Source organism: Streptomyces mutabilis (assembly GCF_014649815.1).
GTDB classification, from domain to species: Bacteria; Actinomycetota; Actinomycetes; order Streptomycetales; family Streptomycetaceae; genus Streptomyces; species Streptomyces mutabilis.
On sequence record NZ_BMTT01000010.1, the window covers coordinates 56,685 to 271,302 of the forward strand.

202 protein-coding genes, 3 tRNA genes and 10 pseudogenes (1 of these 215 running past the window's edge) are annotated in these 214,618 nt (G+C 71.6%); 145 read left to right on the forward strand and 70 right to left on the reverse strand.

Annotated features, from left to right (window positions below; translation table 11 throughout):
- From IE142_RS20810 to IE142_RS20820, 3 genes and pseudogenes are all read right to left on the reverse strand, one after another.
- Nucleotides 1-691: the 5' portion of an FtsX-like permease family protein gene (locus IE142_RS20810; RefSeq protein ID WP_229830743.1), read on the reverse strand. 74 nt of this gene lie to the left of the window's left edge; only the first 691 of its 765 coding nucleotides appear in the window; its start codon is at nt 689-691; the stop codon falls past the left edge of the window.
- 50 nt (nt 692-741) lie between these two features.
- Nucleotides 742-1,065 (reverse strand): annotated as a pseudogene (locus IE142_RS20815) (ATP-binding cassette domain-containing protein); the annotation flags it as partial.
- Entirely contained in the window at nt 1,062-1,319 is a 258-nt protein-coding gene (locus IE142_RS20820) for a hypothetical protein (protein ID WP_191887149.1), read from the reverse strand. The pseudogene IE142_RS20815 and the gene IE142_RS20820, both read right to left, overlap by 4 nt.
- A gap of 524 nt (nt 1,320-1,843) precedes the next feature.
- On the opposite strand from IE142_RS20820, the gene IE142_RS20825 reads away from it, so the two are divergent.
- The 4 genes from IE142_RS20825 to IE142_RS20840 are packed head-to-tail and all read left to right on the forward strand — an operon-like array spanning nt 1,844 to nt 3,990.
- Complete coding sequence (locus IE142_RS20825) at nt 1,844-2,290, forward strand: Tat pathway signal sequence domain protein (RefSeq protein ID WP_191887150.1); 447 nt, start codon at nt 1,844-1,846, stop codon at nt 2,288-2,290.
- Nucleotides 2,287-2,940, forward strand: a complete 654-nt coding sequence (locus IE142_RS20830) for a class F sortase (RefSeq protein WP_191887151.1) — start codon at nt 2,287-2,289, stop codon at nt 2,938-2,940. The genes IE142_RS20825 and IE142_RS20830 overlap by 4 nt, the downstream gene beginning before the upstream one ends.
- A 44-nt stretch (nt 2,941-2,984) precedes the next feature.
- A complete protein-coding gene (locus IE142_RS20835; RefSeq protein WP_191887152.1) occupies nt 2,985-3,476 on the forward strand; it encodes an RNA polymerase sigma factor in 492 nt (163 codons plus the stop codon).
- Nucleotides 3,460-3,990, forward strand: coding sequence for a hypothetical protein (locus IE142_RS20840; protein ID WP_191887153.1), 531 nt, complete (start codon nt 3,460-3,462; stop codon nt 3,988-3,990). The genes IE142_RS20835 and IE142_RS20840 overlap by 17 nt, the downstream gene beginning before the upstream one ends.
- Before the next feature lie 145 nt (nt 3,991-4,135).
- Here the strand turns inward: IE142_RS20840 and IE142_RS20845 are convergent, their stop codons facing one another.
- From IE142_RS20845 to IE142_RS20855, 3 genes are all read right to left on the reverse strand, one after another.
- Nucleotides 4,136-4,462, reverse strand: a complete 327-nt coding sequence (locus IE142_RS20845) for an SCO5918 family protein (RefSeq protein WP_043371518.1) — start codon at nt 4,460-4,462, stop codon at nt 4,136-4,138.
- Between the two features lie 49 nt (nt 4,463-4,511).
- Nucleotides 4,512-6,104, reverse strand: a complete 1,593-nt coding sequence (locus IE142_RS20850; RefSeq protein ID WP_191887154.1) for a DEAD/DEAH box helicase — start codon at nt 6,102-6,104, stop codon at nt 4,512-4,514.
- Between the two features lie 246 nt (nt 6,105-6,350).
- On the reverse strand, nt 6,351-6,554 hold the full coding sequence (locus tag IE142_RS20855) for a cold-shock protein (RefSeq protein ID WP_019324834.1): 204 nt from the start codon (nt 6,552-6,554) through the stop codon (nt 6,351-6,353).
- Nucleotides 6,555-6,896: 342 nt separating this feature from the next.
- On the opposite strand from IE142_RS20855, the gene IE142_RS20860 reads away from it, so the two are divergent.
- Nucleotides 6,897-7,520 carry a VOC family protein gene (locus IE142_RS20860; protein ID WP_191887155.1) on the forward strand — a complete coding sequence of 208 codons (624 nt, stop codon included), beginning with the start codon at nt 6,897-6,899 and terminating at the stop codon, nt 7,518-7,520.
- A 221-nt stretch (nt 7,521-7,741) separates the two neighbouring features.
- Entirely contained in the window at nt 7,742-9,097 is a 1,356-nt protein-coding gene (locus tag IE142_RS20865; protein WP_229830744.1) for a phosphatase PAP2 family protein, read from the forward strand.
- Here the strand turns inward: IE142_RS20865 and IE142_RS20870 are convergent.
- The 4 genes from IE142_RS20870 to IE142_RS20885 all read right to left on the reverse strand — a co-directional run bounded on the left by IE142_RS20870 (nt 9,043) and on the right by IE142_RS20885 (nt 11,511).
- Nucleotides 9,043-9,912 (reverse strand): GNAT family N-acetyltransferase, encoded by an 870-nt coding sequence (locus IE142_RS20870; protein ID WP_191887157.1) that lies wholly within the window; start codon nt 9,910-9,912, stop codon nt 9,043-9,045. The genes IE142_RS20865 and IE142_RS20870 overlap by 55 nt on opposite strands.
- 91 nt (nt 9,913-10,003) lie before the next feature.
- Nucleotides 10,004-10,588, reverse strand: coding sequence for a TerD family protein (locus IE142_RS20875; protein ID WP_191887158.1), 585 nt, complete (start codon nt 10,586-10,588; stop codon nt 10,004-10,006).
- 24 nt (nt 10,589-10,612) lie between these two features.
- A complete protein-coding gene (locus IE142_RS20880; RefSeq protein ID WP_191887159.1) occupies nt 10,613-11,188 on the reverse strand; it encodes a TerD family protein in 576 nt (191 codons plus the stop codon).
- Between the two features lie 56 nt (nt 11,189-11,244).
- Nucleotides 11,245-11,511 carry a GlsB/YeaQ/YmgE family stress response membrane protein gene (locus IE142_RS20885; protein ID WP_191887160.1) on the reverse strand — a complete coding sequence of 89 codons (267 nt, stop codon included), beginning with the start codon at nt 11,509-11,511 and terminating at the stop codon, nt 11,245-11,247.
- 508 nt (nt 11,512-12,019) lie between these two features.
- Between IE142_RS20885 and IE142_RS20890 the strand changes: the two genes are divergently transcribed.
- Together IE142_RS20890 and IE142_RS20895 are read left to right on the forward strand one after the other, a co-directional pair.
- A complete protein-coding gene (locus IE142_RS20890) occupies nt 12,020-12,457 on the forward strand; it encodes an NfeD family protein (protein ID WP_191887161.1) in 438 nt (145 codons plus the stop codon).
- Nucleotides 12,458-12,540: 83 nt separating this feature from the next.
- Complete coding sequence (locus IE142_RS20895) at nt 12,541-13,662, forward strand: SPFH domain-containing protein (protein WP_191887162.1); 1,122 nt, start codon at nt 12,541-12,543, stop codon at nt 13,660-13,662.
- A gap of 199 nt (nt 13,663-13,861) precedes the next feature.
- Here IE142_RS20895 and IE142_RS20900 read toward each other — a convergent pair whose 3' ends face one another.
- Together IE142_RS20900 and IE142_RS20905 are read right to left on the reverse strand one after the other, a co-directional pair.
- Complete coding sequence (locus tag IE142_RS20900; RefSeq protein WP_191887163.1) at nt 13,862-15,238, reverse strand: YncE family protein; 1,377 nt, start codon at nt 15,236-15,238, stop codon at nt 13,862-13,864.
- 677 nt (nt 15,239-15,915) lie between these two features.
- A complete protein-coding gene (locus tag IE142_RS20905; protein ID WP_191887164.1) occupies nt 15,916-16,329 on the reverse strand; it encodes an arsenate reductase ArsC in 414 nt (137 codons plus the stop codon).
- Between the two features lie 92 nt (nt 16,330-16,421).
- Here IE142_RS20905 and IE142_RS20910 point away from each other — a divergent pair, with 92 nt between their 5' ends.
- The 3 genes from IE142_RS20910 to IE142_RS20920 are packed head-to-tail and all read left to right on the forward strand — an operon-like array spanning nt 16,422 to nt 18,941.
- Nucleotides 16,422-16,730, forward strand: coding sequence for an ArsR/SmtB family transcription factor (locus IE142_RS20910; RefSeq protein ID WP_191887165.1), 309 nt, complete (start codon nt 16,422-16,424; stop codon nt 16,728-16,730).
- Entirely contained in the window at nt 16,727-17,836 is a 1,110-nt protein-coding gene (gene arsB / locus IE142_RS20915) for an ACR3 family arsenite efflux transporter (protein WP_191887166.1), read from the forward strand. Before IE142_RS20910 ends, arsB begins: the two co-directional genes overlap by 4 nt.
- 40 nt (nt 17,837-17,876) lie before the next feature.
- A complete protein-coding gene (locus IE142_RS20920) occupies nt 17,877-18,941 on the forward strand; it encodes an ArsO family NAD(P)H-dependent flavin-containing monooxygenase (RefSeq protein ID WP_191887167.1) in 1,065 nt (354 codons plus the stop codon).
- A gap of 60 nt (nt 18,942-19,001) precedes the next feature.
- Here the strand turns inward: IE142_RS20920 and IE142_RS20925 are convergent, their stop codons facing one another.
- Both IE142_RS20925 and IE142_RS20930 read right to left on the reverse strand, forming a co-directional pair.
- Complete coding sequence (locus IE142_RS20925; protein WP_191887313.1) at nt 19,002-19,367, reverse strand: ArsR/SmtB family transcription factor; 366 nt, start codon at nt 19,365-19,367, stop codon at nt 19,002-19,004.
- A gap of 108 nt (nt 19,368-19,475) precedes the next feature.
- Nucleotides 19,476-20,192 (reverse strand): annotated as a pseudogene (locus tag IE142_RS20930) (flavin-containing monooxygenase); the annotation flags it as partial.
- Nucleotides 20,193-20,220: 28 nt separating this feature from the next.
- On the opposite strand from IE142_RS20930, the gene IE142_RS20935 reads away from it, so the two are divergent.
- Genes IE142_RS20935 through IE142_RS20945 form a run of 3 tightly spaced genes read left to right on the forward strand, consistent with a single transcriptional unit; the run spans nt 20,221 to nt 22,279 of the window.
- Entirely contained in the window at nt 20,221-20,388 is a 168-nt protein-coding gene (locus IE142_RS20935; RefSeq protein WP_191887168.1) for a hypothetical protein, read from the forward strand.
- Nucleotides 20,389-20,444: 56 nt separating this feature from the next.
- Nucleotides 20,445-21,800 carry an NAD(P)-binding domain-containing protein gene (locus IE142_RS20940; protein ID WP_191887169.1) on the forward strand — a complete coding sequence of 452 codons (1,356 nt, stop codon included), beginning with the start codon at nt 20,445-20,447 and terminating at the stop codon, nt 21,798-21,800.
- A 29-nt stretch (nt 21,801-21,829) separates the two neighbouring features.
- Nucleotides 21,830-22,279, forward strand: coding sequence for an ArsI/CadI family heavy metal resistance metalloenzyme (locus IE142_RS20945; RefSeq protein WP_191887170.1), 450 nt, complete (start codon nt 21,830-21,832; stop codon nt 22,277-22,279).
- A 115-nt stretch (nt 22,280-22,394) separates the two neighbouring features.
- Here the strand turns inward: IE142_RS20945 and IE142_RS20950 are convergent, their stop codons facing one another.
- The gene (locus IE142_RS20950; protein ID WP_121748154.1) at nt 22,395-22,658 is read right to left on the reverse strand and encodes a GlsB/YeaQ/YmgE family stress response membrane protein; all 264 of its coding nucleotides are present in this window, start codon (nt 22,656-22,658) and stop codon (nt 22,395-22,397) included.
- Between the two features lie 188 nt (nt 22,659-22,846).
- Between IE142_RS20950 and IE142_RS38795 the strand changes: the two are divergent.
- From IE142_RS38795 to IE142_RS20970, 4 genes and pseudogenes are all read left to right on the forward strand, one after another.
- Nucleotides 22,847-22,957: pseudogene (locus IE142_RS38795) on the forward strand (twin-arginine translocase TatA/TatE family subunit); the annotation flags it as partial.
- An 82-nt stretch (nt 22,958-23,039) separates the two neighbouring features.
- Nucleotides 23,040-23,426 (forward strand): BlaI/MecI/CopY family transcriptional regulator, encoded by a 387-nt coding sequence (locus tag IE142_RS20960; RefSeq protein WP_191887171.1) that lies wholly within the window; start codon nt 23,040-23,042, stop codon nt 23,424-23,426.
- Between the two features lie 6 nt (nt 23,427-23,432).
- Nucleotides 23,433-24,371 carry a M56 family metallopeptidase gene (locus IE142_RS20965; protein WP_191887172.1) on the forward strand — a complete coding sequence of 313 codons (939 nt, stop codon included), beginning with the start codon at nt 23,433-23,435 and terminating at the stop codon, nt 24,369-24,371.
- A 283-nt stretch (nt 24,372-24,654) separates the two neighbouring features.
- Nucleotides 24,655-26,031: an LCP family protein gene (locus IE142_RS20970; RefSeq protein ID WP_191887173.1), complete on the forward strand. Its 1,377-nt coding sequence runs from the start codon at nt 24,655-24,657 to the stop codon at nt 26,029-26,031.
- A gap of 131 nt (nt 26,032-26,162) precedes the next feature.
- Here the strand turns inward: IE142_RS20970 and IE142_RS20975 are convergent, their stop codons facing one another.
- The 3 genes from IE142_RS20975 to IE142_RS20985 all read right to left on the reverse strand — a co-directional run bounded on the left by IE142_RS20975 (nt 26,163) and on the right by IE142_RS20985 (nt 28,070).
- Complete coding sequence (locus tag IE142_RS20975) at nt 26,163-26,618, reverse strand: tellurite resistance TerB family protein (RefSeq protein WP_191887174.1); 456 nt, start codon at nt 26,616-26,618, stop codon at nt 26,163-26,165.
- 136 nt (nt 26,619-26,754) lie between these two features.
- Nucleotides 26,755-27,756: a sporulation protein gene (locus tag IE142_RS20980; protein ID WP_191887315.1), complete on the reverse strand. Its 1,002-nt coding sequence runs from the start codon at nt 27,754-27,756 to the stop codon at nt 26,755-26,757.
- 95 nt (nt 27,757-27,851) lie between these two features.
- A complete protein-coding gene (locus IE142_RS20985) occupies nt 27,852-28,070 on the reverse strand; it encodes a hypothetical protein (RefSeq protein WP_191887175.1) in 219 nt (72 codons plus the stop codon).
- A 370-nt stretch (nt 28,071-28,440) separates the two neighbouring features.
- On the opposite strand from IE142_RS20985, the gene IE142_RS20990 reads away from it, so the two are divergent.
- From IE142_RS20990 to IE142_RS21010, 5 genes are all read left to right on the forward strand, one after another.
- Nucleotides 28,441-29,778, forward strand: a complete 1,338-nt coding sequence (locus IE142_RS20990; protein WP_191887176.1) for a hemolysin family protein — start codon at nt 28,441-28,443, stop codon at nt 29,776-29,778.
- Nucleotides 29,775-30,794, forward strand: a complete 1,020-nt coding sequence (locus IE142_RS20995) for a hemolysin family protein (RefSeq protein WP_191887177.1) — start codon at nt 29,775-29,777, stop codon at nt 30,792-30,794. Before IE142_RS20990 ends, IE142_RS20995 begins: the two co-directional genes overlap by 4 nt.
- 212 nt (nt 30,795-31,006) lie before the next feature.
- Complete coding sequence (locus tag IE142_RS21000) at nt 31,007-31,987, forward strand: ion transporter (protein WP_229830745.1); 981 nt, start codon at nt 31,007-31,009, stop codon at nt 31,985-31,987.
- Nucleotides 31,988-32,160: 173 nt separating this feature from the next.
- A complete protein-coding gene (locus IE142_RS21005) occupies nt 32,161-32,379 on the forward strand; it encodes a hypothetical protein (RefSeq protein ID WP_229830762.1) in 219 nt (72 codons plus the stop codon).
- Complete coding sequence (locus IE142_RS21010; RefSeq protein ID WP_191887179.1) at nt 32,376-32,774, forward strand: type II toxin-antitoxin system VapC family toxin; 399 nt, start codon at nt 32,376-32,378, stop codon at nt 32,772-32,774. Before IE142_RS21005 ends, IE142_RS21010 begins: the two co-directional genes overlap by 4 nt.
- A gap of 153 nt (nt 32,775-32,927) precedes the next feature.
- Here the strand turns inward: IE142_RS21010 and IE142_RS21015 are convergent, their stop codons facing one another.
- Entirely contained in the window at nt 32,928-33,119 is a 192-nt protein-coding gene (locus IE142_RS21015) for a hypothetical protein (RefSeq protein WP_191887181.1), read from the reverse strand.
- A gap of 167 nt (nt 33,120-33,286) precedes the next feature.
- Nucleotides 33,287-33,360: transfer RNA gene (locus tag IE142_RS21020), tRNA-Gly, on the reverse strand.
- Nucleotides 33,361-33,873: 513 nt separating this feature from the next.
- Between IE142_RS21020 and dcd the strand changes: the two genes are divergently transcribed.
- Nucleotides 33,874-34,449 carry a dCTP deaminase gene (dcd, locus tag IE142_RS21025; RefSeq protein WP_043371584.1) on the forward strand — a complete coding sequence of 192 codons (576 nt, stop codon included), beginning with the start codon at nt 33,874-33,876 and terminating at the stop codon, nt 34,447-34,449.
- Nucleotides 34,450-34,462: 13 nt separating this feature from the next.
- The gene (locus tag IE142_RS21030; RefSeq protein ID WP_043371585.1) at nt 34,463-34,960 is read left to right on the forward strand and encodes a phosphoribosyltransferase; all 498 of its coding nucleotides are present in this window, start codon (nt 34,463-34,465) and stop codon (nt 34,958-34,960) included.
- Between the two features lie 81 nt (nt 34,961-35,041).
- Here IE142_RS21030 and IE142_RS21035 read toward each other — a convergent pair whose 3' ends face one another.
- From IE142_RS21035 to IE142_RS21045, 3 genes and pseudogenes are all read right to left on the reverse strand, one after another.
- Entirely contained in the window at nt 35,042-36,079 is a 1,038-nt protein-coding gene (locus IE142_RS21035; RefSeq protein ID WP_191887182.1) for a Yip1 family protein, read from the reverse strand.
- Between the two features lie 71 nt (nt 36,080-36,150).
- Nucleotides 36,151-36,696, reverse strand: a pseudogene (locus IE142_RS21040) (FG-GAP repeat domain-containing protein); the annotation flags it as partial.
- Between the two features lie 125 nt (nt 36,697-36,821).
- Nucleotides 36,822-39,104, reverse strand: a complete 2,283-nt coding sequence (locus IE142_RS21045; protein ID WP_191887183.1) for a (Fe-S)-binding protein — start codon at nt 39,102-39,104, stop codon at nt 36,822-36,824.
- Nucleotides 39,105-39,383: 279 nt separating this feature from the next.
- Between IE142_RS21045 and IE142_RS21050 the strand changes: the two genes are divergently transcribed.
- The 5 genes from IE142_RS21050 to IE142_RS21070 all read left to right on the forward strand — a co-directional run bounded on the left by IE142_RS21050 (nt 39,384) and on the right by IE142_RS21070 (nt 44,840).
- Nucleotides 39,384-40,502, forward strand: coding sequence for an MraY family glycosyltransferase (locus tag IE142_RS21050; protein ID WP_191887184.1), 1,119 nt, complete (start codon nt 39,384-39,386; stop codon nt 40,500-40,502).
- 95 nt (nt 40,503-40,597) lie between these two features.
- Complete coding sequence (gene dnaK / locus IE142_RS21055) at nt 40,598-42,451, forward strand: molecular chaperone DnaK (protein ID WP_191887185.1); 1,854 nt, start codon at nt 40,598-40,600, stop codon at nt 42,449-42,451.
- The gene (grpE, locus tag IE142_RS21060) at nt 42,448-43,134 is read left to right on the forward strand and encodes a nucleotide exchange factor GrpE (protein ID WP_043371597.1); all 687 of its coding nucleotides are present in this window, start codon (nt 42,448-42,450) and stop codon (nt 43,132-43,134) included. Before dnaK ends, grpE begins: the two co-directional genes overlap by 4 nt.
- 42 nt (nt 43,135-43,176) lie before the next feature.
- Nucleotides 43,177-44,367 (forward strand): molecular chaperone DnaJ, encoded by a 1,191-nt coding sequence (dnaJ, locus tag IE142_RS21065; RefSeq protein ID WP_052836527.1) that lies wholly within the window; start codon nt 43,177-43,179, stop codon nt 44,365-44,367.
- Between the two features lie 5 nt (nt 44,368-44,372).
- Complete coding sequence (locus IE142_RS21070) at nt 44,373-44,840, forward strand: heat shock protein transcriptional repressor HspR (RefSeq protein WP_043371601.1); 468 nt, start codon at nt 44,373-44,375, stop codon at nt 44,838-44,840.
- A gap of 83 nt (nt 44,841-44,923) precedes the next feature.
- Here the strand turns inward: IE142_RS21070 and IE142_RS21075 are convergent, their stop codons facing one another.
- On the reverse strand, nt 44,924-45,484 hold the full coding sequence (locus IE142_RS21075) for a hypothetical protein (RefSeq protein WP_229830748.1): 561 nt from the start codon (nt 45,482-45,484) through the stop codon (nt 44,924-44,926).
- 322 nt (nt 45,485-45,806) lie between these two features.
- Here IE142_RS21075 and IE142_RS21080 point away from each other — a divergent pair, with 322 nt between their 5' ends.
- Nucleotides 45,807-46,916, forward strand: coding sequence for a substrate-binding domain-containing protein (locus tag IE142_RS21080; RefSeq protein ID WP_370466388.1), 1,110 nt, complete (start codon nt 45,807-45,809; stop codon nt 46,914-46,916).
- 146 nt (nt 46,917-47,062) lie between these two features.
- Nucleotides 47,063-48,100 (forward strand): helix-turn-helix transcriptional regulator, encoded by a 1,038-nt coding sequence (locus tag IE142_RS21085; protein WP_191887187.1) that lies wholly within the window; start codon nt 47,063-47,065, stop codon nt 48,098-48,100.
- On the opposite strand, the gene IE142_RS21090 is transcribed toward IE142_RS21085, so the two are convergent.
- Nucleotides 48,063-49,046 carry a helix-turn-helix transcriptional regulator gene (locus tag IE142_RS21090; protein WP_191887188.1) on the reverse strand — a complete coding sequence of 328 codons (984 nt, stop codon included), beginning with the start codon at nt 49,044-49,046 and terminating at the stop codon, nt 48,063-48,065. The two genes, IE142_RS21085 and IE142_RS21090, sit on opposite strands and share 38 nt — an antisense overlap.
- Entirely contained in the window at nt 49,043-50,092 is a 1,050-nt protein-coding gene (locus IE142_RS21095) for a helix-turn-helix transcriptional regulator (protein WP_191887189.1), read from the reverse strand. Before IE142_RS21095 ends, IE142_RS21090 begins: the two co-directional genes overlap by 4 nt.
- Before the next feature lie 128 nt (nt 50,093-50,220).
- Between IE142_RS21095 and IE142_RS21100 the strand changes: the two genes are divergently transcribed.
- The 4 genes from IE142_RS21100 to IE142_RS21115 all read left to right on the forward strand — a co-directional run bounded on the left by IE142_RS21100 (nt 50,221) and on the right by IE142_RS21115 (nt 54,379).
- A complete protein-coding gene (locus IE142_RS21100; protein WP_191887328.1) occupies nt 50,221-50,385 on the forward strand; it encodes a hypothetical protein in 165 nt (54 codons plus the stop codon).
- A gap of 1 nt (nt 50,386) precedes the next feature.
- On the forward strand, nt 50,387-50,722 hold the full coding sequence (locus tag IE142_RS21105) for a Rieske (2Fe-2S) protein (protein WP_191887190.1): 336 nt from the start codon (nt 50,387-50,389) through the stop codon (nt 50,720-50,722).
- A 327-nt stretch (nt 50,723-51,049) separates the two neighbouring features.
- Nucleotides 51,050-53,650 (forward strand): ATP-dependent chaperone ClpB, encoded by a 2,601-nt coding sequence (gene clpB, locus IE142_RS21110; protein ID WP_191887191.1) that lies wholly within the window; start codon nt 51,050-51,052, stop codon nt 53,648-53,650.
- Between the two features lie 192 nt (nt 53,651-53,842).
- Complete coding sequence (locus IE142_RS21115) at nt 53,843-54,379, forward strand: YbjN domain-containing protein (protein ID WP_191887192.1); 537 nt, start codon at nt 53,843-53,845, stop codon at nt 54,377-54,379.
- Between the two features lie 83 nt (nt 54,380-54,462).
- Here the strand turns inward: IE142_RS21115 and IE142_RS21120 are convergent, their stop codons facing one another.
- Nucleotides 54,463-55,713 (reverse strand): pyridoxal phosphate-dependent aminotransferase, encoded by a 1,251-nt coding sequence (locus tag IE142_RS21120; RefSeq protein WP_191887193.1) that lies wholly within the window; start codon nt 55,711-55,713, stop codon nt 54,463-54,465.
- 860 nt (nt 55,714-56,573) lie between these two features.
- On the opposite strand from IE142_RS21120, the gene IE142_RS21125 reads away from it, so the two are divergent.
- The 19 genes and pseudogenes from IE142_RS21125 (at nt 56,574) to IE142_RS21210 (ending at nt 74,878) form a co-directional block, all read left to right on the forward strand.
- Nucleotides 56,574-57,110, forward strand: a complete 537-nt coding sequence (locus IE142_RS21125) for a DUF2617 family protein (protein WP_191887194.1) — start codon at nt 56,574-56,576, stop codon at nt 57,108-57,110.
- A 141-nt stretch (nt 57,111-57,251) separates the two neighbouring features.
- Complete coding sequence (locus tag IE142_RS21130) at nt 57,252-58,967, forward strand: polyamine aminopropyltransferase (protein ID WP_191887195.1); 1,716 nt, start codon at nt 57,252-57,254, stop codon at nt 58,965-58,967.
- Nucleotides 58,968-59,025: 58 nt separating this feature from the next.
- Nucleotides 59,026-59,225 (forward strand): annotated as a pseudogene (locus tag IE142_RS36840) (response regulator transcription factor); the annotation flags it as partial.
- 64 nt (nt 59,226-59,289) lie between these two features.
- Nucleotides 59,290-60,144 carry an SRPBCC family protein gene (locus IE142_RS21135; RefSeq protein WP_191887196.1) on the forward strand — a complete coding sequence of 285 codons (855 nt, stop codon included), beginning with the start codon at nt 59,290-59,292 and terminating at the stop codon, nt 60,142-60,144.
- Nucleotides 60,145-60,214: 70 nt separating this feature from the next.
- Nucleotides 60,215-61,003 (forward strand): aldose epimerase family protein, encoded by a 789-nt coding sequence (locus IE142_RS21140; protein ID WP_191887197.1) that lies wholly within the window; start codon nt 60,215-60,217, stop codon nt 61,001-61,003.
- Nucleotides 61,004-61,013: 10 nt separating this feature from the next.
- On the forward strand, nt 61,014-61,562 hold the full coding sequence (pyrE, locus tag IE142_RS21145) for an orotate phosphoribosyltransferase (RefSeq protein WP_191887198.1): 549 nt from the start codon (nt 61,014-61,016) through the stop codon (nt 61,560-61,562).
- 147 nt (nt 61,563-61,709) lie between these two features.
- Nucleotides 61,710-62,741, forward strand: a complete 1,032-nt coding sequence (gene fbaA, locus IE142_RS21150) for a class II fructose-bisphosphate aldolase (protein WP_191887199.1) — start codon at nt 61,710-61,712, stop codon at nt 62,739-62,741.
- A 121-nt stretch (nt 62,742-62,862) separates the two neighbouring features.
- Nucleotides 62,863-63,276: a DUF3151 domain-containing protein gene (locus IE142_RS21155; protein ID WP_043371629.1), complete on the forward strand. Its 414-nt coding sequence runs from the start codon at nt 62,863-62,865 to the stop codon at nt 63,274-63,276.
- 146 nt (nt 63,277-63,422) lie between these two features.
- Nucleotides 63,423-64,238, forward strand: coding sequence for a tryptophan 2,3-dioxygenase (locus IE142_RS21160; RefSeq protein WP_191887200.1), 816 nt, complete (start codon nt 63,423-63,425; stop codon nt 64,236-64,238).
- Complete coding sequence (gene kynU, locus IE142_RS21165) at nt 64,231-65,451, forward strand: kynureninase (RefSeq protein ID WP_191887201.1); 1,221 nt, start codon at nt 64,231-64,233, stop codon at nt 65,449-65,451. The genes IE142_RS21160 and kynU overlap by 8 nt, the downstream gene beginning before the upstream one ends.
- A gap of 24 nt (nt 65,452-65,475) precedes the next feature.
- A complete protein-coding gene (locus IE142_RS21170; RefSeq protein ID WP_370466392.1) occupies nt 65,476-65,883 on the forward strand; it encodes a hypothetical protein in 408 nt (135 codons plus the stop codon).
- Nucleotides 65,884-65,985: 102 nt separating this feature from the next.
- Nucleotides 65,986-66,891: an alpha/beta hydrolase gene (locus IE142_RS21175; RefSeq protein WP_191887202.1), complete on the forward strand. Its 906-nt coding sequence runs from the start codon at nt 65,986-65,988 to the stop codon at nt 66,889-66,891.
- Nucleotides 66,892-67,110: 219 nt separating this feature from the next.
- Nucleotides 67,111-68,100, forward strand: a complete 990-nt coding sequence (locus tag IE142_RS21180; protein WP_191887203.1) for an alpha/beta hydrolase — start codon at nt 67,111-67,113, stop codon at nt 68,098-68,100.
- 46 nt (nt 68,101-68,146) lie between these two features.
- Nucleotides 68,147-69,382, forward strand: coding sequence for an acyltransferase family protein (locus tag IE142_RS21185; RefSeq protein WP_229830764.1), 1,236 nt, complete (start codon nt 68,147-68,149; stop codon nt 69,380-69,382).
- Nucleotides 69,375-70,766, forward strand: a complete 1,392-nt coding sequence (locus IE142_RS21190) for a sensor histidine kinase (RefSeq protein ID WP_191887205.1) — start codon at nt 69,375-69,377, stop codon at nt 70,764-70,766. Before IE142_RS21185 ends, IE142_RS21190 begins: the two co-directional genes overlap by 8 nt.
- Nucleotides 70,763-71,446 carry a response regulator gene (locus tag IE142_RS21195; RefSeq protein ID WP_191887206.1) on the forward strand — a complete coding sequence of 228 codons (684 nt, stop codon included), beginning with the start codon at nt 70,763-70,765 and terminating at the stop codon, nt 71,444-71,446. The genes IE142_RS21190 and IE142_RS21195 overlap by 4 nt, the downstream gene beginning before the upstream one ends.
- A gap of 13 nt (nt 71,447-71,459) precedes the next feature.
- Nucleotides 71,460-72,884, forward strand: coding sequence for a sensor histidine kinase (locus IE142_RS21200; RefSeq protein ID WP_191887207.1), 1,425 nt, complete (start codon nt 71,460-71,462; stop codon nt 72,882-72,884).
- Nucleotides 72,881-73,555, forward strand: a complete 675-nt coding sequence (locus tag IE142_RS21205; RefSeq protein ID WP_191887208.1) for a response regulator — start codon at nt 72,881-72,883, stop codon at nt 73,553-73,555. Before IE142_RS21200 ends, IE142_RS21205 begins: the two co-directional genes overlap by 4 nt.
- Before the next feature lie 111 nt (nt 73,556-73,666).
- Nucleotides 73,667-74,878: a cytochrome P450 gene (locus IE142_RS21210; RefSeq protein WP_191887209.1), complete on the forward strand. Its 1,212-nt coding sequence runs from the start codon at nt 73,667-73,669 to the stop codon at nt 74,876-74,878.
- 40 nt (nt 74,879-74,918) lie between these two features.
- Here the strand turns inward: IE142_RS21210 and IE142_RS21215 are convergent, their stop codons facing one another.
- Together IE142_RS21215 and IE142_RS21220 are read right to left on the reverse strand one after the other, a co-directional pair.
- Nucleotides 74,919-76,592 (reverse strand): ABC transporter permease, encoded by a 1,674-nt coding sequence (locus tag IE142_RS21215; RefSeq protein ID WP_370466394.1) that lies wholly within the window; start codon nt 76,590-76,592, stop codon nt 74,919-74,921.
- The gene (locus IE142_RS21220) at nt 76,589-77,566 is read right to left on the reverse strand and encodes an ABC transporter ATP-binding protein (RefSeq protein ID WP_191887210.1); all 978 of its coding nucleotides are present in this window, start codon (nt 77,564-77,566) and stop codon (nt 76,589-76,591) included. Before IE142_RS21220 ends, IE142_RS21215 begins: the two co-directional genes overlap by 4 nt.
- 73 nt (nt 77,567-77,639) lie before the next feature.
- Between IE142_RS21220 and IE142_RS21225 the strand changes: the two genes are divergently transcribed.
- Complete coding sequence (locus tag IE142_RS21225; RefSeq protein ID WP_191887211.1) at nt 77,640-78,146, forward strand: GbsR/MarR family transcriptional regulator; 507 nt, start codon at nt 77,640-77,642, stop codon at nt 78,144-78,146.
- A 25-nt stretch (nt 78,147-78,171) separates the two neighbouring features.
- On the opposite strand, the gene IE142_RS21230 is transcribed toward IE142_RS21225, so the two are convergent.
- Nucleotides 78,172-79,107 carry a diacylglycerol kinase family protein gene (locus IE142_RS21230; RefSeq protein WP_191887212.1) on the reverse strand — a complete coding sequence of 312 codons (936 nt, stop codon included), beginning with the start codon at nt 79,105-79,107 and terminating at the stop codon, nt 78,172-78,174.
- Between the two features lie 185 nt (nt 79,108-79,292).
- Between IE142_RS21230 and IE142_RS21235 the strand changes: the two genes are divergently transcribed.
- The 5 genes from IE142_RS21235 (at nt 79,293) to IE142_RS21255 (ending at nt 82,814) form a co-directional block, all read left to right on the forward strand.
- Nucleotides 79,293-80,576, forward strand: a complete 1,284-nt coding sequence (locus IE142_RS21235; protein WP_191887213.1) for an adenylosuccinate synthase — start codon at nt 79,293-79,295, stop codon at nt 80,574-80,576.
- A 117-nt stretch (nt 80,577-80,693) separates the two neighbouring features.
- Complete coding sequence (locus IE142_RS21240; RefSeq protein ID WP_191887214.1) at nt 80,694-81,185, forward strand: DUF3515 family protein; 492 nt, start codon at nt 80,694-80,696, stop codon at nt 81,183-81,185.
- 71 nt (nt 81,186-81,256) lie between these two features.
- Nucleotides 81,257-81,457, forward strand: a complete 201-nt coding sequence (locus IE142_RS21245; RefSeq protein WP_191887215.1) for a hypothetical protein — start codon at nt 81,257-81,259, stop codon at nt 81,455-81,457.
- Between the two features lie 132 nt (nt 81,458-81,589).
- On the forward strand, nt 81,590-82,480 hold the full coding sequence (locus IE142_RS21250; RefSeq protein ID WP_191887320.1) for a sigma-70 family RNA polymerase sigma factor: 891 nt from the start codon (nt 81,590-81,592) through the stop codon (nt 82,478-82,480).
- A 43-nt stretch (nt 82,481-82,523) separates the two neighbouring features.
- Nucleotides 82,524-82,814, forward strand: a complete 291-nt coding sequence (locus IE142_RS21255; protein ID WP_043371669.1) for a hypothetical protein — start codon at nt 82,524-82,526, stop codon at nt 82,812-82,814.
- A 15-nt stretch (nt 82,815-82,829) separates the two neighbouring features.
- Here IE142_RS21255 and IE142_RS21260 read toward each other — a convergent pair whose 3' ends face one another.
- From IE142_RS21260 to IE142_RS21270, 3 genes are all read right to left on the reverse strand, one after another.
- Nucleotides 82,830-83,480 (reverse strand): putative DNA-mimic protein, encoded by a 651-nt coding sequence (locus tag IE142_RS21260; RefSeq protein WP_043371671.1) that lies wholly within the window; start codon nt 83,478-83,480, stop codon nt 82,830-82,832.
- A gap of 118 nt (nt 83,481-83,598) precedes the next feature.
- A complete protein-coding gene (locus IE142_RS21265) occupies nt 83,599-84,300 on the reverse strand; it encodes a GntR family transcriptional regulator (protein WP_191887216.1) in 702 nt (233 codons plus the stop codon).
- A 139-nt stretch (nt 84,301-84,439) separates the two neighbouring features.
- Nucleotides 84,440-85,795, reverse strand: a complete 1,356-nt coding sequence (locus IE142_RS21270) for an aspartate aminotransferase family protein (RefSeq protein WP_191887217.1) — start codon at nt 85,793-85,795, stop codon at nt 84,440-84,442.
- A 197-nt stretch (nt 85,796-85,992) separates the two neighbouring features.
- Between IE142_RS21270 and IE142_RS21275 the strand changes: the two genes are divergently transcribed.
- The 3 genes from IE142_RS21275 to IE142_RS21285 all read left to right on the forward strand — a co-directional run bounded on the left by IE142_RS21275 (nt 85,993) and on the right by IE142_RS21285 (nt 88,991).
- Nucleotides 85,993-86,604, forward strand: coding sequence for a DJ-1/PfpI family protein (locus IE142_RS21275; RefSeq protein ID WP_191887218.1), 612 nt, complete (start codon nt 85,993-85,995; stop codon nt 86,602-86,604).
- Nucleotides 86,601-87,068, forward strand: a complete 468-nt coding sequence (locus IE142_RS21280) for a MarR family winged helix-turn-helix transcriptional regulator (protein ID WP_191887219.1) — start codon at nt 86,601-86,603, stop codon at nt 87,066-87,068. The genes IE142_RS21275 and IE142_RS21280 overlap by 4 nt, the downstream gene beginning before the upstream one ends.
- Nucleotides 87,069-87,155: 87 nt before the next feature.
- Nucleotides 87,156-88,991: a serine/threonine-protein kinase gene (locus IE142_RS21285; protein ID WP_191887220.1), complete on the forward strand. Its 1,836-nt coding sequence runs from the start codon at nt 87,156-87,158 to the stop codon at nt 88,989-88,991.
- 290 nt (nt 88,992-89,281) lie between these two features.
- Here the strand turns inward: IE142_RS21285 and IE142_RS21290 are convergent, their stop codons facing one another.
- Nucleotides 89,282-90,040: an SLATT domain-containing protein gene (locus tag IE142_RS21290; protein ID WP_191887221.1), complete on the reverse strand. Its 759-nt coding sequence runs from the start codon at nt 90,038-90,040 to the stop codon at nt 89,282-89,284.
- 292 nt (nt 90,041-90,332) lie between these two features.
- Between IE142_RS21290 and IE142_RS21295 the strand changes: the two genes are divergently transcribed.
- The 3 genes from IE142_RS21295 (at nt 90,333) to IE142_RS21305 (ending at nt 91,999) form a co-directional block, all read left to right on the forward strand.
- Complete coding sequence (locus tag IE142_RS21295) at nt 90,333-90,674, forward strand: YbaB/EbfC family nucleoid-associated protein (protein ID WP_071528699.1); 342 nt, start codon at nt 90,333-90,335, stop codon at nt 90,672-90,674.
- A gap of 73 nt (nt 90,675-90,747) precedes the next feature.
- Entirely contained in the window at nt 90,748-91,347 is a 600-nt protein-coding gene (gene recR, locus IE142_RS21300; protein ID WP_073726473.1) for a recombination mediator RecR, read from the forward strand.
- Nucleotides 91,340-91,999 carry a DUF5063 domain-containing protein gene (locus tag IE142_RS21305; protein ID WP_100045320.1) on the forward strand — a complete coding sequence of 220 codons (660 nt, stop codon included), beginning with the start codon at nt 91,340-91,342 and terminating at the stop codon, nt 91,997-91,999. The genes recR and IE142_RS21305 overlap by 8 nt, the downstream gene beginning before the upstream one ends.
- 163 nt (nt 92,000-92,162) lie before the next feature.
- Here the strand turns inward: IE142_RS21305 and IE142_RS21310 are convergent, their stop codons facing one another.
- Nucleotides 92,163-92,561: a hypothetical protein gene (locus tag IE142_RS21310; RefSeq protein WP_370466396.1), complete on the reverse strand. Its 399-nt coding sequence runs from the start codon at nt 92,559-92,561 to the stop codon at nt 92,163-92,165.
- A gap of 102 nt (nt 92,562-92,663) precedes the next feature.
- Here IE142_RS21310 and IE142_RS21315 point away from each other — a divergent pair, with 102 nt between their 5' ends.
- From IE142_RS21315 to IE142_RS21340, 6 genes are all read left to right on the forward strand, one after another.
- Complete coding sequence (locus IE142_RS21315) at nt 92,664-93,443, forward strand: helix-turn-helix domain-containing protein (RefSeq protein ID WP_191887223.1); 780 nt, start codon at nt 92,664-92,666, stop codon at nt 93,441-93,443.
- Nucleotides 93,436-93,627: a DUF397 domain-containing protein gene (locus tag IE142_RS21320; RefSeq protein ID WP_191887224.1), complete on the forward strand. Its 192-nt coding sequence runs from the start codon at nt 93,436-93,438 to the stop codon at nt 93,625-93,627. The genes IE142_RS21315 and IE142_RS21320 overlap by 8 nt, the downstream gene beginning before the upstream one ends.
- A gap of 327 nt (nt 93,628-93,954) precedes the next feature.
- Nucleotides 93,955-95,232: an aspartate kinase gene (locus IE142_RS21325; RefSeq protein ID WP_043371704.1), complete on the forward strand. Its 1,278-nt coding sequence runs from the start codon at nt 93,955-93,957 to the stop codon at nt 95,230-95,232.
- Nucleotides 95,232-96,308, forward strand: a complete 1,077-nt coding sequence (locus IE142_RS21330; protein ID WP_191887225.1) for an aspartate-semialdehyde dehydrogenase — start codon at nt 95,232-95,234, stop codon at nt 96,306-96,308. Before IE142_RS21325 ends, IE142_RS21330 begins: the two co-directional genes overlap by 1 nt.
- 497 nt (nt 96,309-96,805) lie before the next feature.
- Nucleotides 96,806-97,381, forward strand: coding sequence for a SigE family RNA polymerase sigma factor (locus tag IE142_RS21335; protein WP_043371709.1), 576 nt, complete (start codon nt 96,806-96,808; stop codon nt 97,379-97,381).
- On the forward strand, nt 97,378-98,571 hold the full coding sequence (locus tag IE142_RS21340; RefSeq protein WP_229830751.1) for a hypothetical protein: 1,194 nt from the start codon (nt 97,378-97,380) through the stop codon (nt 98,569-98,571). The genes IE142_RS21335 and IE142_RS21340 overlap by 4 nt, the downstream gene beginning before the upstream one ends.
- Before the next feature lie 43 nt (nt 98,572-98,614).
- On the opposite strand, the gene IE142_RS21345 is transcribed toward IE142_RS21340, so the two are convergent.
- Nucleotides 98,615-99,478 (reverse strand): SURF1 family protein, encoded by an 864-nt coding sequence (locus tag IE142_RS21345; protein WP_191887226.1) that lies wholly within the window; start codon nt 99,476-99,478, stop codon nt 98,615-98,617.
- Between the two features lie 143 nt (nt 99,479-99,621).
- Between IE142_RS21345 and IE142_RS21350 the strand changes: the two genes are divergently transcribed.
- A complete protein-coding gene (locus tag IE142_RS21350) occupies nt 99,622-101,466 on the forward strand; it encodes a S9 family peptidase (RefSeq protein WP_191887227.1) in 1,845 nt (614 codons plus the stop codon).
- Between the two features lie 105 nt (nt 101,467-101,571).
- Here the strand turns inward: IE142_RS21350 and IE142_RS21355 are convergent, their stop codons facing one another.
- On the reverse strand, nt 101,572-103,470 hold the full coding sequence (locus tag IE142_RS21355) for an NAD-binding protein (RefSeq protein ID WP_191887322.1): 1,899 nt from the start codon (nt 103,468-103,470) through the stop codon (nt 101,572-101,574).
- Nucleotides 103,471-103,713: 243 nt separating this feature from the next.
- On the opposite strand from IE142_RS21355, the gene IE142_RS21360 reads away from it, so the two are divergent.
- Nucleotides 103,714-104,223, forward strand: coding sequence for an NfeD C-terminal domain-containing protein (locus IE142_RS21360; RefSeq protein WP_191887228.1), 510 nt, complete (start codon nt 103,714-103,716; stop codon nt 104,221-104,223).
- A gap of 54 nt (nt 104,224-104,277) precedes the next feature.
- Nucleotides 104,278-105,807, forward strand: coding sequence for a flotillin family protein (locus IE142_RS21365; protein WP_191887229.1), 1,530 nt, complete (start codon nt 104,278-104,280; stop codon nt 105,805-105,807).
- Between the two features lie 31 nt (nt 105,808-105,838).
- On the opposite strand, the gene IE142_RS21370 is transcribed toward IE142_RS21365, so the two are convergent.
- From IE142_RS21370 to IE142_RS21385, 4 genes are all read right to left on the reverse strand, one after another.
- On the reverse strand, nt 105,839-106,918 hold the full coding sequence (locus IE142_RS21370; protein ID WP_191887230.1) for a PucR family transcriptional regulator: 1,080 nt from the start codon (nt 106,916-106,918) through the stop codon (nt 105,839-105,841).
- 220 nt (nt 106,919-107,138) lie between these two features.
- On the reverse strand, nt 107,139-107,450 hold the full coding sequence (locus IE142_RS21375; protein WP_191887231.1) for a zinc-ribbon domain-containing protein: 312 nt from the start codon (nt 107,448-107,450) through the stop codon (nt 107,139-107,141).
- 111 nt (nt 107,451-107,561) lie between these two features.
- Nucleotides 107,562-107,786 (reverse strand): helix-turn-helix domain-containing protein, encoded by a 225-nt coding sequence (locus tag IE142_RS21380; protein ID WP_043371720.1) that lies wholly within the window; start codon nt 107,784-107,786, stop codon nt 107,562-107,564.
- Nucleotides 107,786-108,283 carry a DUF2975 domain-containing protein gene (locus tag IE142_RS21385; RefSeq protein ID WP_191887232.1) on the reverse strand — a complete coding sequence of 166 codons (498 nt, stop codon included), beginning with the start codon at nt 108,281-108,283 and terminating at the stop codon, nt 107,786-107,788. Before IE142_RS21385 ends, IE142_RS21380 begins: the two co-directional genes overlap by 1 nt.
- A 141-nt stretch (nt 108,284-108,424) precedes the next feature.
- On the opposite strand from IE142_RS21385, the gene IE142_RS21390 reads away from it, so the two are divergent.
- The 19 genes from IE142_RS21390 to IE142_RS21480 all read left to right on the forward strand — a co-directional run bounded on the left by IE142_RS21390 (nt 108,425) and on the right by IE142_RS21480 (nt 128,711).
- Nucleotides 108,425-109,555 (forward strand): amidinotransferase, encoded by a 1,131-nt coding sequence (locus IE142_RS21390; RefSeq protein ID WP_191887233.1) that lies wholly within the window; start codon nt 108,425-108,427, stop codon nt 109,553-109,555.
- Between the two features lie 323 nt (nt 109,556-109,878).
- Nucleotides 109,879-110,178, forward strand: coding sequence for a DUF3040 domain-containing protein (locus tag IE142_RS21395; RefSeq protein ID WP_191887234.1), 300 nt, complete (start codon nt 109,879-109,881; stop codon nt 110,176-110,178).
- A 132-nt stretch (nt 110,179-110,310) separates the two neighbouring features.
- A complete protein-coding gene (locus IE142_RS21400; protein ID WP_191887235.1) occupies nt 110,311-111,831 on the forward strand; it encodes a potassium/proton antiporter in 1,521 nt (506 codons plus the stop codon).
- Nucleotides 111,832-111,915: 84 nt separating this feature from the next.
- On the forward strand, nt 111,916-112,818 hold the full coding sequence (gene rfbD / locus IE142_RS21405; protein WP_191887236.1) for a dTDP-4-dehydrorhamnose reductase: 903 nt from the start codon (nt 111,916-111,918) through the stop codon (nt 112,816-112,818).
- Entirely contained in the window at nt 112,815-113,438 is a 624-nt protein-coding gene (locus tag IE142_RS21410; protein WP_191887237.1) for a dTDP-4-dehydrorhamnose 3,5-epimerase family protein, read from the forward strand. The genes rfbD and IE142_RS21410 overlap by 4 nt, the downstream gene beginning before the upstream one ends.
- Complete coding sequence (locus IE142_RS21415) at nt 113,435-114,502, forward strand: glucose-1-phosphate thymidylyltransferase (protein ID WP_191887238.1); 1,068 nt, start codon at nt 113,435-113,437, stop codon at nt 114,500-114,502. Before IE142_RS21410 ends, IE142_RS21415 begins: the two co-directional genes overlap by 4 nt.
- Nucleotides 114,499-115,452, forward strand: a complete 954-nt coding sequence (rfbB, locus tag IE142_RS21420; protein WP_191887239.1) for a dTDP-glucose 4,6-dehydratase — start codon at nt 114,499-114,501, stop codon at nt 115,450-115,452. Before IE142_RS21415 ends, rfbB begins: the two co-directional genes overlap by 4 nt.
- 151 nt (nt 115,453-115,603) lie before the next feature.
- The gene (locus tag IE142_RS21425) at nt 115,604-116,584 is read left to right on the forward strand and encodes an LLM class flavin-dependent oxidoreductase (protein WP_191887240.1); all 981 of its coding nucleotides are present in this window, start codon (nt 115,604-115,606) and stop codon (nt 116,582-116,584) included.
- Nucleotides 116,577-117,692, forward strand: a complete 1,116-nt coding sequence (mpaB, locus tag IE142_RS21430) for a daptide biosynthesis RiPP recognition protein (RefSeq protein WP_191887241.1) — start codon at nt 116,577-116,579, stop codon at nt 117,690-117,692. The genes IE142_RS21425 and mpaB overlap by 8 nt, the downstream gene beginning before the upstream one ends.
- Nucleotides 117,689-118,495: a daptide-type RiPP biosynthesis methyltransferase gene (mpaM, locus tag IE142_RS21435; RefSeq protein WP_191887242.1), complete on the forward strand. Its 807-nt coding sequence runs from the start codon at nt 117,689-117,691 to the stop codon at nt 118,493-118,495. The genes mpaB and mpaM overlap by 4 nt, the downstream gene beginning before the upstream one ends.
- A complete protein-coding gene (gene mpaD / locus IE142_RS21440; protein WP_191887243.1) occupies nt 118,495-119,775 on the forward strand; it encodes a daptide-type RiPP biosynthesis aminotransferase in 1,281 nt (426 codons plus the stop codon). The genes mpaM and mpaD overlap by 1 nt, the downstream gene beginning before the upstream one ends.
- Nucleotides 119,776-120,987, forward strand: a complete 1,212-nt coding sequence (gene mpaC, locus IE142_RS21445) for a daptide-type RiPP biosynthesis dehydogenase (RefSeq protein ID WP_191887244.1) — start codon at nt 119,776-119,778, stop codon at nt 120,985-120,987. It begins immediately after the preceding gene.
- Between the two features lie 90 nt (nt 120,988-121,077).
- Nucleotides 121,078-121,281, forward strand: a complete 204-nt coding sequence (locus IE142_RS21450) for a daptide-type RiPP (protein ID WP_191887245.1) — start codon at nt 121,078-121,080, stop codon at nt 121,279-121,281.
- A gap of 76 nt (nt 121,282-121,357) precedes the next feature.
- Nucleotides 121,358-121,534: a hypothetical protein gene (locus tag IE142_RS21455; RefSeq protein ID WP_191887246.1), complete on the forward strand. Its 177-nt coding sequence runs from the start codon at nt 121,358-121,360 to the stop codon at nt 121,532-121,534.
- Nucleotides 121,535-121,849: 315 nt separating this feature from the next.
- Nucleotides 121,850-122,578 (forward strand): ABC transporter ATP-binding protein, encoded by a 729-nt coding sequence (locus IE142_RS21460; protein WP_191887247.1) that lies wholly within the window; start codon nt 121,850-121,852, stop codon nt 122,576-122,578.
- Nucleotides 122,571-123,311 (forward strand): ABC transporter permease, encoded by a 741-nt coding sequence (locus IE142_RS21465; protein WP_191887248.1) that lies wholly within the window; start codon nt 122,571-122,573, stop codon nt 123,309-123,311. The genes IE142_RS21460 and IE142_RS21465 overlap by 8 nt, the downstream gene beginning before the upstream one ends.
- Nucleotides 123,308-124,969: a daptide biosynthesis intramembrane metalloprotease gene (gene mpaP / locus IE142_RS21470; protein ID WP_191887249.1), complete on the forward strand. Its 1,662-nt coding sequence runs from the start codon at nt 123,308-123,310 to the stop codon at nt 124,967-124,969. Before IE142_RS21465 ends, mpaP begins: the two co-directional genes overlap by 4 nt.
- Nucleotides 124,970-125,044: 75 nt before the next feature.
- On the forward strand, nt 125,045-127,594 hold the full coding sequence (gene lanKC, locus IE142_RS21475; protein ID WP_229830754.1) for a class III lanthionine synthetase LanKC: 2,550 nt from the start codon (nt 125,045-125,047) through the stop codon (nt 127,592-127,594).
- 31 nt (nt 127,595-127,625) lie between these two features.
- A complete protein-coding gene (locus tag IE142_RS21480) occupies nt 127,626-128,711 on the forward strand; it encodes a glycosyltransferase family 2 protein (RefSeq protein ID WP_191887251.1) in 1,086 nt (361 codons plus the stop codon).
- Here IE142_RS21480 and IE142_RS21485 read toward each other — a convergent pair.
- Both IE142_RS21485 and IE142_RS21490 read right to left on the reverse strand, forming a co-directional pair.
- Nucleotides 128,682-129,548, reverse strand: coding sequence for a TrmB family transcriptional regulator sugar-binding domain-containing protein (locus IE142_RS21485; protein ID WP_191887252.1), 867 nt, complete (start codon nt 129,546-129,548; stop codon nt 128,682-128,684). The genes IE142_RS21480 and IE142_RS21485 overlap by 30 nt on opposite strands.
- 224 nt (nt 129,549-129,772) lie before the next feature.
- A complete protein-coding gene (locus IE142_RS21490; protein ID WP_191887253.1) occupies nt 129,773-130,420 on the reverse strand; it encodes a GOLPH3/VPS74 family protein in 648 nt (215 codons plus the stop codon).
- A 718-nt stretch (nt 130,421-131,138) separates the two neighbouring features.
- Between IE142_RS21490 and IE142_RS21495 the strand changes: the two genes are divergently transcribed.
- The 7 genes from IE142_RS21495 to IE142_RS21525 all read left to right on the forward strand — a co-directional run bounded on the left by IE142_RS21495 (nt 131,139) and on the right by IE142_RS21525 (nt 140,880).
- Nucleotides 131,139-131,294 carry a hypothetical protein gene (locus IE142_RS21495; RefSeq protein ID WP_191887254.1) on the forward strand — a complete coding sequence of 52 codons (156 nt, stop codon included), beginning with the start codon at nt 131,139-131,141 and terminating at the stop codon, nt 131,292-131,294.
- Nucleotides 131,295-131,380: 86 nt separating this feature from the next.
- Entirely contained in the window at nt 131,381-133,420 is a 2,040-nt protein-coding gene (locus IE142_RS21500) for an SPFH domain-containing protein (protein WP_191887255.1), read from the forward strand.
- Between the two features lie 86 nt (nt 133,421-133,506).
- Nucleotides 133,507-138,384, forward strand: a complete 4,878-nt coding sequence (locus IE142_RS21505; protein ID WP_191887256.1) for a DNA repair ATPase — start codon at nt 133,507-133,509, stop codon at nt 138,382-138,384.
- A 175-nt stretch (nt 138,385-138,559) separates the two neighbouring features.
- Nucleotides 138,560-139,807 carry a cation:proton antiporter gene (locus IE142_RS21510; protein ID WP_191887257.1) on the forward strand — a complete coding sequence of 416 codons (1,248 nt, stop codon included), beginning with the start codon at nt 138,560-138,562 and terminating at the stop codon, nt 139,805-139,807.
- The gene (locus IE142_RS21515) at nt 139,791-139,991 is read left to right on the forward strand and encodes a hypothetical protein (RefSeq protein ID WP_191887329.1); all 201 of its coding nucleotides are present in this window, start codon (nt 139,791-139,793) and stop codon (nt 139,989-139,991) included. The genes IE142_RS21510 and IE142_RS21515 overlap by 17 nt, the downstream gene beginning before the upstream one ends.
- A gap of 247 nt (nt 139,992-140,238) precedes the next feature.
- A complete protein-coding gene (locus IE142_RS21520; protein WP_191887258.1) occupies nt 140,239-140,541 on the forward strand; it encodes a hypothetical protein in 303 nt (100 codons plus the stop codon).
- A 30-nt stretch (nt 140,542-140,571) separates the two neighbouring features.
- Entirely contained in the window at nt 140,572-140,880 is a 309-nt protein-coding gene (locus IE142_RS21525) for a hypothetical protein (RefSeq protein WP_191887259.1), read from the forward strand.
- Nucleotides 140,881-141,533: 653 nt separating this feature from the next.
- Here the strand turns inward: IE142_RS21525 and IE142_RS21530 are convergent.
- From IE142_RS21530 to IE142_RS21540, 3 genes and pseudogenes are all read right to left on the reverse strand, one after another.
- Nucleotides 141,534-141,607: transfer RNA gene (locus IE142_RS21530), tRNA-Pro, on the reverse strand.
- Nucleotides 141,608-141,640: 33 nt separating this feature from the next.
- A pseudogene (locus IE142_RS21535) lies at nt 141,641-142,436 on the reverse strand (Pr6Pr family membrane protein).
- Nucleotides 142,437-142,530: 94 nt separating this feature from the next.
- The gene (locus IE142_RS21540; RefSeq protein ID WP_043371743.1) at nt 142,531-143,457 is read right to left on the reverse strand and encodes a metallophosphoesterase; all 927 of its coding nucleotides are present in this window, start codon (nt 143,455-143,457) and stop codon (nt 142,531-142,533) included.
- Between the two features lie 142 nt (nt 143,458-143,599).
- On the opposite strand from IE142_RS21540, the gene IE142_RS21545 reads away from it, so the two are divergent.
- Complete coding sequence (locus IE142_RS21545) at nt 143,600-144,064, forward strand: GatB/YqeY domain-containing protein (protein WP_191887261.1); 465 nt, start codon at nt 143,600-143,602, stop codon at nt 144,062-144,064.
- A gap of 123 nt (nt 144,065-144,187) precedes the next feature.
- Here the strand turns inward: IE142_RS21545 and IE142_RS21550 are convergent, their stop codons facing one another.
- Nucleotides 144,188-146,464, reverse strand: a complete 2,277-nt coding sequence (locus IE142_RS21550; RefSeq protein ID WP_191887262.1) for a transglycosylase domain-containing protein — start codon at nt 146,462-146,464, stop codon at nt 144,188-144,190.
- A gap of 460 nt (nt 146,465-146,924) precedes the next feature.
- Between IE142_RS21550 and wblA the strand changes: the two genes are divergently transcribed.
- On the forward strand, nt 146,925-147,263 hold the full coding sequence (gene wblA / locus IE142_RS21555; protein WP_019329806.1) for a transcriptional regulator WblA: 339 nt from the start codon (nt 146,925-146,927) through the stop codon (nt 147,261-147,263).
- A 39-nt stretch (nt 147,264-147,302) separates the two neighbouring features.
- Here the strand turns inward: wblA and bagB are convergent, their stop codons facing one another.
- Both bagB and bagA read right to left on the reverse strand, forming a co-directional pair.
- The gene (gene bagB / locus IE142_RS21560) at nt 147,303-148,670 is read right to left on the reverse strand and encodes an ATPase BagB (RefSeq protein ID WP_191887263.1); all 1,368 of its coding nucleotides are present in this window, start codon (nt 148,668-148,670) and stop codon (nt 147,303-147,305) included.
- Nucleotides 148,667-149,644 (reverse strand): ATPase BagA, encoded by a 978-nt coding sequence (gene bagA / locus IE142_RS21565; RefSeq protein ID WP_191887264.1) that lies wholly within the window; start codon nt 149,642-149,644, stop codon nt 148,667-148,669. The genes bagB and bagA overlap by 4 nt, the downstream gene beginning before the upstream one ends.
- A gap of 106 nt (nt 149,645-149,750) precedes the next feature.
- Between bagA and sp36 the strand changes: the two genes are divergently transcribed.
- The 5 genes from sp36 to IE142_RS21590 all read left to right on the forward strand — a co-directional run bounded on the left by sp36 (nt 149,751) and on the right by IE142_RS21590 (nt 153,935).
- Nucleotides 149,751-149,912, forward strand: coding sequence for a Sp36 family protein (gene sp36 / locus IE142_RS21570; protein ID WP_003975360.1), 162 nt, complete (start codon nt 149,751-149,753; stop codon nt 149,910-149,912).
- Nucleotides 149,909-150,376, forward strand: a complete 468-nt coding sequence (locus IE142_RS21575) for a RidA family protein (protein ID WP_191887265.1) — start codon at nt 149,909-149,911, stop codon at nt 150,374-150,376. The genes sp36 and IE142_RS21575 overlap by 4 nt, the downstream gene beginning before the upstream one ends.
- A 689-nt stretch (nt 150,377-151,065) precedes the next feature.
- Nucleotides 151,066-152,127 (forward strand): alpha/beta fold hydrolase, encoded by a 1,062-nt coding sequence (locus IE142_RS21580; RefSeq protein WP_191887266.1) that lies wholly within the window; start codon nt 151,066-151,068, stop codon nt 152,125-152,127.
- A 9-nt stretch (nt 152,128-152,136) separates the two neighbouring features.
- The gene (locus IE142_RS21585; RefSeq protein WP_191887267.1) at nt 152,137-153,096 is read left to right on the forward strand and encodes an NUDIX hydrolase; all 960 of its coding nucleotides are present in this window, start codon (nt 152,137-152,139) and stop codon (nt 153,094-153,096) included.
- On the forward strand, nt 153,093-153,935 hold the full coding sequence (locus IE142_RS21590) for an MBL fold metallo-hydrolase (protein WP_191887268.1): 843 nt from the start codon (nt 153,093-153,095) through the stop codon (nt 153,933-153,935). Before IE142_RS21585 ends, IE142_RS21590 begins: the two co-directional genes overlap by 4 nt.
- Nucleotides 153,936-153,946: 11 nt before the next feature.
- Here IE142_RS21590 and IE142_RS21595 read toward each other — a convergent pair whose 3' ends face one another.
- A complete protein-coding gene (locus tag IE142_RS21595; protein WP_019329813.1) occupies nt 153,947-154,621 on the reverse strand; it encodes a Crp/Fnr family transcriptional regulator in 675 nt (224 codons plus the stop codon).
- Nucleotides 154,622-154,990: 369 nt separating this feature from the next.
- On the opposite strand from IE142_RS21595, the gene nth reads away from it, so the two are divergent.
- Genes nth through IE142_RS21610 form a run of 3 tightly spaced genes read left to right on the forward strand, consistent with a single transcriptional unit; the run spans nt 154,991 to nt 158,005 of the window.
- Entirely contained in the window at nt 154,991-155,998 is a 1,008-nt protein-coding gene (gene nth / locus IE142_RS21600; RefSeq protein WP_229830756.1) for an endonuclease III, read from the forward strand.
- A 52-nt stretch (nt 155,999-156,050) separates the two neighbouring features.
- A complete protein-coding gene (locus tag IE142_RS21605) occupies nt 156,051-156,758 on the forward strand; it encodes an NUDIX hydrolase (RefSeq protein WP_043371759.1) in 708 nt (235 codons plus the stop codon).
- Between the two features lie 47 nt (nt 156,759-156,805).
- Entirely contained in the window at nt 156,806-158,005 is a 1,200-nt protein-coding gene (locus IE142_RS21610) for a MarP family serine protease (RefSeq protein ID WP_191887270.1), read from the forward strand.
- Between the two features lie 71 nt (nt 158,006-158,076).
- Here the strand turns inward: IE142_RS21610 and IE142_RS21615 are convergent, their stop codons facing one another.
- From IE142_RS21615 to IE142_RS21640, 6 genes are all read right to left on the reverse strand, one after another.
- Complete coding sequence (locus IE142_RS21615) at nt 158,077-158,262, reverse strand: hypothetical protein (RefSeq protein ID WP_071528703.1); 186 nt, start codon at nt 158,260-158,262, stop codon at nt 158,077-158,079.
- Nucleotides 158,263-158,389: 127 nt separating this feature from the next.
- Complete coding sequence (locus IE142_RS21620) at nt 158,390-159,358, reverse strand: alpha/beta fold hydrolase (protein WP_191887271.1); 969 nt, start codon at nt 159,356-159,358, stop codon at nt 158,390-158,392.
- Nucleotides 159,355-159,843: a phage holin family protein gene (locus IE142_RS21625; RefSeq protein ID WP_043371766.1), complete on the reverse strand. Its 489-nt coding sequence runs from the start codon at nt 159,841-159,843 to the stop codon at nt 159,355-159,357. Before IE142_RS21625 ends, IE142_RS21620 begins: the two co-directional genes overlap by 4 nt.
- 105 nt (nt 159,844-159,948) lie before the next feature.
- Nucleotides 159,949-161,373, reverse strand: a complete 1,425-nt coding sequence (gene nhaA, locus IE142_RS21630; RefSeq protein ID WP_191887272.1) for a Na+/H+ antiporter NhaA — start codon at nt 161,371-161,373, stop codon at nt 159,949-159,951.
- A 215-nt stretch (nt 161,374-161,588) separates the two neighbouring features.
- Nucleotides 161,589-163,544 (reverse strand): acetate--CoA ligase, encoded by a 1,956-nt coding sequence (gene acs / locus IE142_RS21635; protein ID WP_191887273.1) that lies wholly within the window; start codon nt 163,542-163,544, stop codon nt 161,589-161,591.
- A gap of 216 nt (nt 163,545-163,760) precedes the next feature.
- Nucleotides 163,761-166,298 carry a SulP family inorganic anion transporter gene (locus IE142_RS21640; RefSeq protein ID WP_191887274.1) on the reverse strand — a complete coding sequence of 846 codons (2,538 nt, stop codon included), beginning with the start codon at nt 166,296-166,298 and terminating at the stop codon, nt 163,761-163,763.
- A 319-nt stretch (nt 166,299-166,617) separates the two neighbouring features.
- Between IE142_RS21640 and IE142_RS21645 the strand changes: the two genes are divergently transcribed.
- The gene (locus tag IE142_RS21645) at nt 166,618-167,898 is read left to right on the forward strand and encodes a polysaccharide deacetylase family protein (protein WP_191887275.1); all 1,281 of its coding nucleotides are present in this window, start codon (nt 166,618-166,620) and stop codon (nt 167,896-167,898) included.
- A gap of 48 nt (nt 167,899-167,946) precedes the next feature.
- Here the strand turns inward: IE142_RS21645 and IE142_RS21650 are convergent, their stop codons facing one another.
- Nucleotides 167,947-168,927, reverse strand: coding sequence for an ATP-binding protein (locus tag IE142_RS21650; protein WP_191887276.1), 981 nt, complete (start codon nt 168,925-168,927; stop codon nt 167,947-167,949).
- 110 nt (nt 168,928-169,037) lie between these two features.
- On the opposite strand from IE142_RS21650, the gene IE142_RS21655 reads away from it, so the two are divergent.
- Nucleotides 169,038-169,862 (forward strand): Fic family protein, encoded by an 825-nt coding sequence (locus IE142_RS21655; RefSeq protein ID WP_191887277.1) that lies wholly within the window; start codon nt 169,038-169,040, stop codon nt 169,860-169,862.
- A 399-nt stretch (nt 169,863-170,261) separates the two neighbouring features.
- On the opposite strand, the gene IE142_RS21660 is transcribed toward IE142_RS21655, so the two are convergent.
- Nucleotides 170,262-171,122 (reverse strand): HAD family hydrolase, encoded by an 861-nt coding sequence (locus tag IE142_RS21660; RefSeq protein ID WP_191887278.1) that lies wholly within the window; start codon nt 171,120-171,122, stop codon nt 170,262-170,264.
- Nucleotides 171,123-171,744: 622 nt separating this feature from the next.
- Here IE142_RS21660 and ssd point away from each other — a divergent pair.
- The 7 genes from ssd (at nt 171,745) to IE142_RS21695 (ending at nt 177,020) form a co-directional block, all read left to right on the forward strand.
- Nucleotides 171,745-172,893 carry a septum site-determining protein Ssd gene (gene ssd / locus IE142_RS21665; RefSeq protein ID WP_191887279.1) on the forward strand — a complete coding sequence of 383 codons (1,149 nt, stop codon included), beginning with the start codon at nt 171,745-171,747 and terminating at the stop codon, nt 172,891-172,893.
- Between the two features lie 206 nt (nt 172,894-173,099).
- Nucleotides 173,100-174,281, forward strand: coding sequence for a TadA family conjugal transfer-associated ATPase (locus IE142_RS21670; RefSeq protein WP_191887323.1), 1,182 nt, complete (start codon nt 173,100-173,102; stop codon nt 174,279-174,281).
- Nucleotides 174,265-175,143: a type II secretion system F family protein gene (locus tag IE142_RS21675; RefSeq protein ID WP_191887280.1), complete on the forward strand. Its 879-nt coding sequence runs from the start codon at nt 174,265-174,267 to the stop codon at nt 175,141-175,143. The genes IE142_RS21670 and IE142_RS21675 overlap by 17 nt, the downstream gene beginning before the upstream one ends.
- Nucleotides 175,140-175,937, forward strand: coding sequence for a type II secretion system F family protein (locus IE142_RS21680; protein ID WP_191887281.1), 798 nt, complete (start codon nt 175,140-175,142; stop codon nt 175,935-175,937). The genes IE142_RS21675 and IE142_RS21680 overlap by 4 nt, the downstream gene beginning before the upstream one ends.
- A 102-nt stretch (nt 175,938-176,039) precedes the next feature.
- A complete protein-coding gene (locus tag IE142_RS21685; RefSeq protein ID WP_043376855.1) occupies nt 176,040-176,267 on the forward strand; it encodes a DUF4244 domain-containing protein in 228 nt (75 codons plus the stop codon).
- Complete coding sequence (locus tag IE142_RS21690; protein ID WP_191887282.1) at nt 176,254-176,637, forward strand: TadE family type IV pilus minor pilin; 384 nt, start codon at nt 176,254-176,256, stop codon at nt 176,635-176,637. Before IE142_RS21685 ends, IE142_RS21690 begins: the two co-directional genes overlap by 14 nt.
- Nucleotides 176,634-177,020: an Rv3654c family TadE-like protein gene (locus IE142_RS21695; protein ID WP_191887283.1), complete on the forward strand. Its 387-nt coding sequence runs from the start codon at nt 176,634-176,636 to the stop codon at nt 177,018-177,020. The genes IE142_RS21690 and IE142_RS21695 overlap by 4 nt, the downstream gene beginning before the upstream one ends.
- A 43-nt stretch (nt 177,021-177,063) precedes the next feature.
- Here IE142_RS21695 and IE142_RS21700 read toward each other — a convergent pair whose 3' ends face one another.
- Complete coding sequence (locus tag IE142_RS21700) at nt 177,064-179,697, reverse strand: DEAD/DEAH box helicase (RefSeq protein ID WP_229830758.1); 2,634 nt, start codon at nt 179,695-179,697, stop codon at nt 177,064-177,066.
- An 82-nt stretch (nt 179,698-179,779) separates the two neighbouring features.
- On the opposite strand from IE142_RS21700, the gene bldG reads away from it, so the two are divergent.
- The 11 genes from bldG (at nt 179,780) to IE142_RS21755 (ending at nt 195,901) form a co-directional block, all read left to right on the forward strand.
- Entirely contained in the window at nt 179,780-180,121 is a 342-nt protein-coding gene (bldG, locus tag IE142_RS21705) for an anti-sigma factor antagonist BldG (protein WP_003975386.1), read from the forward strand.
- A 105-nt stretch (nt 180,122-180,226) separates the two neighbouring features.
- Complete coding sequence (locus IE142_RS21710; protein WP_191887284.1) at nt 180,227-180,658, forward strand: ATP-binding protein; 432 nt, start codon at nt 180,227-180,229, stop codon at nt 180,656-180,658.
- Between the two features lie 277 nt (nt 180,659-180,935).
- Entirely contained in the window at nt 180,936-183,341 is a 2,406-nt protein-coding gene (locus tag IE142_RS21715) for a sodium-translocating pyrophosphatase (protein WP_191887285.1), read from the forward strand.
- Nucleotides 183,342-183,547: 206 nt separating this feature from the next.
- Nucleotides 183,548-184,141, forward strand: a complete 594-nt coding sequence (locus IE142_RS21720) for a small secreted protein (protein ID WP_191887286.1) — start codon at nt 183,548-183,550, stop codon at nt 184,139-184,141.
- Nucleotides 184,142-184,187: 46 nt separating this feature from the next.
- Nucleotides 184,188-185,705: a DUF7059 domain-containing protein gene (locus tag IE142_RS21725; protein WP_191887287.1), complete on the forward strand. Its 1,518-nt coding sequence runs from the start codon at nt 184,188-184,190 to the stop codon at nt 185,703-185,705.
- A 173-nt stretch (nt 185,706-185,878) separates the two neighbouring features.
- Nucleotides 185,879-186,076, forward strand: a complete 198-nt coding sequence (locus IE142_RS21730; RefSeq protein WP_043371811.1) for a hypothetical protein — start codon at nt 185,879-185,881, stop codon at nt 186,074-186,076.
- A 269-nt stretch (nt 186,077-186,345) separates the two neighbouring features.
- A complete protein-coding gene (gene topA, locus IE142_RS21735) occupies nt 186,346-189,213 on the forward strand; it encodes a type I DNA topoisomerase (RefSeq protein WP_191887288.1) in 2,868 nt (955 codons plus the stop codon).
- Nucleotides 189,214-189,346: 133 nt separating this feature from the next.
- Complete coding sequence (tmk, locus tag IE142_RS21740) at nt 189,347-192,628, forward strand: dTMP kinase (protein ID WP_191887289.1); 3,282 nt, start codon at nt 189,347-189,349, stop codon at nt 192,626-192,628.
- A 121-nt stretch (nt 192,629-192,749) separates the two neighbouring features.
- On the forward strand, nt 192,750-193,955 hold the full coding sequence (locus IE142_RS21745; protein WP_191887290.1) for a DNA polymerase III subunit delta': 1,206 nt from the start codon (nt 192,750-192,752) through the stop codon (nt 193,953-193,955).
- Nucleotides 193,956-194,082: 127 nt separating this feature from the next.
- The gene (locus IE142_RS21750) at nt 194,083-195,699 is read left to right on the forward strand and encodes an alpha/beta hydrolase (RefSeq protein ID WP_191887291.1); all 1,617 of its coding nucleotides are present in this window, start codon (nt 194,083-194,085) and stop codon (nt 195,697-195,699) included.
- A 128-nt stretch (nt 195,700-195,827) separates the two neighbouring features.
- Nucleotides 195,828-195,901: transfer RNA gene (locus IE142_RS21755), tRNA-Thr, on the forward strand.
- 50 nt (nt 195,902-195,951) lie between these two features.
- On the opposite strand, the pseudogene IE142_RS21760 reads toward IE142_RS21755, so the two are convergent.
- The 3 genes and pseudogenes from IE142_RS21760 to IE142_RS21770 all read right to left on the reverse strand — a co-directional run.
- Nucleotides 195,952-196,375 (reverse strand): annotated as a pseudogene (locus IE142_RS21760) (tyrosine-type recombinase/integrase); the annotation flags it as partial.
- Nucleotides 196,373-196,865: pseudogene (locus tag IE142_RS21765) on the reverse strand (hypothetical protein); the annotation flags it as partial. The pseudogenes IE142_RS21765 and IE142_RS21760, both read right to left, overlap by 3 nt.
- A 266-nt stretch (nt 196,866-197,131) precedes the next feature.
- Nucleotides 197,132-197,686, reverse strand: a complete 555-nt coding sequence (locus IE142_RS21770) for a M23 family metallopeptidase (protein ID WP_191887292.1) — start codon at nt 197,684-197,686, stop codon at nt 197,132-197,134.
- A gap of 791 nt (nt 197,687-198,477) precedes the next feature.
- Between IE142_RS21770 and IE142_RS21775 the strand changes: the two genes are divergently transcribed.
- On the forward strand, nt 198,478-199,407 hold the full coding sequence (locus IE142_RS21775; protein WP_191887293.1) for a glycosyltransferase family 2 protein: 930 nt from the start codon (nt 198,478-198,480) through the stop codon (nt 199,405-199,407).
- A 26-nt stretch (nt 199,408-199,433) separates the two neighbouring features.
- Here IE142_RS21775 and IE142_RS21780 read toward each other — a convergent pair whose 3' ends face one another.
- Together IE142_RS21780 and IE142_RS21785 are read right to left on the reverse strand one after the other, a co-directional pair.
- Nucleotides 199,434-201,125 carry a bifunctional 3'-5' exonuclease/DNA polymerase gene (locus IE142_RS21780; RefSeq protein WP_191887294.1) on the reverse strand — a complete coding sequence of 564 codons (1,692 nt, stop codon included), beginning with the start codon at nt 201,123-201,125 and terminating at the stop codon, nt 199,434-199,436.
- A 57-nt stretch (nt 201,126-201,182) separates the two neighbouring features.
- Nucleotides 201,183-201,953: a Clp protease N-terminal domain-containing protein gene (locus IE142_RS21785; protein WP_191887295.1), complete on the reverse strand. Its 771-nt coding sequence runs from the start codon at nt 201,951-201,953 to the stop codon at nt 201,183-201,185.
- Nucleotides 201,954-202,049: 96 nt separating this feature from the next.
- Between IE142_RS21785 and IE142_RS21790 the strand changes: the two genes are divergently transcribed.
- Nucleotides 202,050-203,189 carry a DUF2786 domain-containing protein gene (locus IE142_RS21790; protein WP_191887296.1) on the forward strand — a complete coding sequence of 380 codons (1,140 nt, stop codon included), beginning with the start codon at nt 202,050-202,052 and terminating at the stop codon, nt 203,187-203,189.
- A 23-nt stretch (nt 203,190-203,212) separates the two neighbouring features.
- Here IE142_RS21790 and IE142_RS21795 read toward each other — a convergent pair whose 3' ends face one another.
- The 3 genes from IE142_RS21795 to rpmB all read right to left on the reverse strand — a co-directional run bounded on the left by IE142_RS21795 (nt 203,213) and on the right by rpmB (nt 204,470).
- Entirely contained in the window at nt 203,213-203,728 is a 516-nt protein-coding gene (locus IE142_RS21795; protein ID WP_191887325.1) for a hypothetical protein, read from the reverse strand.
- 200 nt (nt 203,729-203,928) lie between these two features.
- Complete coding sequence (rpsN, locus tag IE142_RS21800; protein ID WP_191887297.1) at nt 203,929-204,234, reverse strand: 30S ribosomal protein S14; 306 nt, start codon at nt 204,232-204,234, stop codon at nt 203,929-203,931.
- Nucleotides 204,234-204,470 (reverse strand): 50S ribosomal protein L28, encoded by a 237-nt coding sequence (gene rpmB / locus IE142_RS21805; protein WP_191887298.1) that lies wholly within the window; start codon nt 204,468-204,470, stop codon nt 204,234-204,236. The genes rpsN and rpmB overlap by 1 nt, the downstream gene beginning before the upstream one ends.
- Nucleotides 204,471-204,543: 73 nt before the next feature.
- On the opposite strand from rpmB, the gene rpmG reads away from it, so the two are divergent.
- The 5 genes from rpmG to IE142_RS21830 all read left to right on the forward strand — a co-directional run bounded on the left by rpmG (nt 204,544) and on the right by IE142_RS21830 (nt 207,017).
- Nucleotides 204,544-204,708: a 50S ribosomal protein L33 gene (rpmG, locus tag IE142_RS21810; protein ID WP_019329852.1), complete on the forward strand. Its 165-nt coding sequence runs from the start codon at nt 204,544-204,546 to the stop codon at nt 204,706-204,708.
- Between the two features lie 6 nt (nt 204,709-204,714).
- On the forward strand, nt 204,715-204,969 hold the full coding sequence (locus tag IE142_RS21815) for a type B 50S ribosomal protein L31 (RefSeq protein WP_191887299.1): 255 nt from the start codon (nt 204,715-204,717) through the stop codon (nt 204,967-204,969).
- Nucleotides 204,966-206,195: a CobW family GTP-binding protein gene (locus IE142_RS21820; protein ID WP_191887300.1), complete on the forward strand. Its 1,230-nt coding sequence runs from the start codon at nt 204,966-204,968 to the stop codon at nt 206,193-206,195. The genes IE142_RS21815 and IE142_RS21820 overlap by 4 nt, the downstream gene beginning before the upstream one ends.
- A gap of 6 nt (nt 206,196-206,201) precedes the next feature.
- A complete protein-coding gene (rpsR, locus tag IE142_RS21825) occupies nt 206,202-206,435 on the forward strand; it encodes a 30S ribosomal protein S18 (RefSeq protein ID WP_191887301.1) in 234 nt (77 codons plus the stop codon).
- A gap of 303 nt (nt 206,436-206,738) precedes the next feature.
- A complete protein-coding gene (locus IE142_RS21830) occupies nt 206,739-207,017 on the forward strand; it encodes a DUF397 domain-containing protein (RefSeq protein ID WP_043371843.1) in 279 nt (92 codons plus the stop codon).
- Between the two features lie 104 nt (nt 207,018-207,121).
- On the opposite strand, the gene IE142_RS21835 is transcribed toward IE142_RS21830, so the two are convergent.
- On the reverse strand, nt 207,122-207,643 hold the full coding sequence (locus IE142_RS21835) for an ATP-binding protein (protein WP_191887302.1): 522 nt from the start codon (nt 207,641-207,643) through the stop codon (nt 207,122-207,124).
- 344 nt (nt 207,644-207,987) lie between these two features.
- On the opposite strand from IE142_RS21835, the gene IE142_RS21840 reads away from it, so the two are divergent.
- The 4 genes and pseudogenes from IE142_RS21840 to IE142_RS21855 all read left to right on the forward strand — a co-directional run.
- Complete coding sequence (locus IE142_RS21840) at nt 207,988-208,824, forward strand: Sco1979 family transcriptional regulator (protein WP_494403303.1); 837 nt, start codon at nt 207,988-207,990, stop codon at nt 208,822-208,824.
- A gap of 77 nt (nt 208,825-208,901) precedes the next feature.
- Nucleotides 208,902-210,362 carry an aldehyde dehydrogenase family protein gene (locus IE142_RS21845; RefSeq protein ID WP_191887303.1) on the forward strand — a complete coding sequence of 487 codons (1,461 nt, stop codon included), beginning with the start codon at nt 208,902-208,904 and terminating at the stop codon, nt 210,360-210,362.
- Between the two features lie 70 nt (nt 210,363-210,432).
- On the forward strand, nt 210,433-211,050 hold the full coding sequence (locus IE142_RS21850) for a PadR family transcriptional regulator (RefSeq protein WP_191887304.1): 618 nt from the start codon (nt 210,433-210,435) through the stop codon (nt 211,048-211,050).
- A gap of 173 nt (nt 211,051-211,223) precedes the next feature.
- Nucleotides 211,224-211,568: pseudogene (locus tag IE142_RS21855) on the forward strand (ABC transporter permease); the annotation flags it as partial.
- Between the two features lie 42 nt (nt 211,569-211,610).
- On the opposite strand, the pseudogene IE142_RS21860 reads toward IE142_RS21855, so the two are convergent.
- Nucleotides 211,611-212,267 (reverse strand): annotated as a pseudogene (locus tag IE142_RS21860) (hypothetical protein); the annotation flags it as partial.
- Nucleotides 212,268-212,366: 99 nt separating this feature from the next.
- Between IE142_RS21860 and IE142_RS21865 the strand changes: the two are divergent.
- The gene (locus IE142_RS21865) at nt 212,367-213,128 is read left to right on the forward strand and encodes a MerR family transcriptional regulator (RefSeq protein WP_191887305.1); all 762 of its coding nucleotides are present in this window, start codon (nt 212,367-212,369) and stop codon (nt 213,126-213,128) included.
- A 21-nt stretch (nt 213,129-213,149) separates the two neighbouring features.
- Here IE142_RS21865 and IE142_RS21870 read toward each other — a convergent pair whose 3' ends face one another.
- The gene (locus IE142_RS21870; RefSeq protein WP_029394329.1) at nt 213,150-213,515 is read right to left on the reverse strand and encodes a YbjQ family protein; all 366 of its coding nucleotides are present in this window, start codon (nt 213,513-213,515) and stop codon (nt 213,150-213,152) included.
- 134 nt (nt 213,516-213,649) lie between these two features.
- On the opposite strand from IE142_RS21870, the gene IE142_RS21875 reads away from it, so the two are divergent.
- Nucleotides 213,650-214,495 (forward strand): DedA family protein, encoded by an 846-nt coding sequence (locus IE142_RS21875; RefSeq protein WP_191887306.1) that lies wholly within the window; start codon nt 213,650-213,652, stop codon nt 214,493-214,495.
- Nucleotides 214,496-214,618 lie beyond the last annotated feature (123 nt).

The window sequence follows — 214,618 nt, forward strand, 5'->3', positions numbered from 1 at the left end:
CCGTCAGGACGACCGTCGCCGCCACCGCGGGCAGCAGCCAGGCGGGTCCCGCCGGCCAGGGCCGGCCGAGGAAGCCCTGGCCCAGCAGGGCGAGGGGGAGGGCGGACAGCAGCGAACCGGAGACGAGGGCCGCGGCGGCCACGACGGCGGCCTCGCGGCGCATCATCGCGCGGACCTGCCGGGGGGTCGTGCCGACCAGGCGCAGCGCGGCGATCTCGGCACGCCGCTGTGCGGTGGCGGCGACCAGCTTGTCGGCGATGCCCAGCAGCAGATAGCCGAGCAGTACGACGACGGTGGCAAGGTTGACCCACACCTCCGGCGGCGTGTCCTCGCCCGTGGAGTCCGCGTCCGGGGCGGTGCTCGTCACCGCGAGGCCCGCGCGGTCGGCGGCCAGCGCCATCAGACCCCGCGCGGCCGCGTCGGTGCCGTCGGTGCGGACCAGGACGCTCTGGTCGAGGTCCGTCGTGGTGTGCCCGGCGGCCAGCTCGCGGGAGAGGACGACCGGGCCGAAGCCCAGCCCCCGGTCGTACACGGCGACGACCCGGGCGTCGACCCCCGTCCCGTCGCCCAGCACCAGCCGCACCCGCTCCCCGAGGCCCGCCCCGCGGGTCCGCGCGGCCTCGCCGCTGACGGCGACCGTGGCGCCGGTGAGCCGGTCCAGGCCGCCCTCCGTCACGCCGAGGTCGACCACGTCCCGCGTGTCCGGGCCGAGGACCATTGCCGACGCCGATTCGGCCGCGGGCTGGGGATCAGGTTGTACGCCTGGAAGACGAAGCCGACGTGCTCGCGGCGCAGTTCGGTGCGGCGGGTCTCGTCCATCCCGGAGATCTCCTGCCCGTCGATGCGGACACTGCCCGACGTGGGCGAGTCCAGCCCGGCGGCGCAGTGCATCAGCGTGCTCTTGCCGGATCCCGAGGGGCCCATCACGGCGAGGAACGTGCCGTGCTCCACGGTGAGCGACACGTCGTCGAGGGCCCGCACGTCCCCCGGGTAGGTCCTGGCGACGTGCGCCAGCGCGATGGCGGGTGCCCTGAGCGCGGTGGCCGTCGTGACGGCGGTGCTCATCGACGCCCCCGCAGGGCGCGCACGACGAGGGTCCCGGCGGCGAGCACGGTGACGAGGCCGCTGGCCAGGTGCACCCAGGTGGGGGCGCCGCCGAAGGAGGCGGTCATGTTGGCCACCGCGCTGACCACCACGACGGCCCACAGCAGGGCGCGGAGGACGTCCCCGCGGGAGACGGCGTCCGGGCCGTCGTCCGCACCGCCCGTGGGGGTGCCCGCGGGCGGTGCGGTCAAGCGGTACGGGTCCTGGTGCGTCATGGCGGCGTCCTCCGTGAACTGCGCTCTCGGTACGTCATCGACGCTATGGACCCCGGCCCCCTCCGGCCGATCCCGTGGGCCGCCCGGTCCGGGGTACAGCAGGCTGTACCTTCCGGCCCCGGACCTCGGCTGGGTCCCTGTCGGAGACCGGGGGCGGTGGCGCGCAGGCCGCTGGCGCGGGGCGACGGGCATTCGGGCCGGTCGCCGTGCGACGGCTCCTGCCGGTCGGTCCGGCATCGGCCCGACCGGTCCCGGTCAGACATCGGCCAGGCTTGCTCACAACTGACCTGGACACCGGCCCGACCGGCCGCCCGGCGGGCCCGCGGCGCCGGAAGCCGACGTGCCCCGTGGAAGGTGACCGGCGGCCGGGGGCGCACCGCGGGCGGGCCGTCGGGAGTCCACCCGCTCACGACTTTGCCTTCCCTTTACAACCTGCCCCGCCGCCGCCTCGTCTCTCCGTCCGATCCACACCCCACGCGACACACGCGACGACCGACGAGACCGACGAGAGAGAGAGCGACCCGATGCGCCGCACCATCCTCAGCGCCGTGGCCCTGGCCTGCACCGCCGTACTGGCGGGCACCGCGCCCGCGTTCGCCACCGACCCCACCCCGGTCCCCTCCGACCCCGCTGCCACCACCCCGAGTCCGGGCACCGAGCCGTCCGAGGCGCCCGGCACCGGTACCGGGCCGTCCGAGGTGCCGACCCCCTCCGTCAGCGCCCCGGCCCCTGCGGCCGAGCCGTCCGAGGTGCCGACCCCCTCCGTCAGCGCCCCGGCCCCGGCGTACGAGGTGTCGGCCGACGGCCAGGTGTCCGTCGTGCCCGAGGGCGCGGCCGACACCGGGGTGGGGGCCGCGCAATCCTCCGGGAGCGACACCGGGCTCATCGGCGCGGGCGCCGGCGCCGGGCTCCTCGCGGGCGGCGCGGTCCTCTTCGTCGTACGCCGCCGGCGGGCGGCGACCGGGGCATGACCCCGCGCTCCGGGCGCGTCCTCGCCACCGTCGTACTGGCCGCGGTCCTCGCGGGCTGCGGCGGGCAGGGGAGTGAGGCGGGCGGTGGCCGGGCGAGCGGAGGGAACGGGCCCGCCCGGCACGCGACCACCGCTCCGCCGCAGCCGTCCGCGGAACCGGTGCGGCCCCTGGCGCGCTCGGAGCCGGTCGGCCTGCGCATCCCGGCCATCGGAGTGGACACCCCGGTGATGCGGCTGGGGCTGGCGTCCGACGGCACGGTCGAGGTCCCGCCGGTCGCGGACGACGACCTCGCGGGCTGGTACCGGCACTCACCGGCCCCCGGCCAGGTCGGTCCCTCCGTCGTCCTCGGCCACGTCACCGTCGGCAGTCACGGGGACGGGGTCTTCCGTCGGCTCGCGCGGCTGCACCGGGGGGACCGGGTCGAGACGCGCCTGGCGAACGGCACGGCCGCGGAGTTCGCTGTCATCGAGGTACGGACGGTGGCGAAGGCGGAATTCCCGACCGACGACGTCTACGGCGACGTGGACCGCCCGGAGCTGCGGCTCATCACCTGCGGCGGGCCGCGCAGCGGCGACGAGTACCGGGACAACGTCATCGTCTTCGCCGAGCTGACCGCGACCACCAGCGCGCGGAGCCCCGCGGTCTCCTGACCGACGGTCCCGCGCACGGCATACCCTCACGACCATGGAGAGCGTTGAAACGGTCCCGTGACAGGGCGGCTTCCGAGCTGTTCGCCGCCCTGTACCCGCGCCTCGCCGGCTGGTGCCGCCGGCTCGTCGACGACGACGAGACGGCCCACGAGATCGCCTCGGAGGCGTTCACCCGCCTCTGGGCCCGCTGGACGTCCGTGGACGAACCCCGGGGCTTCCTCTACGTCACCGCCGCCAACCTCGTCCGCGACCACTGGCGCAAACTGGAGCGCGAGCGCCGGGCGGTGCGCCGGGTCACGGCCGAGGTCGCCGTCCGCCCGCACCCGGAGCAGGCCGACCCCTCGGTGCGTCTGCTCGTACAGTCCTTGCCGGAGCGGCTGCGCGTGCCGATCCTGCTGCACTACTACGCCGACATGCCGATCCGGGAGGTGTCCGTGCTGACCGGGCGCAAGGAGGGAACCGTCAAGGCCGACCTGCACGCGGCCCGTGAACTGCTCCGCGGCCACCTGAGGAGGAGCGTTGACCACACGCCTTGAGGGCGACCAGGACGACCAGGACGGCCAGGGGTACGGGCGGGACGACGATCCGCTGCTGGTCGTGCTGCGTCCGGGGGCCGACTACCTGGGCCCGCCGCCCGGCCGCTACCAGGCGATCCGCCGGGCTGCGTGCCGTCGGCGGCTACTGCGTGCCGCGGCCGGCGCCGCCGCGACCGCTGCCGCCGCCGCACTGATCGCGCTGCCGCTGCACTGGGCGGCCCCGTCGCCCCCCGCCCGCCCGACGGCTCCGCTGGCCCCGGCTCCCGCCGACCCGCCACCGGCGTCGCCCGGCCCGGTGCCGTCCCAGGAGCCCTCGAGCCTTCCCTCGGAGATCCCCACGCCCGAGGCGTCCCCACCCTCCGCGACGAAGACGCCGCCGACGGCGGTACCGAGCACGCCGCCCACCGGAAGCCCGGCGTCGGCGAGCACACCCGGGACCGAGCCGTCGGCCCGCCCGAGCACGGTGCCCACACCGTCGGAGTACGGCGGCGCGGCCGCCACGGCAGGACGCTGATCCAGCACTGACCGGACGCCGCCCGGCACTGACCGGGCCCCCGCCCCGGCACTGACCGGAGTTGTGGCGTCCGGTCCGGTCCTCCCGCGCCCGGACGCCTCAGCGGTGGCGCCGGGCAGCGGGCCCGGCCCGCCCCCGCTGTCCCTCAGCCGTCCAGGGGTGTGGTCGTGCTCCCGCCGAGCAGCGCCGACGCCGTCTGGACCGGCGTGGCGTCGGGGGCCGGCGTGGGCGTCGCACCGGGTGCGGCGTGGCAGGTGAAGCCCAGGCGCGCCATCGCCCGGGTGACCTCACCGGCGGAGAAGTCGCGGCGGTCCTGCCGGGTGACGACCTCGCCCACCTGCTTGACGGGGTAGCGGCGACGTCCGACGGTCACGGACTCCCCGGTGACGGGCTCGGGCGTGACGCCCTTCATCGACTCCACCACCCCGCCCTTGGTGAGGTCGAACGGGTACCGGGCGATGACACAGCGCATGATGCCTCCACGAGAGGGACGGGGGATGGGTTTGCCGGTCGCGCGTGTTCTAGGCGGACGCGCCACCGGAGGACGGGCGCCGGGGCCCGCGACGCGGGGCGTCACCGGCGGGCCGGCCCTGGGCGCCCCGTCGCCGGCCGGAGCCGCCTTCCTGACGGGTGCGGCTCTGACCGGAGTTCTCCTGACGGGCACGGCCCTGCCCCGTGGACCCCTGACCGGTGCGGTCCTGGCCGGTGCGACCCTGCGCGCCACCGCCGCCGCCCCGGCGGCGCCGGGACGAGGAACCGCCGCCGGACGCCGCGCGACGCGGGCGCTCCACGACCGGCGCCGTGATGACGATCGGGACTCCGGACGGTGCCTGCGCGCCGGTGATGCGGGACAGCTCCGCCTCACCGGAACGCACCGGTGTGATCAGGGGGCTGATACCCGCCAGGGCCATCAGCCGGGTCATCTCGCGCCGCTGGTCCGGGGTCACCAGGGTGACGACGCTGCCGGACTCGCCGGCGCGGGCCGTACGGCCGCCCCGGTGCAGGTAGTCCTTGTGGTCGCCGGGCGGGTCGACGTTGACGACCAGGTCGAGGTTGTCGACGTGGATGCCGCGGGCCGCGACGTTGGTCGCCACCAGCGCGGTCACCTGACCGTCCTTGAACTGGGTGAGCGTGCGGGTGCGCTGCGGCTGGGACTTGCCGCCGTGCAGGCCCGCCGCGCGCACGCCGCTCTTCAGCAGCTGCTTCACCAGCCGGTCCACCCGGTGCTTGGTGTCCAGGAACATGATCACGCGGCCGTCGCGGGCCGCGATCTCGACGGTCGTGCGCTGCTTGTCCTCCTCGTGGACGTGCAGCACGTGGTGCTCCATCGTGGTGACGGCGCCGGCCGACGGGTCGACGGAGTGGACCACCGGGTCCGTCAGGTAGCGGCGGACCAGCCGGTCCACGTTGCGGTCCAGGGTGGCCGAGAACAGCATCCGCTGCCCGTCCGGGCGCACCTGGTCGAGCAGGGCGGTGACCTGCGGCATGAAGCCCATGTCGGTCATCTGGTCGGCCTCGTCCAGGACGGTGATCGCCACGTCGTCCAGCCGGCAGTCGCCCCGGTCGATGAGGTCCTTGAGCCGGCCGGGCGTGGCGACGACGACCTCCGCGCCGGCCCGCAGCGCGCCGGCCTGCCGGCCGATCGACATGCCGCCGACGACGGTCGCCGAGCGCAGGCCGAGGGCCCGGGCGTAGGGGGTGAGCGCGTCGGTGACCTGCTGGGCGAGCTCCCGGGTGGGGACGAGGACGAGGCCGAGCGGCCGCTTGGGCTCGGCGCGCCGGCCCGCCGTACGGGCCAGCAGGGCGAGGCCGAACGCGAGCGTCTTGCCCGACCCGGTGCGGCCACGGCCGAGCACGTCGCGGCCGGCCAAGGAGTTCGGCAGGGTCGCCGCCTGGATCGGGAACGGCTCGGTGACGCCCTCTGCGCCGAGCGCGGCCAGCAGCCGGGCCGGCATGTCGAGTTCGGCGAACGATCCGACGGCGGGCAGTGCCGGTGTGACCGTTTTCGGCAGCGCGAACTCCCCCTGCTGGGCGGCCGGCTGGCGGCCGGGTGTCTGGGTACGGCGGGGGCCGCCGCCGGAGCGTCGGCGGTCACTGGTGCGTACACGGTTCATGGGGAACCTTCCTTGATACGGCACGTATCAAGGGAGTCCCGCAGCGAGGAACCGCGCGGTGAATCGCAAGAACGAGCCGACCTCGGCCGCTGTCGGCGCATTGCTTCACGCGGACGCGGACCGGGAAACGAGAAATGAGAAACGAAACGCGACGGAGAGAAGCGAAACGCGGAGAAGTCAAAACGAAACGCGAGCGGGGCCCGCACCCCACGGTGCGGGCCCCGGCTGCGAGGTGATGCGAGCGCGTCAGGCGACAACGATGTTCTCGGCCGTCGGGCCCTTCTGGCCCTGCGCGATGTCGAACGTCACCTTCTGGCCCTCGAGCAGCTCACGGAAGCCCTGGGCGGCGATGTTCGAGTAGTGGGCGAAGACGTCGGGGCCGCCGCCGTCCTGCTCGATGAAGCCGAAGCCCTTTTCCGAGTTGAACCACTTTACGGTGCCGGAAGCCATGTTTTCTCCTTCGGGACGGTGCTCGGAGTTCACCCTGTGCGAACTCCGGTCGCCGTGATGATCACCCCGTCGGATAAAACCTTCAGGCAACCACAACTGCAACTTCCTACGACAGTAGCACGCCAGGTTCCCCGAGGTGCCGGAAAAGAGCCGGTTCGACCGGCCGGTCGGGGAATATTCTCAGCCGCTCCCGGACCGACCTGCGAGGACGGCGCCCCACCCCCGGACCTGGGCGGTGACGTCCTTCACTGCCTCGGGGGGAGGCCGGGGCGGCCGGGGCTGCGCGGACCCGTCAGTTCTCGAGAAGCGCCGGCTGCCCGGCCGCCCATACCGTCGGACGCCATGAACGCCATCGACGCCATCACCCTGGAAGTGGCCGACCCCGAGGCCGCCGCCCGTTTCTACTCCACCGCCTTCGGACTGGACACGTCGAGGGTGCGCCTGCGCGCCTGTGAGACCCCCACGTCCGGCTTCCGCGGTTTCACGCTCTCGCTCGTGGTGTCCCAGCCGGGCGACGTCGACGCGCTCTTCACCGCCGCCGTCGACGCGGGCGCCACCGTCGTCAAGCCGGCCGCCAAGTCGCTGTGGGGCTACGGCGGCGTGGTGCAGGCGCCCGACGGCGCGATCTGGCAGCTCGCGACCTCCGAGAAAAAGGACACCGGCCCGGTCACCCGGGACTTCGACGAACTCGTGCTGCTGCTGGGCGTCGAGGACGTGAAGGCCAGCAAGCGGTTCTACGCCGAGCAGGGCCTCGCCGTCGTCAAGAGCTTCGGCGGCAAGTACGTCGAGTTCGACACCGGCTCCGGCGCCGTCAAGCTGTCCCTGTACAAGCGTCGCGGCCTAGCCAAGGTCGCCGGTGTCCCGGCCGACGGCACCGGGTCGCACCGACTCGTGCTCTCGGGCGCCTCCCGCCCGTTCAGCGACCCCGACGGATTCGTCTGGGAGACCGAACCCGCCAGGACGTGACCGGTCGGAACCCGTTCTGTCACCTTCCCGTCTTCTTCTGTCGGCGGGCCCGTACATTTCCCTTCGACAGGAAGACGACCAGCCCCAGCTCACCGCCCGTCGTTTTCGCCGGATCCCTTGCTATTGAGTGCATTTCGTAGCAAACAGAATAAAGATTGAGATACATGCCACCGCGGGTGTTTTCACGAATATGCCGCCGACCACGGGCGAGACTCTGGGCCGTGGCGGGTGTGGCGGCCCTCGCATTCATGGTCGTGCTGGAGATCGCCGCGCGTCGCTACGGCGAGCCGGGGCCGCTCACCGATCAGGCGAGAGAGGCGATATTCGCCCCCGCGTCGGGACCGCTGCTGTACGCGGGTCTGGCGTTGACGACGGTGGTACTCACCTGGCGGCAGCGGTTTGTCGCGGCCGGCGCCGCGGTCGGCATCGACGTCGCCTTCACTCTGGTGCGGTGGGCGGCCGGGGCGCGGGTGACCGAGGGGCACGCGTTCGGCAACGGCGCGCTGTGGGCGATCCTGGGCTGCGCGGTCGTCGCCCTCACGCGCCGCACCGGCGCGGACCGCGTCCTGCTGCTGAAGGGCGTCGGGCTGGGCCTGCTGCTGGTGGCCGGCCGCAAGACCGGCGACGCCTGGCTGCTGATCACCTCCAAGACCCGCCCGGCGGTGCTCGACCAGTACGTGGCCACCGCCGACCACGCGCTCGGCAGCCCGTCGTGGGTGATGGGGCGCCTGGTCGAGGCCACCGCACCGGTCGGCCCGCACGTCCTCGACTGGGTCTACGCCCAGCTCGCGGTGGCCGCGGCCGTGGCCGCCCTGTACCAGCTGCGCGACGTCGCCGCCGAGCGCCGCTTCCCGCGCCACCACCTGGTGCGGACCTTCCTGCTGATCGGCCTGCTCGGGCCGGCCGTCTACATGATCTACCCGGTGGTCGGACCGGTCTTCCTCTACGGCACCGGCGCCTTCGGCACCGGCGGGGCCGAGTGGGCGGTGGCTGACATCTGGCCGGACGTCCTGCCGCCGCTCGGCCCGCCCCACCCGGTGACGTACGACGGGGTCACGCCCCGCAACTGCATGCCCAGCCTGCACACGGCGTGGGCCGTCGCGATCTTCATCCACACCCGCCGGAGCCCGCGCTTCCTGCGCTACGCAGGAACGTTTTGGCTGGTCGCCACGCTCACCGCGACTCTCGGGTTCGGCTACCACTACGGTATCGACCTCGTCGCCGGCGTGGTCTTCGCGGTCACGATCGAGGCGGCACTGCGCTCGTACGACCGCGGCTGGGACCGGTCGGGGATCCGGCTGGTCGCTCACGGGGTGGTGGTGTTCGCGGCGGTCCTGGCGGCGTCCCGCTACCTGTCCCTGGAGATGGCCCGCCACCCGTGGTTGTCCGGACCGCTGCTCCTCCTCGCCATGGCCTCGGTGATCCACGGCTACGTGCGGACCACCAGGCGGTGGGAGCCCAGGACGGCGGCGGTGCCGCGACAGGCCGAAGCACAGCTCGAACCGGCCTTGAGCCCGCCTGCTCAGCGGGCCGCCCCCGCGAAGTCGTACACCGCCCAGTCCACGACCGGGCGGTAACCGAGGCGCCGGTACAGGGCGTTGCTGGTCGGATCGGCCGCGTTCGTGTACAGCACGACCTCCTGGGCGCCGGCGGCCCGCGCGGCCCGGCTGACCTCGGCCGTCACGGCACCCGCGTAACCGCGGCCGCGCAAGGGGGCCGGGGTGTGGACGGGGTCCACCTGGACCACCCCGGCGATCATCGGGTTGGCGCCGGCCATGGAGACGGGAGTGCCGTCCGGCGTCTCCCAGAAGGTGTAGCTCTTGTCGGCGAACCGGGTGCCGGCCCAGGTGTCGGCGTCGACGGTGACGGCTTCCCCCACGTCCGCGGCGAACTCGGCGCACCAGCGCATGAGGTGCTCACGGTCCTCCTCGTCCACGACCCGGGCCCGGCCCGCGGCAAGGGGCAGCGGCGGGGTGAGCGTGCCGAGGCGGTGCAGACGGAGCCGTACGCGCAGTGCGGGCGTGGCCCCCGTGCGGCGCTGCCACGCCTCGGCGAACGCGGCGGCGGTACGGTCCTCCGCGCTGACGTGGGGGAGACGGTGGCCGAGGTCGGCCAGGTGTGCGGCGAGGGCCTCGGCCTGCCTCGGGGTGAGGGGGGTCGGGGCCAGGCCGTGGGAGGGGAGGCGTTGGAAGGCTGCGCGGACCTCGCCTGCGTTCTCCAGCCGGCCGAAGAGAGGGGCCTCGGGGCCGTACGCGGCCGCCCCGCGTGCCCGCAGCCTCATGATCGCCGTCAGCGCCGCGATGTGCGGGACGGGGCGCGAGCACAGGAAGCCCCCGGCGCGGGCGAGGAAGTCATCGACGTCTTCGGTGAGTTGCCAGTCGTCCGGGCGCATGCCCCATGATCTCCGGCCCACCCGGTCACCGGGAAGAGGCCCCGTCCGGAAGAGGCCGGCCCGGAAGGGGCCGGCCTCCCCGCGCCCCGCACTACTTGCTGACGGCGAACCGCATCAGGGCGTGCTCGTCGCCCTGCTTGATCTTCCCGGTCTCGTTGACGACCTCCAGCTTCCAGACGCCGCCCACCCGCACGGCCTTGGCCACGGCGCAGGCGTTGTCCTGGCTGAGCAGGCTGGGCCAGATGTCGGCGACCTGCTGTGTGCTGCCCCCGGTCGCGTCGTACACCTTGAAGCTGATGTTGCGGGCCTTCTGGAAGGCGCTGCCCTTCTTGTAGGCGGCGGCGACGAACACGATCGACGTGATGGGTGCGGGCAGGCCGGCGAACTCGACCGTCACCGTCTCGTCGTCCCCGTCCCCGTGCCCGGTCTGGTTGTCGCCGCTGTGGAGGAGCGACCCGTTGCCCATCGGGTCGAGGGAGTCCAGGCCGGCGAGACGCACCGGGTCCCCGCCCTGCATGGCGACGGCGATCAGGTCGAGGTCGGTGCCGGTCTTGCGGCGGAGCTTGCCGAGCACCCCGCCGCTGCTGCCGGCGGTCGGGTCCCAGGAGACGCCGATGGACAGGTGGGTCACTCCGTCCAGGTCCGCGGGGCCGTCTTCCTTGGTCAGCGTGATCATGTGCGCTTCTTCCTTGCTGTCGTGTCAGACGTTGACGCCGAAGTCGGCGGCGATACCGGCCAGCCCGGAGGCGTAGCCCTGTCCGACGGCCCGGAACTTCCATTCGGCGCCGTGCCGGTAGAGCTCGCCGAAGACCATGGCGGTCTCGGTCGAGGCGTCCTCGGAGAGGTCGTAGCGGGCGATCTCCCGGTGATCCGCCTGGTTGACGACCCGGATGAAGGCGTTGCGGACCTGGCCGAAGCTCTGGCCGCGGTTGTTCGCGTCGTGGATGGAGACCGGGAAGACGATCCGGTCGACCTCGGCGGGTACGGCGGTCAGGTTCACCTTGACGGCCTCGTCGTCGCCCTCGCCCTCCCCGGTGAGGTTGTCGCCGGTGTGCTCGACCGAACCGTCCGGGCTGGTCAGGTTGTTGTAGAAGACGAAGTGCCCGTCCGAGAGGACCTTGCCGGAGGCATCGAGGAGCAGCGCCGAGGCGTCCAGGTCGTAGTCGGTACCGGTCGTGGTGCGCACGTCCCAGCCCAGACCGACCAGTACGGCGGTCAGGCCCGGCGCCTCCTTGCTCAGCGAGACGTTGCCGCCCTTGGCCAGGGAGACTCCCATTGCGTACTCCTTCTCGATGTCTGCGTCGTGACAGAGGGGCTCGGCGGTCGGGCCGGTCAGCGGCGGGAATTGCCGAACAGCAGGCGGTAGCCGACCAGCAGCACGAGGGCGCCGACGACGGCGGACCCCCACGTCGCGGCGTCGAAGAACTCCCGCTGCACCGGGCGGTCGAGGAACGCGGCCGACAGCCAGCCGCCCAGGAAGGCGCCGGCGATGCCGATCACCGTCGTGCCGACACAACCGCCGGGGTCCCGTCCGGGCAGGATCGCCTTGGCGATCGCTCCGGCGAGGAGTCCCAGTACCAGCCAGGCGATGACACCCATCGTTCCGGTGCTCCCTTCCACTGCTCTGTCCGTGTGTTCCGCCCGCGCGGGGCCGGTCCGTGTCCGGACAGCTTAGCTTCTACAGAAATGTAGAAGTCGGGGTGGTGGCGGAAAGGCGGATCGACGGGCAGGGCCCATCCGGAACAGGGGGCGGTGCGTCCGGTCACCGTCCAGGTCGTGACCCAGCGGATCACGGACCCGGCGCTCCGTGACGTGCACGAGCAGTCGAGCCAGTACGGCCGCCGCCATGATCACACGACCAGGGTGCCGGGGTGGGGCGTCGGGTCTCCCCGGCAGGCGGCGCGCGCGGGCCGTCGTCGCACACGGCCCCTGCCGCTCTCACCCGCCGGGCGGCACCGGAACACCCCGCCCGGGCCCGACGGGGGAAATGCCGGGACGCGGAGGCATTCGCCCCGTGATAACGGAAGAAACCACTTTCGATGTATCTGTCTGCCCGGCGCTCCGGGAGGTACTTTGGTGGAGAAGGCCCCTGAAGGAGGGCGATTCGATGCCGTGGTTCGTATGGCTGCTCGCCGCCGCGGCGCTGGGTGCCGCGGAGTTCCTCACCCTGACGCTGGTCCTCGGTCTGCTGGCCGGCGCCGCGCTGGTCGCCGCGGTGGTCGCCGGGCTCGGCGTCGGCCTTCTCGGCCAATTCGTGGCACTCGCCGTGGCGGCGGTGGCGGGCCTCGTCATCGTCCGGCCCGTCGCACTGCGCCACATGACCCAGCAACCCCTCACCCGCGAGGGCAGCGACGCGCTGATAGGCAAGCGGGCCGAGGTCATGCAGGAGGTCACCGCGACCCACGGCCTGATCAAACTCTCCGGCGAGGAGTGGTCCGCCCGCGCCTTCGACGAGAGCCTGGTGATCCCGGTGGGAGCGCTGGTGGACGTCATGGAGATCGAGGGGGCGACGGCCGTGGTCTACCCCCGCGAACTCCTGCCGTGAATCCTTGAACCCGTGAAGCCATGAAGCCGCGACGTCCTGAACGACCGTGAACTGCTGAAAACGGAGCGAGCAACGGAGGCACTGTGGATCCGCTTGTCATCCCCATCCTCGTGGCGGCCCTGGTCGTCGTCTTCCTCGTGGCCTCCACCGTGCGGATCGTTCCGCAGGCGCGCCGCTACAACGTCGAGCGGTTCGGCCGCTACCGGCGGACGCTGCAGCCCGGCCTGAATCTGGTCGTGCCGGTGGCGGACCGCATCAACACCAAGCTCGACGTGCGCGAACAGGTCTACTCGTCCGACCCCCGGCCGGTGATCACCGAGGACAACCTCGTGGTGAACATCGACACGGTGCTCTACTACCAGATCACCGACCCGCGCGCGGCGGCCTACGAGGTCGCCGACTACCTCCAGGCGATCGACCAGCTCACCGTGACGACGTTGCGCAACGTCATCGGCAGCATGGACCTGGAGGAGACGCTCACCTCGCGCGAGGAGATCAACTCCCGGCTGCGAGCCGTACTCGACGATGCCACCGGCAAGTGGGGCATCCGGGTCAACCGCGTCGAGATCAAGGCCATCGACCCACCGCACACCATCAAGGAGGCGATGGAGAAGCAGATGCGCGCCGAGCGCGACAAGCGCGCGGCCATCCTGCACGCGGAAGGGGAGCGGCAGGCCAAGATCCTCACCGCCGAGGGCACGCGGCAGAAGGACATCCTGGAGGCCCAGGGCACGCAGCAGGCCATGATCCTGCGGGCGGACGGCGAGGCCAAGGCGGTGGAACTCGTCTTCCAGGCCGTCCACCGCAACAACGCCGACCCGAAGGTGCTGGCATACAAGTACCTGGAGACGCTCCCGCACCTGGCGAACAGCGACAACAACACGTTCTGGGTGATCCCGGGCGAGCTGACCGAGGCGGTCCGGACCGTCACCCACGCGTTCGGCGACCAGTCGGCGGCGGGCCCGCCGAAGCCGGTGCCGGCGGAGGAGGAAGCCACCGCCGACGCCACCGACACCTCCGACACGGTGGCCGGAACGGGGACGCCGCAACTCGGCGCGGCGGGCCGTGCCGTTTCCCTCGACGCCGTCACGGCCGCCGACGAGGCCGGGAAACAGGCCGCCGCCGCGGTGCACGACGCCAAGGCGGAAGCGGAGGCGGCACAGTCGACCCAGAATCCCCGCCGGGGGCGGACGTCCGGCGAATGAGCCGAACCGGGCCGAGCCATGTCGTCCGCGCCACGTTGGTCCCGTCGCAGGAGCGATGACCGGGAGACCGCCGCCGCGTCGTCGTCATCGAGGTGCCACCCGTGCGCGCATGCTCGGCCGGGAAGGCCCGGCCGAGCACCTGCCGGGGCGGATCGCGGCCCGATCGCTCACCGTGTGCCGCGACGCCCCCTGGCGTGCGTCAGTCCGAGGTGACGTGGACCGTGACCGAGCCGTAGGCGGACGCGTGCCGTGTGTCGCCGTAGTACTGGACGGTGTACTGGACATCGCCCCTGGCCTTCGGCTGGTCGGTGTACTCGAACGTGCCGTCCGCGGCGACGCTCGCGGAGCCGATGAGCGTGCCCTCACCCGCCATGGGGTCGTCGATCCGCCAGATGTCCACGGTGTTGCCGGCGCCGAAGCCCACGGGCGCTTCGAGCTTCCCGGTCAGGGTGAGGTCCTGGTTCTGCGGCGACGAGGCCGGTGCCTGCACGGTGACGGTGGTGTCGACCCGCGGGTGGTTCAGGACCTTCAGCGTGAGGGACGAGGAACCGCTGGTCTCGGCGACCGCGAAGACCCGGCTGCCGTCCGGGGCCCAGGCCAGTCCGCCCGACACGAGGGTGGTGTCGGCGTAGTCGGAGGGCTCCGGGAAATCCCAGGCCGTGTAGGCCGTGGGGTTGCCCTGTGCGAAGAGGTGCACGTCGGGCGAGGACGGGCCGTAGACGCCCGCCGCTATCGTCCCGGCGGGGTCGATGGCCACTGCCGTGGGGGACCCGCTGGTGGTGTAGGTGCCGTTGTCCGCCAGGTCGGCCGTGCGCAGCGCCTGGTGGTAGTGGGCCGCGGCGCAGGCGACGACGACCTGCTGCCCGTCCGGGGTCAGGGCGACGTCCTGCAGGCTCTCGCATCCGTCCGGCCCCGGATCGACGCGCCTCGCCTGGGTGTCGGCCTGACCGTTGCCCACGTCGTACACCGCCACGGCGGCCGTGTTGCCGTCGGACTCGGCTGCCACGAGAGTGTTCGGTGCCTGCGCTGTGGCGGCCAGGCGGGGCGAGCCCCGGAACGTGTCGAGGGCCTGGTTCCTCGTGACGACCGGCTGCGCACCGCTCAGATCCAGGGAGCCGAGAGCACCTCTCCAGGTGTCGAGGCTGTAGCCGAACCAGATCTTGCCCCCGGCCAGCGCGAGGGAGGTCGGACCGGCATAGGCTCCCGCGCCGGTGCCGGTGTCGTACCGGGCGGTCTCCTGCAGGGTGACGGTGTCGATCGCGGCGATCGCGCCGGCGTCGCGGAGCGCCACGTACAGCGTCCTGGAGTCGCCGGACAGCGCGAACCCCCAGGCGCCGTCCGCACCGCTGATCTGTTTCACGACCTGGCCGGTGTAGTCGGTCACCACGACGCTGTCACCGAAGGGGTCACTGAGGAAGACCCGCTGGTGAACGGCGTCGACGGCCATGTCCCGGTACGAGCTGATCGGCAGAGGGGCACTGGTGTCCGCGGCGGCCGCGGACGTGCCGAGGCCGAGGAGCGAGAGGCTGAGAGCAGCGGAGAGCGCCGCTCTTTCGACGAACTGTCTCGTGCGCACGTTATTGGTCGCTTTCCTTCTTCGAGGACATCGTCCGGTGGTGAGCACCGCTGACAGCAGGACGGGCACAGCGGCCGGGCACTGTGCCCGTCCTGCCGCTGTCGTGATCGACAGACGGCACTTACCCAGCGCACACGCCCACGCAGACGTCACAGCGTCCGCAACGGCGACGTCGTTTGTCCGCGATGCCCGACGTCGGGCGATGGATCGACCGGGTGACCGAGACCCGGCAGCGGCTGGCCCGGCTGGACCCCGGCGGAGGACCGGCCCGCCCCGCTCGGACGACGCGAGTCACGGCTCTTCGTACGGTGACGACTCCGCGTCCGACCACAGTGGGAGCAGCACGTCCGGATACGGCGACGAGTCCTACTGGCGTGGTGGGGCCGTCCGCTGCCTCCCCGGCGCAGGCGAAGGGCCCGACGCCGGGGGCGTCCACCCCTTGTGCGTACGTCGAGCAGAGGTGCCGTCCGGCCGGTGAGGGGAGGAACGGCGCCCCGGCTGCCTGCCGCTGGGTTACTCGGCGACGCTGGGGAGCGGCGAGTGCCTGTGCCCAGCGGACGTCCTTCAGTTCGGCCAGATCCGCGATGGTCTTGACCCCGAACGCCTCCCGGATCAGCTCGCCGTCGAGCAGGGGCCCGACCCGATGATGACGACCTCGCGGACGTCCGTGGCCGTGCTCATGACTGCGGTTCCGGCGCGATCTCCTTGATCAGACCCTCGACCAGCACCTTGATTTCGTCGCGGATCGGGCGGACGGCCTCGACGCCCTGGCCGGCCGGGTCCTCCAGCTGCCAGTCCAGGTAGCGCTTGCCGGGGAAGACCGGGCAGGTGTCGCCGCAGCCCATGGTGATGCAGACGTCGGACTCCTTGACCGCGTCCACGGTCAGCATCTTCGGCACCTCGGCGGAGATGTCGACGCCTACCTCACGCATCGCCTCGACGGCGGCGGGGTTGACGTTCTCGCCCGGGTCGGAGCCGGCGGAACGGACCTCGACGCGGTCCCCGGCCAGGTGGGTCAGCCACGCGGCGGCCATCTGCGAGCGGCCGGCGTTGTGGACACAGACGAACAGCACGGAGGGCTTGTCGGACATCAGGAGGTCTCTCTTGTCTCGCGACGGCATCAGGCGCCAATGACTTCAGCACCCGGTGGTGTCAGCCACCACTGATGTGAAAGTATCAGTACATGATGACGTCAGTCGACACTGACCTGATCCGGGTTCTGGCGGACCCGCTCAGGCTCCAGATCGTGACCCTGCTCGCCAAAGAGACGCTGTGCACCACCCACCTCGTGGAGGAGACGGGCGCCCGGCAGACCAACCTCTCCAACCACCTGAGAGTGCTGCGCGAGGCCGGCTTCGTCGAGACGGAGCCGTGCGGCCGCTACACGTACTACAAGGTCCGTCCGGACGTCATCGCCTCGCTCGCAGGCCAGTTCGCCGATCTGGCCGAGTCCGCCCGCACCGCCGCCGAGAACAAGAGGGCCTGTCCGTGACCCCCACCGAAGCACCCGCGACGACCGCCGAGGAGTCCTCCGTCGTCGCGAGGCTGTCGACGCTCGACCGCTTCCTCGCCGTATGGATCCTCATCGCCATGGCCGTGGGCCTCGGCTTGGGCCGAGCCGTCCCGGGCCTGAACGACGCCCTCGCCGAGGTCGAGATCGGTGGCATCTCCCTGCCGATCGCCATCGGCCTGCTGATCATGATGTATCCGGTCCTGGCCAAGGTCCGTTACGACAAGCTCGACGCCGTCACGGGCGACCGCAGGCTCATGGCCTCCTCGTTGGTGATCAACTGGATCGTCGGCCCGGCGGTGATGTTCGCGCTCGCGTGGATCTTCCTGCCCGACCTGCCCGAGTACCGCACCGGCCTGATCATCGTCGGCCTGGCCCGCTGCATCGCCATGGTCATCATCTGGAACGACCTGGCCTGCGGCGACCGTGAGGCGGCGGCCGTCCTGGTCGCGCTGAACTCGGTCTTCCAGGTGCTGGCCTTCGGCCTGCTCGGCTGGTTCTACCTCGACCTGCTGCCCGGCTGGCTCGGCCTGGGTGGCGGCGAGCACCTCGACATCTCCATGTGGAAGATCGCCCTGAACGTCGTCATCTTCCTCGGCGTCCCGCTGCTGGCCGGCTTCCTCACCCGCCGTATCGGCGAGAAGAAGCTCGGCCGCGAGAAGTACGAGACCAAGTTCCTGCCGAGGATCGGCCCCTGGGCGCTCTACGGCCTCCTCTTCACGATCGTCATCCTCTTCGCCCTGCAGGGCAAGACCATCACCTCCCAGCCGCTCGACGTCGCCCGCATCGCGCTGCCGCTGCTGGTGTACTTCGCCGTGATGTGGGCCGGGACCTTCCTGCTGGGCAAGGCGATCGGCCTCGCCTACGACCGCACGGCCACCCTCGCCTTCACCGCCGCCGGCAACAACTTCGAGCTGGCCATCGCCGTCGCCATCGCCACCTTCGGCGTCACCTCCGGTCAGGCCCTCTCCGGCGTCGTGGGACCGCTCATCGAGGTGCCCGTCCTGATCGGCCTGGTCTACGTGTCCCTGGCCTGGCGCAAGAGGTTCACCCCGTCCGCTCCGACCACCGAGGGCAGGGACCGGTGATGCACTGCCCGGACACCACGTGCGCTGCGGCACGCGCGGCATGACACAGCACACCGACGTGGTGGTGATCGGCGGCGGCCAGGCAGGGCTCGCCGCCGGCTACCACCTGCGCCGCCAGGGCCTGGACTTCGTCGTCCTCGACGCCCAGGCCACCCCCGGCGGAGCCTGGCAGCACACCTGGGACTCCCTGCACCTGTTCTCCCCCGCCGCCTTCTCCTCCCTTCCCGGCCGCCTCATGCCGGTGCAACCGGGCGGGGAGTACCCCGAGGCCGGGCATGTGGTGGCCTACCTGAGCGACTACGAGAAGCGGTACGACCTCCCCGTGCAGCGGCCGGTCCAGGTCGTCGGCGTGCACGACGAAGGACGGCTGCTGAGAGTCGAGACCGACTCAAGCACCTGGCGCGCCCGAGCGGTGATCAGCGCGACCGGCACCTGGTGGCGCCCCTTCCTCCCCGCCGTACCGGGCCGCGGGGACTTCGAGGGCCGTCAACTGCACACCGTCTCCTACCGCAGACCGCAGGACTTCGCGGGCCGGCGAGTGATCGTCGTCGGAGGCGGCAACTCGGGCGCCCAGATCGCCGCCGACCTCGCGTACGACACCGAGCTGACCTGGGTGACCCGGCGCCCGCCCCGCTACCTCGCCGACGACATCGACGGCCGCGCCCTGTTCGACGCGGCCACCGCCCGCCGCCGGGCCCTCGACGCCGGCCGCACCGACACGGGAGGCGTCGCCTCGCTCGGCGACATCGTCGCCGTACCGCCGGTCCGGGAGGCTCGCGACGCCGGGCGGCTCAAGGCGTCCCCCATGTTCGGAGGTTTCGACCGCGAGGGCGCCGTATGGGCCGACGGCACACGGGCGCCCGCCGACGCCGTGATCTGGTGCACCGGCTTCCGCCCTGCGCTTTCGCACCTGGCGCCCCTCGGTCTGCGCGGCCGACGCGGGCACATCGCCACGGTGGGCACGCGGGCCGCGGACGAGCCACGCCTGCACCTCCTCGGCTACGGCGACTGGACCGGCCCCGCCTCCGCCACCCTCATCGGCGTCGGACGACCGGCCCGCGACGCCGCCCGCGCTGTCGCCGAACTCGTCGACGCCGCGAAGTGATCCGCGTGCGGTCAGCCGCAAGGGTGCGAACGCGGCGATGACGGACGTGGTCGAGCGGGACTACCGGACGGTCAGCAGCTGTCCCATGGCCGCCAGCACCGACGGTTCGACGCGGTAGTAGACCCAGGTGCCGCGCCGCTCGGAGGTGAGCAGGCCGGCCTCCTTGAGCTTCTTGAGGTGGTGGGAGACGGTCGGCTGGGAGACGCCGACGTCGGAGATGTCGCACACACACGCCTCGCCGCCCTCGTGCGAGGCGACGGCCGAGAAGAGGCGCAGCCGTACCGGGTCCCCGAGCGCCTTGAACATGCGCGCCGTCCGCTCGGCCTCCTCGGCGGTGAAGGGGCGCTCGCTCAACGGCGGGCAGCACGGCACCACGGCGTCGGGGGCCTCGGGTTCCACGAGCGGCAGCGCCTTGACGTTCGGCATACGTCTATGTTGACACATGTCGAACCAGGGCTCCATGGAGTCAGTGGGCGCGAAGTCGGGCGGCGAGCGCAGGAACCGGCCCCCGGGCAGAACGTCGATCCCCGTCACGTTCAGCCACCGGTGCAATTCCCGGCCCAGCACGCGCTGCCGGGCGAAGCGCACCGGATGGCGCGCCGCGAGGGTGACCCGCGCGTGCGCCGCCAGTTCGGCGGCGATCTGCACCGCGGAGTTCCCGGCACCGACGACCACCACTCGCTGCCCGGCGAAGGGCTGGGGCGCTCGGTACTCGGCGGCGTGCAGCACGGTCCCCGCGAAGTCCTCAAGTCCTGGAAGACCCGGGCGACAGGGGCGGCCGAAGGACCCGGGCGCCGCCACGACACTCCGGGTCGACAGACGGCGCCCGTCCTCCAGGGTGAGGGTGAAGCCCCCGTCCGCGGTGGCCACCTCCCGCACGCGCGCTCCGGTGCGGATGTCGGCGTCCAGGCGGTCGGCGTAACGCAGCAGGTAGGCGACGACCTCGTCCCGGTGCGGGTAGCGGTCGGGATCGCCGCCGAACGGCAGGCCGGGCAGCGAGCTGTGGCCGACCGGGGAGAACAGGGTGAGGCTGTCGTAGTACCGCGGCCACGACCCGGACGCCTGTGCCGACGCCTCCAGGACGACCGGCTCCCTCCCTTGCCTGCGCAGTGCGTGTGCGGTGGCCAGGCCGGACTGGCCACCCCCGATCACTGCGACGTCTACGTGTTCCATAGCTCGCACCCTCCCGTTTCGATGAATGTCTATCTTGACGTGCATCGAATCAGGTGTAATGCTGGCGGCACAAGCCATCGACGAATATCAAAACAAGGACTCAGTAATGGCTGTCGCCTGGATCCGTAGCGTCTTCACCCCCTCTACCGCCCGCTGCCTGGCCGGCGTCCACTTCTGCGACAGCTGCGCCCACGTGTGCGACAGGGCCTGCCGGGCCCGGACCCAGCGCCGCAGCGCTCGGCTCGCGACGGCACCGCACACCCACCTCCGCTGAGCCGTCCAACGCTCCGTCTCCGCCCATCCGAGCAAGGAATCGAAGGAAGCACCGCCATGGAGAAGCAGAACCTGCCCGTCGTGGTCGTCGGAGCCGGCCCGGTCGGCCTGGCCGCCGCCGCACACCTCGTGGAGCGCGGTATCGAGCCGCTGGTGCTGGAGGCCGGCGCGTCGGCCGCCACGGCGGTGCGGGACTGGGCGCACGTCCGCCTGTTCTCGCCGTGGGCCGAGGTCATCGACCCCGCCGCCGAGAAGCTGCTCGCCCCCACCGGCTGGGTCCGCCCCGACGGGACGACGTACCCGACGGGCGGCGACTGGGCCGAGCGGTACCTCCAGCCGCTCGCCGACGTCCTCGGCGACAAGGTCCGCTACGGAGCGATGGTCACCGGTGTGGCCCGCGCCGGCCGTGACCGGACCGTCGACTCCGGCCGTGAGGAGCAGCCCTTCACCGTGCACATCGCCACCGCGGACGGCGGCGAGGAACGGATCACCGCCCGCGCCGTCATCGACGCCTCCGGCACCTGGTCCGTGCCCAGCCCCATGGGTGCGAACGGCATCCCCGCCCTCGGTGAGAACAAGACGGCCGACCACGTCGCCTACCGCGTCCCCGACCTGAAGGACCCGGCCGTCCGAGCCCGCTACGCCGGCAAGCGCACGGCGGTCGTCGGCTCCGGCGCCTCCGCCTTCACCGCGCTCGCCCTGCTGGCCGACCTGGCCGGGGAGGAAACGGACACGCACGCGGTCTGGATCCTGCGCCGGGGCATCGGCGACGCCACGTACGGCGGCGGCGAGGCCGACCAGCTCCCGGCCCGCGGCGCCCTCGGCCTGCGCGCCAAGGCAGCGGTGGAGAAGGGGCACGCCAGCGCCGTCACCGGATTCCGTACGGAAGCGGTCGAACGGGACGGCGACCGGCTGGTCCTCCTCGCCGAGGACGGCCGCCGCCTGGATCCGGTCGACGAGGTCATCGTCCTGACCGGTTTCCGTCCCGACCTGTCCTTCCTCTCCGAGCTCCGCCTCGGCCTCGACGAACGCCTCCAGGCCCCGATCGCGCTGGCCCCGCTGATCGACCCGAACGTCCACTCCTGCGGCACGGTCTACCCGCACGGCGTGAAGGAACTGTCCCACCCGGAGCAGGACGTGTACCTGGTCGGCATGAAGTCCTACGGCCGCGCGCCCACCTTCCTCGCCATGACCGGATACGAGCAGGTCCGTTCCATCACCGCCGCCCTGGCCGGCGACCACGAGGCAGCCGGGCGCGTCGAGCTGACCCTGCCGGAGACCGGTGTGTGCGGCGGCGCCGGCCTGTTCGACGAGCCCGACGCCGCGCAGAGCGACGAGGGCGGCGGCTGCTGCGCGGCCCCGGCCACGCTGCAGATAGGCACCGTCTCCCCGGCCGCCTACGGCGGCTGTTGAAACACCACTCCCCTCCCAGGAGGTTCACCATGTCCCGCGTGCAACTCGCCCTACGGGTACCGGATCTCTCCGCTTCCATCGCCTTCTACACGAAGCTCTTCGGAGTCGAGCCCGCCAAGCTCCGCGACGGCTACGCCAACTTCGCCATCACCGAACCCCCGCTCAAGCTCGTGCTGCTCGGAGGCGAGCCGGACGCCGCGACACGTATGGATCACCTCGGTGTCGAGGTCGACAGCACGGAAGCCGTCCACGCGGCCACCACCCGGCTGAGCGAGGCGGGACTGGCGACGGCCGAGGAGGACGACACGGCCTGCTGCTACGCCCTGCAGGACAAGGTCTGGGTCCACGGCCCCGGCCAGGAGCCCTGGGAGGTCTACGTGGTCAAGGCCGACGCCGGCACCCTGACCAAGCAGAGCGCCGGCCCTGCCGACGCTGACACCGGTGCCAAGGGACCGGCCGACGCTGCCGGATGCTGCTGACCCGCCGGTGGCCAACCTTCACACCAGCGAGGCCGTGTCGTCCGCAGCAAGGAGTCAAGCGGTCACGGCCGCGCGGTCACGGTGTACCGGCGTCGCTGTATGACCCTGAGGGGTATCAGCGACGTGCCTTGGCACGGTCGAGGGCGGCGACACCGAGGGCTGCGAGTGCGATCTGGATGAGCCACTCGACCCAGTCGACGCCGTCGGTGTCGGCGACACCGAACGCTGCGGCGAGGGCTGAGCCGATGAGAGCGGCGACGATGCCGACCGCGATGGTCCACAGGATGCCGATGCGCTGCCGTCCGGGAATGACGAGTCGGCCAAGGACCCCGATGACGATGCCGATCACGATGGCGCTGATGATGCCGGAGATCTCCACGTCTACCCCTTCGTTGTCTTTACCTCGCGCCTCCGACTGCCCCCTCAAGGGGCTGCCATTCCACCGTCATGCAGCTGGTCAGGGAGGGGCCTGCCTGGCGCGAGGGCGCGGAAGCCGAAGTCGCCGTACCGGCCGAGGAGGCTGGAGTGCGTTCCTGGGCTGCGCCCGCTGTGAAGGCAGCGGACTCGGTGTTCGGTCCGAGTGAACTGGCTCTGGCGCTGGTCGTGGTGGTCGTCGTTCTCGGGGCCGAGAAGGGGCCCGAGTCGATGCGCTCGGCGGGCAAGGCCGCACGCATCCTGATGGTGTAGAGGGTGTGGCGGTCGGAGGCGTCTATACGATGTCCGCCCGGGACGCGAGCGGTGGGTGGAAGGGAGGCGGGGCGTGGCGGACAGTCGGCGTCCCCGGCGGCGGGGGCAGGGCGAGCTCGAGGCGCTGGTGCTGTCGGCGCTGCGGGAGACGGGCGGGCCGGCCACGGCCGGCCAGGTGCACGATTACCTGGGCGAGGATCTCGCCTACACGACGGTGATCACTATCTTGACCCGATTGCTGGACAAGGGTGTGGTGGCCCGTGAGCGGTCAGGCCGTTCGTTCGTCTGGCGGCCGGTCGCCGACCAGGCGGGTCTGGCGGCGCGGAAGATGCGCCGGGTGCTGGACGCGGAGAACGACAGGGAGGCGGTGCTGACCAGCTTCCTCACCGCGCTCGACCCGGCTGACGAACAGCTTCTGCGCGGCCTGCTGGCCCAGCCGCGGAGCGACGGAGGAGACTGACACCTCATGGGGGTCTTCGTCTTCCTGCCGCTCGTCCTGCCACTCACCGCTTGGCCGATCTCCCGGCTGGCCGAGCAGCATCTGCACCCGCGGACAGCGACCAGGCTGCTCACAGTTGTGGCCACTGTGATGGCGCTGTGCAGCACGGTGTGCCTGGCACTGGTCATGGTGGTCGGGACGGCGCAGCTACCGGGGAATCCTCTGCCTGACGGCTGGTCCGACCCGGAGGTGCGCGCGGCGGTTCCTTTCGACGAAGTGGCCGGGAAGGTGGCGATCCCGGCTCTGGGTGCGGTGCTCCTGGCCTGCGGGCGGACGCTGTGGCGGCACGGCCGGGTACGCCGTCGTGCTCACCGCGCGCTGGCCGGACTGCCGGATACCACGGTGGCCGTACTCGCGGACGACGTCCCTTATGCGTACGCCTTGCCCGGCGCACGACGAGACCGAGTCGTGGTGACCACCGCCCTGCTTGGCTGCCTGGAACCGGCGGAGCGCCGGGCGCTCTTCGCCCACGAGCGGGCGCACCTCGCCGGGCGGCATCACCGCTACCTGCTCGCGGTGCAACTGGCGTCGCGCGCCAACCCGTTCTTGCGACCACTGCGCTCCACAGTGACGTACGCGGCGGAACGGTGGGCCGACGAGGAAGCGGCCCGTGCCGTGGGGAACCGGCGGGTTGTGGCACACGCGATCGGCAAGGCGGCCCTGGTGTCACGCGAAGTGCCCGTGGCGACACTGGCGGGCATGGCCGGGCCGGGGCCGGTGCCGGTGCCGCGCAGGGTGGCTGCCCTGCTGAAGCCCGCTCCGGTGCCGCGTAACTGGCCGTCGGTGTCCACATCGGTGGGGCGGGCGGCGTGGGCGGCGGCGGCGGGCACCGCCGTGTCGGCGATGTCGTCCGCGAACTCGGCCGTGACCATGTTCTTCATCCTGCACACTGCGACACCGCTCTGATCGAGAGGGCCGACGGCCAGGCGCGGTCTGCCGACGCGACAACGGTGGAAACCCCGGCGAAGGTCCATTCACGGGCGATCGGCGACAGCCTGGCGGCCAGGATGCCGGCGGCAGGCGGCACACGTGCGGCCGTGGTGAGCGGCGCGACCGTACCCGACGGTGCGGCGCTCCCGGCATTCCCCGAACTTCTACATGACTGTAGAGTTTTGCTGCTCGGCGGCAGAGACGTCGGGTGCCGGACACCAGAAACCGGGCGGCACGGCTGAGCGGAGGATCGTCCTCGATGAGCGGTAAGGGAAGGCGGCGCGCTTCCTCGGACAGGCCACCCCGGCTGACCAGGCGGGGACGGATCCTGCTGTGGGGTGCCGGCGTGTGCTCCGTGCTCATCTTGGGTGTCGCCGGGGTCGGCGCATGGGTCTACGAGGACCTGGACGGCAACATCGACGCCGCCGACGTCGACAACAAGTTGGGCGGCGATCGCCCCGAGAACCTCAGTCCCGGTTCGAAGAACATCCTGGTGGTCGGCTCCGACAGTCGGGACGGCGACAACGCCGAGTACGGCAAGGGCCTGACCACCATGCAGTCGGACACGCTGATGGTGCTGCACGTACCCGCGAACCGTGAGTGGGCCACGGTCGTGTCGTTCCCGCGCGACTCGTGGGTGGAGATACCCGCCTGCGACAGGGGTGACGGTGCGACGTCCGCACCCCATCACGCCAAGATCAACGAGGCGTTCGCGATCGGTGGTATGAGCGGCGATGTGGCCGGTGCCGCCGCCTGCACCATCAAGACGGTGGAGGCCGGCACCGGCCTGCGCATCGATCACTTCATGTCCGTCGATTTCCAGGGTTTCAAGGGCATGGTCAACGCTCTGGACGGCATAGAGGTGTGTCCCGAAGAAGCCATCCATGACAAGAAGGCCCACCTGGACCTGGAGGCGGGCTGCCAGACCGTCAAGGACGAAGAGGCACTCGGGTACGTCCGTGCACGCTACAGCGTCGGCGACGGATCAGACGTCGGGCGCATCGGCAGGCAGCAGGAGTTCATGGAGGCGCTGGCGGCCAAGGCGCAGTCCAAGCTGACGAACCCCAACTCCCTTTACGGATTTCTGCAGTCGGCCACCAAGTCGCTCACGACGGACAAGGACCTGGCCGGCATCAAACCGCTCTACGGCCTTGCCGCCGAACTGAAGGACATCCCCAGCGACCGGCTCACCTTCCTCACCGTGCCGAACTACCCGCGTGAGGCCGATGTGCCCACGGACAAGGCCAACGTCGTGTGGCAGTATCCGCAGGCGGCCGAAGTGTTCACGTCACTGGCCGAGGACGAGGAGATCGACAAGGAACAGGTGGAGGCGGACGCGGAGAACCCGGTCCATGCCTCTGCCGTACGGGTGCGCGTCCTCAACGGCACCGGAGTGCCCGGGCGAGCCGCGGCCGTCGCCGAGGAACTGCGTCAGGCGGGCTTCACCGTCCTCGACACAGGCAACGCTGAGGCGAGCAGCAAGACCACGGTGAGCTATCCGTCCGGCCTGGAGCGGCAGGCCGAGGTGCTCACAAGCAGGACACCCGGTGCCCGGTCTCAGCGGGACGAGGAGGCCGCGTCCGGACTGGTGACCCTCGTCGTGGGAACCGATCTCGTTCCCGAACGTATCCGGTGAGCGGCGCTTCGGGGGCCGATCGGACCCGGTCGTCCGCAGGTGCGGCCTGCGTCGGTCCGGCTGCGAAGGGCGGAGAGACCTGCCGGAACGACACAAGACTGTGATCGCTCCGGCGCGGGCCTGTCTTCTGGTCAGAGATCGAACTCGTGGGGCGGGAGGTCAAGGGCGTAGCACGCCTCGCGAACGACGGCCTGCTCGTCCTTGTCGAAGTCGCCGTCGGCTCCGCCGATCACGATGCCGATCTGCACCACGGCCCGAGCCTCGGCGGGCTTCTTCTTCGCCTTGGCGATCTCCTGGAGGATGCTGACCTTGCCGAGCGCGAAGTCGGCGGCGAGCTTGTTCAGGTTGTCCTCGAAGCGGCGGTGCAGCTCGTCGGCGGGAAAGTTCTGCAGTACGTCGTTGGTGGCGATGAGCTGGGCGACGCGCTGCCGTTCCGAGGAGTCGACGGTGCCGTCGGCTGCGGCGACCAGCGCGCACATCGCCATGCTCGCGTCGCGGAAGGCGCCGCTCTTGAGGTCGTTCTTCTTCGCCGTGAGCTGGGTCTGCATCTGGGACGCGGACTCCTTGAAGCGGTCCCACAGGGCCATGAACACTCCAAACGGGTCAAGGGGAGCCCCTGCGCGATGCGGCTCGGGGCAGTTGAACGCTCGTTATGTGGTCGGAAAAGCGGATGACGGAGCGCGCGGCTCCGTCCCTGGGCCTGGCGTGGGCTCCGGCTGCCGCTCAGTCCTCGCTCTCCTCGTCGCCCTCGAAGAAGTCCCCCACCTCGTCGACGACTTCGGCGGCGACCATGCCGCCGACGACGCCGACCGCGAGGCCGGCGGCTCCGGCAGCGATCGCCGTTCCCATACCCGGGCCGGAGCGGTGGTGGTCGTCGTGATGATGCTCACCGTGGCCGTGGTGGCCGTGGTGGCCGTGGTGTCCGTGGTCGGCGAAGGGCGCACCGTGCCCGTAGGCGGACCGGTGCTCGACGAGCTGACGGATCCAGCCGTCGACTTCCGCCGTCCAGTCGCGGTTGTCGTGGTGGCCGACGGTGAAGCGGGTGAGCGCGTCGTGGCCGGAGGAGAACAGGCCGCCGCGCTTGTCGGCTTCCAGTACCACCTCCAGGTCAGCGGGGCCGGCCAGGAAGGTCAGCTCGATCTCGTTGACCTGGTGGGCGTACTGGGGTGCGGGGGTGAGCTCGATCTCCTGGTAGAAGGGGAGCTGTTGCCCGGTGCCGCCGATGTGTCCGTATTCGAGGTCGGCGGACTTGAAGCCGAAGCCGAGCTGTCCGAGGGCTTCCAGGATCGCTTCCTGGACCGGCAACGGGCCGACGGTGAGCTGGTCCAGGTCGCCCTTGTCCTTGGCGCCGGCGACCGCGAGCTCGGTGCGCACACCGAGCACGATGCCCAGAGGTTGCCCGTACAGTTCGGTGACGGGTGTCTCCCAGGGCAATGTGACGGTGAAGGGGACGCTGCGTGCCTCTTCGGCGGTCAGCCGGAAGCCGCCGCCGACGGTGAACCGGTCGAAGACGACGACGCCCTCGCTCTCCCCCTCCTCGTGCTCGGCCTCGACCCGGGCCACGAGGTCGAGCGTGATGTGCTCGATGTCGAAATCGGCCTGGCCACCTTTGAGGTGCACCTGACCGCTGAGCGTGCCGCCGGGCAGCACGGGAGCAGGGTCGAGGACCGTGTCGACCGTGGGGGCGCCCACGCCGAGCGAGCCGAGAAGTCGCTTGAACACCATCGTGGCGTCCACTCCTTAAGCGTGCGTGTGGTTCTTCAGGAAGGTGCCGTCCGCCCGCGCGGCGACGGACGGCACTACGTCCGTTGCCCGGCCGACTACTTGGCCGCTTCGAGAGCGGCGAGGGCCTGCGCCCAGCGGACGTACTTCAAGTCGGCCAGGTCCGCGACGGTCTTGACGCCGAATGCCTCCCGGAGCAGCTCACCGTCTCGGTCGGAGACACCCTTCAGCGCCGCCACGGGGGCGGCGAGTATCTCCTGCAGGCTCTTGTCCGCCCACGCCTTGTCCAGCACCTTGTCCAGGTCGATCGAGGTCATGTGTGTCGTCTCCATAGGGCGCGGGCCCGGGTCGCCCCAGGGCCTGTTTCTACAAACGAGTAGAAGCATAGAGTTGCCTCGGCGGATCAAGAGCGCCCTGCGGGTTGCCTCGCCGGGAAAGGCCGAAATCCGCCCCTGGGCTGGCCAGAGGCTGCTCGGCGCGAAGGCCGTTCACTGGTGGTGGTGTGCCGGAAGTGAGGGGACGCATGCCGGGGATGGGAACCTGGTTTCAGCCAGAACCGTTCTGCTGTCTGCACGTTCAGGTAAGGAGCCGGCGCTTGTCCGCCAGATCGACGGGTTCTTCGGGGCTCGGTCCTCGGCCGTTCCGTACACGGTTTGTTGAGCAGGGCCCGCGGCGGGGTGGTGAGGGATGAGTGCTGTGGAAGCGTGGCTGGGTGTGCTGGCCGTGTTCGTGCTGACCGCGGGCACCGGCTACTTCGTCGCGCAGGAGTTCGCCTACGTCTCGGCCGACCGGCTCGCCCTCGCGCGGGAGGCCGACGAGGGGGGCAAGAAGGCCGGCCGTGCGCTGAAGGTGCTCGAGCGGCTGTCGTTCATGCTCTCGGGCGCCCAGCTGGGCATCACGGTGACCGGCCTGGTCGTCGGATTCATCGCCGAGCCGGCCGTATCCGCGCTGCTGAAGCCGGTGCTGTCCGGTCTCGGTGTACCCGACGGCGCCGTCACCGGCATCTCGGTGGTGCTGGCGTTCGTCCTCGCCACGGTCGTGCAGATGGTGCTGGGCGAGCTGGCGCCGAAGAACCTCGCCATCGCCGTGCCGGAACAGCTGGCCAAGGCACTGGCGGGCTCCACGCTCGCCTACCTGAAGGTGGTCGGCCCGGTGGTGCGCGTCTTCGACGGCGCGGCGAACAGGCTGCTGCGCAAGATCGGTATCGAGCCGGTCGAGGAGCTGCACCACGGCGCCACACTGGAGGAGCTGGGCCATCTGATCGGCGAGTCCCACGACCAGGGACAGCTGCCCCGCCAGACGGCCGAGCTGGTCGACCACGTACTGGAGTTCTCCGAGCGGACGCTGCGCGAAGTGATGGTGCCGCGCGTCGACGCGGTGTTCGTGCGCAAGGACGCCACCGCTGCCGAGGCCATCGAGCTCGTCGGAAGGTACGGCCACTCCAACTATCCCGTGCTCGGAGACCACCCGGACGACGTCGCGGGCGTGCTCGGGGTACGGGAGCTGATGGGTGTGGCCGCCGAGCGGCTGACCTCCAGCACGGCCGGCTCGCTGGCCCGGGCGACGCTGCTCCTGCCGGAGACCCTGCCCCTGCCGGCCGCTGTGGAGCGGATGCGGGAGCGGGACGACGAGTTCGCCGTGGTCCTCGACGAACATGGCGGGGTGGCGGGTGTCGTCACCTACGAGGATGTCGCCGAGGAACTGGTGGGTGACATCGCCGACGAGTCGGACACCGTCATCGCCGTCGCGGTGCCGGATGGGGCCGGCTGGTTGGTGGACGCCGGGCGCCGTCTGGACGAGGTGGCCGGTGCCACCGGCGTGGAGCTGCCCGGGGAGGACGACTACGACACCGTGGCCGGCCTGATCGTCGACCGGCTCGGCCGCTTCCCCACCATCGGTGACCGGCTCACCGTGGAGCTTCACGCCGGCGGCAGTGTCCTGATCGACGTACGCACACTGGACCGGCACGTCCCGGAACGGGTCCGGGTCGAGCGGGTGGCCGACAAGGCGGAGGAGCAGGCATGAGTTTCCCGATGGCGCTCTTCGTCACCGTTGCGCTGCTCATCGGCAGCGGATTCTTCGTCGCCGCCGAGTTCGCCCTGGTGGCCGCCAAACGGCACCGCATGGAACAGGCGGTCGCTGAGGGGCGGCGCGGCGCCAAGGCCGCACTGGCGGGGATGCGTGAGCTGTCGCTGATGTTGGCCGGTGCCCAGCTCGGCATCACCGTGTGCACGCTGGGACTCGGATCGGTCTCCAAGCCCGCGATCTCCCACGAGCTCGATCCGCTGCTGCACCGGCTCGGCCTGCCCACCGCACTCAGCTACGGCGTCGCCTTCGCCGTGGCCATGCTCGTGGTCGTCTTCCTGCACATGGTGCTCGGCGAGATGGCGCCCAAGTCGTGGGCCATCGCCCATCCCGAGCGCTCCGCGATGCTGCTCTCCCCCGCGTTCAGGGCCGTCGCCACCGCCGTACGCCCGCTCATCTGGGTCCTCAACCGGATCAGCAACGCGCTCGTCCGGCTCTGCCGGGTCACCCCGCGCGACGAGCTGGCCTCCGTCCACAACCGCGAGCAGCTCACCCACCTGGTGGAGGAGTCCGAACGGCTCGGCCTCATCAACGAGACCGACTCAGAATCGCTCACCCGCTCGCTCACCGAGCCGGAAACCCCGGTGCGCGAGCTCCGGATCCCGGCCGCCGCCATCACCGCGGTCGACGCCGGCGCCGACGCCGAGCAGATCCTGGCCCTGGCAACCGCCAGTGACCGCACTCGGCTTCTGGTCCGCGAGGACAACGTCGTGCTCGGCTCGGTGCACGCCCGTGATGTCCTGGTTGCCCGCTCGCAAGGCCGGCCCACCACCGCCCGTGCCCTGGCCCGCCCCGTGCCCGAGCTCCGTGAGGAGACCACGGTGGCCGAAGCGATCGAACTCCTGCGCCGACGCCGGGCCACCCTCGCGGTGGTTCGCGACGGCTCCGGCGAACTCACCGGCATGGTGAGCCTGGACGACCTGCTGGCCCGCTACCTCCAGCCCCGCCCGGCCTGAACAGCTGCCTGGTGCCCGAGCGCCCCAGGTCATCCTGGGGCGCTCACGCGCATCTCTTCGAGCACGGCCGACGGCTCACCGGTACCACTCGTACGTCAGAAACTACAGTGCTGTAGAAATCGATACCGGAGCCTGACCGTCGGCATCCAGATACTGACCGCCGGAGCCGACCCGGGATGGACGCCGCGCACGCGAGGAGACAAGGCAGCAGGATGCCCGAGCACCGAGTTCGCACGGTCCGTACGGCCCTGGCCCTACGATGCCGAGCCGTCACGGAGGCCCGGTGGTTCGCCGCCACCGTGTTCGTCCTGATCCTCGTGAACGCCGCCTTGCTCGGCATCGAGACGTACTCCGGAGTGGCCGCCGACTGGCACCACTGGTTACACACGGCCGAGCACACCTGCCTCGCCGCCTTCACCCTCGAGGTCCTGCTGCGCATGGCGGCCCACGCCGATCGGCCCCGCACCTTCTTCAAGGACCCCTGGAACCTGTTCGACCTGGCCGTCGTCCTGTGCGCCTTCCTGCCCTTCCTGCGCGAAAACAGCACCGTCCTGCGGCTGCTACGCCTGGCCCGCGTGCTGCGCACCGCTCGCTTCCTGCCGCAGTTGCGCGTCGTACTCATCGCAGTGGCCCGAAGTCTGCCGGGCACCCTGAGTTTCCTGCTCGTCGGGGCGTTGCTGTTGTACGTGTACGCGATGGTGGGCTGGGTCTTCTTCGGTCGGCACGACCCGGAGCACTACGGTTCCCTCGGCCGCGCCGCGCTCACCCTCTTCCTGCTGATGACCCTGGACGGCATCGGGGACGCCGTCCACGCCGGCCTGGACATCTCGCGCTGGAGCCTCCTCTACTACGCCTCCTACGTCCTGCTCGCGTCGTTCGTCCTCGTCAACGTCCTTATCGGCGTCGTCATCACCTCCCTCGACGAAGCCCGCGACCTGGACCTGGACGAACCTTCGGCCGAGTCACCACCCGCCGACCCGCCGACCGGAGACCACCTGTCACTGCGCCGACGCATCGAGGACGCCCGCCGAGCCCTGGACGCACTGGACCAGGAACTCACCCGGTCCGTGCCCCACCCACCGACGCCGACCGACCGGTCGGCGGTCGACGCCGCCGGAGGCGGGCATGAGCAGACGGAGGGGGCGGTGACGGCACGCGGCTCGATCGTGACGACGCGGCCCTCGCCGCCATGAGCAAGACGTGTCGTGGGCAGCTGCCCCGCGGTGGTACGTGACGGTCGACTGCCGCCACCGCCTGACACCGATGAAGGGTGACGCACGCCGTGCTGACCGACCTGTGGAGATGCGTCTCACGATTCGAGGCATTCTGGCGTCGAGTGCATTGGAGCGGCGCGCCAGGGTTCGGACTGGGCATCGCCACCTGCAGCGCCTGGCGCCGGTCCTCTGTCATTCGATGTGTCTCGGCGTACCTGGAGAAGGCGGCCCAGCGGCAGATCGAGCGTGACAATCTGGACGAGCTGATCGCAGATTTTGACAAGGTGCACGGTCCGGCCGATCCCGAGGCCGTGGCGGCCGCGCGTGCCCGGCTGACCGGAGGCGCCACGAACGCCGGGGCGGCCTCGTGAGCGGTGTCCTGGTCCTGGACGGGGAGGGCCTGGCGAAGGCCGTACACCGGGATCGGGAAATCCACGCGTGGCTGACGGCGGCTCGCGACGCGGACCTGCCCGTGATCACATCGGCGGTCGTGTTGGTCGAGGTGATCCATCCGAAGATCAACGACGCCGCACTGAAGTGGACCCTGTCCCGCTTGAGCGTCGAGCCGGTGACCCAAGCCGTCGCGCAATCCGCTGCCGCCTTGCTGCGGGCAGTGGGGCTGCACGGCCACAAGTACGCCATCGACGCCATGCTGTGCGCGACCGCCTTGCAGCATCCCGGCCGGGTGACGATTCTGACTTCGGACGTGGAAGACATCGGGCTGCTCACTGCCGAGCATCCGCGCCTGAGTGCGGAGAAGGTCTGAGCCGCGACGCCTTGTGGAGGCGGTGCTCGCCGTGCGGACTCGGCTCTGGCTCAGCGGTCTCCTGCCCAGTCGGCAGGTCGGTGGGAGGGACACCCTTTCGACCTGCTCGGATCGGGCTGAACGATGGCGTGGTCGGCAACGGGCAGGAGCGTGTCACGCCCGAGTAGCGGCACCTCCACCCTTTCGAATCCTCTGGAAGGGCATGGAGTCGGGCTCCGGCACGCGCCAGACGATGCCGACTTGCTCGTCGAGAGGAAGCGAGGGGCCACCGATGTAGATGCAGTGGATGAAGTAGAGAACGGCCAGTCGAAATGCCTCTGGTTCGATGTCGGTCGACTTCGTCACCGTGGCCCGGCTCCAAGCCGTCAGCGGGAACTCCGCCAACACTTGATGCCGTTCCTCTCGGCCCTGTCGGCGGCAAGCCCCGCTGCCGCCCCTCCGAACGGCGATGTGCTCCTGTGGAAAACTGTGCACAGCAAAAAGGCCCGGGTCGATGACCTGGGCCTCAGCTCTGGAGCGGGTGACGAGAATCGAACTCGCGCTCTCAGCTTGGGAAGCTGATGTTCTACCATTAAACTACACCCGCGTAAGACGCCGACCGAGGTCGGTGTCTGGACGCTCGCTCACTCTACCTCATCGCAGGCCCCCGGTGTTCTAGCCGTGGGGCCTGCGGGCGTTCGGGTGGGGATGAAGCGGCTGCGGGGGGCCGGAGTTGGGGCGTACCGTGGAGGGGTGGGTGAGGGTCCGGGAGGGGCCGGAGTGCCGCCTGGAGAGTCGTCTCTTTGATCCCGTACTGTGGCTTTTGTCGTCAGGGTAGTAGCAAGCCAGACGCGGCTCTTGGGGAAGGGACTTGAAGGACTTGATGGAGCGCACCGTCGTCCGCTGTGCCGATGGGCACGTGTTCACCGCCGCCTCGTTCCCGATGCAGCAGGCCGAGCGACTCGGCCCCGGCCGGCTCGTCCGATGTCCGCGGTGTGCGCGGCTGAGGAGTGCCGTGCCCGTGGGTTCGGCGAAGCGGTAGCACAGGCACAGAGCGGGTTCGGGCGCGCGGCGCGGCGGCGGTTGTCGCTGCTCCGCGCGCCTTGCGTATCCTCGGTGCGTGCTTCTCTCAGACAAGGACATCCGGGCCGAGATCGACTCCGGACGGGTCCGCATCGATCCCTTCGACGACTCCATGGTGCAGCCGTCGAGTATCGACGTGCGCCTCGACCGCTACTTCCGGGTGTTCGAGAATCACCGGTACCCGCACATCGACCCCTCCGTCGAGCAGGCGGATCTGACCCGCCTCGTGGAGCCGGATGGGGACGAGCCGTTCATCCTGCATCCCGGCGAGTTCGTGCTGGCCAGCACGTACGAGGTCGTCACGTTGCCCGACGACCTGGCCTCGCGGCTGGAGGGCAAGAGCTCGCTCGGACGGCTCGGACTGGTCACGCACTCCACCGCCGGGTTCATCGACCCGGGCTTCTCCGGACACGTGACGCTCGAGCTCAGCAACCTCGCGACGCTGCCCATCAAGCTGTGGCCGGGGATGAAGATCGGGCAGCTGTGCATGTTCCGGCTCACCTCGCCGGCCGAGCACCCCTACGGGAGCGAGCGGTACGGGTCCCGTTACCAGGGACAGCGGGGGCCGACCGCCTCCCGGTCCTTCCTCAACTTCCATCGGACCCAGGTATGAGCAGGACGCGCGCATGAGTGATGTTCGGGAGAATCTGACCTACGAGCAGTTCGGGGTCGCCGTGCGCGAGCTCGCGCAGGCCGTCGCCGACGACGGGTACGAGCCCGACATAGTGCTCTCCATCGCGCGGGGCGGCGTCTTCGTGGCGGGTGGGCTCGCCTACGCCCTCGACTGCAAGAACATCCACCTCGTGAACGTCGAGTTCTACACCGGCGTCGGGACCACGCTCGAGATGCCGGTCATGCTCGCGCCCGTGCCCAACGTCATCGACTTCTCCGAGAAGAAGGTCCTCATCACCGACGACGTCGCCGACACCGGCAAGACGCTCAAGCTGGTGCGGGACTTCTGCCTGGACACGGTCGCCGAGGTCCGCAGCGCCGTGATCTATGAGAAGTCCCACTCGCTCGTCCAGTGCGAGTACGTGTGGAAGCGGACCGATCAGTGGATCAACTTCCCCTGGTCCGTGCAGGAGCCCGTCGTGCGGCGGGCCGGGCAGGTGCTCGACGCCTGAGTGCCGAGACGGACGTGGTGTGTGAAGGGCCCCCGGCGCGACGCAAGGCGCCGGGGGCCCTTCACATGCCGTGTCGCGCCGTCAGAACGTGCCCAGCTTCACGATCGACAGCAGCGCGATCAGCTGGATCGCGGAGGCGCCGAGCGCCTTCGGCCAGGGCAGGTCGTGGGAGCGGCCGACCATCAGGGTGAGCAGGACGCCGCCCGCGACCCAGGTGGCCCAGCCGAGGACCTGGACGAAGGACGCGTCGCCGCCGAGGAACATCGCGAAGACCAGGCGCGGGGCGTCGGTGAGCGACATGATCAGCATGGAGAGGCCGACCGTGGGCTGCCACGCTCCGTCGCCGCCGAGCTGGCGGGCCAGGCTGTGGGTGACCACGCCCAGCACGAAGGCGCTCAGCACCATCGCGACGGCCGTCGTCAGGACGATCGGGATCGCGTTCGAGAGGGTGGCGTTGATCGCCTCCTCGCGGGCGTTGTCGAACCCGAAGACCGCCAGCAGCCCGTAGAGGAACGTCACGATGAGCGCAGGCGCCCACATCGCGTAGTCCCGCATCTGGAGGAAGGTCTGGTTGGGGGCCAGCACGACGCCCTTCAGCAGGGCCTTCCAGTACAGGCGCGGGCCGACGGGGCCGGGCGGCGGGGCGGAGCCGGCGCGGTAGGTCTCGCCCTGGTTGTACGGGTCGTCGCCGACCGTGAACGCCTGGGTGTGGCCCGGGTTGTTGGCCGCGTAGGGGTCGTACGGGGCGTGGCCCCCCTGCGGGCCGCCCTGCCCGTAGCCGCCGTCACCGAAGTACTCCGGCTCGCCGTGACCGCCGCCGTGACCGCCGCCGCCGTGGTGCGGCTGTGGCCACGGTGAGTCGCCGTTGCCGGGCCCGGGGGCGCCACCTCCGTACGGCTGTTGCGGGTACGGCTGCTGAGGCGTCGCGGGACCGCCGTACGGCGGTCCCTGGGGCGCCTGCTGTCCGTACGGAGGGTGTTGCGGTCGCGCGTTGGGAGCGCCGTTGTTCCGGCCGCGTCCGATCCTGAATCCAGCCACGCCTTCGAACGTACCTGGTCCCGGAGAGTGACGTGCGGGGCCCGGCCGTTCGGGGGGTCCTTTGCGGCCGACCTGTGACATCCCTTACGGGGGTTGTCCGGGGCGCCCCCTAGGGCCGGACGGCGGTCGTACGGCCCCCGCGGCCCGCACCGTCAGCAGAAGGCGGTGAACCCCCACCACGTGTCGGTAACGCGCCAGGCCGCCTCGATGCGGCCGTCGCCCCGGCCCGTGTACAGGAGCTGCCAGCCCGGGTTGTCCGACCAGCCGTCGATGACGTAGCTCCTGTCGGTGACGGCGATGAGGTCGGGGGCGTCGGTGCCGTTGGAGTCGCCGACGGAGAACAGGTGCCCCATGCTGCTGTTCCACCCGCGGGTGCCGACGAGCGTCCGGCTGCCGAGGCCGCCGGTGCGGGTGCCGGGGTAGAGCCAGAGCTTGCCGGTGGAGGCTTCGCGGGCGTAGAGGTCGGGCCGGCCGTCGCCGTTCGTGTCGCCCATGCCGACGAGGGCGTTCATGGCCTTCCAGCCGCCGGTGCCGATGAGCTTGTGGCTGCCGAGGGTGCCGGTGGCGGTGCCGGGGTAGAGCCGGAGCTTGCCGGTGGACTTCTCGGCGGCGACCAGGTCGGAGCGGCCGTCACCGGTGAGGTCGCCGAAGGCGGTGATGTGGGCCATGCCGTTCCAGCCGCGGGCGCCGATGAGCTGGTGCTGCGCGTGCACCTCAACCCGGCCCCGGGCCCGGTAGTTCGCCCTTCACCGGCAAAGGCGGCGGCCCCTGACCCGCTCGGGAGTCAGGGGCCGCCGTCGGTCGGGCTGCCGGGTGGGGCCGGTCACTTCACCGGCTCGGGCTCCGGGGCGTTCTCCGTCTCCGGTTCACCGGCCGGGTCGGCCGGGGTCTTCACGGAGTCCAGCAGGAGCTGGGCGACGTCCACGACCTGGATGGACTCCTTGGCCTTGCCGTCGTTCTTCTTGCCGTTGACCGAGTCGGTCAGCATGACCAGGCAGAACGGGCAGGCGGTGGAGACGATGTCGGGGTTGACCGACAGGGCCTCGTCGACGCGCTCGTTGTTGATGCGCTTGCCGATCCGCTCCTCCATCCACATGCGGGCGCCGCCGGCACCGCAGCAGAAGCCGCGTTCCTTGTGGCGGTGCATCTCCTCGTTGCGGACGCCGGGGACGGCGGCGATGATCTCGCGCGGGGGCGTGTAGATCTTGTTGTGCCGGCCCAGGTAGCAGGGGTCGTGGTAAGTGATGATGCCCTCGACCGGGGTGACGGGGGTGAGCTTGCCCTCGTCGACCAGATGCTGGAGCAACTGGGTGTGGTGGATGACCTCGTAGTCGCCGCCGAGCTGCGGGTACTCGTTGCCCAGGGTGTTGAGGCAGTGCGGGCAGGTCGCGACGATCTTCTTCGCCGACTTCGGCTTCTTCGACTCCTCGGTCACCTTCCCGTCGTCGTCCATCTCCTCGCCGAAGGCGGCGTTGAGGGACATGACGTTCTCCATGCCCAGCTCCTGGAACAGCGGCTCGTTGCCGAGGCGCCGTGCGGAGTCACCGGTGCACTTCTCGTCGCCGCCCATGATGGCGAACCTGACGCCCGCCATGTGGAGGAGCTCGGCGAAGGCCTTGGTGGTCTTCTTGGCGCGGTCCTCCAGGGCGCCGGCGCAGCCGACCCAGTACAGGTACTCGACCTCGGTGAGGTCCTCGATGTCCTTGCCGACGACCGGGACCTCGAAGTCGACCTCCTTGAGCCACTCCAGGCGCTGCTTCTTCGCCAGGCCCCAGGGGTTGCCCTTCTTCTCCAGGTTCTTGAGCATCGTGCCCGCCTCGGACGGGAACGCGGACTCGATCATGACCTGGTAGCGGCGCATGTCGACGATGTGGTCGACGTGCTCGATGTCGACGGGGCATTGCTCGACGCAGGCGCCGCAGGTGGTGCAGGACCACAGGACGTCCGGGTCGATGACGCCGTTCTCCTCGGCGGTGCCGATCAGCGGGCGCTCGGCCTCGGCGAGGGCGGCGGCGGGGACGCCCTTGAGCTGCTCCTCGGAGGCCTTCTCCTCGCCCTCCACGGTCTTGCCGCCGCCGGCCAGCAGGTAGGGGGCCTTGGCGTGCGCGTGGTCGCGCAGGGACATGATCAGGAGCTTGGGGGAGAGCGGCTTGCCGGTGTTCCACGCGGGGCACTGCGACTGGCAGCGGCCGCACTCGGTGCAGGTGGAGAAGTCCAGCAGGCCCTTCCAGGAGAAGTGCTCGACCTGGGAGACGCCGAAGACGTCGTCCTCGCCGGGGTCGGTGAAGTCGATCGGCTTGCCGCCCGACGTCATCGGCAGCAGCGCGCCGAGCGAGGTCTCGCCGTCGGCGTTGCGCTTGAACCAGATGTTCGGGAATGCCAGGAAGCGGTGCCAGGCCACGCCCATGTCGGTCTTCAGGGCGACCGTGATCATCCAGATGAAGGAGGTGGCGATCTTGAGGCCGGCGAAGAAGTAGACCAGGTTCTGCAGCGTCGACAGGTCCAGGCTCTGGAAGGCGGAGACGACCGGGTACGAGATGAAGAACGACGCCTCGTAGCCGTCCACGTGGTGCAGGGCGCCCTCGAGGGCGTGCAGCATGAAGATGCAGACGCCGACGACGAGGATGACGGCCTCGACGAAGTACGCCTGGCCGAAGTTGGAGCCGGTGAAGCGGGACTTGCGGCCCGGCTCGCGCGGGTGGCTGAGCTGCCGGATGACGATCAGCGCCAGGATGCCGAGCACCGTCATCGTGCCGATGAACTCGACGAAGACGTTGTACGGCGCCCAGTCACCGATGACCGGCAGGATCCAGTCGGCCTGGAACAGCTGCCCGATCGCGTTGACGATGGTCAGCAGCAGGGAGAAGAAGCCCACCGCCACGAACCAGTGCGCCACCCCGACGACGCCCCAGCGGTTCATGCGGGTGTGGCCGAGGAACTCCCGGACCACGGTGAGGGTGCGCTTCACGGGTTCGTCGGTCCGCGTCCCGGCCGGCACGGACTGGCCCAGCCGCATGGAGTTGTAGATCTGCAGGACGGCGCGGCCGAACAGTGCCACGCCGACCACGATCAGGACCAGCGACACAATGATCGCGGCGAGTTGCATTTGGGGGCTCCTCGGGCCTGCGAGGTTGCGAAGGGGCGGTATGCGCTCAGCACCGCTCGGTATCGGTATTACTAAGCGGTAACTTAATCAGTCTGTCTGAGACTACCCCCATCCTCCGCCGCACTGTAGTCGGACGTGCGGTGATCTGCGTCGCTGAGGCAACCCTGACCGGCGGGGCGGCGTCGGGGACCGGCGGTTGGTCGGCCGGTCGGTCGGGCGCCACGCCGGGCCGGGGTGCCGTTCGTAGCAAATAGTGATATTCGGCATAGTTTATGCCCCGTGCTCTACGGGATCGTCGCCGCCACCTCGTCCTTTCTCCTCGCCGCCCTGCTCACCGGGCTGCTGAGGGCCCCCGCGCTGCGCCTCGCCCTCGTCGACCGGCGCCGCAGGCGGCCCGTCCCCTTGCTCGGCGGGGTAGCCGTCGTCCTCGTGACCGGACTGGCCGGGTGGGCCGGGAACTGGACCGGTGTCGTGCCGCTCGGTCCGGCGGTCGGCCGGCTGCTGGTGGCGGCCACCGCCGTCGGTGCGCTCGGCCTCGCCGCCGACGTGTGGCGTCTGCGGCGGCGGTGGGTGGTCGCCGGTACGGCCCTCGCGGCGGCGTGCGTGGTGCCGTACGGCGTGACCGGGCCGGTGGCCGGAGGGCTCGCCGTGGTCTGGGTCGCGCTGGTCGCCGCCGCCTTCCAGGGGCTCGATCACGCGGACGGTGTGGCCGGCACGGTGGGGGTCGTGACGGCCTTCGGGGTGGTCGCCTGCGCCGCCGCCGAGGTGATGGACTCCCTCGCGGTGCTGCTGAGTGCGCTGGCCGCCGCGCTGACCGGGTTCCTCCTGCACAACTGGCATCCCGCGCGGATCGCGCTCGGCGCGTGCGGGTCGCTCTTCGCGGGCTTCCTGCTGGCCGGAGCGGCCGTCTTCACCCGGGCGGGGCACGATGCCGGGACCGGGGCGGGGGTGCTGTTCGCGCTGACCGCGGTGGCGGGCGCCGACGCCGTCCTCGTGCTCCTCTCCCGCCGGGTGGCCGGGCGGCCCCTGCTGCGGGGCGGGCCCGACCACCTCGCCCACCGGTTGCGGCGGCTCGGCCTGACCCCGCAGGGTGCGGTGGTCCTGCTCGGCGCGGCCTCGTTCTGCGGGGTGCTCGTCGGGGTGCTCGTGCACGCCGGCTGGGCCGGCCGGGTGGCGGTGCTGTGGGTGGCGGGCGGGGCGGTCGTCGTGGTGGCGGCTCTGTCGCGGGTGCGCGTGTACGGGGAGGTGGGTCGGCCGCGCGCCGTTTCCAGGGAGGCGTCTGGGGCAACCGGAGGGCCGGTCACCGCGTCCTCCGGGGGGACGATTTTTCCGGTTCGCCAGGCTCGGCGCATTGAGAAAGTGCAGGTCAGCGCGCCATTGCGTGTAAGGAACGGATAAGAGTTGAGCCTACCTGACTCACTTCTATTGACCCGGCCGACGGGGTCGTGCACACTTGAGCCTGTTCCACTCAAGTCAGCTGGAGGTTATTCACCATGGCACGTGCGGTCGGCATCGACCTGGGCACGACTAACTCCGTCGTCAGCGTTCTGGAGGGCGGCGAGCCCACCGTCATCACCAACGCCGAGGGCGCCAGGACCACGCCGTCCGTCGTCGCCTTCGCCAAGAACGGTGAGGTGCTGGTCGGCGAGGTGGCCAAGCGCCAGGCGGTCACGAACGTCGACAGGACCATCCGGTCGGTCAAGCGCCACATGGGCACCGACTGGAAGATCAACCTGGACGGCAAGGACTTCAACCCGCAGCAGATCAGCGCCTTCGTGCTGCAGAAGCTGAAGCGGGACGCCGAGTCCTACCTGGGCGAGAAGGTGACCGACGCGGTCATCACCGTCCCCGCGTACTTCAACGACGCCGAGCGTCAGGCCACCAAGGAGGCCGGTGAGATCGCGGGCCTCAACGTCCTGCGCATCGTCAACGAGCCGACGGCCGCCGCCCTGGCGTACGGCCTGGACAAGGACGAGCAGATCATCCTCGTCTTCGACCTCGGTGGCGGTACCTTCGACGTCTCGCTGCTGGAGATCGGCGACGGTGTCGTCGAGGTGAAGGCCACCAACGGTGACAACCACCTCGGCGGTGACGACTGGGACCAGCGCGTCGTCGACTACCTGGTCAAGCAGTTCCAGTCCGGTCACGGCGTGGACCTCTCCAAGGACAAGATGGCGCTGCAGCGCCTGCGTGAGGCCGCCGAGAAGGCGAAGATCGAGCTGTCCTCGTCCACCGAGACCTCGATCAACCTGCCCTACATCACGGCCTCCGCCGAGGGTCCGCTGCACCTGGACGAGAAGCTCACGCGCGCCCAGTTCCAGCAGTTGACCGCCGACCTGCTGGAGCGCTGCAAGACGCCGTTCCACAACGTCATCAAGGACGCCGGCATCCAGCTGTCCGAGATCGACCACGTCGTTCTCGTCGGCGGCTCGACCCGGATGCCCGCCGTCGCCGAGCTCGTCAAGGAGCTGACCGGCGGCAAGGACGCCAACAAGGGCGTCAACCCGGACGAGGTCGTCGCCATCGGCGCCGCCCTGCAGGCCGGTGTCCTCAAGGGCGAGGTCAAGGACGTCCTGCTCCTCGACGTCACCCCGCTGTCCCTCGGTATCGAGACCAAGGGCGGCATCATGACCAAGCTGATCGAGCGGAACACGACGATCCCGACGAAGCGCTCGGAGATCTTCACCACCGCCGAGGACAACCAGCCCTCCGTGCAGATCCAGGTCTACCAGGGCGAGCGCGAGATCGCGGCGTACAACAAGAAGCTCGGCATGTTCGAACTGACCGGTCTGCCCCCGGCGCCCCGCGGCGTCCCGCAGATCGAGGTCGCCTTCGACATCGACGCCAACGGCATCATGCACGTCACGGCGAAGGACCTCGGCACCGGCAAGGAGCAGAAGATGACCGTCACCGGCGGCTCCTCGCTGCCGAAGGACGAGGTCGACCGGATGCGCCAGGAGGCCGAGAAGTACGCGGAGGAGGACCACGCCCGCCGCGAGGCCGCCGAGTCCCGCAACCAGGGCGAGCAGCTCGTCTACCAGACGGAGAAGTTCCTCAAGGACAACGAGGACAAGGTCCCGGGCGAGGTGAAGACCGAGGTCGAGTCCGCCGTCGCCGAGCTGAAGGAGAAGCTCAAGGGCGAGGACACCGCCGAGATCCGCACCGCCACCGAGAAGGTCGCCGCCGTCTCGCAGAAGCTGGGCCAGGCCATGTACACCGACGCCCAGGGCGCGCAGGCCGCCGGGGGCGAGGCCCCGGGCGCGGGTGCCCAGGCCGGTGACAAGGCCGACGACGACGTCGTCGACGCCGAGATCGTGGACGACGAGCGCAAGGACGGTGCCGCGTGACGGAGGAGACCCCGGGCTTCGACGAGAAGCCCGACGTCCCCTCCGGCGCCACCCCCGAAGACGCCGAGCCGCAGGCCGCCTCCGAAGAGGGGGCGGCCCCGGCCGGGGACGCGAGCGAGAACGCTGGCCTGGTGGCCCAGCTGGACCAGACGCGCACGGCGCTCAATGAGCGCACGGCCGACCTCCAGCGACTCCAGGCCGAGTACCAGAACTACCGCCGCCGGGTGGAGCGGGACCGCGTCGCGGTCAAGGAGGTCGCCGTCGCGAACCTCCTGTCCGAGCTGCTTCCCGTGCTCGACGACGTCGGCCGCGCCCGTGAACACGGCGAGCTGGTCGGCGGTTTCAAGTCCGTCGCGGAGTCGCTGGAGACCACGGTCGCCAAGCTGGGCCTCCAGCAGTTCGGCAAGGAGGGCGAGCCCTTCGACCCGACGATCCACGAGGCCCTGATGCACTCCTACGCACCGGACGTCACGGAGACGACGTGCGTGGCGATCCTGCAGCCCGGGTACCGGATCGGCGAGCGCACCATCCGCCCCGCGCGGGTGGCGGTCGCCGAGCCGCAGCCGGGCGCCCAGACGGTCAAGCCGGCCGAGGAGGGCGCCGAGGCCGAGGACGGCTCCGACTCCGCGGACAACGCGGGTAACGGCGGCACCAAGGAGAGCGGTGGCCCGGACGAGGGCTGAGCTCGACATGACGGATAAGGCGCGAGAGGAGGGACGTCGGGGATGAGTACCAAGGACTTCATCGAGAAGGACTACTACAAGGTTCTCGGCGTCCCCAAGGACGCCACCGAGGCCGAGATCAAGAAGGCGTACCGGAAGCTCGCCCGCGAGAACCACCCGGACGCCAACAAGGGAAACGTCAAGGCGGAGGAGCGCTTCAAGGAGATCTCCGAGGCCAACGACATCCTCGGTGACCCCAAGAAGCGCAAGGAGTACGACGAGGCCCGCGCCCTCTTCGGCAACGGCGGCTTCCGTCCGGGGCCGGGCGCGGGCGGCGGCACCTTCAACTTCGACCTGGGCGATCTCTTCGGAGGCGGCGCCCAGGGCGGGGGCCAGGGTGCCGGCGGCTTCGGCGGCGGACTCGGCGACGTCTTCGGCGGCCTGTTCAACCGCACCGGCGGCGGTCCCGGCACCGGCACGCGGACCCAGCCGCGGCGCGGCCAGGACATCGAGTCCGAGGTGACCCTCAGCTTCACGGAGGCCATCGAGGGCGCCACGGTCCCGCTGCGGATGTCCTCGCAGGCACCCTGCAAGGCCTGTTCGGGCACCGGCGACAAGAACGGCACGCCCCGCGTGTGCCCGACCTGCGTCGGCACCGGGCAGGTCGCCCGGGGCTCGGGCGGCGGCTTCTCGCTCACCGACCCGTGCCCCGACTGCAAGGGCCGCGGCCTGATCGCCGAGGACCCCTGCGACGTCTGCAAGGGCTCCGGACGCGCCAAGTCCTCCCGGACGATGCAGGTCCGCATCCCGGCCGGGGTCTCCGACGGGCAGCGCATCCGGCTGCGCGGCAAGGGCACACCGGGCGAGCGGGGCGGTCCGGCGGGCGACCTCTACGTGGTCGTGCACGTCAAGGAGCACCCCGTCTTCGGACGCCGGGGCGACAACCTCACCGTCACCGTCCCGGTGACGTACGCCGAGGCGGCCCTCGGCGGCGAGGTCCGGGTCCCGACCCTCGGCGGCCCGCCCGTCACGCTGAAGCTGCCGGCGGGCACGCCCAACGGCCGCACGATGCGCGCCCGGGGCAAGGGCGCGGTCCGCAAGGACGGCACTCGCGGCGACCTTCTGGTCACCGTGGAGGTGAGTGTTCCGAAGGACCTGACGGGGAAGGCTCGTGACGCGCTCGAGGCGTATCGCGAGGCGACCGCGGACGAGGATCCGCGGGCGGAGCTGTTCCAGGCCGCGAAGGGAGCTTGATCGAGATGGACGGCCGTCGTCCCCCCCGGCGCGGGGGTTTCTCACCGTACGAACTGACCGAGGACACCCCGGTCTACGTCATCTCGGTCGCCGCCCAGCTCTCCGGACTGCACCCGCAGACCCTGCGCCAGTACGACCGCCTCGGCCTGGTCTCCCCGGACCGCACGGCCGGGCGCGGCCGGCGCTACTCGGCCCGCGACATCGAACTGCTCCGGCAGGTTCAGCAGTTGTCGCAGGACGAGGGCATCAACCTGGCCGGCATCAAGCGCATCATCGAACTGGAGAACCAGGTCGCCGCGCTCCAGGCGCGCCTGGCCGAGATGCAGGACGCCCTCGACGGCGCCGCCACGGCGATGCGTCAGCGCGAGGCGGCGGTGCACGCCTCGTACCGCCGTGACCTGGTCCCCTACCAGGAGGTCCAGCAGACCAGCGCGCTGGTGGTGTGGCGCCCCAAGCGGCAGCAGTCGGACTGACGCCGGTTCGTCGTCGAAGGGGCCCGGGAGTTCGTGCGCGAACCCCGGGCCCCTTCGCGTGCGCGGTGGGCCGGCGCGGGACGTCAGCCGGGGACTGTGTCGCCGACCGCGTCGACGACCGGCATCCACATGGGTTGGGCGCTGGTGCCGAACGCGGCGGCCGGCGCGTACCCGAGGGCCGCGTCCAGCGCCTCGGGCTCCGCGCCCTCACGCCACTCGGCCGGCACCCGGCCGTCGCCCTGCGAGCAGAAGTCCCCGACGTGCTCCCCGTCGCGCAGCAGACGGCTGCCCGCCACGGAGTCGGGCACCAAGCGCCAGGCGCGGCCCGCGTACCGGACGTCGACGGCGAACGAGCGCCGGGTCAGCCGCCCCTTCGACGGGACCGGCACGGCCTCCTGACCGTCGACGGTCAGGGTGAGCCGGCTTCCGTCCCGGGTGCCGACGGGGACGTGGGCGTCGATCCCCGCCCCCTCGGCGCGGTGCAACTCGACCCGGGGCACGGCGCCGCCCTCGACGGTCACCCCGCCCAGGGCGGTGTCCAGGCGGACGGTGACGGTGCCGAAGCGGCCGTCCTCGACGACGGATTCCCTCACCGGCCGCTCCTCCGCGCCCTCGATGTCGTGGGTGTCGGTGTCCTGCCCCATGCGTTCGATTCCTCGACTGTGCGGTTCGGACTTGTGATCGACCCGTCAGACGCGTCCGCGCGACCCTTCGTTTCCGTGCAGCCCGTTTCGCCCCGCGGCCGCGCGCGCAGACGTGCGGGGGGCGTGATCGGCAGGTGCGCGTGCCTCCGTCGGATCTCCGCACCACGGCCGCGGCGTCTCCGTGAGTGCGGCGGAACGCACTGTGCCCATCTCGTTAAGTGGATCCCCTTGACGCCGATGGTGGCCAAAGCGTTGGCTTTTCAGTCACATGGGCCGCACTGCTGTGCCCACGTCCCGAATCGCACCTGAAGTGAGCCCTCGCATGCGTCGTCGTACCGCCATATCCGTGGCCGCCACCTCCATGTCCCTCATGCTCGCCGGCTGCGGCACGCTCGGAGCCTCGGAGAGCAGTGACGAGGCCAGCCCGACCAAGGGCAACGACATCACCGTGGGGCTCCTCCTCCCGGAGAAGGCGAACACCCGCTACGAGCAGTTCGACTACCCCTTCTTCAAGGCGAAGGTCGCCGAGCTCACCAAGGACGAGGGCAACGTCAAGTACGCCAACGCCGAGGCGAGCTCGTCCAAGCAGGCCGACCAGATGCAGCAGATGGTCGACGACAGGGTCGACGTCATCGTCCTGGACGCGGTCGACGCGAAGGCCATCGGGGACAGCGTGCAGAAGGCCAAGGACGCCGGCATCCCGGTCATCGCCTACGACCGGCTGGCCGAGGGTCCGATCGACGCGTACATCTCCTTCGACAACGAGCTGGTGGGCGAGGTACAGGGCCGCTCCCTCGTGGAGGCGCTCGGCGCCGACTCCGACAGCTCCGACAAGATCGTCATGATGAACGGCTCTCCCACCGACCCCAACGCCAAGCAGTTCAAGGCCGGTGCGCTGTCCGAGCTGAACGGCAAGGTGACGATCGCCCAGTCCTTCGACACCAAGGACTGGAAGCCGGAGAACGCCGAGGCGAACATGAACGAGGCGATCGAGAAGATCGGCAAGAACAACATCGCGGGCGTCTACTCCGCCAACGACGGCATGGCCGGCGGCGTCATCAAGGCCCTGGAGGACGCGGGCGTCACCGACCTGCCGCCGGTCACCGGCCAGGACGCGGAACTGTCGGCGGTGCAGCGGATCGTCACCGGCGAGCAGTACATGAGCGTGTACAAGTCCTACCCGCAGGAGGCGGAGAGCGCCGCGGAGATGGCCGTGGCCCGCGTCCAGGGCCGGGACATCCAGTTCGACGCCCTCGCCCGCGAGAGGGTCGACAGCCCCACCCACAAGGGCATCCCCGCCCAGCTGGTCCCCGTCGTCGCCCTGACCCAAAACAACATCGAGGACACGGTCGTCGCGGACGGCTTCTACAAGGTCTCCGACATCTGTACCGCCAAGTACCAGGCGGAGTGCGCGGAGATCGGGCTGAAGTAGCCGAACGCGTCCCGTCGGCGTCCGGTGAACCCGTCGTACCGGACGCGTCCGGGCCGTCGTCCCGTACTCAGCCGTGTTGCGGACCCGGTCCCGGCCGCGCATAGTTGCGCTGCGGAAACAGCCGGATACCGGGGGTGGGACGGGTGATGGCCGGGCACGGGGCTCAGGAGCATCCACACGGTGCCGACCGGCTGTGCGCGGCCGGGGACCGCGTGTACTCCCGGGCCGTACGACGTGGCCGGGTGTCGCGCCGGGACGCCGAGCCCGTCCCCTGCCTCCTCGAACTGGCCCTGCTGCATCCGGACCCCGACGACATGGACTGGCTGGTGCCGACCTCTCCGCAGGAGGTCATGACCCGGCTGCTGCGCGGGGTCTACGACGAGGTCAGCGCGAGCCAGCGCCGGGTGGGCTCGGCGGTGGAGGCCTTCGAGTGGTACGCGGGCCTGGGCGGGCGGGCCGCGCCGCCCGCCGGCACGGAGGGCACCGCGATCCGGGTCCTCGACGGCCTGTCCCGCATCCAGGCCGCGATGGACGAGGCGACGCAGGCCTGCACGGCGGAGGTCCTGACCGTGCAGCCCGGCGGCATCCGGCGTGAGGCGGAACTCTCCGAGGGCCTGCACCGGGCGCTGGCGCTGCGCGGGCGCGGGGTGCGGATGCGGGACCTGTACACGCACGTCGCCCGGCACGGGCAGGGCCTGCTCAACTACCTGGAGCTGATGGGCGACGCGGTGGAGGCGCGGACGCTGGACGAGGTGATCGACCGGCTCATCCTCTTCGACCGGACGGTGGCCTTCGTACCGGCGAACACGGACCGCACGATGGCGCTGGAACTGCGCCATCCCGCGCTGGTCGCGTACCTGGTGACGGTCTTCGAACGCCTGTGGCGCCTGGCGATCCCGCTGACCGCGCCGCTCCCGGACACGGGCATCGAGGGCATCTCCCACCGCGAGCAGTCCATCGCGGCGCTGCTGGCGGAGGGCCACCAGGACGCGGTGATCGCCGAACGCCTCGGCATCAGCGTCCGCACGGCTCGCGCGCACATCGCCCGCCTCTCGGAGACGTTGGGCGCGGCCAGCCGGACGCAGTTGGGGGTGCGGATCGCCCAGGTCGGCCTGGACGGCTCCCCGCGCAGCACGCCCGCGCCCGTCACCCTTCCGGATCGAGGATTCCCGACTGCCCGATGAGGTAGCCGAGCTGGGCCCGGCTCTCGCTGCCGAGGGTGGCGGCGAGTTTGGCGATGTGGACGCGGGCGGTGCGGACGTTCATGCCGAGGCGTTCGGCGATGACGTTGTCGGTGTGGCCCTTGATGAGGAGGGCGGCTATGGCGCGTTGGCGGGGCGTGATGCCGTTGAGGGTGGGTGGTTGGACGGCTCGGGGGTGCATGGGGGTGGCGAGGTGCCAGAAGCGGTCGAAGGTGTTGATGAAGTAGGCGATGAGCGCGGGGTGGCGGACTTCGAGGGCGAGTGAGCGGTCGGCGTTGGCGGGGATGAAGGCGACGGTGCGGTCGACGATGATGAGGCGGTCGGTGACCTCGTCGAGGGTGCGGGCTTCCACGTCGCCGGTCAGGTGCTCGTAGCGGGCGCGTGCGCAGGGGGCGTGGCGCGCGGTGTGCTGGTACAGGGCGCGGATGCGGGCGCCGCGGTCGAGGAAGGCCTGGTCCCGCTTGATGGCTCCTTCGAGGATGTCGGGACGCTTGGTGACCTTCGAATCAAGGGGCTGGATCGCCAGCAGCTCGTGCCTGCCCTCGGCCATCGCTTCCTCGATGGCCTGGCCCGTGCGCTCTTTGCCACTGAGGATCCTGAGGGACGGGGTGTCCTCGTTCGCCGCGGTGCTCGTGCCGAGGCGCATGAGGGGTTCGAAGACGTCCGCCAGGCGTTCGCCACGCCGCCGCTCGCGGGCTATGCGCTCGTCCGACGTGCGCAGCAGCCGTTGCAGGGCGACGGCCGGTGTGATCGGTTCCAACCGGTCGACGTTGTCGACGGCCGGGTGCAGGAGGCCGATGTCGATCAGGCAAGGCGCCGCAGTGGCCGCGGCGCTGTCCACGTGGCCCTCGCGCAGAGCGCGGGAGTAGAGAGTGAGCCCCGCCTCGCACAGTTCCTCGTCCTTGTGCCGGTGCGTCCCGTCCGTCATGAGTGGGCTTCCACTGCCGGCCCTTCCTGCTCCTGCTCCTGCTCCTGCTCCAGGATTCCCGACTGGGCTATGAGGTAGCCGAGCTGGGCGCGGCTGCCGCTCCCCAGGGCCGTCGCCAGTTTCGCGATGTGGGCCCGGCACGTACGCACGTTCATGCCCAGACGGCGGGCGATGGCCTCGTCGACGTGGCCCTCCACGAGGAGCTTGGCTATGGAGTGCTGGATGTCGGTGATGCCGTCGGGAGCGGTTTCGTACGGGGCGCCGGCGCTCAGCGGAACGGCGCGGCCCCACATGAACTCGAAGACTTTGATCAGATAAGCGACGAGGCCCGGGTGGCGGATCTCCAGTGCCACCTGCCGGTCATCGCGAACAGGGATGAACGCGACCGTGTCGTCGCAGATGATGAGGCGCTCGACCAGCTCGTCGATGGTCCGGTACTCCGCTTTGCCGTTGGAGAACCGGTCCACGTAGGCCAGTCGTTCGGCGCTGTACCGGGCCGTGTGCTGGTAAAGAGTCCTGATGCGCACGCCGCGCTCGGTCAACGTCTTGTCGCGCTCCATGCCTTCCACGAGCCGCCGCTCCGGATGGCGAGCACTGGGCTGGACGGTCAGTACTTCGTTCTTGCACTGCGTAGTGGCCAGGTCGAGTGCCGAGTTGATGCGGTCCAGGCCTTCCAGCACCGTGATCGAGTGGATCGGAGCCGTCCCCTGGGCACTGAGCGTCATGAACGGCTCGAATGCTTCCGCCAGTTCGATCGACGTCCGGCGGCGGTCCGCGATTTCACGTTCGATCGGATTGAGCCGCTGCGACAGAGCGATCGACGGGGGGACGGGACGCAGCCATTCCGCGTCGTCGGGGTCGGGATGCAGGAGGGCCAGGTCTATGAGGCACGGAGCGCGGCTCGTCTCCGCACGGGCGATTCGCCCGGTGCGCAGCGCGTGGGCGTAGACACGCCCTCCTTCCTCGCACAGTTCAGTGATCCCGTGGGCATGTGCCTCATTAGTCCGATTCGTTGTCAAATCTCCACCCCCCAGGGTCCTGAACATGCAGGAACATGATGCACCGATCGTGTGGCCATGACGTGCCTATATGAGCCATCGTCTTATCCGACGGGGGAAGAGGGGACCTTCAAGTGAGGACGAAGCCGACTATGCCTAAGAGAATGCTTCGCTCGGTGCTTGTCGCCGCCTTCTCCGCCGTCGTGGCCTTCGGAGCGCTGAATGGCCTCGTTGCTGCGCAGGGTGATGAGCGAGCGAACGGTGTCGAGTCAGTCGAGGTGACCGTCACGCCGGCCGGCGAGGGCACGACTGCCGTAACGGACGACACGGTGTGGTCGTGACATGACGACGCCACCTGACGACCGCTCCTTCCGTCGAGAGATGGCCACCGCCTACCGCTCCGGCTGGCACTTCATCGACCTGGTCACCGCGATCCCCCACCCCGGTGACTCCCTGATGGTGACCGTCTTCGGCGAGCCGGTCGTCGTCACGCTGGACGAGGACGGTGACGTGAGGGCGTACCGGTGCCTGCGGCGGCCTCGCGGGGCGCCGCAGCCCGTGCGGTGTGCCATCCGGTACGGAATGATCTTTGTGAACCTGGACCAGAGGGACCACCGGCTCGCGCAGCCGGAGGGTTCCGAAGTGAGGACCATCTCGGCCACCTCCCGCAGTGCCTGACGCGATTCCCCCGTCGTAACAGATCGCTCAGGTGCTTCCCCCCGGCAGCGGCGTCACCGTGACCTGAACACGGTGACGCCGCTGTCGTGTGTGCGGACATTTCGCGGTATCACCGTGTATCGCTCCCCTCCTCGACGTGGCCGAAAAGGCTGTCGCGGAGGGTCCCACCGCGCGAGGAGGCCGGCGGGCCGGGAACCTGGTGCCACCCGGACGGGGCCCCGCCGACCGGCCTTGAGTGGAATAGACTCAATTTTGTGTACGTTGGATGAGTCAGCACTGGGAGACACGGCCGACCGCCACGGCCGACGCTAGGAGGAGAGCCAGAACGTGGACGCCGAGCTGACCAACCGGAGCCGGGACGCGATCAACGCGGCCAGCAACCGGGCCGTGACCGAGGGGCACGCCGACCTCACCCCCGCCCACCTGCTCCTGGCCCTGCTCCAGGGGCAGGACAACGAGAACATCACCGATCTGCTCGCCGCCGTCGAGGCCGACCTCGCCGCCGTGCGCTCCGGCGCCGAGCGCATCCTCGCCGGGCTGCCCAGCGTCACCGGGGCCACGGTCGCTCCCCCGCAGCCCAACCGTGAGATGCTCGCCGTGGTCGCCGACGCCCAGGCCCGCGCCAAGGATCTCGGGGACGAGTACCTCTCCACCGAGCACCTGCTCCTCGGCATCGCCGCGAAGGGCGGCGCGGCCGGTGAGGTACTGGAGGGGCAGGGAGCCAGTGCGAAGAAGCTGCAGGAGGCCTTCCGCAAGGCGAGGGGAGGGCGCCGCGTGACCACCGCGGACCCCGAGGGCCAGTACAAGGCACTGGAGAAGTTCGGCACCGACCTCACCGCGTCCGCCCGGGAGGGCAGGCTCGACCCCGTCATCGGGCGGGACCAGGAGATCCGGCGGGTCGTGCAGGTGCTCAGCCGGCGGACCAAGAACAACCCCGTTCTCATCGGTGAGCCGGGTGTCGGCAAGACCGCCGTCGTGGAGGGGCTCGCCCAGCGCATCGTCAAGGGGGACGTGCCGGAGTCGCTGAAGAACAAGCGGCTGGTCGCGCTGGACCTCGGCGCCATGGTCGCCGGGGCGAAGTACCGGGGGGAGTTCGAGGAGCGGCTGAAGACCGTCCTCGCCGAGATCAAGGACTCCGACGGGCAGATCATCACCTTCATCGACGAGCTGCACACCGTGGTGGGGGCCGGCGCCGGCGGGGACTCCGCCATGGACGCCGGGAACATGCTGAAGCCCATGCTCGCCCGCGGTGAGCTGCGCATGGTGGGCGCAACCACCCTCGACGAGTACCGGGAGCGGATCGAGAAGGACCCCGCCCTGGAGCGGCGCTTCCAGCAGGTGCTGGTCGCCGAGCCGACCGTCGAGGACTCGATCGCCATCCTGCGCGGGCTCAAGGGGCGGTACGAGGCGCACCACAAGGTGCAGATCGCGGACAGTGCCCTGGTGGCCGCCGCGAGTCTGTCCGACCGGTACATCACCTCCCGCTTCCTGCCCGACAAGGCCATCGACCTCGTCGACGAGGCCGCCTCCCGGCTGCGCATGGAGATCGACTCCTCGCCCGTCGAGATCGACGAGCTCCAGCGTGCCGTCGACCGGCTGAAGATGGAGGAGCTGGCGATCGGCAAGGAGACCGACGCCGCCTCCCTCGAGCGCCTGGAGCGGCTGCGGCGCGACCTCGCCGACAAGGAGGAGGAGCTGCGCGGCCTCACCGCCCGCTGGGAGAAGGAGAAGCAGTCCCTCAACCGGGTCGGTGAACTGAAGGAGAAGCTCGACGAATTGCGCGGGCAGGCCGAGCGGGCCCAGCGCGACGGCGACTTCGACACCGCCTCCAAGCTGCTGTACGGCGAGATCCCGACCCTGGAGCGCGACCTGGAGGCCGCCTCCGAGGCCGAGGAGGAGGTCGCCAGGGACACCATGGTCAAGGAGGAGGTCGGCGCCGACGACATCGCCGACGTCGTCGCCTCCTGGACCGGCATCCCCGCCGGGCGGCTGATGGAGGGCGAGACGCAGAAGCTGCTGCGGATGGAGGACGAGCTCGGCAACCGGCTCATCGGGCAGACCGAGGCCGTGCGGGCCGTGTCCGACGCCGTACGGCGCAGCAGGGCCGGGATCGCCGACCCGGACCGCCCGACCGGTTCGTTCCTCTTCCTCGGACCGACCGGTGTCGGCAAGACCGAGCTGGCCAAGGCGCTCGCCGACTTCCTCTTCGACGACGAGAGGGCGATGGTCCGCATCGACATGTCGGAGTACAGCGAGAAGCACAGCGTCGCCCGGCTGGTCGGTGCCCCGCCCGGATACGTCGGGTACGAGGAGGGCGGCCAGCTCACGGAGGCGGTGCGGCGGCGGCCGTACTCCGTCGTGCTGCTGGACGAGGTGGAGAAGGCGCACCCCGAGGTCTTCGACATCCTGCTCCAGGTGCTGGACGACGGTCGGCTGACCGACGGACAGGGCCGGACGGTCGACTTCCGCAACACCATCCTGGTGCTGACCTCCAACCTGGGCAGCCAGTACCTGGTCGACCCCGTGTCCAGCGAGACCGAGAAGAAGGAGCAGGTCCTGGAGGTGGTCCGGGCGTCCTTCAAGCCGGAGTTCCTCAACCGGCTCGACGACCTCGTGGTCTTCTCCGCGCTGAACAAGGAGGAGCTGAGCCGGATCGCGCGGCTCCAGATCGACGCGCTCGCCCGGCGCCTCGCCGAGCGCCGCCTCACCCTGCACGTCACCGACGACGCCCTGGCCTGGCTGGCCGACGAGGGCATGGACCCGGCCTACGGAGCCCGGCCGCTGCGCCGCCTGGTGCAGACCGCCATCGGCGACCGGCTCGCCCGGGAGATCCTCTCCGGCGAGATCAAGGACGGCGACACGGTCCGCGTGGACCGCTTCGGCGAGGACCTGATCGTGGGCCCCGCGGTGGGCGGCAAGACGCTGTAGCCCCGGCCCGTGCCGTACGCGCGGTCCGTCACACCCAGTGGGCAGCGGGCCGCTGTACGTCACATGGCGGCCCCTGAAGGCACCCGACCGGCCGGATCGAGTCAGCCAGGGGCTGACAGGCCCCCGGCGGGCTTGCCACCCCCCTCCCCGCATGGGGGAGGATGACCAGATCCGTACGAAGGGAAATACACGGTGAGCATCGACCCGTCCTCGATTCCGAACTTCGGGGGCCAGCAGCCCGAGCCGCAGCCCCAAGGACCGGCGGGCCCCGTCGTCCCGGATCAGGATCTTGTGAAGCAGCTCCTCGAACAGATGGAGCTCAAGTACGTCGTCGACGACGAGGGCGACCTCGCGGCGCCGTGGGAGCAGTTCCGTACGTACTTCATGTTCCGCGGCGAGGGTGACCAGCAGGTCTTCTCGGTGCGGACGTTCTACGACCGGCCCCACCAGATCGACGAGAAGCCGCAGCTGCTGGAGTCGATCGACGACTGGAACCGCCGCACCCTGTGGCCGAAGGTGTACTCCCACACCCACGACGACGGTACGGTCCGCCTGATCGGCGAGGCGCAGATGCTGATCGGCATGGGCGTCAGCCTGGAGCACTTCGTCTCCTCGACGGTCAGCTGGGTGCGCGCCGCCATCGAGTTCGACCGGTGGCTCGTGGAGCAGCTCGGCCTGGAGCAGGACGTCGACGAGGCGGAGAAGCCGAAGGACGAGGGCGACGAGTAGTCGGCTCCGTCCGTACAGACGCGGGAAGAGCCCCGGCCCGGACGGTCACCGTCCGGGCCGGGGCTCTCGCCGTTCAGGACCCGTCAGGACCCATCAGGACCCGTCAGGGCCGCGGGCAAGCCGCGTTCAGGCCGCCCGGCCCCCAGCGCCTTCAGCCGGCCGACCGCGTCCTCCAGCACCGCGGCCCTCTTGCAGAACGCGAACCGGACGAAGGGCGCGCCCGCCTCCCGGTGGTCGTAGAAGACCGCGTTGGGGACGGCGACGACGCCCGCCCGCTCCGGCAGCGCGCGGCAGAAGGCGAAGCCGTCCTCCTCGCCCAGGGGGCGGATGTCGGTGGTGACGAAGTACGTCCCGGCGGGACGGTAGACGCCGAAACCCGCCTCCTCCAGCCCCGCCGCCAGCAGGTCCCGCTTGGCCCGCATGTCCTGACGGTAGGCGGTGAAGTAGGAGTCGGGGAGGGCGAGGGCCTCGGCGATCGCGTACTGGAAGGGGCCGGCCGACACGTACGTCAGGTACTGCTTGGCCGAGCGGACCGCCGTGAGCAGGGCGGGAGCGGCGGTGATCCAGCCGACCTTCCAGCCGGTGAACGAGAACGTCTTGCCGGCCGACCCGATGGTCGCCGTGCGCTCGCGCATGCCGGGGAAGGACGCGAGCGGAACGTGCTCGGCCTCGTCGAAGACCAGGTGCTCGTAGACCTCGTCGGTGACCACCAGCAGGTCCCGTTCGACGGCGAGCTCGGCGACCGCCGACAGTTCGGCGCGGCTGAGGACCGTGCCCGTCGGGTTGTGCGGGGTGTTCAGCAGCAGCAGGCGGGTGCGGTCGGTGACCGCGTCGCGCAGCTCGTCGAGGTCCAGCCGGAACGCACCCTCGTGCGGGCGCAGGGTCACCGGTACGCGGGTGCCGCCCGCCATGGCGATGCAGGCCGCGTACGAGTCGTAGTACGGCTCCAGCGCGACGACCTCGTCGCCGGGCTCCAGCAGGGCCAGCAGCGAGGCGGCGATGGCCTCCGTGGCGCCGGCGGTGACCAGGACCTCGGTGTCGGGGTCGTAGGACAGGCCGTAGCGGCGGTGCTGGTGGGCGGCGACGGCGGCGCGCAGCTCGGGGACGCCGGGGCCCGGCGGGTACTGGTTGCCGCGTCCGTCGCGCAGGGCCCGTACGGCGGCCTCCCGGACCTCCTCGGGGCCGTCGGTGTCCGGGAAGCCCTGGCCCAGGTTGATCGCGCCGGTGCGTACGGCCAGGGCGGACATCTCGGCGAAGATCGTCGTCCCGAACTCGGCGAGCCGGCGATTGAGGAGGGGGCGGGCGCTGGAACTCGCGGGGGGCATGGAGGTCATGGCGGTCATCCTGCGCCGAAGCTCTGAGCTTCCTCAACTCTGCTTTGGGGCGTGGCGGCGGGGGGCATCTCCCGTGCACGCGACGAGAGCTTCGACGCCGAGTACGCACAAGGCGCAGACAGCGAGGCACCCACGGGGGGTTGCTTCGGGGGACTTTCCGGGCGCGAGCCCGGGCATCGGAAGGAGGGTGACGCCATGGTCATCGGCCTCATCCTGATCGTGTTCGCCGCCCTGGTGATCGCAGGGCTCCTGGCCGGAGCTCGCAGCGGTTCGTCCGCCGGCGGGGCGCGGGGCCGCGGTTCGCGGCCGTCCGGCGGGGGCAGGCGGAACAGCTGGTGGGCCGGGGACGGCGGCTCGTCCTCGGGCGGACACCACGCGAGCCACTCCTGTGGTGGCGGGTCGTCCTGCGGAGGCGGCTCGTCCTGCGGGGGAGGGGGCGGCGGAGGATGCGGTGGAGGCAGCTGACACGGGGCAGCTGAGCTCCCGCAGGGGGAACCGCATCCCCGCCACGGGGCCCGACCCTGGGACCGGGCCCGCCCCCGACACGAGCGCCCGCCGGGATACACACCCGGCGGGCGCTCCCGCACACCGGCGCGCGCCGCGCGGGCTGGGCGTACGCCCTGGTTGAACAGTTGAGCTGACGAGCCCCCTGAGGGATGGAAAGCTCACTAAGTTGGGTAAAAACGTAGTGGCGGCGCCACGGTTCATGATTCGCTCTCCCTCATCAACTTAGCTCCTCGGACGACCTGTTGACCCCCCTCCTGACCGGCCGACTGGGCTGAGCGGGCCGCATACCCGGCTGCGACCGGGATGCGCAGGCCCCACACTTCATTCTCCTTGTGTGCTTGCGGAGCCGATCCATGCTCACGACCCTGAAAACCGCCTACACCGACACGCGCGCCGCCGACCTCGCCTGGGCCCTGGGGCGCGAGCCCTTGCCCGCGCTCGCCAGTCTCGACATCGAACTGACGGGCGCCAAACTGCAGTTGAGACTTCTGGGGGCCTCCCACCAAGTGCTGCTCGAGGAGGAGCGGGGCAGCTGCTCGGAGACGGTGGCGTGCATCCCGGGCAGCAGTACCCCCCTTCCGCTCGGCGTCGCCAAGCGGGTGGGTGACTGGGAGTACGAGTTCGCCGCCCGCGTGGAGGTGCTGACGCCGGGCTCCTTCGCGGGTCGGGCCCAGGAGCTGCTGGCCCTGGTCTCCGACCACCCGCACGGCCTGGCCGGTGTCTTTCCCGGCAGCCCGCACGCCTTCACCGCGCTGCTGGCCCAGCGGCACGAGGGGCAGGTGCACTGGCGGACCTGGCACGCGTATCCGCAGGACGGCCAGTTGGTGTCGACCCGGACCCGGGTGGGTGTACGGGTGCCGGCGCCGGAGCTCAGCCCGTCCGAGGGGTGAGTGGACGGGGGCCGGGTGGCCGGGGGCGTGGCGGCCCGGGAGCCGGGCGGACGGCGGGGTAAACCTGCGGTGTCCAACGGAACGCCGGATTCACACGTGTGGGTGACGAAGCGTAGCCGCAGAGTGACGTAACGTCACTCCGTGATCGAACCGCGCGCGCCCGCCCCACCCGGCTCCCGGCCGTCCTGGGGCGGCTCCGGCGGCCCCGCTACGCCCTCCTCGTCCGGCACTTCCCCGTCCTGCGGCACCTCCCCGTCCCCCGCCACCGGCGCGCCGGCGCGGCTGCCCGTCCGTCCGGGCACCGGGCGGTTCCTGGTGCTGGCGGGTGTGTTCGTCTGCGCCGCCTGCGGGCTCGTGTACGAGCTCGAACTCGTCGCCCTCGCCTCGTACCTGATCGGCGACTCGGTCACCCAGGCGTCCGTCGTCCTGTCCGTCATGGTCTTCGCCATGGGCCTCGGTTCGCTCGCGGCCAAGCGGCTGCGCCGTTTCGCGGCGGCCGGCTTCGGCGCGGTCGAGGCCGTCCTCGCCCTCGTCGGCGGCTCCAGCGCGATGGTGCTGTACGCCGTCTTCGCCTGGACCGGCGGCTGGGGCGGCCTGTGGGTGGACGGCCCGCGCTTCCTCCTGGTCGCCTTCTCGCTCGTCATCGGCGTACTGATCGGCGCCGAGGTGCCGCTGCTGATGGAGCTGATCCAGCGGGTCCGACGCCAGGACGCGGGGGGCGCCGTCGCCGACCTGTTCGCCGCGGACTACGTCGGCGCCCTCGTCGGCGGACTCGCGTTCCCCTTCGTGCTGCTGCCCTTCCTCGGCCAGCTGACCGGCGCGCTGCTCACCGGCACCGTCAACGCGGTGGTCGGGGCGGCCCTGGTCCTCGGGCTGTTCCGGCGGGATATGTCCCGCCGGGCCCGCTGGATGCTGCTGACCGCCAACGCCGTCGTCCTCGCCCTCCTCGCCACCGCGACCCTCCTCGCCGGCGACTTCGAACGCGCCGCCCGGCACGCCGTCTACGGCCAGGACGTCCGCGTGGCCGTCCGGACCGACGTGCAGGAGGTGGTCCTCACCGGCGACAGCGACGGCCGGCCCCTCGACCTGTTCCTGGACGGCCGGCTGCGGGTCAGCGCCGACGACGAGCGGCACTACCACGAGGCGCTGGTGCACCCCGCCTTGAGCGGCGCGCGCGCCCGCGTGCTGGTCCTCGGCGGCGGCGACGGCCTCGCCGTACGGGAGGTGCTGCGCCACCCGGACGTGCGCCGCGTCGACGTCGTCGAAGTCGACCCCGGGCTGACCCGGCTGGCCCGGCACGACCCCGGCCTGTCGGCGCTGAACGAGCACGCTTACGGAGACTCCCGCGTCCACGCCGCCGCGGCCGACGCCTTCCGGCGGCTGCGCACGACGCCCACCGGGACGTACGACGTGGTGATCTCGGACCTGCCCGACCCGGGCATCACGGCCGGCACCAAGCTGTACTCGCAGGAGTTCTACGGCCTGCTGCGCCGGGTGCTCGCCCCCGGCGGACGGCTCGTCGTGCACGCCGGGTCCGTCTCGGCACACCCCCGGACCTTCTGGACGGTGGACGCGACGCTGCGGGCGGCCGGTCTGCGGACCGTCCCCTACCGCGTCGTCGCCCGGGACGCCGGCCACGCGCCCGGCCCGGACCGGACGACCGCCGCCACCGGGCACGCGCCCCGCGACTGGGGCTTCCTGCTGGCCGCCCGCAGATCCCCCGGACTGCGTCTCGACCCGGCTGCTCCCCGTCCCCACACGCTCACGACCGGCTCCCTGACCCGGGACGCGCGCGCCGCCGCCCGCGCCCGGACGGCGGGGCTGCCGCCGTCGACGCTGGTGCATCCGCGGTACTGACCCCGTCGCCCCGTGACCCCCTTGCGCCGGGAAGCGCACCGCCCGCGACGCCCTCGACCGTGAGGCCGAGGTCCTGAGGCTGGTCGCCCGCGGCCTGAGCAACGCCGAGGCCGCCGACCGGCTTCATCAGCGAGGCCACGGTGAAGACCCGCCTCAACCGTACGATGACCGAGCTCGGCCTGACCAGCAGGGCCCAGGCGGTGGTGGATCGCCTACGGGGCGGGACTGGTGACGCCGGGGGGTGCGGGAGCCATGTGAGGCGGCGGATGACTTTGTGCCGACGGGGGGTGCACCGGGCGCCCGCTGGGTAGGGTGCCGTGACATGGAGCATGAGGTGTTCGTTCCGGTTCCGGCCGAGCGGCTCGGGGAGGCGCTGGCCGACCCCGCCCGGGTGGCGCGGGCCGTTCCGGGGCTCCAGCAGGACGCCGGTGCCGAGCCCGTCGCGGGGCGGCTGAAGGTGCGCATCGGCAGCCACTCCATCACTTACCGGGGCACGCTGCGCCTGTCTGCCCGGGACGACGGCACGTACGCCGTCGAGGGCGACGCCACCGAGTCGCGCGGCACCGGCGCGGTCGCGCTCGCGCTCACGCTCCGGGTGGCGGACGCGGACGGCGGCTGCACCCTCGTGTTCGCCGGGACGGCCACGGCGGACGGGCGGGTCACGGAGCTGCCGGCGGACGCGGTGACGTCGGCGACGACCCGGCTGCTGACCCGCTTCGCGCAGAACCTGGGCACGGCGGCGGAGCTGGAGGAGAAGCCCGAGCAGGAGACGTCCGAGCCCCACTCCGGCCCGCGACCCGGCCAGGAGCCGGAAGCCGGGCACGTCTCCGTCTTCGACACCGAGATCCCCCCGTCCTCCCTCGCGGACGAGACCGGGACCGACGACGAGCCACGGGCGACGGGCGAGCCGGAAGTCCCGGAAGTCCCGGAAGTCCCGGAAGTCCTGGACGCCCCGGAAGTACCCGAACCCCCCGCCGAGGCCGCGCACGCGCGTCGCACGATGATCGGCCGCAGCGCCGAGGAGGTGGACCACGCTCCGCCGCGCGGCCGGTACGCCCCCGTACCAGCGCCCCAGGCGGGCGCGACCGGCATGTCCATGCGCTGGGCCGTTCCGGCCGCGGCGCTGGTCGTGGCGTCGGCGATCGTGGTGGGGCGGGCACTGCGCAGGCGCCGCTGAACGGGAGCGGGACCGCTGCCGTACCGCCGTCGTACCCGCGCGCCCTTGATCGCCCCAGTAGGGTCATGGCGTGAGTAACGAACCCATCACGCTGACCGCGGGTGACGCGGAGGCGACCGTGCTGTCGGGCAACGGCGGCCGGATCGGCGGGCTGCGCGTCGGCGGCACGGAACTGCTCCGCCAGGGCGAGCGCTACGGCTGCTTCCCGATGGTCCCCTGGTGCGGCCGCATCCGCGACGGCCGCTTCAGCGACGGCGCCGTCGTCCACCAGATGCCGCTGAACTCCCCGCCGCACGCCATCCACGGCACCGCCCGCGACGCCGCCTGGCGCACCGCCCGCGTCACGGCCGACGAGGCCGTCCTCACGTACGACCTCACCGACCCCTGGCCGCGCCCCGGCCGGGTCACCCAGGTGATCGCCCTCACCGGGGACGCCCTGACGCTGACCATGTCGGTCGAGACGTACGAGTCGTCCTTTCCCGCGCAGATCGGCTGGCACCCCTGGTTCAACCGCACCCTCGACGGCATCGGCGTGGAGATCGGCTTCGACCCCGCCTGGCAGGAGGAGCGCGGCGAGGACCACCTCCCCACCGGCAGCCGGATCGACCCGAAGCCGGGCCCCTGGGACGACTGCTTCGGCATGCCCGACGGCGTCGACGTCACCCTGACCTGGCCGGACCGGCTGGAGCTGAAGGTGACCAGCCCCGAGCAGTGGGCCGTGGTCTACGACGAGCAGGAGGCCGCCGTCTGCGTGGAGCCGCAGACCGGCCCGCCCAACGGCCTGAACACCCTCCCGCGCCTGGTCACGCCCCTGGAGCCGCTGGAGGCCACGACGACCTGGAGCTGGCGGCGCCTTTAAGCTGGCCACCATGAGTGACGTACGCGGCGCGCTGCTGCAGCAGATCAAGGACAAGGCCGTGGTGCACGGCAAGGTGACCCTCTCCTCGGGTCTCGAGGCCGACTACTACGTCGACCTGCGCCGCATCACGCTCGACGGCGAGGCGGCGCCGCTGGTCGGACAGGTGTTGCTCGACCTGACCGCCGACCTCGACTTCGACGCGGTCGGCGGGCTGACCATGGGCGCTGACCCGGTCGCCGCGAGCATGCTGCACGCCGCCGCCGCGCGCGGGAAGCGCCTCGACGCGTTCGTCGTCCGCAAGGCCGCCAAGGCGCACGGGCTGCAGCGCCGCGTCGAGGGCCCGGACATCAAGGGCCGCCGCGTCCTGGTCGTCGAGGACACCTCCACCACCGGCGGCTCCCCGCTCACCGCCGTCGAGGCCGTGCGCGAGGCGGGCGCCGAGGTCGTCGCCGTCGCCACGATCGTCGACCGGGCGACGGGCGCCGCCGAGAAGATCGAGCAGGGCGCGGGGGTGCCGTACCGGTGCGCGTACGACAAGGACGAGCTGGGCCTGGACTGAGGCCGATCCAGGACCTGGGGACGGACGGCCACTCGGAGTATCCCGGTTCGTCTGGAAGGATGGGGCCGACGATGACGTCGCCCCCCATGGTCTAGGTCAGGGCCTAAGCACGTACCACGCCCACCCGCACATACAAGGAGCGGACAGATGCCCATCGCAACTCCCGAGGTCTACAACGAGATGCTGGACCGGGCGAAGGCGGGGAAGTTCGCCTACCCGGCCATCAACGTGACCTCCTCCCAGACGCTGCACGCGGCCCTGCGCGGTTTCGCGGAGGCGGAGAGCGACGGCATCGTCCAGATCTCCACCGGCGGCGCCGAGTTCCTGGGCGGCCAGCACAACAAGGACATGGTGACCGGCGCCGTAGCCCTCGCCGAGTTCGCGCACATCGTCGCCGAGAAGTACGACGTCACCGTCGCCCTGCACACCGACCACTGCCCGAAGGACAAGCTCGACGGGTATGTGCGTCCGCTGCTGGCGGTCTCCGAGGAGCGCGTCAAGGCCGGCCGTGACCCGCTGTTCCAGTCGCACATGTGGGACGGCTCCGCCGAGACCCTGTCCGACAACCTCTCCATCGCCCAGGAGCTGCTGGAGCGCGCCCGCGCCGCCAAGATCATCCTTGAGGTCGAGATCACCCCGACCGGCGGCGAGGAGGACGGCGTCTCCCACGAGATCAACGACTCCCTCTACACGACGGTCGACGACGCGATCCGCACCGTCGAGGCCCTCGGCCTGGGCGAGAAGGGCCGCTACCTGCTCGCCGCCTCCTTCGGCAACGTGCACGGCGTGTACAAGCCGGGCAACGTCGTGCTCCGCCCCGAGCTGCTCAAGGAGCTGAACGAGGGCATCGCCGCGAAGTACGGGCAGCCGGCCGGCAGCAAGCCGTTCAACTTCGTCTTCCACGGCGGCTCCGGCTCCACCGCCGAGGAGATCGCGACCGCCCTGGAGAACGGCGTGGTCAAGATGAACATCGACACGGACACCCAGTACGCCTTCACGCGTCCGGTCGCCGACCACATGTTCAGCAACTACGACGGCGTCCTGAAGGTCGACGGCGAGGTCGGCAACAAGAAGACCTATGACCCGCGCACCTGGGGCAAGCTGGCCGAGGCCGGCATGGCCGCGCGCGTCGTCGAGGCCTGCGGCCACCTGCGCTCGGCGGGCCAGAAGATCAAGTAGGGGCGTCGGGGAGGTCGGCACCGACCGCCCCGAGCCACCCGCGACGGGCCCAGCCCCCAGGATTTCCCCGGGGTGCCGGGCCCGCGTACGTATGCCGCCGGCATGCCGCAGACTTGTCCCCATGGCCATTCACGAGAACCTTCTCGGGGGACCGCCCCCGACCCACCTCCCCGACGACCCCGGGCCGCGCGAACTGCTGGCCGGCGGGACCTCCGCCGCCGACGTCGCCGCCAAGCACCCGACGTCCTCGCTGGCCTGGGCCCGGCTGGCCGACGAGGCGTTCGAGCGGGGCAGCGTCGTGGAGTCGTACGCGTACGCCCGTACGGGCTACCACCGCGGCCTGGACGCCCTGCGCCGCAGCGGCTGGAAGGGCCACGGCCCGGTGCCCTGGGAGCACGAGCCGAACCGCGGCTTCCTGCGCGCCCTGCACGCCCTCGCCCGCGCCGCGCAGGCGATCGGCGAGAAGGAGGAGTACGAGCGCTGCAGCCAGTTCCTGAAGGACTCCTCGCCGGAGGCGGCCGAGGTCCTGGGCTGACCCCGCGTTGTGCCGGCCCGTCTGCGGTGCGCAGGCGGGCCTTGCGGTTTCCTGCGACGATTGCGGAGGATGCCGTGTGGGGACCGGGGCCCCGTGCCGGTAACGGCAGGGCGGACCGCTACCCGTAGTGCCATCAGGAGACAGAAATGTCCCACGACGCCCCGAATCTCGACTTCGAGGGCAGCACGCCGTACGAGGACTACGTCAAGGCGGACGTGCTCACCCACCTCCAGCACACCCTCTCCGACGATCCCGGAGAGATGGTCTTCCTGGTCACGACCCAGGTCATGGAGCTGTGGTTCACCGTCATCGTCCACGAGTGGGAGACCGCGGCCCGCGCCCTGCGCGAGGACCGGATCCAGCCGGCGACCGACGCGCTCAAGCGCTCGGTGCGGGAGCTGGAGGCGCTGAACGCCTCCTGGACGCCGCTCGCGGGTCTCACGCCCGCCCAGTTCAACTCCTACCGCAGCGCCCTCGGCGAGGGTTCCGGCTTCCAGTCGGCGATGTACCGCCGCCTCGAGTTCCTGCTCGGCGACAAGTCCGCGTCCATGCTCGTCCCGCACCGCGGCGCCCCGCGCGTCCACGCCGAGCTGGAGAAGGCGCTGCACGAGCCGAGCCTGTACGACGAGGTGGTCCGGCTGCTGGCGCGGCGCGGGTACGACATCCCGGACGCCGTGCTCCGGCGCGACGTCACCCGGAAGTACGAGCCGGCGCCCGAGGTGGAGGCCGCCTGGACGGCCGTCTACTCCGGTGACCAGAACGGTGAGCTGGCCCGCCTCGGCGAGGCCCTCACCGACGTAGCCGAGCTGGTGTGGCGATGGCGCAACGACCACCTGGTCGCCACCCGCCGCGCGATGGGCTCCAAGACGGGAACGGGCGGCTCCGCCGGGGTGGCCTGGCTGGAGAAGCGGGCCCGCGGCAATGTGTTCCCCGAACTGTGGACGGCGCGGTCCTATGTCTGAGCTTTCGTCCGAGCTGAAGAGTGCCGCGGATGAGCTGGACGCCGCCGATGGGCTGGCGGAGCTGCGCGAGCGGTTCGTCCTCGACGGCGTCGTGTACCTGGACGGGAACTCGCTGGGCGCCCTCCCGGCACATGTCCCCGACCGCGTGGCGGACGTCGTGCGCCGCCAGTGGGGCGAACTGCGCATCCGGTCCTGGGAGGAGAGCGGCTGGTGGACCGCGCCCGAGCGGATCGGCGACCGGATCGCCCCGCTGGTGGGGGCGGCGGCCGGGCAGATCGTCGTGGGCGACTCGACGAGCGTGAACGTCTTCAAGGCGCTGGTGGCCGCGGTGCGGATGGCGAGGGAGGACGCTCCCGCGCGGGACGAGATCCTCGTCGACGCGACCACCTTCCCCACGGACGGCTACATCGCCGAGTCGGCGGCCCGGATGACGGGGTGCGCCCTGCGTCCGGTCGCCCCGGCCGAAGTGCCGTCGGCGCTGGGGGACCGTACGGCCGCCGTGCTCCTCAACCACGTCGACTACCGCACCGGCCGGCTGCACGACCTGCCCGCGCTCACGGCCGCCGTGCACGCGGCGGGGGCGTACGCCGTCTGGGACCTGTGCCACAGCGCGGGCGCCCTGCCGGTCGGGCTCGACGAGCACGGCGTGGACCTGGCGGTCGGCTGCACCTACAAGTACCTCAACGGCGGCCCCGGTTCGCCCGCGTACCTGTACGTGCGCCGCGAACTCCAAAACCGCTTCGACTCCCCGCTGCCGGGCTGGAACTCGCACACCGAGCCCTTCGGCATGCGGCCGGGGTACGAGCCGGCGTCCGGCGCCCGGCGCGGCCGGGTGGGCACGCCGGACATCCTCTCCCTGCTCGCCCTGGAGGCGGCGCTGGACGTGTGGGACGAGGACGGGGTCTCGGTGGCGGCGGTGCGGGCGAAGTCCCTGGCGCTGTCGGACTTCTTCCTGCGCTGCGTCGGGGAGTACGTGCCGGACGGCCGGGTGGAGTCCGTGACGCCCGCTGCGCACGCCGAGCGGGGCAGCCAGGTCGCGCTGCGCTGTGACGACGCGGGCGAGGTGATGAAGCGGCTGATCGAGCGCGGGGTGGTCGGGGACTTCCGGGCGCCGGACGTCCTGCGCTTCGGTTTCACCCCGCTGTACGTCGGTTTCGCGGACGTGGAGGGGGCGGCGCGGGTGCTGGCAATGACGCTGGCCGAGACCGGCTGAGGAACCGGTGGCGGGCTCCGGCGCGTGAACGCGGACGTGGACGACGTGGATCCCCCGACCCGTGGCTGCGTCGGATGCCTGGCCGCCGGCGTGGTCGGCGCCGCGACCGCGCTGAACGCCTGGGCGCCGCTCGCCCGCGTCAGCGTCACCGGTGGCTTCGGACACCAGCACCGCGACCTGAGCGTGCTGTACTTCGACCTGCCGCTGGTGGCGCTCGGCGGTGCGCTCGTGCCGGCCGTGGCGTGGGCCCTGGGCCTGCGTCTGCTGGGCGGCCGGGCGTGGGCGGCGGCGCTCGTGGCCGTGGCCGCGCTCGGGATGGGGGTGTGGGGGCTGACGTCCTGGTGGACGCCGTACGAGCGGCCCGAGTTCACGGGCCGGGCCACGCTCGTCGCTCGGGCGCCCGCCGAACCGTTCGTCCCTCACCCTGCGTGACAACCCCGTGTTCGCGCACGTCACCGGCCTGATACCGTCCCGCCAACGGCCGAGTCCCCACTTCCGGTCCGCCAAGACCGTGTCGTCGCTGAGAGGTTGAGCATGCCGGACGCCACCGCAGAACCGGGTACCGCTGCCGGGCGGGCCGCCGCGGAGGAGAAATCGGCCTTGTCGCATCCGGCGGTCGAACCCGACGCGAGCGCGGGGTACGGCGGGCACCCCGACCAGGTGATCGACTTCTATGCGCCGCGCGGAGCCGGAGGGTCGGACGGGTCCGCGCCCGTCGTGGTGCTGCTGCACGGAGGCTCGTGGCGGGCGCCGTACGACCGCCGCCATGTCAGTCCGTTCGCGGACTTCCTGGCCCGCCGGGGGTTCGCCGTGGCCAGCGTGGAGTACCGGCGGGGTGCGGAAGGGGAAGCCGGCGACCGGGGCGGGGGCGATCCGGTGGCCGGGCGCTGGCCCGACACCTTCGATGACGTGGCCGCCGCACTCGACGCGCTGCCCGCGCTGGTGCGACGGCACCTCCCGGCGGCCGACGCGCGCCGCGTGGTGCTCACCGGCCACTCCGCCGGCGGCCAACTCGCCCTGTGGGCGGCGGCCCGGCACCTGCTGCCCGCCGACGCTCCCTGGCGCCTCGACCGCCCGGCGCCCCTGCGCGGTGTGGTCGCCCTCGCGCCGATCGCCGACTTCGAGGTCGCCGGCAGGCTGAACGTGTGCGACGGCGCGGCGCGTCAACTCCTCGGTGGGTCGGCGTTTTTCGCGGAGCGGCGACCCTACGCCGACCCCGCCCTGTTGCTGCCCACCGGCATCGCGACGACCCTCGTGCAGGGGCGCGCCGACGTGGACGTTCCGCAGGCGGTCGCCGAGGCGTACGCCGACGCGGCGGCGAAGGCCGGGGAAGTGGTGGGTGTGACGCTGCTGGAGGACGTCGGCCATTTCCCGCTGATCGACCCGGTGGCGGACGCGTGCGCGGTGGTGGCGGAGGAGATCGCGCAGCTGGCTTGGTGAGCCGGGGCATTGTGAAAAAGCGTGAACACTTCCACGGTGAATGTCCTCGGCCCGCTCAGATGAGCGGGAGTGGCGTTGTGCTCGGCGGGCTGTCGTACCCGTAATACCTCAGAGCTACCTGCCGGGTGAGCTCCCTGGCGGGACGCGAGTTACCCGGCTCGATCCATAACTTTCCTTTCAGACGCGCCCGATGGGCGGGCGAGCTGGAGGGGAGTGGCCATGTGGCCGGGGACGAGGATGCGTTGGCAGCGGCAGGTGAGCAGACGGCGCCGGACCGTCCTCGCCGCGCTCATCTGTGGCGCCGTGGTTCTTCCACTGTCCGGAGCCGCGCGGCCCGAGATCCCCGCCCCGCCCCCCGCGGTGCTCGCGGTCCCCACGGCCGGCACGCTGGAGGAGGCGTACGCCGCCAACCGGGCCAACGCCGCCGAGGCGTCCCGGATGGCCGCCGCCCACGGAGACCGCCACCGCGCGGCGGCGGACCGCTCGCTCGCCGACCCGTCCCGGCGGCTGCTCGCCTTCGACGGCCGGGGTGCCGGACTGGCCACGGAGGTCTTCGGCGACCTCGCCCACGCCGACCGCATAGCCGTCCTCGTCCCGGGCTCCGACACCAGCCTCGACACGTACGGCCGGTTCCGTGCCGCCGCCCTCGCCCTGCACCGGCAGCTCGCCGCGAAGGCACCCGGGGGCACCGGCACCGCGGTCGTGGCCTGGCTGGGCTACGAGACGCCGGGCACCGTCAGCACCACGGTCGCCACCACCGACCGCGCCGACTCGGCGGCCCCGAGGCTGCGCGCCCTCGTCGACGACCTGCGCGCCGTCACCGGCCCGGGCACCTCCGTCACCCTCCTCTGCCATTCCTACGGTTCGGTCGTGTGCGCCCGCGCCGCGGAGGGCCTGGACGTCACCGACATCGCCCTGATCGGCAGCCCCGGCACCGGTGCCGACTCCGCCGCCGGGCTGCACACGAGAGCCCGGGTCTGGGCGGCGCGCGGGGCCGACGACTGGGTGGAGCACGTCCCGCACCTCAGCGCCGACCTCTTCGGCACCACCGTCGGCTTCGGCGCCGACCCGGTCTCCCGGGACTTCGGCGGCCGCGTCTTCGCGGCCGGCGACGCAGGCCACAGCGACTACTTCGACCCCGGCTCCCTCTCCTTGGCGAACCTGGCCCGGATCGTCCTGGGCGAGACCGCGGAGGTGACCCATGACTGACCTGAAGCGAGCACCGCGGACGGTGAGCCCGTCGCGGCCGGCCCCGATGCCGCCCCCGCGACAGGAACCGTCGTACGGCCTCCCGCGCGCCCTGCGTGCTCTGCGCCGCACCGCCGAACGCGTCGACGCCGCCACGCCGGCGAACAGGGACCGTGCCGTGGACGCCCTGCGTGCCTTGGCCATCCTCGGTGTGGTCCTCGGGCACTGGCTGGTCACGGCCCTGGTCGCCGACGGCACCGGCCTGCGCGCGGCCAGCCCGCTGGGGGACATGCCCTGGCTGGCCCCGGTTTCCTGGACCTTCCAGACCCTCGCCGTGTTCTTCCTGGTCGGCGGTCATGTGGCCACCCGGGGGTACGCGTCGGCCCGCGCCCGGGGGGTGTCCTACGGCGGCTGGCTGTCCGCCCGGCTGACCCGGTTGTTCCGTCCGGTCGCGGCCGTCCTCACCCTGTGGACGATGACGGCGGGGCTGCTGCTCATATCGGGTGCCGAGTTCGTGACCGTCCACACTGCGGTGAAGCTCGCCCTGTCCCCGCTGTGGTTCCTGCTGGTCTTCGCCGCGCTGACCGTGGCGACCCCGCTGCTGACCCGGCTGCACCCGCTGTGGCCGCTGGTCGTCGTTCTCCACGTCGACCTGCTGCGCTTCGGGCTAGGCGCCCCTTCCTGGCTCGGGTGGATCAACCTCGCTGCCGGCTGGCTGGTCCCCTACAGCCTCGGCGCCGCCTGGACCCGGGGCGAACTGGACCGTCGCCGCGCGGGCGTGCTCCTGCTCACCGGTGGTACGGCGGTGACCGCGGCACTCGTCGTCTGGGCGGGTTACCCGGCCTCGATGGTCGGCGTCCCCGGCGCCGAGGTGTCGAACCTGAACCCGCCGACGCTGGCCGCCGTCACCTTCGGCCTGGCCCAGTGCGGTCTCGCCCTGCTGCTGCGGGAGCGGCTGCGCCGGGCGATGCGGCGGCCCGTGGGGTGGGCGGCGGTCGCGCTGGTCAACCTCTCCGCGATGACGATCTTCCTGTGGCACCAGACGGCGCTGATGGCGACCACCGCCACCGGCCTCCTCGGGGGCCGCCTGCCCGGCCTGCACACGCTCCCCGACGGGCTGGACTGGGTCGCCGCCCGGCTCATGTGGCTTCCGGTGTTCATGCTGGTCCTGGCGGGCTGCTGGGCCGCCTTCCGATCCTGTGAGCACGGGCTCGGACGCATCGGCGGGCGGCGACGCAGCCGGGTCGTCCGCACGCACCGCACACCGGAATCGGCGGCGACGGAGGGTGCCCGTCATGTCTAGGGTGGACCAGGTGAGACGAAGGGGGAGCCGGCCGCGGGGCACGGGTCGGATCGGGCGCCTGCTGACGGTGCTCCACGGCGACCTGTGGACCTGGCGGCCGGACCCGCTGCCGCCGTCGGTGTGGCTGCGCTGGCTCCCGCACGGGGGCGTGTGTCTCGCCGCCCTCGGCGTGCTGCTCGGCGATGCGGCTCAGCTCGGCGACAACGGCGGGGTCGACGCCGGGTTCGCCTTCGTGATCGCTCTCGTCCAGGCGGGCGCGATGGTGTTCGCGCTGTGGCGGCCGGTCGCGGCGTGGTGGATGTCGATGGCGGCCATGCTGGTGGGGGCCTTCGCCGTGCGGGCGGAGATGGTCGCGGGCGGTGAGAGGTTCACCTGGCCCTGGACGGTCGCCGGGCTCATCGGACACCTGCTGGTGCTGCTGCTGTTGGCCCTGCGGGTCCGCACCCGGGTGACCGTGGAGGTACTGGCCCTGGCCGCGCTCGCCACGTACGTCCTGCAGGGCGTGGTGGGCGGGCCGAACTCCCAGCCCACCGGCCAGCTCGCCGTCATCCTCTTCGCGGTCGTCGCCGTCCTCGGCACCGCCCTGCGCGGCCGCCGCGAGGCCCGCGCGGAGTTGGTGCAGCAGACGTCGCTCACCGCCGAGGAGCGAGCCCGCCGCACCGTGCTGGAGGAGCGCAGCCGCATCGCGCGCGAGCTGCACGACGTGGTCGCCCACCACATGTCCGTGATCTCCATCCAGGCCCAGGTCGCGCCCCACCTCGTGAAGGACCCTCCGGACGAGCTGAAGGAGAACCTCGCGGGCATACGGGAGAACGCGCTGGAGGCCCTCACCGAACTGCGCCGGGTACTGGGTGTACTGCGGTCCGAGCACCCCGAGACGGGAGAACCACTCGACGATTCCGGGAAGCCCGGTACGGATACCGCCCCGTACGCCCCGCAGCCCACGCTCGACCGGATCGACGCGCTGGTCGACAACACCCGGGCGGCGGGCCTGACCGTGACCGTCGAGACCAGCGGCAGGCGGCGGCCGCTGCCGCCGGGCGTGGAGCTGTCCGCGTACCGGATCGTGCAGGAGGCGCTGAGCAACGTGCTGCGGCACGCGCCGGGCGCGCGCGCCTGGGTACACCTCACCCATCTGCCGACCGGCGTGCGGGTGGAGGTCGTCAACTCGCCGCCGGTGCGGCAGGCCCCGCCGTCGCAGGGGGCCGGGCACGGGCTGCTCGGCATGCGGGAGCGGGTGGCGATGCTCGGCGGCACCCTGACGGCGCACTCACTGCCGGACGGCGGCTACCAGGTGTCCGCCTTCCTGCCCGCCGACGGCACCGACCACCCGCCCCCCGACGACCCGAGCATCCAGTACTACCCCGAGGACGGCAGCAGATGACGAGCGGCACCCCCGACGTGATCCGCGTGGTGATCGCAGACGACCAGCAGATGGTCCGGCAGGGATTCACCGTGCTGCTCAACACCCAGTCCGACATCGAGGTGATCGGGCAGGCGGTGGACGGCCTGGACGCCGTGTCGAAGGTCGCCGAACTCGACCCGGACGTGGTCCTCATGGACATCCGCATGCCGGAGCTGGGCGGCATCGAGGCCACCCGCCGCATCGTCGGGGCGAACCCGGACATCAGGGTGCTGGTGCTGACCACCTTCGACCTCGACGAGTACGTGTACGAGGCGCTGGTCGCGGGCGCCTCCGGGTTCCTGCTCAAGGACGCCTCCGCCGACCAGCTCGCCGAGGCGGTCCGCGTCGTGGCGGCCGGCGACGCGCTCCTCGCGCCGGGCGTCACCCGTCGGCTGATCACCGAGTTCTCCCGGATGCGTGACAGACCGCGCGCCCCGCTGAAGGAACGCGTCGGTGACCTGACGGAGCGGGAGACGGAGGTGCTCGCCCTGATCGCCCAGGGTCTGTCGAACGCGGAGATCGCCCAGCGGCTGGTGGTCGCCGAACAGACGGTGAAGACCCATGTGGGAAGGATCCTGCTGAAGCTGGGCCTCAGGGACCGCACCCAGGCGGCGGTCTTCGCCTACGAGTCGGGTCTGGTACGCCCCTCGGGGTACTGAGGAGCGACGTGTCGTGGCCCGCCTAGTACCTGAGACGGACGCCGGGGAACCCGTCTTGACGGGGACGACCGCCCTCACCCGGGCGGCCTACGGTGTGAGCGTGACCGAGACGACTCACCCGCAGCACGGGGACGGGACCCGCAGCCCGGAGTACCGGCTGTTCCGGAACGCCCTGCGGGGACTGCGCCAAGACCTCTTCCACGACCCTTTCGCCTACCGCCCGCTACCGCCCCGGCGCACGGACGGTCCGTTCGTCCGTCGGCTGCCCGGCCGGCTCCGGCAGGCCGGGCAGCACCTCCCGCACGCGGTGGTGGGTGCGACCGCGCTGCTCGCGCTGGCCGTCGGCTCGGTGTCGGGCGGCCTGCCCGGTGGGGACGTACCGGCCCTGCTGTCGGGCCTGCTGTGCGCCGTGCCGGTGCTCGCCACGCTGGTCCGGCCGATCGGCGCGTTCTGGCTGTCCCTCGTAGTGACTCCGCTGGTCGCGATCATCAACGGTGCCGGATCGGACTGGCCGTGGATGCCCGGTGCATTCGTCTGCCACCTCGCGGTGCTGATCGTCGTGGCACTGCGCTCCCGGCCCCGCACCGCTGCCTGGATGTGGGCCCTTACCTGCGTGTACGGCTTCCTCTCGGACGTCGCCCTCGGCGGGTCGTACTACTACACGAACAGCGGGCCCATGATGGTGACGTCCGCGTTCGCCTTGCTCGTGGTCTGTCTCTGGCAGGTCCGGCACGCCGCCCAGGAGAAGGTGACGGCCCAGCAGACGGTCACCGCGCACGAGCGTTCCCGGCGCACCCTGCTGGAGGAGCGCACCAACATCGCGCGTGAGCTGCACGACGTGGTCGCCCACCACATGTCGGTGGTCGCCATCCAGGCCGAGGCCGCGCCGTACCGGGTGGAGAACCCGCCGCCGGAGCTGGAGCGGGCCTTCACCACCATCCGGGAGAACGCGGTCGCCGCCCTCACCGAGCTGCGCCGTGTCCTGGGTGTCGTCCGCGCCGAGGACTACGAGGCCCCGGACGCCCCGCAGCCCACCCTCGCGGACCTGGACGCCCTGCTCGACAACGTCCGGGACGCGGGCCTGAGCGTGGAGAAGGCGGTGACCGGCGCGGTGCGCGAACTGCCGCCGGGCGTGGAGCTCTCGGCGTACCGGATCGTGCAGGAGGCGCTGAGCAACAGCCTGCGGCACGCGCCCGGCGCCACCGCACGCGTCGAGGTCTCCTACGTGCTGGGCGGGCTGGGTCTGAGAATCGTCAACGGGCCTATGCCGGAGCCCTCCTGGGTGAAGTCCTCGCCGGGCGCCGGGCACGGCATCACCGGCATGAGGGAGCGGGTGTCGATGCTCAACGGCGAGATGACCGCCGGCCCCACCGACGACGGGGGCTACGAGGTGGCGGTGTTCCTGCCGGTCACCGTGCCGAAGGAAGGTGACGCATGACCGGGAGCACGATCCGCGTACTGATCGTCGACGACCAGATGATGGTGCGCGAGGGCTTCTCGGTCCTGCTGAACGCGATGCCGGACATCGAGGTCGTCGGCGAGGCGGTCAACGGCCGGGAGGCGGTCGCCAAGGTGCGTGAACTCGGCCCCGACGTCGTCCTCATGGACATCCGCATGCCGGAGCTGAACGGCATCGAGGCGACCCGCGAGATCGTCGCCGCCGACGAGGCGGCGAAGGTCCTCGTCCTCACCACCTTCGACCTCGACGAGTACGTGTACCAGGCGTTGCGCGCGGGCGCCTCCGGCTTCCTCCTCAAGGACGCCTCCGCCCGCCAGCTCGCCGACGGGGTCCGGGTGGTGGCCGCCGGTGAGGCCCTGCTCGCCCCCTCGATCACCAGGCGCCTGATCACCGAGTTCTCGAAGCTGTCCGACGGTCCGCGCATGATGCCTCAGGCCCAGGCGGCCTACGGCGACCTGACCGAACGGGAGACGGAGGTGCTGGTGCTGATCGCCCAGGGCCTGTCGAACGCGGAGATCGCCGAGCGCCTGGTGGTCGCCGAGTCGACGATCAAGACCCACGTCAGCCGCATCCTGGTGAAGCTGGGCCTGCGGGACCGTACGCAGGCGGCGGTGTTCGCGTACGAGGCGCGGCTGGTGACACCGGGCTGAGGGGGACAAGGGACGGCCCCCTGCGCCGCGCCCGGGGCTGCCCCGCAGGGCCCGGGAGGGCCGTCACTCAGCCCCCTGTTCAGCGTGGGCGTCACCGGCTAGCGTCCGTCCATGGCCGCCTTCGACAGCTTCGACCCGTGGGACCCGGACTTCGTCGCCGACCCGTACCCCGCCTACGCCGAGCTGCGGGACCGGGGGCGCGTGCACTACTACGAGCCGACCGACCAGTGGCTGGTCCCGCACCACGCGGACGTCTCGGCGCTGCTGCGCGACCGCCGCCTGGGCCGGACCTACGTGCACCGTTACACGCACGAGGACTTCGGCCGCACTCCGCCGCCCCCGGAGCACGAGCCCTTCCGCACGCTCAACGACCACGGGATGCTCGACCTGGAGCCGCCGGACCACACGCGCATCCGTCGTCTGGTGTCCAAGGCGTTCACGCCGCGCACGGTGGAGCGGTTGAAGCCGTACGTCCGCTCCCTGGCGGACGAGCTGGTCGGCAGTCTCGTCGAGGCCGGCGGCGGTGATCTGCTGACCGACGTCGCCGAACCGCTCCCGGTCGCCGTGATCGCGGAGATGCTGGGCATCCCGGAGTCGGACCGCGCCCCGCTGCGTCCCTGGTCGGCGGACATCTGCGGGATGTACGAGCTGAATCCGTCCGAGGAGACGGCGGCCCGGGCGGTGCGCGCGTCGCTCGAGTTCTCGGAGTACCTGCGCGCACTGATCGCCACCCGCCGCAAGGACCCCGGCGACGACCTGGTGACGGGCCTGATCGCCGCCCACGACGAGGACGACCGCCTCACCGAACAGGAGATGGTCTCCACCTGCGCCCTGCTCCTGAACGCCGGTCACGAGGCGACGGTGAACGCCACGGTCAACGGCTGGTGGGCCCTGTTCCGCGACCCCGGCAGTCTCGCCGCCCTCCGCGCCGACCACTCCCTGGTGCCGACCGCCGTGGAGGAGCTGATGCGCTACGACACCCCGCTCCAGCTCTTCGAACGCTGGGTGCTGGACGAGATCGAGATCGACGGGACGACGATCCCGAGAGGCGCGGAGGTGGCGATGCTCTTCGGCTCCGCCAACCACGACCCGGCGGTCTTCTCCGCCCCGGACCGCCTCGACCTCGGCCGCCGCGACAACCCGCACATCTCGTTCAGCGCCGGCATCCACTACTGCATCGGCGCACCCCTCGCCCGTATCGAGCTGGCCGCGTCCATGATCGCACTGCTGGAGCGGGCGCCGGCGCTCCGGCCCGCCGGCGAGCCGGAGCGCAAACCGAACTTCGTCATCCGGGGCCTGAAGGGCTTGACCGTCGAGGTGTGACCGCACGGGCCCCGGGCCCCGCCCCTCCTCACCGGAGGGGCTACTTCGTCTCCAGGTCCCGGCGCCGGAAGCCCGCCAGCCCCAGCCACACCAGACCCGCGGCGACGAGGGTCAGCACCAGCAGTGGCGTCCAGCTCATGTCCGCGGCCGGGAGCCGGGGGACGTGACCGAAGGGCGAGAGGTTGTTCATCCAGCCGGGGAACTGGAGGATCTGGCCGAGATAGCCGACGACGAAGGCGTACACCGGCACGATCCAGGCCGCCGCGCTCGCCCTCGGGAACCAGCCGAACAGCACCGCCGCCACCCCGACCGTGACCCACAGGGCGGGTGCGTGGGCGAGGGCCGCGCCCGTCAGCTCGGGCACCATGACACCGTCGCCGGTGGAGGCGGCGCCCGCGATGCCGAAGCCGAGGCCGGCCATGAGCAGGACGAGCGTGCCGCCGCCGAGGGCCACGGCCAGATGACTGCCGGCCCAGCGCTCGCGCGACAGCCCGGTGGCGAGCAGCGGTTCGGCACGGCCCGCGGTCTCCTCGGCGCGCGTCCGCAGCGCGGCCATCACCACGTACACCGCGGCGACCACCGCGATGACCACCATCACCATCGAGGCGAAGGCCTCGGCCATGCCGGTGCCGCCGATGCGGTCCAGGGCCTCCTGGAGCTGGTCGATGTCCTTCAGCATGTCCTCGGCCTGCCCGAGGATCGACCCGTACATCGCGCCCATCAGGAACAGGCCCGCGCCGAAGCCGAGGAGCACGCCGCGGTGCAGTCGCAGGGCGAAGCCGAGCGGGGTGCCGAGCGCGCCGGAGGCGACCGGGCTGCCCAGCTTCTCCGGCCTCAGGCCCGCGCCCACGTCCCGCCGGGTGGAAAGCACGAATCCCGTCGCCGCGCACACCACCGTCAGTGCGGCGCAGAGCAGCAGCGGCCACCAGTCGTCGTCGACGTAGACGTAGGTGCGCTGCACCCAGCCGATCGGGGAGAGCCAGGACAGGGCGCCGCTCTCCCCGCTGTCGCCCGCGGCGCGCAGCACGTAGGCGGCGCCGATGACCGCGAGGGCCGTGCCGGTGGCGCCGCGCGCGTGCGCGGTGAGCTGGACGGTGATGGTGGCGACGGCGGCGAACACGAGGCCGGCGGCGGCGTGGCCGGCGCCGTAGAGCAGCGAGCCGCCCGCGTCGATGCCCTCGACGCCGAGGCCGGCCAGCCCCAGGGCCAGCAGCAGGGCGAGGACCAGGTTGGCGAGGACCGCGACCGACAGGGCGGCGGCCAGATGGGCGTGCCGGCCGACGACCGCGGAGCGCAGCAGCTCGGCCCGGCCGGTCTCCTCCTCGGCCCGGGTGTGCCGAGTGACGGTCAGGACGCTCATCAGGCCGACGAGGACGGCCGTGAAGCCGAGCATCTGGTGGCCGAGCATGGCACCGGAGGTGTAGGCGTCGAGGTAGTGGCGCGGGCCGGACATGGCGAGGCCGGCCGGGCTGCCCATGGTCTCGACTGCGCTCGCCCGGTCCTCGGGGGCGCCGTAGAGCTGCTGGTAGCTGTTGGCCGTGGACAGGGTGCTCAGCAGCAGCGCCAGGATCCACACCGGGAGCCGGACGCGGTCACGGCGCAGGGCGAAGCGGACGAGCGTGCCGGTGCCGGCCAGCGCCGCGCCCGCGCCGCCCGCGGCGGTCGCGTCGCGCATCCGGGGCTCGGCGGCGGTGGTGGTCGGTGTGGAGGTCATCGCACGGCTCCGCGATCGCCCTGAGCGCCCTGGGAGCCGGCGACCTGAGCGCCGTTCGTGCCGTCCGTGCCGTGCCGGTCGGCGGCGGGGAGGGCGTCGTCGTAGTGGCGGAGCATCAGCTCCTCCAGCGTCGGCGGGTGGCTGACCAGGCTGCGGATGCCGAACTCGGTGAGCTTGCGGACCGCGCCGTCGACCTCGCCGCCGTCGACGGCGAAGCGGACCCGGCCGTCGTCGGCCCGCAGGTCGTGGACGCCGGGCAGGGCCTCCAGGCCGGTGGCGGGGCGTTCGGTCTCCGCCTCGATGGTGGTGCGGGTCAGGTGCCGCAGCTCGCCGAGGGTGCCGGACTGGACGATCCGGCCGAGCCGGATGATGCTCACCCGGTCGGCGAGCTTCTCCACCTGGGCCAGGATGTGGCTGGAGAGCAGCACGGTCTTGCCGGCGGCCTTGGCCTCGGTGATGACGTCCTGGAAGACGACTTCCATGAGCGGGTCCAGGCCGGCGGTGGGCTCGTCCAGGAGCAGCAGTTCGGCGTCGGAGGCGAGCGCGGCGACGATGGCTACCTTCTGCCGGTTGCCCTTGGAGTACGCCCGGCCCTTCTTGGTGGGGTCCAGGCCGAACCGCTCGACGAGCTCGGCCCGGCGCCGCACGTCCAGCCCGCCGCGCAGCCGCGCCAGCAGGTCGATGGCCTCGCCGCCGGTCAGGTTCGGCCACAGCTCGACGTCGCCGGGGACGTAGGCGAGGCGGCGGTGCAGGTCGACCGCCTGGGCCCACGGGTCCATGCCCAGAACCTGGGCGGCGCCGGAATCGGCCCGCAGCAGGCCGAGCAGGACGCGGATGGTGGTGGACTTGCCGGCGCCGTTGGGACCGAGGAAGCCGTGGACCTCGCCGGACTCGACGGCCAGGTCGAGGCCGTCCAGCGCGCGCGTCCGGCCGAAGGACTTGTGGAGTGCGGAGACGCTGATTGCCTTCGTCATGATTCGGAACGTACGCTACTTTCACATATTTGTGAAGTTAAGAAAGCGTCAGGATGTGAGGGATGATCGAAGCATGAGGGAAGCAGCGGAGCCGACGGAGCGGGAACGCGACCCGGAGGCGGTGTCGAAGTTCGTGGAGGGCTTCGCCGCCCAGCTCGTCGAGGCCGGGATGCAGCGCATGCCGGCCCGGGTCTTCGCCGCGCTGCTGTCCTCCGACTCCGGCGCCCTGACCTCGGCCGAACTCGGCGCACGGCTCCAGGTCAGCCCCGCCGCCGTCTCCGGTGCCGTGCGCTACCTCGCCCAGCAGCACATGGTCTCGCGCGAGCGTGAGCCGGGCTCGCGCCGGGAGCGGTACCGGGTGCACAGCGACCAGTGGTACGAGGCGCTCACCAACCGCGAGGCGGTCCTCAAGCGGTGGGAGAGCGCCCTGCGCGAGGGTGTGACCAGTCTCGGCGAGGACACCCCGGCGGGCCGCCGGATGGCTGAGACGCTCGCCTTCTTCGAGTTCGTCGACGGGGAGATCGTCGCGATGATGGAGCGCTGGCGGGTGCACCGGGAGGAGCGGTTCGGGCGGCGCTGACGGCCGGCGTTCCCGTCCACCCGTCCTACCCCGCCGGCAGCGTCAGCCCCCAGGCCCCCTCCCGCACCACCCACGTCCGCGTCCCCACCGGCCCCGACACCACCGCGTCGGCCCGGTACCGGAAGTGCGCCCCCGACACGGTCACCGTCCGCCCCCGCGCCGTCAGCGGCGCCGCCTCCGCGCCCACCGGCAGTGGCCGCACCTCCACCTCGGCCACTCCGCCGGCGCCCGGCATCACCGAGACTCCCTCGACCGGCTGGTCCAGGTCCACCAGCGTCACCCCGTCGACCTCCACCCGCAGCCGGGAAGGACCGGCCGACCCCGTGGCCGCCGCGGCCCGGACCGGCCGTGAGGAGGCCAGCGTCCGGACGAGGGACTGACAGGTCCGCAGCCAGGGACGGGCCGAGGCGGACGTCGAGCGCGACCCGCCCGGTCCGGTTTCACCACCCAGCCCCATCCCGTCGTCCCCATGCTCGCCCTCCGCCGCCCCGACCGGCGGAATGCCAACCGCCCCCAGCACCACCCCGTCACTGTCGTCGACGAGCAGGTCCAGGCGCCGTTCGGTCCCGTCCAGCACCGCCCGCGCCGCCGCCACCGCGCCCGACGGCAGCCCGAGCGAACGGGTCAGGCCCAGCACCGGCCCCACCGGCACCACGGACAGCGCGCACGCCGCCAGCTCCCGGTGCCGGTGCAGCAGGCCCACGGCACGCAGCAGCGCCCGGTCGTCGCCGACCACCACCGGCCGCCGCGAACCCCGCCGCCGCAGTGCCCGCGCGAACTCCTCCGGACCGTCCGGCAGACACACCTTCGTACTCGACGCACCCGCGCTGAGCACGTCTTTCGCGATCCGGACGGACTCCCCGTCCGTCCGCCGGGCGACCGGATCCACGACCACCAGAAGCTGATCGGGCATCGCGGAAGAAGGGCCGGAAGTTCTCGCGGAAGTCGCCACCTCGGCCATGCCTCGCTTCCTCGGGTAGCATCTTTGTGCAAGAGCCCCTTGCGCTATTGCGCCAGGGGCTTCGTCTATTCCGGGGCATCCGGTCCGACGGTTGGCGGCCAACGACGGTCGCGGTGTACGTGGCGGAAACCCACCTCATACGCCCTCGACCATGGACATGCCCCGCCCGGAAGGGGTGTACGCGCGTGCCCGCACTTGTGCTGCTCGGTGCTCAGTGGGGTGACGAAGGCAAGGGAAAGGCGACGGACCTGCTCGGTGGTTCCGTCGACTATGTGGTGCGCTACCAGGGCGGCAACAACGCCGGCCACACGGTAGTCGTGGGCGACCAGAAGTACGCCCTCCACCTGCTCCCTTCCGGGATTCTCTCCCCCGGCTGCACGCCGGTCATCGGTAACGGCGTCGTCGTCGACCCGTCGGTCCTGTTCTCCGAGCTGAGCGGGCTGAACGAGCGAGGCGTCGACACGTCCAAGCTCCTGATCAGCGGAAACGCGCACATCATCACGCCGTACAACGTGACCGTCGACAAGGTGACGGAGCGCTTCCTCGGCAAGCGCAAGATCGGTACCACCGGTCGCGGCATCGGCCCGACCTACGCCGACAAGATCAATCGCGTCGGCATCCGCGTCCAGGACCTCTACGACGAGTCGATCCTCACCCAGAAGGTCGAAGCGGCGCTGGACGTCAAGAACCAGATGCTCACCAAGCTCTACAACCGCCGGGCGATCGCCACCGGCCAGGTCGTCGAGGAGCTGCTGGGCTACGCGGACAAGCTCGCGCCCTACGTCGCCGACACCGTCCTGGTCCTCAACCAGGCCCTCGACGACGACAAGGTGGTCCTCTTCGAGGGCGGCCAGGGCACGCTGCTCGACATCGACCACGGCACGTACCCCTTCGTCACCTCGTCGAACCCGACCGCGGGCGGCGCCTGCACCGGCGCCGGCGTGGGCCCGACGAAGATCAGCCGGGTCATCGGCATCCTCAAGGCGTACACGACCCGCGTCGGCGCCGGACCGTTCCCGACGGAGCTGTTCGACGAGGACGGCGAAGCCCTGCGCCGCATCGGCGGCGAGCGCGGCGTCACCACCGGCCGCGACCGGCGCTGCGGCTGGTTCGACGCGGTGATCGCCCGCTACGCCACCCGCGTCAACGGCCTCACCGACTTCTTCCTCACCAAGCTCGACGTCCTCACCGGCTGGGAGCGGATCCCGGTCTGCGTGGCGTACGAGATCGACGGCAAGCGCGTCGAGGAGCTGCCGTACTCGCAGTCCGACTTCCACCACGCGAAGCCGGTCTACGAGATGCTGCCCGGCTGGAGCGAGGACATCAGCAAGGCGAAGTCGTTCGCCGAGCTGCCGAAGAACGCCCAGGCGTACGTCAAGGCGCTGGAGGAGATGTCCGGCGCCCCGATCTCCGCGATCGGCGTCGGTCCGGGCCGGGACGAGACGATCGAGATCAACTCGTTCCTGTAGGAACGGCGGCGGACAGTGGCGGCCGGGGCCCGAGCGGGGTCCCGGCCGCCGCCGTCCGCCCGACGGATACGCTGGCGGTTGCCAGCAGCGGACAGACAGCGCGGAGTGGATCGGAACATGCGGAAGCCCACCACCCGGATGTGGATCGGGTCGGCCGTCGCGGTCGTCGCCGTCACCGGCGGGCTCCTCTACGTCGACGGCCACCGCGTCTCCGCCGCCCCGCACGCCGACGACGCCAAGTGCGACAAGGTGGTCGACCGCCTTCCCGACGACATACCCGGCGCCTCGCGCGATTGGGCCCTCGGCGACGGCGTTGCCGCCTGGGGCGGCCAGAAGGCGGTGCTCCGCTGCGGCGCCGAGGAACTGCCGCCGAACATCAACCTCTGCGTCACCGTCGACGACGTCGACTGGGTCCTGGACGAGGAGCGGCTCAAGCGCGACGGTGTGAGCGTCCTGCGGACGTACGGGCGCTCCCCGGCCGTCGAGTTCACGTACACGGGGCCGCGCGAGGAGGTGGGTGGCATCCTCACCGCGCTGGGTCCCGCCGTGAAGTGGCTCCCGCAGGAGCGGAAGTGCGTCGGCCTCCAGGACGCCGACGTCGTGCTGTAGCCGTTGACGCCCGGTAGCCGTTCGGCCCCCTTCGCCGGGCGCCTAAGCGGGGCGTGGTGTCGGATCGTGGCATGACCGACCGTGACCGCGCCGCTTCCTGCCAGGGCCCGTACGGTGGGGAGGGCGACCCGGGGGACTGCGGTGACCCGGCCCGCTTCGAGGTCGCCCGGTACCGCAGGACGCCGCTGCGGGTGTGCCCCGTGCACCTGGGGCCGTCCCTGCTGCTGGCGGACGCGGTGCTCTGGCCGCCGGGAATCATCCTGATTCGCTGAATGCGCCGGGCGTCCGAGTGGTTCACTTGGGTGGCCCCGGAGCGGGGCCTCGAGGACATGGAGGGATGTCGTACGGTGCCCGGACGATCCGATGACCGCCCCGAGCGCCGGTACGACGGCCGATCCGACGCGATGGCGCAGCGCTTCGAGCAGGACCGTCCCCGGCTGCGCGCCGTCGCGTACCGCATCCTCGGCTCCCTCGGCGAGGCCGACGACGCGCTCCAGGAGGCCTGGCTGCGCGCCGACCGCGCGGACACCTCCGAGGTGGAGAACCTCTCCGGCTGGCTCACCACCGTCGTCGCCCGGGTCTGCCTCAACATGCTGCGCACTCGCGACACCCGCCGCGAGGAGCCCCTGGACGACGGGACGGGCCGGGGACCGGCAGCCACCGCACACTCCGTGACCGGCGTCGGCTCCCCGCCCGCCGATCCCGCGGAGGAGGCACAGCTCGCCGACGAGGTCGGGTTCGCGCTGCTGATCGTCCTGGACAGCCTGGGCCCCGCGGAACGGCTCGCCTTCGTCCTGCACGACATGTTCGACGTGCCCTTCGGCGACATCGCCGCGATGCTTGACAAGACCCCCGCCGCCACCCGCCAGCTGGCCAGCCGCGCCCGCCGCCGGGTCCGGGGCGTCCCCGCGCCCGACGCCGACCTGCCCCGCCGGCGCCGTGCGGTCGACGCCTACCTGGCGGCCACCCGCGGCGGCGACTTCGACGCGCTGGTCTCCCTGCTCCACCCGGACGTGGTCCTGCGTGCCGACGCGGCGGTCGTCCCGACGCCCGAGCCCATCGCCGTCACCGGCGTCGAGCAGGTCGCCAGGGGAGCGATGGCCTCGATGGCGCGGGCACGGCTCACCGGCGTGGTCGCGGTGGACGGCCGGGTCGGCCTTGCCATGGCCGAGAACGGCAGGCTGCGCGTGGTGCTCCGCTTCACCTTCGCGGACGACGGTCTCATCACCGGCATCGACGTGATCGCGGAGCCGGACCGACTGGGCGAACTGTGCATCTCGGGCATAGGTGCATAGGCTGAAGCTGTACACGTCGCGCCGGCAGAAGAAGGTGAGTGCGATGCGTGTGCTGCTCAAGGCGACGCTGGACACCGAGAAGTCGAACGAGGTGATCCGCAGCGGCAGGATGGCGGACCTGATCAAGGAGACCGTCGACCACATCAAGCCGGAGGCCGCTTACTTCGGGACCATCGGCGGACGGCGGACCGCCCTGATGGTCTTCGACATGCAGGACAGCTCGCAGATGCCGCCGATCGGCGAACCGTTCTTCATGGAGCTGAACGCCGAGGTCGACGTCTGTCCGATCATGAACGGCGACGACCTGGCGAAGGGGCTGTCCCAGCTGCGCTGACCGCCCGTCGGTGGATCAGCTGAACACGATCATCGATCCCTGCGCCAGGCTCCGCGTGGCGGCCGCGTGCAGGCCCAGCCACACGTGACGCTCACGGGCGAAGGGGCTCGCGTCGTACGGCGCGGGAACGGCCGGTTCCTCCAGCTCCGTCGGGCCGAGCGGCGGCGCCGGGGGTGCCGGGGGATTGGCGGGGTCGATGCCGAGGACCGGCGCGACGGCCTCCAGTTCCCGCAGCAGGGTGTGCGAGGAGCCCAAGGGGCCGTTCCCCGCCAGCAGTTCGTCGCTGGAGAGCGGGTGAGGGAAGTCCACGGGCACGTAGGCGCCCGCGTGGTCGTAGTGCCAGACCAGGTGCGACTGCTGGGCCGTCGCCTCGAACATTTCCAGCAACTGCTCGTAGTCACCGCCGAGTTCGTCCACCGGCGTCACGGGGAGCCCGCAGACCTGGAGCAGGTACGCCCGGCGCAGGAAGTGCAGGGCGTCGTAGTCGAATCCGGCCACCGGAGCGACCTCACCGGACAGTCCCGGCATGTACTGGTACACCGGCACCGGCGGCAGCCCGGCCTCGGCGAGCACCTTGTCGTATTGCGCGAGTTCCTCGGCGAACGGGTTGTCCGGGGTGTGGCACAAGACGTCGACGAGCGGTACCAGCCACAGGTCACAGGCCAAAAGAGGGCTCCTCACACAGCACGGTGGGCGGACGGGACGGTTCGGAAGCGTAGTCGGTGCGCGGTGCGTGCAGATCCCATACCCATCTGGGGCCCGGCCACGACACCTCAGGCGTTGGTCATCGCCGGGCGAGCCGCTCGATCAGTGCGAGCGAGTGGGCGTTGTACGCGTCGATCAGCGCACGGGCGGCCGGGGCGTCGTGGCGGGCGAGGGCGTCGACCAGTTCGGTGTGCCCGGCCCACAGGGCGCCGCGCAGGTCGCTGAGCCGGCGCAGGTGCTGCACCGTGCACACCCAGCTCTGCACGCGCAGCCGGTGCAGGAAGTCGGCGAGGTAGGGGTTGCCGAAGAGCACGGCCAGCTCGCGCCAGTAGCGCAGGTCGTAGCCGATGAGGACGGTCAGGTCCCCGGCCGCGGCGGCGCGCTGGGCCTCCTCGCCGCGTCGGCGTACCCCGGCGAGCGCGGCGGCGACCCGCGGGGCGTCCGGGGCCGGTCCGCCCCGCCGGGCGCCTTCGAGGGCGAGGAACATGCCGCCGATGACGAGACTGCGGGCCTCGACCATGCCGCGGAAGTCGTCGACCGAGTACTCGTGCACGCGGAACCCGCGGTGGTGGTCGGCCTCGAGCAGCCCTTGCGCGGACAGGTCCACCAGCGCCTCGCGCACGGGCGTCGCGGACACCCCGTACTGCTCGGCGATCTCCTTGACCGTGAACTCCTGCCCCGGCTGGAGCCGCCCGGCCAGGACCTCGTCGCGGAGCGCGTCGGCGATCTGCTGCCGCAGGGTGCTGCGCGTGACGGCACCGGTGTGGCTGGGGCCGGGCATGGTCGGGCGGTCTCCTCGTCGCGTACGGGGGGCGAACTCGTACACACGTCCGTGGCGTGCTCGCACACACGTCTACGGTGTACGAGCACGCCACCTTACGCGCTCGGGTCGCTTCGCTGCCCGTATGCGGGCAGGTCCCTTACTCGGTGTACTCGTCCGCCACGGACAGTGCCGTGTCCAGGGCTGCGAGGCCCTCCTTGAGTTCGGCCTCGGAGATGTTGCACGGCGGCACGACATGGGTTCGGTTCATGTTCACGAACGGCCACACGCCGTGCGCCTTGGCGGAGGCGGCGAAGGCGTTCATCGGCGTGGCGGCCTGCCCGGTCGCGTTGTAGGGGACCAGCGGCTCCCGGGTCTCGCGGTTCCTCACCAGTTCCAGCGCCCAGAACATGCCGGTCCCGCGCACGTCGCCGACGCTCGGGTGCCGCTCGGCCAGTTCTCGCAGCGCCGGCTCGACGACCTCGGCGCCGAGCCGCGCGGCGTGCCCGACGATGCCCTCCTCCTCCATCACGCCGATCGTGGCGACGGCGGCGGCGCAGGCCAGCGGGTGCCCGGAGTACGTCAGGCCGCCCGGGTAGGGGCGCTCGGCGAAGGTCGCGGCGATCTCGCCGGAGATCGCGACGCCGCCCAGCGGGACGTATCCCGAGTTCACGCCCTTGGCGAAGGTCATCAGATCGGGCACGACGTCGTACAGGTCGGCGGCGAACCACGTGCCGGTCCGTCCGAACCCGGCCATGACCTCGTCCAGGACGAACACGAGCCCGTACTTGTCGCAGATCTCGCGCACCCCGGCCAGATAACCGGCCGGCGGCATCATGATCCCCGCTGTGCCCGGGATCGTCTCCAGGATGACGGCGGCGACGGTCCCCGGGCCCTCGAAGGCGATCGTCGTCTCCAGGTGCTCCAGCGCCCGCGCGCACTCCTGCTCCTCGGTCTCGGCGTAGAAGCGCGAGCGGTACAGGAAGGGCGCCCAGAAGTGCACGACACCGGCCGTGCCGCCGTCCGAGGCCCAGCGGCGCGGGTCACCGGTGATGTTGATCGCCTGCTGGGTGCCGCCGTGGTACGAGCGGTACGCCGACAGCACCTTCGGCCGGCCGGTGTGCAACCGTGCCATCCGCACGGCGTGCTCGACGGCGTCCGCGCCGCCGTTGGTGAAGAAGATCTTGTCCAGGTCGCCGGGCGTCCGCTCGGCGATCAGCCGCGCCGCCTCCGAGCGCGCCTCGACGGCGAACGCGGGCGCGAACGTCGTCAGCCTCGCCGCCTGCTCCTGGATCGCGGCGACGACCTTGGGGTGCTGGTAGCCGATGTTGGTGTAGACGAGACCGCTGGCGAGGTCGAGGTAGCGCTTGCCTTCGTAGTCCCAGAAGTACGACCCCTCGGCGCCGGCGACGGCGAGCGGGTCGATGAGCTCCTGCGCGGACCAGGAGTGGAAGACGTGCGCGCGGTCCGCCGCCTTCACGGCGGCGCCGGCCTGAGGATCGGGCTGAGGGGTCATGCGGCCGAGGGTAGGTGTCCGCGATGCGGAAACGGAATCGGCGTCCTGTCTGTGGACGGAGGCTTTCCGCGACAGGTTGTCGACGAGAGCCGTGGCGGCGGGGCGGGCGGCCGGGAAGGGATATTGACAGTCTGCTGTCCGAATGACAGCCTCCTGTCAAAGGTGCTTCGCCCCGTGCACCGCTCCGAGGAGGAGACATGAACGGCACCCGCAAGCCCGTCCACGTCGCCGTGTACGACACCCTGGCCGACTGGGAGACCGGCCACGCGACGGCCCACCTCGCCCGCGCCGGGTTCCCGGTCCGCACCGTCGCCCCGACCACCGCTTCCGTCACCAGCGTCGGCGGCCTGCGCGTCCAGCCCGACCTCGCCCTCGCGGACCTGCGCCCCGCGGACAGCTCGCTCCTGATCCTCCCTGGCGCCGACCTCTGGGACGCGGGTGACGACCTCACCCCCTTCGCCCGCGCCGCCCGCGCCTTCCTGGACGCCGGCGTCCCCGTCGCCGCCATCTGCGGCGCCACCGCCGGACTGGCGCGCGAGGGCCTGCTCGACGACCGCGCGCACACCAGCGCAGTCCCCTTCTACCTGGCGGCCACCGGCTATGCGGGCGGCGAGCGGTACGTGGACGCCGACGCGGTCACCGACCGCGGCCTGATCACCGCCGGCCCCACCGAGCCGGTCGCCTTCGCCCGCGAGATCCTCGGCCTGCTCGGGGCGTACGAGGGCGAGGTGCTGGACGCCTGGTACCGGCTGTTCCACGACTCCGACCCGCGGGCTTACGCCGTACTGGAGAAGGCGGGCGCCGCGTGAGCGGCCGGGAGCGGCAGGACCTGCTCAGCCGCGCCGCGCTCGGCGTCTTCCGGCTCAACGGCCGGTTCCTCGCTGTCGCCGAGGAACTGGCCCGCCCCGCCGGGCTCACCGCCGCCTGGTGGCAGGTGCTCGGCGCGGTCCTGCCCGAGCCGCTGCCCGTCTCCGGCGTCGCGCGCGCGATGGGCATCACCCGGCAGAGCGTGCAGCGCATCGCCGACCTGCTGGTGGAACGCGGCCTCGCCGCGTACCGGCCGAACCCGGCTCACCGCCGCGCCAAGCTCCTCGCGCCGACGGACGCGGGCCGCGTCGCCGTCTCCCGCATCGACCCCGGACACGCGGCCCTCGCCGACCGGTTGGCGCGGGCGTACGGGTCGGACGCGGAGCTGGCCGAGGCGGTGGCCGCCCTGGAGCGCCTCTCGGAGGTGCTGGGCGCGCTCGACGTCCCGCCCGTTACGGAACCGTAGAAGTAGACCGGCTCCTCGTACGGCCGCCCCGCACTATCCTCGATCTGTTGCTCACGTGGGTCCACGTGCGGGGGAAGGCGGCGCGACATGCAGAAGCTCGGGAGCGGGGACCCGCGTCACATCGGGGACTACCGGCTGCTGGGAAGACTCGGCGCGGGCGGCATGGGCCACGTCTATCTGGCCCGCTCCGACCGGGGCCGCACGGTCGCCGTGAAACTGGTGCGCGAGGAACTGGCCGCGCAGGAGGAGTTCCGGGAGCGCTTCCGCAAGGAGGTCGAGTCCGCGCGGCGGGTCGGCGGCCACTGGACGGCGCCCGTGCTGGACGCCGACACCGAGGCCGCCGTGCCCTGGGTCGCCACCGGGTACGTCGCGGGGCCCAGCCTCCAGCAGGTCGTCGGGCACGACCACGGTGCCCTGCCCGAGCGCTCGGTACGGACCCTGGCGGCCGGGCTCGCCCACGCCCTCCAGGACATCCACGCCGCCGGGATCATCCACCGCGACCTCAAGCCGTCCAACGTGCTGGTCACCATCGACGGCCCCCGGGTCATCGACTTCGGCATCGCCCGGGCCCTGCAGACGGTGACCGGCGGCGGGCTCACCCGCACCGGCGCGCTCGTCGGCTCGCCCGGCTTCATGGCGCCCGAGCAGGTGCGCGGTGACCGCATCACGCCCGCCTGCGACGTCTTCTGCCTCGGTTCCGTCATCGCCTACGCCGCCACCGGCGAGCTGCCCTTCGGCGCCGCCAACAGCGGCGTGCACGCGCTGATGTTCCGCATCGCGCAGGAGGAGCCCGACCTCGACCGGGTGCCCGAGGGCATCGCCGACCTCGTACGGGACTGCCTGAAGAAGGACCCCGCCGCCCGCCCCACCCTCGCCGAGGTACTGGCCCGCACGGGTGCCGAGGACACGGTCACCGACGGCCGCTCCCGCGACCCGTGGCTGCCCAGCGCGCTGGTCGCCCAGCTCGGCCGGCACGCGGTGCGGCTGCTGGACGCGGAGAACCCGGAGTCACCGGCAGCGGCGGCTGCGCCGCCGGACGTCTCGGAGCCGAACCGGTACCGGCCCTCGCCCCCCGACGGGGATCCGTCCGGTCGACCGCCCCCGCGCGAACCGGGCAGTGGCGGCGGCGCCCCGCTGAACCACCTGCCCACACTCGTCGCGGGCCAGAGCCCTCCGGCACCCCCGCCCGCCTCCCACGGTCACGCCCCGCCCTACGGCGCACCGCAGCCGGTGGGGCACCCGTACGGCGGTCCCGGCTCGACCCCGCCCTACGGGCCGCCGCCGCACGGGACTCCGCCCTACGGGCCACCGCCGTACGGCCCGCCCCACGAGCCGGTCGGAAGAGGCCGCTCCACCGCGCTCCTGGTCGTGGTCGCCCTGGTGGTGGCGCTCGGCGCCGGAGGCTCGGTCTACGCGCTGATGAGCGGCCAGGACGACGGCGACAACCGGGCCGGCGGCGACCCCACGAGCACCGCGACGGCCGTGTCCCAGGGGCAGGGGCAGGACCCGACGCCGGACGGCTCGGCCCCGACGACGGAGGCCGACCGGCCCACCACCCCGACGCCCCGGGACGGCACCATCCCCACGGCGTACCTGGGCACGTGGAGCACGACCATCGACAACGCCTCCGGCGCTCACACCCGGCGGCTGACCATCCAGCAGGGCGAGGTGGGCGACACGGTCCTCTCCCTCGTCGCGGACGGCCCGGCGGGCAGCGGCAGCTACCACTGCGTCTTCGAGGCCGACCTGTCAGCCGCCCCGGACTCCGACGGCCCCCTGAGCATCGGCCCCTCGACGGTGACGGTGGGTCCCGCCGCCTCCTGCGCCCCGGGCGAGCCCACCACGGTCACCCTGCTGCCCAACGGCAGCCTGCGGCGGGTGAACAACGACAGCGGGGAGAGCCTGACCTACACCCGGGAGTGAGCCCCCGCGGCTCACCACCGTGCAGCGGCAGCGGCAGCCGCAGCCGCGGGCAGCCGTGCCGCTGGGAGCGATGGGGGGCCCCGCTCGAGCGAAGCCGAGAATGTGAGTGTGGGACGGCGGGCGGGCCGGCCCCCTGCCGGCGCCCGGGCCGCGTCACCCACCTCGTCCCCCACCCGCGCCGGGCGCCCGGTGTCCGCGGTGTCGGCGAGCATGCCGAGGCACCTCCCCTGCACCCGCGCCGGGTGTCGGGAACGCCACCGCGGCTCACACACGCACCGCGGCCCGCACGGTCACCGCGGCTCGGGCGGTCGTTGTCTCGGCATGTTCGGCCGAGCCCCGTTCGGTGCCACGGAGAATCGCCCGGCGCCTCCGCCCCCGGCCTCGGAACGCCCGGTGCCCCCACCGACCGCTCCCCACTGCAATCCCAGCGGAGCGACCCCGCTGCGGAAGTCCACCATCCAGTCCGCCGTCTCCGCCCGCACCAGCTCCGTGACGTCCTCGGAGAACCTCCGCAGCACCGTCAGACACCGCTCGGCCGCCTCGCTCGCCGTCCCGTCCGCCGGACCCAGCACCTCCCGCACGCTCTCCGACGCCCAGTCGAACTGGAGCACCTGGAGCCGCCGCTGCACCGCCTGCGCAGTGGCCACGTCCCGCATCCACCCGGACGTCACCCCGAAGTACCGGTCCCCGGCCACGCACGCGACCGCCAGCAGCAGCGCCAGATAGCCCCAGGGCGCGGCCCCGCCCACCATCCCGGACATGTCCAGCAGCGGCAGCGCCGCCCCGGCGAGCGCCCCCGCCGCGGCCCCGCCCCGCAGCGCCACGGCGCCCCGCCGCTTCCACACGCGGTCCGCGAGATACCAGGCCGCCGTGTCCAGCGCACCCCGCTCCACCCACCGGTACAGCTCGTCCAGCCGCTCCGCGGGCAGTGTCCAGTCCCCGAGCGGAAACGCCCGCCCGGTCAGGTCGCCCGGCCGGAGCCCGGCCGCCCCCTCACCGCCCCGCCCGTCGTGCGGCGGCCTCTCGGGCTGCATCTCCGGCTGACCCACCCGGCACTCCCTACTGCTCACCGTCCGTGAGGACCTGAAGACAGAAGAACCTGAAGACTGAAGACTGGAGACCCGCGGACCCCGTACGCCGGAACCTTCCTACCGCCCAATGGGTGGCCCGGCCCCGGGTTCCGCAGCTTTTCCGCTCGGAAGAGGGCGTTGATCAGGTATAGGGCTCCCGCGGTGTCACCCGAAAGAGTGCTGGAGCGAGGGCCGCCCGGACCACGTAGGCTCGTGCCGAACGGCAAATCCCGCGGCGACCCCGCGGCGACAGCGGCGACAGGAGCTGAACGTGATCCCCGGTGGTGGCCAGCCCAACATGCAGCAGCTGCTCCAGCAGGCCCAGAAGATGCAGCAGGACCTGGCGAAGGCCCAGGAGGAACTGGCACAGACGGAGGTCGACGGCCAGTCCGGCGGCGGCCTGGTGAAGGCCACCGTCACCGGCTCCGGCGAGCTGCGCGGCCTCGTGATCGACCCGAAGGCGGTGGACCCGGAGGACACCGAGACCCTCGCCGACCTGATCGTGGCGGCCGTCCATGCGGCCAACGAGAACGCGCAGAACCTCCAGCAGCAGAAGCTCGGCCCGCTCGCCCAGGGCCTGGGCGGCGGCGGCATCCCCGGCCTGCCTTTCTGAGTTCGCCATTCTCAGAGCGGCCGAAGCCCTCTACCGTACGTAGTGCAGGAACCCCAGGAAGGACGGCAGTCCGTTGTACGAAGGCGTGGTCCAGGACCTCATCGACGAACTCGGGCGGCTGCCCGGCGTCGGTCCCAAGAGCGCGCAGCGGATCGCCTTCCACGTCCTCCAGGCGGAGCCGACCGACGTACGGCGGCTCGCCCAGGCCCTCATGGAAGTGAAGGCCAAGGTCCGCTTCTGCGCGACCTGCGGAAACGTCGCGCAGGAGGAGCAGTGCAACATCTGCCGCGACACCCGGCGTGATCCCGCCGTCATCTGCGTCGTGGAGGAGCCGAAGGACGTCGTCGCCATCGAGCGCACCCGAGAGTTCCGCGGGCGCTACCACGTGCTCGGTGGCGCGATCAGTCCGATCGACGGGGTCGGTCCCGACGACCTGCGCATACGAGAACTCCTCGCGCGGTTGGCCGACGGTACGGTCACGGAACTGATCCTGGCCACGGACCCGAATCTGGAGGGCGAGGCCACGGCCACCTATCTCGCCCGCATGATCAAGCCCATGGGCCTCAAGGTCACCCGCCTGGCCAGCGGCCTCCCGGTGGGCGGCGACCTGGAATACGCGGACGAGGTGACCCTCGGCCGCGCCTTCGAGGGGAGACGACTCCTAGATGTCTGACGCCACGCTGCACGCGACCAACCAGAACCCGGACGACTTCGCGGTACAGATCGCCGACCAGATCGAGAGCTTCCTGGTCGCCGTCACCGAGGTCGCCAAGGGCGACGAGCCGGACTCCGCCGTCCCCTTCCTCCTCCTGGAGGTCTCCCAGCTGATGCTGGCCGGCGGCCGCCTGGGCGCCCACGAGGACATCGTCCCCGACGAGCGCTACGAGCCCGACCCGGGCCCCGAGCTGGACGTGGACGAGCTCCGCGAGAACCTCGCCCGCATCCTCGACCCGATCGACGTCTACTCCGAGGTCTTCGACCCGTACGAGCCGCGCAAGGCCCCGGTCCCGGCCCGTATCTCCGACGACCTCACCGACGTCATCACCGACCTCCGCCACGGCATGGTCCACTACAAGGCGGGCCGCACCACGGAGGCCCTGTGGTGGTGGCAGTTCTCCTACTTCTCCAACTGGGGCTCCACCGCCTCCGCGACCTTGCGCGCCCTCCAGTCGGTCGTCGCCCACGTACGCCTGAACCAGCCCCTGGAGGAGCTGGACGGCCTGGACACCGACCAGGACCTCGGCGACGAGACCCTGGAGACGGAGGCCGGCAAGGTCATGGTGCAGGAGATCGCGGGCCCGCTGGGGCTGCGGCCGGTGCGGTGACGCGGTCCGGTCGCGTGGGCTGGGGGTGGGTGTCGCGCTGAAAAGCGTGAGCAGAACGGCCCGGAATGTCATCGGGGTGCTCGAATGAGCGGCTTGAGGACAGTGGGGTGTGGAGTGTCCTCGCTTTCTGGGTGGGCCTGGGGAGGGAGGGCGCAGCGGCGGCTCAACCGTCCGTCGTCAGCGCCGCGCGGAGTAGCGCCGCGCACACGTACGGCGCGGTCGCCGTGGGCACGCTGTACCAGCGCAGCGGCCAGGTGTTGCCCTCCAGCGCCGGGACGCCGACGTAGGTGACCGTCCGGGTCCCGCCGCCGTGCCGTTGTACGCCGAGCGGCCATTCGTACGCCGCGACCTCGCCGGGCGCCAGCAGGAAGTACACCCACCGTCCGCCGCCCGCCTCGCACACGATCGGCCCCGCGTCGTCGCCCGACGCCTCGACGAGCCAGTCGGCGACCAGCTCCCCACGGATGCCGTCGATCCGTACGGCGTCGAAGTGCACGCCCGCGACGCGCAGTTGATGTCCGGCGAGCGGAACCCAGGAGGGGCGGTGCATTGTTTCCGTCATGGTCACACGCTGGCACCAAACTGGCTACGCTCGGTAGTGACTGAGGTGATACACGCCGGGGTGTATCGGTCGGAGGTGCGTGCTGTGTCTCAATCGCCTGCCATGTGGCGTTTCAGCGGCAACCAGATGAAGCGCTGGCGTATCAAGGCCAACGTAAGCAGGGAGCAGCTGGCGCAGGCCGCGAGCTACTCGCCGGACACCATCAAGTCGATGGAGCAGGGCGTACGCATGCCGACACCGCGCGTGCTGGACGTGGCGGATGAGCTGTGCGGGGCGGAGGGGTTGCTGAGCGCGGCGAAGGACTATCTGAGCAGAGAGAGGTTCCCGGCTCGGGCTCAGGAGTTCATGGAGCGGGAGAGGGAGGCGATCAGCTCCTGGTCGTACGAGTCCGGGCTGATTCCTGGCCTCTTGCAGACGCCGGGGTACATGCGGTCCCTCATCGAAAGTCGTATTCCGCCCGTCGACGAGGAGACGGTGGAAGAGCGGATCACGGGCAGAGCGGAGCGGCAGGCGATGCTCACGGAACGCAAGCCGCCGGTGGCTTTCGCCTTCACCGTCTACGAGGCGGCGCTGCGCGCCCCATACGTTGATGGCGCACAACTGCACCGTTTGCTGGAGGTGTCTCGGCTTCGGAATGTCGAGTTGCAGGTACTGCCCTTCGAGCGAGCCCCTTTCAGCGCGGGCATGGGCCCCATGATCTTGCTGGAGACCCGCGACCATGAGCGGTTCGCCTATACGGAGAGCCAGTTCGTCAGTGTGCTGTCGGCCGACCCGGAGACGGTCCGGGTCGTGACCGAGCGACTTAGCATGCTGCGTGCGCACGCCCTCAGCCCTGCTGAGTCGGCCCGGTTCATCGAAGAGATGGCGGATCACCATGACTGACCAGATGACGTGGTTCAAGTCCAGCTACAGCGACGATGAAGGAGCCGCCTGTGTCGAGGTCGCCCTCGCCCCCACCATCCACATCCGCGATTCCAAGACCGCACCGATCGGCCCCGAACTCCACGTCTCCGCCCCCGCCTGGTCGGCGTTCATCGCCGCAGTTGAGCGCGTGAAACCGCTCTAACGTTCGCGACCGTGACCGGATCGCGCACGGCCTCCCGCCGAGGTGGCCGGGAAGAACGATCGCCACTTCCTCTGCCACGAGAACAGGACCTTCGACGGAACGACCGTGAGCGTGCGGGAGGCGCCGGGGCGCCTCTCCCTCGTGAACGTGTGACACAGGGCACTTTTCCGAGTGACCCGCGCCCTCCTGGGCATGAGCCTGCCTGGACGGGCCCGGAGGTCTCACCATGCGATACCGCAGGGGGGAATTTCGGACGCTCGATAGAATGAGCCGACCGCAGTACATGTACGTACGTGCGGAAAGATACGGATTGAGCGAGGAGCGCACGTGGGCCTTGTCGTGCAGAAGTACGGAGGCTCCTCCGTAGCCGATGCCGAGGGCATCAAGCGCGTCGCCAAGCGGATCGTGGAAGCGAAGAAGAACGGCAACCAGGTGGTCGCCGTAGTTTCCGCGATGGGCGACACGACGGACGAGCTGATCGATCTCGCCGAGCAGGTTTCCCCGATCCCTGCCGGGCGCGAACTCGACATGCTGCTGACCGCCGGGGAGCGTATCTCCATGGCGCTGCTGGCCATGGCGATCAAAAACCTGGGTCATGAGGCCCAGTCGTTCACCGGCAGCCAGGCCGGAGTCATCACCGACTCGGTCCACAACAAGGCCCGGATCATCGACGTCACGCCGGGTCGCATCCGCACCTCGGTGGACGAGGGCAACGTCGCCATCGTGGCCGGCTTCCAGGGCGTCAGCCAGGACAGCAAGGACATCACCACGCTGGGCCGCGGCGGCTCCGACACCACGGCCGTCGCCCTCGCCGCCGCGCTCGACGCGGACGTCTGTGAGATCTACACCGACGTCGACGGCGTGTTCACCGCCGACCCGCGCGTGGTGAAGAAGGCGAAGAAGATCGACTGGATCTCCTTCGAGGACATGCTGGAGCTCGCGGCCTCCGGTTCCAAGGTGCTGCTCCACCGTTGCGTGGAGTACGCCCGCCGGTACAACATCCCGATCCACGTGCGGTCCAGCTTCAGCGGACTGCAGGGCACGTGGGTGAGCAGCGAGCCGATCAAGCAAGGGGAAAAGCACGTGGAGCAGGCCATGATCTCCGGTGTCGCGCACGACACCTCCGAGGCCAAGGTCACCGTCGTCGGTGTCCCGGACAAGCCGGGCGAGGCCGCCGCGATCTTCCGGGCGATCGCCGACGCCCAGGTCAACATCGACATGGTCGTGCAGAACGTGTCCGCCGCCTCCACCGGCCTGACGGACATCTCCTTCACCCTGCCGAAGACCGAGGGCCGCAAGGCCATCGACGCGCTGGAGAAGAACCGGGCGGGCATCGGCTTCGACTCGCTGCGCTACGACGACCAGATCGGCAAGATCTCCCTGGTCGGCGCGGGCATGAAGAGCAACCCGGGCGTGACGGCCGACTTCTTCACCGCGCTGTCCGAGGCCGGGGTGAACATCGAACTCATCTCGACCTCCGAGATCCGTATCTCGGTCGTCACCCGCAAGGACGACGTGAACGAGGCCGTCCGCGCCGTGCACACGGCCTTCGGGCTGGACTCCGACAGCGACGAGGCCGTGGTCTACGGAGGCACCGGGCGCTGATGGTCGACATCGCGGGTGCCGGGCGCACCGGGCGGCCGACCCTGGCCGTCGTCGGAGCGACCGGCGCCGTCGGTGCGGTCATGCTCCAGATCCTGTCCCAGCACGCGGACGTCTGGGGCGACATCCGTCTGATCGCCTCGCCGCGCTCGGCCGGCCGCAAGCTGGCCGTGCGCGGCGAGGAGGTCGAGGTCGTCGCGCTCGGCGAAGCGGCCTTCGACGGGGTCGACGTCGCCATGTTCGACGTGCCCGACGAGGTCTCCGCGCAGTGGGCGCCGATCGCCGCCGCCAAGGGCGTGGTGGTGGTCGACAACTCCGGCGCGTTCCGGATGGACCCGGACGTGCCGCTCGTCGTGCCCGAGGTCAATCCGCACGCGGTGCGGATGCGGCCGCGTGGGATCGTGGCCAACCCCAACTGCACGACGCTGTCCATGATCGTGGCGCTGGGCGCGCTGCACGCCGAGTTCGGGCTGCGGGAGCTGGTCGTCTCGTCGTACCAGGCGGTGAGCGGGGCCGGGCGGGACGGCGTGGAGACGCTGCGCCGCCAGCTGTCCCTGGTCGCCGGGACCGAGCTGGGTACGCACCCCGGTGACGTGCGGCGGGCCGTCGGCGACGACACCGGGCCGTTCCCGGAGCCGGTCGCGCTGAACGTCGTACCGTGGGCCGGGTCGCCGCGCGAGGACGGCTGGTCCTCGGAGGAGATGAAGGTACGGGACGAGTCCCGCAAGATCCTGGGGCTGCCGAACCTCCCGGTGGCGGTGACCTGCGTGCGGGTACCCGTCATCACCACGCACTCGCTGACCGTGCACGCCCGTTTCGAAAGCGAGGTGACGGTCGACAAGGCCCGGGAGATCCTGGCCACCGCACCCGGCGTCGTCCTCTTCGACAACCCGGCCGCGGGCGAGTTCCCCACCCCCGCCGACGTCGTCGGCACCGACCCGACCTGGGTCGGCCGGGTGCGACGGGCCCTGGACGACCCGACGGCGCTCGAACTCTTCGTCTGTGGGGACAATCTGCGCAAGGGAGCCGCGCTGAACACCGCTCAGATCGCGGAACTGGTCGCGGCCGAGTTCGACTGAGCGCGGATCACCGGCCGGACGGACAGAGGCAGGTGGGGCGATGGGCCACGGCAGCCGTGGGGTTCGTTTGTAGGATCCATGGACGAGATGTGATCCGGAAGTCGGTCCGGACTACTTGTACCCGGCACCTGTGGCATCGGAGGATTTCATCCCCGTCCTCCGCAACCGTGCGAAGGGCGGGGGGCGTCTTTGCGATCACCCATTCAGGCGTGGGGGCGCGTGAGGCGGCGCGGGGGCGCCGAGGGCGGGCGTGGGGACGCTCGTTCACATGGGACATAGGGGAAGAGCGGGACGATGAGGGCCTATGACGCACCGTCGGCCGGGCTGCCGCCCGGCGGGCGCGGGAACGTGACGCCCGGCACGTACAACCCTCACGGGGGTGGGCGTGTCCAACTGGCGTGGCAGAGGTACTCGATTTCCCCGCGGCAACGCGTGGCCCCGCCGTGCGGCCACCCGTCCGGCCCGTCCGTCCCCGTGTGGCCGGTCCGGCCGGTGGCATGCCGGTGATCGCGCCCATGCCCGCAGCGCGGCCGGCCCGCATATCGAACCAGCGCGACGGCGCGGAGGAAGCCGCGGCGGCCGGTACCACCGTCGATCACCTCACCGAGACCTACCGGACGCACTACCGGTCGCTGCTCGGCCTCGCCGCCCTTCTCCTCGATGACACCGCCTCCTGCGAGGACGTCGTCCAGGAGGCGTTCATCCGCGTCCACTCGGCGCGCAAACGCGTCCGCGACCCGGAGAAGACCCTGGCGTACCTGCGTCAGACCGTCGTCAACCTGTCGCGTTCGGCGCTGCGCCGCCGCATCCTCGGCCTCAAGCTGCTCTCCAAGCCGATGCCGGACATGGCGAGCGCGGAGGAGGGTGCCTACGACCAGCTGGAGCGCGACTCCCTGATCAAGGCGATGAAGGGGCTGCAGCGCCGCCAGCGCGAGGTCCTGGTCCTGCGCTACTTCGCCGACATGACCGAGGCCCAGGTCGCCGAGACGCTCGGCATATCCCTCGGCTCGGTCAAGGCCTACGGCTCGCGCGGCATCGCGGCGCTCAGGGTCGCCATGGAGGCACCGGCATGAGCGACGGCCACGATGCGCGGCGCGACGCCCGCGACGAGCACAAGCACACGCACGCTGGGAACGGAACTGTGAATCACGGCCCCGCCGACCAGGGCCCCGACGCCGGAAGCCCCGAACATCAGGAACAGGGGGCGGCCTCCCGGGCGGACGGCCCTCCTCGGGAACCCGACGGGCTCGACCCCGACGAGCTGGTCCTGCGCAGGATGCTGCGCCAGGCGGTCCAGGACGTGCAGCCGAGCGACGGCACCCTGGAGCACCTGCGCCGCGCCGTGCCCGCCCGCAGGGCCCGCAAGCGCCAGGCCGCCGTCGGCATGGCGGCCGCCGCCCTCTTCATCGGCATGGCGGTCCCGGCCCTCGTCCACGTCTCCAAGTCCACCGGCCCGGGGGCCGACCCCTCCGTCGCCGGTCACGCCTCACAGGCCCAGGGCGGTGCCTCCCAGGGCAAGGACCCGGCCGGCGGCCAGAGCGGCGTCGCCGGCACCGCGGGGACGGCCGAGGGCAAGGAGAAGGGCGACCCGAAGGAGCAGCCCGAGGACAAGGAGAGCGGCGCCGCGACGGGCGCGGCCCCCGGCACCGACCCCTCCGCGAGCGCCGCCGCCGACATCCCCGTGTGCACGGCGAAGCAGCTCGGCCCGGCCCTCGCGAGCAGCGCGGGCCCCGACTCCACGGGCGTGGTCTACGGCTCCTTCCGCGTCACCAATGTCTCCTCCCAGGGCTGCACCGTCGTCGGCGCCGGCACTCTGACGGCCACCCCGCAGGGCGCGGCGGACGCCGGCAAGATCGGCACCGCACGGCACGCGGCCGGGGACGCGGCGGCAGGACTGCCCGACCCGTCCCTGGAGACCACCTCACTGACCCTGGCGCCGGCCTCGGCGTACGAGGTGCAGTTCGCCTGGGTGCCCTCGGAGACCTGTCCCACCCCCGGCGACACCACGGGCGGCGGCACGGGCGGACCCTCGCCCGAACCCTCGCCCACCGCCGACACCACCGCCGCGGGCGGCACCTCCACGGGTGGTGGCGACGGTGCCGACTCGGGCACCACGACCCAGCTGGTCACCGGGGACGGCCCGGCCGACGGGAGCGTGGCGGTGACGTACACCCCGGACGGCGGCTCGGGCTCGGCGACGGCGACGGTGGCCGACGCGTGCGCGGGAACCGTGTACTGGACGGGCGTGCTGGCCGCGTCGTAGCACCCGTCGGCACCCGCCGGTGGCCTTCGGCGGCCTTCGGGCGTCAGGCGCCGGACGGACTGGCCTGGGGCTTCGGCTCGTCCTCGGCCGCGTCCGGCCTCGTGGAAGACCGGCTCTCGTCCGCGGCGTCCCCGCTTTCGGTCCCGTCATCCGGGTCCAGCCCCAGCTCCGCGTCCCTGGCGAGTTCGACCTCGCGGCGCAGCAGCCGGAACCACATGAAGATCACGAAGCCCACGAAGGCGAACCACTCGGCGGTGTACCCGAGGTTCTGGAACGCCTTCAGGTCCAGCCCGGTGCCCTGCGGCGCGCTCACGGGCACGGCCCGCATCCCGGAGTCGCCCACGTTGAGCGTGACCCACGCGTCGTACACGTCGTACGGCACCAGGTTCAGCAGCGTCGCGGCGCTGATGGCGCCGGTCTGCCCGTCCGGCCACCCGGAGCGGCCGCTGACGCCGTTGCTGCCGACCGATTCGGCCGCCTGGAGCGCTCCGGTGACGGTGACGTGGCCGGTGGGCGGGGCCGGAACCTCCGCCGTGTCGGGATCGCCGGGCAGCCAGCCGCGCACGACCGGCAGCGCCTCGCCGTCGTCGGTGCGCAGCAGCGTGAGGACGTAGAAGCCCTCCCGGTCGTCCAGCTTCCGCTCCGGGACCAGCAACTGGTCGGCGTAGCGGCCGCTCACGGTCGTCTGCTTGCCGACCGTCGCCTTGTCCACGGGCAGCATCTCGGCCAGCGGGCGGGCCGCCTCCCGGCGCGACGGATCCTGTCGGGTCGTGACGGTCTCGTGGTCCTGGACCCGGTCCTCGAACCGGCCCAACTGCCAGGAACCCATGAAGATGCAGAAGGGGATGGCCAGGACGACGAAGACGTTGATCCCCCACCAGCGGGGCGTCAGCAGAAACCGGTACACGCCCTCCACGGTACGGGGCGCGCCCGGTCGACCCTGCCGCGGGGCTGTGGAGAACCAGGGGGAGTGCGGCGGGGCGGCCGAGGTTGTCCACAGGCTGGGGATCTGGTCTGCGCGTTGTCGCCGGGTCGGGGCAGTATGGGGCCATGACTGAGAGCAACGGGTCCGTTCCGTCGGACGTGGGCGTGGACGAGCGGCAGACGCAGGGCGAGCAGATGCCCGACTGGGAGAAGCGGTTCCGGGCGCCGAGGGTGTCGCTGCCCGACTGGGCGGAGGACGCGCCGGACCGCTCCCTGTTCGTGTCGAACGCGACGGGGACGTACGAGCTGTACGCCTGGGACCGGTCCACCGGCGAGCAGCGTCAGGTCACCGACCGGCCCAACGGCACGACGGACGGTATGCTCTCGCCCGACGGCGACTGGATCTGGTGGTTCGACGACAAGGACGGCGACGAGTTCGGCGTCTGGCGCCGTCAGCCCTTCGCGGGCGGCGAGAACGAGCTCGCGGTGCCCGGCCTGGACCCCTCCTACCCGGCGGGCCTCGCCCTCGCCCGGGACGGGCGCACGGCGGTGATCGGCCGCTCCACCGACGAGGACGGCACGACGATCCACCTCGCGCGCGGGGACGGCGCCCTGGTGGAGATCTACCGCCACCGCGAGTCCGCGGGCGTCGGCGACCTCTCCCACGACGGCACACTGATCGCGATCGAGCACACCGAGCACGGTGACGCGATGCACTCGGCGCTGCGCGTGATGCGGCCCGACGGCAGCACCGTCGCCGAGCTGGACGACACGCGGGGCGGTGAGGAGGAGCTCGGCCTGGAGGTCCTCGGTTTCGCGCCGGTCGACGGCGACACCCGCCTGCTCATCGGCCACCAGCGCCGGGGCCGCTGGGAGCCGCTGGTGTGGGACGTGGCGACCGGCGAGCAGACCGACCTCGCCCTGGAGCTGCCCGGTGACGTCAGCGCCGAGTGGTACCCGGACGGCAGCGGCCTGCTGATCGTGCACGGCTTCGAGGCCCGCAGCGAGCTGTTCCGGTACGACTTCGCCGAGCGCGAGCTGGTGGAGATCGAGACCCCCGCCGGCACCGTCTCCGGGGCGACGGCCCGCCCCGACGGCAGCGTGGAGTACCTGTGGTCCTCGGCCGCCGAGCCGTCGGCCGTCCGCTCCACCAGCGGCCGGGTCGTCCTGGACCCGCCCGGCATGAAGTCGCCGCGCTCGGTCCCGGTGGAGGACGTGTGGGTGGAGGGCCCCGGCGGCCGCATCCACGCCCTGGTCCAGAAGCCGGCCGGCACCAGTGGCCCGCTCCCGACGGTGTTCGACATCCACGGCGGTCCCACCTGGCACGACAGCGACTCCTTCGCCGCGGGCCCGGCCGCCTGGGTCGACCACGGCTACGCGGTGGTCCGGGTCAACTACCGCGGCTCCACCGGCTACGGCCGCGCCTGGACCGACGCGCTCAAGCACCGGGTCGGTCTCATCGAGCTGGAGGACATCGCGGCGGTGCGCGAGTGGGCGGTCACCTCCGGCCTCGCCGACCCCGAGCGCCTGATCCTCACCGGCGGCTCCTGGGGCGGCTACCTCACGCTCCTCGGCATCGGCACCCAGCCCGAGTCCTGGACGCTGGGCATCGCCGCGGTCCCGGTCGCCGACTACGTCACCGCGTACCACGACGAGATGGAGGGCCTGAAGGCCCTCGACCGCACCCTCCTCGGCGGCACCCCCGAAGAGGTCCCCGACCGCTTCGAGGCATCCTCCCCGCTGACCTACGTCGACCAGGTCAAGGCCCCGGTGTACATCTCGGCCGGCGTCAACGACCCGCGCTGCCCGATCCGCCAGGTCGAGAACTACGTCGAGCGACTGGAGGCGAGGGGCGCGGTCCACGAGGTCTACCGCTACGACGCGGGGCACGGGTCGTTGGTGGTGGACGAGCGCATCAAGCAGGTCCGGCTGGAACTGGACTTCGCGGCGAGGCACTTGCCGCAGGGCTAGCTGCCCGGCGGGCGGTCGGCCCGGGGGCACCTCTTGGCCGACCGAGAGCACAGGCCGGGCTCCAGGGGGCGCAGGCCCCCAAGCGGAGTTGTAGGGGCGACGCCCCTACAACCCCGTCCCCTGCCGCGCCCGCCGCCCCAGCAACTCCGCCAACCCGCGCCGTGTCGCCGCCAGCACCACCCGGTCCTCGCCCCGCAGGACATACGTGTCGGGCAGCTCCCACACCAACCTGGACCCCTGCCCCGCCTCACCGTCGGAGACGTTGTCGGACACGTCGCCGGGGACCTCCAGCGCCAGCACCCGCCAGGCCCCCGCCCGGAACGCCTCCCCGACCGTCCGCCCCTCCAGCTGGGGATGCCCCGCCACCCGTACCGCAGCGAACAGCAGCACCCGCCGTTCGACGGGGATCGCCCCCAGGATCTGGCGGCCCATCATCGCCCCCGCGAACGCCGGCGCGGACAGGTGCGTCACGCTGCGGCTGCGGGTCAGCGCCCCCGGGTGCGCGGCGCGCAGGGTCCGGTACACGGCGGTCGCGAAGTCGTCGTCGTACAGCCGCAGCACCACCCGCAGCCGGGAGCACACGGAACGGGCGTAGAGCACGGCCTCCAGATTGGTGGTGTCCACGCTGGTCAGCGCGAGCAGGGAATGCGCGCGGTGAATCTTGGCGGCCTCCAGGACGCCCTCCTGGGTGACGTCGCCGAGCACCACCGGCACCCGCAGCCGCCGCGCCGTCGCCATGCCCCGCGCCTCGGGATCGGCCTCGACGCACACCACGGGGATGTCCATCTCCCGCAGCCGGGTCAGCACGCGGGTGCCGATCTTGCCGAGACCGAGCAGGACGACGTGCCCGCCGAGCCCGCGCGGCGGCTTCCGCAGCGCCGTCGCGCTGCGGAAGGTCCCCAGGGCCTCCAGCACGGCGGCGAGCAGCACCGGCAGCAGCAGCAACCCGACGAAACCGGCGAGCAGTTGCAGCACCTGCCGGCCGGAGTCCTCGTTGTGCGCGGGCTCGTTGATGGCGAACAGGTCGAGGAGCGTCACGTACGTCGCGTGCAGCGGGTGGTCCCCGGTGACCACCATGAGCGCCACGGCGAGCGCGACCACGCAGGTGCCCAGGCCCGCCAGCGACCACCGCAGCCGCCGCGAGAACAGCTCGCCGAACGGCGGCACACCCGCCCGTACCGCGGGCAGCGGTGGACCGGAGTACGACACCTGCTCCAGGGCGACCGTGCCGCGTCCGGTGGCCGCCTCCACCGCCGCCGCGTCGGGCAGCAGTTGCGGCCCCTGCTCGCCGCTCCCCTCCGAACCGTCGGCTCCGGCCGGGTCGTTGCTCGTCGCGGACAGCAGCGCCAGCGTGCACAGCCCAGGGTCGGCGACCTCGCCGGGCCGCGGCGGCTGCCGTTCCACCGCGCGCAGCAGCAACCCGTCCGTCTCGACGACCTTGCTGGTGCCGACCAGCGCGGTCGCCGCCAGCGCGGGCGCGGCCGTGTCCGCGTCGGACAGCACGGTCGTGGACGTCCCGGCGCCGTCCAGCCCCGCGTCCCGGCTGTCGCCGGTGGCGAGCGCGGCGCTCTGGTCGAGCAGTTCCTCGATGTGCCGGCCGAGTCGCCGGTTGTACAGGCGCAGGACCAGCCGCAGCCGTGGGTTGAGCCGGCGGGCGGCCAGCGCGGCGCGAATGTTGGTCTCGTCGTCGTCGTAGACGAGGGCCAGGGCCGCCGCCCGGTCCACGCCGGCCTGCTCGAGCACCTCGTCGGTCGGCTCGGCGGCCTGCAGTTCGCGTCCGGTGCCGCTCGGCTCACCGCCCTCCGGGTCGCCGTTGCCCGAGCGGTTCACGGCGGCGCTGACCATGTCCCGCAGCGCCGCCGAGGCCGCGCGGGCCCGCCCGACCACCGGCTGCCGCACCCGGCGCCCGGAGGGCGGGACGACGAGGGTGACCTGTTCGCGGTACACCCCGCGCAGTTCGGCGGCCAGCCGGTGCGCCAGTCCGTCGTCGCCGCACACCACCATGTGCGCGTACGCGGCGCCCTGCCCGGCCTGGTTCGGAACGCTCCTCGTCGAAGTCCCCATTTGTTGGAGGACATTACCGGCGTGAGCCGCGGTTCCAGGAGTCGCCGAGGAGATCGAGGGGAACCGGAGGGCGGCATCAAAGACGCGTTAAGACTGCCGGATCGCGGCAATGACGGGGTGTCCCGCCGCGTGTGAACATGCGTGTCACCGAAGCTCAGCGACGGGCGGGAGGGGGACGGCACGATGGCCTGGTTTCTCGGACTGGGTATCACGGGGGTCGTGCTGCTCGCCCTGTCGCTGATCTTCGACGGAGTGCTGGAAGGCGCGTTCGGGGGAGCGCCGGACGGCTTCCTGGAGGGGTGGCTGTCGCTGCCGGTCGTCGCCGGGTTCACGGCGATGACCGGCTTCGCCGGCGCCATCGCCCTCGGCGCCGGCTGGACCGGGCCCGCGGGCGCCGCCGGGGCCGGCGCGGTCGCCGGAGTGGGGGCCGGCTGGCTGACGTACCGCTTCAGCCGTGCGCTGATGCGCGACCAGACCGCCGTCACACCCAGTGCCGACGACCTGCTCGGCACGTCCGGCAAGGTCGTCACCGCCATCCCCGCGGACGGCTTCGGCGAGGTGTTGCTCCGGCTCGGCGGCCAGCCGCTGAAGTGCGCGGCGCGCAGCGCGGAGCCGGTGGCGCGGGGCACCGAGGTGTGGGTCGAGGCGGTGCCGACCGGGACGTCGGTCGTGGTCCGCCCGGTGGACCGCTGAGCGATCCTTCCGTCCTTTTCGTCTGTTCCTCTCTGCGATTGCGGGGGCGTTGCCATGAGTCCTGTCGTCATCGCGGTACTGGGAGTCGTCGTACTCCTGGTGCTGCTCGCGCTGGTGGTGGTCAGCCGCTACAAGGTGGCCGGTCCGAGCGAGGCGTTCATCGTCACGGGGCGGCGCGGCAAGAAGTCCACCGATCCGGAGACGGGCCGCGTCTTCACCGACAACAGCGGTCAGAAGGTCGTGGTCGGCGGCGGTGTGTTCGTCGTGCCGTTCGTGCAGCAGCGGTTCACGCTCGACCTCTCCTCGCGGCACATCCCGGTCGCCGTGCGCGGCGCGGTGACGCTGCGCGGTGTGAAGGCCAACCTCGAGGGCGTCGCCATCGTCAAGGTCGGCGGCACCGAGGATGCGATCCGCGCGGCGGCGCAGCGGTTCCTGATGCAGCAGGACGGCATCGTCGGCTTCACCCAGGAGGTGCTGTCCGGCGCGCTGCGCGCGATCGTCGGCCGGATGTCCGTGGAGGACGTCATCCGGGACCGGGCCGTGTTCGCGGGCCAGGTCGCGGAGGAGGCGGAGGCGAGCCTGTCCGGACAGGGACTGGTCCTCGACGCCTTCCAGATCCAGGACATCACCACCGAGGGCTCCTACCTGGAGGACCTCGGCCGTCCCGAGGCGGCGCGGGCCAAGCAGGAGGCGGACATCGCCGAGGCCGTGGCCCGTCGGGCGGCAGAGCAGGCGCGGCTGAAGGCCGAGGAGGAGATCGCGGTCGCGCAGCGGACCCTCTACCTGAAGCAGGCCGAGATCAAGGCCGAGACCGACCAGGCCGCGGCCCGTGCCAACGCCGCCGGTCCGCTGGCCGAGGCGGCCCGCCAGCAGGACATCCTCGCCGAGCAGGAGAAGGTGGCCGAGCGGCAGGCGGCGCTGAAGGACCGCCAGCTCGACACCGAGGTGCGCAAGCCGGCCGACGCCAAGCGGTACGAGGCCGAGCAGGAGGCGGAGGCCCGCCGCGTGGCGCGGGTCAAGCAGGCGGAGGCCGAACGGGCGGCGGAGATCGCGGGTGCCCAGGCCGAGGCCGAGCGGGCCCGGCTCACCGGTGAGGGCGAGAAGCAGCGGCGTGGCGCGCTCGCGGAGGCCGAGGCCATCGAGGGCCTGAAGCAGGGTGAGGCCGAGCGTTCGAGGCGTGCGGCGATCGCCGAGGCCGTACGGCTGGAGGGCGAGGCGGAGGCCGCCGCGATCGGCGCCAAGGGCACGGCCGAGGCCGAGGCGATGCACAAGAAGGCCGACGCCTTCGAGCGGTACGGCGACGCGGCCGTGCTCCAGATGCTGGTCGAGGTGCTGCCGCAGGTGGTGGCCAAGGCGTCCGAGCCGCTGTCGGCCGTGGACAAGATGACGGTCATCTCGACGGACGGCGCGAGCCGCCTGTCCCGCACGGTCGCCGACAACGTGGCACAGGGCATGGAACTGCTGGGCTCCACCACGGGCGTCGACCTGGCGGCCCTGCTGAAGAACATCACGGCGAAGGGCGACTCGCAGGAGCCGGAGGCCGGTCCGGAACAGCTCAACGGCAAGGTCGAGATCACCGGCTGACCCGGCACCGGCGTCCTTCGGCCCGGCCCGCTCAGATCTCCTGGGCGGGCCAGCCCAGCAGCCGCGCCCCGATCACCGCGGTCTGCAGGGTGTAGCGGTGCACCGGGTCGGCCGGGTTGGCCCCGGTCAGCTGGTGGATGCGGTCCAGCCGGTAGGTGAGGGCCCGCACGCTGAGCGTGAGGCGCCGGGCCGCCTCGGCCGCGGTGCAGCCGGCGTCGAAGTACGCCTCCAGGGTTCGCAGCAGCGGTTCGGCCCCGCCCCGGGCCTCGCGCAGCGGACCCAGCACACTCCCCACGAGGTCGGCCATGGCCTGCCGGTCACGGGTGAGCACCGGGTAGACGAGCAGGTCGGCGGCGCGCAGCACCGGCTCGGCGAGTTCCAGCCGCTCGGCGAGCTCCAGGGTGCTCAGCGCCTCCTCGTAGCTGTGCACGACGCCGCCCGCGCCGGTCTGGGGGCGCCCGATGGCGACCCGGCTGCCGTCCGTGGCGGCGTAAGCCTGCTTGGCGAAGAACGTGAGGACGTCGTCCTGGTCGCCGGGCGCGATGCAGATGAGCTGCCCGTTCTTGGTGGTGATCAGGATCCGGCGGTCACCGAAGCGGGAGATGAGCGCGGTCTCCACGAGCCGGGTGACCGGGGCGGTGTCGTCGTACGCCTCGGGCCCCTCGGCCACCGCGACGGCGTGGGCGCGGGAGAGGACCAGTCCGAAGCGTTCGGCCCGTTCGGCGAGCCGGCCCAGGTCGCTGCGCCCGTAGAGCAGGTCGTCGATGAACTCCCGCCGGGCGGCCTCCTCCTGCCGTACGGCGAGACGCTGGGAGCGCTCGTAGCCCTCCGCGAAGGCGTCGACGGCCTGGGCGACGGCGGCGAGGACGCTGTCGGCGACACCGGTGCCGGAGGCGGTGGTACCGCCGGGCCAGGAGGCGCGCGTGGCGTCCAGGTGCAGCCGTACGAGGCTGCGCAGGCTGTGTCCGGCCTCCGCGGCCCGTTCCCCGAGCTGTCGGCGTTCCTCCAGCTCGTCGCGGGTCAGCCGGCGCCCGGTGCCGGCGGCCTCGGTGAGTATCCCGGCGTACCCGTCCAGGTACGTCTCCTGGTCCTCCGCCTGCTGGTCCGTCACCCTGCGCCTCCCCTGCCGGTCACGCCCGGTGCGCGGTCTCGGCAACGTGAGGGTAGTCAGGGCTGCCGTGAACCGGCAACGTGCCGGGGAGGGGGCAGCGTCCCGCCGACGCGGCGCGGCCCGCGGTGGCCGCTGACGGTGCGCGGTGGCCGGTGACCCGGGGCGATCGCGGGCCCGCCCGCTCGCCGGTCTCCCGCTCGACCACGGCGCGGGCCATGTGTCACGGCCGGTGGTGGGGATGCTGCGGCGCCTGACCGTACGCCTGCCCGCCGGGGCCGCCGGGCCCGCTCTGGCCGCTCACGGCCTGCTTCTCGAGCTGCTCCGCATGCTCCTTGCTCACCTGCTGTTCGGCACCGCAGAAAGTGCACTGGGTCAGGTACTTAGTGGAGAACGGGAACAGCGGCACGAAGAACAGCGTGAACTTGTTGACGCGTTTCCTGAGCGTGTGTGCGGAGGGGTTGCCGCACCGGCCGCACACCAGCGTCAGTACCGCGAGCTGGTAGAGGTATCCCTTGGTGCCGAAGATGATCACGAGCGGGTCCTTCCGGGTCGGCGCCCGCGGGCGCGCGTGGCACGCAGATCTTCTCCCAGATTGCGCCCGGAAGGGCCCGCGGAGCCACCCGCGACCGACCCCGCCCCGTCGTCACTCCCCGTCGTCCGCGGCAGCGGCCTCGTAGCGCAGCAGTTCACCGGGCTGGCACTCGAGCACGGCGCAGAGCGCGGCTAGCGTCGTGAAGCGCACCGCCTTGGCGCGGCCGTTCTTGAGCACCGCCAGGTTGGCGGGGGTGATGCCGACGCGCTCCGCGAGCTCCCCCACGGACATCTTCCGCCTGGCGAGCATCACGTCGATGTCCACGACGATCGGCATCAGATCACCTCTGCCGGCTCGGCCCGCATCCGCGCCGCCTCGACGTCGCGCGCGACGGCCTGGGCGAGCAGCATCCGCAGGACGAGCACCACCAGTGCGACGCCCAGGATCGCCACGACGACCCCGCCCAGCATGAGCACGATGCCCGGCGCGACGGCCTCACCCGGCGCGAGGACGACCGCGAGGGCGAGCACCAGGAGCGCGGCCGCGACGAAGGCGCCGATCACGACATGCACGTACCGGAAGGCGCCGAGCGAGAACACCGTCCCCCGCCGCACCATCGTCACCAGCCGCCAGACGCAGACCAGCACCACCTCGGCCGCCGCGGCTCCCAGGACGATGATCAGGAAGACCGGTGTGCGTACGGCCGCCAGTGCGGCGTCGGGATCACCGGTGCCGGCCACCAGCAGCCAGATCAGCACGCCCTGGATGAAGGCCGCCCCGGCGAGCAGCGCCACCGTCACACCGCGCAGCGCAAGCGTCGTCAGCTGCCCCATCACCCCTCCTTCGATCGAACCGCGATGGAAATCCATCGAACAACGATAAGTCCGGCAAGCCTCGCGGAAACGGCGGTGTCGTCGGCCCGGTTCGGGGCACCGGAACGTCACGGAGCCGTTATCGATCGAAAGCGGTCAGTCATGGCGGTGGCGCAGGAGCCCGGTATCGGTGTCGCGGAGGCGGCGGAACCCGCCGCCCCGCCGGTCGGGTCCCACAACGAGTGGGACCCGCTGGAGGAAGTCGTCGTCGGACGGTTGGAGGGCGCGACCATCCCCTCCGACCACCCCGTCGTGACCTGCAACGTCCCCCCGTGGGCGGCCCGTCTGCAGGGACTGGCCGCCGGATTCCGGTACCCGCGCGTCCTGATCGAGCGGGCCCAGCAGGAACTCGACGGATTCATCACCCTCCTGGAGTCCCTCGGCATCACGGTCACCCGCCCCGAGGCGGTCGACCACCGGCAGCGCTTCAGCACCCCCGACTGGTCGTCCCGCGGCTTCTGCAACACCTGCCCGCGCGACTGCCTGCTCGTGGTCGGCGACGAGATCATCGAGACCCCGATGGCCTGGCCGTGCCGGTACTTCGAGACGCACTCCTACCGTCCGCTCCTCAAGGACTGGTTCCGCCGGGGCGGACGCTGGACCGCGGCACCCAAGCCCCAGCTCACCGACGAGCTCTTCGACCCGGACTTCCGCATCCCGCGGCCGGGTGAGCCGACGCGCCACATCCTCACCGAGTTCGAGCCGGTCTTCGACGCGGCGGACTTCGTCCGCGCCGGACGCGACCTCTTCGTCACCCGGAGCAACGTCACCAACCGCATGGGCGTCGACTGGCTGCGCCGCCACCTCGGCCCCGGCTACCGCATCCACGAGATCGAGAGCCGCTGCCGCACGCCCATGCACATCGACACGACGTTCATGCCGCTGGCGCCCGGCAAGGTCCTGATCAATCCCGAGTACGTCGATCCCGACCGCCTCCCCGACGCACTCGCCTCCTGGGACGTCCTGGTCGCCCCCGAACCCGACCCGATCCCCGACCGCATGCTCAAGGTCACTTCGATGTGCGGGAAGTGGCTCAGCATGAACGTCCTCGTGATCGACGGCGAGCGCGTCATCGCCGACCGGCACCACACCGGCATGCTGCGCGCACTGGAGCGCTGGGGCTTCGAACCGGTCCCCTGCGACCTCCTCCACTACGCGCCGTTCGGCGGCTCGTTCCACTGCGCCACCCTCGACGTCCGGCGCCGCGGCACGCTGGAGTCCTACGTCGACTGACACGCCGCGCGCGCCACACCGAGTGAACGCGCGCTACACGTCTCGTACGCCCGCTTCTGGGTGCCGTACCGGATGGTGCCCGCCCGCCCCGGGCGGCGATCCTGGAGCCGAGCCCACCTCCCCCGGACCGGCGCCGACCGGTGCCCGGACGGTCACCGGTCGACGGTGACGACCGACCGGTCCGGGGCGGACCGGCCACGTATGCGCGGCGGCGCCCGCTCGCCCTGGTGTGATCGTGGCGTACCCAGCCCGCAAGGAGAGCAGATGGCCCACCCGACCGACCGCGTCGCCCGCCCCGGGCCCCGCGCCGGGAGGAGGACACCGTGCCCGGACCCGACGACCGACGACTCAGCGAGATCGAGTACCACCTGCACCGCGAGGACCCCCGGTTCGCCGACGCCCTGGGAGCGGGCCGCCCGGGCCGGCCGCGTGAGTACCACCCCGGGCGTGCCTGGCTGCTGCTCGCCACCGCGCTGGCGGTGCTGGGCACCGGCCTGTTCCTCGCCCACGGCCTGCTCATCGCCACCGGTCTCGTCATGGCCGGCATCGCCGCGGAACTCTGCGACCCGCACCGCCGCGGACGCCCGGACCGTCACCTGCCGCCGCGCTCCTGGCCCCGCTGACGGCGGTCCGGCCGCGGGACGCGCCGTTCCCACAACCGCCGCCACCCTCTGCTCCGTCACCTCCCTCCGTCCCGTCGCCCCTCTCCGCCCCATTGCCCGTTGCCAAGACCCGCACCACCCGGGACCCGGCCGATGACCCTGCCCGACCTCTACCTGACCCTCCTGGTCGGCGGCACGGTGCTGCTGGCCAGCATCGCCGCCGCCCGCGCCGCGCACCGTCTCGGGCTGCCCAGCCTGCTCCTCTTCCTCGCGGTCGGCGTGATCGCGGGGGAGGACGGCCTGGGACTGGAGTTCGACGACGCCCAGCTGGCCCAGGCGCTGGGCACCGCCGCGCTGGCGGTCATCCTCGTCGAGGGCGGCCTGACCACCCGGTGGAGCGACGTCAGACGCCTGCTCGCCCCGGCCGGCGTGCTGGCCACCGCCGGGGTCGCCGTCTCCGTCGCGGTGACCGCCGTCGGCGCCCACTGGCTCCTCGGCATGGACTGGCACCTGGCCCTGCTGCTCGGCGCCATCGTCTCCTCGACCGACGCCGCCGCCGTCTTCGCCGTACTGCGCTCACTGCCCCTGCCGCAGAAGGTGACCGGCCTGGTGGAGGCGGAATCCGGCTTCAACGACGCCCCCACCATCATCCTGGTCCTGATCTTCTCCACGACCACCGCCGGCGACCTGCCCGGACCCGCCCCGGTCCTGGGCAACCTGCTCTACCAACTCCTGGTCGGCGGCACCCTCGGAGTGCTGATCGGGCGCCTGGGCGCGGCGGCCTTGCGGCACATCGCCCTCCCCGCCACCGGCCTCTACCCGCTCGCCACGGTCGGCTTCGGCATCGTCGCCTTCGCCGCGGCCGGCGCCGCGAACGCCAGCGGCATCATCGCCGCATACCTGTCCGGCCTCGTCCTCGGCAACGCCGAGCTGCCCCACCGCGCCGCCACCCGCTCCTTCGCCGAGGGCGCCGGCTGGCTGGCCCAGATCGGCCTGTTCGTGATGCTGGGCCTGCTCGTCGACCCCAGCGAACTGCCCTCCGCGATCCTCCCCGCCCTCGCCGTCGGCCTGGTGCTCCTCCTGGCCGCCCGCCCGGTCTCCGTCGCCCTGTGCCTGCTCCCCTTCCGCATCCCCTGGCGCGAGCAGGCGTTCATCTCCTGGGCGGGCCTGCGCGGCGCGGTCCCCATCGTCCTGGCCACCTTCCCGATCGTCGAAGGGGTCGACGGCGCCGTCGACGTACTGAACATCGTCTTCGTCCTCGTCGTCCTCTTCACCCTCATCCAGGGCCCCGCCCTACCCGCCGTCGCCCGTCACCTGCGCCTGACCCGCCCGGACACCCTCCGCGAGATCCAGGTCGAGACGGCCCCGCTGGACGTCCTGGACGCCGACCTCCTGACGGTCTCGATCCCGCCGGGCTCCCGCCTGCACGGCGTCACCGTCGCCGAACTCCGCCTGCCGCGCCCGACCGTCCTCACCCTGATCGTCCGCGAAGGCGTCACCCTCGTCCCCGACCGCGACACGGCCCTGCGCGCCGGCGACGAACTCCTCCTCATCACCACACCCCCGGTCCGCGAGGCCACGGAACGCCGCCTGCGCGCCATCGGCCGCCGCGGCAAACTGGCACGCTGGCTGGGCGAACAGGGGGCGCCGGAGGGCGGAGCGAAAACGGGCTGACGGCGCCCGACACGGGCCGGACCCCGTCGGCATGGCATCATGCCGCCCGCTCGGCATCGTCGCGTGTTCAGTAGAGTCGGCCACATGATCATCCCGATATCGGACGGCCGCTGGCTCATTGCGGGCGCCGGTGGGCGGCTCGGACGCGAAGTGCACGCCCAGTTGACCTCTCGGGGGGCGGACTGTGTGCCACTCGGCCGGGACCGCCTGGACGTGACCGACGCCCGGGCCGTGGACGAGGCACTGCGGTACTGGCGCCCCGACATCGTGGTCAACTGCGCGGCGTGGACGGACGTGGACGCGGCCGAGTTCCACGAGGAGGAGGTGCGGCGGGTCAACACCGACGGTGCGCGGCATCTCGCCCGCGGCTGCGCCGCCCGAGGCGCCCGGTTGCTGCACGTGTCCACCGACTACGTCTTCCCCGGCGCCCCGTCGGACTTCGGGACCCCGTACGCCGAGGACACACCCACCGCGCCGGGCACGGCCTACGGCCGCACCAAGCGCGACGGCGAGCGTGCGGTGCTCCGTGAACTACCGGATGCCGCCACCGTGGTGCGTACCGCCTGGCTCTACAGCCGGGACCTGGACGGGTTCGTCGGAGCCATGGTCCGGGCGGCCCGGAGTGGCGGCACGGTGGACGTGGTGCGCGACCAGTACGGCCAGCCGTCGAACGCCGCGGACGTGGCTGCCCTGCTGATCGCCTTGGCGTGCCTGCCCGCCCGCGCGGTGTGCGGTGTCTTCCACGCCACGAACGCGGGCAGCGCCAGCCGGTACGAGCTGGCCAGGGAGGTGTTCCGGCTGTGCGGCGCCGACCCGGACCAGGTTCGGCCGACCGACAGTTCCCGGATGCCGCGCCCCGCCCGGCGACCGTACTGGAGTGCCCTCGGGCACCGTCGCTGGGCCGAGGTCGGCGTGCCCGCTCCGCGGGACTGGCGGGCCGCGCTGGCCGAAGCGTGCGGGCCGGGGCAGCGGAAAGGAACCTCGTGAGGCCGCTCAAGGTGCCCGGCGCCTGGACGACCAGCCCTCCTTCGTTCCAGGACGACCGGGGTTCCTTCCACGAATGGTTCCGGGGCGAGGACCTGCGGGCCGTCACCGGGCGCCCCTTCCACTTGGCCCAGGCCAACTGCTCGGTGTCGCGGCGCGGAGTGGTACGGGGCATCCACTACGCCGACGTGCCGCCCGGGCAGGCGAAGTACGTGACGTGTGTGCGCGGTGCGGTGCGTGACGTCGTTGTGGACCTGCGCACCGGATCACCGACCTTCGGCGTCTGGGACGCCGTCCGGCTGGACGCGGACAACCGGCGCGCGGTCTTCCTCTCCGAAGGACTGGGGCACGGCTTCCAGGCCCTGACGGACGACGCGACGGTGGTCTACCTGACCACGTCCGGCTACGACCCGTCCCGCGAACACGCGGTGAACCCCTTCGACCCTCGCCTCGGCATCGCCTGGGACGGGGACACCCCGCCGGTGCTCTCCGCGAGAGACACCGCGGCCCCCGGCCTCACTGCCGTCGAGGCGGCCGGACTCCTGCCCTCTTTCGACGCGTGCATGAATGTCCCGACCGGCGCGACGCGCCCTCTCCCGCCCGACCTCGAGGAGTCCCTGTGAAGGCGCTCGTCCTCTCCGGAGGATCCGGAACCAGGATGCGTCCCCTGACCCACACGTCAGCCAAACAGCTGGTGCCCGTGGCCAACAAACCCGTCCTGTTCTACGTCCTGGAGGGCATCGCCGAGGCAGGGGTGACCGAGGTGGCCGTCATCGTCGGCGACACCGAGCAGGAGATACGGGCCGCGGTCGGGGACGGGTCGCGGTGGGGCCTGGACGTCACCTACATCCGTCAGGACCGGCCCCTGGGCCTCGCGCACGCCGTGGCGACAGCGCGTCCCTGGCTCGGCTCCGACGATTTCGTCATGTACCTCGGTGACAACTTCCTGCTCGGCGGGATCGCGGAGCAGGCACGGGAGTTCCGGGCCTCCCGCCCGGCTGCGCAGATCATGCTAGCCCAGGTGCCCGATCCCCGGGCCTTCGGAGTGGCGACCCTGGACGAGGCCGGCCGGGTGACCGCACTCGAGGAGAAGCCCGACGACCCCAAGAGCGATCTCGCCCTGGTCGGTGTGTACTTCTTCTCCCCGGCGATCCACGAGGCGGTGGCCGCCATCAAGCCGTCCGCGCGAGGCGAGCTGGAGATCACCGACGCCCTCCAGCGGCTCATCGAGGACGGTGCCGATGTCCGTTCCTCCGTGGTGTCGGGCTACTGGAAGGACACCGGAAACGCCATGGACATGCTGGAGGTGAACCGGTCGGTGCTGGACCGGATCACGCTCCGCTGCGACGGTGCGGTCGACGCGCGGAGCGAGATCGTCGGCCGGGTCGTCGTCGCCGAGGGCGCCACCGTGACGGGCTCGCGCGTGGTGGGGCCCGCGGTGATCGGGCCCGGGACCACCGTCACCGGTTCCTACATCGGCCCCTTCACCTCCATCGCGGAGAACTGCTCCGTGTCCGACAGCGCGATCGAGTACTCCATAGTCCTGCCCGGCGCGTCCATCGTGGGCGTACGCCGCATAGAGGCGTCGGTGATCGGCCGCAACGTGGAGATCGAGCCCGCCACTCGCGCCCCGCACGCCCACCGGCTGCTGCTAGGCGACCACAGCAAGGTGCAGATCCCGTCATGAGGAGAATCCTGGTCACCGGCGGTGCCGGTTTCATCGGATCGCACCTGGTCCGCACGGTCCTCGCTCCACAAGAGCCGCTCGGTGCCGTGCACGTGACGGTACTGGACAGCCTGACCTACGCCGGAAGCCAGGAGAACCTGGCCACCGTGCGGCACCATCCGAGGTTCCGTTTCGTGCGGGGAGACATCACCGACGCGGTGGTGGTCGACCGGTTGGTGGCCGAGCACGACGCTGTGGTCCACCTGGCGGCCGAGTCCCATGTGGACCGCTCCATAGCCGCCGCCCTCCCCTTCGTCCACACCAACGTGCTGGGCACGCAGACCCTGCTGGACGCCGCGCTGCGGCACGGTGCGGAGCCCTTCCTGCACGTTTCGACGGACGAGGTGTACGGTTCCGTGCCGTCCGGCAGCTCGACCGAGCAGGACCCCCTGATGCCCAGTTCGGCCTACTCCGCGTCCAAGGCGTCCAGTGACCTGCTGGCTCTTGCCTGTCACCGCACTCACGGCCTCGACGTGCGCGTCACCCGCTGCTCGAACAACTACGGCCCCTACCAGTTCCCGGAGAAGCTGATCCCGCGCTTCGTCACCCGGCTGCTGCGCGGCGAGAACGTGCCGCTGTACGGCGATGGTGCGAACATCCGGGACTGGCTCCACGTCGACGATCACTGCCGTGGCCTGATCGCGGTGCTCGCCGGAGGCCGGCCCGGTGAGATCTACAACATCGGGGGCGGCACGGAACTGACCAACAGGGAGCTGACGGGCGCCCTGCTCACGGCCTTCGGCGTCGGCTGGGACCGGGTGGACCGGGTCGCCGACCGTAAGGGCCACGACCTTCGCTACTCCGTGGACTGGACGAAGATCCGCCGGGAACTCGGCTATGAACCGCGGCGCGACTTCGCTGCCGGGCTCGCCGAGACCGTCGCCTGGTACCGCGAGCGCTACGAGCCCTGAGCTCAGCTTTCTTCCGTTTGCGTGTCCCCACATTCTGCGATGCAGCTTGCTGCAGTGCCGCACTGCAGCAAGCTGCAGCGTAGATCCTTGCGCGCCTGATTATCTTTCTGGAAGCATTCATGGCGTCAGAAGTCGCGGTCCGGGGGGAAATGTGGACTACTCAATACTGGTGCCATTCCTGCCGCGTCGGACAGAGCAGGTTCTTCCTTTTGCGGCGCTGGTCGAATGGACGGGAGCGGCCAGGCTCTGGCAGGGGCAAAGCCTGCTGATGGAGCCCTTCCAGACCTTTGCCGCGGTCGCGGGCGCGGGCTTCCGGGTGCCGACCGGTCTCGGCGTGACCCTCATGCCGCTCCGGCATCCGTTCGAGGCGGCCCACAAGGTCAAGTCCCTGGCGATGGCGACGGGTAACGACGTGGTGGCCGGCTTCGGACCGGGGGCGAAGACCTTCCAGCGGAGCCTGCTCGGCGCCCCGTACCGGAGCCAGCTCACGGCGGTCCGGGAATACATGACGGTGGTTCGGGGGCTGCTCGGCGGCGACCCGGTCGACTTCGACGGTGAGTACTACTCCTGTCATGCGGGGATGGGCCCGGCCATGTCCCCTCCCGTGCGTCTCGGGCTCGGCGTGCTGCGCCCTGGTATGGCCCGCCTCGCGGGCGAGGTCGCCGATGTGGCGATCACCTGGCTCACGCCGGCCGCCTACCTCGACGGCGTCGTCCGCCCCGCGATGCGGGAGGGGGCTAAGGCCGCGGACCGGCCCGTGCCCCGGATCACCGCGATGGTGCCGGTGGCGCTCGAGCGCTCCGACCGGGACGTCTCCGAATTCGTCCTGGCAAGCAATTCCGCACATATGCAGGCGCCTCACTACCTTGACATGCTCGGAAAAGCAGGTATCAATTTTTCCGATCTCGACTCGCAAGAGGCTGCCCGGCTCATGGCGGATTCCGGCGCGTTTCTGTACGGAAATCTCGATCAGGTCGTGAAACGACTCGATGAGTACCGGGACGCGGGGGTGGATGAAATCGTGCTCAATCTTACGGGCGTGTGCCGCCTCTACGGCGCGAATGCCGCAATGAATGACTTGAAGCAGATTCTCGCCGCGGTAGGCGCGGATCGGAGGGACTCCGGTGAATGAGGAACTGATCACCCAGGTGGGGCGTCACCTGCGCTCCTGGGTCACCGGGCGCCCGCCGACGGGCGACACGCCGGGGCCGGAGACCGCCACCGTCGTGCTGGAGGACGCGGCATCTCTGGAAGCGCTGCTCGGCTCCGATGTCGTGGGTCCGCGGACGCTGGTCCTCGCCCCCTCGGTGCAGGACCGCCAGGACAGCGGGTCCGGTGCCACCGTCGTGGGGTACGAGGGATCGTTGAGCGGGGCGGAGGGTGACGCCTCGATCGGTGACGTTCTGTTCGTCCAGAGCCAGGACTACGGCGTCAGCCCCTACATGTCCCTGCTCGGCACGACCCTGGTGCGGGTGGCCGGCGACACGGATCTCGAGATGTTCCTCGCGGACGCCGACGCCGCCAGGACGGAGGGCAGGTTCGCTCCCGTCGCGGTCAGCCCCGCCGTGCAGATCGCCGACCTCTCCGCACTCGGAGCCCGTGTTCCGGGCGACGGACCGGGCACCAGGCTCTACGTGGACCGGGACGGAGGTGTCTCCGTCTCGCCGCAGGGCCTGCGGCTGGGGACCGCCGGTGATTCGGCCGTGGACCTGCACTCGGCATGGCAGCGCCTGGACGCGGCAAGCGATCCGGGCGGTGCGGTGCCGCTCGGAGCGGCGGTCTCGGAAGAGGTGCGCGGTCCCGCGGTGCGCCGGAGGCCCTGGCTCGCCCGCTATCTGGCCGCACTGGACCTGCTGCGCGACCTTCAGACGCGAGGGATCACCGAACCCAGGGTCTCGGGCTTCGGCCACCGGCTCGTGCCCGGGCTCGGCGACGTCGACGGGGCGCTGGACGCCTCCGACCCGGAGGCACCGTTCCTGTGCTGGACGTCGGAGAAGGCGTACGTCAGGGTCGCGGGTGCCGACCGGACCTTCCAGCTCGGCCGACGGGCAGCGGAGATCACGGAGATGCTGCTGGTGCTCGGCAGCCCCGAAGCCGTGCTCGAGCGCGTGGAACGGAACGCCGACAGCTCCGTGAGCGGGCCGGTGGACCGGTCCGCTGTCGAGTGGGTGCTCGCGTTCTTCGCCGACAAGGGAGTATCGCTGGTGCCGGGCGCCCCCGTCCTGGGGACGGCCGTATGACGACGGAAGCCGCGGCGGTCCCGGGACTGGCCGGCCAGGTCCTGGCCGCGTACGGAGACCGGATCAGCCTGCACGATCTGTACGACGAGGCGGGTGCTCCGGTCTACCACGACCTGGCGGCCGTCGACACCACCGAGATCAGGGAACTGCTCAGGTCGGTCCGTGCCGTCCCCGGCCCCGTGCTGGAACTCGCCGCCGGGTCCGGCCGACTGACCCTGCCGCTGCTCGCACTGGGGCGGGAGGTCACGGCCCTGGAGCTCGAGGAGTCCATGGTCGCCCTGCTCCGTGAGCGGCTCGTCGAGGCCCCGGCGGGCATCGGGAAACGCTGCACCGTGGTACGGGGCGACATGTCCGCGTTCGAGCTGGGGAGCACCTACGCCGTCGTGGTGCTCGGCACCACGTCCGTCTCACTGCTCGACGAGCGGGGCCGGGCCGGACTCTACGCGGCCGTGCGGGCCCACCTCAGGCCCGGCGGAAGGTTCCTGCTCTCCACCGTCGACGTGACCGACACCGACGGGGACGACCTGGACCTCGAGGCCGTGGGCGTCAGCGGCCGGCGCTACCGGATGATCGAACACTGGAGGGCCGGACAGGAAGTCCGCAAGGTCACCATCCTGCCACCCCAGCGGCACATCCCCGAGGAGGGGCCGGTGCTGGCGCTCACCACATCCATCCGGGTCCTTCCCCCCGACGACCTCGCGCGGGAACTGGCTCTCGCGGGACTGCGCGTCGTGGCACGTCATCCGCTGCCCGCCGCCTCCTCCCGCCATACCGGTGTGCTGCTCGAAGCGGAGGCTGCCTGATGTCCACCGAAGTCTGGCCCTCACTGCTCGAACCCCGCCTGCACGGAGCCGACGAACTGTGCGCCGTGTCCGCGGAAGGCGTCAGAATCCGGTTCGAGGACGGTCGTGAACTGCTCTGTGGCTCCAGCGGTCTGTGGAACGTGAACCTCGGCTACGGCAACGAGGCGATCGCCCGGGCCTGTGCGGACGCCTTGCGTGACGCGTCCTACCTGTCCGTGTTCCGCTACGAGAACACCTACGCCAGGCGCGCCGCGCGGGCGCTGGTCGAGGTGGCGGGGGCGGAGCACTACGGCCGGGTGATCTTCTCGACGTCCGGTGGTGCCGCCAACGACCTGGTGATGAAGCTGGCCAGGCACTACCACGCGCTGCGCGGCGACGGCACGCGCAGACTCGTGGTGGGCCTGCGCGACAGCTACCACGGGCTGACCTTCGGTGGATTCGCCCTCACCGGCGAGAATCTCGGCCAGTCCGTCTACGGCGTCGACCAGCGGCTCGTCCGGCACGTGGCACCCAACGCGGTCGACGAGATCACCCAGCTGGCGACCCAACAGGGCAGCCGGATCGCGGCAGTGGTGGTGGAACCCGTACTCGGCAGCGGGGCGGTGCCTCTCACCCCGGAGTACGTGGAGACGCTGCTCGAACTCAGGGACCGCCACGGGTTCCTCCTCGTCGCCGACGAGGTCGCCACCGGGTTCGGTCGTACCGGTGACTTCTTCGCCTCGCAGCGGTGGCCGGCGCCTCCTGACCTGCTGATCACGTCGAAGGGGCTGACCAACGGCACGCACGCCGCGGCGGCCGTACTGATGCCGCGGGCGCTCGCCGATCCCTTCGACGCGGCGGGTGACGTGTTCGTCCACGGGGAGACCCAGGCCGGAACGCCCGTCACCTGCGCGGCGATCCTCGCCACGGTGGAGGAGATGCGGCGGCTCGACGCGGTCGCGTCGGCGCGACGCCTGTCGGCCCTGCTGGACGAGATGCTGGAAGACCTGGTCGCCACCGAGCCGTTGGTCTCGGCCACGACGGGTATCGGCTGCTTCCGGTCCATCCGGTTGTGCACGCCGGAGGGCGAACCACTGCCGCAGCAGGAGGTGCCCGAGGTCGTCGCCGCGATCCGCCGGGCCGGCGCGGTGGTCCACCCCAGCGTCAACGGGGTGCAGATCCTCCCGGCGCTGGTCTACACCGACGACGAACTCGCCGAGCTCCTGGACTGCGTGCGCCGCGGGGCGAGGGCGCACGCCCTGGACCGTGCCGGGCTCGCAGGTGGGTCCGAGGCGGTCTGAATGGAACCGGTGTGGAACCTCAGCAACCGGCGCCTCACCCAGGTGGCCTACGGGATCAGGGGGCTGGCCAAGTGGCTGCCCCTCCAAGCGGGACGGACGCTGACCCTGCTCGCGGACCCGGCCGTCGCGGACTCGGAGGCCGTGGACCAGGTGTCCGCGAACGCGGCGTGGGCGGGACGGTCGGTGGAGCGGCTGGTCCTGAACGGCCCCGGCACGCTGGAGAGCGTGACGGAACTGGCCCAGCGGCTCCGGCACAGCGAACTCGTCCTGGCGGTCGGTGGGGGAACGCTCCTCGACCAGGCCAAACTGGCCGTGCTGATGAGCGCTGCCCCCGTGGTGCGGGACAGACTGGCGGTGCGGCACCGCAGTGGTCTGGTGCTGCTCCCGGCCGAGGCGGAGCCTCGCATCCCGGTTGTCACCGTGCCGACCACGGTGGGCACCGGCAGCGAGCTGAGCGGCGGCGCCTGTCTCTCCGGCCCGCAGGGCAAGCGCCTGGTGCTCGGCAACGGCCTGCAGCCGGACGTGGCGGTGCTCGATCCCGTCGCCACCCGGACACTGCCCGCGGAGCTCCTCGCGGAAGGCGTCCTCGAGGTGTTCTTCCGCGTGGCCGGCATGTACGTCGGTGATCCGCAGGACCTTCCCGCGGAGGACGCCTTCGCCCTCACGCTCCTCGAGCGACTGGTCGTTCTGGGCGCCGAGCTGGCATCCGTCCGGCGGGCGGGCGAAGCACCCGGCGACTCGCTGCGCCTGCAGATCGCAAAGCTCAGCGGCGTGAGCCACAGCCAGTGGTTCAATCTCGGCCGCGATCCGTGCGCCTGCAAGGGCTGGTACCTGGCCAACGAGCTCTCCACCGGTCTGGGCCTGCGCAAGATGACGGCCGCGGCCGCGGTGCTGCCACCCCTGTGGCAGCGGATCGTGGACGGTGACGACCGTTGGGGCAGCGCCCATCGGCTGCGGCGGCTCTGGGAGACCGTGAACCTGGCCCATGGGCGGGAACTGCCCGCGGACCCGGCCGAGGGTGTCGCGGAGCTGCTGGACGGCTGGCTGATCGAGCGCGGTATCGACGCGACCGTGGAGCGGACGGACCGGATCGCCCGGAGCACGATGCGCGCGTGGGGTGACGGCCTGCCCACTCTGGGCGCCCTCACCCTCGCCGACGTCCGGCACGTGATGGCCGAGGCCGTCAGGCAGCCACAGCTAGCGACGCCCTGACGCCGTACTCAGGGGCGACATCACACAACACAGACTTCCGCCGACGCCCGTCGGCGGACGGCCCGCGACACCACGGGAGGGGGAAACACAATGCAGACCGCGAACAAGAACGGCGCCGTGTCCGCACCGCTGGAGCTTGCTCTGCAGGAGCTGGAGGCCCAGCAGCTGGACATGCAGGAGCTGGAGGCGCTCGACGCCCCGGACTTCAGCTGGAGCGAGGCGCTGAGCGCCGTCGGTGGCCTGAGCGCAGGAGGCGTCATCTCCTACGTCTCCATCGTCACGCTGGCGACCTGATCGCAGCGGCCGCTGCCCTGAACGGGGCGGCCCTCGGAAGGGTATGCGGCACAACCCTGGAAGGAGGTGAAGGAAAATGAAGGAGAACAACGACTCCGCTCTGGAGCTGGCCATGCAGGAGCTGGCCATGGAGGAGCTGGAGGGCATGGAGGCCCCCGACTGGTGGGACAGCTTCCTCGCGAGCACCGCCATCTCGGCCGGCGTCAGCGCTGCCTACAGCACCATCGCCGTCACGTCTGTCATCGCGACCTGACGTTTCGGACGTCTGACGGACAAAGCCCTGTTCCGGATGCTGGCCATTAGCATCCGGAACAGGGCCGTACCGACGAATATACGTGCGGCCCCGAGCCGCAGAGGAGAGAAACCTGATGCCTCAAGCACCTTCTCGCGGCCTTGTCTGGTCCCTCGTGACCTTCGGGCTCGTCGCTGCCGTGGCCGCCCCAGGCGTGGTCTACGCCCTCACTGAGGGGCCGGCCCGCACCAGAGGGCTGCTTATCTGCGTCGGGGTGGAGTTGGCGCTCATCGTCTGTGTCGGCCTGTACCTCCGCGCGAGGGGGCGGGCCATAGCATGACCGACGTCGTCGACATCGTAGGACTCACCAAGCGCTACGGCGAACTGACCGCGGTCGAGGACGTGTCCTTCACCGTCCGCTCGGGCCGGGTGGTGGGACTCCTCGGACGCAACGGGGCCGGAAAGACCACCACCTTGCGGATGCTGCTGGGTCTCGCGCGTCCGACGTCGGGCCGCGCCACGGTCTTCGGGCACCCGTACGCACAACTGACCCGCGCGGCGCACCGGGTGGGGGTCAGCATCGACGGGATCGGCCCTACCGGCGCGGGCTCCGCACAGACCGACCTGCGGATCTGGGCCAAGACACTGGGCCTGTCCCGTACCAGGGTGGACGAGGTCCTCGAACAGGTGGGACTCGCAGCGGACGGCCACCGCAAACTCCGCGACTACTCGCAGGGCATGCGGCAACGGCACGCCTTGGCGACCGCGTTGCTCGCCGACCCCGAACTGCTCATCCTGGACGAACCCGCCAATGGGCTCGACCCCGACGGCATCCGCTGGCTCCGGGAGCTGCTGCGCTCCCTCGCGGACGAGGGACGCACCGTACTGGTCTCCAGCCACATCCTGGCGGAGGTCGAGCAGATGGCTGACGACATCGTCATCCTTCAGAAGACGCTGCGCTACAGCGGTACGGTCGCCGACCTGACCCAGAACGGTGGCGTCAGCCTGGAGAGCCGCTTCTTCGACCTGGTGGGACCCGCGGTGAAGGAGAACGCCCATGCGTGATCTGGTCGCAGCCGAGTGGCGCAAGATCTGGGCCGGACGTGCCTGGTGGGGCGCGGCCGCCGCCGCCGTGTTGATGTGCGTGATGGCCGACGCCGGCTTCCTGCAGCAGGAGTTCGCCTCGGCTCCGGAGCCGAGCGACACCCGAGAGATCACCTCCACCCTGGTACAGGGCTGGTTCATGGTCGAACTCGCTGCCGCGGTGGTGGCGATGGTCGCGGTGACCAGGGAGTTCGGTAATGGTGCCATCAGCAGGTCGGTGCTGCTGAGCGGGGGGAGAGGCCGACTGCTCGCGGCCAAGCTGATCGCGGTCACCGGCTGCGGCGCGGTGTTCGCCCTGGGGGCCGGCGTGCTGGCCGCCGCCAGCCCGTGGGTGTTCCTGGCCGGACGCGCACAGGAACCCGAGTGGACGGCGACCACCACGTGGACCCTGCTCGGCGTGATGCTGGTCATCGTGGTGGGTGCCGTGTGGGGCGCGCTGCTCGGACTGCTCATCCGGCACCAGGTCGCCGCCATCCTCACCCTGCTGATCAGCACCTGGCTGGTCGGGGAGGGCCTGCTGCGGCTGCTCCCGGAGATCGGCAGGCTCACCATCGACGAGGCCATGGCGTCCGTGTACCGGGGCGGCCACGAGGACCTGCTGTCGATTCCGTGGGCACTGGTGGTTCTCGCGGCGTGGATCCTCGCGGGCACGATCGCCGCCCGGACTCTGTTCCTGCGCAGGGACCTGCCGTGAGACTGACCCTGAGCCGGCCGCCGACGGACACGGCTCCGGCACCCCTGCCGGAGCGTCCGCGCCTGGCGCCGGACGTGCGGGTCCACGAGCCCGTCGAGGCGGGCGCCCCCTGGCTCGTCCAGTCCGGCGGGCAGCGCTACCTGCGTGTGGCCGCCGGGATGGCGAGGCTCCTGCGCCTTGCCGACGGTACGCGCGACACGAAGGACATGGCGAGGGAACTCGGCGATCCCTGGACCGTCGAGCTGGTGAGCGAGGGCCTTCTGCGTGCTCAGCGCACCCAGCTCCTCGAGGACGCGGAGCGCAAGCCGACCAAGAACCGGCGGATCACCTTCGTACCGCCGCTCACCGTCCAGTTCACCCTGGTACACCCGGAACGCCTGCTGAGCGGTTTCCGTCCGCTCACTGCCCGACTCGCCCACCGCGGCTGGGCGGCCGCGGCCGCGGTCCTCGCCGCGGCGGGACTGCTGTGTCTCGTCGTGCAGGCCCAGGCGACCATGAGTGCCCTGGCAGAGCCGATCCCCATGTCGGCGCTGATCGCGCTGATCGTCATCACGTACTGCGGCACCATGCTGCACGAGTTCTCGCACGGTCTGGTGCTGAGCCACTACGGTGGCCGGCCCAGCCGGATGGGTTTCATGCTCTTCTACCTGACGCCCGCGTTCTTCTGCGACGTGTCCGACGGGTGGCGGCTGCCGAAGAACCACCAGCGCGTACGTGTCGCCCTGGCCGGTATCGCCGCCCAGGCGGTCATCGCCGGCCTCGCCGGTGTCGGGTCCCTGATGGTGGCGGTGACGGGCGGCAGCCCCGCGCTGCGCGATTTCCTCCTGCTCCTCACGGTGACCAACTACGTCTCCGGGCTCTTCAACGCCATCCCGTTCATCAAACTGGACGGCTACCTGGCGCTCATGAGCCACCTGGACATCTCCCACCTGCGGGACCGGTCCATCACGGACGCGCGCCGGTTCGTCGCCAGGCTGCTGTTCGGCGGACGCTACGAGCGTGCGCTGCCCGACGTCGAGTGGGCGCCCCTGTTCGGTCTGGCGTGCATGCTGTTTCCGGTGTACGTCCTGAGCATGGCCTTCACGCTCTGGGGTTCGATCCTCGAGAGCACGGGCCTGGTGGGCGCCGTCATCGTCTCCGTCGTCATCGGGTACCTGATGCTGCGCGTGTACGCCGGCGCCTTCAAGCTGAACACGGAAGCCCGGACCGCGGGAGCGCCCGCCTGGCGACGCGTCACCGTCTCCCTGGCGGCGGCAGCGGCCGTGGCCGCGGTCATGTGGGGGGTCTCCGTGCCGTACACCGTCACGGGCGGCTTCGTCGCGGAGCAGGGCCGGACGGTGTTCGTGTCGACCGGTACGACCGACCGGAGCGCCATCGAGCCCGGTGCCCAGGTGCGTCTGCTGAGCGGCGGAGTCGTGCTCCAGAAGCAATTGGGGACGGCTGCGGTGACCACCACCGGCTTCGGGGACCTGTCGGTGCCGATCTCCGCCTTCGTCCCCGTGAAGGGCCTCGACTCGGTACGGGTGCCGGCCTCCGGTATCGCCCTCGACGGCGGACGGCTGGCACCGGGGACCACCGGCCAGGCCGTGGTGAGCGCGGGTGAGCGGCGCTTGGGCGACTGGCTGTACCTCAAGTACCTGGCGCCCTTCTGGCGCTGAGCCCCGCCCGCCCTTTCTGATCTCTCTGTACTCCCGAAGGCGGTTGAACCTGTCATGGATGCTTACCGGCGTGTGATGTTCCTGGCGCCAGGCACGCCCTTCTTCGACCGCGACGAGGCCGCCACCGGCGACGCGGACGACGACTTCCGTGCCGTGACGGCCGAGACGCCTGACGACTGGTCGTGCAGCACGGGACCTGACTGGACCATGCTGGTCCCCGACGGGTTCCGGATGCCGCCGCAAGGCTGGAAGATCCATGTGTCGGCCACGTCGGAGAATGCGCGGAGCATCCTCGCCCGGTCCTGGGAGTGGCTGGTGGCCCACCGCGTGGCGTTCAAGTTCATCCGCAGCAGGCAGGTGCTGTTGCGACGCAACGGCAAGTACGGCGACCGCGGGGCCAGCGGCAAGTTCATCACCATCTACCCCGAGGACGAGACTCGACTGGCCTCCGTGCTGAACGAGCTCGGAGCCATCCTCGACGGGGAGCAGGGCCCCTACATCCTCAGTGACCTCAGATGGCGTTCCGGCCCCCTCTATGTGCGCTACGGCGGGTTCGTCGCGCGCACGATGAAGTCGGAGCGGGGGGAGACGGTCCCCTGCATCGAGGATCCCGAGGGCAGGCTGGTACCGGACCGGCGCGGTCCGTCGTTCCGGCCCCCGGAGTGGGTGACCATTCCCGACTGTCTGAGGGAGGCGGTCCGGGCGCGCGAGGCGGGCACCCTGCGCGATTTCCCCTACCGAGCCGATCAGGCCCTCCACTTCTCCAACGGTGGGGGCGTCTACCGCGGAACCGACCTGCGCACGTCCGAGCCCGTCCTGCTCAGGGAAGCGAGGCCGCTCGCCGGGATCGACAACAACGGCGAGGACGCGGTCACCCGGCTCCTCCGTGAGCGCGACTGCCTGCGCAAGCTCGCCGGCCTCAAGTGGGTGCCGGAACTCATCGAGGCCCGCGTGGGGCACGAACACCATTTCCTCGTACGGGAGTACGTGGAGGGTGAGACGCTCGCGGTACGGACCACCAGGGACAACCCGCCCTCTCCGGAGGCCGATCCGGACAGGACCGCCGCCTACACCCGGTGGGCGCTCGGAGTGCTCGACCAGATCGAGCAGGGAGTGCGGGCCATGCACGAGCGAGGAGTCGTCTTCGGCGACCTGCACCCCGGCAACGTCATGGTCCGCCCGGACGGCTCCGTCGCGTTCATCGACCTCGAGACGGCGTCGACCGACCTCGCCGCACACCAGATCCACGCGGCGCCGGGCTTCGCCGCACCCCCGACCCACCGGGGCACGGACATCGACAGGTACGCACTCGGCTGCCTGCGCGTCGCCCTGTTCGCCCCGCTCACCAGTCTCCTGCCGTGGGACGCCGACAAGGTGGACCAGCTGATCGAGCTCGTGGAGGCCCGGTACCCCGTCCCGGCGGACTACGGAGCCCAGGTCCGCGCCGACCTCACGCCCCTCACCGCCGGTGACGGCGGGGGAACGCGGGACGGCCACGCGGACACGGCACCCGGCGACCCGCCCAAGGCTGCGGCCCCGCGTCCCACCGCGGACCGTCCGAGTCCGGTCGCCGTGGGCCAGGGCATCCTCGCGATGGCCACGCCCCGACGTGAGGATCGCCTGTTCCCCGGTGACACGGCTCAGTTCATACTGCCGGAGGGCGGAACCTGCCTCGCCTACGGAGCCGCAGGGGTGCTGTGGGCCCTCAACGAGTCGGGGACGGAGATTCCCGCTGCCCACGTCGACTGGCTCGAGGAGTCCGCGCGCCGGCACGCCCACCCGTCCCCGGGGCTCTACACCGGCACCGCCGGTGTCGCATGCGCGCTGCAGCGCCTCGGGCGTACCGATGCCGCCACGGCTCTGCTGAAGGAGGCATCCGGGGTGGAACCCGTGAACGACGGTCTCCTGGACGGCCGAGCCGGGCTTGGCCTCGCCCATCTGTTCATGGCCCGGGCGACGGGGGACGACGCCGCCCTGAAGCACGCCACGCTCCTGGCCGAGCAGCTGGTCGAGAGCGCGGCGGGTCGCTCTCCCCGCCGCGGCGAAGCCGGTCTGATGCGGGGCAGGTCCGGCGCGGCACTGCTGCTGCTGCGCCTGCACGCCCACACGCCCGATACCGGGCTGCTCGACGGGGCCCGTGAGCTGCTCGACACTGATCTGCGCACCCTCGGGTGGAGCGCGGAGGCGGATCCGGCGCGTACCGATGCGGAGGAAGGCTGGTCGGCGGGTGCCGTCGGCGCACGTCCCACGTTCGCCGCCGGCGGCGGCGGCACCGCCATGGTTCTGAGGGAGTACCTCGACCAGCGTCACGAGCCGCGCTTCGCCCTGGCCTGTGAGTCCGTCCTGCGGACGGCCCTGGACTGTGTCCCCCACACCGCGGGGCTCTTCCATGGCTTCGCCGGCGTGGTGCTGGCGGCCACCCGTCTGGCCGGCCCGGCGGAGGCGGCCGCGGTCGAGCGCCTGACCGGCAGGGTCGGCCTGTACGGGGTCGCCCACGAGGGCAGGCCGGCGTTCCTGGGCCTGGAGAACGTGCGCCTCACCGCGGACCTGGCGACCGGAGCCGCAGGCGTGCTGCTCGCCCTGAGAGCCCCGGACACCGCTCCGAGAAGCCTGGCGTTCCTGTGAGCCGGCCCGACGACGGAGGTGATGGAGAGCCATGAACGGCAACGGCACAGTGGTGGTCTCCGTGATCTGCCCGACCTACAACAGGTCACAGGAGATCACGAAGACCATCGACTCCGTCCGCGCGCAGACCCTTCAGGAGTGGGAACTGCTCGTGGTCTCGGACGGGTGCGACGACGACACCGAGGACTGGGTGCGCCGGTCCGCGCGGCAGGATTCCCGCGTCCGGCTTCACCGCATCGAGCGCAGCGGCCACCCCAGCGGGCCGCGCAACGCGGGACTGGCCCTCGCCCGGGGAGAGTTCATCGCCTACCTGGACCATGACGACGTCTGGCGTCCCGACCATCTTCGTGTCCTGCTCGGCATGCTGCGGGCGGACGCCGACCTCGCGGTGACGGGCTGCACCTACCACGACGCCGACGGCGGGGAGGCCGCCGAGTTCTCGCCGCTGTCGGCCTTCTGGCACCCCCAACTCCAGTTGCTCGGACCGATGTTCGAGCCGTCCAGGGCAGGGCACCGCCGTGGTGTCGTCGAGGAGGTCGGTGGCTGGCGCGGCGGTGCGGGCCTGGAGGACTGGGATCTGTGGCTGCGGGTGGCCGACGCGGGCAGTACCTTTCGCACCGTGGTGCAGCCGACCGCGGCCCTGCTGATGGACAGTGGCACCCGGAGGAACCGCATGCCGCGTCCGCACCGGCTGCCCCTGGTCGTCCTCGACGACGCGAGAACCGCCCATGAGCTGTTGTGCGAGCTACGGTCCGGCCGGTACGACGAGCTGTTGCGCGCCGCCGTGCTGGCGGACACGAGGGACTGGTACCGGCGGATGGACGAATCCGGCGCGCTGGTACGGCCCCTGGACTGGAGCGGGAGTCTCGACGCCGAGATCGAACGCGTGGTCTCGGGTGAGGTGAAGCTCTTCGACGAACTCGTGCTGGTGCCCGTGCGGGGTAGGTACGCCATTGCGCGGAACCTGCTCTGTTCCCGCGTCGAGCACGCCCGCCGCGCTGCCCGGCTGGTGCCCTCCGTCCAGCCGCGTGTGCTCGAACTGGTGAGGGACTTGGCCGAGAGCGGCCCCGGCGGGCGGGTCACCGGGTCAGATGAGGCCCTTCTCCTTGGCTCGTAGTGCCGCCTGGAAGCGGGTGGCGGCGCGGAGGTGCTTCAGCAGCTCCGCCACCCGCCCCCGGTAGGTGCGTACGGACATGCCCAGTTCACGTGCTGCGACCTCGTCCTTGTCGGCGCGTGTCATGGTCTCCAGCACCTTCAGATGCGTCTCGTCCAGTGCGGCGGAGTCAGCTTCGGGCAGGAGCAGGGCCGAGGCGTCGAGCGCCCCGGACCAGCAGCGGTCGAAGAAGGAGAGGAGCGTGCCGACCAGGGCGCCCTGCTCCACCAGCGACGCGCTCGGCGAATTGCCCCGCTCGGCCTGCACGAGTGCGGTCTCCCGGTCGGCTATCAGCACGCGCTCGAACCCTCCGCCCAGGAAGCGGACCTGGGCACCGTGCCGGATCATCTCGGTGAGGGCTGTGGACGTGGTCTCGTCCTCCAGAGCCCGTTTGTGAATCAGGACTTTCACGGTCACGCCGCGTCGCAGGCACGGCATGCTCGCGCGACGCGCGGCCAGGATCGCCTGCGGTGCGAGGTGCCAGTCCGGCTGCATTGCCAGCACCTCGTGCCGGGCGCGGGCGGTGAGTTCCTCGGCCCGCGCGCACACGTTCTCGTCGTCGCCCTCGAGTGGTCTGAGGGAACGCCAAGCGGTGGACTGCCGGATCAGCGAGTAGCCGAACGACAGTGCTTCCTGCTGTTCCGTGTGGAGTCTTCTGAGCCGCTGGTCCAAGAGGCGCCCGACGGTCTCGTCGGGGTTGAAGGCGGTCGGCTCCCCGTGCTCGTCCAGGTGGACCATGCGCTGGTCCGCGAGTCTTCGCAATGAGGCGCGGATGTCCTCTTCGTCACGGTCGAGGACCACGCACAGGCCGGATACCCCCAATTCTGTGTGCTGCAAAAGTGCTGTATACACAGATTCGTCGAAACTGGATATGCCCAATACAGTCAAGGTCATTTCCCCCATGACTCTATTCGAACATCAGTGCACGAAACTGTCAATTACTGCAGCGAAGTAGTGAACGGGTTCAGCCCTGTCGGTGGGCGGACTCGGTCGACGGGTCCGCCCACGACTCGGGTGACGTCCGTCTACAGGGCGGACGCGGCGATGACCGCGGTGAGGGCGGCGACCGTCGTGCGGATCGTGTCTCCGAGTGCCGCGGCCGAACCCTGCCCCTCGGAGATCTCGGCCAGCCGGCTCTCGGGTACCCCATCGCCGGAGCCCTGGGTCATGACGGCCTGGAGACCCGCGTGATACAGCACGGTGATCAGTGCCGCAGTGTGCTCGTCGGGATCCTGACCCTCGGTGAGAACCGCTGCCAGTCGCCCTCGTAGCGCCGAGAGTTCGGACACTCCTGTGACCGGATGCTTCACCGATCCGAAGGTGCCGAGGACCCGTCGTCCCTGTTCCCGCACCAGTCCCTTCTCCGAAAGTCCCCGGTACGCCGTCTCCAGTGCCTGCTCGCGTACGGCCAGCAGCCACTCCCGGGGAGTCTCCTCGGGGTGACGCCGCACATGCTCCGCCATGGCCGCGGCTGCCGGGTCCGCCGATGTCGACGCTCCGGTGGCGACGAGCGTGCCGTCGCGCTCCGTCAGGCCCCCGGAGGAGCTCAACTCGAGCAGGGCGGCCGCCGAAACCGCCAACGACACCCGTAGCGGCGCTTCGCGCAGGGTGCCGGTCTTTTCGTCCAGTGCGAGCAGCACGATCCGCTCGCCAATCGTCAGATCCTCAGTCATGGGATCCCCCTCTCAAGAGGGGAAACGGTGTAGGGGAACCTGTGGTTCCCGTTGCGCGCCAGCAAAGTTCGGACGATTGGGTCGAGGTCCGGGGTAATCGGGCGGGGAAAGTAATTCCTGCCCGATTCGCCGATATGCTGGCGTTTGTGGCGTACTTTTCGGACAGTGAGCTTTTTTCGGCCTGTCGAGGTGGATGGGTAGTGAAATAACAGACAGGTCAAGATCCAGGTGGACGGGTTTAAGGTCAAGAAACCCGTCTCCACCACAGGCGTCGTGTGCGTGCCTGAGCGTCGGGGCGCGGGCGCACACCTCGGTCAGTATCTGGGCATACCCCTCCAGATACTCGTCGGGTATGTCCCGCCCTGCCACCCGTCCTCCTGTGAGGTTGACGCGTGGTGAACGTTCTCCTGACGCCCGCCGGCCATGAGTGTCAGACCGCGGCTGTGTGAGGTCATGTACGGAGGCGCCGACCCGATGCCAGTGGTGCCGACGGCGACCAGCCTGCTGAGGTGAGCGGTACTGCCGTCGAGCAAGGGGCACCGCGCTCGCGTCGCCGACCGGCATTAACAAGACGTAAAGATTGCCGGATTACGGCAATGCGGCGTGGAGCATGTCCGGACCACGATGGGTACGGCAGAAACAGGGGGTGGCCTCGATGCCAGGGCCCGGCAACGGGCGCAGGCACAGGGGCTCAGCTGTCCGGTTCGGAGGTGACGGCATGGCACGGGTGGGCGTCGCCGCCGTACAGCTCCTCACCTTCGTCGGCCTCACGCCCTTGGTGGCCGGGCCGGGCCACGCGTACCGCGGGCGACGACGACCGGGCACGGCGAGCAGTTCCCCGTACGACCCCGGCAGTCGCCACTTCCACGGCTGAGCCGTAGCCGTCGCGCGTCACATCGGACGTTCCCGCCCTCAGGTCGAGCGGGCCGCCCGCCTCTTCGCAGACCTCAAGGACTTCCTATGGATTACCGCACCCTGGGCATAGGCGTGCTCGTTTGCCTCCTGCTCGCCGCCGTCGTGCTGTTCGTCGTGGCCCGGCTGTTCCGCAAGGTGGAGCAGGGCAAGGCCCTGATCGTCTCCAAGATGCGCAAGGTCGACGTGACCTTCACCGGGCAGGTCGTCCTGCCGGTGCTGCACAAGGCCGAGGTGATGGACATCTCGGTGAAGACCATCGAGATCACCCGGGCGGGCAAGGAAGGGCTGATCTGCCGGGACAACATCCGCGCGGACATCCGCATCTCGTTCTTCGTCAAGGTGAACAAGACCGCCGAGGATGTCGTCAAGGTCGCCCAGGCGGTCGGCACCGCACGCGCCAGCGACCGGGACACCCTCCAGGAGCTGTTCCACGCGAAGTTCTCCGAGGCGCTGAAGACCGTCGGCAAGCAGATGGACTTCACCGACCTCTACACCAAGCGCGAGGAGCTGCGGTACCGGATCATCGAGGTCATCGGCGTCGACCTCAGCGGGTACCACCTGGAGGACGCGGCGATCGACTACCTGGAGCAGACGCCGCTCACTCAGCTCGACCCCGCCAACGTCCTCGACGCGCAGGGCATCCGCAAGATCACCGAGCTGACGGCCGTGGAGCACGTGCGCACCAACGAGGCCCAGCGCACCGAGGAGAAGGAGATCACCCGCCAGAACGTCGACGCCCGGGAGGCGATCCTGGAGCTGGAGCGCCGTCAGGTCGACGCCGAGACCAAGCAGCGGCGGGAGATCGAGACCGTCCGCGCGAGGGAAGAGGCCGAGACCGCGAGGGTCGTGGAGGAGGAGCGGCTGCGGGCGCAGTCCGCCTTCCTCAAGACCGAGGAGCAGCTCGGCATCCAGCGCGAGAACCAGGGCCGGGAGGTCGCGGTCGCGCAGAAGAACCGCGAGCGGGTCATCGCCATCGAGAACGAGCGCATCGAGAAGGACCGCCTGCTGGAGGTCATCGCCCGGGAACGGGAGACGCAGCTCACGCGGATCGCCGCCGAGAAGGAGGTCGAGGCGGAGAAGCGGGAGATCGCCGACGTCATCCGGGAGCGGGTGGCCGTGGACCGTACGGTCGCCGAGCAGGAGGAGGCCATCAAGAAGCTGCGTGCCGTGGAGGAGGCGGAGCGGCAGCGGCAGGCCGTGATCATCGCCGCCGAAGCCGAGGCGCAGGAGAAGCTGGTCAAGGACATCAAGGCCGCCGAGGCCGCCGAACAGGCCGCCACCCACCGCGCCGCCGAGGAACTCACGCTCGCCGAGGCCCGGTTGAAGAGCGCCGACCTGGACGCGCGGGCCAAGCTGCGGCTCGCCGAGGGTATCCAGGCGGAGAGCGCGGCCGAAGGTCTGGCCGCCGTGCAGGTCCGCGACAAGGAGGCCGAGGTCATCGAGAAGGCCGGCCGCGCGGAGGCCCAGGCCACCGAGGCCCGGCTGCGGGCGGAGGCCGAGGGCGCCAAGGCCAAGGCACTCGCGGAGGCCGCGGCCGTCGGCGAGAAGCTGAAGGCGGAGGCGGCCGGTCTCACCGAGAAGGCCGCGGCGATGGCCGCGCTGGACGAGGCGTCCCGCGGCCACGAGGAGTACCGGCTGCGGCTGGAGACCGAGAAGGACATCCGGCTCGCCGGGCTGGACGTGCAGCGGCAGGTGGCCGAGGCGCAGGCGACGGTGCTGGCGACCGGGCTGGAGAACGCCGACATCAACATCGTCGGTGGCGAGTCGGTCTTCTTCGACCGCCTGATGTCCTCCATCGCGCTCGGCAAGAGCGTCGACGGCTTCGTCCAGCACTCCGAGACCGCCCAGGCACTGGCGAAGCCCTGGCTGGACGGAACGTCGAGCTTCACCGACGACCTCAGCCGCGTCCTCGGCTCGGTCTCGACGGCCGACGTGCAGAACCTGACCGTGTCCACGCTGCTGATGAAGCTCATGAAGACGGGCGGCGCCGACTCCGGGGCTCTGGAGCAGCTGCTGAGCAAGGCCGGCGAGCTGGGCCTCGCCGACACCCGGCTGACGGCCCTGAACGGCAGCGCCAAGGGCTGACGGACCGCGGACGTGGAGCTGCCGCGCGGGGGGCGGCGGCTCCACGACCGCTCATTTCGACTTCTCGACTTCCTGAGAGGGACCTCATGACCACCGCCCTGGACACGGGAACGTACGAGGTGCTGCGCGACCGCCTCACCGCGCAGGCGGCCGAGCTGGCCCGTCGCGCCGAGGCGCTGAACGCCCGCCGCGTCGAGGAGTTCGGCTCCCTGCGCCTGGAGCTGGCCGGCACCGAACAACTGCGCACGGAGTCGGCGTGCGTGCCGCGCGACCTCGTGTCCGTCGGCGACGTCCTGCTCTTCGGGTACAACACCGTCCCCGGCCGCGGGGCCGAAACCGCCGTGCGCGACGTGTTCGCGCTGCACGACCGCGCCCTGAACAGGCTGCCCGACGACGCCGTGCCCGGCCTGCTCGACGATCCCGCGTTCGTCCGGGAGTTCGCCGCCCTCCACCGGTACTTCCACCAGGCCAGGCTCCTCCAGCTCCGGCGGGTCGAGGACAAGGTGCTCGCCGTCTTCCGAACGGGCGAGAAGGCGGACGACATCCGGGTCCTGCGCTGGGCGCTGTCCGACGACGGCCGGGCGTCCTTCCTCGACGCGCGCGGTGACCGCGACCACGTCCTCCCGCCCGCGCACGACTTCGCGTGGACGGTGACGACCCGCGAGGACCACGTCCTGGGCCGGCACCCGCACGTCTCGATCGAGGGCGAGGTGTTCGTCGAGACGCTGGGCGGGACCTTGACGGTCAAGACCGAGGACGACACCGAAACGGACGAGGGCGTGTACGCCGAGCCGGTCGCCGAGCCGCTGCAGTCGCTCGCCGACGCGCACATCGCGTACGCGCGGGTGGGCGCCCTGGTCCTGGTGGGTGTCCTCCCGTACAAGGAGGACACCCACCGCTACCTGGTGTTCAACACCCTCACCAGGACCGTCGTCCGCCTCGACGGCATCGGGCAGGCGTGCCGTCGGCTGCCCGAGGACCAGGGCATCGTCTTCCCCGGCGGCTACTGCCTGGCCACCGGCACCCACCGGACGTTCGACGGTGTCGACACCGAGGGCATGGAGTTCGAGCGGGCGGTCCGCTCACCGAACGGCGAGGACGTCCTGTTCGCCTTCCACGCCCGCGTGGCGGGCCGCAGTCTCCTCCTGCCCTACAACGTCATCCGCAAGGAGGTCGCGGCCCCGCTGTCCTGCCACGGCTGGGCCCTGTTCGACGACGGAGCCCTGCTCACCCTGCGGACGGCCGGCACCGACCCGCAGCGCGTGCACCCGGTGCAGCGGTGGACCTCCCCGTACGTCTCCGACACCCACGCCGCCGCCCAGCCGGCCGGCACCGGCCCGCTCGCCCGCGTCGGCAACGCCGACCTCGTACGCGGCATCTCCGACTGCCTGTCCGTCACGCGCGCGGTCACCGAGACCACCCCGACCGGAGAGGTGTACGAGGCGCTGGTGGCGGCCTGCGCACGGGTCGCGGACTCCCACCACTGGCTGGACGAGGCGGACCTCGGCGCCCTGCACGAGCCGCTCGCGCAGGTGAGGGACACCGCGAAGCAGGTGCTGACCGAGTTCGAGACGGTGCAGACGCTCACCCGCCAGGCGACCGACGCGCTCACCGAGGCCACGGCACGCGTCGCCACCGTCGTACGGCGCCTGCGCGGCGAGGCCCCGCGCGGCGCCGCGGCGTGGGTGTCCGGGCTCACCGAGCTCCGGCAGGCCCAAGGCCGTCTGCTCACCCTCAAGGACATGCGGTACGCGGACACCGACCGCGTCGACGAGCTGGCCGCCGACGTCGAACGCGACCTCGCCTCCTTCGGGCAGCGGGCCGTCACCCACCTGGCGCACGAGGACGCCTTCGCCGACCACCGGGCCGACATCGAGCGGCTCGTCGCCGACGCCGAGGCGATCACCACCGTCGCCGAGGCGGAGCCCCTCACGGCCCGCCTCGACGAGCACGCCGACAACCTGCGCACGGTGACCGACGTCGTCTCCGGCCTGGACATCGGTGACGCCACCGTCCGCACGTCCGTCCTGGAGCGGATCGCCGAGGTCCTCGGGGGCGTCAACCGCGCCCGCGCCACCCTGGACGGCCGCCGCCGTGCCCTGCGGGACCGCGAGGGCCGGGCCGAGTTCACCGCCGAGTTCGCGCTGCTCGGCCAGGCGGTCACCGGCGCGCTCGCGGCGGCCGGCACCCCCGAGGAGTGCGACGAACAGCTGGCCCGCCTGCTGGTGCGGGTGGAGGACCTGGAGTCCCGGTTCGCCGAGTCCGACGGCTTCCTCGCAGAGCTGGCGGACAAGCGGGACGAGATCCACGAGGCGCTCTCCGCCCGCAAGCAGACCCTCGCCGACGCCCGTGCCCGCAGGGCCGAGCGCCTGGCCGAGTCGGCCGACCGGGTCCTGACCACGATCGTCCGCCGGGCGTCCGCGCTCGCCGACGCGGACGCCGTCACCACGTACTTCACCTCCGACCCGATGCCGGCCAAGGTCCGCCGTACGGCCGACGAACTGCGCTCACTCGGCGACCGGGTCAGGGCGGAGGAGCTGGACGGCCGCCTGAAGTCCGCCCGGCAGCAGGCCCTGCGCGCCCTGCGCGACCGCACCGACCTGTACGCCGACGACGGCCGCACCGTCCGCCTGGGCGGCCACCGCTTCGCGGTCAACACCCAGCCCCTCGACCTCACCCTCGTCCCCCAGGGCGAGAACCTGGCCTTCGCCCTGACGGGCACGGACTACCGTGCCCCGGTCACCGACCCCGACTTCGCCGCGACCCGCCCGTACTGGGACCGCCCGCTGCCCTCGGAGTCGCCCGGCATCTACCGCGCCGAACACCTCGCCGCCCGCCTGCTCGACGAGCACGGACCGGCCGCCCTCGCAGCCGCCGAGGACCTGCCGGCCCTGGTCCGGCACGCGGCGCAGGAGGCTTACGACGAGGGCTACGAGCGCGGCGTCCACGACCACGACGCGGCCCTGATCCTCGCCGCTCTCCTGCGCCTGCACGAGGGCGCGGGCCTCCTGCGCCACGAGCCGGCCGCCCGCGCCGCCGCCCAGCTCTTCTGGGCGCACGGCACGACAGCCGAGGAACGAGACGCCTGGACCCGCCGAGCCGTCTCCCTGGCCCGTGCCCGCGACACCTTCGGACTCACGCCCGCGATCGCCGACCTGGAAGCCGAACTCGCCGGCGCGATCGGCACGCGAGCGGCAGCCGCCTACCTCTTCGAGGAGCTGACGACCGGCCCCGACGGCTTCGTGCTCGGCGCGGGCACCCGGACCCTGCTCGACAAGTTCCGACACACGGTGGGCGACTCCGCCTACGACGACGATCTCACCGCCCTCACCGCCCCGGACGCCCGCAGGCAGCTCGTCGAGGCGTGGCTGACGTCGTACACCACCGCGACCGGCACCGACCTCGCCCCCGGAGACCTGGCCGAGGCCGTGGCCGCGGAGCTGTGCCCCGGCCTGCCCCGCTACGAGTCGGACGCGCCCCTGTCCGAGACCGTCGAGGGCCTGCTCGGCACCCACCCGCGCGTCCACGACCGGACCCTGACCGTCCGCGTCGACGAACTCATCGCCCGTGCACGGGAGTTCCGCACCCGCGAGGTCCCCGCCCACCGCGCCTACCAGCGCCGCCGCGCGGCACTGGTCGCCGCTGAGCGCGGCCGCCTGCGCCTGGACGAGTTCCGGCCGCGCGTGATGTCCGCGTTCGTGCGCAGCAGGCTCATCGACGAGGTCTACCTCCCCCTGGTCGGCGACAGCCTCGCCAAGCAGCTCGGCACCACGGGCGACACCAAGCGCACCGACACCGGCGGCCTGCTGCTGCTCATCTCCCCGCCGGGCTACGGCAAGACGACCCTCCTTGAGTACGTCGCCGACCGGCTCGGCCTCCTGTTGGTGAAGGTCAACGGCCCGGCCCTGGGCCACACGGTGACCTCACTCGACCCGGCCGAGGCCCCGAACGCCACCGCCCGGCGGGAGATCGAGAAGATCAACTTCGCGCTGGAGGCGGGCAACAACACCCTCCTCCACCTCGACGACATCCAGCACACCTCGCCCGAGCTGCTGCAGAAGTTCATCCCACTGTGCGACGCCACCCGCCGCATAGAGGGCGTACGCGACGGCGAGCCGCGCACCTACGACCTGCGCGGCAAACGCTTCGCGGTGTGCATGGCGGGCAACCCGTACACCGAGTCCGGCAGCCGCTTCCAGGTCCCCGACATGCTCGCCAACCGTGCCGACGTGTGGAACCTCGGCGACGTCCTCACCGGCAAGCAGGACGCCTTCGCCCTGAGCTTCGTCGAGAACGCCCTGACCGCCAACCCGGTCCTCGCGCCGCTCGCCGGCCGCGACCGCGCCGACCTGGAACTGCTGCTCCGGCTGGCCGGGGGCGACCCTGCCGCGCGCGCCGACCGTCTCGCCCACCCGTACCCGCCCGCCGAACTGGACCGGATCACCGCGGTCCTGCGCCACCTGCTCACCGTCCGGGAGACCGTCCTGGCGGTCAACGCCGCGTACATCGCCTCGGCCGCCCAGTCGGACACCACCCGCACCGAGCCGCCTTTCCGGCTGCAGGGCTCCTACCGCACCATGAACAAGATCGCCCAGCGCATCCAGCCGGTCATGAACGACGCCGAGCTGTCCGCCCTGATCGACGACCACTACACGGCCGAGGCCCAGACCCTCACCACCGGCGCCGAGGCCAACCTGCTGAAACTGGCCGAGCTGCGGGGCACCCTCACCACCGCCCAGGCCGGGCGCTGGTCCGAGCTGAAGGCGGCGTACGTCCGCACCCAGACCCTCGGCGGCCCCGAGAACGACCCCCTCACCCGAGCCGTCGCCGCACTCGGCCTGCTGGCCGACCGGGTCGCGGCCGTCGAGTCGGCCATCGACCGCGCCACCGACCCGCGCCACCTGATCGCCAACCCGACAGCCCGGCACGCCGCCCGTCCGGCGCGGGGGACCGGAGAGGAATGAGGAGGACCGCCCAGCGCATGGCGTCTTGCCGCAACGCGGCAGCGTCCGGCGGGCGGCGCTGCCCGTCAGGCACCTGCCAGGGAGGCATAAGGGGCGTGTAAAGTCCGTCGCGGAGTGCCGGGAAGCCTGGTCGGCGGCAGGGAACATCTGTCTTCGTCGATCGGGGTTGGTCTTCGTGGTACTCATCGCGGTGTTCGGCGCCGCTCTGCTCATAGCGGTTCTGCTCTCCGGACTCGCTGCCCGGACCGTGCTGTCCACCTCCTTCCTCTTCCTCGCCGGCGGCGCTCTCGTCAGCGACGGCTTCCTCGGGCTGATCCACATCACCCCGGACAGCGACATCGTCGCGGTCACCGCCGATCTCGCCCTGTTCGCGGTGCTGTTCACCGACGGCATGCACGTGTCCTTCCCGAAGCTCAGGGAGAACTGGAAGAACCCGGCCCGCGCCCTCGATCTCGGGATGCCCCTCGCCTTCGTCGGCATGGCGCTGATCACCCACTACCTGGTCGGGCTGGACTGGACGACTTCCTTCCTCGTGGGCGCGGTCCTGGCCCCCACCGACCCGGTGTTCGCCTCGGCGATCGTGGGCCGCAAGGAAGTACCGGCCAAGCTCCGGCAGTTGCTGAACGTGGAGAGCGGCGTCAACGACGGGCTCGCCCTGCCGGTGGTGCTCATCCTCATCGCCGCCGCCGGACCGACCAGTGGCCACGCGGAGGCGTCCTTCGGGAAGATCGCCCTGGAGCTCGGGCTGGGGCTCGCCTTCGGTGTGGTCCTGCCACTTCTGGTCAACGGACTCGTGCGGTTCCGGCTGTTGGGAGCAGAGCCCAAGCTGCAGCCACTGTTGCCACTGGCCACCGGAATCATCCTGTACGCCGCGTGCCACCTGACCCATGCGAATTCTTACCTGGCAGCCTTCTCCGCAGGCGCCGTGCTCACCGCCGTATCGTCCGAGGCGAAGACGGCCTTCGAACCGCTCGGTGAGGCGCTCGCGGAACTGGCCAAGTTCGCCGCACTGCTGGTCTTCGGCGCCCTGCTGACGCCTCAGCTCTTCGCCGACCTGTCCTGGACCGGATACGTGGCCGTACTCCTGGCGATCGTGCTGGTGCGCCCGGCATCGATGCTGCTCTCTCTCGTCGGCACGCAGTTCGACCGACGGGAGAGGCTGGTGGCCGCGTGGTTCGGCCCCAAGGGCTTCGCGTCGGTGGTCTACGGGCTTCTGGTGCTGCAGGCCGGGATTCCGCAGGGGGAGCAGGCATACACGCTCATCGCCGTCTGCATCGCTTTCTCGATCATCGCGCACAGCAGCACCGACGTGCCCATAGCAAGGGTCTTCGACGTCGAGGACCTGACCGGCATTCCGGGGCCGGAGAGCAACGCGCGAACCGGGGTCGCGAGCGAGGAGGACGGACGTGTCCGCCGACCGTGAGCACGGTGTGCGCCGACCGGGACGAGGGCCTGCGGGTCGGCTGACCGGCGCGGGTGCACTGGCCGCTGTGGCCGGGAGCGTGATGTACGTGCTGCCCGGCCCCGGCCTGCCCTTGGTGGTCACGGGAGTCTCGCTGCTCCTCGGCGGGGCGGTCCTGTGGTTCCTCGGACGGAGGCGGAGATGACCGGGAGCCACGCGGAGCCGCAGGTGTGGCGGGCGGGATGGCCGGCCCGCGTGGCGGCTGCGGGATCATGCCTGGTGTTCTTGGAATTCGTCGAGCGTCCTGCCGGAGGGACGCTGGCCACCCGCGGCCCGGCGCAGTGTTCTTCGCGGCGTGGACATCGCTGGTGGCCGGTTGGCTGTGTTGCCGAGTGGGACTGTGGCGCCTCACCGCTGACCTGAACGGGGTGCACATCCGCAGGATGTGGACCGTGACGTTCCTGCCGTGGTCGGAGATCGGACGAGTGGAACTGCGGCGCGACGGGCTGCTCGAGTTCGTGGGAGCGACGGAGATTCCGCTGGCGGGCCTGTTCCCGCCGCCATGGGCCGACAGGCTGATGGGACGTCGAGGAGCCGGAGGCCGAGCCGCGCAGAGGCTGACCGAGATGGCCCGGAACGCCGATCTGCGTCCGCAGGCCCGAGCAGGGCGGGCCGCGACCGGCTCGGCGTTCGCTTCTCGGGCGCTGCCACTGGCGGTCGCCTTGTTCGCCGCAGCGGAGTGGATCCACCGCTGACCCGTCTGCACCCGGAGGAGAGTTGTGGGCTTGTACGCGAACTGGGGGTTCCTGACGGGCTCCACCATGCTGTGGTTGCCCTTCGTGGTAGCCCAGTGCCGTGGCCGGACGCTTCCGTGGCTGCGTCACCGCGGGCCCGTGCGGCTGCTCGGTGCAGCGGGCCTGACGCTGTACGGGGTGGTCGTCGTCGTCAATACCGTTCCCCGGCTGACCGGCGCGGCGCCTGGCACCCTGGCTCATGTCTCCCACGTGGCGATGGCTTTGACCGGGCTCTACGGCGTGCTGCTCGTCATCTACGCGGTCAAAACATCCGCGGCCTCGCGCACGGGATGCGCATGACCCAGGGCAGTGGCCCGACTACCTGCGATCTCCCCCGGACCTGTCACCAGGACACGGCGCCGGCCAGAACGCGTCCGGCGACCTGCTGACGGGCATCCTCACCGGCCGCGACCACATGTTGTCCGGCCGGCGTGGGTGGCCAGTGCCTTGGTCCGGGCGGCACCGGCCACCGCGCGAGTCTCGCAGCGCACCACATGCCGACCTCGCGACGGGCGGCAGCGTTCCTGTTCTTGCTGGGCGTCGCCCCGGTACCGGCCCGGTTCGCCGCCTGATCCGGCCAATGGCCGACTCCGCTCCCTGCCCAGATGGCTGCACGGGTACGTCGAGGACCGACGGGATCGGTCGAACGCGGAAGCCCGTGCGGAGCGCAGGCCGGAGACAAGAAGAGATCTGATTGCTTCCCGAAGGGTCGGAGGTACGGCGGCACCGTGGGGGACGCTCGGACGTGGGACGAGGACAGATCCCCGGCAGCTTGGATTCGCGGACGCGTACGGTCACGACCGCTGGTGCGAGTCACGGCGCGCGGCTGCGTCCGCCTCGTCCCGGAGAAGCCGACGAAGATCTTCTCCCTGATCTCTCCCAAGCTATCTCCAGAAACCACCCAGGGGCCCGACCCGCTAAGCGGATCAGGCCCCTGACGTGGTACTTCTCTGTCGGGGTGGCGGGATTTGAACCCACGACCTCTTCGTCCCGAACGAAGCGCGCTACCAAGCTGCGCCACACCCCGATCGTCGCCGCTCTCGCGGCGACGTCGTTTACTTTAGCCCACCCGGAGCCGGAGACGAAATCCGGTTTTACCAGCGATGGCGCAGCGGGTTCGGGCGGATGTGGTCGAGAGCCACGAGGAGGACGCCCAGGGCGTAGAGGGAGAGGCCCAGGAGGAGGGCGTTGCCGAGGACGCCCGTGTAACCGTGCTGGTCGACGTCGAGGAAGGGGTAGAGGTAGCGGTCCTGGGTGCCGGGGAGGAGGAGTTCGCCGCGGGCCAGGGAGAAGGTCAGGTAGGCGAGGGGGTAGAGCAGCCACGCGGCGGCCTGGTGCAGGTGGAGGCGGCCGGGGGTGGTGAGGAGCAGCCAGTCCAGGAGTGCGACGGCGGGGACGGCCGTGTTCAGGATGTGCGTCGCTGCTGCTTGCCAGCCGGTGCCCGCGGCCGCGGCCTCGGTCGCGAAGGGGCTCGACGCGTTGGTCAGGAGCAGGTGGTGCACGAGGCCGGCGGCGACGACGTAGAGCAGGGCCGCGCCGGTGAGGGCGCCCGGCAGGGGGCGGCGGGCGGACCAGGCGCGGCGGGCGGAGGCGAGCGTGACGAGGGCCAGCAGGACGCTGCTCTGGAGCGTGAAGTGGCTGATCGTCCGGGTGGCCGGGCCTCCCGTCGCCAGTTGGAGTGCGACGCCCGTCAGGGCCAGCAGCGCCGTCAGGAGGCGGAAGGCGGCGACCAGCGGGCGGCGTACCGGGGTGATCACGGCGGTCGCCGGGACGGGGGAGGGGAACAGGGCGGGCGGGCCCGGGACCGCGGGGAGGTCCGGGATGTCCCTGGGGATGGGAGGTATCGGCGCTGTCATGGCCTCAAGCTAGACAGACCAGACATATCGGGCTATGCGGGGTGGGCCGTGTGGGTTACCGCCACCGGCCCGTCCGCCGCGAGGACGACCGTCGCTACTCCCGTCCCACCAGCGTCAGCAGCGTCGCCTCCGGGGGGCAGGCGAAGCGGACCGGGGTGTAGCGGTTGGTGCCGCAACCCGCCGAGACGTGGAGGTAGGCGGTACGGCCCTCGGCCGTGTGCGTGGACAGGCCCTTCACGCGGTCCGTGTCCAGGTCGCAGTTGGTGACCAGGGCGCCGTAGAAGGGGATGCACAACTGGCCGCCGTGGGTGTGGCCGGCCAGGACCAGGGGGTAACCGTCCGCCGTGTAGGAGTCCAGGACGCGCAGGTACGGGGCGTGGACCACGCCCATCGAGAAGTCGGCCGTGCCGGACGGACCGCCGGCCACCTCCGTGTACCGGTCGCGCTTGATGTGCGGGTCGTCCAGTCCCGTCAGCTCGACGGACACGCCCTCGACCTTGAGCGTGCCGCGCGTGTTCGTGAGGTTCTGCCAGCCGGCGGCGTCGAAGCCGTCGCGGAGGTCCTCCCACGGGTTGTGGACGGCACCGACGGCGGGCGCGTTGCCGTTCAGACCGTGGCGTCCCTGGGCCTTCTCGATCAGGTAGCGGGCGGGATTGCGCAGCTTGGGGCCGTAGTAGTCGTTGGAGCCGAAGACGTAGGCGCCGGGGAACTCCATCAGGGGGCCGAGGGCGTCCAGGACCTCCGGGACGCCGTCCGGGTCGGAGAGGTTGTCGCCGGTGTTGATCACGAAGTCGGGACGCAGACCCGCCAGGGAGCGCAGCCAGCGCTGCTTCTTGCGCTGGCCGCCGACCATGTGGATGTCGGAGACCTGGAGCACGCGCAGGGGACGCATCCCGGAGGGCAGGACGGGGATCGTCACCCGTCGCAGGCGGAAGGAACGGGCCTCGAAGCCCGCCGCGTAGACCAGACCGGCGGCGCCAACCGCCGTGATTCCCAGGGGTACTCCGTATCGCGCGCGCATGGGTCCCATCGTGTCAGAAGCGGTGACCTCCGGCGGCGGCGCGTCGGTCCGTTCCTCGGCCCGCCCGTCGCTCCCCGTGGTCCACCCCCGGCCCGTGAAATCGGCGGGCGTCCGGCCGGTCGCACCTGCGACAATCAATCCCATGACCACGCTCAAGTCGAAGCTGCAGGACGACCTCAACGCCGCGATCAAGGAGCGCGACGAGCTCCGCTCCTCGACGCTCCGGCTGACGCTCGCCGCGATCACCAAGGAGGAGGTCGCGGGGAAGGAGAAGCGGGAGCTCTCCGACGACGAGGTGCAGAAGGTGATCACCCGCGAGGCGAAGAAGCGCCGCGAGGCCGCCGAGGCCTTCGCCCAGGGCGGTCGCGCCGAGAGCGCCGAGCGGGAGCAGGCGGAGGGCGAGGTGCTCGCCGCCTACCTGCCCAAGCAGCTCTCCGACGACGAGCTGAACGCGATCGTCGCGCAGGCCGTCGAGGAGGCCAAGTCGGCGGGCGCCGAGGGGCCGCGGGCCATGGGCGCCGTCATGAAGATCGTGAACCCGCAGGTGGCCGGGCAGGCCGAGGGCGGCCGGGTCGCCGCCGCGGTCAAGAAGCTGCTGGCGGGCTGATCCCGTAGTCGTACGCAAGCGAAAGGCCGGTGGCCCTCACCTCTCGGTGAGGGCCACCGGCCTTTCCTCGTCTCCGAGCGTTCGGAGGCGTCCTGAGGCGTTCGGGGGCGATCGGAGGCGGTCTCAGCCGCGCCGGCCGCCGATGCCGTTGCCGCCGTTGCCCTGGCCCTGGATGAAGTTGCCCCAGCCGCCGTCACTTCCGCCGTTGCCCGTGCCGTCGTCGATCAGGCCGCCGATGACGCCGCCGGGGCCGTCGCCCTCGTCGTCGCCGTTTCCACCGTCGTCCCGGTTGCCGTCGTCGTTGCCACGGTCCTTGTCCTTGTCGGCGGCGTCCGGGATGTCCACGAGGTTGAACTGGTCCGCGGGCTTGCCCTCCAGCGCGCCCGACATCATGTCCCGCCAGATCGGGCCGGGGACCGCGCCACCGAAGACCTTGGCGTGCGGCACACCGCCGATGGTGATGTCGACCATCTTCCGCTCGTGCTTCGGGTCACCGACCCACACGGCGCCGGCCAGGTTCGGCGTGTACCCCACGAACCAGGCCGCGAAGCGCTCGTCGGTCGTACCGGTCTTGCCCGCGCTGGGACGACTGTCGAGGCCTGCCTCCGTGCCGGTGCCGTCCTCGACGACGCCCTTGAGGAGCGTGCTGATGGTGTCGGCGGTGGACTCCGACATGGCCCGCGAGCAGGTGGACTTCGGGACCTCGAGCGACTTGCTCTTGTTGCCGATCCGCTGGGTGATCGACTCGATCGCGATCGGCGTGCAGTACATGCCGCGCGAGGCGAAGGTCGCGTACGCGTTCGCCATGGTCAGCGGGGAGACCTCGGTGACGCCGAGGGCGATGGACGGGGTCTGCTCCAGCTTGTTGCCGTTGGCCCGCTCGACGCCCATCTTGTCCGCCATCTGCGTCACCGGGCAGATGCCGATGTCGCTGATCAGCTGCACGTAGTAGGTGTTGACCGAGAGGGCGGTCGCCTCCTTCATGTCGTAGGGACCGACCTCGGTCTCGTTCTCGTTGGCGAGCTTGGCGCCCTCGTTGTTCACCCAGTTCTTGCCGCCGCAGACCGCGACCGGGCTCGGGTACTCCATCTCGTACGGCGAGGAGTACGACTGCGTCGCCGGGGTGCCGCCCTGGAGGGCGGCGGCGGCCACGATCGGCTTGAACGTCGAGCCGGGCTGGTAGCCGGCGCCGCCGCCCATGTCGTTGTCGACCGACAGGTTGAGCGTCGTCTCACCCTGCTTGATGTCGACACCGTACGGGCGCGACTGGCCCATCCCCACGATCTTCCCGGTCCCGGGCTCGACGATGGTCGCCGCGGTCGCCACCTCGTCGCTCGTGTAGACGTGGTCCTTGATCGACTGCTGGACCGACTCCTGGGCCTGAGGGTCGAGGGTGGTGCGGATCGTCAGGCCGCCCTGGTTCCAGATCTTGGCCCGGTCCTCCTTGGTCTTGCCGAAGACCGGGTCGCTCAGGAACACCTCGCGCACGTAGTCGCAGAAGAATCCCGCGCCCTTGACGGCGGTGATGCACCCGTTCTTGGGCCGGCTGACCTTCAGCCCGAGGGGGGCGGCCTTCGCCTTGTCGGCCTCCGCCCTGGAGATGTCGCCGACCTCGGCCATGCGCTGCAGTACGACGTTGCGCCGCTTGGTGGCCTCCGCCTCGTCGTTGACCGGGTCGTACCGACTGGGCGACTGGACGATGCCGGCGAGGAGGGCGGCTTCCTGGAGCTCGAGGTCCTTGGCGGACTTGGAGAAGTAGCGCTGGGAGGCGGCCTCGACGCCGTACGCCTGCTGGCCGAAGAAGGTGATGTTCAGGTAGTTCTCGAGGATCTTCTTCTTGCCCAGCTCCTCCTCGACCTGGATGGCGAGCTTCAGCTCGCGGATCTTTCGGCCGATGGTCTGCTGGGTGGCCTGCGCGACCTTCGTCGGGTCGTCGCCGGCCTCCTCCACGAAGACGTTCTTGACGTACTGCTGCGTGAGCGTGGACGCGCCCTCGGAGACCTCGCCGCTGCGCGCGTTCTTGTTGAGCGCGCGCAGGACGCCCTTCAGGTCGACCGCGCCGTGCTCGTAGAAACGCGAGTCCTCGATCGCGACGATGGCCTTCTGCATGTACGGCGAGATCTCTTTGAGGGGGACCACCGTGCGGTCGCGCGAGTAGACCGTGGCGATGGTGCCGCCCTCGGCGTCGAGGATCGAGGTGCGCTGGCTGAGCGGGGGAGTCTTCAGGTTGGCCGGGAGTGCGTCGAAACTCTCCACCGACCCCTTGGCCGCCAGCCCCAGCGCGCCCACGGCGGGCAACGCGATGCCGGCCAGCACTGCTCCCGCGAGGACACTGACACCGAGGAACTTGGCGGCCTGCTGCGTGGGTGACAGACCACCGCCCGAGCGCTTGTTTGGCATGGAGGCAGCCTACGTTCTTATTCGCCGGACACGCGTATATGCCTTGGCCTAAGCTGCACTCAACTGTCACAGCAGTGAGGCCACGTATCAATACGTCCGGTGACCCCGAATCGTTCCGGAGCCGCTCGAATTTTCTCTGAGGGGCCCCGTTGGGGGGCGCGTTGGTGCGTACCGGCGTGCTTCACGGCGTGAGGGGGGCGTGTCCGAATCCGCCTTGTGTGTCGATCGGTGTCCGTTGTGACGCAACAGGGATGACCCGTTTGCCGGGATAATCACGCATGTCGCCAGCTCACTCCCCCGGGTGATCTGCCGCTTACGCATAGTCCGTTCGGGCCATTCAAGATTGGGCCCGAAGGGGGTGTTGCGCTGTGCCCACCTTCCGTAACGTCCTCAACTGGCGGCGGTGAATATGCCGCTGCCGCCGTGGGGGAGCCTCGATTCGGGAGAGGACGGCGCCGGTATGGGCTGGGTAACCGACTGGAGTGCGCAGGCCGCCTGCCGCACTACCGATCCGGACGAACTGTTCGTTCAAGGAGCAGCGCAGAACAGGGCCAAGGCGGTATGCACCGGATGCCCGGTGCGGACCGAGTGCCTGGCCGACGCGCTCGACAACCGCGTCGAGTTCGGCGTGTGGGGAGGCATGACGGAACGGGAACGCCGCGCACTGCTGCGCCGGCGGCCCACCGTGACCTCCTGGCGCCGACTCCTGGAGACGGCGCGGACAGAGTACGAACGAGGGGCCGGCATCGTGCCCCTTGACGACGAAGAGGTCTACGAGAACTACGCGGCCGTGGGCTGAGCGGCCTGAGGCGCCACGGCCACGGGCAGCCAGGCCGGATCAGGCGCCCGGCTCGGGCAGCTCCGGCCGGCGCGTCGCGAGACGGGCCCCGATGTCCCGCAGCCCCGCAAGGTCGTGCACGTCGCCGGGCAGTGCGGCCACTTCGGTGACCGCCACCTCGGGATGACGCGCGGTGAAGCGGTCACGTGTGCGCTGCTCGCGGGCGAGCAGGTGCATGCGCTCCGCGTGCAGCCTCAGCAGGCCCGCGGTGAGCCGGTCGACGGACCGCTCGTCCACGGGGTCGGCGGATTCGGGAGTCCCGGGGTTCTCGGGAGCGGACTCGGAGGAGGGGTGGGCGGTGGGCTCGAGGGAGTCTGAACTGCCCTGCGTGTCAGGGGAGTTACGAACTCCAGCTTTCCCGTCGTCCTGATCCACAATGCGGGAATCCTCAAGATTTTCCGCGGCGGCGAGCGCCCGCTCGGCCGACAGCCGTTCGGCGCCGCTGCCGTGGACCCGGTTCAACACCAGACCCGCGAGCGGCATGTCCTCGGCGGCCAGCCGCTCCACGAAGTACGCGGCCTCGCGCAGCGCGTCCCGCTCCGGTACCGCGACCACCAGGAACGCCGTCCCGGGTGCCTGGAGCAGCTTGTACGTGGCGTCCGCGCGCGTACGGAAACCGCCGAACATCGAGTCCATCGCGGCCACGAACGTCTGCACGTCCTTCAGGAACTGGCCGCCCAGTACCTTGCCCAGGACACCGGTCATCATCGACATGCCGACGTTCAGGAACTTCATGCCGGCCCGGCCGCCGACCTTCGCCGGGGCCAGCAGGACGCGGATCAGCTTGCCGTCCAGGAAGGAACCGAGACGCTTGGGGGCGTCCAGGAAGTCCAGCGCCGAGCGGGACGGCGGTGTGTCCACGACGATGAGGTCCCAGTCGTCCCGCGCCCGGAGCTGCCCCAGCTTCTCCATCGCCATGTACTCCTGCGTGCCCGCGAAGCCCGCCGAGAGCGACTGGTAGAAGGGGTTGCCCAGGATCGCCGCCGCCCGGTCGGGATCCGCGTGCACCTCGACGATCTCGTCGAAGGTGCGCTTCATGTCGAGCATCATGGCGTGCAGTTCGCCGCCCGCCGAGTCGTCGACGCCCTTGACCCGGCGCGGGGTGTTGTCCAGCGAGTCGATACCCATGGACTGGGCGAGCCGCCGGGCCGGATCGATGGTGAGGACGACCACCTTCCGGCCGCGCTCGGCCGCGCGCAGGCCCAGGGCCGCCGCGGTGGTCGTCTTGCCGACCCCGCCCGCACCGCAGCACACCACGATGCGGGTCTTCGGGTCCTCCAGCAGCGGGTCGACGTCGAGCACCCGCGCGGGATCCAGGTGCCGCGCGCCCTCCTGGTGACGGGCGGCCGGGTCCGGGCTCGGGCTCATGCGATCCCCTGCTTCCGCAGCTCGGTGGCCAGTTCGTACAGGCCCGCCAGGTCCATGCCCTCGGCGAGCAACGGCAGTTCGTGCAGCGGCAGGCCGAGATCGGTCAGGACGGCCCGCTGCTCCTCCTCCAGCGCGTACCGCTCGGCGTACTCCTCGGCCTGCGCCAGCAGCGGGTCGACGAGCCGCTCGGCGTGCCCGCCGCGCCGTGCCCCGCCGAGCCCGGCCCCGGACAGGGAGCGGGCGAGCGCCGTACGCGGTGTGCCGCGTGCGAGTTCCAGCTCGGCGGCGTCCAGCACCGCGGGCCGGACCATGTTGACGATGACCCGACCGACCGGGAGCCGTGCCGCCCGCAGCTCGGCGGTGCCGTCCGCGGTCTCCTGGACCGGCATCTCCTCCAGCAGCGTCACCAGGTGCACGGCGGTCTCCCGCGACTTCAGTACGCGCATGACCGCCTGCGCCTGATTGTGTATCGGCCCGACCTTCGCGAGGCCGGCCACCTCGTCGTTGACGTTGAGGAAGCGCGTGATACGGCCGGTCGGCGGGGCGTCCATGACCACGTAGTCGTACGTGAACCGCCCGCTCTTGTCCTTGCGCCGTACCGCCTCGCACGCCTTGCCCGTCAGCAGGACGTCCCTGACCCCGGGCGCGATGGTGGTCGCGAAGTCGATCGCCCCGAGCTTCTTCAGCGCCCGTCCGGCGCTGCCCAGTTTGTAGAACATCTGGAGGTAGTCCAGAAGCGCCAGTTCGGGGTCGATGGCCAGGGCGTACACCTCCCCGCCCCCGGGAGCGACGGCGATCTTCCGCTCCTCATAAGGCAGCGCCTCCGTTTCGAAGAGCTGCGCGATGCCCTGGCGACCCTCGACCTCGACGAGAAGCGCGCGCTTCCCCTCGGTGGCCAGGGCCAGCGCGAGGGCCGCGGCCACCGTGGTCTTGCCGGTTCCGCCCTTGCCACTGACGACCTGGAGCCTGCTCACGTATTCGAGCGTAACCAGTCCGCGCGCCGAGTACGCCGGAGGCTGTGGACAACGTCGTCCCGGTCGGCCGCCGGAGGGGCGCCGGGCAACGGCTAGAGTCGGCCACATGACCAAGTGGGAATACGCAACCGTGCCGCTGCTCGTCCATGCCACGAAGCAGATTCTGGACACCTGGGGCGAGGACGGCTGGGAGCTCGTCCAGGTCGTGCCCGGGCCGAACAACCCCGAGCAGCTCGTGGCCTACCTGAAGCGGGAGAAGCAGGCGTGAGCGCCGTCGAGGCCAAGCTGGCCGAGCTCGGTCTGACACTGCCCGAGGTCGTCCCGCCGCTGGCCGCCTACCAGCCGGCGGTGCAGTCCGGGCCGTACGTCTACACCTCCGGCCAGCTCCCGATGGTCGACGGCAAGCTCGCGGTCACCGGCAAGGTGGGCGCCGAGGTCACGCCGGAGGAGGCCAAGGAGCTGGCGCGCACGTGCGCACTGAACGCCCTGGCGGCCGTCAAGTCCGTCGCCGGTGACCTGGACCGCGTCGCGCGTGTGGTGAAGGTCATCGGCTTCGTCGCCTCCGCAACCGACTTCACCGGCCAGCCGGGCGTGATCAACGGCGCCAGCGAACTCCTCGGCGAGGTCCTGGGCGACAAGGGCGTCCACGCCCGCAGCGCGGTCGGCGTCGCGGTCCTGCCGCTGGACGCGCCGGTCGAGGTCGAGATGCAGGTGGAGCTGACCGAGGCGTAACGACGCCACCGCTGGGAGGGCGCCGCCGGGGCGCACCTGCGGGTGCGCGGCTTCGGGGGCGCGGCTCCCGGGAGGGCACGGCGTGGCGGACGAGGCGTCGGGCCGGCGTCGGAGGATGCGGCTCGGCGGTGTGGCTTCGGGGGTGCGGGCCGGGTGTGGCTGTGCTGCGCGGGTACGGCGGTGCGGTCCGACGGTGTGGCTGTGCGGTACGGCCTGAGCCGTGCGGTGTGCCCAGGCAGCCCGGCCCCGGCGGTGTCGGGACCGGGTGTGCGGCGCGGGTGCGGGCGCCCTTCCGGGGCTTCGCCCGCCTGCCACGTCCGTCCTCGTGGCTCCGCCGGGTGCCGTCCGGCGTCCGTCCTCAGGGGGCCCTGGCCGGTACCGCCTGTCGTCTCCTCCCGCCTCCTGCCTCCTGGAACTTTCCAGCGCTTTCCCGGTGCCGCACCTCCTTGCTGCCCGCGCCATGAGCCCCCGCCGGCTCGGCCGCCCTGCCGGGCCACTCACCGGCCCCATGCCCTCGGGCGCCCCACACCCGGCGAGGCGCTGTCGTTGCCGGCCCGGCAACAAACCTCGCGTCCCTCCGCGCGGCGCCGCAGGATCGGCCCCGACGCCCCGCGCGGTGCCGGGACGGCCGCCGATGCCGCTCCCGGCCCCGCCCGCGCCTACCGACCGCACGTGCCTATGGAGGAGCCATGCCGCAGAGGTCCGCGACCGACCGCCACCGCCCCGTACACCGTCTGGTGCCCTCGCCGGCCGGCCGCATCCACCTGGTGGAACAGGGCAGCGGGCCGCTGGTCCTGCTCGTCCACGGCTTCCCGGAGTCGTGGTACTCCTGGCGCCGCCAGCTGCCCGCGCTGGCCTCCGCCGGATACCGCGCCGTCGCCGTCGACGTACGCGGCTACGGACGCTCCTCCCGGCCGGACGCGGTCGAGGCGTACCGGATGCTCGACCTGGTGGCGGACAACGTCGCCGTGGTGGACGCCCTGGGGGAGCGGTCCGCCGTGATCGTCGGCCATGACTGGGGCGCGACGATCGCCGCGCACTCCGCGTTGCTGCGGCCCGACGTGTTCCGCGCGGTGGGCCTGCTGAGCGTGCCGTACACCCCGCCGGGCGGGCCGAGGCCCAGTGAGGCGTTCGCCGGTATGAGCGACCCCGCCGGGCCGTTCGCCGGGCAGGAGTTCTACGTCTCGTACTTCCAGGAGCCGGGCCGGGCCGAGGCGGAGATCGAGCCGGACGTCCGCGGCTGGCTCGCCGGCTTCTACGCCGCCCTGTCCGCCGACACGATGCCCGCCCCGGAGGCGCCCGACCCGCACTTCGTCGCCCCCGACGGCAGGCTGTGCGACCGCTTCCCGGCCGACGGTCGGCTGCCCTCCTGGCTGACCGAGCGGGACCTGGACGTCTACGCGGGTGAGTTCGAGCGCACCGGCCTCACAGGTGCCCTCAACCGCTACCGCAACATGGACCGCGACTGGGCCGACCTGGCCGACCACCGAAGCGCGCCGATCACCCAGCCGTCCCTCTTCCTGGGCGGCGGCCTCGACGCCTCCACCACCTGGCTGTCCGACGCGATCGACGCGTACCCCGTCACCCTGCCGGGCCTGACCGCCTCGCACCTGATCGACGGCTGCGGCCACTGGCTCCAGCAGGAGCGCCCCGAGGAGACGAACCGGCTGCTCACCGAGTGGCTCGCCGCCCTCCCCACTGAAGCCCGCCCGCCCCGAGGGGCACTCGAACATCCGCCCGTCACCGGATAGCCTCCGACCATGGCGAACGATCGGGCGAGTGACCGGGTGGACGATCCGGCGAGTGGCCGGGCGAACGGCCAGTGGTACCCACCGGAGTGGCCGGACCGCATCCGCGCGCTGGCGGCCGGCACCCTCACGCCGGTCACCCCGAAGCGCGCGGCCACCGTCATGCTCCTGAAGGACACCGGTGACGGCCCCGTCGTCCACATGCTGCGCCGCCGCACCTCCATGGCGTTCGCCGGGGGCGCGTACGCCTATCCGGGCGGTGGTGTCGATCCGCGCGACGACGACCGTGAGATCGGCTGGGCGGGCCCCACGCGCGCGTGGTGGGCGGACCGGCTCGGCGTCGACGAGGCGGGCGCCCAGGCGATCGTCTGCGCGGCCGTGCGGGAGACCTTCGAGGAGGCCGGGGTGCTGCTGGCCGGTCCGACCGGCGACTCGGTGGTCGGCGACACGACGGGCGCCGACTGGGAGGCGGACCGGGCCGCCCTGGTCGCCCGTGAGCTGTCGTTCGCGGAGTTCCTGGACCGCCGAGGGCTCGTCCTGCGCTCGGACCTGCTGGGCGCCTGGGCGCGCTGGATCACCCCGGAGTTCGAGTCCCGCCGTTACGACACCTGGTTCTTCGTGGCCGCCCTCCCCGAGGGCCAGCGCACCCGCAACGCCTCAACGGAGGCCGACCGCACGGTGTGGATCACCCCGGCGGACGCGGCGGCCGGGTACGACAAGGGCGAACTGCTGATGATGCCGCCGACCGTCGCGACCCTGCGCGGTCTGGCGGAGTGCGGTACGGCGGCCGAGGCGCTCGCGTCGGCCCCGGGCCGCGACATGACGCCCGTACTGGCGCGGGCGCGGCTGGACGGCGGGGAGATCGTGCTCTCCTGGCCGGGGCACGACGAGTTCACCAAGCACGTCCCCGGCACGCCGTCGCACACGGCACCGGCGACACCTTCCGCCCCGACCCCGGGAGCCCCCGCATGACGGACGCAGCAGCACTGCCCGGCCAGCCGAGGGGCGGCGTCCTCTCGGGGCCGGCCACCGCTCGCGCGGTGAACGTCCTCGCGCCCAACGCCTCCGCGATGACCCTGGACGGCACGAACACCTGGATCCTCGCCGAGCCGGACTCCGACCTGGCCGTGGTGGTCGACCCGGGCCCACTGGACGACATCCACCTGCGGCACGTGATCGACACGGCCGAGCGGGCGGGCAGGCGCGTCGCCCTCACCCTGCTGACACACGGCCACCCGGACCACGCGGAGGGCGCGGCGCGCTTCGCCGAGCTGACGCGGACGAACGTGCGGGCGCTGGACCCGGCGCTGCGGCTGGGCGACGAGGGGCTGGAGGCCGGTGACGTGATCGCGGTCGGCGGCCTGGAGCTGAGGGTCGTACCGACCCCCGGGCACACGGCGGACTCCCTGTGCTTCCATCTCCCGGCCGACCGGGCGGTCCTGACGGGCGACACCGTCCTGGGGCGCGGTACGACGGTGGTGGCCCATCCCGACGGGCGGCTCGGGGACTACCTGGACTCACTGCGCCGCCTCAGGTCGCTCACGGCCGACGACGGGGTGCACACGGTGCTCCCGGGGCACGGGCCGGTCCTGGACGACGCGCAGGGCGCCGTGGAGTACTACCTCGCCCATCGCGCCCACCGCCTCGCCCAGGTCGAGACGGCCGTGGAGGACGGCTGCCGGACGCCGGCGGAGGTCGTCGCCCACGTGTACGCGGACGTCGACCGCTCACTGTGGCCGGCGGCGGAGCTGTCGGTGCGGGCGCAGCTGGAGTACCTGGGCGAGCACGGGATCGTCGAGCTGCCCGAGTAGGGGCCGGGCGCTCAGCGGGAGCGCTTGGCCAGCCGCTCCACGTCCAGCAGGATCACCGCGCGGGCCTCCAGGCGGAGCCAGCCGCGCTGGGCGAAGTCCGCGAGCGCCTTGTTCACCGTCTCGCGGGACGCGCCGACCAGCTGGGCCAGCTCCTCCTGCGTCAGGTCGTGCACGACGTGGATGCCCTCCTCGGACTGCACGCCGAAGCGGCGGGACAGGTCCAGCAGGGCGCGGGCGACGCGGCCGGGGACATCGGAGAAGACCAGGTCGGACATGGCGTCGTTGGTCTTGCGCAGACGGCGCGCGACGGCCCGCAGCAGCGCCGTGGCCACCTCGGGGCGGACGTTCAGCCAGGGCTGGAGGTCGCCGTGGCCGAGGGCGAGCAGCTTCACCTCGGTCAGCGCGGTGGCGGTCGCCGTGCGCGGGCCCGGATCGAAGAGCGAGAGCTCGCCGATCAGCTCGCTGGGACCGACGACGGCCAGCATGTTCTCGCGGCCGTCGGGGGAGGTGCGGTGGAGCTTGACCTTGCCTTCCGTGACCACGTAGAGGCGGTCTCCGGGGTCGCCTTCGTGGAACAGCGAGTCGCCGCGGGCGAGGGTCACCTCACTCATGGAGGCGCGGAGCTCCGCGGATTGCTCGTCGTCGAGCGCCGCGAAGAGCGGGTTGCGCCGCAGAACGTCGTCCACGAGTTCTCTCCTTGTCGACCGGCTCAGAGGATCTTGTTCCCCCGGTGTACCAGGGGTCCGTGGTGCCCATTTTGCCGGACAGTCCAAACAGTGTGATCTGTCACAAGGATGCCGCACTGGTGTCCCGGGGTACGCGGCAGGGGTCCAATTGGACGCCGATGTTCGGGGGCCGGGGCGGATGTCGGTGCCGGGCCGTAGGCTGGCCGGGTGTCCAAATCGCCGGTGAGAGCACAGGCCGAGGGGGCTGCGCGGGTGGGTGTACGTCGCGATTCCGCCGTGGGCGAACAGCGCACCGATGGCGGTAAGGAAACGGCGAAAGCGACGAAGAGGGCGGCGCCTGCCAAGAGGGTGACCGCGGAGAAGGGTGCCGTGAAGAAGAGCGCGGAGAAGAAGCCGACGCCCACGAAGAAGACGGCCCCGGTGAAGAAGACGGCGGCCGCCGCGAAGAAGACCGCCCCGGCGAAGAAGGCGGCGTCCGCCGAGCAGACGCCCCTCGCCAAGCGCACCGCCCCCGCCAAGAAGCCCCCCGTCGCCCCGAAGAAGGCCACCGCCGCAGTCAAGGGCGTCACCCCGGCGAAGACCGTCACCGCGAAGCCGGTGCGCGAGGAGTCCCGCACCGCGCTGGTCCGCCGAGCCCGCCGCATCGACCGCGAGCTCGCCGAGGTCTACCCGTACGCCCACCCGGAGCTGGACTTCGAGAACCCGTTCCAGCTGGTCGTGGCCACGGTGCTGTCCGCCCAGACCACCGACCTGCGCGTCAACCAGACGACACCCGCGCTCTTCGCGAAGTACCCGACCCCCGAGGACCTGGCCGCGGCCGACCCCGAGGAGGTCGAGGAGATCCTCCGTCCCACCGGCTTCTTCCGCGCCAAGACCAAGTCGGTCATAGGGCTGTCCAAGGCCCTGGCGGAGGACTTCGGCGGCGAGGTCCCCGGCCGCCTCGAGGACCTCGTCAGGCTGCCCGGCGTCGGCCGCAAGACCGCGTTCGTCGTGCTCGGCAACGCCTTCGGCCGCCCCGGAATCACCGTGGACACGCACTTCCAGCGCCTGGTGCGGCGCTGGCGGTGGACCGCCGAGACCGACCCGGACAAGATCGAGGCCGCCGTCGGCGCGCTCTTCCCGAAGAGCGACTGGACCGACCTCTCCCACCACGTGATCTGGCACGGCCGCCGGATCTGCCACGCCCGCAAGCCCGCCTGCGGCGCCTGCCCCATCGCCCCGCTCTGCCCGGCGTACGGCGAGGGCGAGACGGACCCCGAGAAGGCCAAGAAGCTCCTGAAGTACGAGAAGGGCGGCCTCCCCGGCCAGCGTCTGAAGCCCCCGCGGTCCTACCTGGACGCCGGCGGGAAACCGGCGCCGCCGCTGGGGGCCGGATGACGGAACGATCTCGGGGGCGTCGGGCGTTGGAATCGGCAGGACGGGGGTGGAGATGACACGGGCGAGCGACACGCAGGGAGACACACGCGACGCCATGCTCAGCACGGAGGGCCTGCCCGACTGGCTGGACCCGGTGGTGCGGGCCGTCGCGACGGTGCGGCCGGCCCAGTTGAGCCGCTTCCTGCCTCCGGCGGACGGCGCCGGACGCCAGTCCGCCGTTCTGATCCTCTTCGGCGAGGGTGAGGGCGGCCGGGGCCCCGAGCTGCTGCTGATGGAGCGGGCCGGCACGCTGCGCTCGCACGCCGGGCAGCCGGCCTTCCCGGGCGGCGCCCTCGACCCGGAGGACGGCGACCCGCAGGGTGAGGGGCCGCTGCGGGCGGCGCTGCGCGAGGCGGAGGAGGAGACCGGCCTCGACCCGGCCGGCGTGCAGCTCTTCGGTGCCCTGCCCAAGCTCTACATCCCGGTCAGCGAGTTCGTCGTCACGCCGGTCCTCGCCTGGTGGCGCGAGCCCACCCCTGTCGGCGTGGTCGATCCGAACGAGACGGCGCGCGTCTTCACCGTCCCCGTGGCCGACCTCGCGGACCCGGCCAACCGGGTCACCACCGTCCACCCCAGCGGCCACAAGGGCCCGGCATTCCTGGTCGAGTCGGCGCTCGTCTGGGGCTTCACGGCCGGCATCATCGACCGCCTGCTGCACTTCGCGGGCTGGGAGCGGCCCTGGGACAGGGAGAAGCAGGTCCCGCTGGACTGGCGGTCATGACAGGGTGACCGGTGTGAGCGTAGGACGACGAGGCGGGGCCTGAATCGGTGAACGTGCTGGACATCCTCTTGCTGCTGGCCGCCGTCTGGTTCGCGATCGTGGGCTTCCGGCAGGGCTTCGTCGTCGGCATCCTGTCCGTGACCGGCTTCCTCGGCGGCGGTCTCGTCGCCGTCTACCTGCTGCCGGTGATCTGGGACGCCCTGACGGACAACGCGGAGGTGAGCACGACCGCCGCCGTCGTCGCGGTCGTCGTCGTCATCGTCTGCGCCTCCGTCGGCCAGGCCCTCACCACGCACCTGGGCAACAAGCTGCGCCGCTACATCACCTGGTCCCCGGCCCGCGCCCTGGACGCCACCGGCGGCGCGCTGGTCAACGTGGTGGCGATGCTGCTGGTCGCCTGGCTGATCGGTGCGGCCCTCGCCCAGACCACCATGCCGACGATAGGCAAGGAGGTCCGGCAGTCCCACGTGCTGTCGGGCGTGCAGGAGGTACTGCCCGAGCAGGCCGACACCTGGTTCAACAGCTTCAGCTCCGTCCTCGCGCGCAACGGCTTCCCGCAGGTCTTCAGCCCGTTCGCCAACGAGCCGATCACCGAGGTCCAGCCACCCGACCCGGCGCTGGCGAACAGCCCGGTCGCCGTCCGCGCCAAGCGCTCCATCGTCAAGGTCATGGGCACCGCCCCCGACTGCGGCAAGGTCCTGGAAGGCACCGGCTTCGTCTTCGCCGAACGCCGCGTCATGACCAACGCCCACGTGGTGGGCGGCGTCGACGAGCCCACGGTGCAGATAGGCGGCGAGGGCAGGAAGTACGACGCGACGGTCGTCCTCTACGACTGGCGGCGCGACATCGCCGTACTGGACGTGCCGGAACTGGACGCGCCCGCGCTGCGGTTCAGCGAGGAGGACGCGGTCCGCGACGACGGCGCGATCGTGGCGGGCTTCCCGGAGAACGGGGCGTACGACGTCCGCGCCGCGCGCGTGCGCGGGCGCATCACGGCCAACGGCCCGGACATCTACCACCGCGACACCGTCGGCCGCGACGTCTACTCGCTGTTCGCGACCGTCCGTCAGGGCAACTCCGGCGGTCCGCTGCTGACGCCCGAGGGTGAGGTCTACGGCGTGGTCTTCGCCAAGTCCCTGGACGACGCCCAGACCGGCTACGCGCTCACCGTGGACGAGATCCGGGAGGACATCGCCGGGGGTCGCACGGCCAACCAGCAGGTGGACAGCGACAGCTGCGCGCTGTAGGACCCCCGCCGGGTACGGGGGGCCTGGACGCGCTCAGTCGTGCGAAGGGTGTGCGGGCGCCGGCCGCGCGGTCAGCCGCGTGGATGGCGCAGGCGTACGGAGACCCAGCGGGCCCTGCGGCGCAGGATGCGCGGAATGCCCACCCGGAGGTCAGCGGCCGCAAGTTGCGGGGTGCCGCCTCGTCGGTGGGTGCTGCTCACGCCGCTCGTGGAGCGGCCGTCGCGTGCTACGTCACTGTAGTCGTGCGTCCAGCCCATACCCCGACGTGTGCCCCCGCCCCAAGGTCGATAACCGTCCTCGGGCCCCCCAATTGGCCTATGCGTCGGGCAAGTGGCCGCTCATAGGACAAGTGTTCCGGTTCGGGTACCGGGCGCGTCCGCACGGTCACCGATCGGGTTCGGGATCCTTCAGCCAATTGATCAGTTCGGTGGAGAAGGCGACCGGGTCCTCCTCGTGCGGGAAGTGCCCGAGTCCGTCGAACAGCCGCCAGCGGTAGGGCGCTTCGACGTACTGTCCCGAGCCGGCCGCGCTCCGGGTCCGCATCACGGGGTCCAGAGAGCCGTGCAGGTGCAGGGTCGGCACCCGCACCGGCCGCTTCATACGGCGGTAGAACTGGATGCCGTCCGGACGGGCCAACGAGCGCACCATCCAGCGGTACGGTTCGACGGAGCAGTGCGCCGTGGAGGGGATGCACATGGCCCGGCGGTAGGCCGTCACCGCCTCCTCGTCCAACGGCCGGGGGCCCGACCAGTCGGCGATCAGCCGGCCGACCAGCGCGCCGTCGTCAGCCGTCAGTTGGCGCTCGGGAATCCAGGGGCGCTGGAAGCCCCAGACGTAGGAACCCGCCCGGGTCTGGCGGACGTCCCCGAGCATGGCCGAGCGCCAGCGCCGCGGATGCGGCATGGAGGAGACCGCGAGTCGCCGTACGAGCTTGGGCCGCATGGCGGCGGCCGTCCAGGCCAGGTAGCCGCCGAGGTCGTGGCCGACCAGCGCGGCGTCCGGCTCGCCGAGCGAGCGGACCACGCCGGTGATGTCGAGGGCGAGGCCGGCGGGATCGTAGCCGCGCGGGGTGCGGTCGCTGCCGCCGACGCCGCGCAGGTCCATGGCGACGGCGCGGAAACCGGCGTCCGCGAGCGCCGTCAGCTGGTGCCGCCAGGTCCACCAGAACTGCGGGAAGCCGTGCAGCAGCAGCACCAACGGCCCGTCACCCAGCTCCGCGATGTGGAAGCGGGCACCGTTGGCGGCGACGTCCCGGTGGGTCACCTCGCGCCCGCCGGGGATGTCGAGGCGTACGACCGAGGCCGGGTTCTGCGCCGAGGGAGGTTGGCCCATCGGTGTGGCGGGATCCGTCATGAGGACGAGCGTGCCACAGCCTCGATGGCTTCGGGGGAGCGGTCCGCGGGCAGCTCGGGACGCGGGTGCGGCTTGGCGTTCTGCAGCACGCCCGCCGACTGCTTCACCGAGGCGGCGACCTTCTGCGGGCCCTTGCTCTTCTTGGCCTTCTTCGCGAAGACCACACCGATGAGCGCGAGCAGGCCCGCGACGAGGACGTTCGCCGCGAAGGACAGCAGGAAGCAGACCGCCATGTTCCAGCCGCTCCAGGTCCGGATGCCGTAGGCCAGCGCGAAGCTCAGCATCGGCAGGGAGAACACCAGGAGCAGGCCGGCCAGCGAGAACGCACCGCCGCTCGTCGCCCCGCGCTTGACGTCCTGCCTCAGCTGCGCCTTGGCCAGCGCGATCTCGTCGTGCACGAGCGCCGACAATTCCGTGGTCGCCGAGGCGAACAGCTGGCCGATGCTGCGTTCGGTGCCGACCGGGCTGCCGTCGGGTGCGCTCATCGCGGTCTCCCTCTTCTGCTGGCTGATCTGCGTACGGTTCCGTGCCGGGTGCCCGCCTGCTGCGGCCGACCGCGTACGGTCCGTCTTTTGTACCGTCTCGTCAGATCATGCCGGACCGTCGCCCTCATCGCCTGCCCCGCCCGGCACTTCGGCAAGCCGCGCCGACTCCATCTCCTCGGCGATCCGGCGGTGCTCGGCGGCCTTCTTCTCGTAGATGGCGGCCACCCGCAGGTGGTACGCGGGGTCGTCCTCCTCGTAGATGTCCGGGACGCCGCTGAGGTCCTCGTCGCGCTCCTCCGCCTCGGTCAGACGGCGGTACTTGGCGTTACGCACCTTCAGCAGGACGGTGGCCATCAGGGCCGCGACGAGCGAACCGGTCAGGACGGCGGCCTTCACCTCGTCGGTCAGCGCCGCGTCGCCCTCGAAGGCGAGCTCGCCGATCAGCAGCGACACGGTGAAGCCGATGCCGGCCAGGGTCGCCACCGCGAGCACGTCGGCCCATTCGAGGTCGTCGCTGAGCGAGGCCCGGGTGAAGCGCGCCGTCAGCCAGGTGCCGCAGAAGATTCCCAGCGTCTTGCCGACGACGAGCCCGAGGACCACGCCCAGGGTCTCCGGCTTGGTGAACACGTCGGCCAGCGCCCCGCCCGAGATCGACACGCCCGCGCTGAACAGCGCGAACAGCGGCACGGCCAGACCCGCCGACAGGGGGCGGACGAGGTGTTCGATGTGCTGGCCCGGGGAGTGCCGCTCACCCTCGCGGGTGTGGCAGCGCAGCATCAGGCCCATCGCGACACCGGCGATGGTGGCGTGGACGCCGCTGTTGTACATCAGCGCCCAGATCACCAGGCCGAGCGGCACGTACACGTACCAGCCGCGCACTCCCTTGCGCAGCAGCAGCCAGAAGACCGCGAGGCCGACGACGGCGCCGCCGAGCGCGGCGAAGTTCAGGCTGTCGGTGAAGAAGACCGCGATGATCAGGATCGCGAAGAGGTCGTCGACGACGGCGAGCGTCAGCAGGAAGGCGCGCAGGGCGCTCGGCAGGGAGGTGCCGATGACGGCGAGCACGGCGAGCGCGAAGGCGATGTCGGTGGCGGTGGGCACGGCCCAGCCGGCCAGGGAGCCGCCGCCCGCGGTGGTGGTGAGCGTGTACACCAGGGCCGGTACGGCCATGCCGCACAGCGCCGCCACCACCGGAAGCGCGGCGGCCTTCGGGTCCTTCAGGTCTCCGGCGACCAGCTCGCGCTTCAGCTCGATGCCGGCGACGAAGAAGAAGATCGCGAGCAGTCCGTCGGCGGCCCAGTGCGCGACCGACAGGTCCAGCCCGAGGGCCTCGGGCCCGAAGTGGAAGTGGCTGACGCTCTCGTAGCTGTCGCCCAGCGCCGGTATGTTCGCCCACGCCAGTGCGGCGATCGCGGCTATGAGCAGCAGGACGCCGCCGACGGTTTCGGTGCGCAGCGCTTCGGCGACGTAGTTCCGTTCGGGGAGGGACAGCCGTCCGAAGGCTTTGCGGGGGGTGTGGGGCGCGGTCACAGGAAGGTCCTCCGGTTGTTGGGCAGCACGGACACGCTTGCCGACCAGACTTCCCGGCACACCATGAGGATCTTGTAGAGCTTCTTACGCGTTCCTTAGCCTACCTAAACTGCCGTGGCACTGCCGGGTGACCTTCGTGACGGTACGCAACGGGACATAGCGCACGAAAAGGGCACCCGGCGGGTCTCGCGCCGGGTGCCCCTCATGTGGGCGTTTCAGTCCTCGCTGGGCGCCGCGGGCAGCTTCGACTGGATGAGGTCCATGACCGTGGAGTCCGCCAGCGTCGTCACGTCACCGACCTGCCGGTTCTCCGCCACGTCGCGCAGCAGGCGACGCATGATCTTGCCGGAGCGGGTCTTGGGCAGCTCGCTCACCGGCAGGATCCGCTTGGGCTTGGCGATCGGGCCGAGCGTGGCGCCGACGTGGTTGCGCAGCTCGGTGACGAGGTCCTCGGACTCCGCCGCCGTGCCCCGCAGGATCACGAAGGCCACGATCGCCTGCCCGGTCGTCTCGTCCGCCGCGCCGACCACGGCCGCCTCGGCGACCGACGGGTGGGAGACGAGGGCGGACTCTACCTCGGTGGTGGAGATGTTGTGCCCGGAGACCAGCATGACGTCGTCGACCCGGCCGAGCAGCCAGATGTCGCCGTCCTCGTCCTTCTTGGCGCCGTCGCCGGCGAAGTATTTGCCCTCGAAGCGCGACCAGTACGTGTCGATGAACCGCTGGTCGTCGCCCCAGATGGTGCGCAGCATCGACGGCCACGGCTCGGTGAGGACCAGGTAGCCGCCCCCGCCGTTCGGCACCTCGTTGGCCTCGTCGTCCACGACGGTGGCGGAGATGCCGGGCAGCGGGCGCTGGGCGGAGCCCGGCTTGGCCTCGGTGACGCCCGGCAGCGGCGTGATCATCATCGCGCCGGTCTCGGTCTGCCACCAGGTGTCGACGACCGGGGTCGCGTCCGCGCCGATGGTCTTCCGGTACCAGATCCACGCCTCGGGGTTGATCGGCTCGCCGACCGAGCCGAGGACCCGCAGGGAGGACAGGTCGAACTTGGCGGGGATGTCGTCGCCCCACTTCATGAACGTCCGGATCGCGGTGGGCGCCGTGTAGAGGATGGAGACCTTGTACTTCTGCACGATCTCCCAGAAGCGGCCCTGGTGCGGGGTGTCCGGGGTGCCCTCGTACATGACCTGCGTCGCGCCGTTGGCGAGCGGGCCGTAGACGATGTACGAGTGGCCGGTGACCCAGCCCACGTCGGCGGTGCACCAGTAGACGTCGGTCTCAGGCTTGAGGTCGAAGACGGCCCAGTGCGTGTACGCGGTCTGCGTGAGGTAGCCGCCGGAGGTGTGCAGGATGCCCTTCGGCTTGCCCGTCGTACCGGACGTGTACAGGATGAACAGTGGGTGCTCGGCGTCGAAGGCCTCCGGCGTGTGCTCGGCGGACTGCCGGTCGACGGTCTCGTGCCACCACTTGTCGCGGGAGTCGTCCCAGGCGACTTCCTGGCCGGTGCGGCGGACGACGAGCACGTGCTCGACGATGCCGGCGCGCTCGACGGCCTCGTCGACGGCGGGCTTGAGGGCGGACGGCTTGCCGCGCCGGTAGCCGCCGTCGGAGGTGATGACGACCTTCGCGTCGGCGTCCTGGATGCGGGTCGCGAGCGCGTCGGAGGAGAAGCCGCCGAAGACCACCGAGTGGGCGGCGCCGATCCGGGCGCAGGCCAGCATCGCGATCGCCGTCTCCGGGATCATCGGCATGTAGACGGCGACCCGGTCGCCCTTCTGCACGCCGAGTTCCAGCAGGGCGTTGGCGGCCTTGGAGACCTCGTCCTTGAGCTGGGCGTAGGTGATGGCGCGGTTGTCGCCGGGCTCGCCCTCGAAGTGGATGGCGACGCGGTCGCCGTTGCCGGCTTCCACGTGGCGGTCGACGCAGTTGTAGGCGACGTTGAGCTTGCCGTCCTTGAACCACTTGGCGAACGGGGGGTTCGACCAGTCGAGGGTCTCGGTCGGCTCCTCGGCCCAGGCCAGCCGACGGGCCTGCTCGGCCCAGAAGCCGAGCCGGTCGGCCTTGGCCTGTTCGTACGCCTCCGCCGTGACGTTGGCGTTCGCGGCCAGGTCGGCGGGCGGCGCGAACCTGCGCTCTTCCTTGAGCAGGTTGGCCAAGGATTCGTTGCTCACGACATCTCCCGTTCTCAGGGTTGTCCGTTGTGTCCCAGGCCACAGCTCATCAGACCCGGGGGGCCGATGACAAGGGTCGACGGGCAACTGGTTTAGACCTGTCTGGCGTCGCCTGTGCTGGTGGCCAGTGGTCATCAGTACCCACGCACGCCGACGGCGCGGGGTTCAGCGTCTGTTACGACGCTCACACTCCCCGCGCCTCGGCTCCCGTACCGCTCAGGCGGTCAGGTCGGTCTCCAGGACCAGTTCGAACACGCCGTCCGCGGCGCTCACGGGATCCCCGGAGAGCAGGTACGCCTGGGCCTCGCCCACGTGGAAGTACATGCCGTGCAGCTCCAGGTCTCCCGCGCTCAGGGCTCGGGCCACCGCGTCGTGGGCGCGCAGGTGCTCCAGTTGCTGGACCACGTTGGCCAGGCAGAGCCGCTCGGCCGCGTCGGCGGGCGGGCGTCCGGCCAGCAGAGGCCAGGACTGCGCGTCCTCGGACGGGCTCTCCGGGTCCTCGCGGAGCCGTGCCAGGCTCGGCAGCCCGTGCCGCAGCCACCGCTTGAGCGGGGTCTGCGCGCCGCCGGGCTCGGCGCTGAGCAGCGCCTGCATGGCCCCGCACCCGGAGTGCCCGCACACCGTGATGGACCGCACCTTGAGCACGTCCACCGCGTACTCGATCGCGGCGGCCACGGAGTCGTCGCCGCTCTCCTCGCCGGGCAGCGGGACGAGATTGCCCACGTTGCGCACGACGAAGAGGTCGCCGGGTCCGCTCGAGGTGATCATCGAGGTGACCACCCGAGAGTCGGCGCAGGTCAGGAAGAGCTGGGAGGGCTGCTGTCCCTCGCGGGCCAGCCGGGCCAGCTCGCCGCGGACCAACGGCGCGGTGTTGCGCTGGAACGCGCTGATGCCACGCGCCAGTTCGCGGCCGCTGATGCCACGCGTCAGTTCCCCGGTGCTGGGGCCGCCGCGGCCGCTGGGAGCACCGGTGACACCCGTACCGGTGAGCTTGCCCCGCCCGTCGGAGCCGTCCGACCCGTCCGGCCCGTCCGCCACGCTCTGTCCGCTCGGTCGGCCGGGCGGTCCGGTCACCGCCTCGGTGTCCGTGCCGGTCTCGCCCTGCCCGTCGGCGCCGGACGGGGGCGTCGGCTGCGGGGGCTCGCACTGGTGGTTGCGCCAGGGAGTCCAGGGGCGGCAGCGGCAGCCGTCCGTGTCGGCCGGTTCGGAGATGCGGGTGCCGGGGCGGCGGCCGGTGATGTCGACGCGACCCCCCTGCGCGGTGTGCGTCTTCTGCCAGTCCTGCAGGGTCTCGTACGCCGCGTGGTCCATGAACGACCCGTCCAGTTCCACGACGGTGTCCGCCCCTTGGGGCACCTGATGCAGGACCCGGCTGAGCCGCGGCACCGCGAGGAACGTCAACTGGCCGCGCACGTGCACGTGGTGGACCCCGTCGGTCTCGTCATGCTTGATCCGGGTGCGGGTCAGGCGGTGCAGGGCGACGCCGACGGCCACGGCGATGCCCAGCGCGACGCCCTCCAGGACGCCGAAGAACACCACGCCGCCGGTGGTGACGGCGTAGACCAGCACCTCGCGGTGGCGGGTCACCGTGCGGATGTGGTTCAGCGACACCATCTTCAGGCCGACGGCCATGACCAGGGCGGCGAGCGAGGCGAGCGGGATGAGCTCCAGGGCCGGAACCAGCAGCAGCGTGGCGATCAGTACGAGAACGCCGTGCAGCATCGTGGAGTTCCGGCTGACGGCGCCGGCGGACACGTTCGCGGTGCTGCGTACGGCCACACCGGCGATGGGCAGCCCGCCGAGCGCGCCGGAGACGATGTTGCCTGCGCCCTGTCCGAGCAGCTCACGGTCGAGGTCGGAGCGCTTGACCCGGCCGGTCAGACCGGGCCGGGCGGAGACCAGCTTGTCGACGGCGACCGCGCCGAGCAGGGACTGCACACTGCACACCAGCGTGGTGGTGAGCACGGCGGCGACCAGGCCGAGCACCGGGCCGTCGGGCAGCGTGGCCAGGGCGTGGCTGCTCCAGGAGGGCAGGTCGACCTTGGGCAGGCGGAGCCCGGCGAGGGCCGCGACCGCGGTGGCGCCGGCGACGGCGATGAGGGCGGCGGGGAGCTTGCCCAGCAATCGGCCGGCCTTGCCCGGGACGCGCGGCCACAGGAACAGCAGGGTCAGGGTCAGCACGCTCGCCGCCACGTCGGCGGGGCGCAGGTTCGCCAACTGGGCGGGCAGCGCGAGCAGGTTGTCCGGCACGGAGCTCTGCGGGGTACCGCCGAGGACGATGTGCAGCTGGGCGACGGCGATGGTGACGCCGATGCCGGCGAGCATGCCGTGCACGATGGCGGGGCTGACGGCGAGCGCGGAGCGTGCCACGCGCAGGCAGCCCAGGCCGAGTTGGGCGATACCGGCGAGAACCGTGATGGCGCAGGTCGTGCGCCATCCGTACTGCTGGATGAGGTCGGCGGTGACCACGGTGAGCCCGGCGGCGGGTCCGCTGACCTGGAGGGGGCAGCCGCCGAGCCATCCGACGACGATCCCGCCCACCGCGGCGGCGACGAGGCCGGCCTGGAGGGGGGCGCCGGTGGCGAGGGCGATGCCCAGGGAGAGGGGCAGGGCGATCAGGAAGACCGCGATCGAGGCCGACACGTCGGCGCCCGCGAGGCGAAAGTGCCCGCGGCCGCCGGGCGGCGGACTGTGCGGTGGGTGGACGTGCTCGGTCCGGGCCGATTCGGCGCGGGCGGGGACGCAGGATGACATCTTTTCCCGTCTCCTACAGCGGCGGGATACCGAGCGCCCGGCGGACGCTCGGTGCGTACGTGATGAGCGCTGTGAACGCGCTGGCGATTGCGCTCAGTAAATAGATCGTAATTCAGAGTAAAGGGGGGGCATAGACTTTTCGCGCAAATGGAGTAATGCGCCGCTCAAGTGAGTGAATCCATACATTTCATCGGCTTGTCGTACTAATTCCTTCTCGCATGCGTGCCACCTTGACGGCGCTGACGCCACGTCCCGGCTCAGCACCCGACATCGCCGTCGTCGGCGTTGGTCCCGAGAGAAGGAAGAAGGTGGGCGGAACATGGCCGCCACCCACAGGATCGCCGCGCGCACCGTGATCGCCGCCGCGGTCTGCGCCGCGTCGCTCGCCGGTTGTGCGATCGACAGCGGTACCGGTTCCGGTCAAGGCACGCGGGGTCCGCAGAAGGAGAAGGGGGAGGCGGCGCCGGCACCCAAGAACGCGGTCCGCCTGATCGGCGACGGTTCCACCGCGTACACCGGGGCCCAGCCGCACCTGCCCCGGCCCGAGCGCCTCAAGCCCGGCCAGAAGCCCCCGCAGTTCGTGGTGTTCTCCTGGGACGGCGCGGGCGAGGACAGTCAGAAGCTGTTCTCCCACTTCCGTGAAGTGGCCAAGGAGAACAACGCGACGATGACGTACTTCTTGAGCGGCGTGTACATGCTGCCGGAGGAGAAGCGGGACCTGTACCGGGCACCACAGCACTCCCCGGGCCGCTCCGACATCGGCTTCAACGACGAGCAGGGCATCGCCGACACCGTCGAGCAGCTGCGGCTGGCGTGGCTGGAGGGCAACGAGATCGGCACCCACTTCAACGGGCACTTCTGCGGCCCCGGCGGGGTCGGCGACTGGTCCGTGGAGGAGTGGAAGGCCGAGATCAGGCAGGCCAAGCAGTTCGTGAAGACCTGGAAGACCAACACCGGGTCGAAGAACGCGGCGCCCTTGCCCTTCGACTACGACAAGGAGCTGATCGGCGCCCGTACCCCGTGCCTCGAGGGGCAGGAGAACTTCGTCAAGGCCGCCGGTGACATGGGCTTCCGCTACGACAGCAGCGGCGTGAACAACCAGGTCTGGCCGAAGAAGAAGCACGGCCTTTGGGACGTGTCGATGCAGCTCGTGCCCTTCCCCGGGCACACCTTCGAGCAGCTCACCATGGACTACAACTTCATGGTCAACCAGTCCGGCACCACCACCCAGGGCGACCCGGCCAAGCACGAGTTCTGGGGCGACCAGATGCGCGACGGCTTGCTCCAGGGTTTCCAGCGCGCCTACGACGGCAACCGCGCACCCCTGATCATCGGCAACCACTTCGAGTCCTGGAACGGCGGCACCTACATGCGCGCCGTCGAGGAGGTCGTCGAGAATGTGTGCACCAAGGACGAGGTGCGCTGCGTCTCCTTCCGGCAGCTCGTGGACTGGCTGGACGCCCAGGACCCCAAGGTGCTGAAGAAGCTGCGCACCCTGGACGTCGGTGAGGCACCGAAGAAGGGCTGGGCTTCCTTCCTGTCGGCCGACCCCGCCCCGGCGCCGAAGGGCGTTCCCGGAGCCCCGGCCGCCAAGCCGTAGCCGCCCGGCGGGGCGGGCGCGAGCCCCCGAGGGCCGATGGCGCCGGTGTCACGCCGGGGCGACGGCCGCCTCCCCGAGGACGAAGCCGGGGTCGACCTGCGCCGCCAGGTCGGCCCCGGTGCGCTCGTTGCCCCAGCTGCGGGCGTTCTTCAGGTGGAAGTGGACCATCTGGCGCGTGTAGCGGTCCCAGTCCCGCGAGTCGTACGTCGCGTCGGCGGCCGTGCCCAGCCTGTGCAGCGCGCGGCGGTTGGCGTCCTCCAAGAGCTCGAACCGGGGCGGGCGGCCCTTCTCCATGGCGCGCACCCAGTCCGAGTGGCCGACGGTCGTCAGGAGGTCGTCCCCGACCTGTTCGCGCAGGAAGTCGAGGTCGTCCGGCCCCTGCACCTTGTTGCCGACGACCTTCAGGTTGATGCCGAAGTCGCGGGCGTACTCCTTGTACTGGCGGTAGACGGAGACGCCCTTCCGGGTCGGCTCGGCGACGAGGAACGTGATGTCGAAGCGGGTGAACATGCCGGAGGCGAACGAGTCCGAACCCGCGGTCATGTCGACCACCACGTACTCGTCACGGCCGTCGACCAGGTGGTTCAGACACAGCTCCACCGCTCCCGTCTTGGAGTGGTAGCAGGCGACTCCCAGGTCGGCTTCCGTGAAGGGCCCGGTGACCATCAGGCGGACGGTCCCGGCGTCGAGTTCCACCGACCGGGCGCAGGCGTCGTAGACCGGATTGTCCTCGCGCACCCGCAGCAGGCGCGAGCCCCCGCCGGGTGGAGTGGTCTTGATCATCGTCGCCGCGGAGGCGATCCGCGGGTTGGTCCCGCGCAAATGGTCCTTGATCAGCGGCAGGTGCTCGCCCATCGCGGGGAGCCCGGCCGCCTCCGCCTCGTCGAGGCCCAGCGCGGCTCCCAGGTGCTGGTTGATGTCGGCGTCGATGGCGACGACGGGCGCACCTGCGGCGGCGAGATGGCGGATGAACAGGGAGGACAGCGTGGTCTTGCCGCTGCCGCCCTTCCCGACGAAAGCAATTTTCATGTTCACCAAGCGTAGCGAAGTGTTGGCTGTCCGTGACGCGAGTGTCCGGGGAAGGTGAAGAAGACCACTCATTCGTGGGGCGGAGCACAGGGGTGCGTAATGTCGTACTCATGAGTACGACAGGCGCGACCGCCGATCCGCTCGCGGCCCTGGGCGAACTGCCCGGCGTGGCCGAGTCCGTCGAGTCCGTGCGCAAGGCCGTGGACCGGGTCTACGGCCACCGGATCATGCGGCGTCGCAGCAACGCGATCACCTCGGAGGCCGCACTGCGCGGCGCCCGGGGTTCGGCGGCGCTGTCCGGGGCGGACTGGGCTTTGGAGGAGGTGCGCAGGCGCAGCGACTTCAGCGGTGACGACGAGGCGCGCGCCGTGGGCGCGGCCCTGCGGCTGACCGCCGAGGCGGGGCAGCTGCTGTCCATCTGGCGCCAGTCGCCGCTGCGTGTGCTGGCCCGGCTGCACCTGGTGGCCGCGGCGGACAAGGCCGACCAGGTGGGGCGGCCCCGCCAGGAGGGCGAGGCGGTGGCCGAGCCGCTCGTGGAGCTGCCGCTGCCGGGCGCCGAGGAGGTGCACGGCCGGCTGGACGGCCTGGCCGGGCTGGTCATGGCGGGCGGTTCCGCGCCGGCGCTGGTGACGGCGGCCGTCGTGCACGGCGAGCTGCTGGCGCTGCGGCCCTTCACCTCGCACAACGGTCTGGTCGCGCGCGCGGCCGAACGCATCGTCCTGATCGGCAGCGGCCTCGACCCGAAGTCCGTCTGTGCCGCCGAGGTCGGTCACGCCGAACTGGGCCGCGCGGCCTACCTGGCAGCGCTGGACGGCTACGCCTCCGGGACGCCGGAGGGCATGGCCGCGTGGATCGCGCACTGCGGCCGGGCGGTCGAGCTGGGCGCGCGCGAGTCGACGGCGGTGTGCGAGGCGCTTCAACGCGGGGCGGCGTGACGGCGGGGCAGAGCCCGGCGCGCAAGAACGCAAATGCGGCGGTACGAGAATTCGTACCGCCGCTGGCATGACCACCGGGGTACCAAGCGTCCTCGATGTGTTGCCCATCAGGTCGGGGACTTTGCCCGTCACCTGGTGCGGCTGGCCCGTAATCGACGGGTCGACGTCGCGTGGGTGCCCGATGTCCATGCTCGGTCCGTGGGGCCAATTGCGTTCTTAAGGTGATCCTTTCGGATGTCCTTGGTCTCGCGGGCCGTTGACTCCTTTGTACTCCTGCGCCGGAGCAAGCGGAAGTGCATACCGAACTTCTTTACGTTTGCGTTCATACGCGGGTGAAAGGGCGGGTCGGAGAATCCGCGCACGCACATCGGCGCGTGCGGGCGGGGGGCGGGTCGGGGGTCAGGCCGCTGCCGCTGACCGGCGCCGGCTCGCGTACCAGACGAGGCCCGCGGTGGCCGCGGCGGCGCCTATCGCGGCGGCCGCGACGAGCGCCGGTCGCGGCGGAACGGAGAACCCCCGGATGCGCTGCTTCAGCCGCACCGGACGGTGGAAATCGAGGATCGGCCAGTCGCGCGCGAGGGCTTCGCGACGCAGCGCCCGGTCCGGATTCACCGCGTGGGGGTGACCGACGGACTCGAGCATCGGCAGGTCGGTCGCCGAGTCGCTGTAGGCGTAGCAGCGGCTGAGGTCGTACCCCTCGGACTCGGCCAGCTCCCGGATCGCCTCCGCCTTGGTGGGGCCGTACGCGTAGTACTCCACCTCGCCGGTGAAGCGGCCGTCCTCGCCCACGACCATGCGGGTCGCCACCACCCGGTCCGCGCCGAGGAGCTCACCGATGGGCTCGACGACCTCGGCGCCCGACGTGGAGACGATCACGACGTCGCGGCCGGCGGTGTGGTGCTCCTCGATCAGGGAGGCGGCCTCGTCGTAGATGATCGGGTCGATCAGGTCGTGCAGGGTCTCGGCGACGAGCTCCTTGACCAGCCGGACGTCCCAGCCGCGGCACAGGGCGGAGAGGTACTTGCGCATCCGCTCCATCTGGTCGTGGTCGGCGCCGCCCGCGAGGAAGACGAACTGGGCATATGCGGTGCGCAGGACAGCCCTGCGGTTGATCAGCCCGCCTTGGTAGAACGACTTGCTGAACGTAAGTGTGCTCGACTTCGCGATGACCGTCTTGTCCAGGTCGAAGAAGGCCGCCGTGCGCGGTGAGGAGTGCGCCATGGAGTGGGGCGAGGAGTGGTTTTCCACGACCCCGAGCATAGGCGCAGCCCATTCGGCGTAAGGTGGGGCGCGTGGGTTTGCCTGAGAGGCCTCTCGGGTACACCATGGAAGTCACGGATCGTTCGCGACCGTGCTAACCCGGTCCGACTCCTCCCCCCCCGAGTCGGCCGTGGAGACGACCCCCGCTCTCCCCCCCGGCGGGGGTCGTCGCATGTCCGGATGGGTTTTCCTCCCTCCGGCGCACCCAGCGTCCGTGCCGTGGTGACGCTTGCGAGGCATATTTGTCATGGCCATGACTGACTACGGAGGGTAGTCGTGAGGCTGCTCTGCGGGCACTGCGCGCGGGTCGGAACGGAGTGGTGCGGGGCTCACCGGTTCGGGTGACGGCGATATTCACATCCATCGAGTTGTCCACAGTTTTCGACCAAGATCCACATGATTTCCAGGATCGCTGCACCGTGATTCCCACGCGTCCGGACCGTGCCGAGTTCCAGGGCCGGTTGCCTTTGCCGGACGCGTATGGCCGACCGGTTCTACGAACCGCCGGAAAGGCGGGCCGCAGGGGCTGTGCGAGATACGGGACACGACCGCGACCACGGATGTCGCGGCGAACGGGACGGGACCGCGACTGCGGAAGTCGCGGCGAAGGGGGACACGGAACATGACGGGGACCATCACCCATGACGACCCGCCGCACGCCGCCGGAGGGCGCCAGGGCGGGCCACTGATCGTCACCGAGGACACCGAACTCCTCGACGACCTGCTGCGCCTGTGCGCGGCGGCCGGCGCGACACCGGAAGTGCACCACTCGGTGCCGACGGGGTCCGAGGCGCCCGCGCCGTCCCCGAGGTCCGGGTGGCCTGGCGGCTGGGAGGCCGCGCCACTCGTCCTCGTCGGCGACGACGCCGCACGGCGGGCCCGCGGGGCCGCGCGGAGACGCGGGGTGGTTCTGGTGAGCCGCGATCAGGACGACCCCGGAGTCTGGCAGCGGGCCGTCGAAATCGGCGCCGACCACGTCCTGGTGCTGCCCGACGGCGAACAGTGGCTCGTCGACCGCATCGCCGACGTCGCCGAGGGCGTCGGCCGGCCCGCTCTCACCGTCGGAGTGATCGGTGGCCGGGGTGGCGCCGGGGCGTCCACGCTGGCCTGCGCGCTTGCCGTCACCTCCGCGCGGGAGGGGCTGCGCAGCCTCCTGGTGGACGCCGATCCGCTGGGCGGCGGCCTCGACGTCCTCCTCGGCGGCGAGACGGCCGAGGGGTTGCGGTGGCCCGCGTTCGCGGCCTCGCGAGGCAGGGTCGGCGGCGGCGCCCTGGAGGAGTCGCTGCCCGAGCTGCATTCGCTGCGGGTGCTCAGCTGGGACCGCGGCGACTGCGTCGCCGTGCCGCCCCAGGCCGTACGCGCGGTGCTCGCCGCGGCCCGGCGCAGGGGCGGCACGGTCGTCGTGGACCTGCCGCGCCGGATCGACGACGGCGTCGCCGAGGTCCTCGCCCAGCTCGACGTCGGCCTCCTCGTCGTCCCGGCCGAACTGCGGGCCGTCGCGGCGGCCGGCCGGGTGGCGGCCGCGGTCGGCATGGTCCTGCGTGATCTGCGCGTCGTGACGCGCGGGCCGTACGACTCCGGCCTTGACGACCGCGAGGTGGCCCGGCTGCTCGGGCTGCCGCTGACCGGCGAGGTTCCCGTCGAGGCCGGCCTCCTGCGCGCCGCCGACGGCAAGCGCCCTCCCGGCGGGTCCGCACGCGGACCGCTGGCGCGCTTCTGCCGGGAGTTCTGGGATCGGGCGTTGGTGGAGACGGGGGGTGGGGCGGCGTGAAGGCAACGGCGGCGGAGTTCGAGGGGGCGGTGGCGCGGCCGGCCCCGCGGAGCGGCGCCCCGGGGTGGGCCGTCCGGGTGGCCCCGGGAGCGGTGCCGGCGGACCGGGCGTACGCGGGTGCGGCCGCGGGAGGGCCCCTGCCGGGGTCGGTCGCCGATGGGGCGCCGACCGCGGTGTCCCCCGTCGGCCCCGGCCCGGCTTCGGGGATGCTCGACGGGGTGCGGCGGTGGCTCGCCGAGCACGGGTCGGAGCCCACGCCCGCGCGGGTGGCGCAGGCCCTGCGGGAGCAGGGACGGGTGCTCGGGGACGCCGAAGTCCTCGGAGCCGCCGCACAGCTGAGGTCGGAGCTCGTCGGCAGTGGGCCGCTGGAACCGCTGCTCGCCGACCCGTCGGTGACCGACGTACTGGTCTCTGCCCCGGACCGGGTCTGGGTGGACCGGGGCGGCGGCCTGGAGCTGACGTCGGTCGCCTTCCCGGACGCCGGGGCGGTACGGCGGCTCGCGCAGCGCCTCGCCACGGTCGCCGGGCGCAGGCTGGACGACGCCCGGCCCTGGGTGGACGCACGGCTGCCCGACGGCACCCGGCTGCACGCGGTGCTGCCCCCGGTCGCCGTCGGCTGCACCTGCCTGTCGCTCCGGGTGGTACGGCCCCGTGCGTTCACGCTCGACGAGCTCGCGGCCGCGGGCACCGTGCCGCCCGGAGGTGACCGCGTGCTGCGCGCGCTGCTGCGGGCACGGCTGTCCTTCCTCGTCAGCGGCGGCACCGGCAGCGGCAAGACGACGCTGCTCAGCGCGCTGCTCGGCCTCGCCCGGCCGGACGAGCGCATCGTGCTGGCCGAGGACTCGGCGGAACTGCGGCCCGACCACCCGCACGTCGTCCACCTGGAGACCAGACCCGCCAACCAGGAGGCCGCGGGCCTGGTCACCCTGGAGGACCTGGTGCGGCAGGCGCTGCGCATGCGGCCGGACCGGCTGGTCGTCGGCGAGGTGCGCGGCGCCGAGGTGGCCCACCTGCTGGCGGCGCTGAACACCGGTCACAGCGGCTGCGGGACGGTGCACGCCAACGCAGCCGCCGACGTGCCGGCCCGGCTGGAAGCGCTCGGCACGGCCGCTGGGCTGGACCGCGCGGCGCTGCACAGCCAGCTGGCCGCGGCCCTGTCTGTGGTCCTGCACCTGGCCCGGGACCGGGCGGGACGTCGCCGGATCGCCGAGGTGCACGTACTGGAGCGTGATCCGTCGGGGCTGGTGCGGACCGTGCCGGCGTTGCGGTGGGAAGCGGAGGCCTTCGCGGCCGAGCGCGGCTGGGAGCGGCTGCGGGGGCTGCTGCGCGCCGACGGGCTCGGCCACGAGCACGTGGAGAGGAGGCGTACAGGTGACGGGGACGGGTGAGTTCTCGACGGGCGTGGCCCTGGGGTGCCTCGGCGCGGCGGCATGGCTGGTGGGGAGTGGGTGGCGCACCGGAGCGCGGCGCGCGCGGCTGGTGCTCGCCGGTGACGGAACGGGCGGTACCGGGCCGCCGCCACCGGGGCGATGGATGACGGACGCGGTGCTGCGTGTCCGTGGCCGGCTGACGCCCGAGTGGTGGGCGCCGGTAACCGGGCTGCTGCTGGCGGTACCGGGCGACTCGGTGCTGCCGGTCGTCGCGGGGGCGGCCGGGGTGCCACTGCTGCGGCGGACGCGCCTGGCCCGCCGGGCGCGGCGGATCCGGGAGCGCCGGCAGGACGCGGTGATCGCCCTGTGCGGAGTCCTCGCCGGGGAGGTGCGGGCGGGGCGGCAGCCGGGGGAGGCACTGCTGTGTGCCGTGAACGACTCCGGAGGCCTCGGCGACGGGCAGGCAGCGGTGCTGGCCGCGGCCCGCTTCGGCGGGGACGTGCCGGGGGCGCTCGCGGCGGCGGCGCGGCAACCGGGTGCCGAGGGGTTGCGGGGCCTGGCGGCGTGCTGGCGGGTCGCCGTCGACCAGGGCGCCGGACTGGCGGCCGGACTCGACCGGCTGGAGGGCGCCCTGCGCGCCGAACGGGACCAGCGCTCCGACCTGCGGGCCCAGTTGGCGGGCGCACGCGCCACGGCGGTGATGCTCGCCGGCCTGCCGGTCTTCGGCCTCCTGCTCGGCGCCGCCCTCGGTTCCGACCCGCTGCGCGTACTGCTGCACACGGGAGCCGGGCTGGGCTGTCTGCTGGCCGGCGGGGTCCTGGAGGGCCTGGGCGTGTGGTGGGTGACGCGGATCGTGCGGAAGGCGGAGGCGGCGTCGTGAGCGGGGAAGTCGTCCACAGGCTGGAAGCGGCGGTGGGGGCGGTGCTGGTCGCCGGATGGCTGGCGCACGGGTTCGTAGCCCTGCGGAGGGAGCGGATCGTGCGCAGGCGGCTCACCGGCCTCCTGGCCCCGCCGGCAACTCGCGCCGACCCACGACACGCCGAGGTGCTCGGCGCGGCGCGCGACCGGCTGCCGCTGGTGGCCGTGGTGGGTGCGGGATGGGCCCTGGTCGGGGGTGTCGTCGGTGTGACGGTGGGCCTGGCGGGTGCGGTGGTGCTGTGGCGCCTGCGAGCCCGGCGGACGGCCGCCGGTACGGCCGCGGCGCGAACCGTCGCCGCCGAGGCCGCTCGCCAACTGTCTCTGGCGGCCGACCTGCTCGCGGCCTGTGTCGCGGCCGGCGCCGGGCCGGTGGCCGCGGCCCAGGCGGTGGGCGATGCCCTCGGCGGACCTGTGGGGGACGCGCTGGGCCGTGGAGCGGCGGAGGTGCGGCTCGGTGGTGAGCCGGCAGGTGCCTGGCGGGGGCTCGCCGCGCTGCCGGGCGCGGCTCCCCTGGCGCGGTTGCTGGAACGGGCCGACGTGTCCGGTCTGCCCGCTGCCCGCCCGGTCGCCCGGCTGGCCGCCCAGGCGCGCGCCGACTGGGCCCGCACCACGACGGCACGAGCCCGCCGGGCGGCCGTCATGGTCACCGCGCCGGTGGGTCTGTGCTTCCTGCCCGCGTTCATCGCGGTGGGCGTACTGCCGGTGGTGATCGGGCTAGCGGGCGGGGTGTTGGGCGACGGGGGAGGTGGTGGCTGACGGGAGGGGCGGGCCGGCGCGGGCCGGCGCACGGGACCGGTGGACGAGCGAGACCGGTGGACCAGCGAATGAGCGACGGAAAAAAACCTTACGGGGGTTGTGATGTATCAGGTGGTACGGGCGCGAATGAGTGCCCTGACGCGTGCGATGTGTTCGGCACGGCGCCGGCGGGCCGCGGGGCGGGACGCGGGAATGGTCACTTCCGAGTACGCGATGGGGATCGTCGCGGCGGTGGCGTTCGCCGTGGTCCTTTACAAGGTGGTGACGAGCGGGGCGGTCAGCGCGGAACTGCAGGGCATCGTGAAGCAGGCACTCGATGCGCGGATGTGAGCGGGGCGCCAGGACGTGCTCCCGCGGCTCGGACAGGGGCTTCGTGACGGCGGAGACAGCCGTGGTGCTGCCCGTGCTGGTGGTGTTCGCGATGGCGCTGGCGTGGGGGCTGCTCGTGGTGGCCGCGCAGATCCAGTGCGTGGACGCGGCCCGGACGGGCGCCCGCGCGGCGGCCCGACAGGACCCGGCCGACGCCGTTGCCGAAATCACCCGGGAGGCGGCACCCCGCGGGGCGCGGGTCACGGTCAGCCGGGAAGGGGACCGGGTCCGTGTGGTTGTGGTGGCCGAGCCGCCGGCGCTGCACGGGTTGCCCTTCGAGGTACGGGAGGAGGCCGTGGCGTCGGTGGAGACGGCGGGGGGTGCGCCGTGAGGTGCAGGGCCGGAAGCGCCGACCAGGGGGCCGCCACCGTCTGGAGCGTCGGCGCCGTCGCCGTTCTGTGCCTGGTGTTCGGCGTCGTCCTGGCCCTCGGCCAGGCGGTTGCGGCCCGGCACCGTGCGGCCGGCGGCGCCGATCTGGCGGCGCTGGCGGCGGCGGACCACTGGGCGCGGGGCGGTACGGCGGCCTGTGCCCGGGCGGAACGGATCGCGGCTGCCCAGGCGACGCGGCTGGTGCGGTGCGTGCTTACCGGCCAGGTCTCCGACGTGAGGGTGGCAGCCGGCTGGGGGCCGTTCGCGTCGGAGGTCCGGGCGAGGGCAGGGCCGGCGGTGGAGACACCCTCGGCGGGGGCGACGTCGGTGGCGGACCGTCGGTGAGGACCCGTCGGCGGGGGCGCGTCGGTGAGGTCCCCGGCGGGACTCAGGGGGCGGGCTCGCCCCGTCCCGTCTCCGCCTGCCTCGCCTCGGCCGACGCCGCCTCCGTCGGTCCTGCCTCGATCGGCCCCGCTGCCGTCGGCTTTGCCTCCGCCGACGTCACAACCGTCGGCTCCGCGGTGGGACCCCGGCCACCGTCCCGTCCCCCTCCCGCCGCACGTCCCGACGTCCCGTCCGCGGCTCCTCGGAGCAGCACCGTGAGCAGCCGTACGGCCCCTCGCTTGTGCAACGGGTCGTTGCCGTTGCCGCACTTGGGGGACTGGATGCAGGACGGGCAGCCGGCGTCGCACTCGCAGGAGGCGATGGCCTCCCGGGTGGCGGTGAGCCATTCGCGGGCGGTGTGAAAGGCCCGCTCGGCGAAGCCCGCCCCGCCGGGGTGGCCGTCGTACACGAAGACCGTCGGGAGCAGCGTGTCGGGGTGGAGGGGGACGGACACGCCGCCGATGTCCCAGCGGTCGCAGGTGGCGAAGAGGGGCAGCATGCCGATCGAGGCGTGCTCGGCGGCGTGCAGGGCGCCGCCGAGGATCTCCGGGTTGATCCGGGCCGCGTCCAGCTGGTCCTCGGTGACCGTCCACCACACCGCGCGGGTGCGCAGCGTCCGGGGAGGCAGGTCGAGCTTCGTCTCGCCCAGCACTTCGCCGGTGATGAGACGCCGACGCAGGAAGGAGACGACTTGGTTGGTGACCTCGACGGAGCCGTAGCACAGGCGTCCGTCGCCCCAGGGGACCTCGGTGTCGGTCTCCAGGACGGAGATCGCCGTAGTGTCGCGGGCGACCGTCGAGTAAGCGGGCGTGGCCTGCTCGACCAGCGCGACGGACTCCTCCAGGTCCAGCGACCGGACGAGATACGTGCGGCCCTGGTGGAGGTGGACGGCGCCCTCGTGGACCGTCGTGTGGGCGGCGCCGGCGTCCACCGTGCCCAGCAACCGCCCCGTCCCGGCCTCGACGACCTGGACCGGCCGTCCGCCCTCACCGCGGATGTCGGTCAGGTCGGCGGCCCGCTCCCGGCGCGTCCAGTGCCAGGCCCGGGTCCGGCGGCGCAGCAGCTTCGCGGCCTCCAGCTGGGGGAGCAGTTCCTCGCAGGCGGGGCCGAACAACGGCAGGTCCTCGTCGGTCAGCGGAAGCTCGGCCGCCGCGGCGCAGAGGTGCGGCGCGAGGACGTAGGGGTTGTCCGGGTCGAGGACCGTGGACTCCACGGGCTGGTCGAACAGGGCCTCCGGATGGTGGACGAGGAAGGTGTCCAGCGGGTCGTCGCGGGCGACCAGCACCGCGAGCGCCCCCTGCCCGGACCGTCCTGCCCGTCCTGCCTGCTGCCACAGCGACGCCCGGGTGCCCGGATATCCGGCGATCACCACGGCGTCCAGCCCGGAGATGTCCAGGCCGAGTTCGAGGGCGTTGGTCGCGGCGAGGCCGAGGAGTTCGCCGGAGTGCAGGGCGCGTTCCAGGGCCCGGCGCTCCTCGGGGAGGTAGCCGCCGCGGTACGCCGCGACGCGCCCGGCCAGCGAGCGGTCGATCTCGGCCAGGCGCTCCTGGGCGATCACGGAGATCAGCTCGGCGCCGCGCCGGGACCGCACGAAGGTGATCGAGCGCATGCCCTGCACGGTGAGGTCGGTGAGCAGGTCGGCGGCCTCGGCGGTGGCCGTGCGGCGGACCGGCGCGCCCTTCTCGCCCTCCAGCTCGGTCAGCGGCGGCTCCCAGAGGGCGAACACCAGTTCACCGCGCGGTGAGGCGTCGTCGGCGACCTCGACGACCGGCAGCCCGGTGAGCCGGCGGGCGGCCACGGCGGGCTCGGCCGCCGTGGCGGAGGCGAGCAGGAAGACCGGGGACGCGCCGTAGCGGGTGCACAATCGGCGCAGTCTGCGCAGCACCTGGGCGACGTGGGAGCCGAAGACGCCCCGGTAGGTGTGGCACTCGTCGATGACGACGTACTTCAGCGCCTTCAGGAAGGAGGCCCAGCGGGGATGTGACGGCAGGATGCCGCGGTGCAGCATGTCCGGGTTGGTGAGCACGTAGGTGCCGTACTGGCGGATCCACTCGCGTTCCTCGAACGGCGTGTCGCCGTCGTACACCGCGGCTCGAACGGATGTGCCGAGAGGTTGTGAAAGTTCCTTCACCGAACGGCACTGGTCGGCGGCCAGCGCCTTCGTCGGGGCCAGGTACAGGGCGGTGGCGCCACGCCCGTTCGGGGCCTCGGAGCCGTCCAGCAGTGTCGACAGCACCGGCACCAGGTACGCCAGGGACTTGCCGGACGCGGTCCCCGTGGCGACGACCACCGAGTCACCGTCGAGGGCGTGTTCGGCGGCGCGTGCCTGGTGGGCCCACGGGTGCTCGATGCCCGCGGCCCGCACCGCCGCGACGACCTCCGGGCGAATTCGGTCCGGCCAGACGGCATGACGGCCCGCACGCGGGGGCAGGTGCTCCGTATGAGTGATGCGCGCAGCCCGGCTCGGTCCCGCGGCGAGCCGGTCCAGGAGCATGCCCGGTTCCGGCCGGGAGCCGGGCTCCGCCGGGGGTCGATCGGGTCGGTGTTTCTTGGCCATCGGCACCGAGTCTGTCACTGGCGTGACGGACAATGGGACCAAGGCGTCGTGCACGCCTGCCGGTAAGTGATTGAATGCCATCGCGGCTGGCGAACCGTCCTGGGGGCTTCAAGCCGAGGTGTCGCGAGGGACGACCGCTCGATAGCAAGGTGCTGGAGGATCCGTGGACCTGTCCCTGTCGACCCGTACCGTCGGCGATCGTACGGTCGTCGAGGTCGGTGGCGAAATTGACGTATACACCGCGCCCAAGCTGCGTGAGCAGCTGGTCGAGCTCGTGAACGACGGGAGTTTCCACCTCGTCGTCGACATGGAGGGCGTGGACTTCCTCGACTCCACCGGGCTCGGCGTACTGGTCGGCGGACTGAAGCGGGTGCGTGCCCATGAGGGCTCGCTGCGCCTGGTCTGCAACCAGGAGCGCATTCTCAAGATCTTCCGTATCACCGGCCTCACCAAGGTGTTCCCCATTCACACCTCGGTCGAGGAAGCGGTGGCGGCCACCGACTGACGACCGGTCCCGGGCCCGTGGGCCCGGGACGGCAGTAGAACGAGGAGGTCCGGGCTGTCGGCGGCCCGGGCCCCGACAGCACGCCCGTAGTTCCGAGGGGGATGCATGGCCACCGTCGAACTCCGCTTCAGCGCGCTGCCCGAGCATGTCCGCACCGCCCGTCTGGTGGCGGCCGCGGTGGCACGCAGGGCCGGAGTGGACGAGGCCGTCCTCGATGAGGTCAGGCTCGCCGTCGGCGAGGCCTGCACCCGGGCTGTGGGCCTGCATCAGCACGTCGGCATCACGGCGCCGGTCACGGTGTCGCTGATCGAGGAGGAGAAGCAGTTCTCCATCGAGGTCGGCGACGAGGCGCCGCACGCGACACCGGGGGCCGGAGCCCCGGGTGCCGCCGTGGACGACGCGGAGGCCGAGGAGGACGAGATGGGCCTCGCGGTCATCAGTGGACTCGTCGACGACGTAAAGGTCACGGCCGGCGAGGACGGCGGACTGATTCGCATGACCTGGCCGACGGCGCCGGCGGTGCTCCCGCCGGTCTGACCCCCGTTTCACCCGAAGGGCCCCACGTCCTGGGGCCCTTCGTCATGCGCGGACATACAGTGGGGCCGTGTGGGCATCAAGTGAATTCCTTCACGATCAATTGCGATCAGGTGCACGGGAAGAAGGATCACGGCATTAATGCCGGAAGGGCATTACTACTTACGTGGTCCTTCCGGTTGACAGGTCAATTCCATTTGTCGTGCACTGTTTTGATCAGGTTCCGGTACCTACAATCCCGTCCACATCTTGAGCTCAGCCCAAGCGTCAAGGAGGACGAATGGCGGAGCTTTCCACCCCTCATCAGTTGGGTGATCCCTCCTCCCTCGCGGCCGCCGTGCTGACCGACGGAAACCGTGCCCTGGTCGCGGTCATCGCGGTCGTCGCACTGGCCGCGCTGGTGCTCGCGGGAGTCCTGGTACGCCAGGTGCTCGCTGCGGGCGAGGGAACCGACAGCATGAAGAAGATCGCGGCGGCCGTCCAGGAAGGTGCCAACGCCTATCTGGCCAGGCAGCTTCGCACGCTCGGCGTATTCGCCGTCGCCGTGTTCTTTCTGCTCATGCTGCTGCCCGCGGACGACTGGAATCAACGTGCCGGGCGATCGATCTTCTTCCTGATCGGCGCGGCGTTCTCCGCGGCCACCGGCTATATCGGCATGTGGCTCGCCGTGCGCAGCAATGTGCGCGTCGCCGCGGCGGCGCGGGAAGCGACACCCGCCCCGGGCGAACCGCAAAAGGATCTCACCGTCGTCGCGCACAAGGCTACGAAGATCGCATTTCGTACGGGCGGCGTGGTCGGCATGTTCACGGTGGGGCTCGGCCTGCTGGGCGCCTGCTGCGTGGTACTGGTCTACGCGGCCGACGCGCCGAAGGTCTTGGAGGGCTTCGGCCTCGGTGCCGCGCTGATCGCGATGTTCATGCGCGTCGGCGGCGGCATCTTCACCAAGGCCGCCGACGTCGGCGCCGACCTGGTCGGCAAGGTCGAGCAGGGCATTCCGGAGGACGACCCGCGCAACGCCGCGACCATCGCCGACAACGTGGGCGACAACGTCGGCGACTGCGCGGGCATGGCGGCTGACCTCTTCGAGTCGTACGCCGTGACCCTGGTCGCCGCGCTGATCCTCGGCAAGGTGGCCTTCGGCGACTCCGGCCTGGCGTTCCCGCTGCTGGTGCCGGCGATCGGCGTGATCACCGCCATGATCGGCATCTTCGCGGTGGCACCCCGGAGGTCCGACCGCAGCGGCATGAGCGCGATCAACCGGGGATTCTTCATCTCCGCCGTGATCTCACTGGTGCTGGTGGCGGTGGCCGTCTTCGTCTACCTCCCCGGGAAGTACTCGGAGCTGGACGGCGTCACCGACGCGGCGATCGCGGGCCGGGACGGCGACCCGCGGGTCCTGGCGCTCGTCGCGGTGGCCATCGGCATCGTGCTCGCCGCCCTGATCCAGCAGCTCACCGGCTACTTCACCGAGACCACCCGACGCCCCGTCAGGGACATCGGCAAGACCTCGCTCACCGGTCCCGCCACCGTCGTCCTCGCCGGTATCTCGATCGGTCTCGAATCCGCCGTCTACACCGCCCTCCTGATCGGCCTCGGCGTCTACGGGGCGTTCCTGCTCGGCGGTACGTCCATCATGCTGGCGCTGTTCGCCGTGGCACTGGCCGGCACCGGCCTGCTCACCACGGTCGGTGTCATCGTCGCCATGGACACCTTCGGCCCGGTCTCCGACAACGCGCAGGGCATCGCCGAGATGTCCGGCGACGTCGAGGGCGCCGGCGCCCAGGTCCTCACCGACCTGGACGCCGTCGGCAACACCACCAAGGCCATCACCAAGGGCATCGCCATCGCCACCGCCGTACTCGCCGCCGCGGCCCTCTTCGGGTCGTACCGCGACGCCATCACCACCGGCGCGGCGGACGTGGGCGAGAAACTCAGCGGCGAGGGCGCGCCGATGAGCCTGATGATGGACATCTCGCAACCCAACAACCTCGTCGGGCTCATCGCGGGCGCGGCGGTCGTCTTCCTCTTCTCGGGGCTGGCGATCAACGCGGTGTCGCGGTCGGCGGGCGCGGTGGTCTTCGAGGTGCGGCGCCAGTTCCGGGAGCGGCCCGGAATCATGGACTACAGCGAGAAACCCGAGTACGGCAAGGTCGTCGACATCTGCACCAGGGACGCCCTGCGGGAACTCGCCACGCCCGGACTGCTCGCCGTGATGGCGCCCATCTTCATCGGCTTCACGCTCGGCGTGGGCGCGCTCGGCGCGTTCCTGGCGGGTGCGATCGGCGCGGGCACGCTCATGGCGGTGTTCCTCGCCAACTCCGGTGGCGCCTGGGACAACGCCAAGAAACTCGTCGAGGACGGCCACCACGGCGGCAAGGGCAGCGAGGCGCACGCCGCCACTGTGATCGGCGACACGGTCGGCGACCCGTTCAAGGACACCGCGGGCCCGGCGATCAACCCGCTGCTGAAGGTCATGAACCTGGTGGCGCTGCTCATCGCGCCGGCGGTCATCAAGTTCTCCTACGGCGCCGACGAGAGCATCGCCGCGCGGGTGCTGATCGCCGTCGTCGCGTTCGGCGTCATCGCCGCGGCGGTCTACGCCTCCAAACGGCGGGGCATCGCCATGGGTGACGAGGACGACGCCGACCCGACTCCCAAGTCGGCCGATCCGGCGGTGGTTTCGTAGTCACCGCCGCACTGCTGCTTACGGAGCGCAGATCAAGGGGCGGGCGGGCGGCGCGTGTTGGCGCGTCGTCCGCCCGTCTCGTGCGGGCGCACACTCTTCACCGTGAGCCTTATCTCTCTTGGTGCAAATGGCTGCAATACGGTCTTAACGGATGTTCGTCCTGCGGATGTCCTCCATCCGGCGTGTATGTTCCGGGGCCGAGAGCCATGGAAGGGACCAATCCGGTGAACAAGAAGCTCGCGGCCGCACTGTCCGGCGGTGCGGTACTGGTACTGGCGCTGACGGGATGCAGCAGCAGCGACGACGGCAACGAGAAGCTGGACGCCTGGGCGAAGGAGGTCTGCGACGCGGTACAGCCGCAGGCCAAGAAGATCGAGTCCGCCAACGCCGCGATCCAGAAGGAGACGTCGGACAACAGCACGCCCGCCGAGGTCCAGAAGACCGACGCGCAGGCGTTCCAGGACATGTCCGACGCCTACAAGGCGATGGGCAGCGCCGTCCAGAAGGCCGGGGCCCCGGACGTCGAGGACGGTGAGAAGAAGCAGAAGGACGCCGTCACCGAGCTCAACAGCCTCTCCTCGTCGTACGCCTCCCTGAAGAAGCAGGTGGAGGCCCTGGACACCGACGACCAGGCGAAGTTCGCCGACGGCCTCAAGGACATCGCGACCGAGCTCAACAAGCTCAGCAAGAGCGGCAGCGACGCGCTGAGGACCCTGGAGGAGGGCGACGTCGGCCAGGCGATGGCCAAGCAGGCCAGCTGCAAGTCGGCCTCGGTGACGCCGTCGGCGGCCGCCGGCTGACGTCCGCTCCGGAGGCAGGGGGCGACCGGCGGGCCACAATGGTGGTGTGAGTAACGCCAGCCTGTCCCCCCTGCCCTCCGCCGACCGCCCCGACGTCACCGCCCGGCTGCGGGACGCCCTGCTCGGCGCGTCCTTCACCGCCGACGGACTGCTGGAGCTGCTCGGCGCCCCCGCCTACGCGGCGCTGTCACGCAGCGAGACCGTGCCCGCGCTGCGGGCCACCCGCGGCGACACGCCGCTCGAACGGCTCGTCAGGCTCTTCCTGCTCCAGCAACCCGTGCCCCACGCGCGCGTGGCGGACGTCCTGCCCGTCGACGCCTGCCTGGAGAGCGGCTGGCTGGTGCGCGCGGGCGACGACGAGGTAGCCGCCACCGTGGACGTACGACCGTACGGCGGGCCGGGCGGCGAGGACTGGTTCATCGTCTCCGACCTGGGCTGCGCGGTCGGTGGCGCCGGCGGCATCGGCAACCACGCCGAGGGCGTCGTCCTCGGCGTCGGCGGCGCCTCCATGACGCTGGCCGGCCTCACCGTCCGTACGCCCGTCTCCACCGCCCTGGACCTCGGCACCGGCTCCGGCATCCAGGCTTTGCACGCCTCCCGCCACGCCACGCGTGTGACGGCGACCGACGTCAACCCGCGCGCCCTGCACATCACCGCGCTCACCCTCGCCCTCTCCGGTGCCCAGGACGCCGACCTGCGCGAGGGCTCCCTCTACGAGCCCGTCCGCGACGACGAGACGTACGACCTGATCGTCTCCAACCCGCCCTTCGTGATCTCGCCCGGCGCCCGGCTCACCTACCGGGACGGCGGGATGGCCGGGGACGATCTGTGCCGCTCGCTCGTTCAGGAGACGGGGGAGAAGCTGAACGAGGGCGGGTTCGCGCACTTCCTCGCCAACTGGCAGCACGTGGAGGGGGAGGACTGGACGGACCGGCTGCGCTCCTGGGTGCCGCGCGGCTGTGACGCCTGGATCGTGCAGCGCGAGGTGCAGGACATCACGCAGTACGCCGAGCTGTGGCTCAGGGACGCCGGTGACCACCGCGCCGACCCGGCCGAGTACCAGGCGCGGTACGACGCGTGGCTGGACGAGTTCGAGGCGCGCAAGGTCAAGGCCGTCGGCTTCGGCTGGATCACCCTGCGCCGCACCGCCGCGGCGGAGCCCGCGATCACCGCCGAGGAGTGGCCGCACCCCGTCGAGCAGCCCCTCGGCGAGGCGGTCCGCGCGCACTTCGACCGCGTCGACTACCTGCGCGCCCACGACGACGCGGCCCTCCTGGAGGCCCGCTTCGCACTGGCCGGCGAGGTCGTCCAGGAACAGGTCGGCCTGCCCGGCGCCGAGGACCCCGAGCACGTCGTCCTGCGGCAGAACCGCGGGATGCGCCGCGCCACCCGGATCGACACCGTCGGCGCGGGCTTCGCGGGCGTCTGCGACGGCACCATGAGTGCCGGCCGCATCCTGGACGCCATCGCCCAACTGGTCGGCGAGGACCCGGTGGCGCTGCGCGACCGCACGCCCGCCCAGATCCGGCTGCTGGTGGAGCAGGGATTCATCGAACCGGCGTAGACCGGGCGGCCGGCGGTCCCCGTCGCCCGGCTTCCCGGCCGTGCGCGAGAAACGAGCCACGGGCGGACACCCGTCGGCCCCCCGTTCACCTCGGGTTCGCCTGCCCGCCGCCCGTGCGTGGCAGCCTCCACGAGGCTGCACACGCAGGTCTGGAGCAAAGGGGCACGGGGACCATGGAGAGCGGGCCGGCGATCTTCGCGGGATTGGTGTTCGCCCTGTTCGGGGCCGGTCTGCTGGTGTGGACCGCGACACGGGTGCGGCACGGCCGACCCGTCGCGCACGGTGTGAGCCCCGTCGCATCGGCGACCGTCGCGAGCCTCGCCGGAGTCGTCGCGCTGGCCGTCGGGGCATGGTGCCTGACCCGCGTCTGAGGGGCCGGTTCCGGACGCCGGCCGCGCCCCCGCCCGGGTAGCCGGGGGGTCGCACTTCGGATACACGCGTCAGGGCCGGTCAGTACTCCGGCGGCAGGAACAGGGTTCGTCGGGTTACCGTTCGAGTGGCCGTTGCGGGCTTTTCCTGTTTGACACGGGGGCGGGAGGTACCGTCACACTCCGCAGCGACACGACCGAAACGCAGCACGACCCGACCCCGGGAGCACTGCCTGGGGAGGCCCCAGCGTCGACCGGAGAGAAGAGCGAAGTTGTCCCCGACCAGCGAGACCGCGAACGGCGGCCGCCGACTCGTCATCGTCGAGTCGCCTGCCAAGGCGAAGACGATCAAGGGCTATCTCGGCCCTGGATACGTCGTCGAGGCGAGCGTCGGGCACATCCGCGACCTTCCCAGCGGCGCCGCGGAGGTGCCGGAGAAGTACACCGGCGAGGTCCGCCGCCTCGGCGTGGACGTCGAACACGACTTCCAGCCGATCTATGTGGTCAACGCGGACAAGAAGGCACAGGTCAAGAAGCTCAAGGACCTGCTGAAGGACTCCGACGAGCTCTTCCTCGCCACCGATGAGGACCGCGAGGGCGAGGCCATCGCCTGGCACCTCCAGGAAGTCCTCAAGCCGAAGATCCCGGTCAAGCGCATGGTGTTCCACGAGATCACCAAGGACGCCATCCGGGCCGCCGTCGCCAACCCGCGCCAGCTCAACCAGAAGCTCGTCGACGCCCAGGAGACCCGCCGCATCCTCGACCGCCTCTACGGCTACGAGGTCTCGCCGGTCCTGTGGAAGAAGGTCATGCCGCGCCTGTCGGCCGGCCGCGTCCAGTCCGTCGCGACCCGGCTCGTGGTCGAGCGGGAGCGCGAGCGCATGGCGTTCCGCTCCGCCGAGTACTGGGACCTCACCGGCACCTTCGCCACCGGCCGCGCGGGCGCCGCCTCCGACCCGTCGTCGCTGGTCGCGCGCCTGCAGACCGTCGACGGCCGGCGCGTCGCGCAGGGCCGCGACTTCGACTCCCTGGGGCAGCTGAAGAGCGCGAACACCCTCCACCTCGACGAGGCGAACGCCCGCGCGCTCGCCGCCGCGCTGGAGAACACGCGCTTCGCGGTGCGCTCCGTCGAGTCCAAGCCGTACCGCCGCTCGCCGTACGCGCCGTTCCGTACCACCACGCTGCAGCAGGAGGCCTCGCGCAAGCTCGGCTTCGGCGCCAAGGCGACGATGCAGATCGCGCAGAAGCTGTACGAGAACGGCTACATCACCTACATGCGTACGGACTCGACGACGCTGAGCGACACGGCGGTCGCCGCCGCCCGCGCCCAGGTCACGCAGCTGTACGGCGCCGACTACCTGCCCGCCCAGCCGCGGACGTACGCCGGCAAGGTCAAGAACGCGCAGGAGGCGCACGAGGCGATCCGCCCCTCCGGCGACCGCTTCCGCACGCCCGCCGAGACCGGGCTGACCGGCGACCAGTTCAAGCTGTACGAGCTGATCTGGAAGCGGACCGTCGCCTCCCAGATGAAGGACGCGACCGGCAACAGCGTCACCGTGAAGATCGGCGGCGCCGCCTCCGACGGCCGGGACGTCGAGTTCAGCGCGTCCGGCAAGACGATCACCTTCCACGGCTTCCTCAAGGCCTACGTCGAGGGCGCCGACGACCCGAACGCCGAGCTGGACGACCGCGAGCGCCGGCTGCCGCAGGTCGCCGAGGGCGACGCGCTGACGGCCGCGGAGATCACGGTCGACGGCCACGCCACCAAGCCCCCGGCCCGCTACACCGAGGCGTCGCTGGTCAAGGAGCTGGAGGAGCGCGAGATCGGCCGCCCGTCGACGTACGCGTCGATCATCGGCACCATCCTGGACCGTGGCTACGTCTTCAAGAAGGGCACGGCACTCGTCCCGTCCTTCCTCTCCTTCGCCGTGGTCAACCTCCTGGAGAAGCACTTCGGCCGGCTCGTCGACTACGACTTCACCGCCAAGATGGAGGACGACCTCGACGCCATCGCCCGCGGCGAGGCCCAGGCCGTGCCGTGGCTGCGGCGCTTCTACTTCGGCGAGGGCGACGGTGCCGGCAACGGCGGCGCCGCCGACGCCGGCAACGGCGACGGGGACCACCTCGGCGGCCTCAAGGAGCTGGTGACCGACCTCGGCGCCATCGACGCGCGCGAGGTGTCCTCCTTCCCCGTCGGCGACGACATCGTGCTGCGCGTCGGCCGCTACGGCCCGTACGTCGAGCGCGGCGAGAAGGACGCCGAGAACCACCAGCGCGCCGACGTCCCCGAGGACCTGGCGCCGGACGAGCTGTCCGTCGAGCTGGCGGAGGAACTGCTCGCCAAGCCGAGCGGCGACTTCGAGCTGGGCACCGACCCGGCCACCGGCCACGCCATCGTCGCCAAGGACGGCCGCTACGGCCCGTACGTCACCGAGGTGCTGCCCGAGGGCACCCCGAAGACCGGCAAGAACGCCGTGAAGCCGCGCACGGCCTCGCTGTTCAAGTCGATGTCCCTGGACACGGTGACCCTCGACGACGCCCTGAAGCTCATGTCGCTGCCGCGCGTCGTCGGCACCGACGCGGAGGGCGTGGAGATCACCGCGCAGAACGGCCGCTACGGCCCGTACCTGAAGAAGGGCACGGACTCGCGGTCCCTCACGTCCGAGGAGCAGCTCTTCACGATCACGCTTGAGGAGGCGCTGGCGATCTACGCCCAGCCCAAGCAGCGTGGCCGGGCCGCGGCCAAGCCGCCGCTGAAGGAGCTGGGCACCGACCCGGTCAGCGAGAAGCCGGTCGTCGTCAAGGACGGCCGCTTCGGCCCGTACGTCACCGACGGCGAGACCAACGCGACCCTGCGCTCCGGCGACAGCGTCGAGGACATCACGCCGGAGCGCGGCTACGAGCTGCTCGCCGAGAAGCGCGCCAAGGGCCCCGCCAAGAAGACGGCGAAGAAGGCCACGAAGAAGACGGCCGCCAAGAAGGCTCCGGCCAAGAAGACCGCCGCGAAGAAGACGGCGGCGGCGAAGACGACGGCCGCCAAGAAGACCACGGCCAAGACCGCGGCGAAGAAGACGGCCACCAAGACGGCCACGAAGACGGCGGCCAAGAAGGCGACCGCCGCCAAGACGTCCGAGGACTGATCCGGTCTCAGGGCACCGTGCGGCGGCACCCGTCGTTCGCTGAGCGAACGCCCCGGCGCCTTTTCGGTGCCGGGGCGTGCGTACGTTCGGCCGGGAACGTCGGACTGTCGGTGACGACCGATAGGCTGAACGCATGACGCGAGCCGAGCAGCCAACGGCCCCTCACCCCGACCCGGACGACGCCCTCGTCGCGGACTCCCGCGAGCGTGCCGTCCGCGCCCTGCTGCGCCGACCGCGGTTGCGGCGGTTGTGGAGTGCACAGCTCGTGGGTGGTGTCGGCGACATCCTCGCCCTCCTGGTGCTGGTCCTCCTCGCCGTGCAGGCCGCGATCGGCGCGGGCTCCTTCGGCGGCGGTTACCGGGGCGTGGCGTTCGCAGTGGCGACCGTTTTCGGCGTACGCATCCTCGCGACGCTGCTCTTCGGCGCCGTCCTGCTCGGCCCGCTCACCTCGCTCACCTCTCCGGACGGCCCGCTCGACCGCCGCTGGACCATGGTCGGCGCCGACGGGCTGCGGGCCGCCCTGCTGATCGTGGCGCCGCTCTGGATCGGCTGGACGCCGGACGACGCGCTGGCCTACCTCCTGGTGACCGTCTTCGTCACCGGGGTCGCCGAGCGCTTCTGGACCGTGTGCCGGGAGAGCGCGGCGCCCGCACTGCTGCCCGCGCCGCCCCCGGAGGGCGCGACGGTACGGCCGCTGCCGGACCACATGGACGCGCTGCGCCGCCTGTCGTTGCGCACGGGGTTCGTGGCGGTGCCGCTCGCCGGTGCCGTGCTGGTCGTCGCGGGTCTCCTCAACAACCTGCTGGGCGCCGGCGTGGACTGGTTCGCCGAGCACCAGGCGGCGCTCGGTTCGTACGTCGCGGCCGGGCTGTTCGCCGCGTCCCTGTCCGTCGTCAGCTTCCTGGAGCTGCCCTCGGTGCGCACCCCGCGCGCGCGGTCGCCGCTGGAGGGCATGCGCCGACCCAAGAGCGGGACGGGCGCCGACAAGGGCCGCACCGGCGCCCTGCCCCTGCTGGTGTTCGCCTGCGCGGCGGTTGCCGCGGTGGTGGCCGCCGCGGTCGCCGTGGCGGTGCTGCACGCCAAGGATTTGGGTGGCGGCCCGGTGCTGTACGGGCTGACGGTGGGCGCGCTGACCGGCGGGGTCGTCGTCGGCATCCGTACGGCGCCCGCCCTGTTGCCGTCCCTGTCGCGCCGGCGGCTGCTGGCGCTGGCGATCGCCTTCGCCGGCGTCGCCCTGCTGGCCGCCGGGCTCGTCCCGGACGACACCACCGTGCTGCTGCTCCTGGCGCTGGCCGGCGCGGCGTCGGGCGTGTCCGCCAACACCGGGCACACACTGCTCGACCAGGAGACCGAGGACCACCGCCGGGCGCGGACGACCGACCACCTGCACGCGGTCGTCCGGGTGTACGTGGCGCTCGGCGCGATCGTCGCCCCCGTGGTGGCGGCGGCGATCGGACCGCACCGGCTGGAGAACGGCAAGTTCGTCTTCGCGCACGGCGGCGCCGCGTTCACGCTGATGCTGGCCGGCGCGCTGCTGCTGCCGGTGGCCGCACTGGTGCTCGCCAAGGTCGACGACCGCTCCGGGGTGCCGCTGCGGCAGGACCTGCGGGACGCACTGCTCGGCGGCGACGACCCGGTGCCGGCACCCGCGGCGAACGGATTCTTCATCGCCCTGGAGGGCGGCGACGGCGCCGGCAAGTCCACCCAGGCCGAGGCCCTCGCCGAGTGGATCCGCGGCAAGGGGCACGAGGTCGTGCTGACCCGTGAGCCGGGGGCGACCCCCGTGGGCAAGCGCCTGCGCTCCATCCTGCTCGACGTGTCGAGCGCCGGCCTGTCGCACCGCGCGGAGGCGCTGCTGTACGCCGCCGACCGCGCGGAGCACGTCGACACCGTGGTCCGGCCCGCCCTGGAGCGCGGCGCCGTGGTCATCTCCGACCGGTACATCGACTCCTCGGTGGCCTACCAGGGCGCCGGGCGTGATTTGTCGCCGACCGAGATCGCCCGCATCAACCGTTGGGCGACCGACGGGCTCGTACCCCACCTGACCGTGCTCCTGGACGTCTCGCCGGAGGCCGCGCGTGAGCGGTTCACCGAGGCGCCGGACCGGCTGGAGTCGGAGCCCGCCGAGTTCCACGCGCGCGTGCGCTCCGGCTTCCTGGCCCTGGCCGCCGCCGACCCCGGGCGCTACCTGGTGGTGGACGCCGGGCAGGAGCCCGAGGCCGTCACCACCGTCGTGCGCCACCGGCTCGACCAGGTGTTGCCGCTGTCCGAGGCCGAGATCAAGGCCCGGGAGGAGGCACGCCGCAGAGCCGAGGAGGAAGCGCGGCGCAAGGCCGAGGAGGAGGCCGCGCGCAAGGCCGAGGAGGAGCGCCTGGAGCGCGAGCGCCTCGAACAGCTGGAGCGGCTGCGTGCCGAGGAGGAGGAGCGCAAGCGGCGCGAGCTGGAGGAGGCGCAGCGGCGCGAGGCCGAGCGGCAGGCGGAGGAGGCCCGGCAGCGGGCCGAAGAAGCGCGCCGGAAGGCCGAGGAGGAGCGGGCGCGGCTCCTCGCGGAGGAGAAGGCGCGGGCCGAGGAGGATGCGCGCCGCCGCAAGCAGGCCGAGGAGGAGGAGCGGCTGCGGGCCGAGGCCGAGGCCCTCCGCCTGGAGAAGCAGCGCAAGGCCGAGGAGGCGCTGATGCGGGCCGAGCTGGCACGCCGGGCGGCGGAGCAGGCGGCGGCCGCGGCCGCGGCCGGCCCGAAGCCGACGGCTCCCCCTGCGGCCGACGCGCCCCGCCCGGCTCCGCCCGCACGGCACCACTCGGACGCGGCGACCGTGCCGACCCCGATCGTGACCCCGGCGAACGCGTCCGGCGGTCCGGCGGAGGACACGGCGGTACTGCGTCCGGTGCGGGACCCGGAGGACTCGCACGGCGACGCCGGTGAGGGCGGCGCCCGTGACGGTGGGGCGCCCGGAGAGTCCGAGTCCGAGGTGACGGCAGAGCTGCCCAAGCCGCCCGCCGCGACAGGCGCGGCGGACGAGACGGCGGTCCTGCCGGCGGTGGAGCCGCGGGCCGAAGACGAGACGGCGGTCCTGCCGCCCGTCACGCCGTCAGCCGCCGACGAGACGGCCGTGTTGCCGCCCGTACGCGCGGAGGACCCGGCCGACCGGGTGCCGTCGGACTACTTCCGCAAGGAGGAACCGGCCGCCGGTTCCGACCGGTCCGGGGAGCCCCAGGACCGCACCCGCGAACTGCCCCGCGTCGACCCCGACCAGGCACCGCCCCGCAGGCGGCGGTCCGACTGGGCCGAGGAGACCCCGCTGGACGACCTGCCGACGCTGGCGGACGAGCTGCTCGGCCCGCGCGACGGGGACGACCCCGAGGCGGGCGGCCGCGGAGACGGAGGCCGCCGCGGCAAGGACGGCCGGGGCCGGCGCTGAGCCGTCGGCGCCCCGGCCCGGCGCCCGTTGTCAGTGCCGCCCCGCACAATGGAGGGCGCGACGCGAGTGCGGGGTGCGGCGCAGTACGACGGCGGAGTGTGACGGAAGGACGGCGTGACCCATGACCGTGTGGGACGACCTCGTCGGGCAGGAGAAGGTGAGCGAGCAGCTCGCCGCCGCTGCCCGGGACGCCGACGCCTTCGTCACCGCCGCCGCGGCCGACGGCCCGCTGCCCGAGACGTCGAGCATGACGCACGCCTGGCTGTTCACCGGACCGCCCGGCTCCGGGGTGACGCAGACGGCACGCTCGTTCGCCGCCGCGCTCCAGTGCGTCAGCCCCGACCGGGCGCTCGGCGGCGTCCCCGGTTGCGGGTTCTGCGACGGCTGCCACACCGCCCTCATCGGCACCCACGCGGACGTCAGCACGGTGACCGCCGTGGGCGCCGAGATCCGTGTCGCGGACATGCGGGACACGGTCCGCAAGTCCTTCACCTCACCGGCGAACGGCCGCTGGCAGATCATCCTCGTCGAGGACGCCGAGCGGCTGAACGAGAAGTCCGCCAACGCCGTCCTCAAGGCCGTCGAGGAGCCGGCCCCGCGGACGGTCTGGCTGCTGTGCGCCCCGTCCGTCGAGGACGTCCTGCCCACCATCCGCTCCCGCTGCCGCCACCTGAACCTGCGCACTCCCTCGGTGGAGGCCGTGGCCGACATGCTCGTACGCCGTGAGGGCATCGAGCCGGACGTCGCCGCCGCGGCGGCCCGCGCCACCCAGGGCCACGTCGACCGCGCCCGGCGCCTGGCCACCGACCCGACCGCCCGCGAGCGCCGGGCCGCCGTGCTGAAGCTGCCGCTGCGGGTCGACGACGTCGGCAGCGCGCTCAAGGCGGCTCAGGAGCTGGTCGACGCGGCGGCCGCGGACGCCAGGCGGCTGGCCGAGGAGATGGACACCAAGGAGACCGAGGAACTGAAGGCGGCCCTCGGCGCGGCCCAGGGAGGCCGTCTGCCGCGGGGCACGGCGGGCGTGGTCAAGGACCTGGAGGACAACCAGAAGCGCCGCCGCACGCGCACCCAGCGCGACAGCCTCGACCTCGCCCTCGCCGACCTCACCGCCTTCTACCGCGACGTGCTCGCGCTCCAGCTCGGCTCCCGCGCTGCGATCGCCAACGCCGACGCCGAGGACGTCCTGGAGCGCATCGCCCGCGGCAGCTCCCCGGAGGCCACCCTCCGCCGCATCGAGGCCATCGCCGCCTGCGGGGAGGCCCTCGACCGCAATGTGCCGCCGCTGCTGGCCGTGGAGGCGATGACGATGGCCCTGAGATCGGGCTGACCCGGGCTGACCCCGCCGGGCGGTCCGACCTGGCTGGACCGGGCGGGCCCGGTTGACCGCGTAACTCGTACGAGGCACGTCGAGCACGCTGAGCGGCGCAGCCGTCGCGGAGAGTTACGCTCGCTGAATGCACACAAGGCGCACCCACCGCAGGACCCGCATCGGCAGGACCCGTACCGGAGCCACGCTGCTCGCCGCCGCGCTGCTCGCCACCGCCTGCTCGGCCGGTGGCGCGTCGACCTCCGCCGGGGCGGCGGCCGAGGCGGTGGGGGCGACGCAGGCGGCCAAAATCTCCCTGGCCGCGTTGCCGCGGGCGACCCCCTCCGAGCTGGCGCCGTACTACGAGCAGAAGCTCGGTTGGCGCGACTGCGGCGTCCCCGGCTTCCAGTGCGCCACCATGAAGGCCCCGCTCGACTACGCGAAGCCGACCGAGGGGGACGTCCGGCTCGCCGTGGCCCGCAAGAAGGCCACCGGACCGGGCGAGCGGCTCGGCTCACTGCTGGTGAACCCGGGTGGCCCGGGCGGCTCGGCGATCGGCTACCTCCAGCAGTACGCGGGCATCGGCTACCCGAAGGAGGTCCGCGCCCAGTACGACATGGTGGCGGTCGACCCGCGGGGTGTGGCCCGCAGCGAGCCCATCGAGTGCCTCGACGGCCGCGAGATGGACGCCTACACCCGGACGGACGTCACACCGGACGACGAGGGCGAGGCGGGCAAGCTGGTCGACGCGTACAAGGAGTTCGCCGAGGGCTGCGGGGCGGACGCGCCGAAGCTGTTGCGGCACGTGTCGACCGTCGAGGCGGCCCGGGACATGGACATCCTGCGGGCGGTGCTGGGCGACGAGAAGCTGACCTACGTCGGAGCGTCGTACGGCACGTTCCTCGGGGCGACGTACGCCGGGCTGTTCCCGGACCGGGCGGGCCGCCTGGTCCTGGACGGCGCGATGGACCCCTCCCTGCCGGCGCGCCGGCTGAACCTGGAGCAGACGGCGGGCTTCGAGACGGCCTTCCAGTCCTTCGCGAAGGACTGCGTGAAGCAGCCGGACTGCCCCCTCGGGGACAAGAACACCACGCCCGGCCAGGCCGGGAAGAACCTGAAGGCCTTCTTCGACGACCTCGACGCCGAGCCGGTCCCCACGGGCGACGCCGACGGCCGCAAGCTCACCGAGTCCCTGGCCACGACCGGCGTGATCGCGGCGATGTACGACGAGGGCGCCTGGCAGCAGTTGCGCGAGTCCCTGACCTCGGCGATGAAGGAGAACGACGGCGCCGGCCTGCTGGTCCTCTCCGACAGCTACTACGAGCGCGGGGCCGACGGCAGCTACAGCAACCTGATGTTCGCCAACGCCAGCGTGAACTGCCTCGACCTCCCCGCGGCCTTCTCCTCCCCCGGCGAGGTGCGCGACGCGCTCCCCGACTTCGAGAAGGCGTCCCCCGTCTTCGGCGAGGGCCTCGCCTGGTCCTCCCTGAACTGCGCGTACTGGCCGGTCGAGCCCACGGGCGAGCCGCACCGAATCGAGGCCGCCGGTGCCACCCCGATCGTCGTGGTCGGCACCACCCGGGACCCGGCCACCCCCTACCGCTGGGCCGAGGCACTGGCCGGCCAGCTCTCCTCCGGCCGCCTCCTCACCTACGAGGGCGACGGCCACACCGCCTACGGCCGGGGCAGTGCCTGCATCGACACCGCGATCAACACGTACCTGCTGCGCGGCACCGCGCCGGAAGACGGCAAACGCTGCTCGTGACCGCACCGGAAGCCCGCTGAAGCCCGTCCCGCCCGCCCCGGAGCCCAGGCCTTTGGGGCGGGTACGAAGCACCCTCGGAAACTGTGTAGACTTACCGACGTTGCTGATCGCACCATGGTGCGCAGCGCGCCGCCTTAGCTCAGATGGCCAGAGCAACGCACTCGTAATGCGTAGGTCTCGGGTTCGAATCCCGAAGGCGGCTCTGTGGAAGCCCCAGAACTCACTCGCCGTGATCTGGGGCTTTTGCTTTCGGCGGATGCGGCGGCGCCGCTGTGAGCGCGCCGCGCGAGTATCGGCGGTCTCAGTTCTGGTCTCGGTGGGGCCCGGATTCGGGGCCGACGGAGGCGGCGGCGGTGGCACGAAGAACTCGCCCATCCGCCGCATGGCGTCCTTGGACAGGTGCGACCGGCCCTTGACGTACCGCCGAGTCTGACTGATCTGCGTGTGCCGCAGAATTTCCATGATGGGCATGTCGACGCCCAGCTCATTCAGGATCGTGCCGACGGTGTGGCGGCTCCCGTCGTAGCGGCCGGCCGTCCGGGCGCGAGAACACGACGTCGTGCTCCTGCCACAGTTCCCCGGCGGCTTCCCGTGCCGCTTCCTTCCGTGCCTTGTGGTCGTGCAGGAGGGGAACCAAGACGGGCGGGATCGGCACGGCGTTAGGCCTCTTCCTGGTCAGCACGGTGCGGATGCCCATGGCGCGGGTGATCCGTATCACTTCGAGGATCTTCTCGCCGAGTTTGCGGACCTGCCGGTCCGGGCTGGCCAGGATCTCTGCGCCCTCGTCGATGACCAGCACGATCTGCGAGATCTACGCACTGATGGGCAGCAGGTCGGTGTTGGTGCGGGCGAGTACGTCCTGGTAGTCCATCTTGCGCTGCTTGGCGACCCTGACCGCAGCCTCCAGCATCGTCATGGCCTCCTCGAACGTCCCGGCCAGCCAGTCCACGCCCGGCCGCGCGGGCTTGCCGTCCCCGGTCGTCACCTCGCAGTTCGAGGGCGGGCAGGACCCATGGGAGGCCGGCTGATCCGGCGTTGAGGTCGATCACCCAGGTCAGGATGTCGTCGGCGCGGGCGAATCCGGTCAGGATCGAGTGGACCATGTCGGTCTTGCCCGATCCGGTCGGCCCGACGATGAGGGCGCACTGCTCGCGCAGGTAGGCGAGGGCTGCACCTCAGAGCCTGTCGATGGTTCGGTGAGAGGGCCGAGCGAGGTAGACACCCATGGAATGCAGCGGACGATTGTGGACGTGACCACGGGCGGTCCGACGTGTGCTGGAACGCTGATGACTCGTAGGAGACGCATCTGATCGCGTTCGGGACGAAGGAGGTCGTGGGTTCACCCCGACTGCAGACACAGCAGAGCAGGCCCGGTTTTCCTTCATGGAAGACCGGGCCTGACGCACTGTGTGCCGGGGTCGGCCGTTTCCGGTCAGGCGTAGTAATTCACGCTCTGCGGCCAGGACCCGGTGGGAGGTGTCCAGCCCTGAAGGGTGGAGCTGATACCTACTCGCGTGTCACAGTTGATCACTTGGTAGTGCAGGTGGGGTCCGCTGGAGTTCCCCGTGTTTCCCGACCAGGCGACGACCCGGCCTTGCGGTACCCAGGTGCCGGCGTTGTAGATCGCCCGGTTCAGGTGCGCGTAGTGGCTGCAGGTTCCGTTCGAGTGGCGGATTATCACCTCGATGCCGTTCTCCCAGTACGGCGACCAGTTCGAGTAGACGATCGTGCCCGCCTGCACGGCGGAAACCTCGTAGTTCTCGGGGAGGGCGAAGTCCCAGGCGTACTCGTTGTACGGGCCCGTGTGCGAATACGTACCCTCCGGACCCTGCGTGACTCTGTAGGCTTCCCCTGCAGGGTAGGGGAGCTCGTAGTAATAGTCCGCTGCCGACGCGGGAGAGGCACCTGCCAGCGGCAGCCCCGCGACCGCGAAAGCCGCGGTCGCCATCGCGCCGAGTCTGCGCAAGATCGTTTTCGTCCGGTTCATCGTCCACTCCGCTCAGGGCCCCGCCCGACCGAGCTCCGCGAGTCTGCCGGGCCGAACCAACCCGCGAAGCGCACACCAAGTTCGCGCTTCATCATCGACTCTTGTCAGGTACAGCGCAATACCGCCGGGCGGCTGCGAGGGCGGTTCGTGAAGCTGCCGGCAAGAGGCTGACCAAAGCCACCGACCCTACGCTGCCCGCCTGTTGGGGTGCGCCAAACAGGTACACCCACAGCAGCAGACGACGACACACGGAGCATCACGCTCAATGCCGGACCGAGCAGCGACAATCGCGCTATGTCACGGCCTGGAAGGGCCATGTGGTCGATCGAGACTGAGCAGAGGGCACGCGAGATCGCAGCTGCGTTCCATGCCGCTCTGCACGGTCTCCGACTGCTGTACACCGCCGTCCCGAGCCAGCGCTGAGGGGACCATGGGTGCCGCTGTATGCGGCCCCTGTCTGGTCCGGTCAGCTTGGAGGAGTTGCCGTGGTCTCACTGTGGGGCTCACCACCCCCGGACCAAGATCGGACAACTCGTAGTGCGTAGGTCTCGGGTTCGAATGCCGAAGGCGGCTCCATTGCAACCCCAGGCCGGAGCTTTTCCGGCTTGGGGTTTTTGCTTGCTCCGCCGGGTGGGAGACCGGACGGCCGCCGGACCGCCGCCCATGCGGGCCGGTACCGGTGGCCGCGGCCAATGTGGCGAACCGCGGGACCACGGGCGGGCGTACGCCGTGAATCGGGGTCGTGAACGGTTAGCATCGCGCACACGTTGTCGGCGGAACGAGGTGAGGGCATGGGCGAGGACGCAGGCCGGGGGCCGGGCCGGGGCGCGGGTGCGCCGAGGATCGCCGTCGCCGTGGTCACCATGGGGAACCGGCCCGCCGAGGTCGACGCCCTGCTGGCGTCGGTGGCCGGGCAGGACGTCCCGCCCGCCAGGATCGTGATCGTCGGGAACGGCTGCCCGCTGCCCGAGTTCGCCGCACGGCTGTCGTTGCCCGGTGAGGTGACGACGATCGAGGTCGACGAGAACCTCGGCTGTCCCGGCGGGCGGAACGTGGCGCTGGCCCGGTTGCGGGAGTTCGGCGACACGGACGTGGTCGTGGAACTGGACGACGACGGTCTCCTCGTCGACCCCGATGTGCTGCGGCGCGTCGGGGAACTGTTCGCCGCCGACGACCGGCTCGGCATCGTCGGTTTCCGGATCGCCGACGAGCACGGCGAGACACAGCAGCGGCACGTCCCCCGGGTCGGCGCCTCCGATCCCCTGCGGGGCGGGTACGTCACCGGCTTCCTCGGCGGCGGGCACGCGCTGCGGACGGCGATGCTCGACGAGGTCGGCGACTGGCCCGCGGAGTTCTTCTTCGCGCACGAGGAGACCGACCTCGCATGGCGCGCCGCCGACGCCGGCTGGCACATCCTCTACGCGCCCGAACTGCTGCTCCAGCACCCGAAGACCTCGCCCGCGCGGCACGCCATCTACTTCCGGGTCAACGCCCGCAACCGGGTCTGGCTCGCCCGCCGTCGGCTGCCGCTGCCGCTCATCCCCGTCCACCTCGGCGTGTGGATGCTGCTGACGGTCGCGCGCAACCGGTCACTGGGTGGGCTGCGGGCCTGGTTCGGCGGGTTCGTGGAAGGGGTGCGCAGGCCGGCGGGGGAGCGGCGGCCGATGCGGTGGCGCACCGTGGGACGGCTCACGCGGCTGGGCAGACCACCCGTCATCTGACGGCGGTCGGTGCGCCCGCGCGCCGCTCACTTGGCGTCCGCATAGCACTCCACCACCGCCGTGGTGAACGGGAACCGCACCGGTGTCGGGCCGAAGGTCAGCCGGCCTGCGAGCTCCGCCGCTTCCCGGATCGCCGCGACGACGGCGTCGGCCTCCTCCCTCGGGCAGTGCACGATCACCTCGTCGTGCTGGAAGAAGACCAGCTCCGCCGCCTTGTCGGCGCAGGACTGCCGCAGCGCGGCGAGCAGCAGCAGGGCCCAGTCGGCGGCGCTGCCCTGGACCACGAAGTTGCGGGCGAAACGCCCACGGGCGCGGGCGTTGGTGGAGGCGTAGCCCGGCACCCACTCCTGCGGCGCGGGGGTGTCCGGCTGCTGTGCCTGGGGGATGCCCGCCTCCTCGGGCACCTCGTCGAAGGCCCCGGCGGCCGGGGGGCAGGTGCGCCCGAGCCAGGTCCGCACGAGCCGTCCCTCCTCGCCCGCGCGGGCCGCGTCGTCGACGTACGCCACCGCACGGGGGAAGCGGCGTCTGAGCGCGGCGAGGTTCTTGAGGCCGTCGCCGGAGGTCTGGCCGTAGACCGCGCCCAGGACGGCGAGCTTGGCCTGGGCACGGTCGCCGGAGAAGGCGCGGTCGGACACCGACTGGTAGAGGTCGCTCTCGCGGCCGGCCACCTCCATCAGCCCGGGGTCGCGGGAGATCGCCGCGAGCACGCGCGGCTCCATCTGGTCGGCGTCGGCGACGACCAGGACCCAGCCGGGGTCGGCGACGACGGCCCGGCGGATGACCTTGGGGATCTGGAGTCCGCCTCCGCCGTTGGTCACCCAGCGGCCGGTGACGGTGCCGCCGGCCAGGAACTCGGGCCGGAAGCGTCCGTCGCGCACCCAGTCCTGCAGCCAGGACCAGCCGTGGGCGACCCAGATCCGGTAGAGCTTCTTGTACTCGATCAGCGGTTTCACGGCCGGGTGGTCGACGGACTCGATCTCCCACCGGCGGGTGGAGCCGACCTTGATACCGGCCCGCGCGAACGCCTTGACGACGTCCGCGGGGAGGTCGGGCCGCACCCGGTGCCCGAACGCCGCGGACACCTCCTCGGCCAGCTCGGCCAGGCGGCGCGGCTCGCCGCCGCCCGCGTAGCGCTCGCCGAGCAGGTCGTACAGGACCTCGCGGTGCACGTCGGCCCGCCAGGGCAGTCCCGCGCGGTTCAGCTCGGCGGCCACCAGCGTGCCGGCCGACTCGGCGGCCGTGAGCAGCCGCATCCGGTCGGGGTTGGCGGACCGGTCGTGCCGGCGCTGCTGCTCGGCGTAGACGGCGAGCAGGTCGTCCAGGGGGAGGTGGAGTCCCCGGGGTTCGAAGAGCGAGGACTGGGCGCGGGGCTCGGCGGAGCGCTGCGGCGGATCGGTCGGTACGGGGCCGCCGCGCAGCCGGGCCAGGGCGGCAGCGGCCGAGCGCGGCTGCCCGTGGTGTCCCTCGTGGCCCAGCAGGAGGGACTCGGCGGCCTCCACGTCGTAGCACCGCTCGACCCGCACCCCCGCGGTGAGCAGGCGCGGGTAGATCTCGGAGGTGGACCGCCACACCCAGCGCGAGACGTCCGGCCGGGCGCGCACCGCCTCGGCCGGTCCGGCCTCCCGCCGCACCGGTCCCGCGGGCAGCCCGCCGGGGCCGAGGGGGGCGACCTCCACGCCACCGTCCTCGGCCACGGCGAGTGCCCACCGGTCGGCCATGTCGCGAGTGTCGCAGGCGGCACTGACAACCGCCCCGCCGTGGCCGGGGCGCGGTTCTCAGCCCTCCTCCTGCTCGGCCTCCGTTCCGTCCGGCCCCTGGGCTTCCCGGGTCACCCCGATGAACTGGGCCAGCGCGTCGGTGACGTACCGCTCGGTGGTCTCCTTGTCGAGGCCGAGGCCGCTGAGCACGCCCTCGCCGTGCTCGTGCTCCAGCAGGGCGAGCAGGATGTGCTCGGTGCCGATGTAGTTGTGGCCGAGGCGCAGGGCCTCGCGGAAGGTGAGTTCGAGGACCTTCTTGGCGGCGGGGCCGTAGGGCACCAGCTCCGGAACCTCCGCCGCGGCGGGCGGGAGCGCCGCGGTAGCCGCCTCCCGCACCGCGTCCAGCGTCACGCCCTGCGCGGCGATCGCCTTGGCGGAGAGGCTCTCGTCCTCCGTGAGCAGGCCGAGGACCAGGTGCTCGGGCAGGCCCTCGGTGTTTCCGGCGGTCTTGGCCGCGTTGTGGGCGGCCATCACGGCGTTGCGGGCGCGGGGCGTGTAGCGGGTGAAGCCCTGGCTCGCGTCCAGGTCGGCGGACTCCTTGGGCACGAAGCGCTTCTGCGCGGCCTGCCGGGTGACGCCCATGCTCCTGCCGATGTCCGTCCAGGACGCGCCCGAACGCCGGGCCTGGTCCACGAAGTGGCCGATGAGGTGGTCGGCCACCTCACCGAGGTGTTCACCGGCGATGACGGCGTCCTGGAGCTGTTCGAGAGGCTCCGCGTGCACCTTCTTGATCGCCGTGATGAGTTCGTCGAGGCGTACGGATGACGTGATGCTCGGGTTCGTCGTCATGTGTCAACCGTAGGTTGCGCCCCCTCGACCGTCAACCCGTGGTTGACAGGCGGTGGTGGTCACCGGGTCCTTGGGCGGCCGTGGCACCATCGCCGGGTGAGTACGTCCCACACCGTCGACCGTGCCTTCGAGGCCGCCCTGTACGACAGCGGCGACACCGCCCTGGACGCCGCCGCATCGCTGCTGGCGGCCGACCGGGTGGCGGACGCCGAACTGGCCCGGCGGGGCGAGGAGTTCGTCACGACCGCCTGGCGGCGCGGCTGGCAGCCCGCCGACCTCGTACGGATCGTGCGGCGCGAGCTGGACGACCCGCACGTACGGCTGGTGGCGGCGCTGATCCGCGCCCAGGCGCCGGACGACCGCCCGCGCGGGCCACGCTGGGCCGCCCAGCTCGACGCCGTACCGGACCAGGCGCCGCCCCGCACCGACCGCTTCTCGCACGCCACGGCCGTACTGGAGCTGTACCGCCTGCTGCTGCGGCTGCCCGAGCTCGAACCGCTGGAAGCGCCGCGGACGCCGGGCGCACCCCGCGGCGAGGCCCGGCCCGAGTCCCGCGCCCTCGCCCGCATCCGCGCGCTGCTCGCCAAGGCGGAGGCGACCGGGTATCCGGAGGAGGCGGAGGCGCTGAGCGCCAAGGCGCAGGAGCTGATGGCCCGGCACAGCGTCGACGAGGCGCTGCTGGCGGCCGGCGCCCCCGCGCCCGACGCGCCGGGTGCCTGCCGGATCGGGGTCGAGCCGCCGTACGAACAGGCCAAGGCGGTGCTGCTGGACGCGGTGGCCGACGCCAATCACTGTCGCGCGGTGTGGAACGAACCGCTCGGCTTCTCCACCGTCGTCGGTTTCGAGGGCGATCTGGAGGCGGTCGAACTCCTCTACACCTCGCTGTTGGTGCAGGCCGAGGCCGCGATGGCGAGGGCGGAGGCGGCGCAGCGCGCCGGCGGACGCAAGCGGACCAAGACCTTCCGGCAGTCGTTCCTCGCCGCCTACGCGCACCGCGCGGGCACCCGGCTGCGGGCGGCGGCGGACGCGGCCACCGCCGAGAGCGGGGCGGTGGCGGACGTGGACCTCCTGCCGGTGCTCGCCTCCCGGGAGGTCGCCGTCACCGACCGGCTGGAGCGACTGTTCCCGGAGACGACCACGACCCGGCTGCGCGGTGTCTCCGACGCGGCGGGCTGGACGGAGGGCACCCGCGCGGCCGACGACGCCCGGGTCGAGCGCCGACGGCCGCTGCGCTAGCTTCTACGGAGTGCCGGAACGGCTCAGGAGCCGAGGCCCTCGGTCGGCAGGCCCGGAGGCAGCGAACCGCCCTCGGACCTGGTGTACGTCTCCTCGCCTACGCCGCCCTCCCACGTCACTACGAGCGAGGTGTCGTCGACCGACTCGACCGTGCCGGTCGCCCGGTCGTCGCTGCCCGCGGTGCACTTCAGGCGGATCGTGCGGGTGCCGGAAGCCTCGCCTGCGGTGCCGCTGCACACGGTCCCGCCGGTGGCGAAGAGGGCGGCCTTGCCGCCGGTGACCATCAGGGCGACCGCCTGGCCGTCGGCGGTGGCCAGCCAACTGCCCTCCAGTTCCCCGGCGGCGGAGGGTGATCCGCCCGAGCCGCCACCGGTCTCCGCGCTCGCGGATGCGGTTGGCGCCGCCGACGACTTGTCACCGCCGCCGGAGCCGCCACCGGAACCACCGCCGGAGCCGCCGCCGTCGGAGTCACCGCCGTCGGTGCACGCGGTCACCGCCAGCGCGCCCATCAGCCCGACGGCCACGGCCGCGGCCCGCACGGACCGCCGGGCCGACCGCCCGCGCGGACTCGGGGCACCCTCGGACGTACCCGTGGCTGCACCCTCGGGCGTACCCGTACCCGTACCCGCAGCCGCACTCGTCGCGTTCGCCGTGCTCGCCGTACTGCCCACAGTCACCCATGTCACCGGAAGCTCCAAGCTGTTGCCGGGCGGCCGTTCGGCCCCAAGACAGCCGCAAGTTACCAGGACGACTTGCGCACCCCGGGAAGGTGACCGGCGTGCGCCTGCTCACGCAGGTTCACCCGGGAGAGCCCGAAGGTGCGGAGGTAACCGCGCGGGCGGCCGTCGACCTGGTCGCGGTTGCGCACGCGCGTGGCGCTCGCGTCGCGGGGTTGCCTGCGCAGTTCCCGCTGGGCGGCGAGCCGTTCGGCCTCCGTGGAGGACGGCCGGCGGACGATCTCCTTCAGCTCGGCCCGGCGCTCGGCGTACCGGGCGACGGTCCGCTGTCGCTGCTCGTTCTTAGCGATCTTGCTTTTCTTCGCCATCAGATCCTCACTCCCCGGGCACGGATGCGCGCCACGGCCGCCTCGACGCCGATCGCGTCGACGGTCTTGATCCCCTTCGTGCTGAGCCGCAGCCGTACGTGCCGGTTCTCGCTCGGCAGCCAGTAGCGCTTGGTCTGGACGTTGGGGTCGAAGCGGCGGGAGGTCCGCCGGTGGGAGTGCGAGACGCGGTTGCCGAAGCCGGGCCGGGCCCCGGTCAGCATGCAGTGGGCGGACACGGTGACGTACCTCTCCTTCGGGTCGGAGGACCCCTAGCTGTTAATGGAATTCATTTTCAGTAAGATACCAGCCATGGCACGCAACGAACTCCGCCCGGTCATCAAACTCCGGTCCACCGCCGGGACCGGTTTCACCTACGTCACCCGCAAGAACCGCCGCAACGACCCGGACCGACTGGTCCTGCGCAAGTACGACCCGGTCGCCGGCCGCCACGTCGACTTCCGAGAGGAGCGCTGACCCGTCATGCGCGAGGGCATCCACCCCGAGTACCGCCCGGTCGTCTTCCGCGACCGCGCCGCCGACTACGCCTTCCTCACCCGCTCGACCATGACCAGCGAGCGCACGATCGAGTGGGAGGACGGCAACACCTACCCGGTCGTCGACGTCGAGATCTCGAACGTCAGCCACCCCTTCTACACCGGCACCGCCCGTGTCCTGGACACCGCCGGCCGTGTGGAGCGATTCGAGCGCCGGTACGGGAAGCGGGACGGGGCATGAGCGGGTCCGACCGCCCGGTCATGCCCGTGGTGATCGTCGGCGGGCTGCACGTCGACGCCCGCAAGGCGGCCGTGGCCCGGCTCCTCGCCGACGTGCCCGGCAGCGTCGTCCTCCACCACGACCTGGCGACGGCCACCGCGGGTACGGTCGTGCGGACCGTGCGGGACGCCGCCGGCATCCTCTCCGCCGACGAGGCGCCGCTCGTCAACGACTGCGCCTGCTGCGCCCTGCGCGAGGACCTCGTCCCCGAACTTGCACGCCTCGCGGGCGCCGGTGGTACCCCGCTGGCGGTCGTCGAGCTGTGGGACTCCGTGGAGCCCAGGGCGATGGCGGAGGTGGTGACGGCCGGCGGCTTCACCGTCACCGGCGTGATCACCGCCGTCGATCCGGCGCTGGTGCTGCCGTACCTCGGCAACGGCGACGACCTCGCCGAGGGCGGCCTCGCCGCCGCGGCCACCGACCAGCGCACCGTCGCCGACACCTTCGCGCGCCAGCTGGAGTACGCCCCCGTCCTCGCCCTCGCCGACTCCCCGGAGGCCGACGACGAGGACCGCGAACTGCTGGCCCAGCTGCACCCGACGGCCCGCCGGGTCCCGATCGGCCACGGTGACCCGGCGGGCGCCCCGCCCGCGCCGTCCGGGCCACCGCACTCGTCCGCATCGGCCCGCCTGTCCGAGCCGAGCCGCCCGTCCGAGCTGGCGCGCGCCGCCCTCGCCGGCTTCGACGTGGAGGCCGCCGCCGCCGCTCAGCACCCGGCCTGCGCCCTGCTGCCCGCCGAGGCCGACGCGCACGGCGTCACCACCCTGGTGTGGCACAGCCGCCGGCCCTTCCACCCGGAGCGGCTCTACGCGGCGCTGGAGGACCTGACCTGCGCCGCGGCCCGCAGCCGAGGCCGGTTCTGGCTCGCCGACAAGGCGGACACGCTGCTGCACTGGGACGCCGCCGGCGGAGCGCTGTGCGTGGAGAGCGCGGGGCCGTGGCTCGCCTCGCTGCCCGACGCGGCCTGGGAGCTGGTGCCGCCGGTGCGCCGCGCCGCCGCCGCACTGGACTGGCACCCCGAGCACGGCGACCGCTGCCAGCACCTGGTCTTCACGTCCCCCGGCCTCGACCGCGACGGCCTGGAACGGCTCCTGGAGGCCTGCCTGCTGACCGACGCCGAGTACGCCGCCGGACAGGCCGCCTGGGAGCGCCTGCCGTCCGCCTTCGACACCCTCCTGGAGGTCTGAGAGCCCATGCCCCGCAAGAACGACCGCAAGCCCGCCAAGCAGCGGCCCAATCCGCTGGACCGGGCCGGAGTGACGTACATCGACTACAAGGACACCGACCTGTTGCGGAAGTTCGTCTCCGACCGCGGCAAGATCCGCAGCCGCCGGGTCACCCGCGTGACGTCCCAGCAGCAGCGGCAACTGGCCCGGGCGATCAAGAACGCCCGGGAGATGGCGCTGCTGCCGTACTCAACGCGCTGACCTGCGTCGCGAGCCGTTACCGGCGCCGTATCACAGGGGCCCGCTCGTCGGAGCGGGCCCCTGGTTTCGTTGCATGTTGTTGCATGTTCTTCGTATCCGGGGGCATACGCGGGAACGAGTTCTTCGGAGCGGGCGTCAAAGAGTGCGGGACTCGGTCAAGCGGTCGTCGAAGCCGTAACCGCGGGAGCACCGCGCGTGCACGTGCATTTGCTGATGCATTCGCACGTGAGCGGGTTATGATCCAGATCAGTTGACCACTGCATCAATGGCCACATCAGCCAGTGCACCACCGGGGAGCGACCTGTGGACCACGACGTGTACGACGTGTACGCCGCTGACGACGCGTCCGGCGTGTACAACGGCATGGCAGCCACGCAGTTGCACGACGTGGCCTGGCAGAAGAGCCGGCACAGCAACTCGCAGGGGTCGTGCGTGGAGTTCGCGCGGCTGCCCGACGGCGCGGTGGCGGTGCGCAACTCCCGCTTCCCCGACGGGCCCGCGCTCGTCTACACGCGCGCCGAGATCGAGGCCATGCTGCTGGGCGTCAAGGACGGCGAGTTCGACCACTTGGTCGCCGGCTGACACGTGCGGTCGCCGGCTGACCTGTCCCGGTCGCGAGCCGACACGGCCCGGCCGCCGGCCGACACGCGGAGAACCGCGGCACGTGAAGGCGCCGCGGTCCGTCGTCACTCGTAGGCCGGGCCGGTCCCCCCGTCGGGCCGCCCGAGCCGGAACAGGGCCCAGACCACCTTGCCGTCGAGCGTGCCGGCGAGCGGGTGCCAGCCCCAGCTGTCGCTGAAGGAGTCGACGAGGAACAGGCCCCGGCCCGACTCCGCCGAGAAGTCGTCCGTCTCGCGCGCCACCGGGCTGTCGTGACTGGGGTCGCGCACCGCGCACACCAGCCGCTCGGGCCAGCGCATCAGGTGCAGCCGGACCGGGCCGTTGTGTTCGGACGTACGCGGCGTGTCGGCGGGCAGCGCGTGGCGCAAGGCGTTGGTGACGAGTTCGGAGACCACGAGGCAGACGTCGTCGAAGCGGTCGCTCATGCCCCAGCCGTCGAGCGTTCTGCGGGTGAACTTCCTGGCCTCGCGCACCGCCTCGAAGCGCGGCGGGAGGGCGCAGGAGGCGGCGTTGGACACGGCCGCGGGGTCGAGTGGCGGAAGGCCCTGCCGTAACGGCTCGAGCATGGTCGATCCATTCGTCCCCATGCGAGGCACTCCCCCGAAATTCGCGGTCCGTAGCGATGCGGCGCGGTGGTGCGGGACCATGGTTTCCGATGCGTACCGCAGATGCAAGGGCAGATGCACGTGCACGCGACCGAAATGGGCCTGCCCGTACCGCTTGTTGGTCAATTTTTCCGTCATCTTCGCCTGCCCTTCATCCCGTCTCGCGGCCGGTTCCCGGTGGTTCCGTGCATGATCTGCGCGTTCCCTTGGGCTCCCTTCCGTTTCCGTAACCGGGCGAGTACTGCTCGGAGTGTTTTAGTGGCAGACTTCGCCCCTGGAGACGGTTGGGGAGGCTGGCGAAGGTGAGCGCGGGAGAGCCCGGATCGGTGGTGCGGCGCATGCTGCTCGGATCACAACTCAGGCGATTGCGTGAGACGCGGGGGATCACGCGGGAGGCGGCGGGCTACTCGATCCGCGCCTCCGAGTCGAAGATCAGCCGGATGGAGCTGGGCCGGGTGAGCTTCAAGACGAGGGACGTCGAGGACCTGCTGACGCTGTACGGCATCACGGACGAGCAGGAGCGCAACTCCCTGCTCTCGCTGGCCAAGGAGGCCAACGTCGCGGGCTGGTGGCACAGTTACTCCGACGTGCTGCCCAGCTGGTTCCCCACCTATGTGGGCCTGGAGGGTGCCGCCTCGCTGATCCGGGTCTACGAGGTGCAGTTCGTGCACGGCCTGCTGCAGACCGCGGAGTACGCCCGCGCGGTCGTCCGGCGCGGCATGAAGGGCGCCGGCGAGGCGGACGTCGAACGCCGGGTGGCCCTGCGCCTGGAGCGGCAGAAGCACCTCGTCGCCGAGAACGCGCCCGAGTTCCACATCGTCCTGGACGAGGCCGCGCTGCGCCGTCCCTACGGCGACCGCGAGGTGATGCGCGGGCAGCTCCAGCACCTCATCGAGATGTCCGAACGCCCCAACATCCGCCTCCAGGTCATGCCGTTCGGCTTCGGCGGGCACTCCGGCGAGAGCGGCGCGTTCACGATCCTCAGCTTCCCAGAGTCCGACCTCTCGGACGTCGTGTACCTGGAGCAGCTCACCAGCGCGCTGTACCTCGACAAGCACGAGGACGTCACCCAGTACGAGACCGCGCTGAAGGAACTCCAGCAGGACAGCCCGGGGCCGGACGAGAGCCGGGACCTTCTGCGAGGTCTTCTCCAACTCTCCTGAAACATAAGTACGATGACGCTCAATCAGGCCGCTTGCTCGTGCGGACGCGGCGGCAGCTATGGGGATTGAGGGATCACATGTCGTCGTACTTCACCGACCTCGCCCAGCAGTACATCGACGGCGAGTGGCGACCGGGCACCGGCTCCTGGGACATCATCGACTTCAACCCGTACGACAACGAGAAGCTGGCCTCGATCACCATAGCCACGGTCGACGAGGTCGACGAGGCCTACCGGGCCGCCGAGCGCGCGCAGAAGCATTGGGCGGCGACGAACCCGTACGCCCGCCGCGCGGTGTTCGAGAAGGTGCTGCGCCTGGTCGAGGACCACGAGGCGGAGATCGGTGACGCGATCGTCGCCGAGCTCGGCGGCACCCGCCTGAAGGCGGCCTTCGAACTGCACCTCGCCAAGGAGTTCCTGCGCGAGGCCGTGCACCTGTCGCTGCGCCCCGAGGGCCGGATCATCCCCTCGCCGGTCGACGGCAAGGAGAACCGCGTCTACCGGGTGCCGGTCGGTGTCGTGGGCGTCATCAGCCCCTTCAACTTCCCCTTCCTGCTCTCCCTGAAGTCGGTCGCCCCGGCCCTCGCCCTCGGCAACGGCGTCGTCCTCAAACCGCACCAGAACACTCCGGTGGTCGGCGGCACCCTGGTCGCCAAGCTCTTCGAGGACGCCGGCCTGCCGGGCGGCCTGCTGAACGTCGTCGTCACGGACATCGCGGAGATCGGCGACGCCTTCCTGGAGCACCCGGTCCCGAAGGTCGTCTCCTTCACCGGCTCGGACAAGGTCGGCCGCCACGTGGCCACCGTCTGCGCCGCGAACTTCAAGCGCTCGGTCCTCGAACTCGGCGGCAACAGCGCCCTGGTCGTCCTCGACGACGCCGACGTCGACTACGCGGTGGACGCCGCCGTCTTCAGCCGGTTCGTGCACCAGGGGCAGGTCTGCATGGCCGCCAACCGTGTCCTGGTCGACCGTTCGGTCGCCGACGAGTTCACCGAGAAGTTCGTCGCCAAGGTGGCCGGCCTCAAGACCGGCGACCCGCGCGACCCCTCGACGGTCATCGGCCCGGTGATCAACTCCTCGCAGGCGGACGCGATCTCGGCTGTCGTCGAGCAGGCGCTGGCCGAGGGTGCCACCGCCCTGGTGCGCGGCACGACCACGGACAACCTGGTCGAGCCGTCGGTCCTGACCGGCCTGCCCGCCGACTCCGCCCTGCTGAAGCAGGAGGTCTTCGGCCCGGTCGCCTTCCTCGTCCCCTTCGACGGCGAGGAGGAGGCCGTACGTCTGGTCAACGACACCCCGTACGGCCTGAGCGGCGCTGTGCACACGGGGAACACCGAGCGCGGCGTCAACTTCGCCAAGCGGATCGACACCGGCATGTTCCACGTGAACGACGGCACCGTGCACGACGAGCCGATCGTGCCCTTCGGCGGCGAGAAGCACTCCGGCATCGGCCGCCTCAACGGCGACACCATGCTGGACGCCTTCACCACGCAGAAGTGGATCTCGGTGCAGCACGGGCGGAGCGGCTTCCCGTTCTGAGTACGGGCGGTCCGGCGCGGGGGCGGGACCGGGGCGTGACCCGTCCCCGCTCCCGCCTACGCTGGGTGCCATGTCAGTGATCCGACTCCTGGTGCTCGGCGCGGTGCGCCAGCACGGGCGGGCCCACGGCTACCAGGTGCGCAACGACCTGGAGTACTGGGGCGCGCACGAGTGGTCCAACGCCAAGCCCGGCTCGATCTACCACGCGCTGAAGCAGATGGCGAAGCAGGGCCTGCTGGTCGCGCACGAGATCGCTCCGTCGACCGCGGGCGGCCCGCCGCGCACCGAGTACGAGATCACCGCGCAGGGTGCCGAGGAGTACTTCACGCTGCTGCGGGAGTCCCTCACCGCGTACGACCAGAAGCCCGACGTGCTCTCCGCCGGGCTCGGTTTCATGGTCGACCTCGGGCGCGAGGAGGTGCTCGGCCTGCTGGAGGAGCGGATCCTCGCCATCCAGGAGTGGCGCAGGTCCGTCACCGAGTACTACACGCCCGAGGAGGGGCCCGGGCAGCTCGGTCACATCGGCGAGATCATGCACTTCTGGGTGCACTCAGCCGACACCGGCGCCGAGTGGACCCGCGCGCTGATCGAGCGCATCCGCGGCGGCGCGTACACCTTCGCCGGGGAGGGCGAGCCGTTCGTCGGCGTCCTCGGCGAGGGCGAGGAGAACCCGTACGGCGCGGGATAGCGGCATCCCGGCGACCGGGACTGACGAACTCGGTCGACTGATCAAGTTCGACTAACCCCCTCGACGGGCATACCTCCCCTGGGCTAGTAGTCAAGTTTTACTAATCAGGGAGGCCGAGTGACCGACGCGGCGATCACCCTCGAAGGCGCACGCAAGAAGTACGGCGACAAGCCCTGGGCGCGGTGGGCCTGCTCCTGCTGTTCCGGTTCGCGATGCTGTGGGTCGGCATCCACCTGGCCCCGGTCGCCGGCAAGCCGGAGACGGTGCAGGCGGTACAGATACTGGTCTGGCCGGTCGGCTTCCTCTCCAACGCCTTCGCCACCCCCGACGCCATGCCGGGCTGGCTGGGCACGCTCGTCGGGTGGAACCCGGTGTCCCACACCGCCACCGCCGTACGCGACCTGTTCGGCGGCCCCGGCGGCGAGGCGGGGCACGTGTGGGCGGCGGTCGGGTGGCCGCTCGCCCTCGTGGCGGTGTTCTTCCCGCTGGCGGTGCGGCGGTTCGCCCGGCTCAGCCGCTGTGGGCAGCCGTCTGCGGCGGGATCCGAACGACAGCCGCTGATGGTGGCAACCGGTGGCCGCACCCTTGTCCCGGGTCAGCGGGTGCGGCTGCCGGCGCAACTGGGGCAGCAGCCGCTCCAGCTCCTCCACCAACAGGTCCGCCACGTCGGCCGAGAAGCCGTTGCGGTACACCACACGCAGCGCGGACAGGTCCTGGCGGTGCGGCGGGAAGGTGCAGGCGGGCACCAGCCAGCCGCCCTCCCGCAGCCGGGAGACGTCGAACACGTCGTACGACGTCACGTCGTCGGCCGTCGTGAAGGCGAACACCGGCAGCCCGCGGCGCCGACGGGTCGGGCGCGTGCCGGAGGTCGGCGGGCATCGCCACACAGCGCCGCTCCAGCTCGGCGGTGCGCGGGTACTCGTCCTTGTCGATCAAGTTCTTGTCCCGGCACTCGGCCATCAGCACCCCGGCCTGCGGCCCCATCCAGGTGGTGACGAAGGTGGCCCGGCTGGGCGCGCGCTGCCGTCCAGCATCAGCTCGTCGTGGACCAGCCGGTACGCCGTCTGGTGGGGCAGCGGGGAGTCGGGGAGGCGGTGGGTCGGCGCCTCGGTCATGCCGCCGAGCGGGTTCGTCACCGCGTGGAACGGGTTGACGGCGAACCGGCTCCGGTCACGGCCGTCGTCGTGGGACTCGTGGGGTCCCTGGTGCAATGGCATGCAGCCGACGGTAGGTCCGGGTCCCGGACCCCGCACTCGGGCTTGCACCTCACGTCGCGTGAGGCGGCAGCGTGGAGGGCGTCAGAGAAGGGAGCGGAAGTGAGCTACTCCGTGGGACAGGTGGCCGGCTTCGCCGGAGTGACGGTGCGCGCCCTGCACCACTACGACGACATCGGCCTGCTCGTCCCGAGCGAGCGCAGCCACGCGGGCCACCGGCGCTACAGCGACGCCGACCTCGACCGGCTGCAGCAGATCCTGTTCTACCGGGAGCTGGGCTTCCCGCTCGACGAGGTCGCCGTCCTGCTCGACGACCCGGACGCGGATCCGCGCGCACACCTGCGCCGCCAGCACGAGTTGCTGACCGCCCGGATCGAGAAGCTGGAGAAGATGGCGGCGGCCGTGGAGCACGCCATGGAGGCACGCAGCATGGGCATCAACCTCACGCCCGAGGAGAAGTTCGAGGTCTTCGGCGACTTCGACCCCGACCAGTACGAGGAGGAGGTCCAGGAGCGCTGGGGAAACACCGACGCCTACCGCCAGTCCAAGGAGAAGACCGCCTCGTACACCAAGGAGGACTGGCAGCGCGTCCAGAACGAGGCCGACGAACTCACCCGGCGCTTCGTCGCGCTGATGGAGGCCGGAGAGCCCGCCGACTCGGAGGCGGCCATGGACGCCGCCGAGGACCACCGGCAGGGAATCACCCGCAACCACTACGACTGCGGGTACGAGATGCACACCTGCCTGGGCGAGATGTTCGTCTCGGACGAACGTTTCACGCGAAACATCGACGCCGCCAAACCCGGTCTCGCCGCCTACATGCGCGACGCGATCCTCGCCAACGCCGTCCGGCACACCTCCTGAGCGGTGGTCGTGGCCCGGGGCTCATTCCCGGGCCACGACCACCGCCGTCCCGTACGCGCACACCTCCGTGCCCACGTCCGCCGCCTCCGTCACGTCGAAGCGGAAGGCCAGCACGGCGTTGGCCCCCCGCGCGCGTGCCTGCTCGACCAGCCGCTCCATCGCCTGGTTACGGGTCTCCACCAGCGTCTTGGTGAGCCCGCGCAGCTCGCCGCCGACCAGCGACTTCAGCCCGGCGCCGATCTGGCTCCCCAGGTGCCGGGAGCGCACGGTCAAACCGAATACCTCCCCGAGCACCTCCTGCACCCGATGTCCCGGCAGGTCGTTCGTGGTCACGACGAGCACCTCGGGCCGAGGGCCCTGTCCGCCGCCGTATTCTTCAATCCCCATGGTTCTCAGGCTTCCCCGGGCGGGGGGGGGCAGTGCACCCCCAGCCGTCCCGTGGAACCTGGAACCGGACGGCTGCGTTGATACGTTTGGGCAGCCAGCCCCCGCCCGCCCCATAGTGCAGGAGCCACATTCCCGTGACCACGCTTGCGCTCGGCCCCGAGTGGCTGAGCCCGGACTACCTGATCGAGACCTTCGCTCTGCCGGGCATCCTGCTCATCGTCTTCGCCGAGTCCGGACTCTTCGCGTTCCTGCCCGGTGACTCGCTGCTGTTCACCGCGGGCCTCTTCGTCGCCCAGGGCGAGTACATCAGCCAGCCGCTGTGGCTGGTGTGCACCCTGATCGTGCTGGCCGCCGTCATCGGCGACCAGGTGGGGTACATGATCGGCAAGTTCCTCGGCCCCAAGCTCTTCAACCGCCCGAACTCCAAGCTCTTCAAGCAGGAGAACCTGGACAAGGCCCACGAGTTCATGGAGAAGTACGGGCCCAAGGCGATCGTCCTGGCCCGCTTCGTGCCGATCGTGCGCACCTTCGCCCCCATCGTGGCGGGCGCCGGCCGCATGCAGTACCGCACGTTCCTCACGTACAACGTCATCGGCGGCATCGCCTGGGGCACGGGCGTCACCCTGGCGGGCTACTGGCTCGGGCAGATCGAACTCATCCGGACCAACGTCGAGCCCATCCTGGTCCTGATCGTCGTCCTCTCGGTCGTCCCGATCGCCATCGAGTACCTGCGCGAGCGCAAGAAGAAGAAGCAGGCACCGGCGGTCCAGCCCCCGGCGCCCCAGGGCCAGCAGCCACAGCCGTCGTACCCGGTGATGGACGACGCCACGACCCAGCTCCGCCGCGTCGCCCCGTACGAGCAGCCGCCGCAGCAGTACCAGCAGCCGCAGCAGCAGCCCTACGCCCAGCAGTACCAGCAGTACCCGCAGCAGCCGTACGATCCGCAGGGCTACCAGCAGCCGTACAACCAGGGGCACTGACACGGAACCGAGTGGGGGGGGCGGGGCTCGCGAGAGCGGCCCCGCCCCCACTGCGTGTCCTAGTACTCCAGTTAGAAATCGTTGCCTGAGCTGGTCGGTTTCGTTGTGCTGGACATGGTGGGG

Coding starts and splice junctions, on each gene's coding strand:
- IE142_RS21225 (WP_191887211.1), top strand. CDS start 77,640: ATGAGGGAAGCAGCGGAGCCGACGGAGCGGGAACGCGACCCGGAGGCG.
- IE142_RS21220 (WP_191887210.1), bottom strand. CDS start 77,566: ATGACGAAGGCAATCAGCGTCTCCGCACTCCACAAGTCCTTCGGCCGG.
- IE142_RS21390 (WP_191887233.1), top strand. CDS start 108,425: ATGGCGGTGGCGCAGGAGCCCGGTATCGGTGTCGCGGAGGCGGCGGAA.
- dnaJ (WP_052836527.1), top strand. CDS start 43,177: ATGAGTACCAAGGACTTCATCGAGAAGGACTACTACAAGGTTCTCGGC.
- IE142_RS21175 (WP_191887202.1), top strand. CDS start 65,986: ATGCCGGACGCCACCGCAGAACCGGGTACCGCTGCCGGGCGGGCCGCC.
- IE142_RS21310 (WP_370466396.1), bottom strand. CDS start 92,561: ATGACGGAAACAATGCACCGCCCCTCCTGGGTTCCGCTCGCCGGACAT.
- IE142_RS21265 (WP_191887216.1), bottom strand. CDS start 84,300: ATGCCCGGCCCCAGCCACACCGGTGCCGTCACGCGCAGCACCCTGCGG.
- mpaC (WP_191887244.1), top strand. CDS start 119,776: ATGGAACCGGTGTGGAACCTCAGCAACCGGCGCCTCACCCAGGTGGCC.
- IE142_RS21835 (WP_191887302.1), bottom strand. CDS start 207,643: ATGGGGACGAATGGATCGACCATGCTCGAGCCGTTACGGCAGGGCCTT.
- IE142_RS21205 (WP_191887208.1), top strand. CDS start 72,881: ATGACCGGGAGCACGATCCGCGTACTGATCGTCGACGACCAGATGATG.
- IE142_RS20875 (WP_191887158.1), bottom strand. CDS start 10,588: ATGATCACGCTGACCAAGGAAGACGGCCCCGCGGACCTGGACGGAGTG.
- IE142_RS20910 (WP_191887165.1), top strand. CDS start 16,422: ATGATGACGTCAGTCGACACTGACCTGATCCGGGTTCTGGCGGACCCG.
- IE142_RS21645 (WP_191887275.1), top strand. CDS start 166,618: ATGGCCGCCACCCACAGGATCGCCGCGCGCACCGTGATCGCCGCCGCG.
- IE142_RS20990 (WP_191887176.1), top strand. CDS start 28,441: ATGAGTGCTGTGGAAGCGTGGCTGGGTGTGCTGGCCGTGTTCGTGCTG.
- rpmG (WP_019329852.1), top strand. CDS start 204,544: ATGGCACGCAACGAACTCCGCCCGGTCATCAAACTCCGGTCCACCGCC.
- IE142_RS20985 (WP_191887175.1), bottom strand. CDS start 28,070: ATGACCTCGATCGACCTGGACAAGGTGCTGGACAAGGCGTGGGCGGAC.
- IE142_RS20870 (WP_191887157.1), bottom strand. CDS start 9,912: ATGCGCCCGGACGACTGGCAACTCACCGAAGACGTCGATGACTTCCTC.
- IE142_RS21715 (WP_191887285.1), top strand. CDS start 180,936: ATGGCGGAGCTTTCCACCCCTCATCAGTTGGGTGATCCCTCCTCCCTC.
- IE142_RS21745 (WP_191887290.1), top strand. CDS start 192,750: ATGACCGTGTGGGACGACCTCGTCGGGCAGGAGAAGGTGAGCGAGCAG.
- dnaK (WP_191887185.1), top strand. CDS start 40,598: ATGGCACGTGCGGTCGGCATCGACCTGGGCACGACTAACTCCGTCGTC.
- IE142_RS21070 (WP_043371601.1), top strand. CDS start 44,373: ATGGACGGCCGTCGTCCCCCCCGGCGCGGGGGTTTCTCACCGTACGAA.
- IE142_RS21380 (WP_043371720.1), bottom strand. CDS start 107,786: ATGCCGATCGTCGTGGACATCGACGTGATGCTCGCCAGGCGGAAGATG.
- IE142_RS21815 (WP_191887299.1), top strand. CDS start 204,715: ATGCGCGAGGGCATCCACCCCGAGTACCGCCCGGTCGTCTTCCGCGAC.
- IE142_RS21215 (WP_370466394.1), bottom strand. CDS start 76,592: ATGACCTCCACACCGACCACCACCGCCGCCGAGCCCCGGATGCGCGAC.
- IE142_RS21870 (WP_029394329.1), bottom strand. CDS start 213,515: ATGGGGATTGAAGAATACGGCGGCGGACAGGGCCCTCGGCCCGAGGTG.
- mpaM (WP_191887242.1), top strand. CDS start 117,689: ATGACGACGGAAGCCGCGGCGGTCCCGGGACTGGCCGGCCAGGTCCTG.
- IE142_RS21305 (WP_100045320.1), top strand. CDS start 91,340: ATGTCTGACGCCACGCTGCACGCGACCAACCAGAACCCGGACGACTTC.
- rpsR (WP_191887301.1), top strand. CDS start 206,202: ATGCCCCGCAAGAACGACCGCAAGCCCGCCAAGCAGCGGCCCAATCCG.
- IE142_RS21620 (WP_191887271.1), bottom strand. CDS start 159,358: ATGACGGATCCCGCCACACCGATGGGCCAACCTCCCTCGGCGCAGAAC.
- IE142_RS21505 (WP_191887256.1), top strand. CDS start 133,507: ATGACCACCGCCCTGGACACGGGAACGTACGAGGTGCTGCGCGACCGC.
- IE142_RS21495 (WP_191887254.1), top strand. CDS start 131,139: ATGGCACGGGTGGGCGTCGCCGCCGTACAGCTCCTCACCTTCGTCGGC.
- IE142_RS21850 (WP_191887304.1), top strand. CDS start 210,433: ATGTCAGTGATCCGACTCCTGGTGCTCGGCGCGGTGCGCCAGCACGGG.
- IE142_RS21335 (WP_043371709.1), top strand. CDS start 96,806: ATGCCGGTGATCGCGCCCATGCCCGCAGCGCGGCCGGCCCGCATATCG.
- IE142_RS21105 (WP_191887190.1), top strand. CDS start 50,387: ATGACGACGCCACCTGACGACCGCTCCTTCCGTCGAGAGATGGCCACC.
- wblA (WP_019329806.1), top strand. CDS start 146,925: ATGGGCTGGGTAACCGACTGGAGTGCGCAGGCCGCCTGCCGCACTACC.
- IE142_RS21035 (WP_191887182.1), bottom strand. CDS start 36,079: ATGTCACAGGTCGGCCGCAAAGGACCCCCCGAACGGCCGGGCCCCGCA.
- IE142_RS21550 (WP_191887262.1), bottom strand. CDS start 146,464: ATGCCAAACAAGCGCTCGGGCGGTGGTCTGTCACCCACGCAGCAGGCC.
- IE142_RS21545 (WP_191887261.1), top strand. CDS start 143,600: ATGACCACGCTCAAGTCGAAGCTGCAGGACGACCTCAACGCCGCGATC.
- IE142_RS21120 (WP_191887193.1), bottom strand. CDS start 55,713: ATGACCTCCATGCCCCCCGCGAGTTCCAGCGCCCGCCCCCTCCTCAAT.
- IE142_RS21465 (WP_191887248.1), top strand. CDS start 122,571: ATGCGTGATCTGGTCGCAGCCGAGTGGCGCAAGATCTGGGCCGGACGT.
- IE142_RS21785 (WP_191887295.1), bottom strand. CDS start 201,953: ATGACGACGAACCCGAGCATCACGTCATCCGTACGCCTCGACGAACTC.
- IE142_RS21135 (WP_191887196.1), top strand. CDS start 59,290: ATGGAGCATGAGGTGTTCGTTCCGGTTCCGGCCGAGCGGCTCGGGGAG.
- tmk (WP_191887289.1), top strand. CDS start 189,347: ATGACGCGAGCCGAGCAGCCAACGGCCCCTCACCCCGACCCGGACGAC.
- IE142_RS21090 (WP_191887188.1), bottom strand. CDS start 49,046: ATGACGGACGGGACGCACCGGCACAAGGACGAGGAACTGTGCGAGGCG.
- IE142_RS20905 (WP_191887164.1), bottom strand. CDS start 16,329: ATGTCCGACAAGCCCTCCGTGCTGTTCGTCTGTGTCCACAACGCCGGC.
- IE142_RS21605 (WP_043371759.1), top strand. CDS start 156,051: ATGACACGGGCGAGCGACACGCAGGGAGACACACGCGACGCCATGCTC.
- IE142_RS21365 (WP_191887229.1), top strand. CDS start 104,278: ATGAGTCCTGTCGTCATCGCGGTACTGGGAGTCGTCGTACTCCTGGTG.
- IE142_RS21210 (WP_191887209.1), top strand. CDS start 73,667: ATGGCCGCCTTCGACAGCTTCGACCCGTGGGACCCGGACTTCGTCGCC.
- IE142_RS21590 (WP_191887268.1), top strand. CDS start 153,093: ATGACGGACGCAGCAGCACTGCCCGGCCAGCCGAGGGGCGGCGTCCTC.
- IE142_RS21320 (WP_191887224.1), top strand. CDS start 93,436: ATGACTGACCAGATGACGTGGTTCAAGTCCAGCTACAGCGACGATGAA.
- IE142_RS20885 (WP_191887160.1), bottom strand. CDS start 11,511: ATGGGTGTCATCGCCTGGCTGGTACTGGGACTCCTCGCCGGAGCGATC.
- IE142_RS21095 (WP_191887189.1), bottom strand. CDS start 50,092: ATGTTCAGGACCCTGGGGGGTGGAGATTTGACAACGAATCGGACTAAT.
- IE142_RS21340 (WP_229830751.1), top strand. CDS start 97,378: ATGAGCGACGGCCACGATGCGCGGCGCGACGCCCGCGACGAGCACAAG.
- IE142_RS21350 (WP_191887227.1), top strand. CDS start 99,622: ATGACTGAGAGCAACGGGTCCGTTCCGTCGGACGTGGGCGTGGACGAG.
- IE142_RS21820 (WP_191887300.1), top strand. CDS start 204,966: ATGAGCGGGTCCGACCGCCCGGTCATGCCCGTGGTGATCGTCGGCGGG.
- rfbD (WP_191887236.1), top strand. CDS start 111,916: ATGATCATCCCGATATCGGACGGCCGCTGGCTCATTGCGGGCGCCGGT.
- IE142_RS21540 (WP_043371743.1), bottom strand. CDS start 143,457: ATGCGCGCGCGATACGGAGTACCCCTGGGAATCACGGCGGTTGGCGCC.
- bagB (WP_191887263.1), bottom strand. CDS start 148,670: ATGAGCCCGAGCCCGGACCCGGCCGCCCGTCACCAGGAGGGCGCGCGG.
- IE142_RS21085 (WP_191887187.1), top strand. CDS start 47,063: ATGGCCGGGCACGGGGCTCAGGAGCATCCACACGGTGCCGACCGGCTG.
- IE142_RS21155 (WP_043371629.1), top strand. CDS start 62,863: ATGGCCATTCACGAGAACCTTCTCGGGGGACCGCCCCCGACCCACCTC.
- IE142_RS21700 (WP_229830758.1), bottom strand. CDS start 179,697: ATGGCATTCAATCACTTACCGGCAGGCGTGCACGACGCCTTGGTCCCA.
- IE142_RS20845 (WP_043371518.1), bottom strand. CDS start 4,462: ATGCGCTGTGTCATCGCCCGGTACCCGTTCGACCTCACCAAGGGCGGG.
- IE142_RS21750 (WP_191887291.1), top strand. CDS start 194,083: ATGCACACAAGGCGCACCCACCGCAGGACCCGCATCGGCAGGACCCGT.
- pyrE (WP_191887198.1), top strand. CDS start 61,014: ATGAGTGACGTACGCGGCGCGCTGCTGCAGCAGATCAAGGACAAGGCC.
- IE142_RS20940 (WP_191887169.1), top strand. CDS start 20,445: ATGGAGAAGCAGAACCTGCCCGTCGTGGTCGTCGGAGCCGGCCCGGTC.
- IE142_RS21045 (WP_191887183.1), bottom strand. CDS start 39,104: ATGCAACTCGCCGCGATCATTGTGTCGCTGGTCCTGATCGTGGTCGGC.
- IE142_RS21490 (WP_191887253.1), bottom strand. CDS start 130,420: ATGACTGAGGATCTGACGATTGGCGAGCGGATCGTGCTGCTCGCACTG.
- IE142_RS20965 (WP_191887172.1), top strand. CDS start 23,433: ATGGGGGTCTTCGTCTTCCTGCCGCTCGTCCTGCCACTCACCGCTTGG.
- IE142_RS21250 (WP_191887320.1), top strand. CDS start 81,590: ATGGCGCAGCGCTTCGAGCAGGACCGTCCCCGGCTGCGCGCCGTCGCG.
- IE142_RS21355 (WP_191887322.1), bottom strand. CDS start 103,470: ATGGTGGTGTGCGGCGACGACGGACTGGCGCACCGGCTGGCCGCCGAA.
- IE142_RS21360 (WP_191887228.1), top strand. CDS start 103,714: ATGGCCTGGTTTCTCGGACTGGGTATCACGGGGGTCGTGCTGCTCGCC.
- IE142_RS21660 (WP_191887278.1), bottom strand. CDS start 171,122: ATGCTCGGGGTCGTGGAAAACCACTCCTCGCCCCACTCCATGGCGCAC.
- fbaA (WP_191887199.1), top strand. CDS start 61,710: ATGCCCATCGCAACTCCCGAGGTCTACAACGAGATGCTGGACCGGGCG.
- IE142_RS21480 (WP_191887251.1), top strand. CDS start 127,626: ATGAACGGCAACGGCACAGTGGTGGTCTCCGTGATCTGCCCGACCTAC.
- IE142_RS20860 (WP_191887155.1), top strand. CDS start 6,897: ATGAACGCCATCGACGCCATCACCCTGGAAGTGGCCGACCCCGAGGCC.
- IE142_RS20880 (WP_191887159.1), bottom strand. CDS start 11,188: ATGGGAGTCTCCCTGGCCAAGGGCGGCAACGTCTCGCTGAGCAAGGAG.
- IE142_RS21000 (WP_229830745.1), top strand. CDS start 31,007: ATGCCCGAGCACCGAGTTCGCACGGTCCGTACGGCCCTGGCCCTACGA.
- kynU (WP_191887201.1), top strand. CDS start 64,231: ATGTCTGAGCTTTCGTCCGAGCTGAAGAGTGCCGCGGATGAGCTGGAC.
- IE142_RS21775 (WP_191887293.1), top strand. CDS start 198,478: ATGGGCGAGGACGCAGGCCGGGGGCCGGGCCGGGGCGCGGGTGCGCCG.
- sp36 (WP_003975360.1), top strand. CDS start 149,751: ATGACCAAGTGGGAATACGCAACCGTGCCGCTGCTCGTCCATGCCACG.
- IE142_RS21275 (WP_191887218.1), top strand. CDS start 85,993: ATGAACGGCACCCGCAAGCCCGTCCACGTCGCCGTGTACGACACCCTG.
- IE142_RS21650 (WP_191887276.1), bottom strand. CDS start 168,927: ATGAAAATTGCTTTCGTCGGGAAGGGCGGCAGCGGCAAGACCACGCTG.
- IE142_RS21285 (WP_191887220.1), top strand. CDS start 87,156: ATGCAGAAGCTCGGGAGCGGGGACCCGCGTCACATCGGGGACTACCGG.
- IE142_RS20850 (WP_191887154.1), bottom strand. CDS start 6,104: ATGAACCGTGTACGCACCAGTGACCGCCGACGCTCCGGCGGCGGCCCC.
- IE142_RS21400 (WP_191887235.1), top strand. CDS start 110,311: ATGACCCTGCCCGACCTCTACCTGACCCTCCTGGTCGGCGGCACGGTG.
- IE142_RS21655 (WP_191887277.1), top strand. CDS start 169,038: ATGAGTACGACAGGCGCGACCGCCGATCCGCTCGCGGCCCTGGGCGAA.
- IE142_RS21640 (WP_191887274.1), bottom strand. CDS start 166,298: ATGTCATCCTGCGTCCCCGCCCGCGCCGAATCGGCCCGGACCGAGCAC.
- IE142_RS21615 (WP_071528703.1), bottom strand. CDS start 158,262: ATGGGCTGGACGCACGACTACAGTGACGTAGCACGCGACGGCCGCTCC.
- IE142_RS21770 (WP_191887292.1), bottom strand. CDS start 197,686: ATGAACCGGACGAAAACGATCTTGCGCAGACTCGGCGCGATGGCGACC.
- IE142_RS20825 (WP_191887150.1), top strand. CDS start 1,844: ATGCGCCGCACCATCCTCAGCGCCGTGGCCCTGGCCTGCACCGCCGTA.
- IE142_RS21315 (WP_191887223.1), top strand. CDS start 92,664: ATGTGGCGTTTCAGCGGCAACCAGATGAAGCGCTGGCGTATCAAGGCC.
- IE142_RS21450 (WP_191887245.1), top strand. CDS start 121,078: ATGCAGACCGCGAACAAGAACGGCGCCGTGTCCGCACCGCTGGAGCTT.
- rpsN (WP_191887297.1), bottom strand. CDS start 204,234: ATGGCGAAGAAAAGCAAGATCGCTAAGAACGAGCAGCGACAGCGGACC.
- IE142_RS20970 (WP_191887173.1), top strand. CDS start 24,655: ATGAGCGGTAAGGGAAGGCGGCGCGCTTCCTCGGACAGGCCACCCCGG.
- IE142_RS20995 (WP_191887177.1), top strand. CDS start 29,775: ATGAGTTTCCCGATGGCGCTCTTCGTCACCGTTGCGCTGCTCATCGGC.
- IE142_RS20830 (WP_191887151.1), top strand. CDS start 2,287: ATGACCCCGCGCTCCGGGCGCGTCCTCGCCACCGTCGTACTGGCCGCG.
- IE142_RS21780 (WP_191887294.1), bottom strand. CDS start 201,125: ATGGCCGACCGGTGGGCACTCGCCGTGGCCGAGGACGGTGGCGTGGAG.
- IE142_RS21330 (WP_191887225.1), top strand. CDS start 95,232: ATGGTCGACATCGCGGGTGCCGGGCGCACCGGGCGGCCGACCCTGGCC.
- IE142_RS21585 (WP_191887267.1), top strand. CDS start 152,137: ATGGCGAACGATCGGGCGAGTGACCGGGTGGACGATCCGGCGAGTGGC.
- ssd (WP_191887279.1), top strand. CDS start 171,745: ATGACGGGGACCATCACCCATGACGACCCGCCGCACGCCGCCGGAGGG.
- IE142_RS21075 (WP_229830748.1), bottom strand. CDS start 45,484: ATGGGGCAGGACACCGACACCCACGACATCGAGGGCGCGGAGGAGCGG.
- IE142_RS21500 (WP_191887255.1), top strand. CDS start 131,381: ATGGATTACCGCACCCTGGGCATAGGCGTGCTCGTTTGCCTCCTGCTC.
- IE142_RS21685 (WP_043376855.1), top strand. CDS start 176,040: ATGTATCAGGTGGTACGGGCGCGAATGAGTGCCCTGACGCGTGCGATG.
- IE142_RS21690 (WP_191887282.1), top strand. CDS start 176,254: ATGCGCGGATGTGAGCGGGGCGCCAGGACGTGCTCCCGCGGCTCGGAC.
- IE142_RS21190 (WP_191887205.1), top strand. CDS start 69,375: ATGTCTAGGGTGGACCAGGTGAGACGAAGGGGGAGCCGGCCGCGGGGC.
- IE142_RS21710 (WP_191887284.1), top strand. CDS start 180,227: ATGGCCACCGTCGAACTCCGCTTCAGCGCGCTGCCCGAGCATGTCCGC.
- IE142_RS21080 (WP_370466388.1), top strand. CDS start 45,807: ATGCGTCGTCGTACCGCCATATCCGTGGCCGCCACCTCCATGTCCCTC.
- mpaD (WP_191887243.1), top strand. CDS start 118,495: ATGTCCACCGAAGTCTGGCCCTCACTGCTCGAACCCCGCCTGCACGGA.
- IE142_RS21030 (WP_043371585.1), top strand. CDS start 34,463: ATGAGTGATGTTCGGGAGAATCTGACCTACGAGCAGTTCGGGGTCGCC.
- IE142_RS21255 (WP_043371669.1), top strand. CDS start 82,524: ATGCGTGTGCTGCTCAAGGCGACGCTGGACACCGAGAAGTCGAACGAG.
- IE142_RS20855 (WP_019324834.1), bottom strand. CDS start 6,554: ATGGCTTCCGGCACCGTAAAGTGGTTCAACTCGGAAAAGGGCTTCGGC.
- IE142_RS21180 (WP_191887203.1), top strand. CDS start 67,111: ATGTGGCCGGGGACGAGGATGCGTTGGCAGCGGCAGGTGAGCAGACGG.
- IE142_RS20890 (WP_191887161.1), top strand. CDS start 12,020: ATGCCGTGGTTCGTATGGCTGCTCGCCGCCGCGGCGCTGGGTGCCGCG.
- IE142_RS21460 (WP_191887247.1), top strand. CDS start 121,850: ATGACCGACGTCGTCGACATCGTAGGACTCACCAAGCGCTACGGCGAA.
- IE142_RS20980 (WP_191887315.1), bottom strand. CDS start 27,756: ATGGTGTTCAAGCGACTTCTCGGCTCGCTCGGCGTGGGCGCCCCCACG.
- IE142_RS21625 (WP_043371766.1), bottom strand. CDS start 159,843: ATGAGCGCACCCGACGGCAGCCCGGTCGGCACCGAACGCAGCATCGGC.
- IE142_RS21245 (WP_191887215.1), top strand. CDS start 81,257: ATGACCGACCGTGACCGCGCCGCTTCCTGCCAGGGCCCGTACGGTGGG.
- IE142_RS21270 (WP_191887217.1), bottom strand. CDS start 85,795: ATGACCCCTCAGCCCGATCCTCAGGCCGGCGCCGCCGTGAAGGCGGCG.
- IE142_RS21720 (WP_191887286.1), top strand. CDS start 183,548: ATGGAAGGGACCAATCCGGTGAACAAGAAGCTCGCGGCCGCACTGTCC.
- IE142_RS21455 (WP_191887246.1), top strand. CDS start 121,358: ATGAAGGAGAACAACGACTCCGCTCTGGAGCTGGCCATGCAGGAGCTG.
- IE142_RS21230 (WP_191887212.1), bottom strand. CDS start 79,107: ATGGCCGAGGTGGCGACTTCCGCGAGAACTTCCGGCCCTTCTTCCGCG.
- IE142_RS21160 (WP_191887200.1), top strand. CDS start 63,423: ATGTCCCACGACGCCCCGAATCTCGACTTCGAGGGCAGCACGCCGTAC.
- lanKC (WP_229830754.1), top strand. CDS start 125,045: ATGTTCCTGGCGCCAGGCACGCCCTTCTTCGACCGCGACGAGGCCGCC.
- IE142_RS21385 (WP_191887232.1), bottom strand. CDS start 108,283: ATGGGGCAGCTGACGACGCTTGCGCTGCGCGGTGTGACGGTGGCGCTG.
- IE142_RS21185 (WP_229830764.1), top strand. CDS start 68,147: ATGCCGCCCCCGCGACAGGAACCGTCGTACGGCCTCCCGCGCGCCCTG.
- IE142_RS20945 (WP_191887170.1), top strand. CDS start 21,830: ATGTCCCGCGTGCAACTCGCCCTACGGGTACCGGATCTCTCCGCTTCC.
- IE142_RS20925 (WP_191887313.1), bottom strand. CDS start 19,367: ATGCCGAACGTCAAGGCGCTGCCGCTCGTGGAACCCGAGGCCCCCGAC.
- IE142_RS21845 (WP_191887303.1), top strand. CDS start 208,902: ATGTCGTCGTACTTCACCGACCTCGCCCAGCAGTACATCGACGGCGAG.
- IE142_RS20935 (WP_191887168.1), top strand. CDS start 20,221: ATGGCTGTCGCCTGGATCCGTAGCGTCTTCACCCCCTCTACCGCCCGC.
- IE142_RS20975 (WP_191887174.1), bottom strand. CDS start 26,618: ATGGCCCTGTGGGACCGCTTCAAGGAGTCCGCGTCCCAGATGCAGACC.
- IE142_RS21125 (WP_191887194.1), top strand. CDS start 56,574: ATGCTCACGACCCTGAAAACCGCCTACACCGACACGCGCGCCGCCGAC.
- IE142_RS21195 (WP_191887206.1), top strand. CDS start 70,763: ATGACGAGCGGCACCCCCGACGTGATCCGCGTGGTGATCGCAGACGAC.
- IE142_RS21670 (WP_191887323.1), top strand. CDS start 173,100: ATGCTCGACGGGGTGCGGCGGTGGCTCGCCGAGCACGGGTCGGAGCCC.
- IE142_RS20820 (WP_191887149.1), bottom strand. CDS start 1,319: ATGACGCACCAGGACCCGTACCGCTTGACCGCACCGCCCGCGGGCACC.
- IE142_RS20920 (WP_191887167.1), top strand. CDS start 17,877: ATGACACAGCACACCGACGTGGTGGTGATCGGCGGCGGCCAGGCAGGG.
- IE142_RS21580 (WP_191887266.1), top strand. CDS start 151,066: ATGCCGCAGAGGTCCGCGACCGACCGCCACCGCCCCGTACACCGTCTG.
- rfbB (WP_191887239.1), top strand. CDS start 114,499: ATGAGGAGAATCCTGGTCACCGGCGGTGCCGGTTTCATCGGATCGCAC.
- IE142_RS21730 (WP_043371811.1), top strand. CDS start 185,879: ATGGAGAGCGGGCCGGCGATCTTCGCGGGATTGGTGTTCGCCCTGTTC.
- IE142_RS21240 (WP_191887214.1), top strand. CDS start 80,694: ATGCGGAAGCCCACCACCCGGATGTGGATCGGGTCGGCCGTCGCGGTC.